Below are 226135 nucleotides of genomic sequence, written 5' to 3' on the forward strand. Positions count from 1 at the left end.
ATGCGGTCGGGTGGCCCTGCACGATCAGGAACAGCGCCACGGCCACCATCAGCTTGTCGGCCACCGGGTCGAGGAAGGCGCCGAACGCCGAATGCATCTGGTAGCGGCGCGCGACCCAGCCATCCAGCCAGTCGGTGATCGCCGCCAGGCCGAACACCGCGGCCGACGCGAAGTTCGTCCACGTATACGGCAGGTAGAACACCAGCACCAGCACCGGGATCATCACGATCCGCAGCAACGTCAGCCAGGTGGGTACGGTCAGGGTCATTACAGCTTTACTCCGCTGCCGGATCCGGGATCGACAGTCCGTGAAGGTTAGCGTAGATGCGCGTTGCAAGGGCGGCATTGATGCCTTCCACGCGCGCGATCTCGGCTTCGCCGGCCGCTTTCAGCCCGGCCAGTCCACCGAAATGCTTGAGCAGGCTGGCGCGGCGCCGCGGGCCGATGCCGGGAATATCCTCCAGCCGACTGGTCATGCGCGCCTTCTGCCGGCGTCCACGGTGCCCGGTGATCGCGAAACGGTGCGCTTCGTCACGCACCTGCTGGATGAACTGCAGCGCCGGCGACGCCGCGCCCGGGCGGATCTCACGCCCGTCGGGCAACACCAGCGCCTCGTGGCCGGCGCGGCGCTCGACGCCCTTGGCGACCCCCAGCAGCAGCACGCCCTCGACCCCCAGGTCGGCCAGCGCGGCCTGCGCCTGCGCGAGCTGCCCGGCGCCACCATCGATCAGCAGCACGTCCGGCAAGGCCGGCAGGTCGCCACTGCGCGACGCGGCGCGGGAACGCCCGCCGTCGCTGGCATCGGCGTCCGGCGCCGCCATCTCCGCGGCCTCCAGCGCGCGCCGGAAGCGGCGGTCGATGGCCTGGCGCATCGCCGCGTAATCGTCGCCGGGCTCGATGCCGCTGATGTTGTAGCGCCGGTACTGCGCGCGCACCGGGCCGGCCGCGTCGAACACCACGCACGACGCCACCGTGGCCTCGCCCATGGTGTGGCTGATGTCGAAACACTCCACGCGCCGGACCGGTTCGGCCAGGCCCAGCATCTGCCGCAACGCCTCGCTGCGCGCATGCTGCGCACCACGGCTGTCGAGCTCGCTGACCAGGCTGATCTGCGCGTTGCGGCTGGCGAGTTCGACATAGCCGGCACGCTCGCCGCGCACGTTCCATTTCAGAACCACCTTGCGCTCGGCGGCGCTGGCCAGTGCCGCCTCGATCATCCCGGCGTCGGGAATCTCGCGGTCCAGCAGCACTTCCGGCGGTGGCGCGTGCTCGGCGTAGTACTGCGACACGAACGCGCCCAGCACTTCCTCGGCGCTGTCCTCGCCGTTGGTGCGCGGGAAGAACGCGCGCGTGCCGAGGTTGCGGCCATCGCGGAAGGCCAGCAGCAGCACGCACGCGCTGGCGCCCTGCATCGCGCAGGCCAGCACGTCCAGGTCGGCGGCGCGGCCGTCCACGTACTGCCGGTTCTGCATGCTGCGCAGCGAGGCGACCAGGTCGCGCAGGCGCGCGGCGCGCTCGAACTCCAGGGCGTCGCTGGCCTGCTGCATCGCCTGCACCAGTTCATCGGCCAGCTGGTCGCTGCGGCCTTCGAGGAACAACGCCGCGCGGCGTACCGATTCGTCGTACTCCGCCTGCGCCACCAGCTCCACGCACGGCGCGCTGCAGCGGCCTATCTGGTACTGCAGGCAGGGCCGCGAGCGGTTGCGGAACACGCTGTCCTCGCAGCTGCGCAGCTTGAACAGCTTGTGCATCAGGTTCAGCGTCTCGCGCACCGCACCCACGCCCGGATACGGCCCGTAATAGCGTCCCGGCACCGAGCGCGGACCGCGATGCAGGGCGATGCGCGGCCACTGCTCGCGGGTGAGCAGCACCTGCGGATAGGTCTTGTCGTCGCGCAGGGAGACGTTGTAGCGCGGTGCCAGCGACTTGATCAGCTGGTTCTCGAGCAGCAGCGCCTCGGCCTCGGTGCGGGTGACGGTCACGTCCATCCGCGCCACCTGCGCAAGCATCATCATGATGCGCCGGCTCTTCGGCGAGCCGTTGAAATAGCTGCCCACGCGCTTGCGCAGCGCGCCGGCCTTGCCCACGTACAACAGCGTGTCGTCGGCCGCATACATGCGGTACACGCCTGGCGCGGTGCTCAGCGCCGCCGCGTACGCCCGGCCGTCGAACCCGCTTGTCACCGTACCGCTCATTCCTCGATCGGCACGTGGCCCAGTTCGCCGCTGACCGGGTCGAACCGCAGGATCGCATGGGCATCGGTCTCGGCGATCCACACCGCGCCGGCGGCCACTGCCAGCGCGGCCGGGCCGTGCAGGCGCCGCGGCAGGTTGACGGTGGTCAGGTCACCGCCCCCCAGGCGCAGCATGCGCAGGCAGCCGTTGCCGGCGTCGGCGATCCACAGCAGCGGCGATTCGGTGCCCATCGCGATGGCCTGCGGATACTGCAGGTGCGCGCGGGCGCGCGGCCCGTCGGTATTGCCGAACTCCCACGGCCCCTGCCCCACCAGGGTCTGCACCACGTCGCCGCGCAGCTGCACCGAGCGGATCGCCGACCCCAGCGCGTCGCAGACATACAGCACCTGCTGCACCGCCACCACGCCGCAGGGCTGGGCGAACGCGGCCAGATGCCCACCGCCGTCGCGCACTTCCAGCGCACCGGCGCCGGCGCGCCAGCGCAGCGCGCGGATGCCCAGGTCGTAGCTCCAGATGTGGTTGTCACCGGCCATGGCGATATGCAGCTGGTTGTCGGCGATGGCGATGTCCAGCGGGTGGCTCAGCGGACTGTCCCAGGGCTGCGCCAGCACGCCGGCCACCGGATCGCCGGCGCGGCCGGTCCCGCACAGGGTGTCGACCTGCCCGCTCGGCAGGTGGATGCGGCGCACGGCATGGTTGCCGGTATCGGCGACATAGAGCATCTCGCGCTCTAGCGCCAGCCCATGCGGCCGGTTGAACGCCGCCTCGGCCGCCGGCCCGTTGACCAGGTCCGCGCTGCCGACGCCGAACTGGCGCAGCACGCGCCCGCCATGGGTGCATTCGAGGATGCGGTGGCGGCCGGTATCGGCGACATAGAGCCGGTCGGCGCTGGCCGCCAGGCCAGCGGGGAAGCGCAGTGGCAGGCGTGGTTCCACGTTGGTTTCCGCAACCGCGCGCAGGTCCTCGTCGGCAGGCCGCGCCAGTCCTTCGCACAGCGCGTTGAGGCTGCGCTCCAGGTCGCCGGCGGCGCCCACCAGGCGCTCGCGTTCCTGGCCCTGGGCATCGATCAGCAGCAGCGTCGGCCATGCCTCGATGCCGAAACGGCGCCATGTTTCCCACTGCGCGTCGAGCAGGATCGGTGCGCCGACGCCATGCCGGCGCAGCAGCTTCAGCGCCGGCTGCGGCTCACGTTCGAAATCGAAGCGCGGCACCTGCACCACCAGCAGTTGCACGCGCCCGGGGTTGCGCGCCTGCCACTGCAGCACCTCGAGCAGCCGCTGCACGCACCAGACCGAAGCGGCGTTGACGAAGGCCAGCACCAACGGGCGGCCGGCGTGGTCCTGCAACGTGGACGGCGCCGCATTGAGCCAGATGCCGGACTTGGGAAGATCCATCGCAGGCTGAGCGTTCATGGGCCGATTATGCCGGAGTCGGGCGCGGCCGACAGGCGCCTGACCGCCGCCTCGGCCGCCGCCTCCAGCAGCGCCCAGCTGTGCTCGAAATCCGCCTCGCCGCCGTAATAGGGATCGGGTACCGCGCTGGCGCTGGTGATCCCGGCCCAGGGCAGCAGCAAGGCGGCCTTGGCGCGCGCCTGCGGCGGCGCCAGCGCCCGGGCCTGGTCCAGGTTGTCCGGGTCCGCGCACAGGATGTGGTCGAAACGAAGGAAGTCGGCGGGCTGCAGCTGGCGCGCGCGCAGCCCGGAGATGTCCACCCCGTGGCGGCGCGCGCAGGCCACCGCCCGCGGATCCGGCGCCTTGCCGCGGTGCCAGCCGGCGGTCCCCGCCGAGTCCACCTCGACCCGCCCGGCCAGCGGCGAACGCGCGATCCGCGCGCGCAGGGCGCCCTCGCCCATCGGCGAGCGGCAGATGTTGCCCAGGCACACCACCAGCAGCTTCAACGCGCGCCCTCCAGCCGTGCGACGGCACGCGCCAGGTCTTCCGGGGTATCGATGCCCGGCGGGAACGGCTCCGGCGACAGCGCCACGGCGATACGGAAGCCCGCCTCCAGCACCCGCAGCTGTTCCAGCGACTCGACCTGCTCAAGTGTCCCCGGTGGCATCGCCGCGAACTGCTGCAGGAAGCCGGCCCGGTAGCCGTAGATGCCGATATGGCGCAGCCATTGCGCCTGCGGCAACTGCGCGGTCGAGCGGGCGAAGGCGTCGCGGTGCCAGGGAATGGGCGCGCGGCTGAAGTACAGCGCATCGCCCCGCGCGTTGCGCACCAGCTTGACCACGTTGGGGTCGAATAGGGTCGCGGCGTCCTCCACCGGCGTGGCCAGGGTCGCCATCGGCGCCTCGCTGGCCGCCAGCGTCGCCGCCACCGCGCGGATGCCGGCCGCCGGCGCGAACGGCTCGTCGCCCTGCAGGTTGACCACGATGGCCCGCTCGTCCCAGCCGGCGTGGCGCGCGCATTCGGCCAGCCGGTCCGTGCCCGAAGCATGGTCATCGCGGGTCATCGCCACGCGGATGCCGTCCAGGCCATCGAGCGCGTCGGCGATCCGCCGGTCGTCGGTGGCCACCCACACTTCGCGCGCGCCGGCATCCAGGGCGCGCCGCGCCACGTGCACGACCATCGGCTGCCCGGCCAGCAGGGCCAGGGGCTTGCCGGGCAGGCGGGTGGACGCATGGCGCGCCGGGATCGCCACGACGAATTCAGGAACCGCGTTCATCTGTACTCCTTGCCCGCTCCGGGCTGCACTGGATGGCCCCGCACGGCGCGACGCGCATGCCCGCGCGGGGACGGAGATCGCCGCTGAGGATAAGGGTTGCCACCGCCGCGGCGTACGCCCGCATGGCCAGGCTTCGACCGGGTTCGCATTTGCCGCGCACGCCAGCCCTGCCCGCCGGTGGCCTGCACCGGCGCCGCCGCGCGCGGCGCACGCATCACGCCCGCGCCAGCTTGCCCAGGCGGTCCAGCAGCGCGACCCAGAACGCCGCGGGCAGTTCGGCCTGCAACGGCACCGCATAGTGCCAGTCGGTGGCGAACGCCTTGCACTTCACCGCGTCCTTCTCGGTCATCAGCACCGGCAGCTCGCTGCCGAAGGACAGGTCCGATGCCTGGTAGCGGTGGTGGTCGGCGAACGCATGCGGCACCACGCCGATGCCGCGGGTGCGCAGCATCTGGAAGAAGCGCTGCGGATGGGCGATACCGGCCACGGCATGCACCCGCTGCCCGGCGAAACCCTGCAGCGAACGCTCGCGCCCGCCACGCAGCGGGCGGGCGCTGTCGATGCGCAGGCGCATCGTCCATTCACCGAACCCGGCCCCCGGCGGGACCTCACCGGCATCGCTGGCCTGGCCCAGGTTGACCACCCGGAAATCGCAGTCGCGCGCCCGCGCCACCGGTTCACGCAGCGGGCCGGCCGGCATCAGCAGGCCGTTGCCGTAGCGCCGCTGCGCATCGACCACTTCGATCTCGATGTCGCGCGCCAGCCGGTAGTGCTGCAGGCCGTCGTCGCAGACCACCACGTCGCAGCCGGCCTCGAGCAGCGCCCGCGCCGCGGCGACGCGATCCCGGTCCACGCGTACCGGCACGCCCGTCTTCCAGGCGATCAGCAACGGCTCGTCGCCGGCCAGTTCCGGCGCCAGTTCCGGGGTGACCCAGCGGGCGCTGCCAGCGTCGTCGCGGCCGTAACCGCGGCTGGCCACGCCCGGCTTCCAGCCCGCCTCGCGCAGGCGCTCGACCAGCGCGATGGTCAGCGGCGTCTTGCCGGTGCCGCCGGCGGTGATGTTGCCGACCACGATCACCGGCACCGGCACCTGGCGGCCACGCAGCCAGCCGCGGCGGTACAGCTCGCGGCGCAGGCCGGCGACCGCGGCATACAGCGGCGCCAGCAGGCGGGCCGTCCACGGCACCGGGGCGCCGTCATACCACCATGGCGGCGTCTGCGTTCCCTTGCCGGCCATCAGACCTGCCTTTCCCGGAACTGCATCCGGTAGAGGTGCTCGTACAGCCCGCCCAGCGCCAGCAGCTCCTGGTGGGTGCCGCGCTCGACGATCCGCCCCTGGTCCATCACCAGCACCTGGTCGGCATGCTCGATGGTGGACAGGCGGTGCGCGATCACCAGCGTGGTGCGGTCGGGCATCAGCCGCTGCAGCGCATCCTGCACCAGCCGTTCGGACTCGTTGTCCAGTGCCGCGGTGGCCTCGTCCAGGATCAGGATCGGCGCATCCTTGAGCATGGCGCGGGCGATCGCCAGGCGCTGGCGCTGGCCGCCGGACAGGCGCCCGCCCTTGGCGCCGACCTGGGCATCCACGCCCTGCGGCAGCTGGTCGACGAATTCGCGCGCGTTGGCGCCGGCGATGGCCTGTTGCAGCTGCTCGGCGCTGCGGCCCTGCAGTTCGCCGTAGGCGATGTTCTGGGCGATGCTGCCATCGAACAGCACAACCTGCTGCCCGACCAGCGCGATCTGCCGGCGCAGGTCGGCCAGACGGTACTCCTGCACGGGATGTCCATCGAGCAGGATCTGCCCGGACTCGGGCTCGTAGAAACGCGGAATCAGCTTGATCAGGGTCGACTTGCCGCTGCCCGAGCGGCCGACGATCGCCGTCACGGTACCGGGACGGGCGACGAAACTGACACCCTCCATCGCCGGCCGGGCCTGGCCCGGGTAGCGCGCGGTGACGTCGCGGAATTCCAGCAGGCCCTCGGCCCGCTGCAGCCCGCGCGTGCCCGCGTCCGGCTCGTCCTGGGCATCGAGCACCACGAACAGGCGCTGCGCCGAGGCGATGCCGCGCTGGGTCATGTTCTGCACGTTGGTCAGCTGCTTGAGCGCGGGGATGATCGTCATCATCGCCAGCATCATCGACACGAAGTTGCCCACCGACAGGCGCCCGGCGGCGGCCTCGTGGCCGGCGATCAGCAGCAGCGACGCCAGGCCGACCGCACCGATCAACTGCACCATCGCCGAGGAGATGCTGCGCGTGGCTTCCACCTTCATCGCCAGCTTCAGGTTGGTGTCGGCCAGGCCGCCGTAGCGCGCCAGCTCGCTGCGCTGCGCACCGTAGATCTTCACCTCCTGGTGGCTGGACAGGGTCTGGTCCGCGGCCTGCAGCAGTTCCGCGCCACTTTCCTGGATGCGGTGGCTGATGCGCCGGTAGCGCTTGGCCACCTTGTTCATCACCCACGCCAGCGGCGGCGCCAGCACGAAGATCGCCAGCGTCACCTGCCAGCTGTACCACAGCATCGCCGCCAGCGAGACCAGCACCTGCAGGGATTGCTGCAGCACCACCTTCATGGCGTCGACCGCGGCCTGCGCCACCTGGTCGCTGTCCGAGCCGAGCCGCACCAGCATCGACGGCACCGGCTCGGTATCGAACTGCAGTCCGGGCAGGTGCAGGTATTTGTCCAGCACCCGCACGCGCAGGTCGCGGGCGATGCTGCGCGCGGCCCTGCCCATGCCGATGTCGGTCAGGTAACCGGCGATGCCGCGCAGCAGGAACAGGCCGATGATGGCCAGCGGCATCCACCCGTTGATGTCCTTCGGATTCACCAGGTTGTTGGTGATGGGGCTCATCAGCATGAGGAAGCCACCACCGGCCGCGGCCTCGATCAGCATGCCCAGTGCGGCCATCATCAGCAGCCCGCGGTAGGGCTGCGCGAACCCCAGCAGGCGCCGGTAGGTCTGCCAGGGTGTTTCGCTGAGGCTCATCGCTGCACCTCCGGTGCCGTGGCGATGGCGATCCGGCGGAAGCCGAGCTGCCCCAGGGCATCCTGCACGGTGACCACCGCCTGGTACGGCGTGCGCGCGTCGGCGCGCAGCAGCACGGTCTGCCCGCGGTCATCGCCGGCGACCTGGACGATGGTCCGCTTCACCGATTCCACGTCGGTGCGCAGCACCTCGCGGTCGTTGATGAAATAACGGCCATCGGCATTGACCAGCACGCTGAGCGAGCGCGGTGGCTCGGCATTGCGCTGGTCGCTGGCGGTCGGCAGCTGCACCTGCAGGGTGGAGCGTGCGTCGAAGGTGGTGGTGACCACGAAGAAGATGATCAGCACCAGGATCACGTCGATCAGCGGCACCAGATCGATATGCGGCTCTTCCTGGGCCCGGTCGTTGCGGATGCGCATGCGGGGTCAGGCCTTGGCCACTGCCGCTGCCTGCGCGGCCGGCTTGGCCGCGGCCATCACCGCAGGGCGGCCGTCCAGGGTATCCAGCAGCGCGCCGGCTTCGTGTTCCATCTCGATCACGTAACCGTCCACGCGCGCGCGGAAATAGCGGTGGAACATCAGCGCGGGGATGGCCACGATCATGCCGGTGGCGGTGCACACCAGGGCCTTGCCGATACCGCCGGCCAGCTGGTTCACGTCGCCCACGCCATGGTCGAGGATGCCCAGGAACATCTGGATCATGCCGATCACCGTGCCGAGCAGGCCAAGCAGCGGGCCGGCCGATGCGATGGTACCCAGCGCGTTGAGGTAACGCCCCATCCGGTGCACCAGGTGGCGGCCGGTGTCCTCGATGCGCTCGCGGATCTGGTCGCGCGGGCGGTTGCGGGCTTCCAGCGCCGCGGCCAGCAGCGCGCCCAGCGGCGAGTTCGCGCGCAGCGATTCGATGTGGGAAGCGTCCAGCTTGCCGCGCGCGGCCCAGTTGCGCACCTCCTGCCCCAGCCCGGGCGGCAGCACCTCGTTACGCCGCAGGCTCCAGAAGCGCTCCAGGACAATCGCCAAAGCCAGTACGCCCAACAGCAGCAGCGGCACCATCGGCCAACCGCCGGCCTTGACCAGTTCCCACACGTTTCAACCCTCCGGCACGACAGCCGTCTTTTCATCCGCCGATAGGATAACAGCCGCCCGCGCCCGCCCAGCAGCATCCCACAGGCGACGACGCCACGGCCGGCGCTCGCGCACCTGCAGGCCCTGCGCCCCCAGCCAGACCCTGACCGCGCCGCTCGCCGGCGTCGCCAGCACCTCGGCCCCCGCCCCCCGCCAGCGCTCGACCACCTCCGCCCGCGGATGGCCGAAACGGTTGCCGTGTCCGGCCGACAGCAGCACCAGGCGCGCGCCGGTGGCCGCCACGAATCCCGGCCGGGACGAGCCGGCGCTGCCATGGTGCGGGGCCACGACCACCTCGGCCCGCAGCGCCGGGCGCTGCCGGCGCACCAGGCCGGCCTCGATGACCTCGCCGATATCCCCTGCCAGCAGCATCGCGCCATGAGCGGAACGTATCCGCAGCACGCAACTGGATTCGTTGCGCAGGTAGGGAAAGCCGGCAGGCGGATGCAGGTATTCGAACTGCACGCCATCCCACTGCCAGCGCAGGCCGGCGACGCAATCACGTGACGGTATCGACGGTTGCATGCCCGGCGGCGCATGCCAGGCCATGACCGGTAGCGCCGCGCGGAGGGCGGCGATGCCGCCGGCGTGATCGTTGTCGCCATGGCTGACGACCACCGCATCGAGCCGCCCCACGCCCAGGGCGCGCAGCGCCGGCACCACCACCCGCGCACCGGCGTCGAAACCGTCGCGCACCGCCGGCCCGGCGTCATAGAGCAGGCGGTGGCCGCGGGTACGCACCAGCACCGACAACCCCTGGCCGACGTCGAGCAGGACCAGCTCGACCTCGCCATGCCGCGGAAGCTCGCGCCCCGGCCACAGCAGCGGCAACCACAGCAGCAGTGCCAGTGATTTGCCCGGCACCGCACGCGGCAGCAGCAGCCAGCCCGCGCCGGCCAGCGCGAGCGGCAACGCGGGACCGGCCGCCTCCGGCAGCCACCACAGGGCGAAGCGGCTGCCCCCCAGCCACGACAGCGCGGACCAGCTCAGCTCGAAGCACCAGGCCGAGGCGCGCCACGGCCCGCTGCCGGCCCCCGCCAGCAGCGCCTCCAGCCCCGTCCCCAGCAGGGCCAACGGCACCACCACCAGGCTCCACCACGGGATCGCCAGCAGATTCGCCAGCGGGCCGGCGAGCGAGGCCTGGTCGAACAGCACCGCGGTCAGCGGCAACAACCCTATCGTTGCCACCGACTGCGCGGACAGGAAGCCACGCAGCCAGTGCATGCGTTCGGGAAGGCACCAGGCCAGCCAGGCCACGCCGGCGAAGCTCAGCCAGAACCCGGCGGTCAGCATCGCCAGCGGATCCCAGCCGAGCACCAGCAGCGCGGCGAGCGCCAGCGCACCGAAAACGCTGGCCGGGCGGCGCCACAGCCTGGCCAGTGCCACCACGGCCACCATCAGCACCGTGCGCACCGTGGGCAGGGCGAAACCGGCCACGGCCGCATAGCCGACGGCCCCGGCCACCGCGGCGAGGGCCGCGGCATGGGAACGCGGGCAATACCGCCCCAGCCAGGGAAGCAACCACCAGGCTGCGGAGGCGGCCAGGGCGATGAAGCCGGCGACCATGCCGACGTGGAAGCCTGAAATCGCGATCAGGTGGGTCAGGCCGGTGGCGCGCAGCATGTGCCAATCGCCCTCGTCCAGCGCCCGGGTATCGCCCACGGCCAACGCTCGTACGTAGCGCGAGGCCGGGGTTTCGATGGCAGCGTCGATCCGCCCGGCGATGCGTTCGCGCCAGGCATCGATCCCACGCGGGGGCGCCAGTCGCCGCCCGCTGCCGCTCACCACCAGCCCGGTAGCGGCGATCCGCCGCGCCAATGCATTGCGCTCGGCGTCGAACCCGCCGGGGTTGGCGAGCCCGCGGGGGGCCCGCACCCGCACCTGGAACCGCCAGCGGGCGCCGGCCTGCAGCGCCAACCGGGGGCCCGGTTGGGTGCTCCCGAAATCGTCGTACCAGGCCAACTGCAGCAGCCGTCCGCGCAGTGCGTCAGGCTGGGCCGCGTCGCCGTCGACCCGGAACCGGAAGCGCGTCCGCCTGGACTCCACTTCCGGCAGCGACGCCACGGTGCCGGCGACGGACACCACGCTGCGTTCCAGCGCCGGCGGCAGCTGCGCCTGCAGCGCCCAGCCGGCCTGCAGCGCCGCCCAGCCGGCCCCTGCCAGCAACGCCCCGCAGCACGGTGCACGGCCCGCCGCCCAGAGTGCCAGCCCGGCCAGCAGCGCGCTCCAGCGCACCCCGGGCGGCGGCAACCCCGGCATCCACAGCACCATGCCGACGCCGGCCAGGAAGCAGGCCGCGGCAGCCTTGCCCAAGCGCGGGCAAGCCCGCGTACCGGTGGCAGGGCGCAGCGCCCGAATCCAGTCGCGGCGTCGCTTGCACACGGCCCATCCCCTTCCGCCAGCCCGTCCCCATGCTGCCCGGGCGATGGCGCGCCCGCCGTAGGCCGGTCACGCATCCACGATGCAGGAAATGCCGTGCCGTGGCTTGGGCCAGCCCGCAGCGCCGGGCCTGCAGGAAAACGCCGCCGCGGAAACCACGCAAAAGAAAAGCGGGCCAGAGGCCCGCTTTTCCGAATGCAGCACAGGTACCCGGGCTTATTCGGCCGGGGTGCCCTCGCCTTCCTCGACGGCCTTCATCGACAGGCGGATGCGGCCCTGCTTGTCCACTTCCAGCACCTTGACCTTGACCACGTCGCCTTCCTTCAGCTTGTCGCCGACCTTCTCCACGCGCTCGCTGGAAATCTGCGAGACGTGCACCAGGCCGTCCTTGCCCGGCAGGATGGTGACGAACGCACCGAAGTCCATGATCTTGGCGACCTTGCCTTCGTAGATGCGGCCCGGCTCGACGTCCGAGGTGATCTGCTCGATGCGGCGCTTGGCTTCCTGCGCGGCGGCGTTGTTCACCGAGGCGATGGTGATGGTGCCGTCGTCCTGGATGTCGATCTGGGTGCCGGTTTCCTTGGTGATCGCCTGGATCACCGAACCGCCCTTGCCGATCACTTCGCGGATCTTGTCCGGGTGGATCTTGATGGTCAGCAGGCGCGGCGCGTAATCGCTCAGCTCCTCGCGCGGCGCGGTCAGCGCCTTGGCCATCTCGCCGAGGATGTGCAGACGGCCGGCCTTGGCCTGCTCCAGCGCCTGCTTCATGATCTCTTCGGTGATGCCTTCGATCTTGATGTCCATCTGCAGCGCGGACACGCCTTCGGAGGTACCGGCGACCTTGAAGTCCATGTCGCCCAGGTGGTCTTCGTCACCCAGGATGTCGCTCAGCACGACGAAACGGTCGTCTTCCTTCACCAGGCCCATGGCGATACCCGCCACCGGCGCCTTGACCGGCACGCCGGCATCCATCAGCGCCAGCGAGGAGCCGCACACCGAGGCCATCGACGAGGAACCATTGGATTCGGTGATCTCCGACACCACGCGGATGGTGTACGGGAATTCCTCGATGGTCGGCATCACCGCCAGCACGCCGCGCTTGGCCAGGCGGCCGTGGCCGATCTCGCGACGCTTCGGCGCGCCGAAACGGCCGCACTCACCCACCGAGTACGGCGGGAAGTTGTAATGGAACAGGAAGTTTTCCTTGTACTCGCCGGAGACGGCATCGATGATCTGGCCGTCGCGGGCGGTGCCCAGGGTGGTGACCACGATGGCCTGGGTCTCGCCACGGGTGAACAGCGCCGAACCGTGGGTACGCGGCAGCACGCCGGCCTTGACGGTGATCGGGCGCACGGTGTCCAGGGCACGGCCGTCGATGCGGACCTTGGTGTCCAGCACCGAATCACGCATGGTGCGGTACTCGAGCTCGCCGAACTCCTTGGCCAGTTCGGCCGGGTTCCAGCCCTCGGCGGCGACGCGGCCGGCCAGCTGCTCGGTCACGTCCTTCTTGATCGCGGCGATGGCATCGCGGCGCTGCAGCTTGTCGCGCACCTGGAAGGCGTCGGCCAGCTTGCCGCCGATGGCTTCCTTCAGCGCCGAGATCAGCGCCTCGTTCTTGGCCGGGGCGACCCAGTCGCTCGGCTTGGTGCCGGCTTCGACGGTCAGTTCGTTGATCGCGTTGATGACCTTCTGCATCTCGCGGTGGCCGAAGGTCACCGCGCCCAGCATCACGTCCTCGGACAGCAGCGCGGCCTCGGACTCGACCATCAGCACGGCGTTGGCGGTACCGGCAACGACCAGTTCCAACTGCGATTCCTTCAGCTCCGACACGGTCGGGTTGAGGATGTACTCGCCGTTCTTGTAGCCGACCTTGGCGGCGCCGATCGGGCCCTTGAACGGGGTGCCGGCCAGTGCCAGCGCCGCCGAGGCACCGATCAGGGCCGGGATGTCACCGTCCACTTCCGGGTTCAGCGACATCACCGTGGCGATGATCTGCACTTCGTTCTTGTAGTCTTCCGGGAACAGCGGGCGGATCGGACGGTCGATCAGGCGCGAGATCAGCGTTTCCTTCTCCGTGGCGCGGCCTTCGCGCTTGAAGAAGCCACCCGGGATGCGGCCACCGGCGTAGAACTTTTCCTGGTAATCAACGGTCAGCGGGAAGAAGTCCTGGCCTTCGCGCGCGCTCTTGGCGGCGACGGCAGTGACCAGCAGCACGGTGTCGTCCATCTTGACGATGACGGCGCCGCTGGCCTGGCGGGCGACTTCGCCGGTCTCAAGCGTGACGGTGTGCTTGCCGTACTGGAAGGTTTTGGTGATTTTTGCCACGGAGGGTGTCCTTGGGGATGCTGTCTGCGAATGGACCGTCGGCGACCCTTGTCACCGGCGGGCGGCCGGAGTTCCGGCCCTGGAGATGTTGCTGAACTGCAAAAACAAAACCGCGGCGCATCGCTGCGCCGCGGGGGGATTGTTGCTTAGCGACGCAGGCCAAGCTTTTCGATCAGGCCCTTGTAGCGCTCGACGTCCTTCTTCTTCAGGTAGTCGAGCAGGCTGCGGCGGCGGTTGACCAGCTGCAGCAGGCCGCGGCGGCTGTGGTGGTCCTTCTTGTGGACCTTGAAGTGTTCGGTCAGCTGCTCGATGCGGGCGGTCAGCAGGGCCACCTGGACTTCCGGCGAACCGGTGTCGTTGGCGCCGCGCTTGTTGTCTTCAATAACTTTCTGGGTGTCGATCGACATGATGTTTTCTCTGGATGCGTGGCCGGCAGGAACGTGCTGATGACGCACCGCGCAGCTCGCCGTTTAAGGAAGGCGGCCCGCCGACGGCGGACCGGTGCCCGGCAAAGGGCCGCAGAATTGTAACGATCCGCGCCTGCGGCCACAAGGCGCAACCTGTATCGGCGCCCCTGCCGGGCGCGGCGGGTCAGAGGTTGAAACGGCGCTGCGGCGCCAGCATGCCGGCCGCATCCACCTGCCCCAGCCCAAGGGCCTTGCCGTCGTCGGCGAACACCGCCACCTGTCCGCGCGGCCACGCCGGATCCCGCAGGCGCTGGCCCATGCAGAAGCGCTGCGCGCGCAGGGCATCCAGCTCGACCCGGCCGAAATGGCCCAGCCCCGCCTCCAGCGGCAGCAGCCATTCCAGCAGCGCCGCGTCGTCACCGGCTTCGGCCAGCTCGCGCAGTGCGTCCAGGCCGATCATGCGCGGCGCCAGGAACGGCTCCACCCACAGCCGCCGCAGTGCGGTGATGTGGGCACCGCAGCCCAACGCTTCGCCCAGGTCGCGGGCGATGCTGCGGATATAGGTGCCCGAGCCGCAGGTCACCCGCAGCCGCAGCCATTCAGGTTGCTGGTCCAGGACCTCGATCGCCTGTACGTGGACCTCGCGTTCGGGCGCTTCGATGGCCTCGCCGCGACGCGCCTTCACATACAGCGGCTCGCCGCCCTGCTTCAGCGCCGAGTACATCGGGGCGCGCTGGCGGATGTGCCCGGTCAGCGGCGCCAGTGCCTGGTGCAGCGCCTGCGGGTCGAGCGCCGGGACCGGACGCTGCCGCAACACCGCACCGTCGGCATCGTCGGTATCGGTGGTCGTGCCCAGCGCGATCTGCGCGTCATAGGCCTTGGCCGAGCCCAGCAGCAGGCCGGCGATCTTGGTCGCCTCGCCGAAGCACAACGGCAGCAGCCCGGTGGCCAGCGGGTCGAGACTGCCGGTATGCCCGCCCTTCTCGGCACGGAACAGCCGCCGTGCCACCTGCAGCGCGTTGTTGGAGCTCATGCCGGCAGGCTTGTCGAGCAGGACGATGCCATCCAGGCGGCGGAATTGGATACGGGGACGCATTAGTTCTGCCTCGGTCTGCCTTGTTGCTGCGGTTGCAGTGGCCTTGCGGCCTTGGATCTTGGGGCGTCCTTCCACAGCGGCCCAGCCGCGGACAAACCCGCTGGCCGGCACGCAGGGATGGCGCCGGTTCTGGAAGAGACACGGATGTCCCGGCCGGCAATCCCATCGGCGCAGCGGCCCGTGGCGCGCAACACGCCGGGCGCGCTGGCAGGGCGTGCTTGCCAGCCAGCAATGGCAGAGCGCCGCTCTGGACAACCTGTGTCTGCACGGGCGAAGAAAGGTAACCCGCTCCTTGCGCGTGAGCGGAACCAGCCGCTTGCGCCATGGGCTGCCGCGGCCGCGAAACACCGCGGCCCGCCCCCGCCCGCTCCGCTCGCATCCACCCTGCGGGGGAACATTTCCCGGCAGGAGAAGACACACGCTCGAACGCTCAGGCCTTCTCGCCTTCCTCGCCATCGGTGCCGGGCTGCGCCGACTGCACATCCGGCAGGTCGCGCAGCAGGTTGTCGATGCGTTCGCCGCGGTCCACCGAATCGTCGTAATGGAAATGCAGCTCCGGCACGTGGCGCAGCTTCATCGCCCGGGCCAGGCCCATGCGCAGCTCGCCGGCCAGTTCGCGCAGGCCCTTGACCGCCTCGACCGAACGCTCCGGCATCAGCGCGGTGACGAACACCTTGGCATGGGCCATGTCGCGGGTGACCTCCACGTCCGAGACACTGACCGATGGCAGGCCATGCTCGCGCACGGCGGCATGCACCAGCGTGCCCAGATCACGGCGGATCTGCGCGGAAACTCGGTCGGTACGGTGGAAAGTCTTGGGCACGGAATCTCGCTCGTCTGATTGTTGCGGGGAAAACGCGGCCGGCCCGCGTCGCGCGGGCCGGCCGGTACGGCGTCATTACAGGGTGCGCGGCACTTCGATGCGCTCGAAGCACTCGATCTGGTCGCCCGCCTTGACGTCGTTGTAGGCCTTCACGCCGATACCACACTCGGTACCGTTGCGGACCTCGTCCACGTTCTCCTTGAAGCGGCGCAGCGATTCCAGTTCGCCCTCGAACACCACCACGCTGTCGCGCAGCACGCGGATCGGCTTGTTCCGCTTGACCACACCCTCGACCACCATGCAGCCGGCGACCGCGCCGAACTTGGAGCTGCGGAACACGTCGCGGACCTCGGCGATACCGATGATCTCTTCGCGGATTTCCACGCCCAGCAGGCCCGAAGCCACCTGCTTCACCTGGTCGATCACGTCATAGATGATCGAGAAGTAGCGCAGGTCGACGCCGTTGGATTCGATGATGCGACGGGCCGAAGCGTCCGCACGCACGTTGAAGCCGATGACCGTGGCCTTGGAGGCCACCGCCGAGTTGGCGTCCGATTCGGTGATGCCGCCCACGCCGGAGTGGATCACGTTGATCCGGATCTCGTCGTTGGACAGCCCCACCAGCGACTGGCTCAGCGCCTGCACCGAACCCTGGACGTCGGCCTTGATCAGCAGGTTCAGAACCTGCTGGCCTTCGCCCTTGCCCATCTGCGCCATGATGTCTTCCATGCGGCTGCCAGCACTGGCGACCAGGCGCGACTCGCGACGCTTGGTCTCGCGCTGCTGCGCCACGTCCTTGGCCAGGCGCTCGTCGTCGACGACCACGAAGTCGTCGCCGGCATCCGGCACGCCGGACAGGCCCAGCACCTGCACCGGGATCGACGGGCCGGCCTCGGCCACCTGGCGGCCGGTCTCGTCGAACAGCGCACGCACGCGGCCGTACTGGATGCCGCACACCAGGTAGTCGCCCTTCTTGAGCTGACCCTGCTGCACCAGCACCGTCGCGACCGGGCCACGGCCCTTGTCCAGCGAGGATTCGATGACCACACCGCTGGCGCGGCCTTCGGCCACGGCCTTCAGCTCCAGCACTTCGGCCTGCAGCGAAATCGCATCCAGCAGGTCGTCGATGCCCTGGCCGGTCTTGGCCGAGATCTCCACCATCTGGGTGTCGCCACCGAAGTCCTCGGCCACGACCTGCTCGGCGAGCAGTTCGTTCTTGACCCGCATCGGATCGGCGGACGACTTGTCGATCTTGTTGATCGCCACCACGATCGGCGCGTTGGCCGCGCGGGCGTGCTGGATGGCTTCGCGGGTCTGCGGCATGACGCCGTCGTCGGCCGCCACCACCACCACCACCACGTCGGTCAGCTGCGCACCGCGGGCACGCATCGAGGTGAACGCGGCATGGCCGGGGGTGTCGAGGAAGCTGATGACGCCCTTGGGCGTTTCCACGTGGTACGCGCCGATGTGCTGGGTGATGCCGCCGGCTTCGCCGTTGGCGACCTTGGTGCGGCGGATGTAATCCAGCAGCGAGGTCTTGCCGTGGTCAACGTGGCCCATGATGGTGACCACCGGCGGACGCGGCACGGCGTCGCCCTGGTCGGCATCGGTGATGGCCAGCAGCGCGTCCTCGGCATCGTTGTTGCCGGCACGTACCGCCTTGTGCCCGAGCTCCTCGGTCACCAGCGCCGCGGTGTCATGGTCGATGGACTGGGTGATGGTGGCCATCACGCCCATCTTGAACAGCGCCTTGACCACCTCGCCGCCCTTCAGCGCGAGCTTCTGCGCCAGGTCGGCCACGGTGATGGTGTCGCCGATGGCGACCTCGCGCACGACCGGCGCGGTCGGACGCTCGAAGCCATGGTTGCCACCACCGCCGCGCGACTGCTCGGCGCCACGGCGGCCCTGCGGCGCGCGCGCGCCCGGACGGCCGCGGGAATTGCTGTTGTTGCCGCCGCGGCGCGCGCGGTCGGACGGCGACAGGTGCAGCTGGCCGCCGAAGCGGTTGCCGCCATTGTCGTCGGACGACTGCGGGCCACGCGCCTTGCTGCCCGGCTTGGCATGCGCGGCGCGATCGTCGCGCACGGCGTGCGGACGGCTCGGCGAAGGCGCATGGCGCACGTTCTTCACCACCGGCTCGTCATCCTCGTCCTCGGCGGCGCGCGGCGGTGCCTTGGCGGCCTGCGCGGCCTCCTCGGCGGCCTTGCGCTCGGCCTCGGCACGCAGTCGTTCGGCCTCTTCGGCCGCCTTCTGCTGGGCGATCTGCTCGGCGCGCGCGCGGTCCTTCTCGGCGAGCATGCGCTGCTCCTCGAGATTGCGCTGGCGCGACTCCTCGAGCTTGCGCAGGATCTCGGCGCGCTCGGCATCCGCATCCATCGGCGCGCCGGCGGCCGGCTTGACGTAGGTACGCTTCTGGCGCACCTCGACGTTGACCGTGGTCTTGCTGCGGCCGGCGTTGACGGTCACTTCCTGCTGCGTACGGCGGCTCAGGGTGATCTTCTTCGGCGCGGCGTCAGCCTCGTCGGCGACCTGCTCGTCCTTGCCGTGGGAACGGCGAAGGAAACCGAGCAGCTTCACTTTCTCGGCGCTGGTCACGACCTGGTCGGGACCGCTGAACTTCATGCCGGCCTGGGCCAGCTGTTCCAGCAGTTTCTCCACCGGCGTGTTGACCAGTTGGGCGAGCTTGCGGATGGTGGTTTGCTGCGACATTCGGATCCTATGATCTTGTTGGCGCCCCCTCGATACGGACGAAGGCAGCGCGGAGTCTACGCCCTGAGCGGCTCAGGGCCCTGTTCATCGCTGGCTCATTCGCCGCGCTCCAGACGGGCGATCTCCTCGGCGCGGGCTGCCAGGACCAGCGCCGCGGCGCGCTCCAGGTCCATGCCCTCGATGCCGAACTCCAGGACTTCGTCGGCCGCCAGGTCCGACAGGTCCTCGCTGGTGCGCACGCCGTTCCCGGCCAGCGCATAGGCCGTGGCCTCGTCCATGCCCGGCAGCGCCAGCAGGTCCGCCGCCGGCACGCCTTCCTCGGCGCCCTCTTCCACCGCCAGCGCCTCGTTGAGCAGTGCGTCGCGGGCACGGGCGCGCAGTTCCTCGACGATGTCCTCGTCGAAGCCCTCCACCGCCAGCAGCTCGCCGATCGGCACGTAGGCGATTTCCTCGACGGTGCTGAAGCCCTCGCTGACCAGGATGCCGGCGATTTCCTCGTCCACTTCCAGCTTGTCCATGAACAGCTGGCGGGCGACGGCCTGCTCGGCCTCCGACTTGGCGGCGACCTGGTCCTGGGTCATGACGTTGAGCTGCCAGCCGGTCAGGCGGCTGGCCAGGCGCACGTTCTGGCCGCCCTTGCCGATCGCCTGGGCCAGGCGCTCTTCGGCCACGGCCAGGTCCATCGAGTGCTTCTCCTCATCGACGATGATGGACTGCACCTCGGCCGGCGCCATCGCGTTGATGACGAAATTGGCCGGGTTCTCGTTCCACAGCACGATGTCCACGCGCTCGCCGTTGAGCTCGTTGCTCACCGCCTGCACGCGCGAACCGCGCATGCCGATGCAGGCGCCGATCGGATCGGTGCGGCTGTCGTGGGCGATGACCGCGATCTTGGCGCGGTCACCCGGGTCGCGGGCGCAGGCCTTGATCTCGACCAGCCCCTGGCCGACTTCCGGCACTTCCAGCTTGAACAGCTCGATCATGAACTCGGGAGCGGCGCGGCTGATGAACAGCTGCGGGCCGCGCGGCTCCGAACGCACCTCGGCCAGGTAACCGCGCACGCGGTCGCCGGCGCGCAGCACGTCGCGCGGAATGCCCTTGTCCTTGGGGATGAACGCCTCGGCGTTGCCGCCCAGGTCGACGTAGATGTTGCCGCGCTCGGCACGCTTGACCACGCCGGTCACCAGCTCGCCGACACGGTCCTTCCACGCGTCCACGACCTGCTGGCGCTCGGCCTCGCGCACGCGCTGCACGATCACCTGCTTGGCGGCCTGCGCGGCGATGCGCCCGAAGTCCGGGTTCTCGATCTGCTCCTCGATATAGTCGCCGACCTCGACGCCGTCGGCCTCCTCGATCGCGTCCATCAGGCGGATCTGGCGGTCCGGCGACTCCATCACCACGTCGTCGGCCACGACTTCCCAGCGGCGGAAAGTCTCGTAGCTGCCGTCCTTGTGGTCGATCGAAACGCGCGCGAGCACGTCCTGGTCCACATAGCGCTTCTTGGCCGCGGAGGCGAGCGCCGCCTCGATCGCATCGAAGATCACTTCGCGCGGCACGCCTTTCTCATTGGCGACCGCGTCGACTACCAGCAGAAGTTCCTTGCTCATCGGCTTACTCCGCGCGCGGCTTGCGGGCCGCGGTTTCGTTATTGGATTTGTTCCTGGCCGCGCTCCCCTGCCTGGGGGCCGGGCCGGTCGGTTTGGTCGGAGCCAGGCCAAGCGCGGCCCAGTCCGGAATGATGCGCGCCTTGTCGATATTGTCGAAAGCCGCCACGAACGGCTTGCCATCGACCACGAAGGTCACGGTGCCGGCATCGGCATCCACCGCGGCGATCTCGCCCTGCAGGCGGCGCCGGTTCTCCTGCGGCAGCTTCAGCCCGACCTTGGCCGACTCGCCCAGGTGGCGCTCGAACTGCTCCAGGGTGAACAGCGGCCGGTCCACGCCCGGCGAAGACACCTCCAGCGTGTAGTTGCCGCTGATCGGATCCTCGACGTCCAGCTGCGCGGAGACCTCGCGGCTCACCCGCTCGCAGTCGTCGATGTTGACCACGCGTTCGGGCTGCTCGGCCAGCGGCACGTCGATGTACAGACGCAGCGTGGCGCCGCCCGGCGCCGGCAGATACTCGGCGCCCAGCAGATCCAGGCCCAACGCCTGCACGGTGGGGCCCAGCAGATTCGCGATTTCAGTAGCCTTGTCGCTCACAGCCTGCCTTGATTTGGGTAATGGGAAACGGGAAGAACCGGCCGGACTTTTCGTTTTGCGGAAACAACAAAGGGCCCGACTGGGCCCTTTGTCCGGTATGAATCCGGTGACTGGATTCCGGTTGCAGGAACGGAAGCAATCGTTCCTGCGAGCCCAGATTCAGCCTTCCACAACAGATGTTGAAGAAGGCCGGAACTGGTAGCGGGGGCAGGATTTGAACCTGCGACCTTCGGGTTATGAGCCCGACGAGCTGCCAGACTGCTCCACCCCGCAGCAGAAGCGGAATTATGAAGTAATTGGACCGTTACCGCAAGTCTTTTTTACTTCATTGTTTCAGGGGATCCGGGGATTCCGCTGAAACCCGGAACGCTCCACGTTCCGGCTGACCATCCTGCGATGGCCCGGCGATACCGGCTTGCCGGTACCGCCCTCAACTCAGTGCGCGCATATTACATGAATCGCGCCGTTTTGTATCGCTTTTTATGACAAATGAGCAAATGCGTTGCGCATCCAGGCCAGCAGCGGCCCCAAGGCCACCGGCAGCACCAGCAGCGCCACGCAGTTCACGCCCAGCACGATGCCCAGGAGACGGTCATTGTTGCGCGGCAGCGGCTCGCCCACCGGCTCGTCGAAGTACATGACCTTGACCACGCGCAGGTAGTAGAAGCAGCCCACCACCGCGCTGATCACGCCCAGGATCACAAGCCACAGCAGGCCACCGTTGACCGCCGCGCCCAGCACCGCCAGCTTGGCCCAGAAGCCCAGGAACGGCGGGATGCCGGCCAACGAGAACATGGCGCACAGCATGAGCCCGGCCATCCACGGATTGCGCGCATTCAGGCCCTTGAAGTCGTCGATGCTCTCGGCCTCGAAGCCCGAGCGCGACAGCGCGACGATCACGCCGAAAGCGGCGGTGGACATGATCGCGTAGGCCACGGCGTAGAACATCGCCGACGAATAGCCGGCGGCGCCGCCGCCGGCCACGCCCATCAGCAGGAAGCCGATGTGCGAGACCGTCGAATAGGCCAGCATGCGCTTGAGGTTGACCTGGGCGATGGCCATCAGGTTACCCACCACCAGCGACAGCGCAGCAAGGCCGGCGAGCACGTACTGCAGCTCGCTCGACAACGGGCCGACGCCGGCTTCGAGCAGGCGATAGGCCATGCCGAACGCCGCCAGCTTCGGGGCCGAACTGATGAACAGCGCGATCGGCGCCGGCGCACCCTGGTAGACGTCCGGCAGCCACATGTGGAACGGCGCGGCACCCAGCTTGAAGGCGACGCCGGCGACCATGAACACCGCGCCGGTCAGCAGCAGCACACGCTCGTCCGACTGGGTGGCGGCGGCATGGATCACGTCCAGGTGCAGCGAACCGGTGGCGCCATACACCAGCGACATGCCGTACAGCAGCAGGCCAGAGGCCAGCGAGCCGAGCACGATGTACTTCATGCCCGCTTCGGCGGCCAGCTTGTTGTCGCGGTTGCTGGCCACCAGCGCATAGGAACACAGCGCCAGCAGCTCCAGCCCCAGGTAGACCATCAGCAGGCTGCCGGCGGAGACCAGCAGCATCATGCCCGCGGTGGCGAACAGCACCAGCACCGCGATCTCGCCCTGGTACAGGTTGCGCTCGCGCAGGTAGCTCCAGCCATAGATCAGGGTCAGGCCGCTGACCAGTACCACCACCGTCTTCATGACGTCGGCGGCGTTGTCGCGGATGAACATGCCATGGAACACCTCGCCCTGCCCGCCCACGCCGCCAAGCAGCATGGCGAAAGCAACGGCAAGGATGGCGACCGACAGGAAGTGGGTCCAGACCTTGTGGCGGTTGCTGATGAACAGGTCGAGGATCAGCAGGGCGAAGGCCCCGCCGATCACCACCAGTTCTGGCAGCAACGGCGGGAGGTCGGCGGCGGTCAACGGCAGTAGCGTCGGCGTTGTCATCATCAAATCCTGGAATCAATACTCTCGACGGGGCCGCTTACAGCAGCTTGCTCGATGCGATCTGCATCGCCAGCTTGGCGATGGAGGGCTCCATCAGTTCGGTCAGCGGACGCGGATACACGCCAAGCGCCAGCGTACCGACCGCGAACACACCCAGCACCAGCCATTCGCGCCCGTTGATGTCCTTCATCTCGGCCACGTGGGCGTTGCCCACCTCGCCGAAGAACACGCGCTTGTACAGCCACAGCGAATACGCCGCGCCGATGATCAGCGTGGTGGCCGCAGCCAGCGCCACCAGCGGCTCCCACTGGAAGCTGGCCAGCACCACCATGAACTCGCCGACGAAACCACTGGTGCCCGGCAGGCCGGAGTTGGCCATGAAGAACAGCAGCGCGAATGCGGCGAACCACGGCATCACGTTGGCCACGCCGCCGTAGTCGGCGATGCGACGGGTGTGCAGGCGGTCGTAGAGCACGCCGATGCAGGAGAACATCGCGCCGGACACGAAACCGTGCGAGACCATCTGCACCATCGCACCCTGCAGGCCGAGGCGGGCGGCATCGGCGTTGCCGGCCTCGCGCACCAGCCACAGCGCGGTGAACGTGCCCAGGGTCACGAAGCCCATGTGCGCGACCGAGGAATAGGCCACCAGCTTCTTCATGTCGTCCTGCACCAGCGCCACCAGGCCGACGTAGATCACCGCCACCAGCGACAGCGCGATCACCAGCCAGGCCCACTCGTGGCTGGCATCGGGCACGATCGGCAGGTTGAAGCGCAGGAAGCCGTAGCCGCCGATCTTCAGCGCGATCGCCGCCAGGATCACCGAACCGGCGGTCGGCGCTTCCACGTGGGCGTCCGGCAGCCAGGTGTGCACCGGGAACATCGGCACCTTGACCGCGAAGGCGATCAGGAACGCGAAGAACACCCAGGTCTGCTCCCTGGCCGACAGCTGCAGCTGGTACAGGTCGGCCAGCTGGAAGCTGCCGCCCTTGATGTACAGGTAGATCAGCGCCACCAGCATCAGCACCGAGCCGAGGAAGGTGTACAGGAAGAACTTCAGCGCGGCATAGATGCGGCGCGGGCCACCCCAGACACCGATGATCAGGAACATCGGGATCAGCATGGCTTCGAAGAACACGTAGAACAGCATCGCGTCGGTGGCGGCGAAGATGCCCACCGTCACGCCTTCCAGGATCAGGAAGGCGGCCACGTACTGGTTGACGCGCTTGTCGATCACGCCCCAGGCGCCGACCAGCGCCAGCACGCCCACCAGGGTGGTCAGCAGCACCAGCGCGATGGCGATGCCGTCCACCGCCAGGTTGTAGCCGATGCCGTAGGCAGGAATCCACGGATGCTGCTCGACGAACTGCATCACCTCGGCGGCGGTGCGGTCATAGCCGGTGAGCAGGCCGAGGCTCAACAGGAAGGTGAGCAGTGCCACCGCCAGGGACGCCCAGCGGGCAGCCTGGGCGTTGCGCACGGCAAGAATCAACGCACCGCCGAGGATCGGCAGCCAGATGAGGATACTGAGTAGGGGCCAGTTCGACACGTCTTCTTATTCCGTACAGGTCAACGCGAGAAATGCATCAGCAGGCCCAGCAGGGCGATCAGGCCGATGATCATCACGAAGGCGTAGTGGTAGAGGAAACCGGATTGGGTGCGGCGCAGCAGGTTGGCGGCAAGCTCGACCACGCGGGCCGCGCCGTTGACCACACCATCCACCACGTTGCTGTCCACGGCACGGGCGGCCTTGCCAAGCTTGACGCTGCCACCGGCGAAACCATCGATCCACAGCTTGTCGAAGCCGTACTTGTTCTCCAGCACCGATACCACCGGCGCCAGGGCCTTGCGGGACTTGCCTGCCAGCTCGGGCTTCCAGATGTAGAACACCCAGGCCAGGATGAAACCGGCCACCGTCAGCCAGAACGCCGGCATCATCATGCCGTGCAGGGCGTAGGCCACCGAGCCGTGCCAGAACTCCCTGCCCACCGCGGCGATGGTGTCGCGCGCCGGATCGTAGAAATCGACGATGCCGGTGAAGAACGACAGGGTCTGGCCGGGGATCCCGGTGGCGGCGGCGTGGCCGTCCCAGCCGGTGCCGAACAGCATCGGGCCGATGGTGAAGAAGCCGATCAGGATGGACGGGATCGCCAGCAGGATCAGCGGCAGGGTCACCACCCACGGCGACTCGTGCGGCTCGTGCGCGCCGTGGCCATGCGCGTCGCCATGGTGGTGGGCGTCGTGGCCGTGGTCGTCATGCGCGTCACGGAAGCGTTCCTTGCCGAAGAAGGTCAGGAACAGCAGGCGGAAGCTGTAGAAGCTGGTGACGATCACGCCGCCCAGCACCGCCCAGTAGCCGTAGGTCGCCACCCAGTTGTCCGAGGTGTGGGCATGCAGCGCGGCCGCCTCGATGATGGTGTCCTTCGAGTAGAAGCCGGCGAAGAACGGCGTGCCCACCAGCGCCAGGGTGCCGATCCACATGGTGATGTGGGTGATCGGCATGTACTTGCGCAGGCCGCCCATCTTCATCATGTTCTGCTCGTGGTGCATGCCGATGATGACCGAGCCGGCACCCAGGAACAGCAGCGCCTTGAAGAAGGCGTGGGTCATCAGGTGGAACACCGCGCCCGAATAGGCCGACACACCCAGGGCGACGGTCATGTAGCCCAGCTGCGACAGCGTCGAGTAGGCGACCACGCGCTTGATGTCGTTCTGCACGATGCCGATCAGGCCGGTGAAGAAGGCCGTGGTGGCGCCGATGAACAGCACGAAGTTCAGCGCGGTCTGCGACAGCTCGAACAGCGGCGACATGCGGGTCACCATGAAGATGCCGGCGGTGACCATGGTCGCAGCATGGATCAGCGCCGAGATCGGGGTCGGGCCTTCCATCGAATCGGGCAGCCACACGTGCAGCGGCACCTGCGCCGACTTGCCCATCGCACCGATGAACAGGCAGATGCAGATCAGGGTGGCGATCGACCAGATCACCGGCTCGCTCAGCACCTGCACCGGATGGCCGAACAGGTTGATCGAACCCGACCACACCTGGATCAGCGCATTGGGGTCGTTCAGCAGCGGCGCATTGGCGAACACGGTGGCGTAGTCCAGGGTGCCGAACACCCACAGTACGCCGGCGATACCGAGCAGGAAGCCGAAGTCGCCCACGCGGTTGACCAGGAACGCCTTCATGTTGGCGAAGATCGCGCTGGGCTTCTTGAAGTAGAAACCGATCAGCAGGTACGACACCAGGCCCACCGCTTCCCAGCCGAAGAACAGCTGCAGGAAGTTGTTGCTCATCACCAGGGTGAGCATCGAGAAGGTGAACAGCGAGATATAGCTGAAGAAGCGCTGGTAGCCATCGTCATCGGCCATGTAGCCGATCGAGTAGATGTGCACCAGCAGCGACACGAAGGTCACCACCACCATCATCATCGCGGTCAGGCGGTCGACCATGAAACCGACATGCGCGGCGTACTGGCCGACTTCGAAGAAGGTGTAGATGTTCTGGTTGAACGGCTGCGCCCCGCCCCACAGCAGCTGGTACAGGGTATGCAGCGACAGTGCGCAGCTGACCGCCACGCCCAGGATGGTGGCGTACTGGGCGCCCTTGCGCCCCACCTGGCGACCGAACAGGCCGGCGATGATGCTGCCGAACAGCGGTGCGAGCACCACTGCGATCAACAGACTCTTGGAGAGAGTGATTTCCATCTGTGGGTCAGCCCTTCAACGAATCGACTTCGCCAACGTTGATGGTGTGGCGGGTACGGAACAGGGTCACCAGGATCGCGAGGCCGATGGCGGCTTCCGCCGCGGCCACGGTCAGGATGAAGAACACGAACAGCTGGCCGGCGGTGTCGCCGAGCTGCCGCGAGAAGGCGACGAAGTTGATGTTCACCGACAGCAGCATCAACTCGATCGACATCAGCAGCACGATGATGTTCTTGCGGTTGAGGAAGATGCCGGCGACGGAGATGCAGAACATCACCGCGCCGAGCGCGAGCATGTGGCCCAGGGAAATCATGGCTTGGCCTCCTCGCCGCCTTCGTTGTGCAGGGTATCGGTCAGCGGCACCGGCTTCTCGGCCGCCATCTTCACGATGCGCAGGCGGTCGCTGGCGCGGACACGGGTCTGCTCCGAGGGATTCTGCGTCTTCACGCCGGTGCGGCGGCGCAGGGTCAGCATCACCGCGGCGATCACCGCCACGGTCAGGATCACCGCGGCGAACTCGAACGGCAGCAGGTACTCGGTGAACAGGCTGCGCGCCAGCCAGGTGATGTTGGAGCTGTCGGCGGCCGCGGCGGCGGCGTTGTCCGCCGGGAACGGGGCGGCCGCACGGGCCTTGATGCCGATCAGGGTCAGCATCTGCAGCAGCATCACCACCGCCACCACCAGCCCGACCGGCAGGTAGCGCACCCAGCCCTCGCGCAGGCTGTCGGTTTCGACGTCCAGCATCATCACCACGAACAGGAACAGCACCATCACCGCGCCGACGTACACCAGCACCAGGGTAACGCCGAGGAACTCGGCGCCGACCAGCAGCCAGACGCAGGCGACGGAGAAGAAGGTCAGGATCAGGCACAGCACGGCATACACCGGGTTGCGCACGCTGATCACCGACAGGGCCGACAGCCCCGCCACGACCGAGAAGAACCAGAAGGCGATATTTACCCAATCCATCTTTCGGTCCTCAGCGGAAGGCGGCGTCGGCGGCGCGGCGTTCGGCGATCTCGGCTTCCAGCCGATCACCGATGGCCAGCAGCTGCGGCTTGGTGACGATGTTCTCGCCACGGTTCTCGAAGTGGTACTCGAGGATGTGGGTTTCCACGATCGAATCCACCGGGCAGCTCTCCTCGCAGAAACCGCAGAAGATGCACTTGAACAGGTCGATCTCGTAACGCGTGGTGCGGCGGGTACCGTCCTCGCGCTTGGCCGAGTCGATGGTGATGGCCAGCGCCGGGCACACCGCTTCGCACAGCTTGCAGGCGATGCAGCGTTCCTCGCCGTTCGGGTAGCGGCGCAGCGCGTGCAGGCCGCGGAAACGCGGCGACTGCGGGAACTTCTCCATCGGGTACAGCACGGTGTACTTGGGCTTGAACGCGTACTTCAGCGTCAGCCACATGCCGGAGACGAGCTCCAGCAGCAGCAGGCTCTTGAAATAGTGGGTGATCTTTTTCATGAATCAAACGCCTCTCTGGATCACGCCGTAGAACACGAGTAGTGCGGTCACCGCGATCCACGCGATGGTCAACGGGATGAACACCTTCCAGCCCAGACGCATGATCTGGTCGTAGCGGAAGCGCGGGAACGTGGCGCGGAACCAGATGTAGGAACTGGCGAAGAAGAACACCTTGGCCAGCAGCCACGGCCAGCCACCGTTCCAGATCCAGTCGACCCACGGCGACACGTCCGCCGTGACCCAGCCCTGGATCGGGCTCAGCCAGCCGCCCAGGAAGAAGATCGAGATCAGGAAGCTGATCAGGATCATGTTGGCGTACTCGGCCAGGAAGAACAGCGCGAACGCACCGCCGGAATATTCGACCATGTGGCCGGCGACGATTTCCGACTCGCCTTCCACCACGTCGAACGGGGCGCGGTTGGTCTCGGCCACGCCGGACACCCAGTACACGACGAACAGCGGCAGCAGCGGCAGCAGGAACCAGTCGAACAGGCCCGAGCTGCCCTTCTGCGCCAGCACGATCTCGGTCAGGTTCAGGCTGCCGGCGGCGATCATCACCCCGACCAGCGCGAAGCCCATGGCGATCTCGTAGCTGACCATCTGCGCGGCCGAACGCATCGCGCCGAGGAAGGCGTACTTGGAGTTGGACGCCCAGCCGGCCAGGATCACGCCGTAGATGCCCAGCGAGGTCATCGCCAGCAGGTACAGCAGGCCGACGTTGGCGTTGGACAGCACCAGCTTGTAGTCGAACGGCACCACCGACCAGGCGGCGAACGATGGCGCCAGCACGATCAGCGGCGCCAGCACGTACATCGCCTTGTGCGCGTTGGCCGGGCGCACGATTTCCTTGAACAGCAGCTTGGTGACGTCGGCGAAGGCCTGCAGCAGGCCACCGAGGCCGACGTACATCGGCCCGTGGCGGACATGCATCCAGCCGATCAGCTTGCGCTCCCACAACACGTAGAACGCTACCGACACGATGATCGGCATGGCGATCACCAGGATCTTCAGCACCGTCCACAGCACGATGCCGATGTCGCCCAGCGCCAGCAACCACTGGTGCAGCGGATCGACCGCGTTCAACAGCAACTCGTTCATGCAGCCACCACCGTTACCCGAGCGGCGCCCAGCGGCGCGGTGGCGCCGTGGCCCGATTCAATCCAGACCGCACCGGCGGCGACGCGCGCGTCGACCACGACCGGCAGGGTCGCCTTGCCGGCATCGGTGCCGACCTTGGCCATCTGCCCTTCCACCAGCTGCAGGCGCGCGGCGTCATCGCTGTTGAGCACGATGCGCGGCGCGTTGTTCAGCGGGTGCGCCTGCAGCGCCGCGGCGCGGCGGACCACCGCGTCGGTGCGGTAGATCGCGGCGGTCGACGCCACTTCCAGGCCCTCGCCCGCCACCTGCGGCTGCGCGGACGCGGCCACCTTCACCTGCACCGGCTGCAGGCCGGCACGCAGGCCTGCCAGGTCGGTGAAGCCGAAACCGGCCAGCTGCAGATCGCCGCCCAGGGCGCGCAGCACGCGCCAGCCCTCGCGGGCCTCGCCCGGCAGCTTGCCGCCGGCACGGGCCTGCTGCTCGCGGCCATCGAGGTTGGTCAGGGTCGCGTCGATTTCCGGCAGCGCGCCGATCGGCAGGATCACGTCGGCCACGTCGCGGGTCGACGCGCAGGCGAACTGGCTGAACGCCACCACCCCGGCACCGGCCAGCGCCTTGCGCGCGGCGGCGCTGTCGGCGAAGTCCAGGCCCGGCTCGATGCCGTACAGCACGTACGCCTTGCGCGGCTGCGCCAGCATCGTGGCGACGTCCTTGCCGGCCGGCAACACGCCGGCGCGGGACAGGCCGACGGCATTGGCGCCCTGCGGGATGCGGCACAGCCGGGCGCCGGTAGCGGCGGCGAATTCGCGCGCGGCGGCACGGATCGCGGCGGCCTGCGGATGGTTCTCGGCGATGCCACCGACGATCAGCACGGTATTGCCACCGCCCTGCACCGCCGCACGCAGCTCGGCACTGGCCAGCGCGTCGGCGAACTTCGACGGGGCGACGATCTGCTTGCCGGCCAGGGTGAACGCGAAGTCGAAGTCGACCGGATTGATCGCGAACACCTGCGCGCCATGCTTGGTCTGCGCCTTGCGCAGGCGCGCGTGCAGCAGCGGCAGCTCGTGGCGGATGTTGCTGCCCAGCAGCACGATGCGGTCGGCGCCTTCGATCTCGGCCAGCGTGGCGCCGAACACTTCGGCGGACGCGGCGTCGGAGAAGTCGCGGTTGTCGATGCGGTGGTCGATGTTGGCGCAGCCCAGGCCAGCGGCCAGGCGGGCCAGCAGCGCGCCCTCCTCGTTGGAGGTCGACGGGTGCACCAGCACGCCGAGGTCGTCGCCACGGTTGCCGTCCAGGATCTCGCGGGCGGCGGCCAGGCCTTCGGCCCAGCTCACTTCCTTCCACTCGCCGTTGACCTTCTGCAGCGGCTTGAGCGCGCGGTCCGCGGCGTACAGGCCCTGGTGCGAATAACGGTCGCGGTCGGACAGCCAGCACTCGTTGACCAGTTCGTTGTCACGCGGCACCGCGCGCAGCACTTCGCCGCGACGCACGTGCAGGAACAGGTTCGAGCCCATCGCGTCGTGATAGCCGAGCGATTCGCGCGCGGTCAGCTCCCACGGGCGGGCGCGGAACTGGAACACCTTGTTGGTCAGCGCACCCACCGGGCACACGTCGATCACGTTGCCGGACAGCTCGGTGGTCAGCGGCTTGCCGTCGTAGGTGCCGATCTGCAGGTTCTCGCCACGGTACATGCCGCCCAGCTCGTAGGTGCCGGCGATTTCCGCGGTGAAACGCACGCAGCGGGTGCACTGGATGCAGCGGGTCATCTCGGTGGCGACCAGCGGGCCCATGTCCTCATCGGCCACCACGCGCTTGCGCTCGTTGAAGCGGCTGACAGAGCGGCCATAGCCCAGCGACACGTCCTGCAGCTCGCACTCGCCGCCCTGGTCGCAGATCGGGCAGTCCAGCGGGTGGTTGATCAGCAGGAACTCCATGACCGAACGCTGGTACTTGAGCGCCTTCTCGTTGCGGGTCTGGATCTTCATGCCATCCATGACCGGCGTGGCACATGCCGGCGACGGCTTGGGCGACTTCTCGACGTCGACCAGGCACATGCGGCAGTTGGCCGCGATCGGCAGCTTCTCGTGGTAACAGAAGCGCGGGATCGGGATGCCGGCCTTGTCGGCGGCCTGGATGATCATCGACCCCTTGGGCGCGAACAGCGTCTGCCCATCGATCTCGATGGTGACGTGCCCTTCCGGCACCACCGGCGCCTCGCTCGGATTTACAGGTTGCGCGCTCATGCGGCAGCAGCCTCCACCTTCTTGCCGTCAACCATCGAATGACCGTTGACGATGTAGTACTCGAATTCGTCCCAGAACTGGCGCAGGAACCCCTGGATCGGCCATGCCGCCGCTTCGCCGAAGGCGCAGATGGTGTGGCCTTCGATCTGCCCGGCGACGGTGCGCAGCTGGTGCAGGTCTTCCATCGTGGCCTTGCCGGCGACGATGCGCTCCAGCACGCGGTGCATCCAGCCGGTGCCCTCGCGGCACGGGGTGCACTGGCCGCAGGATTCCTTGTGGAAGAACTGGCTGATGCGGCAGGCGAACTTGACGCAGCACACGCTGTCGTCCAGCACCACGATGGCACCGGAGCCCAGGCCCGAGCCCAGCGCGCGGATGGTGTCGTAGTCCATCGGCAGGCCCTTGAGCTGCTCGGCGGTCAGCACCGGCATCGACACGCCGCCCGGAATCGCGCCCTTCAGCTTGCGGCCCGGGCGCAGGCCACCGGCCATTTCCAGCAGTTCGTCGAAGGTGGTGCCCAGCGGCACCTCGAAGTTGCCGCCCTTCTGTACGCAGCCGGACACCGAGAAGCACTTGGGGCCGCCGTTGGCGGTCTTGCTCAGGCCCTTGAACCACTCCGGGCCGTTGCGGATGATCGCCGGCACCGAGCCGTAGGTCTCGGTGTTGTTGATCGTCGACGGCTTGCCGTACAGGCCGAAGTTGGCCGGGAACGGCGGCTTGTAGCGCGGCTGGCCCTTCTTGCCTTCCAGCGACTCCATCAGCGCGGTCTCTTCGCCGCAGATGTAGGCGCCGGCGCCCAGCGCCGCGTAGATGTCGATGTCCACGCCGCTGCCCAGCACGTTCTTGCCCAGCCAGCCATGCTTGTAGGCATCGGCCAGGGCCTGCTCGAAGTGCTCGAACGGCTCGTGGTGGAACTCGCCGCGCAGGTAGTTGTAGCCCACGGTCGAGCCGGTGGCGTAGCAGGCGATGGCCATGCCCTCCACCACCGAGTGCGGGTTGTAGCGCAGGATGTCGCGGTCCTTGCAGGTGCCCGGCTCGGACTCGTCCGAGTTGCACAGGATGTACTTCTGCGGTGCGTCCTTGGGCATGAACGACCACTTCAGGCCGGTCGGGAAGCCCGCGCCGCCACGGCCGCGCAGGCCGGACTGCTTGACCATCTCGATCACGTCGGCCGGCGCGATCTTCTCTTCGAGGATCTTGCGCAGCGCGGCGTAACCACCGGTCTTGAGGTAGTTTTCGTACGACCACGGGGTGTCGTAGTGCAGCGTGGTGTAGACCACGTTGTGCGGAAGCGGCGCCGGACCGACCGGGCCCCTGGATTCGTGGTGTGCCATGCCTTACTCCAGCCCGTCCAGCAGCGCGTCGACCTGGTCCAGCGTCAGGCGCTCGTGGTAGTGACCGTTGATGACCATCATCGGCGCGCCCGCGCAGCCGGCCAGGCACTCTTCCTCGCGCTTGAGGTAGACGCGGCCGTCCGGGGTCGATTCGCCGTGCTTGATGCCCAGCTTCTTCTCGCAATGGCGCACGATGTCCTCGGCGCCATTGAGCCAGCAGCTGATGTTGGTGCAGATGGCGACGTTGTTGCGGCCGACCTTCTGGGTTTCGAACATCGAATAGAAGGTGGCGACCTCGTAGGCCCACACGAACGGCAGGTCCAGGTACTTGGCCACCGCGGCGATCAGTTCGTCGCTCAGCCAGCCCTGGTTCTGCTCCTGCGCGGCGTGCAGGCCCTGCAGCACCGCCGAGCGCTTGCGCTCCGGCGGGAACTTCGTCAGCCAGTGATCGATGTGAGCACGGGTCTTGTCGCTCAACACCACCATCGGGTCGACGTCGCGCGCCGCCTCGAAATTACCTGTCGCCTTCATCGGCCGACCTCAACCAATAGCAGATCCTGGGAAACCGGTGCCTGCAGCAGCATGGCCGCGCTGGCACCGGGCGTTGTGCGCTTGCCCGGCATTACCGGTCGACCTCGCCGAACACGAGGTCGTAGGTGCCGATCATCGCCACCACGTCGGCCAGCATGTGGCCGCGCACGATCGAGTCGATCGAGGACAGGTGGGCGAAGCCCGGCGCACGCAGGTGCACGCGGAACGGCTTGTTGGCGCCGTCGGAGACCAGGTAGCAGCCGAACTCGCCCTTGGGCGCCTCGACCGCGGCGTAGGTCTCGCCGGCCGGCACGCAGTAGCCTTCGCTGAACAGCTTGAAGTGGTGGATCAGCGCTTCCATGTCGTCCTTCATCTCCGCACGCGACGGAGGGGCGACCTTGAAATTGCGGACCATGACCGGGCCGGGGTTGGCCTTCAGCCAGCGCACGCACTGCTGGATGATCCGGTTGGACTGGCGCATCTCGGCGACGCGGACCAGGTAACGGTCGTAGCAGTCGCCGTTGGTGCCCAGCGGGATGTCGAAATCGACCGCGTCGTACTTGGCGTACGGCTGCTTCTTGCGCAGGTCCCAGGCGATGCCCGAGCCGCGCAGCATGGCGCCGGTCATGCCCCACGCCAGCGCGTGCTCCGGGCTGACCACGCCGATGCCGACGGTGCGCTGCTTCCAGATGCGGTTGTCGGTGAGCAGGGTCTCGTACTCGTCGACGCGCTTGGGGAACTCGTTGGTGAAGTTCTCCAGGAAGTCCAGCAGCGAGCCTTCGCGGGCCGCGTTCAGGCGCTTGAGCGCATTGCCCTTGTGCCAGCGCGATTCCTTGTACTTCGGCATCGTGTCCGGCAGGTCGCGGTAGACGCCGCCCGGACGGTAGTAGGCCGCGTGCATGCGCGCGCCGGACACCGCCTCGTAGCAGTCCATCAGCTCTTCGCGCTCGCGGAACGCATACAGCATCACCGCCATCGCACCGAGGTCGAGCCCGTTCGAACCCAGCCACATCAGGTGGTTGAGGATGCGGGTGATCTCGTCGAACATCGTGCGGATGTACTGCGCGCGTTCCGGCACCTCGATACCCGCCAGGGTCTCGATCGCACGCACGTAGGCGTGCTCGTTGCACATCATCGAGCAGTAGTCCAGGCGATCCATGTAGCCGATCGACTGGTTGAATGGCTTGGACTCGGCCAGCTTCTCGGTGGCGCGATGCAGCAGGCCCACGTGCGGGTCGGCGCGCATGATGGTCTCGCCGTCCATCTCCAGGATCAGGCGCAGCACGCCATGCGCGGCCGGATGCTGCGGGCCGAAGTTCATGGTGTAGTTGCGGATCTCCTGCCGGGCTTCGGCGGGATTGCTGGCAAAGGCCCCGGTGGCCTGGTGGAACTCGCTCACTTGCTTGCCTCCGTCTGCGCGCGCTCGCCTTCGGCGGTCTGGAAGCGGGCGTCGTCGCGGATCACGCGCGGCACGCCCACGCGCGGCTCGACCGAAGTCACCGGCTCGTAGACCACGCGCTTCTTTTCTTCGTCGTAACGCACTTCGACGTTGCCGATCAGCGGGAAATCCTTGCGGAACGGATGGCCGACGAAACCGTAGTCGGTCAGGATGCGGCGCAGGTCCGGGTGGCCTTCGAAGATCACCCCGTACAGGTCGAACGCCTCGCGCTCGAACCAGTTCAGGCCCGGCCATACGCTGGTCAGCGACGCGACCACCGGCAGCGCCTCGTCCGGGGCGAAGCAGCGCATGCGCAGCAGCTGGTTGTGCTGGTAGGAACGCAGCTGCACGACCACGGCGAAGCGCTGCTTCGGCAGCGCGTCGGGCTGCGCGCCATTGGCGGTTTCGTGGCTGGGGAACTCACCCCAGGCGAAGCGGCCGGCACTCTTGCCTTCGACACCACGGCTGAAGCCGTGCGAGGAAACGTCGGACGTATCCCACTCGTCGCTGCCGTAGCCGAGATAGTCGACGCCGCACAGGTCGGTGGCGTGCTCGAAGCCGAACTCGTCGCGCAGGGCGACGGCCACGGCATGCCAGTCGGCCGACGGAACCTCCAGCGTCACTTCGCCGCGCGGTTCGACCACGGAGACCTGCGCACCGGCGAAACGCGCGCGAAGTCGGTCGATGAGTGAAGGTGCTTGCTGGGCCATGGGGGCTGGCGTGCTCTTGACTTGAAAGGGAATCAGCGGGCGATGGTCTGGGTGCGCCAGATCTTCTTCTGCAGCTGCAGGATGCCGTACACCAGCGCCTCGGCGGTCGGCGGGCAGCCCGGGACGTACACGTCCACCGGCACCACGCGGTCGCAGCCACGCACCACCGCGTACGAGTAGTGGTAGTAGCCACCGCCGTTGGCGCAGCTGCCCATCGAGATGACCCACTTCGGGTCGGGCATCTGGTCATAGACCTTGCGCAGCGCCGGGGCCATCTTGTTGACCAGGGTGCCGGCGACGATCATCACGTCGGACTGGCGCGGCGACGGGCGGAACACCACGCCATAACGGTCCAGGTCCAGGCGCGAGGCGCCGGCGTGCATCATCTCGACCGCGCAGCAGGCCAGGCCGAAGGTCATCGGCCACATCGAGCCGGTGCGCGCCCAGTTCAGCAGGGCGTCGACGCTGGTGGTGACGTAACCCTTCTCGAGCAGCGGATTGTCGCCTTCGGGCCGGAGGATGTCGTCAACCCGCCCTTCCGGGATGGGGTTGTTCATCAGGCCATCGAGAGTCTGAATCACTCCCATTCCAGCGCTCCCTTCTTCCACACGTAGATAAAGCCGAGGAACAGCATGCCCACGAACAGGCCCATGGTGACGAGCGAGCGGGCGCCCAGCTCCATGAACACCTGGGTCCAGGGCACGATGAAGATGATTTCCAGGTCAAAGACGATGAACTGGATGGCGATGAGGTAGTAGCGCACGTCGAACTTCATGCGCGCGTTCTCGAACGCCTCGAAGCCGCACTCGTACGGCGACAGTTTCTGCTCGTCGGGGCTGCGGGGGCCAAGGAAACGACCGATCAGCATCAGGGCGACGCCGATGCCGGTGGCGACGATCAGAAACAGCAGGGACGGCAAATATTCGGCCAGCACAGCGATTCTCTCTTGCCTCTGCCCGGGCACCTGCAGGCGCCCGCGCATGGGGATTGACGGGACTTGCCTCGGCGGGAGCTGCCGCATCCCGCATACCCGCATAACAAACTCATGGTGCCCAAGAGGGGACTCGAACCCCTACGACTTGCGTCGCTACCACCTCAAGGTAGTGCGTCTACCAATTCCGCCACCTGGGCTTACTTACGTCAGCGCACCGGCTCTGCAGTGCGGCGCGTATTGTAACCGTCTTCAGTCTTTATGCGAGCCCTCGGCGGGCTTTTCTTCGCTCTGCGCCGGATTATTTGCCGCAGGCGCCGCCTGCGGCACTTCGCCCGCGGCCGCGGCCTGCGGAACGGACTGCAGCTCGCCCGCCGGGGCGGCCGGAGCCGGCGCCTGGGCCTGGGACATGACGCCCAGCCCCTGCTCGGCCGGGCGCGCGCCATGGCTGGCGTACCAGGCCATGAACAGACTGATGCCGAAGAACACCACGGCCAGCCACTTGGTGGACTTGGACAGGAAATTGGACGCGCCACGGGCGCCGAACACCGTACCCGAAGCACCGGCGCCAAAGCCCGAGCCCGCCGCCGCGCCGGAGCCGCGCTGCATCAGGATCAGCGCGATCATCGCGACCGCCACCAGCACATAGACCACATTGAGGATCAACATCAGCATTTGAAATCCGTCCCGGACAGTTCCACCGTTAGCGACCGGCTGCCGCCCTCGCGATGGCCAGGAAATCTGCCGCCACCAGCGAAGCGCCGCCTACCAGCCCGCCATCGACGTCAGGCTGTGAGAACAGCTCTGCAGCATTGTCGGGCTTCACGCTGCCGCCATACAGGATCGGCAGCGAATCAGCGATTCTAGCATCGCGCCCGGCGACTTCGCCACGGATGAAGGCGTGCACGGCCTGCGCCTGCTCCGGACTGGCGGTACGGCCGGTGCCGATGGCCCAGACCGGCTCATACGCCACCACCGCCCCGGCGAAGGCATCGACCCCGGCCAGCTCCAGCACCGGCGCCAGCTGCGCGGCGATGACCTGCTCGGTCTGCCCGGCTTCGCGCTGCTCCAGCGTCTCACCGACGCACAAGACCGGCACCAGGCCGGCATGCACCGCGGCCACGAACTTGCGCGCGACCAGCTCGCTGCTTTCATGATGGTACTGGCGACGCTCGGAGTGGCCGACCAGGCCGTACCTGGCCCCCACGTCCACCAGCATCGCGGCCGAGACCTCGCCGGTGTAGGCGCCCTTCTCGTTGCTGCTGACGTCCTGCGAGCCGAAGGCCAGCGCGGTGCCCTCGAAGTCCTCGACCAGATCCCCCAGGTAGGGCAGCGGCGGCAGGATCACCAGCTCGACCCCCTGCAGCGGCAGGCCGGCAGCCACCTGCCCCACCAGTTCGGTGGCGAATTGACGGCTGCCATGCAGCTTCCAGTTACCGGCAACGATGGTGCGGCGCATTCAGGAGCGACTCCAAGGTGAAAAGTGGGCGAAGGATAGCCCACTCCGGACAGCCGCAGGACAACCGGCGGACAACACAAGACACCCGCCGCGCCGACCGCCGCGGAGCCGCACACCGCCCGCCGCGCGCAGGCGGCATGACGGCGAAGGCCGCCTCGCGGCGGCCTTCGTTGCTTACTTCAGCTTGATCTCGCGCAGGCGTTCCTCGAGGAAGCCATGGGCGGTGATCGCCTCCGGGTACCGGCTCGGGTTGTCCGCGGTGATGCACGAGGGCAGCACGTCGATCAGGAAATCCGGGTTCGGGTGCAGGAAGAACGGCACCGAGTAACGCGGCTGGCGGGCCAGCTCGCCCGGGGGGTTGACCACGCGGTGGATGGTCGACGGGTACACATGGTTGGTCAGGCGCTGCAGCATGTCGCCGATGTTGACCACGATGGTGTCCGCATCGGACGTGAACGGCACCCACTCGCCATCGTGCGACTGCACTTCCAGCCCCGCGGCGCTGGCGCCGACCAGCAGGGTGATGAAGTTGATGTCGCCGTGGGCGCCGGCACGCACGTTCGGGATGTCGTCGGTGGTGATCGGCGGGTAGTGGATCGGACGCAGGATCGAGTTGCCGTTGTTGGTCTTGTCGGCGAAGAAATCCTGCGGCAGCCCGATGTGCAGGGCCAGCGCCGACAGCACGCGCGACCCCAGGTTGTCCAGCGCCTGGTACAGGCCATAGCCGCGCTCGCGGAACCCGGGCACCTCACTGGGCCACAGGTTCGGCGGCATCACCTCGCGGTACGGCGAGTCGTCGGGGATTTCCCGGCCGATGTGCCAGAACTCCTTCAGGTCGAAGTGCTTGGAGCCCTTGGCGGTCTCCACGCCGAACGGGGTGTAGCCGCGGGCGCCGCCGCCGCCGGCCACGTGGTACTTGCGCTTGACCTCTTCGGGCAGGGCGAAGAACGCCTTGAAGGCATCGTAGGCCGCGTCGATGTCGGCCTGCGGGATGCCGTGGTTGCGGATGCCCGCGAACCCCCACTGGCGATAGGCCGCGCCCAGCTCGGCCACGAAGGCCTCGCGGTCGCTGTCGAAGCGGGTGATGTCGAGGGTTGGGATCTTGCTCACAGCGGTTCCTGGCTTGTCATGGATATCCGGGCCGGCAGCACCCTGTCGCCCGTCTGAATATTGTGACAGATCGCCCTTGTGGCCGGTCGCTGACACATTGATACAAAAGGATACAATTCGAGCGCCCGCGGCGGGCGCCGGACCGGCACCCCGCCCCGGTCCCTCCCCCACCCCGTGGCCTGCATGGAACCCGCCCCGCTGACGGACCGCCCGCTGAAGATCCTGCATACCGAAGCCGCGCGCGGCATGGGTGGCCAGGAGATCTACCTGCTGCGCCACCTGCTGGCCATGCGCGCGCGTGGACACGACATGTCCCTGCTGTGCCAGCCCGGCGCGCGCCTGGCCGAGGCCGCGCGCGACCACGGCTTCGTCGTGCACACGCTGGAGATGGGCGGGCTGCCGCGGCTGCTGCGGGGCATCCCCGCGGTACGCCACCTGGTGCGCACGCACCGCTATGACGTGGTCAACGTCACCAGCCGCCGCGATGCGCTGATCGCCGCCGCCGGGGCACGCCTGGCGGGCGCTCCGCTGGTGGTGCGCTCGCGCCACCTGATGAGCCCGGTGCACTCGCTGCTGACCTACACCTGGCTGCCGCAGCGGGTCATCACCGTCAGCCAGTTCGTCAAGCGCCTGCTGCAGGAGCGCGGCATCGCCCCGGGGCGGATCGGCGTAGTGCCGCCGATGGCGCAATCGCCGCTGCCCAGCGGCGATGAACCGCCGGCGCGCTCCTGGGCCGAGCTGCGGCAACTGCGCGCCGAGATCCGCGCCGGACTGGGTTTCGGCGAGGACGACGTGGTGGTCGGGTGCGTGGCGGTGCTGCGCGAGCCCAAGGGCCACCTCGACCTGCTCGACGCGATCGCGCCGCTGTGCCGGGCGGACCCGAAACTGCACCTGCTGATCGTCGGCGACGGCGAGCCGGTCATGGCGCGGCTGAAGGCCATGCGCGCGCAGTACGGCATCGAAAGCCAGGTGCACCTGCCCGGCTACCGCGCCGACGCGGCGCGACTGATGGCCGGCTTCGACGTGTTCGCCCTGCCCAGCCACAAGGAGGCCGCCGGGACCGTGTTCCTGGAGGCCGCCCAGGCCGGCGTGCCGATCGTCGCCACGCGCGTGGGCGGCATTCCGGAAATGGTGGTCGAACAGGCCAATGCTATTCTCGTCGCGCCCGGGGACCCGGCCGCGTTGACCGCCGCGCTGCGCACGCTGGCAGCCTGCGGCGAACTCCGCCAGGCGATGGGCCGCGCCGGCCTGGACTGGATCCGCGGCGAACACCGCTTCACGGCGGCGGGGCATTGCGAAGCCACCGAACACCTTTACCACCAGTGGCTCGAGGAATTGGGACATGGCCCACGCCAAGTCGGTACCGGTGCTGATGCACCACCACGTCAGCCCGTCGCCGGGCATGATCACCGTCTCACCGGAAAACTTTGAAAGCCAGATCGCCTGGCTGGCCGCCGACGGCTGGACCTCGCTGACCATGCAGCAGTACGCCGGCTTCCTGGCCGGCGCGCCGGTGCCGCGCAAATCCATCCTCATCACCTTCGACGACGGCTACCTGGACAACTGGGTCTACGCCCACCCTGTCCTGCAGAAGTACGGCATGCACGCGGTCGTGTTCCTGGTCACCGGCTGGATGGGCCAGGGCGAGGTACGCCCGCACGCGGGCCAAGCCGGCATGGCGCTGCCGTCCACGCCGGACCACCGCGGCTGCGAGGACGCGATCTTCCGCCTGGACCGCGCCGACGAGGTGATGATGCGCTGGAGCGAAGCACGCGCGGCCATCGCCGCCGGCACCTTCGAGATGCACTGCCATACCCATACGCATACCCGCTGGCTGCGCATGGAAATCAGCCGCGAGGCGAAGTGCGCGGGCATCCGCGAGGACCTGGTGCGCGCACGCGATGAACTGCGCAGGGAACTGGGCGAGGCCTCCGACACCCTGTGCTGGCCCTATGGCGATTTCGACGAGGACTACGTGCGGATCGCGCGCGAACTCGGCTTCCGCTACCTGCATACCACCCATCCGTTCGGCCGCAACCTGGTGGGCGGGGACCCGGAGCACATCTACCGTTTCGCCATCCGCAACCGGCCGGCGAAGTGGCTGCGCAAGCGCATCGCCAGCAGCTACCACCCATTGATCGCGCCGCTGTTCAACCGCTTCAAGGCGCAGCGCCGGGGCATGGTCGCCGGGCCGTGACCGGCGCCGGGCGCCCGGCACCGCCGCGGGGCAGCGCATGCCGCCGGCACGCCAGGCTGCCTTCAGGGATGGCGGGAAGACAAAGCAAAACGCCCCGGGATCCGGGGCGTTTGGTCATGCCGCGGCGGCCTTGACCGCGTCGGCCAGGCGCTCAAGGGTGGCCTGCATCAACCCGGCGTCGTCGGCCTCCACCGTCACCCGCACCACCGGCTCGGTGCCGGACGGACGCAGGAACGCGCGTCCGCGCCCGACGATCGCGACCTGCGCGCCGGCCAGTGCCGCGGCCACCGCGGGTGAGCGGACGATCTCCTTGGCGGACATGCCCTGCCCGACCCGGACATTGATGGTCTGCTGCGGCACCCGGCTGAGCCTGGCCAGCGCGTCCTGCAGGGTGATGCCGCGGCGCCGGAGCACCTCCAGCACCTGCAGCGCGCTGATGATGCCGTCGCCGGTGGTGGCCCGGTCCAGGCACAGCAGGTGGCCCGACGCTTCGCCGCCGAGCACGCCATGGTGTTCCAGCAGCGCCTTGTGCACGTAGCGGTCGCCGACGTCGGCGCGCAGGAAACCGATGCCGGCCTGCGCCAGCGCCTGCTCGAACCCGTAGTTGGTCATCAGCGTGCCCACCACCGGCCCGTGCAGGCGGCCACTGGCCTTCCAGTCCAGCGCCAGCAGGTACAGCAGGTCGTCGCCATCGTGCACCACGCCATCGCTGTCCACGAACAGCAGGCGGTCGCCGTCGCCGTCGAAGGCGATGCCCAGGTGGGCTCCGCTGGCGCGCACCCGGGCGGCCAGCGCCTGCGGGTACATCGAGCCGACCCCGTCGTTGATGTTCACGCCGTTGGGCTCGACGCCCATCGCCTCGACGCTGGCACCCAGTTCGCGCAGCACCAGCGGCGCCACCTGGTAGGTCGCGCCATTGGCGCAGTCCACCACGATGCGCATGCCCTGCAGGTCGAAGTCGCGCGGCACCGAATTCTTGCAGGCCTCGACATAGCGGCCGATCGCATCGCGCGTGCGCACCGCCTTGCCAAGCTGCTCCGAGGCCACGGTCGCGAACGGCTGTTCGAGCGCGGCCTCGATCGACAGCTCGGTGGCGTCGTCGAGCTTCTCACCCTGCGCGGAGAAGAACTTGATGCCGTTGTCGTGGTGCGGGTTGTGCGAGGCGGAGATGACGATGCCACCGTCGGCGCGCAGCGAGCGGGTCAGGTGCGCCACCGCCGGGGTCGGCATCGGCCCCATCAGCTGCACGTGCACCCCGGCCGCCACCAGCCCGGCCTCCAGCGCGGCCTCGAACATGTAGTTGGAGATACGCGTGTCCTTGCCGATCACCACCAGCGGCTTGCGGCCGGCGACGCGCGCCTGGGTGGCGCGCACCAGCGCCTGGCCGTAGGCATTGCCCAGGCGCAGCACGAAATCGGCGGAAATCGCGCCTTCACCGACCCGGCCGCGGATGCCGTCGGTGCCGAAATACCTGCGCGCCACCATCAGGCGGCGGCCACGTCGTCGGCCGGGCGCTCGCGGCGCATCAGCATCGCCAGCAGGTCGGCCAGGCGCTGGCGCATCTCGCGGCGGTCGCAGATCTGGTCGATGGCGCCGTGCTCGAGCAGGAACTCGGAACGCTGGAAGCCTTCGGGCAGCTTCTCGCGCACGGTCTGCTCGATCACCCGCGGGCCGGCGAAGCCGATCAGCGCCTGCGGCTCGGCGATGTTGATGTCGCCCAGCATCGCGAACGAGGCGGACACGCCACCGGTGGTGGGATGGGTCAACACCGAGATGTACGGCAGGCCGGCTTCGCGCAGCTTGCCCAGCGCGGCCGAGGTCTTGGCCATCTGCATCAGCGAGAACAGGCCTTCCTGCATGCGCGCGCCGCCGCTGGCGGAGAAGCACACGAACGGCGCACCGATTTCCAAGGCGGTCTCGGCCGCCAGTGCGAAGCGCTCGCCGACCACCGAGCCCATCGAGCCGCCCATGAAGGCGAAATCGAACGAGGCCGCGACCAGCGGGTGTCCCTTCACGGTGCCGCGCATCGCCACCAGCGCGTCGTACTCGCCGGTGTTCTTCTGCGAGGCCTTGATGCGTTCGGCGTACTTCTTCTGGTCCTTGAACTTGAGCAGGTCGGTCGGCCCGAGGCGCGCGGCGATCTCGGTGGTGCTGTCGGCATCGAACAGCGACGCCAGGCGGGCCCGGGCGCGGATCGCCATGTGGTGGCCGCACTTGGGGCAGACCTCCAGGTTCTCCTCCAGCTCCGGACGGTACAGGGCGGCACCGCAACTGCTGCACTTTTCCCAAAGCCCCTCGGGGACGCTGCGTTTCCGGTTGGGCGTGTTGTCGGTGCGGATGCCCGAAGGCATCAATTTGCTGAGCCAGCTCATGCGGGATGAAGGTTCCGTTCTAGGCGGCCCGGGGGCCGCGACAGGGCCGACAGTCTAGCGCGCGGCGGCAAACCGACGGTAGCGTACAGAGCCCGGGTCGGCAGCATCGCCCGGAAACGCGATGGCACCCCGCCCTGTCCGATCGGCCTCCCCCACGGGTCGTCCCGCCGGCCAGCCGCGGGACGCGCCAGCGTCCGCCGCGGACAGGTCCGCGCGGCCTTAGGGGCGGGCGCCGCCCTAGGGCGCTGGCACCGCGCCCGGCAGGCCACTGCCCGGTGCGTCGTGCGCCCCCAGCCAGCGCCGCCGCACGGCGCGGTCGCACGGGTCCGAATAAAACCGCGCCAGCAGCGCCCCGAGCGCCCAGCACAGGCCCAGCAACGGCAGGTACCACCAGAACCCGGAACGGATATCGCTGCCACCGTGGCGGTACAGCGCCACCAGACCGAACACCACGAACATGTGGGTCAGGTAGATTTCGTAGCTGAGCCGGCCGCAGGCACGCAGCCAGCCCAGTCCGCGCATCGGCGCGCCCGCACCGCCGCCGTGCAGGCCGGCAATGAGCATCGCCGCCGACCCGGTCAGCACCAGCATGTAGCCGTTGCCGAGCGACGCCCACAGCTCGCGCCCATACAGCGGCACCGCCAACAGGCCCAGCACGCCCGCCACGCGCAGCAGCCGCGCGGTCCGCGGCGGTGGCGGCCAGCGCTCGATGAGCAACGCGGCCAGCACGCCGGTGGCGATGGCCGCCATTCCCGGCAGATAGGCCTTCTCCTGCCATATCGCGTTGCCCGCCAGGGCGGCGCGGGTGAACGGCAGCGACAGCGCCGCCAGCGCCAGCAGCACAAGCAGCGGCGTGCGCCGGCGCAGCAGCAGGCACAGCAGCGGGAACCCCAGGTAGAACACTTCCTCGATCGACAGCGACCACAGCACGTCCCAGCCACCGGGCAACCAGCCGGTGCGGCCCTCGTACCAGTTCAGGTGCAGGCCCAGGGCCGAGAACAGCGCGCCGCCCAGCGACTGGCCTTCGCCGTCGATCACGTAGGACGGCACGCCGGCCAGGTGCAGCACGCTCAACACCGCCAGCAGCAGCAACAGGCACGGCAGGACGCGCGCGGCACGGCGCACGTAGAAGGCGTGCAGGTCGATGGACGACAGCGCGCCCCAGCGCCGCAACGAATGCGACGCAATCAGGAAGCCGGACACGACGAAGAACACGAAGACCGCCTCGTAGCCGTTGTAGCCCAGCGCGTCGAGCAGCCGCCGCGGCAGCACGTCGCCCAGTGCGGTATCGCGCAGCGGGATGCGCAGCGCCAGGTGGTGCAGCACCACCATCACGATCGAGACACCACGCAAGGCGTCGATGCCGGGGTTGCGGCCACCGGCCTGCATCATTGAACCGTTCAAGCGCCATCCTGCGGACCCGGGCCGGTCCGCATTATCCATGCCCGTCACCCGCGCGTGGCGGGTGCGTCGCTCAGGCGTCCAGCGCCTGCCGCAGCGGCGCCAGGAAAGCGCCGGCGGCGTGCACCGCCGCTTCCACGGCGTCGGCCGTGGCCATCGCCGCGACCAGCGCGCTGCCCACCACCACGCCATCGGCATCGACCGCCATCGCCACCGCACTGGCCGCGTCCTTGATCCCGAACCCCGCCACCACCGGCACCTTCGAGCGGCTGCGCAGCAGCCGCAGGCGTTCGCCGGCGGCGGCACTGTCCAGCCGCTCCGAAGCGCCGGTGACGCCGGCGAAACTGACGTAGTACAGGTAGCCCTGCGCGGCGTCGCACAGGCCATCGAGCCGCGCCTGGCTGCTGGTCGGCGAGGCCAGCAGGATCAGCGCCAGCCCGGCGGCGCTGAACGCGGCGCGGATCTCGGCGGCTTCTTCCGGCGGCAGGTCGACCAGCAGCACGCCGTCGACGCCGGCTTCCACCGCCTCGCTGGCGAACCGGGCGGCACCGCGGATTTCCACCGGGTTGAGATAGCCCATCAGCACCACCGGAGTGAGCGCGTCCTGCATGCGGAACCGGGCCACGCTGTCGAGCACGTAACGGCGGCCGGCACCGCGCGCCAGCGCGCGCTCGGAACTGCGCTGGATCGTCGGGCCGTCGGCCATCGGGTCGGAAAACGGCACGCCCAGCTCGATCACGTCGGCGCCGGCGGCGACCAGCGCGTGCATCACCGGCACGGTGGCTTCCAGCGAGGGATCACCGGCGGTGATGAACGGGATCAGCGCCTTGCGCCCGGAGGCGCGCAGGCGGGCAAAGCACGCATCGATACGGTTCACGGTCATCTCAGGCACATCCTTCAATCAGTTCCACCGCATCCGGCCGGCCCCAGTAGATCGAGGTCACCACGCCGTCGAGGGTTTCCAGGCGCAGCGCCAGGTTGGCCTGCGCGTCGGTCCAGGTCAGGTAGTCGCCGTTGGGCGATACGTAGGCGTGCGGGCTGACCACGACGCCTGCCGGCAGGCGCTTCTTCGCCTCGGCCACGTCCATGCCCACCCACAGCCCGAACGGCACGACGGGCGCATCCGCCGGCCGCGTGTCCACGCGCACTCCCGGGTCGCCTTCGCCATCCACGTCGAAACGCACGATGTGGTCGGCGATCACCATCATCGACATGCCTTCGGGCAGCGAGCCGCGGTCGTAGTACTCGCAGTCGCCCTCCATCGCCTCGCGCATGCCGGCCGCTACGAAGGCCGCGTCGCCCGGCGCCTTGCCGAACGCGGCGCCGATCCGCAGGTCGCCCACGGCGGCCAGCTGCGCCGCTGCATCCCTCGCTTCCGGTGCCGGCGTGGCCGCGGGCGGCGCCGGCGTGCACGCCGCCAGCGCCAGCGCGAGGCAGGCCAGCGCGACGCCGCGCATGACCGGCGCGCGCGGCGCCTGCCTGCCGTCGGTGGCGGATCGGATCAGGCGCGGCGCACAGGCGATGCGCGGGCATTCCGGGCAGTAGGTGGCGGATCCGCGCTGGGCGCAGCGGGCGCGTGGGCAGGCACTCACAGCGACAGCCCTTCGCGCGCGGCGATGGTATGCACGTCCTTGTCGCCGCGGCCGGACAGGTTGCACAGCACCAGCGCGTCCTTCGGCAGGTCGCGCGCCAGCTTGATCGCCTGCGCCACCGCGTGGCTGGATTCCAGCGCCGGCAGGATGCCCTCGGTGCGGGTCAGGCGGTGGAATGCCGCCAGCGCCTCGTCGTCGGTGATGCCCACGTACTGCGCGCGGCCGCTGTCGGCCAGGAACGCATGCTCGGGGCCGACGCCCGGGTAATCCAGGCCGGCGGAGATGGAATGGGTCTCGGTGATCTGGCCGTCGTCGTCGCACAGCACGTAGGTGCGGTTGCCATGCAGCACGCCGGGGCGACCGGCCGAGATGGAAGCCGCGTGGCGCCCGCTGGCGATGCCGTCGCCGGCCGCTTCGGCGCCGTAGATCTTCACCCCGCGGTCGTTGAGGAAGGCATGGAACAGGCCGATCGCGTTGGAGCCGCCGCCGACGCAGGCGGTGATCGCATCGGGCAGGCGGCCGTAGTCTTCCAGCATCTGCGCGCGCGCCTCGCGGCCGACGATGGCGTTGAAGTCGCGCACCATGCGTGGATACGGGTCCGGGCCGGCGACGGTGCCGATGATGTAGAAGGTGTCGCGCACGTTGGTCACCCAGTCGCGCATCGCCTCGTTGAGCGCGTCCTTGAGCGTGGCCGAGCCGCTGCTCACCGGCACCACCGTGGCGCCCAGCAGCTTCATCCGGTAGACGTTGATCTTCTGCCGCTCGATGTCGGTGGCGCCCATGTAGACCACGCACTCCAGGCCCAGGCGCGCAGCCACGGTGGCACTGGCCACGCCATGCTGGCCGGCACCGGTCTCGGCGATGATGCGGGTCTTGCCCATGCGCGCGGCCAGCAGCGCCTGGCCGATGGTGTTGTTCACCTTGTGCGCGCCGGTATGGTTGAGGTCTTCGCGCTTGAGCAGGATCTGCGCGCCGCCGACATCACGGCTCAGGCGCTCGGCGTGGTAGATCGGGCTGGGCCGGCCGACGTAGTGCTTCAGGTCCTTGTCATAGGCGGCGATGAACGCCGGATCGACCCGCGCCTGGTCGTAGGCGGCAGCCAGCTCCTGCAGCGGCCCGACCAGGGTCTCGGCGACGAAACTGCCGCCGTAGCGTCCGAAATGCCCGTGGGCGTCGGGGAAGGCATGGAAATCGGGGATGGGTGCAGCGGTCATGGCATCACGCGGGGCGGGACAGGCCTGCACCGTAGCGCACGCGCGCGTCCGTGAAAATCGATATATGCGCTGTAATGTGTTAGAAAAACTCACATGAAAAAACAACCGGGCAGCTGTTCTTCTTGGCAACACCGCCCGCAGGGTGGCGCGGGGCCGGCTTTTGCTCCTGCAAAACCGGCATTCCCGCCACCCATGGCGGTCTGGGGTGCGCCATGAAAGAACGGCAGGACAGCCGTTATTCACGGCGAAGCCGCCCGCAGGGTGGCGCGGGGCCGGCTTTTGCTCCTGCAAAACCGGCATTCCCGCCATCCATGGCGGTCAGGTGTGCGCCATGAAAGAACGGCAGGACAGCCATTGCTCACGGCGAAGCCGCCCGCAGGGTGGCACGCGGCCGGCTTTTGCTCCTGCAAAACCGGCATTCCCGCCATCCATGGCGGTCAGGTGTGCGCCATGAAAGAACGGCAGGACAGCCGTTATTCACGGCGAAGCCGCCCGCAGGGTGGCGCGGGGCCGGCTTTCGCTCCTGCAAAACCGGCATTCCCGCCATCCATGGCGGTCAAGGGTGCGCCATGAAAGACGATCACGCCCTGCCCTCGCTCAACGCCCTGCGCGCCTTCGAGGCCGCCGCCCGGCTGCGCAGCGTCAGCCTTGCCGCCGACGAACTGCACGTGACCCATGGCGCGGTCAGCCGCCAGGTGCGGGCCCTGGAGGAAGAACTGGGAGTGGCGCTGATCGAACGCGACGGCCGCGGCATCCGCCCCACCGCCGCCGGCAGGCGCCTGCAGGAAGCCACTTCCGGGGCGTTCTCGCAGCTGCGCGACTGCGTGGCCGCGCTGCGCCGGGGCAAACGCAACGACGCCTTCGTGCTCGGCTGCCCGGGCAGCGTGCTAGCGCGCTGGATGATCCCGCGCCTGCAGCAGCTGCAGCGCGACCTGCCGGGCCTGACCCTGCACCTGGCCGCGCAAGACGGCGATTTTGCGCCACGGCTGGCCGGACTGGATGCCGCCCTGCTGCTCGGCCAGGCGCCGTGGCCGGCCGGGTGGAGCGTGCATGGCCTGGGCAGCGAGCGCATCGGCCCGGTGTTCAGCCCGTCCATGCATGGCGCGCAGCGGCTCGTGCACCAGCCGCCGGAGGCGCTGCTCGAGCACGCGCTGCTGCACACCCGTTCGCGGCCCCAGGCCTGGCCCACCTGGGCCACGCTCAACGACCTGGACCCTGCGGCGCTGCGCCAGGGCACTGGCTTCGAACACCTGTACTACCTGCTCGAAGCGGCGGTCGCCGGACTCGGCATCGCCATCGCCCCGGAGCCACTGGTGGCCGACGACCTGGTCAATGGCCGCCTGGTCGCACCGTGGGGGTTCGTCGACACCGAGGGACAGTGGGCGCTGTGCACCGCCGGCGGCGACCGGCACCCGCGGGTCGACGCGCTGGCGGACTGGCTGCGGCGGCAACTGGCCGCGTAGGCGGGCACCGCGTAGGCGCCGCGGCAGGCCCGCGTTTACGCGGGCGCGTCGTGCAGGTCCGCGCGGCGCACTTCCTCGACGAAGCGGCGCATGCGCTCGCCATCCTTGATGCCCGGCGCCGACTCGATGCCGCTGGAGACATCCACCCCCCACGGCTGCACCGTGGTGATCGCATCGAACACATTGTCCGGGCGGATGCCGCCGGCCAGCAGGAACGGCCGGTGCAGGCCGGCTGGCACCTGCGACCAGTCGAACGCCACGCCGCTGCCGCCGCTGCCACCCGGCGCGTGGCTGTCCAGCAGGAAACCGACCGCATGCGGGTGGGACTGCTGCAGCCCGCGCGCGGTGACGGCCTGGGCGCCGCCCATCGCCACCGCCTTCAGGTACGGCATGTTGAAGGCGCGGCAGAAGGTGTCGTCCTCGTCGCCGTGGAACTGCAGCAGGCTGGGCCGCACCGTGCGCATCACCTCGCGCACTTCCTCGCGGCTGTTGTCGCGGAACAGCGCCACCACGTCGACCATTGGCGAGATCGCCTGGCGCATGGCGCGGGCTTCGACCGGCGCCACCCGGCGCGTGCTGCCACGGGCGAACACGAAGCCGATGGCGTCTACGCCCAACTCGCTGGCCAGGCGGATGTCGCCGGCGCGGGTCATGCCACAGAACTTGATGCGGGTGCGGAACTGCGTGCGGGTCATAGCGTCACCTCGGCCGGCAATTGCCACTGGTCAGGATACAGCGGGCCCACGAACACCAGCCCCTGCGGCGGCGCGGTCGGCCCGGCCTGCGTGCGGTCGCGCAGCGCCAACAGCTCGCCGATCCACGATTCGGGCTGCTCGCCGGCACCAACCAGCAGCAGCGAGCCGACGATGTTGCGCACCATGTGGTGCAGGAAGGCGTTGGCCTGCACCTGCACCTCGACCACCTCGCCCTGGCGCACGACCGAGATCGCCTGCAGTTCGCGGCGGGCATGCAGCGCCTGGCACTGCACGCTGCGGAACGAACTGAAGTCGTTCTCGCCCAGCAATGCCTGCGCCGCGCGGTGCATCGCACCGGCGTCCAGCGGGCGCCGCTCCCAGCTCAGCGTCTGCCGGTACAGCGCCGGCCGCACCTGGCGGTTGAGCAGGCGATAGCGGTAGCGCCGCGCACGCGCGGAGAAACGCGCATGGAAATCGTCGGCCACCGGCACGCACCAGCGCACGCACACCGACGGCGGCAACCGCGTGGTCGTGCCCAGCACCCAGCCGCGCGGCGTGCGCGCGACGTCGCTGTCGAAATGCACCACCTGGCATTCGCCGTGCACGCCGGCGTCGGTACGCCCGGCGCAGACCACGCCCACCGGGGCATCGGCCACCGAGGACAGGGCCGCCTGCAAGGTGGCCTGCACGCTGGCGCAGCCGCTCTCACCCAGCTGCTGCCAGCCCTTGAAATCGCTGCCGTCGTATTCCACGCCCAGCGCATAGCGCATCGTCAAACTTCTCCTGTCGCCAGCCGCGGCCGGGGCGGGAATCCCCGGCGGACGCCTGTTCAATCCGCGTCGCGCTGGGACCACACCGCCAGCTCGTTGCCGCCGGGCTCGATGAACTGGAAACGGCGGCCACCGGGAAAGGTGAATTCGGACCTGCTCACCCGCCCGCCATGCGCCAGTACCGCCGCCTGCAACGGCGACAACTGGGTGGCGTGCAACACCACCAGGGGCGCACCGGCGGCGCTGGTCACCGGTTCGCCGCGGAAAAAGCCGCCCTGCAGGCCGCCGTCGTCGAACGCGGTGTAGTCCGGGCCGTAATCCTCGAAACTCCAGCCGAACACCGCTTCGAAAAAGCGCCGGCTCGCCGCGGGATCGCGCGAGGCGAACTCCACGTAGTCGATGCGCCGCTCATGCTTCACAGCCGCCTGTTGTCCGCTCATCGCAGCCGTCCCAGTAGTTCCATTGCTTCGGCGCGCGCCTGCACGTCCTCGCCCGCCGCCACCTCGTTCAGCAGCGTGCGCGCGGTTTCCGCATCGCCCAGGTCCAGATAGGCGATCGCCAGTTCGAGCCGTTCGCGCCCGGCCGGGGCCGGATTGAGCGGCGCCAGGCTGGCCATGTCGGCGGCCGGCCAGGTGTCGGTGTCCTGTGCGGCGGGTTCCGCCGGTGCGCCCTCAGCGCCCGGCACCGGTGCCGCGTCGGGCGACAGCACCGGTTCCTGTCGCGGCGGACGCGATGCGGGGGTGCCAGCGGATGGCCTCGACCAGAACGGCACGGCTTCGGCTTCGGCCTCGGCCTCGAGCTCGACTTCGGATTGGCGGGCGGCGGGCGCATGTTCCTGCACGGCAGGCACGTCCCGGGCCACGGCCTGCGCCTCCACCGCGGGCATTGCCGCGGCCAGCGCGGACAACTCCATAGCGGCAACATGGCCGGCGGCCGGCGCCGGCGGCAGCGGTGAAGGCCGGCGCCGGCGCGACAGCCACCAGCCCGCCGCGGCCACCACCAGCAGCAGCACCCCCAACCACGCCCATGGCGCCGTACCTGCCGGCTCCTTCTTCCCGACCTCGGCCAGGCGCTGCTGCGCCGCGGCCAGGTTGCTGTCCTTCATCGCGATCAGCGACTGCTGCTGTGCCTGCAGCTTCTCCAGCTCGGCCACGCGCTCGCGCAGTTCCTGCAATTCCGCATCGCGCGTGGCGAGGTCTTCCCTGGCCTGCCGCAGTTGTTCGTTCGCCGCCATGTCGCCCTCGCCACCGGCCTCGAGCCCGGTCGTCGTTCCTGCCGCCTGTTGCGCGCCGGCCACCGCCGGCGCGATTTCCAGCCGCGCATCGTTTGCCGCCGCCGGCGCCGTCGCCGGCCTGGCCACGCTGGCCGCCGCACCGGCCAGCGCCGGCTGCGGAATCGGCGCACGCGCCTGGCGCCACTGCGCGACATGCTCGCGCACCAACACGCGCGCGGCGGCGCTGTCGATGCGTTGCAGCTCGCCGCTTTCCGGCACGCGCAGCACGGCCCCCTGGCGGAGCAGGTTGACGTTGCCGCGGATGAACGCCTCGGGGTTGGCGCGCAGCAGCGCGACCATCGCCTGGTCCAGGGAAACGCCGTTGTCACGGGCCAGCTGGCCGGCGATGCCCGACAGCGTCTGGCCGCTGCGTACCGGCGCCAGGGAGCCGTCCGGCGCCGTCGCCTGCGCCACGGGCGCCGGACGCGGCGCAGCGGCCGGGGCGACCGCGGCCGTGGCCGTGGCCGTGGCCGGCGCGGGCTTCGGCGTTGCGGTTGGCGTGGGCGCCGATGCCGGCAAAGGTGCCGGCTCGCGCACGATCAGGTTGGACGGGGCCGCCGCCGGCGCCTCGATCACCGGCTCGGCGACCGCGGTGGCGGCCTCCGGCGCGGCGACCAGCGCGGAGTATTCGCGCACCAGCCGCCCCTGCCCCCAGTCGACCTCGATCAGGAAGCTCAGCGCCGGCACCTGTACCGGCGTCGCGCTGGTCACCCGGACCACCGCCCGCCCCTGCGCATCCTGGGCGAACTGGAACTGCAGTTCGCCGACCAGCCCCTCCGGGCGCGACAGGCCGACGCGCTCGAAGGTCGCCGCCGACGCCAGCCCCACCGTGGCGCGCTCCAGCTCGCCCGGGTCGCTGGAGATCACCGGAATCTCGGCCACCAGCGGCTGCCCCGGCCTGGACAGGACGCGGATGTTGCCCAGGCCGAGGGCAAGCGCGGCGCTGCTGTACAGCCCCAGCGCGAGCACCAGCATGCCTTGTATCGAGCGCGTCGCGCCCCTGCCCCTTGGTTTCATGCCGGCAAATATACCGGCACAGCCGGGTTCCGAATACCGCAGGGACGACACCCCGGCGCGGCGCGCTGGCGGCCCACGGTCTGCTGCGCAAACCGCGTGGCCCGTCTCTCGTTTGCCACGGACACGCCAGCGCTGCGCGCTGTCGCCCCACGGTCTGCTACGCAAACCGCGGGCCCCGTCTCCCGCTTGCCACACCCCCCGCCTTCGGCGCGCCCCCTGACGCAGGGGGCTGTGTTCCAGATGCGATCCGAGGGTTGCGGTACAGCGGACCCGGCGTTGTGCCGGCCTGGCCTCTCAGCCGCCGTTGGCGACCAGCTCGGCCAGCTGCACCGCGTTGAGCGCGGCGCCCTTGCGGATGTTGTCGGCCACCACCCACATGTTCAGCCCACGCGGGTGCGAAAGATCCTCGCGGATACGACCCACGTAGACCGGGTCGGTGCCCGAGGCATGGGTGACCGGGGTCGGGTAACCACCGGCCCGGCGCTCGTCGACCACCTTCACCCCGGGCGCGGCGGCCAGCAGTTCACGCGCCTGCTCGACGCTGATCTTCCTGCGGGTTTCGATGTTCACCGCCTCGGAGTGTCCATAGAACACCGGCACCCGCACCGCCGTGGGGTTCACCTGGATGCTGTCGTCGCCGAGGATCTTGCGGGTCTCCCACACCAGCTTCATCTCTTCCTTGGTGAAGCCGTTGTCCAGGAACTCGTCGATATGCGGGATCAGGTTGAAGGCGATCTGCACCGGGAACTTGGCCGGCTCGATCTCCTGGAACCCGAGCAGCTGCGCGGTCTGCTTGCCCAGCTCCTCCATGCCGGTCTGGCCGGCGCCGGACACGGACTGGTAGGTGGCCACGTTGATGCGCTCGATGCCGTATTCGCGGTGGATCGGCGCCAGCACCGGCATCAGCTGCATGGTCGAGCAGTTGGGGTTGGCGATGATGCCGCGCGGGCGGTTCTTCGCCGCTTCCGGGTTGACCTCGGACACCACCAGCGGCACGTCGTCGTCGTAGCGGAAGCAGGACGAGTTGTCGATGACGACCGCGCCGGCGGCGGCGAACTTCGGCGCGTATTCCCTGGAAATGCCGCCACCGGCGGAGAACAGGGCGATCTCGACGCCGGTCGGATCGAACGTGGCCAGGTCCTGGATGGTGACCTTTCCACCGTTGAACTCGACCTGCTGGCCGGCCGAGCGCTCGGAGGCGAGCAGGCTCAGCGTGCCCACCGGGAAACCGCGCTCGGCGAGGATGGCCAACATGGTCTGGCCGACCGCGCCGGTGGCGCCGACGACGGCTACATGGAAACGACGGGCTTCATTGCTCATGGGGGTGTACTCGAAAAATGGGGAGGGGGAACACACGTCGAGCCAGGTTCGGGGAACCTCCGGCGACAGCCGCGGAGGCTCCCTATCGTTTGTTGATGTCGATCCTGCCGCCGGCATCGCCCACGCCGGCGCCGCCGGCCAGCAGCCCGGCATTGACCACGTTGGCCGGGCGCCCGGCGTTCGCGCCCAGGCCAAGGCCGGCGAGCAGGTTGTCCACCGCCCGCTGCACCATCGCCCGGCGCGTGGCCAGCGAGGCGCTGCCGATATGCGGGGTCAGCACGATGTTGCGCAGCGCCCGCAGTTCCGGACGCACGTCGGGCTCGTTCTCGTACACGTCCAGCGCGGCCGCGGCCAGGCGGCCATGGGCCAGCGCGTCGGCCAGCGCGAGCTCGTCGACCAGGCCGCCGCGGGCGATGTTCACCAGGGTGGCGGTGGGCTTCATCCTCGCCAGCGCGGCGGCGTCGATGAGGTGGTGGTTCTGCGCGCTGTAGGGCAGCGCCAGCAGCAGGTGGTCGACGCGGCCCAGCAGTTCCTCGAAGCCGGCGTAGCGCGCGCCGGCCGCCTGCTCCACGTCCGCGGGCAGGCGCGAGCGGTTGTGGTACAGCACCGTCATGCCGAAGCCGTGGTGGCCACGGCGGGCGATGGCCTGGCCGATGCGGCCCATGCCGACGATGCCCAGGGTGCTGCCGTGCAGGTCGGCGCCGAGCATGGTGGTGAACGACCACTGCCCCCAGTGGCCATCGCGCAGCCAGCGGTCGGACTCGACGATGCGCCGCGCCGCGGCCATCAGCAGTGCGAAACCGAGATCGGCGGTGGTCTCGGTGAGCACGTCGGGGGTGTTGGTGGCGATGATGCCGGCCGCGCCCAACGCCGCGATGTCCAGGTTGTTGTAGCCGACGCCGACGTTGGCGATGACCTTCAGCGACCGGGCAGCGGCGATCTCGGCCGCGCCGATGCGCTCGTTGAGCGTGACCAGGGCGCCATCGACCCCGGCCAGGCGCGCGGCCAGCGCCGCACTGTCATGGGCGGTGATGGCCGTCGTGGCGTCCACGTCGCAGTACGCGGCCAGCTGCGCGACGGTGTCGTCGAACAGCGGCTGCGCCACCCAGACGCGGGGCCGCCGCTCAGCCATCGAGGCGGCCGGGGATGCGCGGTTGCACCACGCCGACGTCGCCGCACTGCGCGCGGTGGCGCAGCGCCTGGTCCATCAGCACCAGCGCCAGCATCGCCTCGGCGATGGGGGTGGCGCGGATGCCGACGCAGGGGTCGTGGCGGCCGGTGGTGACCACGTCGACCGCATTGCCGTGCACGTCCACCGTGGCGCCCGGCAGGCGCAGGCTGGAAGTCGGCTTGAGCACCATCGAGGCGACGATCTGCTGGCCGGTGGCGATGCCGCCGAGGATGCCGCCGGCATGGTTGGACTGGAAGCCGTCCGGTGTGATCAGGTCGCGGTGTTCGGTGCCCTTCTGCGCGGCGCTGGCAAAACCGTCGCCGATCTCCACGCCCTTGACCGCGTTGATGCTCATCAATGCCGCGGCGATCTCGCCGTCGAGCTTGCCGTAGATCGGCTCGCCCCAGCCCGGCGGCACGCCGTCGGCGACCACGTTGACCCGCGCTCCGACCGAATCGCCGGACTTGCGCAGCGCGTCCATGTACGCCTCCAGCGCCGGCACCTGGGCCGCATCCGGCCAGAAGAACGGGTTGTCCTCCACCGCGTTCCAGTCGAAGCCCGTCGGCGTGATCCCGCCCAGCTGCGACAGCCAGCCGCGCACGGTCACCCCGTGGCGCTGCAGCAGCCATTTCTTGGCGATCACCCCGGCGGCCACGCGCATGGTGGTCTCGCGCGCCGAGGAGCGGCCGCCGCCGCGCGGGTCGCGGATGCCGTACTTCTGCCAGTAGCTGTAGTCGGCATGGCCCGGGCGGAACTGCGCGGCGATATTGCTGTAGTCCTTGCTGCGCTGGTCGGTGTTGCGGATCAGCAGCGCGATCGGGGTGCCGGTGGTGCGGCCTTCGTACACCCCGGACAGGATCTCCACCTCGTCGGCCTCGCGCCGCGCCGAGGTGTGCCGGCTCCTGCCGGTGGCGCGGCGCTGCAGGTCGTGGGTGAACTCCTCCGGCGCGATCTCCAGCCCCGGCGGGCAACCATCGATCACGCAGCCGATCGCCGGCCCGTGCGACTCGCCGAAGGTGGTGACCGTCAGCAGCTTGCCGAAGGCGTTGGAGCTCATCGCTGCGCCGCCAGCTCGGCGATGCGCGCGTGGTGCGCGCGCAGCTCGGCGGCCTCGACCGCGAAGATGCCCATCTGCCCGACCTTGAACTCGATCCAGGACATGAACACTTCCGGCAGCAGCTTGACCAGGTGCTGCTCCGAATCGCCCACCTCGCAGATCAGCAGGCCGTCCTCGCTCAGGTGGTCCGGGGCATCGCGCAGGATCTTCAGCACCAGGTCCAGGCCGTCGTCGCCGGCGCGCAGCGCCAGTTCCGGCTCGTGCGCGTACTCGCGCGGCAGCGCATCGGTCTCGTCGTTGGTGACGTACGGCGGGTTGGTGACGATCAGGTCGTAGACCCGGCCCTGCAGGCCGGCGAACAGGTCACTTTTGACCAGTTCGACGTTGTGCGCGAGCAGGCGCTCCTTGTTCTCGGCCGCCAGCGACAGCGCGGCGTCGTTGATGTCGCTGCCGTCCACCTGCCAGTTCGGGTAATAGTGGCCCATGGCGATGGCGATGCAGCCCGAACCGGTGCACAGGTCCAGCGCGCGGGTGACCTCGCGCCCGGCCAGCCACGGTTCGAAACCATTGAGGATCAGCTCGGCGATCGGCGAGCGCGGCACCAGCGCGCGCGCGTCGCTCTTGAAGCTCAGCCCGGCGAACCACGCCTCGCCGGTCAGGTAGGCGGCGGGCACGCGCTCGGCGATGCGGCGCTCGAACAGCGCCAGCACCTGCTGCTTCTCCTCGGCCAGCAGCCGCGCCTGGCCATAGGCCGGGCCCAGGTCCGGCGGCAGGTGCAGGGTATGCAGCACCAGGCTGGTGGCCTCGTCCAGCGCATTGTCGTAGCTGTGCCCGAAGGTCAGGCCCGCGGCATTGAAACGGCTGGCGCCGTAGCGGATCAGGTCGATGATCGTGTGGAGTTCGGCGGCCGCCTGGGCTGTCATGGCAATACGGGGGGCAAGAGTGGTCTGCGATTATAGGCGTGCACCCGGTATATTGAGCGCCCGGTTGCAGCCGAAACTGCGGCGATGTCCCGGCATCGGGCCGCAACGCCCCGGCAAGCAGCCGCCAGCGCGCACGGCCACCGCCCCCGCAGACCCGCGCCCCGCCCTGGCGGGGCCGCCACCACCCCTACGGAGAAACGGTCCATGTTCAACCGCAATACCGGCATCGTCCTGGCCATCGCGCTGGCGGCAGGGCTGGGCCTGTTGCTGGCGCAGAAGGTATTCGGCCCGGCCGGCAACGGCGGCCACCAGGCCGGCTCGATCATTTTCTACCCCACGCCACGGCCGCTGCCCGATTTCAGCCTCAGCCAGTCCGACGGTACCCGCCTGATTCCCGGTGAGCTGCGCGGGCACTGGACCCTGGTGTTCCTGGGCTTCACCTCCTGCCCGGACGTGTGCCCGACCACCCTGTCCGAACTGGCCCTGGCGCAGAAGCAGTGGGAGCGCATTCCCGAAAGCCTGCGCCCGCGCGTGGTGTTCGTGTCGGTCGATCCCGAGCGCGACACCCCGGCACGGCTGGGCGAATACGCCCATGCCTTCCACAAGGACACCCTGGCCGCCACCGCCGACGTGCCGTCGCTGGAGCGCTTCGCCACGCCGCTGGGCCTGGTGTTCCAGAAGGCCCCGGGAAAGAACTACAAGACCAACCCGAACGACTACAGCATGGACCACTCGGCCAGCATCGCGGTGCTCGATCCCGAGGGCCGGCTGGCCGGGCTGATGCGCCCGCCGTTCGACCCGAAGCTGATCGCCAGCGACCTGACCAAGCTCACCGGAACCACCGCACCATGAGTCTGTTGACCACGCTCACCCATGCCCTGCCCCATCGCCTGCTGTCGTCGATGGCGCGCTCGCTGGCCTATTCGCGCAACCCCCGCGTGTCGCGCTGGCTGATCGACACGGTGACCCGGAAGTTCAACGTCAACCTGGCCGAGGCGGCCGACCCGGACCCGCGCAGCTATTCCAGCTTCAATGCCTTCTTCACCCGCGCGCTGGCCCCCGGCGCGCGCGTGGCCGATGCCGACCCGCGTGCGCTGCTGATGCCGGCCGACGGGCGCATCAGCCAGCTCGGCGCGATCGAGGACGGTCGCATCTTCCAGGCCAAGGGCCAGTCGTTCACCGCCGCCGAACTGCTCGGCGACGCCAGCGCTGCCGAACCCTTCGCCAACGGCCTGTTCGCCACCGTGTACCTGTCGCCGCGCGACTACCACCGCGTGCACATGCCCTGGACCGGCACCCTGCGCGAAACCGTGCACGTGCCCGGGCGCCTGTTCAGCGTCGGCCCGGCCGCGGTGGCCCACGTGCCACGCCTGTTCGCCCGCAACGAGCGGCTGGTGTGCCACTTCGACACCGACTTCGGCCCGATGGTGCAGGTGATGGTCGGCGCGCTGCTGGTCAGCGGCGTGGAAACGGTCTGGAGCGGCGAGGAAATCCCCGCCTACGGCGACCGCATCACCCGCAAGGACTGGCGCGGCAAGGGGATCACGCTGGAACGGTTCGCGGAGATGGCCCGCTTCAACTACGGCTCCACCGTGATCGTGCTGCTGCCGCCGGGCGTGGCGCGGTTCGATCCCGCGTTGAAAGCCGAAAGCCCGGTACGGCTGGGGCAGGCACTGGCACGGCTGACGTAATGACCTGTTCCGGCGCGGCCACATCGCGACGCGTAGCGACGCGCTCACCCCGCTGGCGCCCTGGCGTCAGTGAGGCGCGGTGCGCTTCATCCATGGCCCCACCGTGATCGTGCTGCCGTCGCCGGGCGTGGCGCGGTTCGATCCCGCGCGGAAAGCCGAAAGCCCGGTGCGACCGGGGCAGGCACTGGCGCAATTGAAGTTGCATCTCCCAAGACGGACGAAGCGCCGCCAGCGGAAACCGCCAGCACAATGACGAAACAGGAGCGACTCACGTCGCTCCTGTTTCGTTTCCCATGCAAGTCCATCGTGAACGACTCACCACTCCGGTTCGCGCTCCGGCAGCAGCGCGCGGATCACCGCGCCGTCGGCGCCTGCGGCCAGCTTCTCGGCCTCGGCGATGGGAATGTCCACGTCGATCAGCCAGCCCTCCTCGTCGGCCTGCTCGCTGCGGATGACCTCGAGCTGGTGCAGCCGCGAGCGCAGCCGGCCAGCGCCCGGCGGCAGGCGCACGCGGCCGGTGACGTGCTGCAGGCCCAGGCGCTTGCCCAGCACCGACTGCAACAGGTCCAGGCCGCGACCGTCGCGCGCGGAGATCCACACCCGCTCGCGGCGCGCCTCGTCCGGCACGCCGTCCTGCGCGTCGTGACGCACCTCGGCGCCCTCGATGCGGTCGATCTTGTTGAACACCAGCAGTTGCGGCAGCTCACCCGCGCCCACCGCCTCCAGCACTTCGTCCACCTGGGCGATGCGTTCCTCGCGCAGCGGATCGGCGGCGTCCACCAGATGCAGCAGGAAATCGGCCTCGCGTGCTTCACTCAGGGTCGAGCGGAACGCCGCCACGAGTTCGTGCGGCAGGTCGCGGACGAACCCCACGGTGTCGGCCAGCATCGCGTTGCCGCCGGGCAGCGCGATGCGGCGCACGGTCGGGTCGAGCGTGGCGAACAGCTGGTCGGCGGCGTAGGCGCCGGCACCGGTCAGCGCATTGAACAGGGTCGACTTGCCGGCATTGGTGTAGCCCACCAGGGCCACGCGCGGCATTTCGCTGCGCACGCGTGCGCGGCGCATCTGGGTGCGCTGCACCTCGACTTTTTCCAGGCGCTTCTGCAGCTGCTCCACCCGCTTCTGCAGCAGGCGGCGGTCGGTTTCCAGCTGGGTTTCGCCGGGGCCGCGCAGGCCGATGGAACCGCCGCGCTGGCGCTCCAGGTGGGTCCAGCCGCGCACCAGGCGGGTGGCCAGGTGGCGCAGCTGCGCCAGTTCCACCTGCAGCTTGCCTTCATGGCTGTGCGCGCGCTGGGCGAAAATGTCCAGGATCAGCCCGGTGCGGTCGATCACGCGCCGCTCCAGGAACCGCTCCAGGTTGCGTTCCTGCACCGGGGTCAGGGCATGGTTGACCAGCACCAGGTCGGCACCGGTGGCGTCGGCCATGGCCTTGACCTCGTCCAGCTTGCCGCTGCCGATCAGGGTGGAGGGGTTGGGGCGGTCGATGCGCGCGGTCACGGTGGCCGCGATGCTGGCACCGGCCGAGCGGGCCAGGTCGGTGAACTCTTCCAGCACATCCTCTTCCAGCCGCCCTGCGTGCGGCTGGATCAACAGCGCGTGTTCGCCTCGTTTGGAGCGGTCAAACACGCGCCACGTCCTGCTTATTCGTTGTCGTCATCGCCTGCCTGACTGCTGTCGGCCGATTGCACGTAGCCGCCGCCCGGCCCAACGCGCACGTTGCGCGCCGGCACCACGGTGGAAATGGCGTGCTTGTAGACCATCTGGCTGACCGTATTGCGCAGCAGCACCACGAACTGGTCGAACGACTCGATCGTGCCCTGCAGCTTGATGCCATTGACCAGGTAGACCGAAACCGGCACGCGCTCGCGGCGCAGTGCGTTCAGGAACGGGTCCTGCAAGGATTGCCCCTTGGACATCTTCAACTCCTCATTATTGTTCTTATCGACCCGGGCCATGCGGCTTCCCCTGCCTGCCCGGAACCGGGATGTTACACCGCCCGGCGCGCTTCATCGCCCCAAAAACAGGGAAACCGCGTCCTGCAGGCGGCCGTCGTCGGTGGCCGGATCGAACCAGCGCGCATCCAGTTCGCCGCGCAGCCAGGTCAGCTGGCGCTTGGCCAGCTGGCGGGTGGCGAAGATCGCCTTGTCGCGGAAGCCGGCGGCCGTGTCCTGCCCGTCCAGGAACTGCCAGGCCTGGCGGTAACCCACCGCGCGGATCGCCGGCAGGTCGAGCGGCGCCGCCACCCCGGCCATCTGCGGCAACGCGCGCAGGCGCCGCACCTCGTCGAGGAAACCCGCCGCGAGCATCAGGTCGAAGCGGCGCTCGATGCGGGCGTGCAGCAGCGCACGCTCGGCCGGTGCCAGCACCAGTTTGAGCACGCGCGCCGGCAGCCGGGCCACACCGGGCTGTGCCTGCCAGTGGCTGATCGGCTTGCCGGTGAGCCGGTACACCTCCAGCGCACGCTGGATGCGCTGCGGGTCGGTCGCGTGGATGCGCCGGGCCGCGGCCGGATCGACCCGGGCCAGCTGCGCATGCAGCGCCGGCCAGCCCAGGGCGTCGGCGTCGGCGGCGATCTGCGCGCGCAGCGCCGGGTCGGCTTCGGGCATCGGCGACAACCCCTGCAGCAGCGCCCGGAAGTACAGCCCGGTGCCGCCGGCCAGGATCGGCAGCCGGCCGCGCGCGACGATGTCGCGTACCGCGGCGGCGGCATCGGCGGCGAACTCGGCCGCCGAGTAGCCCTGCCAGGGGTCGCGCAGGTCCAGCAGGTGATGGGGAATGCCGGCACGCTCGGCCTGGTCGGGCTTGGCCGCGCCGATCTCCAGGCCGCGGTACACCAGCGCCGAATCGACGCTGACGATCTCGCCACCGTGGCGCCGGGCCAGTTCGATCGCCGCGGCGGTCTTGCCCGACGCGGTGGGGCCCATCAGCGCGATCGCCAGCGGCCGCGTGTCGACCGCCATCAGTCCTCGTCCGGCCAGCGCGGCGGCGGCGCACGCTCGCTGCGCCCGGCCGGTACCGCATCGAGCGCGGCCAGTACCTTGAGCGCGTCGACCGTGGCCGCGACATCGTGCACGCGCACGAGGCGCGCACCGCGCTGCACCGCCAGCAGGTGCGCGGCGACCGAGCCGGCCACGCGTTCGGCGGCGACGGCGCGGCCGGTGACGTCGCCGATGCAGCGCTTGCGCGACAGCCCGGCCAGCAACGGCACGCCCAGCGCCAGCAGTTTTTCCTGCGCGGCCAGCAGCGCGAAATTCTGCGTGGTGTCCTTGTTGAAGCCGTACCCGGGATCGACCACCAGCCGGTTGCGGGCGATGCCGGCCATCTCCGCGGCGAACAGCCGCTCGGCCAGGAAACGCTGCACGTCGCCGGCGACATCGTCGCTGGCCCATGCCACCCCGGCATCGTACGGGCCGCCCACCGCATGCATCAGCACCACCGCCGCGCCCGCGTCGGCCACCGTTTCCAGCGCGCCCGGCTGGCGCAGCGCCTGCACGTCGTTGACCATGCCGGCGCCGGCCGCCAGCGCCGCGCGCATCACGTCGGGCTTGAAGGTATCGACGCTGACCGGCACCGGCGTGCGCGCCACCAGTGCCTCGATCACCGGCACCACGCGCTCGATCTCCTGCTGCGCCGACACCTGTTCGGCGCCGGGCCGGGTGGATTCGCCGCCGATGTCGAGGACATCCGCGCCCTGCTCGACCAGCGCCAGCGCGTGGGCGACGGCCGCCTCGGCACTGAAATGCCGGCCGCCGTCGGAGAACGAATCCGGGGTGACGTTGACGATGCCCATCACCCGCGGGCGGTCCAGCCACAGCGGCCGCCCGGCACAATCCAGCACAGGTGCGATATCGAACATCAGCGCCGGCTCCTGGCCCGGACCACGCTGCCGAGCACACTGAGCGCCACGCCCAGCACGATGCCGATGAAGATGCCCGCCAGGTAATGGCCGGTCTTCACCCCGAAGGCGACGCCGGCCACGGTGGCGATCACCATTTCCGGGATGTGGGTAGACGTCTTGGGAGAAGGTTCGTTCATGCTGCGAAGGGTAGCGGAGGATGGGAGGAAAATACCCCGGTCGTCATCCGACCGGCCGTGGCAGCGGCCGATGCGCCCCCAGGGCGGGAGGGCCGCGGTACACCCGCGCCAGGCCGGGCATAAAAGCAACGGGCCGGGAAAACCCGGCCCGTCGTGCGTGCATGGCAACGGCGGTGGCTCAGTGCTGGCCGGCCGGGTCGGTGATCGGCGCCACCGGGCGCTCGTCGCCGCCCTTGTCGCCGTCGGACGGGTCGCTCTTGCCCTTGTCCACCCAGCCGGCCGGCGGCGAAGGCTTGCGGCCTTCCATGATCGCCTTGACCTGCTCGGCGTCGATGGTTTCCCAGTCCAGCAGCGCCGCGGTCATCGCTTCGACGATGTCGCGCTTCTCTTCCAGGATGCGGCGCGCCACGTTGTACTGCTCGTCGAGGATGCGGCGGATTTCCGCGTCCACCTTCTGCTGGGTGGCCTCGGAAATGGTCTTGCTGTGCATGCCGTAGCCGGCTTCCTCGTCGGCATAGACCATGGTGCCGAGCACGTCGGACATGCCGTACTTGGTGACCATGCCACGGGCCAGCTTGGTGGCGCGCTCGAAGTCGTTGGAGGCGCCGGTGGACATCTCGCCGACGAAGATCTCCTCGGCGATGCGGCCGCCGAACAGGATCGCCAGCTCTTCCAGCATGCGGTCCTTGTACTTGCTGATGTGGTCGTGCTCGGGCAGCTGCCAGGTCACGCCCAGCGCCCAGCCGCGCGGCATGATGGTGACCTTGTGCACCGGGTCGGCCTTGGGCAGCGACATGGCGACCACCGCGTGGCCCGACTCGTGGTAGGCGGTATTGCGGCGCTCGTCCTCGCGCATGACCATGCTGCGGCGCTCCGGACCCATGTAGATCTTGTCCTTGGCGTCCTCGAAGTCCTGCATGCTCACTTCCTGCTTGCCGCGGCGCGCGGCGAACAGGGCGCCCTCGTTGACCAGGTTGGCCAGGTCGGCGCCGGAGAAGCCCGGGGTGCCGCGCGCCAGCACTTCCGGCTTGACGTCGTCGGCGGCCGGCACCTTGCGCAGGTGCACGCGCAGGATCTGCTCGCGGCCCTTGATGTCGGGCAGGCCGACCATGACCTGGCGGTCGAAGCGGCCCGGGCGCAGCAGCGCCTTGTCGAGCACGTCCGGGCGGTTGGTGGCGGCGATCACGATCACGCCCTCGCCGCCCTCGAAGCCGTCCATCTCGACCAGCATCTGGTTCAGGGTCTGCTCGCGCTCGTCATGGCCACCGCCCATGCCGGAGCCACGATGGCGGCCGACCGCGTCGATCTCGTCGATGAAGATGATGCACGGGGCGTGCTTCTTGGCCTGCTCGAACATGTCACGCACGCGGCTGGCGCCGACGCCGACGAACATCTCGACGAAGTCCGAGCCGGAAATGCTGAAGAACGGCACCTTGGCCTCGCCGGCGATGGCGCGCGCCAGCAGGGTCTTGCCGGTGCCGGGCGGGCCGACCATCAGCACGCCGCGCGGGATCTTGCCGCCGAGCTTGGTGAACTTGGACGGGTCACGCAGGAAGTCGACCAGTTCGCCGACCTCTTCCTTGGCCTCGTCGCAACCGGCCACGTCGGCGAAGGTCACCTTGATCTGGTCCTCGCCCTGCAGCTTGGCGCGCGACTTGCCGAAGGACATCGCGCCCTTGGCGCCGCCGCCACCGCCCTGCATCTGCCGCATCATGAAGATCCAGAAGCCGATCAGCAGCAGCACCGGCAGGAACTGCAGCAGGATCGACCAGAAGCTCGGGCCGCTGGCCGGCTTCATGCGCACGATGTCGACCTTCTTGGTGTAGAGCTGGTCGATCAGCTTCTCGTCGCGCGGCGCGTACAGCGAGCCCTCGCTGCCGTCGCTGCGCTTGAAGCGGATGGCATTGGTGGTCAGGGTGGTGTCGTCGGTGAACTCCACCGACTTGATCCGGCCCGCGTCCACTTCCTGCAGGAACTGGGTGTAGTTGCTGGCATCGCTGGCCACGGGCGTGCCGCCGCGCGGGGCGAAGCTCTGGAACACCACCATCAGCACGACGGCGACAACCACCCATAGCAGGAGGTTCTTGGTCAGGTCGTTCATCCTCATCGGCTCCGGTGTTCCTCTAATTTCTGACGCGATTCGTATGGTGTCGAGCTTACTTGATCTGCGTGCGCTTGCCCTGCCCGAGCGCATAGACCTCGGGCGAGCGCTTGCGCGAGGCTTCCGGCTTGCGGATCACGACCTTGTCGTAACGGCGGCGCATTTCCCGCACGTAGTCGTCAAAGCCGACGCCCTGGAACAGCTTGATCAGGAACGCCCCACCCGGCTTGAGATGGTGATCGGCGAAATCCATCGCCAGCTCCGCCAGGTGCATCATCCGCGGCTGGTCCACCGCATCCATGCCACTCTTATTGGGGGCCATATCCGACAGGACAAGGTCTACCGGCTGGCCGCCAAGCATGGCCTCGAACTGGGATAGGACGGTTTCTTCCCTGAAGTCACCATGAAGGAACTCCACGCCGGCCAGCGGCGGCATCTCCAGGATGTCCAGCGCCAGTACGCGGCCGCTGTCGCCCAGCTGTCTCCGCACCTGCTGCGACCAGCCGCCTGGCGCCGCGCCGAGGTCGACCACCACCATGTTCGGCTTCAGCAGCCGGTCGCGCTGGAGCAGCTCCTCCAGCTTGTAGGCGGCGCGCGAGCGCATGCCCTCGGCCTGCGCCTTCTTCACGAAGGGGTCGGAGAAATGCTCCTTCAACCAGCGTTGACTGCTCTTGCTGCGGGACATCGGAATGCGGCCTGTAGGGGTGGTCATGATACCCTGAACCCCCTTGATAACCCGTAATCACTGCATGTCCATCGTTCTCACCCCGGCCCAGAACCGATTCCTGCGCGGCATGGCCCACGATCTGAAAGCACTGCTGCAGATCGGCGGCAAGGGGGTCACCCCCGCCTTCCTGGCGGAACTGGACGAGGTGCTGGAACGCCATGAACTGATCAAGGTGAAGATCGCCGCCGAGGACCGCGAGGCGCGCGAGGCGATGGTCGCCGAGCTGGTCCAGGCCAGCGGCGGCGCGCTGGTCCAGCGCATCGGCCATGTCGCCGTCCTGTACCGCCCGGCCCGGGAAAAGCGCCAGATCGTGCTGCCCCGCGGCTGACCCGCCGAGAAGCCAAGATGCAACTGAGCCGCGAACTGCCCGACTACATCTATGCCCTGCGCTCGGCCGACGGCCGCCAGGCCCGGGTCAACGACCAGACGCTGGCACGCAGCTTCATCCTGTCCCCCGACCGCTTGATCGAAGACTGGTCGGTAAGCGCGGTCGGCCGGCTGAGCGTGGCCGACCTGGCGCCCGCGCTGGAACAGAACCCGGCCGTGTTCATCCTCGGCACGGGCGAGCGCCAGGTGTTTCCGCCGGTGGAGGTCATGGCCGCCTGCCTGACCCGCGGCATCGGCATCGAAGTGATGAACAACGCCTCGGCCGCGCGTACCTTCAACGTGCTGGCCGGCGAAAACCGCCGCGTGGTCGCGGCCTTCATCCTGGAGTGACGCCTGGCGTCACGCGGCCTGGGACTGCTGGCGTACGCACCTTCCTGTTTTCTCATGCGGGGCAAGCCCCGCCTCTACAGGCCGGCGTTCAGCGCAATGGCTCGCCCTTGAGCCAGCAGACGAACAGCAGCGCCACGACCACACCCGCATTGCAGGCGACGAAGCGGGCCGGAGCAGCGGCCGGCGGAAAGATCACGAAACCGGCCACCAGCAGCGCGGCCGCACTGGCATAGGCGAGCCATCCCTGCCACGCCAGCGGCCAGCCCCAGCCCCATCCATGCTCCTTGGCGGCGAACCAGTAACGCGATTTGCCCATGCGCTCCTCCATCACCCGGCACCCGACCGACGCAAATATCCTTGACCGCGGCGCGGCCCGGGGCCGCTGGCCGCGGAATCCCCCCTGACACCGGCCGCAGGCGGCGTTTCAGGCGGATGCCGCGCCCTGCGCTGCAACAGCCCGGACAGGAGCGGGCCTGCCCCGGCCATCAGCGCCCGCAGTACTCAGCGCGGCGGCGGCCACGCATCCTGCCACCGCTGACGGCGCGGGTCGAACGCCGCCAGCACGACATGCAACGGAAGCAGGGCGGAACACGTGTGCTTATGCCGCCGGCCAACGCCCCCCGTTCCTCCGCGTGCCATCATGGAGCCGCCTGCGGCAACCCGCATTCGGCCGGCTACTTCTGCGGCAGGTACTGCAGCGGATCCACCGGCTTGCCGTTGTAGCGGATCTCGAAGTGCAGCATGTCGCGCGAGGTGCCGGTGCGGCCCATTTCCGCGATCTGGTCGCCGGCCTTGACGTTCTGCCCCTCGTTGACCAGGCGCTTGCGGTTGTGGCCGTAGGCCGACAGCCACTGCTCGTTGTGCTTGATGATGATCAGCTCGCCGTAGCCGACCAGACCGGCACCGGAATAGACCACCACGCCCGGGCCGGCCGCGCGTACCGGCTGGCCGCTGCTGCCGGCGATGTCGATGCCCTGCTTGGTGGTCTCGCCGGCGACGAAGCGGCCGACCAGCGCGCCGTCGGCCGGCCAGCGCCAGCCGATGCCGCTGTTGGCCGGCGCCGGCGTCGCCGCGGGCGGCGGCGCCGATGGCCGCGTGGCAGTCGCGCTGCCGCTGCCGGCCGCCGGGCGCGTGGCGGTGGCGCCGCCCGGATACAACCGCAGCGTCTGCCCCGGGTAGATCGCGTTGGGATTGGACAGGCCATTCCACGCCGCCAGGTCGCCCGGGGTGATGTTGTGGATGCGCGCCAGCGCGTACAGCGTGTCGCCCCGGCGCACCACCGCGGTCTGGCCCGGCTTGGGCACGGATGTGCGCGGCGTGGCCGCGGCCCGGGACGCGCTGCTGCCGGAAGGCTTGACCACCGTGGCGGTACCGCAGCCTGCCGCCATCGCCACCAGCAGCAGTACCGCCATGCCGGCGACCGCCCTGGAAGCGCCCTTGATCCTTACCTCTGCATTCATGCGAATTTCGCCCTCCATACCAGCCAGCCCACCAGGCCGGCGACCAGCGCGGTCGCGATCCAGCCCAGCGGTTCGATCCAGCGCCGCAGCGCATCGGCCGCGCGCGCGCCGCCGAAGCGGATCACCGCCGCCAGCACGTATACGCGCTTGCCGCGCCCGACCAGCATGCTCAACACGTACTGTGGCAGCGGCACCCCCACGATACCGGACGCCCAGGTGAACACCTTCATCGGGATCGGCATGAAGCCGCCCAGCACCAGGAAGGTGAACACCGCCCACGGCGATTCGACCATCTTCGCCTGCAGCGTGGCGATGCCCGACTCGATGGCCGGCAGCATGCCCAGCGCGGCGAACAGCGGCTTGATCGCCTCGAACGCATAGTGGCCCAGCGCATAGCCGACCATCGCCCCGACCATCGAGCCGGCCAGGCTCAGGGTGGCGAAGCGCCAGCCCTTGCGCGGCTGCGCCACGCACATCGGCATCAGCATCACTTCCGGCATCACCGGGAAAATGATGGCCTCGATGAAGCTCAGCACGGTCAGGTAGGTGGGCGCGCGCTTGTGGCTGGCCCAGTACAGCGCGCGGTCGTACAGCGGCCCGAATATCTTCATCGTCGCGGGTTTCCCGTGTCAGTCCAGCAGGCCCGAGAGCAACGGCACGAAGCTGACCGGCGCCAGTTCCTCCTGCACGATGCCGTCCGCCTGGCGGGTAAGTTGCAGCAGCACCTGCCCGCCGGGGCCGCCGACCGGCGCCACCAGGCGGCCACCCACGGCCAGCTGTTCGATCAATGCGTCCACCAGCGCCGGTGCCGCGGCGGTGACGACGATGGCGTCGTAGGGGCCGTGCTCGGGCCAGCCGATGCGGCCGTCGTCATGCTTGCTGCGGACGTTCATGCCCAGTTGGCGCAGGCGCTTGCGGGCCTGGCGCAGCAGGTCGCCGATCCGCTCGACGGTGAACACCTCCAGCCCGACCGCGGCCAGGATCGCCGCCTGGTAACCCGAGCCGGTACCCACTTCGAGCACCGTCCTGGGCGCCACCTGCAGCACCGCCTCGGTCATGCGCGCCACCACCCAGGGCTGGGAGATGGTCTGGCCGTGGCCGATTGGCAATGCGGTGTCCTCGTAGGCGCGCGAGGCCAGCGCCTCGTCGATGAACAGGTGCCGCGGCACCACCCGCACCGCGTTGAGCACGCGTTCGTCGCCGATGCCCACCTCGCGCAGGCGATCGACCAGGCGGTCGCGCACCCGCTGCGAGGTCATGCCGCTGCCGACCGCCTCCGGGGACAGGCGCAGGCGTGGCGTCATGCCGGGCGCTCCAGCGTCGCCGACAACCCGCCCACCCAGCTGGCCACCTTTTCCAGCGCCTCGTAGCGGGTCAGGTCGACCTGGATCGGGGTGATCGAGATATGGCCGGTGCGCACCGCATGGAAATCGGTACCGGGGCCGGCATCCTGCTCGGAACCGGCCGGACCGATCCAGTACACGGTATTGCCGCGCGGATCGGTGGCCGGGATGCAGGCCTCGGCGCGGTGGCGGTTGCCCAGCCGGGTGACCTCGAACCCGCGGATCTCGTCCCACTGCAGGTCCGGCACGTTGACATTGAGGATGGTGTCGGCGGGCAGCGGGTCGGCCTTCAGCCGCGCCACGATCTCGATGGCCGCGCGCGCGGCGCTGAGGAAATTCCTCGCCTCGTGGCGCTGGGTCACCAGCGACACCGCAACCGACGGCAGGCCGAGGAAGCGCCCTTCCATCGCCGCGGACACGGTCCCGGAATAGATCACGTCGTCGCCGAGGTTGGCGGCGTTGTTGATGCCCGAGACCACGATGTCCGGCTCGTGTTCCAGCATGCCGGTCAGCGCCAGGTGCACGCAGTCGGTCGGCGTTCCGCTGACCGCGCAGGTGTAGTGGTCGATCCGGCGCAGCCGCACCGGCTGGTCCAGGGTAAGGGAATTGCTGGCGCCGGAGCGGTCGCGGTCCGGTGCCACCACGGTGACCTCGTGGCCGGCATTGCGCAGCTCCTCGGCGAGCATCCTGATGCCGGGGGCGTCCACGCCGTCGTCGTTGCTTACAAGTACGCGCATTGAAGACCTGAATCGCTGAATCCATGACGGCGCTCCCGCAGCCCCGCCGTCTACCGCCATCCCGCCGGCGTGCTGCACGCCGGCCGGCATGGCCCGATCCGGCATGATACCGGAATGCGCCCACCGCCTTCCCGTGACGCTCTCCCCATTGCCGCAGCCGTTACGCTATGCACATGTCGCACCCAGAAGACGAAGACGACGGCGCCCTGTTCCGCTCGGCGATCGGCGAGGTAACGCCGCTGCGCAAGGTGGATGCGCCGGCGATCAGCCGGCCACGGCCGAAGCCGCGCGCGCGCATGGCCGAGCAGGACGAGGCCCAGGCGCTGGGCGAGTTCGCCCGGCTGCTGCATTCCAGCGCGCCGCTGGAAGCCGGCGACGTGGCCAGCTACCGCCGCGACACCCTGCCGGCGCGCATGTTCCAGCGACTCAGGCGCGGCCAGTACTCGGTGCAGGACGAACTGGACCTGCACGGCGCCAGCGTCGCCCAGGCCGAGCACCTGCTGCGCGAGTTCCTGCTGGAGGCGCACGCGCACGACCACGGCTGCGTGCGCATCATCCACGGCAAGGGCCTGCAGTCCGATGGCGGCGCGCCGGTACTCAAGAACCTGGTGGACCGTCTGCTGCGCCAGCGCAACGACGTGCTCGCGTTCCACTCCGCGCCGCCGGCGCAGGGCGGCACCGGCGCGGTGCTGGTGCTGCTGGCGCGGCGCTGAGCGGCGCCAGCCCGCCAGCGATCCATCGCGCGCCGGCGGCGGGCGCGACGCGGCCGCCAGGCGCAATGCGTCCGCCTCCCGCCAGGCGATGCGCCACGGCCCCTTCTCCTTCCGCGGGCGCGCGTAGCGGCTGCGCGCGCGCCGCCCCACACGCCGGGAGGCGCCACGCGGAGAACCTCCGGCTTACGCCGGGGCGACGGTATCGGCGCGGCTGGCGTCGGCCACGGGCCCCAGTTCATGCAGCACCGCGGTGGCGTAGCAACCTGGTGGCAACGCGAAGGCAAGCTCCAGTACGTCGTCCTGCAGCCAGGCATGGCGCATCAGCGCCGGCCGCAGCCGCAGCGCGCGGCGCTCCTGCTTGAGGCCGGCCTGCTCCAGGCCGGCGCGCAGCGCCAGCGCCTGCTCATCGGCCAGCGCGGCCTGCTCCAGGGCCAGCGCGGCACCGGCGGTGCGCAGCTCACCCGCGCCCCACAACGGCCCGCTGGGGTGGATGTCGAACCGCGCCAGGCGTTCGGCCAGCGCCTCGCTCATCGGCTCGGGACCGAACACCGAACGACTGCCGTCGAGCATCCACACCTCGCCGTCCAGCGCAGCGTCCCAGTTGCCCTGCTCCACCCGCGCGGCGAGCACCCGGTTAAACAGGGCCGAGCGCGCCGCCGACAGCAGCATGGAGCGCTGGTCCTTGCGCACCCGGCGGCCGCCGAACATCGCCAGCGCCGCCGGCACGTTGCCGCCATCGCGGCCGAAGCGCTGTTCGCCGAACCAGTTGGGCAGGCCGCGCGTGGCGATGGCCTGCAGCCGCGCCTCGATCGCATCCCGCCCGCCCTGCACCCCGCGCAGCACCAGGGTGAAGCGGTTGCCGGCCAGCGCACCGCGCTGCAGCTTGCGGTTATGCCAGGTGGAGGCGAGCACATGCACCTCGTCCGATTCCAGCAGCGCCAGGTCCGGCGCGACCCGCCTGGGCAGATGCACGCTGAAACGCTGCGTGGTCACCGCATGCCGGTCCTTCTGCCCGGCGTAGCTGACGCCCATTTCCGGCACCCCGGCCCACTGCGCCAGCTGCCTGGCCACGGCCACGGTGTTGGCGCCGCGCTTGCGGATGTCCAGCAACAGGTGCTCGCCCTCGCCGCTCGCCTCGAAGGCAGGCAGTTCATCGACCTGGAAGTCCTCCGGCACGCTGCGCATCGACGCGCTCAATACCGGGGCGCCATAGGCAAGGGGAAGATCCATCATGTCGGTCCTGAACAATGGCCCGGCCTGCCTGCCGCGGGCGCGCCAGTGACGGCGGGCCTGCCGGGGCAACCCGTGCGGAGGGCGGCGCTGCTGCCGGCGCCGCGCCGGGCGACGCCCGGTCGCGGCCGGCGACACGCCTGCGGAATGGAAATCATGCGGGAAGCAGCAGCACCACCGCCTGCGCGGCGATGCCTTCCTCGCGGCCGGTGAAGCCCAGCTTCTCGCTGGTGGTGGCCTTGATGCTGACCCGGTCCGGCGCCACGCCCAGCAGTTGCGCCACCGTCTCGCGCATCGCAGTCGCATGCGGGCCGACCTTGGGCCGCTCGCAGATCACGGTGATGTCGGTGTTGCCCACCTGCCACCCGCGCGCGCGCAGCAGGCCGTTGCAGTGGCGCACGAAATCACTGCTGTCCGCGCCCTTCCAGCGGTCGTCGCTGGGCGGGAAGTGCTGGCCGATGTCGCCCAGCGCCAGTGCCCCCAGCATGGCGTCGCACAGGGCATGCAGGATCACGTCGCCGTCGCTGTGGGCGAGCACCCCGCAACGGTGCGGCACGCGCACGCCGCCGAGCATGACGTGGTCGCCTTCGCCGAAGGCGTGCACGTCATAGCCCTGGCCGATGCGGATGGGGGGAAAAGCAGAAGGATTCATGGCGTCGGATCAGGTTGTGGTTCAGGCCCGCGCGGGCGGCGCCGGACGGGCGTCAGCCACGCCGCGACAGCTCGAACTCGAAGCGGGCCAGGTCGGCCGGGGTGGTGACCTTGAAGTTGCACTCGTCGCCTTCGACCAGCAGCGGTCGCGCGCCCTGGCGCTCCATGGCCATGGCCTCGTCGGTCACCTCGACACCGGCGCCGGTCGCTTCCAGCAGCGCGCGGGTCAACTGGTGGCGGCGGAACAGCTGCGGCGTGAGCGCGCGCCACAACCGCTCGCGTGGTTCGGTGCGGTCGATGCCGCCATCGTCGCCGGCGCGCTTGAGGGTGTCGCGCACCGGGGCAGCGAGGATCGCGCCGACCGGATCGGCGCGCCCCACCTCCAGCAGCCGGCCCAGGTCGGCGGCCGGCAGGTTCGGGCGCGCGGCGTCGTGCACCAGTACGAAGTCGTCGGCACGCACGCTTTCCGGCAGCGCCTGCAACCCGGCCAGCACCGAGGCGGCACGGGTATCGCCACCGGTGCAGGTCAGCACCGGCTTGCCAGCGAAGTCATTCCAGCCCGGCCAGTCGGCATCGTGCTCGGCGATGGCCACCATCACCCCGGCCACGCCGGGGTGCGCCAGCAGCGCCGCCAGCGTATGCGCGAGCAGCGGTTCGCCGGCGGCGAGCAGGTACTGCTTGGGCACCGGGCCGCCGAAGCGGGTACCGCGACCGGCAGCCGGCACCACCGCCCATACCTGGGTGGTCATGGCACGACCTCCTGGGTGGCGGCGTCGTGCGCGCCCGGCTGGGCAACGCCCGGCCGCGCCACCGGGGCGTCCTCGACCACGCGGTAGAACTTCTCGCCGGGCTTGATCATGCCCAGTTCGCTGCGCGCCCGCTCCTCGATGGCGGCCTCGCCTTCCTTGAGGTCCTTGACCTCGGCGGCGAGCGCATCGTTGCGCTGCTGCAGGCCCTCGTTGTCGCGCTTCTGGTTGGCGACCTGGGCCTCGAGCATCATCACCTCGCCCGAATTGCCCGGCCCGAACCAGAAGCGGTACTGCAGCAGCGCCAGCAGTACCGCGAGCACCAGCAGCAGCCAGCGCCAGTCACGCATCGGCGTCAGCGCTTGAGCGAGACGAACGCGTCACGCCCGGCGTAGCGCGCGTTGCCGCCGAGGGCTTCCTCGATGCGCAGCAACTGGTTGTACTTGGCCACGCGGTCGCTGCGGCACAGCGAGCCGGTCTTGATCTGGGTGGCGGTGGTGGCCACGGCGATGTCGGCGATGGTGGTGTCCTCGGTTTCGCCGGAGCGGTGCGAGACGATCGCCGCGTAATGCGCCTTGTCGGCCATGGCGATCGCCTCCAGGGTCTCGCTCAGGGTGCCGATCTGGTTGACCTTGATCAGGATGGCGTTGGCGGTGCCCGACTCGATGCCCTCGGCGAAGATCTTCGGGTTGGTGACGAACAGGTCGTCGCCGACCAGCTGCACCTTGCCGCCGATGCGCTGGGTCAGCAGCTTCCAGCCGGCCCAGTCGTTCTCGGCCAAGCCGTCCTCGATGGTGATGATCGGGTACTGCGTGGTCCAGTCGGCCAGGAAATCGACGAACTGCTCGGAGGTCAGGCGCTTGTTCTCGCCGACCAGGTTGTACTTGCCGTTCTCGTAGAACTCGCTGGAAGCCACGTCCAGGCCCAGCAGGATGTCCTCGCCGGCGGTGTAGCCGGCCTTGCCGATGGCTTCCAGGATGGTGTCCAGCGCCTCGACGTTGCTGCGGAAGTCCGGCGCGAAGCCGCCTTCGTCGCCCACCGCCGTGCTCAGGCCGTGACCCTTGAGCACCGACTTGAGCGCATGGAAGATCTCGGTGCCGGCGCGCAGCGATTCACCGAACGAGGTGAAGCCGGCCGGCAGCACCATGAACTCCTGGAAGTCGACGTTGTTGTCGGCGTGCGCGCCGCCGTTGATGATGTTCATCATCGGCACCGGCAGCGACGGCGTGGCGCCGGTCTTGCCGGCCAGGTACTGCCACAGCGCCTGCTTGTTCGAGGCGGCGGCGGCGTGCGCGGCAGCCATGGAAACGCCCAGCAGCGCGTTGGCGCCCAGCCGGCCCTTGTTCTCGGTGCCGTCCAGGTCGATCAGGCGGCGGTCCAGCCCGGCCTGGTCCTGCGCATCGAAATCCTTCAGCGCCGCGGCGATCGGGCCGTTGACGTTGGCCACCGCATCGCGCACGCCCTTGCCCAGGTAGCGGGTCTTGTCGCCATCGCGCAGTTCCACCGCCTCCTTGGTGCCGGTCGATGCGCCCGAGGGCACGGCGGCACGACCGAACGAGCCGTCGGCCAGGGTGACTTCGGCTTCCAGCGTGGGGTTGCCACGGCTGTCGAGGATTTCACGGGCGTGGATCTTGGCGATAGTGGTCATGGTCTGGGGGATGGACTCGTTTGGGTAGGTCTGGGAATGGGAAACCGGCCGCAGTTTAAACGAAGCCGGGGCCGGCGCGGCGCGATGCTTGCGGCTGAAAACGCAGGCACGCCGGCAGGCCCTGAAACGATGATGGCCCGCATCGAGCGGGCCATCCGTCGCCTCACACGGTGGACTCGAGGAACCCGTGCTTCTTGGTGATCGAATCCAGCGCCAGCAGTGTTTCCAGCAGCGCTTCCATCTTGTCCAGCGGCCACGCGTTGGGGCCGTCGGACAGCGCCTTGGACGGATCGGGATGGGTCTCGGCGAACAACCCGGCCACGCCCACCGCCACCGCCGCGCGCGCCAGCACCGGCACGAATTCGCGCTGTCCGCCGGAACTGCTGCCCTGCCCGCCCGGCAGCTGCACCGAATGGGTGGCGTCGAACACCACCGGGCAGCCGGTGTCGCGCATCACGCTCAGCGAGCGCATGTCGCTGACCAGGTTGTTGTAGCCGAAGCTGGCGCCGCGCTCGCAGACCATGATGTCGTTGTTGCCGGTGGAGCGCGCCTTTTCCACCACCGGCTTCATGTCCCACGGCGACAGGAACTGGCCCTTCTTGATGTTCACCGGCTTGCCGGCGCTGCACACCTTCCTGATGAAATCGGTCTGCCGCACCAGGAATGCCGGGGTCTGCAGCACGTCGACGACCGAGGCCACCTCGTCCATCGGCGTGTACTCGTGCACGTCGGTCAGCACCGGCACGCCGATCTGCCTCTTCACCTCGGCCAGCACCTTCAGGCCCTCTTCCAGCCCCGGGCCGCGGAAGCTGGTGCCGGAGGTGCGGTTGGCCTTGTCGAAGCTGGACTTGAAGATGAAGTTCATCCCCAGCCTGCCGGTGATTTCCTTGAGCTTGCCGGCGGTATCGAGCTGCAGCTGCATCGACTCGATCACGCACGGGCCGGCGATCAGGAACAGCGGCTGGTCCAGGCCGACTTCGAATCCGCAGAGCTTCATTCAACTACCTCGTGTTTGTAGCCCTCTCCCGACGGGAAAGGGGTTGGATGAGGGGCCGGGGCCAGGCCCTTGCGGAACCGGGAATCCAGGCCTTCGCCGGCGTCCCGCCCGCCCCTACGGTGCGCCCTCCCCCGCAGGAGAAGGCGGAAACGAGCGTCAGGCCCGCGCTTCCTTCAACAGCTTGCCGCCGGCCTTCTTCTCGCGCGCGGCGCGGATGAAACCAATGAACAGCGGGTGCCCGCTGCGCGGCGTGGACAGGAACTCCGGGTGCGCCTGGCAGGCCAGGAACCACGGATGCACGTCGCGCGGCAGCTCCACCACTTCCACCAGGGTGTCGTCCATCGACTTGCCGGAGATCACCAGCCCGGCGTCCTCCAGCTGGGTGCGGTAGCGGTTGTTGAACTCGTAGCGGTGGCGGTGGCGCTCGGCCACCACGTCCTTGCCGTACAGCTCGCGCGCCAGCGTGCCCGGCTTAAGCCGCTGCTCCTGCAGGCCCAGGCGCATGGTGCCGCCCAGGTCGGACTTCTCGTCGCGCTTCTCGACCTCGCCGCTGGCGGTGCGCCATTCGGTGATCAGGCCGATCACCGGGTTCGGCGACTGGCGGTCGTTCTCGGTGCTGTTGGCGCCGTCCAGCCCGGCCACGTGGCGGGCATAGTCGACCACCGCCGCCTGCATGCCGTAGCAGATGCCGAAGTACGGCAGCTTGTGCTCGCGGGCATACCTGGAGGTCAGCACCTTGCCCTCGAAGCCGCGGTCGCCGAAGCCGCCCGGCACCAGGATGCCGTCCACGCCCTCGAGCGCGGCCATGCCGCCTTCTTCCAAGTCCTGCGCTTCCAGCCACTTGAGGTTGACCCGGGTGCGCTGGCGCAGGCCGCCGTGCTTGAGCGCCTCGCCGACCGACTTGTAGGCGTCCTGGTGGTCCACGTACTTGCCGACCACGGCGATGGTCACCTCGTCCAGCGGGTGCAGGGCCGCATCCAGCACCGCCTCCCACTCGGACAGGTCGGCCGGGCCGGCCTTGTCGGCGAGCTTGAGCTGGTTGACCACGATTTCGTCAAGGCCCTGCGCGTGCAGCCCCATCGGCACGCGGTACAGCACGTCCACGTCCGGCACGCTGATCACCGCGCGCTCGGAGACGTTGGTGAACAGCGAGATCTTGCGCCGCTCCGAATCCGGGATGGCCTGCTCGGAGCGGCACAGCAGCACGTCGGGCTGGATACCAATCGAACGCAGTTCCTTGACCGAGTGCTGGGTCGGCTTGGTCTTCAGCTCACCGGCGGCGCCGATGTACGGCACCAGCGTCAGGTGCATGAACAGCGCCTTCTCCGGGCCGCGCTCGGTGCGCACCTGGCGGATCGCCTCCAGGAACGGCAGCGACTCGATGTCGCCGACGGTGCCGCCGATCTCCACCAGCGCCACGTCGTAGCCCTCGGTGGCCTCGTCGATGCAGCGGCGGATCTCGTCGGTGATGTGCGGGATCACCTGCACGGTCGCACCGAGGTAGTCGCCGCGGCGCTCCTTGCGGATCACGTTCTCGTAGATGCGCCCGGTGGTCACCGAGTTCTTGCGGCTCAGCCGGGTATGGACGAAGCGCTCGTAGTGGCCCAGATCCAGGTCGGTCTCGGCACCGTCATCGGTGACATAGACCTCGCCGTGCTGGAAGGGACTCATGGTGCCCGGATCGACGTTGATGTACGGATCCAGCTTCATCATCGTGACCTTCAGGCCACGCGCCTCGAGGATGGAGGCCAGCGACGCGGCGGCGATGCCCTTGCCAAGCGAGGACACCACGCCGCCGGTAACGAAAATAAGGGGGGTCATGGCTCACTTGCCTCCCGGAAAGCCCTAGTTTAAAGGTTGTCGCGCGAACACCCAAGCACCGGATGCGGCGACCGCGGAAAATCCTGCCCGCGACGCGCCGGCCTTGCGGCCCGGCCGCCACGGGGCGGTAACAAAAAAAGACGCCCCGGCCTGCGCCGGGGCGTCCACGTTCATCGGGAAACCCGCGTCAGCGACGCTTGCGGGCTTCTTCCTCTTCCTCTTCGCGCGGGGCCGGCTGCTCGCCCCGGGCCTTTTCCTGGGCGGCGGCGGCGGCGCGGCGCTTGGCCTTCTGCTCGGCCTCGCTCTGCGCCTTGTCGGCGGCGGCCTGGGCGGCCTCGCCCGTCTTGGCCTTGTCCACGCTCTGCGCCATCACCAGCGGCACCGCCACGACGGCGGCGGCAGCCACGGCCAGAACCAGCAATTTCGACGATTTCATTGTCATCCTCCGGAGTCTCCGCCGATTCAGGGGGATCGGCTGCGTACGTTCCAGGGCGCACAGGATACCGCCCCGCGCCTCTCCCCGCACTGAACATCGGCGTGCAAATTTCCCCGGCAGACCGCAAACTTGCCCGTCGCATCAGCGCCTTATCGAGATACATGAACGCCCGCTACAACGCCGCCGACATCGAAGTCCTCTCCGGCCTGGACCCGGTCAAACGCCGCCCCGGCATGTACACCGACACCGCGCGCCCGAACCACCTGGCGCAGGAAGTCATCGACAATTCGGTGGACGAGGCGCTGGCCGGGCACGCGAAGACCGTGGAGGTCGTGCTGTTCAAGGACGGCAGCTGCGAGGTGAGCGACGACGGCCGCGGCATGCCGGTCGACATCCACCCGGAGGAGAAGATTCCCGGCGTCGAACTGATCCTGACCCGGCTGCACGCCGGCGGCAAGTTCAGCAACCGCAACTACACCTTCTCCGGCGGCCTGCACGGCGTCGGCGTGTCGGTGGTCAATGCGCTGTCCACGCTGGTGGAGATCCACATCAGGCGCGAAGGCAGCGAGCACCGCATCAGCTTCCGCGACGGCGACCGTGCCAGCCCGCTGGAAGTGGTCGGCTCCGTCGGCCGCAGGAACACCGGCACCCGGCTGCGTTTCTGGCCGGACCCGAAGTATTTCGACACCCCGAAGTTCAACGTGCGCGCGCTGCGCCACCTGTTGCGCGCCAAGGCGGTGCTGTGCCCGGGCCTGACCGTCCGACTGACCGACGAGGCGACCGGCGAGACCGAGACCTGGCATTACGAGGACGGCCTGCGCGACTACCTCAAGGCCGAGCTGGGCGAACGCGAGATGCTGCCGGCCGACCTGTTCGTCGGCGTCCTGAAGAAGGAAACCGAGGCGGTGGACTGGGCCGTGGCCTGGCTGCCGGAAGGCGAACTGGTGCAGGAAAGCTACGTCAACCTGATCCCGACCGCCCAGCACGGCACCCATGTCAACGGCCTGCGCACCGGGCTGACCGAGGCGCTGCGCGAGTTCTGCGATTTCCGCAACCTCCTGCCGCGCGGGGTCAAGCTGGCGCCGGAAGACGTGTGGGACCGGGTGTCGTTCGTGCTCTCGCTGAAGATGACCGATCCGCAGTTCAGCGGCCAGACCAAGGAACGCCTGTCCTCGCGCCAGGCCGCCGGCTTCGTCGAGGGCGCCGCCCACGATGCCTTCAGCCTGGCCCTGAACCAGAACGTGGAGATCGGCGAGAAGATCGCGCAGATCGCCATCGAGCGCGCCAGCGCGCGGCTGAAGACCGAGAAGCTGGTGGTCCGCAAGAAGGTCACCCAGGGCCCGGCGCTGCCCGGCAAGCTGGCCGACTGCATCAGCCAGGACCTGTCGCGCACCGAGCTGTTCCTGGTGGAGGGCGACTCGGCCGGCGGCAGCGCCAAGCAGGCCCGCGACAAGGATTTCCAGGCGATCCTGCCGCTGCGCGGCAAGATCCTCAACACCTGGGAAGTGGCCTCGGGCAGCGTGCTGGCCTCGGAGGAAGTGCACAACCTGGCCGTGGCCATCGGCTGCGACCCGGGCAAGGACGACCTGTCCGGCCTGCGCTACGGCAAGGTGGTGATCCTGGCCGACGCCGACTCCGACGGCCTGCACATCGCCACCCTGCTGACCGCGCTGTTCCTGAAGCACTTCCCGGCGCTGGTCGCCGCCGGCCACGTGTTCGTGGCGATGCCGCCGCTGTTCCGCGTGGACGTGGGCAAGCAGGTGTTCTACGCGCTGGACGAGGAAGAGAAGCGCTCGCTGCTGGAAAAGGTCGAGCGCGAGAAGATCCGCGGCCAGGTCAGCGTCACCCGCTTCAAGGGCCTGGGCGAGATGAACCCGCAGCAGCTGCGCGAATCCACCATCCACCCCGATACCCGCCGCCTGGTGCAGCTGACCGTGGACGACGAGGAGCAGACCCGCTCGCTGATGGACATGCTGCTGGCCAAGAAGCGCGCCGGCGACCGCAAGGGCTGGCTGGAAAGCAAGGGCGACCTCGCCTCCCTGGAGGTCTGACCCGGCACTGCGCCCGTGCCCGCCCAGGCGACCGGCGCCATGGGCGCAGCGCGCGGCGGACGCGAGGGCCGGCCTGCCACGCACGGTGCGCGGCCACCGTCGCGCCGCGGATGCGCGCAGCAACTGCGCACCGGCATCGCTCCGTGCCCGGGATTGCCCATCCGGGCCGGCGCCGCATGGCTTTGGGCACATTTGCCGCTCCCGCCACGGGCCTAGGATCGTGCGTTTCCCGATCCCCAGGTCATCCGCATGAAACACCTGCTGTACGTGGCCGCGCTCGGCGCCGGCCTGCTGTTCGCCGCGCCCGCGCCGGCCAGGCCCGCCGCCGACGCCGGCGACGACAAGGCCGCATCGACCGCGCCGGCACCGTTGCCGGCCGATGCCTCGGTCCGCCAGAGCATGCGCCTGGAAGGCCGCACCCTGGACTACACCGCCACCGTCGGCTCGCTGCCGGTGCGCGATGCGCAGGGCAAGACCATTGGCGAGGTGGTGTTCACCGCCTACACCGTGCCCGGCAAGGACCGCCCGGTCACCTTCGCGCTCAATGGCGGCCCCGGCGCCTCGTCGGTGTACCTGAACCTGGGCGCGGTGGGGCCGAAGGTGGTGGCCTTCGGCAGCGAGGGCGACAGCGCCTCGGCGCCGGCCACGCTGCGCGACAACCCCGGCACCTGGCTGGATTTCACCGACCTGGTGTTCATCGACCCGGTCGGGACCGGCTTCAGCCGCTCGCGGATTCCCGACGAGGAAGCGAAGAAGCAGTTCTTCAACCCGTCCGCCGACATCGAGTACCTGTCGCGGGTGGTATACGACTGGCTGCTGAAGAACCAGCGCATGACCTCGCGCAAGTACCTGGCCGGCGAAAGCTATGGCGGCTACCGCGGCCCGCGCATCACCCACTATCTGCAGACCCGGCTGGGGGTGGCGATGAACGGGCTGGTGCTGGTCTCGCCCTACCTGAGCCCGACCCTGGAGGACAACAGCGACGTCTCGCCGATGGCCTGGATCCAGACCCTGCCGTCGATCGCCGCCGCGCACCTGGAGCGCCAGGGCCGGCTCACCGATGCGGCGATGCGCGAGGTGGCCGAGTACGCCCGCAGCGACTACGCCAGCGCGCTGATGAAGGGCCGCTCCGACCCGCAGGCGACCGAGGCCATGCTGCGCCGGGTCACCGAGCTGACCGGCCTGGATTCGGTGTTCGTGCGCCGCGCCGGCGGCCGCCTGGAAACCCAGGCCTACCTGCGCGAGGTGTTCCGTGACAAGGGCACGCTGGGCAGCCGCTACGATTCCAACGTCACCGCCTTCGACCCCTTCCCCACCGATCCCGAGCAGCGTGCCAACGACCCGCTGCTGGACAGCATCATCGCCCCGACCACCACCGCCATGGTGGACTTCGTCACCCGCGTGGTCGGCTGGAAGGTGGATGCGCGCTACCACGCGCTGAGCTACGAGGTGAACCGCCAGTGGGACCGCAATGGCGACCTGCGTGCCGGCGCGGTCACCCAGTTGCGCCAGGCGGTGGCCATCGACCCGCGCCTGCAGGTGCTGATCGCGCATGGCTGGAACGACCTGTCGTGCCCGTTCATGGGTTCGATCCTGACCGTGGACCAGATGCCGGCCATGGGCAGCGACCCGCAACGCGTGCAGGTGCGCAGCTATCCGGGCGGGCACATGTTCTACAGCCGCGCCGACAGCCAGGCCGCGTTCCGCCGCGACGTGCGCGCCATGTACCAGCGCAACTGACGCCCACGCCGGCGCACAACGAAAGGCCCGCCGGGAAAGCGGGCCTTTCTGCATGCAACGGCCAACGGGCCGGCGGTCGGCTCGACCGGCTCAGTTCCAGCCGGCCAGCTCGAACAGCTTCAGGATCAGGTAGGCGCAGCCTCCGGCCGCCGGGATGGTCAGGATCCAGGCCCAGATGATGCGCTCGATCACCCCGATGCGCAGCGACTTCGGGTTCTTGGCGAAGCCAACGCCCATGATCGCGGTGGAGATGCTGTGGGTGGTCGAGACCGGCATGCCGAAGTGCGCGGCCAGGGTCAGGATGGTGGCCGAGCTGGTCTCCGCGGCGAAGCCGTGGATCGGGTGCAGCTTGACCATCTTGTGGCCCAGGGTCTTGATGATCTTCCAGCCGCCCGAGGCGGTACCGGCGGCCATCACCACCGCGCAGGTGAGCACGATCCACATGGCAATGCCATCGCCGGCATGCGCGTCCGGGTGCATGAACGCCAGCCACGACGGCAGGTTGTCCAGCGCGCCGGTGGCCTCGGCGCCGATCAGGGTCATGGCGATGATGCCCATGGTCTTCTGCGCGTCGTTGTGGCCATGGGCGAAGCCCATGTAGGCGGCCGAGACGATCTGCGCCTTGCCGAAGAACGCATTGACCCAGCGCGGACGCGCCAGCCGCCGCAGCACGCCACCGGCCCGCGCCATGCCGGCGATGATCGCCCACAGCAGGCACATCACCACGATGCCGAGCAGGAAGCCGGCGATCGGCGAGGTGATCATCGGCACGAACACCTTCCACAGCAGGCCCTTGTTCTGCGCCCAGTTGCCGAGGTTCTGCGACCAGATCAGCGCGTCCCAGTTGTTGTGCGCGGCGGCCAGGCCGGCGCCGCACAGGCCGCCGATCAGCGCGTGCGAGGACGAGGACGGCAGCCCTTTCCACCAGGTGATCAGGTTCCAGACGATGCCGCCGAGCAGCGCGCACAGGATCACCTGCGGGGTGACCTCGACCACGCTGGTGTTGAGCAGGCCGTTGGCGATGGTCAGCGCCACCGCGGTGCCGGTCAGCGCGCCGATCAGGTTCATGCCCGCGGCCAGCATCACCGCCCAGCCGGGCGAGAGCACCTTGGTGGCCACCACGGTGGCGATGGAGTTGGCGGTGTCGTGGAAGCCGTTGATGAACTCGAACACGAGCGCCGCCAGGATCACGACGAGGACAAGGGTCAGCATCGCAGCTGCCCCCTCGGGTCAAGCGGGAAGTCCCGCCGCGCCGTGGCGGGACGGGGGGTGTGGAAGCGCGGCTCGCGGGCATCGGCACGGCCGACGCACCCGCTTCCGAAGCCGGAAATGCACGGGATCCGCATCATGGCGATCACGAGTTCTTCAACACGATCTGGTAGACCACCACCCCGGCCTCGCGGCAGCGGTCGATGGCTTTTTCCAGGATCTCGAAGAATTCCTTGAGCAGGAACATCTGCAGGTTGTCCAGGCGCCCGGAATAGATTTCCCGGTACAGCTCGAGCATCAGCCGGTCGGCCTCGTTCTCCAGCGCGCGCAGCTTCTCGTTCATCGCCGTCATGCGGTCGATGTTCATGTGGCGCAGGTCCTTGACCATGTCCACCACCACCCCGGCGGCCTGCTCCAGCATCGCCGCGCGCGGGGCGAAATCGATGTGCGCCAGGTGCTGGGTGGCCAGCGCATAGCGGTCGGCGAACTTCTCGATCTGCTTGGGAATCTTGTACAGCGCCGAGCCCAGCGCCTCGATGTCCTCGCGCTCGATCGGGGTCATGAAGCTGTCCACCAGCGCCTGGCTGATCTTGTCCGAGGCCGCGCGCTCGCGCAGGCGCGCCAGCTTGAATGCATCCAGGGCGGGCTCGCGGTCGGCTTCGCGCATCATCGCGTGCAGCGCCTTGGCGCTGTCGGCGGCGGCCTGGGCGGCCTCGTCGAGATAGGTGTAGAACTGCTTGCCGGAGCCGAAAATGGTCTGCAATGAAAACATTGGAAATGCCTGTCCGCCGTCGCGGAAGGGACGGCACCGGGGCGAATTATGACGGCTGGATGACGTCTCGGGTATTCCCGGCCGGTTCCCGCCCACGAAAATGAACAGGCGGTTGCCGGCACCGCATGCCGGTTTGCTAAGATGCGCCGGCGCCCTCCGCGGGCGCACCCTATGGACGACGACCCTTACCCCCCGCCGCAGCGCCCGGGCAAGCCCCTGAGCCCCTGCCGCCACCGCAAGCACCCTCCCTCCCTGCCAACGACCCGGGGAGCGACCCGTGTTTGAACTGATCCTCATCGTTTTCGCCCTGATCCTGCTCAACGGCTTCTTCGCCATGTCCGAGATGTCGGTCATGACCTCGCGCAAGAGCCGGCTCAAGCAGATGTCCGCCACCAGCAAGCGCGCCGAGCGCGCCCTGGCGCTGGCCGAGAAGCCCGAGAACTTCCTGTCCACCGTGCAGATCGGCATCACCGTGATCGGCGTGCTGACCGGCTTCCTCGGTGGCGAAGCGCTGGGCGAAGCCATCGCCGCCTGGATCCAGGGGCTGATGCCGGGCTTCGACTACGCCGGCGCGGTCGGCAAGGCGCTGGCGGTCACCCTGATCACCTTCGTCACGCTGATCTTCGGCGAATTGGTGCCCAAGCGGCTGGCGCTGACCCGTTCGGAGGACATCGCCGGGCTGGTCGCGGTGCCGATGGGCTGGCTGGCCACGCTGGCTTTCCCGTTCGTGTGGCTGCTGTCGCGCACCACCCGGCTGGTGCTGCGCCTGCTGGGGCTGGGCAACACCGATTCGGCGTCGGTGACCGAAGAAGAGATCCGCATGCTGGTGGCCGAAAGCCACGAGGCCGGGGTGATCGACATCCACGAGCGCGACATGATGAACCGGGTCATGCGCCTGGGCGACCGCACCGCCGACAGCCTGATGACCCCGCGCAACCGCATCGCCTGGCTGGATACCAACGCCGATGTCGAGAAGAACCTGGAGACCATGCACGAGCATGCGTTCTCGCGTTACCCGGTGTACCGCGGCAACGACCAGGACATCGCCGGCATCCTCGAGGTCAAGTCGCTGGTCACGCGCCGCCTGCAGGGCGACACCCATGCGCTGTTCGAGAACCTGCGCGAGACGCTCTATGTCTCCGAATCCACCCATGCGATGAAGCTGCTGGAGATCTTCCGCGAGGAGCACCAGTCGATGGCGCTGGTGGTGGACGAGTACGGCGAGATCCAGGGCCTGGTGACCATCAGCGACCTGATGGGCGCGGTGGTCGGCCGCCTGCAGGCGCCGGAGAACACCGACGAGGACGCCCTGGTGGTCACCCGCGAGGACGGTTCGCTGCTGGTGGACGGTTCGCTGCCGGTGGATGACCTGCGCGAGCTGATGGGCGGGGTCGAGCTGCCCGATGCCGAGGAAGGCGACTACTACACCCTGGCCGGCATGTGCATGCACTTCTTCGGCCGCATCCCGCACGCCAGCGAGTACTTCGACTGGGCCGGCTGGCGCATCGAGATCGTCGATCTGGACGGCGCCCGCATCGACAAGCTGCTGCTGCGCCGGCTGCCGGAAGAAGACGAAGATGACACCACCGGCTGAGCCGCAGGACCGCGGGCCAGGCGCCGGCCCGGCCGCGGCGGGTGGCTACCGCAACGAGGGCATCCGCACCCTGCTGTCGATGTTCGAGCACGGCGACCCCGGGGAACAGCAGCCGCTGGGCAGGATCCTGCAGGGCCTGCAGGAAAGCGCGTTCGGCGTGTTCCTGTTCGTCGCCATCCTGCCGGCGTTCATTCCGGTGCCCGGCATCGGCGGCGCGGTCAGCGGCCCGCTGGTGCTGCTGATCGGCCTGCAGATGATGGCCGGCCTGGCGCGGCCCTGGGTGCCCGGGTTCATCGCCCGGCGCGGGCCCAGGCGAGGCACCATGCACCGCTTCCTGGGCCGCATCGATCGCCCGCTGCGGCGCCTGGACCGGATGCTCAAGCCGCGCCTGCCGGCCCTGGTGGGGCCGCTTCCGGCGCGGGTGTTCACGGGGCTGCTGCTGGTCATGACCGGGGTGCTGCTGTCGCTGCCGATCCCGCTGACCAACTATCTGTTCGGCTTCCAGCTGCTGCTGTTCGCGCTGGCGCTGATCGAGCGCGATGGCGCGCTGATGCTGTTCAACTGGGTCGCGGCGCTCGCCGCCGGCCTGTTCTTCGGTCTCGGCTCGGGACAACTGGTCGGCCACACCGTCGAACTGTTCCAGCGCTGGACCAGCTGAGCCCTGCCGCGCGGGCCGTCCCGGGCGCCGCACGCGGCGCCCGCAACCACCGCGGTCCCGGCCGACGGCTCAGTGCCGCGCCTGCCAGGCCTGCATCGCCAGTTCGAACGAGCGCAGCCGCGCGGCATGGTCGAAGATGTTGGCGGTTAGCATCATTTCGTCGGGCCGGTGGCGCGCGGCAAAGGCCGCCAGCCCCTCGCCCACCTGCTGCGGGTCGCCGAGTACGGTGCAGGCCAGCGCCCGCTCCACCCCGGCCTTCTCGTGCGGCTCCCAGAACGCCTCGATGTCGTCCACCGGCGGCGGGATCCGTCCCGGACGGCCGCGCCGCAGGTTGACGAAGCTCTGCTGCTGGGTCGTGAACAGCCGCCGGGACTCGGCCTCCGACGCGCTGGCCACCACGTTCAGCGCCAGGATCGCCCAGGGCGCCTGCAAGCGTGCGGACGGGCGGAAATCGCGGCGGTACAGCGCCACGGCCTCGTCCATCGCGTCCGGGGCGAAATGCGAGGCGAACGCGAACGGCAGGCCCATCGCCGCCGCCAGCCGCGCGCTGAACAGGCTGGAGCCCAACAGCCACACCGGCACGTCGATGCCCGCGCCCGGCACCGCCTGCACGCCCTGCCCCGGCTGCACCGGCTCGAAGTAATGCAGCAGCTCGGCCACGTCCTGCGGGAACTGGTCGGCACTGTCGAAGTAGCGGCGCAGCGCGCGGGCGGTGGCATGGTCGGTACCCGGCGCGCGGCCCAGCCCCAGGTCGATGCGCCCCGGATACAGCGAAGCCAGGGTGCCGAACTGTTCGGCCACCTGCAGCGGCGAATGGTTGGGCAGCATGATGCCGCCGGCGCCGACGCGGATGGTCGAGGTGCCGCCGGCAACGTGCCCGATCAGCACCGAGGTGGCCGCACTGGCGATGCCCGGCATGTTGTGGTGCTCGGCCAGCCAGTAGCGGCGATAGCCCCAGCGCTCGGCATGGCGCGCGAGGTCGAGCATGTTGGCGAACGCCTGGCCCGGCGTGGCGCCTTCGCAGACGGGGGCGAGGTCGAGGACGGAAAGGGGAATCATGCGGCGGCTTCCGGCAGGAGGTCCCTGCAACATGGGGCGCGCGGGGCGGTTTCCCATCCCTGCGCGCGGCGCCGGCGGCCGAACACTGTTTTCCGGCCCGTCGCACACGCGTTCGCAGCGGCAGGGCAGCCCGGCCGGGAGCCTCGGCGGGCAGGCCGCATGCGGGGCGGGCCCGCGCCTACGGGGTGGCTTCGTCCACCAGCGGCTGCAGCTGCGGGTCCAGCGCCACGCGCTCGTCGAACACGAAGCAGCGGCCTTCGTAGCCCTCGCCGCCCACTTCCTCGAAATACCCCAGGATGCCGCCGTCCAGCTGCAGCACGTTGTCCATGCCGTCATTGCGCATCCACAGCGCGGCTTTCTCGCAGCGGATGCCGCCGGTGCAGAAACTGACCACGGTGGCGTCGGCCAGGTCGGCGCGGTGCGGCGCCAGTGCCTCCGGCAGGTCGGTGAAACGGGCGATGGGCAGGGTCAGGGCGCCGGCGAAGGTGCCGTGCGCGAACTCCTGCGCGTTGCGGGTGTCGAGCATCACCACGCGCCTGCCTTCATCGTCATGGCCCTGCCGCAGCCAGCGCCGCAGCGTGGCCGGGGCCACGGACGGCGCGCGCGGGTAATCCAGCGGCTGACCGTCGTCGCGGCGGAAGCTGATGATCTCCGGCTTGACCTTGGCCTTGAGCCGCGCGAACGGCTGCATGCGGCTGTAGCTGTACTTGACCCGCATGGCGGCAAAGCGCGGGTCGGCCTTCAGCGCGGCGTAGAACGCGTCGATGCCGTCGCGGTCGCCGGCCAGGAACAGGTTGAGGCCCTCGTCCGCCACCAGGATCGTCCCGCGCAGTGCGCGTGCCTGCGCCCGCTCCAGCAGGGTGGCGGCCAGGGCGCCCGCATCGGTGATGGGAACGAAGTGGTAGGCGGCGGTATTGACGATCATCGGCATATTTTACGGCGCACGCGGGCGTCAGCCACGCAGCAGCATGAACGGCAGCAGCACCAGCGCGGCAGCGGCCAGCATGCCCAGCAGCACCGCGACCACGTACAGCGGCCGCCGCCGCAACAGCGAGCCGAAGGTCTCGGCGGTGCCGTCGCGCAGCGCGGCCTCGCGCTCGGCGCGCACGCGCCGCGCACGCGCGGCCTGGTAGCCGTCCATCAATTCCTTCGCGCGTGCGTGGTCCTGCCGGTCACGCAGCCACAGCCCGCCACTGGAAATGCCCCAGGGGCTGGGTTCGGTGCGGTACCAGGCAATACCGTGACGGTCGAGCAGTTCGCATACTTCGCGGCTCTCGTCGTCGTCGGCATTGCGCAGATTGAGCAGCAGTTTGGCCATCGCGCCATGATACCCGCTGGCGATGCGCTACCCTTGCGCGCCGTGCCGCTGGCGCCCCCATGCCGCACGCGCCCGTGCGTGCGCGGGGGCGGTGCCGCAGCCCCCTGCCCCGGCCTGCCGCGCATCCCGCGCGGCTGCCTTCAACCTGGAGTCCCCCATGCGTCGCCTGCTCGTGCCGTTGCTGTTGTCCCTGCTTGCCGCTGGTTGCACCCCGCCCGGGCCGCCGCTCGGGGGCAGCATCGCCGCCTTCGAGCGCATCGACACGGTACCGGGCAGCGGCGCCGAAGCGGTACCCGGCACCCGGGTCACCGTGCACTACACCGGCTGGATCTACGACGAGCGCCGCGCCGACAGGCATGGCGACAAGTTCGACAGCTCGCTCGACCGCGGCGAACCGTTCACCTTCGATCTCGGCGAGAAGCAGGTCATCCGCGGCTGGGACGAAGGCGTGGCCGGGATGAAGGTCGGCGGCAAGCGCACGCTGATGATTCCGGCGGACTACGGCTACGGCAACCGCCGTGCCGGCCCGATCGCGCCGGGTTCCTCGCTGGTGTTCGATGTCGAACTGCTCGATGTCCAGCCACGCTGATCCGGCCGGCACCGGCAAGCGGGTGGCGGTGGTCGGCGGCGGCCCCGCCGGGCTGTTCGCCGCCGAACGCCTGCGCGCGGCCGGCCTGTCGGTCGACCTGTACGAAGCCAAGGGCTCGCCCGGGCGCAAGTTCCTGATCGCCGGCAAGGGCGGGCTGAACCTCACCCATTCCGAACCGCGCCCGCAGTTCGACCAGCGCTACCGCGAGCGCCAAGCGGACGTCGCCGGCTGGTTGGACGGCTTCGATGCCGAGGCGCTGCGCGGGTGGGCGCGTGGCCTGGGCGTGGACACCTATGTCGGCAGTTCCGGGCGGGTGTTCCCGCTCGACCGCAAGGCCGCGCCGCTGCTGCGCGGCTGGGTGCGGCGGCTGAAGGAACAGGGTGTGCGCTTCCACGTGCAGCATCGCTGGCTGGGCTGGAACGACGATGGCGCACTGCGCATGCAGACCAGCGACGGCGACGTCGCCGTGAGCGTCGACGCCACCGTGCTGGCGCTGGGCGGCGGCAGCTGGCCCGAACTCGGTTCCGATGGCGCCTGGGTGGACACGCTGCGCGCGCGCGGCGTGGACGTGGCGCCGCTGCAGGCGGCCAACTGCGGCTTCGACATCGACTGGAGCGGACATTTCCGCCAGCGCCATGCCGGCAGCCCGCTCAAGCCGGTCATCGCGCACTGGCGCGACCTGCACGGCGACCCCCAGCAGTTGCAGGGCGAATGCGTCGCCAGCGAGTACGGCATCGAAGGCAGCCTGGTCTATGCCATCGCCGCCGACCTGCGCGAGACGATCAACCGCGACGGCCATGCGCTGCTGGAACTGGACCTGGTGCCGGGCCGCGACGAGGCGCGCCTGCGTGCCGAGCTGTCGCGCCCGCGCAAGGGGCGCAGCTTCGGCGAGCACCTGCGGCGCGCCACGGGCATCGACGCCGCCAAGGCCGCACTGGTGTTCGAACGGCTCGGCAAGGACGCCGGCAACGACCCGGACGCCGTGGCACGCACGCTCAAGCGCCTGCCGCTACGCCTGCTGCGGCCGCGGCCGATGGCCGAAGCCATCAGCAGCGCCGGCGGCGTATGCCTGGAGGCGACGAACGCGGGACTGATGCTGCAGGCGCTGCCCGGGGTGTTCTGCGCCGGCGAGATGCTGGACTGGGAAGCACCGACCGGCGGTTACCTGCTCACCGCGTGCTATGCCAGCGCCCTGCGCGCGGCAGACGGCGTGATCGCCTGGCTCCGCTAAGCACATTCCCGCAGGTACGCAGCCTGCTCCGCACGCCACTACGTCGAGGCAGGACATGCAGCACCGCCTGCCCCGCCCTCAGTGCAGCTTGGTCCCGCGCAGCGCCGCGATCCGTGCCGGCGGGTCGAACGAATCGCTGCGCGCGTCCGCCCAGTATTCGCGGAACACCGCATGCCCCGGCACGCGGTCGAGCAGTTCGCCCGGCGACAGGTAGCGGTACAGGGTCGCCATCGAGCGGATCTCGATCGGCGACACCCGCCGCAGGATGTGTTCGGGGCCCAGTTCCGACGGGTCGTTCAGGCCGGCCGCGCCCAGCAGGTCGCGCAGCGCACGCAGGGTGTTCTCGTGGAAATTGCGTACCCGCTCGGCCTTGTCGGTCGGGTCCAGGTGGCGCCAGCGGCTGGGATCCTGGGTAGCGATGCCGGTAGGACACTTGTCGTTGTGGCAGCTCAACGACTGGATGCAGCCCAGCGCGAACATGAAGCCGCGCCCGGCGTTGCACCAGTCCGCGCCCAGCGCGATGGTCCGCGCGATGTCGAAGGCGCTGGTCACTTTGCCGGCCGCGCCGATGCGGATGCGATCGCGCAGGCCCAGGCCCACCAGCGTGTTGTGCACCAGGATCAGCGCCTCGTTCATCGGTACGCCGACATGGTCGATGAACTCCGCCGGCGATGCGCCGGTGCCGCCCTCGGCACCGTCGACCACGATGAAGTCCGGCAGCAACCCGGTCTCGTGCATGGCCTTGGCGATGCCGAACCATTCCCACGGATGGCCGATGGCCAGCTTGAAGCCGGTCGGCTTGCCGCCTGACAGCTCGCGCAGGCGCGCGACGAACTGCAGCAGTTCCACCGGGGTGGAAAACGCCGAGTGCCGCGACGGCGACACGCAGTCCACGCCCATCGGCACGCCACGGGTCGCTGAGATCTCGGCACTGACCTTGGCCGCGGGCAGCACCCCGCCGTGGCCGGGCTTGGCGCCCTGCGACAGCTTGATCTCGATCATCTTGACCTGGTCGTGGTTGGCGTTCTCGACGAAGCGCTCCTCGCTGAAACGGCCGTGTTCGTCACGGCACCCGAAGTAACCGGAGCCGATCTCCCACACCAGGTCGCCACCGTTCTCGCGGTGGTAGGGCGAGATCGAGCCTTCGCCGGTGTCATGGTAGAAGCCGCCCATCTTCGCGCCCTTGTTCAGCGCGCGGATGGCGTTGGCCGACAACGAACCGAAGCTCATCGCCGAAATGTTGAACACGCTGGCCGAATACGGCCGCGCGCAGCCGGCGCCGATCACCACGCGGAAGTCATGGTGCGGAATGCTGGTGGGCGCCATCGAGTGGTTGATCCACTCGTAGTCCACCGCATAGGTACTGCGCAGCGTGCCGAACGGCACCACGTCCATCACGTTGCGCGCACGCTGGTAGACCAACTGCCGCTGCTGGCGCGAGAACGGCACGTCCTCCAGGTCGCTCTGCACGAAGTACTGGCGGATTTCCGGGCCGATGGATTCGAAGCCGTAACGGAAGTGCGCCAGCACCGGGTAATTGCGCCGCAGCACGCTGCGCCGCTGCAGCACGTCCCAGGTGCCGAGCAGCGCCATCGCGCCGAACAGGCCCACGCCCCAGTACCAGGCGGGCCAGTGTTGCGCCAGCGCCAGCGATACCGGCAGCAGGACCAGCGCCAGTACGTAAACCAGATAACGGTGCATGGCCGTCCTCGTGACCGGGGATGGCGGATTCTACAACCGGTCGTCCACCACGTGCCGCGGCCACGCCGACTTGACGTCGTACACCACCATGTCGGCCACGCCCAGCGCTCGAATACGCGCGGCATCGAGTTCGCGGAACTGGCGGTGCGCCACCGCGAGCACCACCGCGTCGTACTGGCCGTGCGCAGGGGCGTCGACCAGCTTCAGGCCGGACTCGCGTTCGGCCTCGTCCGCATCGGCCCATGGATCGAACGCATCCACCCGCGCGCCCTGCCCGGCCAGCAGGCGTGCCAGGTCCAGCGCCCGGCTGTTGCGCAGGTCCGGGCAGTCCTCCTTGAACGTCACCCCCAGCACCAGCACCCGCGCCCCGCGCAGTGCCTTGCCCTTGTCGGCCAGCAGCGCGTCCACCCGCGCCACCACGTGTGCGACCACCCGGTTGTTGACCTGGCGCGCGGTGTGGATCAGGTCCGGGTGGTAACCCACGCTCTCGGACTTGTGCAGCAGGTAATACGGGTCCACGCCGATGCAGTGGCCGCCGACCATGCCCGGCCGGAACGGCAGGAAGTTCCACTTGGTGCCGGCCGCTTCCAGCACGTCCAGCGTATCGATGCCGAGCCGGTCGAAGATCAGGGCCAGTTCGTTGACCAGGGCGATGTTGACGTCGCGCTGGATGTTCTCCACCACCTTGGCCGCTTCGGCCACGCGCAGCGAGGGCGCGCGCCAGGTGCCGGCGGCGATGATGCGCCGGTACAGCGCGTCCACCACCTCGGCCGCTTCCGGCGTGGAACCGGAGGTGATCTTGCGGATGTCCGGCAGGCGCCGCTGGCGGTCGCCCGGATTGATCCGCTCCGGGCTGTAGCCGCACCAGAAATCCTGGTTGAAGCGCAGGCCCGAGCCCTGCTCCAGCAACGGCACGCAGACTTCCTCGGTGGTACCGGGGTAGACGGTGGATTCGTAGATCACCAGGTCGCCGCGCTTGAGCACCCCGGCGATCAGCTGGCTGGCGCCGCGCAACGGCTCCAGGTCGGGCTGCTCCCAGGCATCGATGGGCGTGGGCACGGTGACGATGAACACGTTGCACCGGGCCAGTTCGGCGGCGTCGGCGCAATAGCGCAGGCAGGTGGCCGCCGCCAGTTCGGCGGCATCCAGCTCCAGCGTGCGGTCATGGCCCTGGCGGAGTTCGGCCACGCGCCCGGCGTCGATATCGTAGCCAAGCGTGTCCAGCGTCCGCCCGAACTCGACCGCCAGCGGCAGGCCGACATAGCCCAGGCCAATGACGGCGATGCGCGGCGCACTGGCTGCGGAAATGTCGGCGCTCATCCCATCCCTCGAGGTTGCATGGCTGGTGCCCGGAGCCGGAATCGAACCGGCATGGGGTTGCCCCCGGCGGATTTTAAGTCCGATGCGTCTACCAGTTTCGCCATCCGGGCATCGCGATAGCGTGCCTGATCGAGCCGCGCTTGTGAATCCGACGCTGCTGCACGGGCGGGTCCCGCCATCGCGGCAGGACTTCGGCGGCCGATCCCGCGGCGGGCGTGGCCGCCGCGTGCCGGCCACGCGCCGCAGCGGCGTTCAGATCGCCCGCGAGTAGCGCGCGGGCTGCTGCGGCGCCTGCAGGTAACGGTCGAAGCACATGGCGATCAGGCGCAGCAGCGGCCGCCCCTGCCGGGTCGCGGCGACGACGCCGTCGTGGTACCGCGCCAGCCCGTCGGCGGCCAGGCGCTGCAGCGCCGCCAGTTCGCTGGCGAAGTACTGCTCGAAATCAATGCCGTGGCGCGCCGCCAAGGCGTGACCATCCACGCGCCCATGGCACATCAGCTGCTGGATCAGCTCGGCGCGCAGTACATCGTCGGCATCCAGCTCCAGCCCGCGCCACACCGGCAGCCCACCGGCATCGATCCGTGCCTCCCAGTCCTTCAGGTCGCGCGGGTTCTGGCTGTAGCTGTTGTCGATCCGGCTGATGGCGCTGACCCCCAGGCCCAGCAGGTCGGTCTCGGCATGGGTGGTGTAACCCATGAAATTGCGGTGCAGGCTGCCGGCGCGTTGCGCGCGTGACAGGTCTTCTTCCGGCAGCGCGAAATGGTCCATGCCGATGTACTGGTAGCCGGCGGCCGAGAGCCGCTCCACCGCAAGCCCCAGCAGCGCCAGCTTGCGTTCGGCGTCGGGCAGGTCCGCATCGACGATCTGCCGCTGCGCCTTGAACAGGTGCGGCATGTGCGCGTAGCCGTAGATCGCCAGCCGGTCCGGGCGCACCGCCAGCACGGTTTGCAGCGTGCGCGCGAAGCCTTCCAGGGTCTGCTTCGGCAGGCCGTAGATCAGGTCGACGTTGACCGAGCGCAGGCCATGGCGGCGGCAGGCGTCGATGATCGCCAGCGTTTCGTCCACCCCCTGCACGCGGTTGATCGCCTGCTGCACCGCCGGGTCGAAGTCCTGCACGCCGAGGCTGGCGCGGTTGAAGCCCAGTTGCGCCAGCACGGCGATGTCGTCCGGACTGACCGAGCGCGGGTCCAGTTCGATGGAGAAATCGCGGCCGGCATCACTGCTGAAGCGGAAGCGCTGGCGCAGCCCCTCGACCAGGCGCGACAGCTGTTCCGGCTCGAGGAAGTTCGGGGTGCCGCCGCCGAAGTGCAGCTGGGTGACCTCGCGCCCGGCCGCGAACAGCGGCGCCACCCGGTCCGCCTCGGCCAGCACGCGGTCCACGTACGGTGCGCCCTTGTCGCGGTCGCGGCTGATGACCCGGTTGCAGCCGCAGTAAAAGCACGGACTGGTGCAGTACGGCACGTGCACGTACAGCGACAGCGGCCGCGCCGATGCATTGCTGCGCGCGATCGCCTCGCGGAACTGCCCGGTGCCGTAGCCGTCGTGGAAGTGCGGCGCGGTGGGATAGGAGGTATAGCGCGGCCCCGGACGATCATGGCGGCGCAGGATATCCGGGTCGAAGGTCCAGCCCAGCGGGTCGGGAAATGCGGTGGTCGTGTCCATGCGGCGCAGCATGCGCCGTGTCACCGGCTGACGCTTTGAGCCAGATCAATGGGGCATGAGTGAGTGAAGAGGAGTGAGAAATGAGAGAAGGCAGAGCCATCATCTCCGCGCAGGCAGAGATCGCTCTTGATCCCTCTCACTACTCACTCCTCTTCACTTACTCCCCGCTACTGCCCAGCACCTGCAGCGTCGGCCAGCGCGACATCTGGAAGCGGCGCCAGAAATTGCCGGCGATGCGCTCGGCGGCATCGTCGGCCAGCCGTTGCATCGGCACGTTGCCCAGCTCGGCCGTGGTCTGCCGGAACAGCTGCAGCCAGCGCGCGAACAGCTCCTCGCGCAGCTCGTCAATCACCATGTGCTTCTGCATCGGCGCGCCCTGGAAACGGCGGGTGCCACGCAGCAGCGCCGACCAGAAATCGGCCAGGTGCCGCATGTGCGCCTCCCAGTCGTGGACATGGGCCTCGAACACCGGGCCCAGCAGATCGTCCTGGCGCACCCGGCCGTAGAACGCGCGCACCAGGCGGTCGATCTCTTCCTCGCTGCACAGATCCGCTGCCGGTTGCGGCACGCGCCCATCGTTCATCGCTGCAGAACTCCTCGCCTGGCGGCCATTGTGCTGAACGGCTTCCGGGCACGGCTTGATCCAGATCAAGGCTGCCCGGCGCCGGGCTGCCTAGGCTGACGGCATCTCCACCCCCGCCTTTGGCGCCGCGCCGGCGAAGCGGCGAACGCCGATTGTACGCCCGCCAGGCCCCGCGTCCGATGTCACCATGATCGACCCCGACACCTCGTCCCCTCCGCGCCCCTCCCCGGTACAGAAGCTGGGCGCGGTGCTGTGGCCGAGCTTTTTCGTCGCGGTGGTCGCATCGGTGCTGTTCTTCGCCTTCTTCGACCCGCTGGAGCTGCAGCGCATCGGCTTCCCGGACCGCGTGATCAGCCGTGGCCTCGGCTACACCGCCGGCTTTTTCCTGGCGTGGCTGGGTACGTTCAGCGCCTGCAGCGTGACCGCCCTGCTGCTGCGCCCGCCCGCGGGCGATGACGAGCTGCCGCTGGAATGAACAGCGTCCAGCGCCCCGGCTACTCCGCCGCCGTGCACCCGGCCGCGCCCGCACGCGGGGCACCGGTGCAACGGCGCCATGTCGCGCAATGGCTGGTACTGGCGCTGATGCTGGGCCTGTTCTACGGCATGCCGTGGCTGCGCTGGCACGATGCGCCGCTGCTGCTGTTCGACGTCGAGGCCCGCCGCATCCACTTCTTCGGCCTGGGCCTGCGTACCGACGCCGTCGTGCCGCTGCTGTGGCTGGCACTGGCCGGGCTGGCCGCACTATGCCTGGTCACCAGCCTGTATGGCCGGCTGTGGTGCGCGTATGCCTGCCCGCAGACCGTGCTGACCCGCCTGCACCGCGCAGTGCGGCGCGTCACCGCGCTCAACGGATGGGCCGGCGCACGCGCCGAAGCGGTGCTGCGGCATGCGCTGTGGGCCGCGGTATCGCTGTGGACCGGCATTACCTTCGTCGGCTATTTCTCGCCGATCGGCGAACTTGTCAGCGGCCTGCCCGCTTTCGCGATCGGCGGCTGGAAGGCATTCTGGATCGCCTTCTACGCTGCGGCCACCTGGGCCAACGTACTGTTCCTGCACGAACAGGTCTGCACCTACCTGTGCCCGTATGGCCGCGTGCAGCCGTGGCTGACCGACGCCTTCACCCCTTCGATCCATTACGACGCGCGGCGCGGCGAACCGCGCGGCGCGCGTCCCGCCGGCGGCGGCAGCGTGATGCAGCGCGCGCGCGGCCTGCTGGACCCGGTAACCGCACGCGATTACGTGTTCCGCGCCGCGCACCCGGCCAGCGCCGGCCCGCGCCCGACCTTCAGCGACGCCCATCTGGGCGACTGCACCGACTGTGACGCCTGCGTCCGCGCCTGCCCGATCGGGCTGGACATCCGCAATGGCCGCAACGACTCATGCATCGAATGCAATGCCTGCACCGACGCCTGTGACGACACCATGGCCCGCAATGGTTTCCCCGCCGGGCTCATCCTGCGCACCAGCATTGCCCGCATCGAACAGCGCCCCGCCGCCCCTTTCCGCGCCCGCCCGCTGCTGTTCGGCGCGTTGACGGTGCTGTTCCTGGTGCTGGCGGTCACCGGGCTGCTGGCGACCAGCTGAGCCGCGCCGGGTCAGGGCGTCTCCACTTCATACCCACGCGCCTGCAGCCGGGCCAGGTAGCCATCGGCCGCCAGCAGGCTGTCGACCGGCAACATCGCGAAGGTTTCGTTGTTCCGGCGCAGCGCGTCCTCGGCGATCGTCATCCAGTGCCGGTATCCACGCTCGCGCAGGTCGCCATAACCCCGGTTGCGGGCGAACCCGGAATCGGCCACGGCGCGCAGGCAGGCACCGTCGGCGTCTTCCAGCGGCAGCTGGCGCAATGCCTCGATGTCGCCGACCGCCCAGGCATTGGCGCGTTCCACCAGCCGTGGCAGGTCGCGCTCGACCGACACCAGCTTGCGCTCGAAGCAGGCCAGGTCATCGAAACCGCCGGCACGGAACTCGCGAATGGCCGCCTTCGGGTCGTCGATCTCGAACTTCAGCGTCGTCGAGGTCGGCTTGATGCCGGCGGCCTTGGCCGCCTTCTCCACCACCGGCCAGATCACCGGCTTCTGCCCCAGCCCGGCCGACTTGATCGCTGCCGCGTACAGTTCGTTGGCGGCGATCATCGGCCGCTTGCGCTCGACGCCACCGTCGCGCCCCAGGTAGCGGCGCTTCTGCGCCTGCCAGCGGGCATGCAGCGCTGGCGGCAGCACATCCTCCAGCGTCGCGCCATCCTCGTTGCGCATCGCCTTCCACGCGGCCGGCGCCAATGCCAGCATGCCGAAGAAGCCGACGTCGGCATTGAACGACAGCGACGGTGACAGCAGTACCTGCTGCGAACGCGCGATGATCGCTTCCACCTCGCCCGACTGCCACTGGATCCGGTCGGGCAGCGGCGACGCGGTGCCCAGGATCCACAACACGTGGTCGTCCTTGCTGACCTTCCACAACCCCGGCCCGGGCTGCACGCCGTGCACCACCAAAGTGTCCAGGTCGCGGATCGGTGCGGTGGCCGGCGCGCTGCCAGGCTCCGCGGACTGCGCGGCATGCACGGGCGGCAGCGAAAACAGCCACAGCCCCACCAGCACACTCCATCGGGCAACGCGCATGTCCGTTCCTGGCCTCCGGGAAAGGCGCGACCTTAGCCGGTTCCATGCACCCGCGCGTTAAGCCGGCGGGCGCTGGCGCCCGGCCCGGCACGAGCGCGTTGCGACGTACGTCCAGCCGCCGGCAGGCGCGCTCAGGGCACCGCGCGTGCGCGCGGTGATGGCGCGGCGCGTCGTACACCGCAGGCCACGCGCACGAACGGGCCGTGGCTGGCGACGCAGCGGCGCGCCACACGACCGCTTGCGGTCGAGCCGGCCGGCACACGTGCTACCAGGCAGCGTGCATCGTGTGTCGCCCCACGGAGATGCACTGGAGGGCACAACGAAAAACGGCCTGCACTGTGAAGTGCAAGCCGTTGATCCACAAACAGTAATTGGTCGGGACGGCCGGATTCGAACCGACGACCCTCTGCCCCCCAGGCAGATGCGCTACCAGGCTGCGCTACGCCCCGATCGTTACTGCATGCCGCCACCGTGGTGGCGAGCCGGCGATTATACGCGTATTGCCGCCGAAGCGGTCAACGTCGCAGCAGTTGCAGCACTTCCTCCAGCTCCATGCGCACCTGGCGGATGATCTGGTTGCTCAGTGCCGACTCCTGCCGCGCGCCCTCGCCTTCCAGGCGCAGGCGGGCACCGCCGATGGTGTAGCCCTGTTCGTACAGCAGGCCGCGGATCTGCCGCACCATCAGCACGTCATGGCGCTGGTAGTAGCGGCGGTTGCCGCGGCGCTTGGCCGGCTCCAGGCTGGGAAACTCGGTTTCCCAGTAGCGCAGCACGTGCGGCTTGACGTCACACAGCTCGCTCACCTCACCGATGGTGAAGTAGCGCTTGGCCGGAATCGGCGGAAGTTCGCGGTTACTGCCCGGATCCAGCATATGCCTCCACCCGCTCCTTGAGCTTCTGGCCCGGACGGAAGGTGACCACCGTGCGGGCGGAAATCGGAATCTCCTCCCCGGTCTTGGGATTGCGGCCCGGGCGCTGGTTCTTGCGCCGCAGGTCGAAATTACCGAAGCCGGACAGCTTCACCTGGCGTCCCTGTTCCAATGCATCGCGCAGCACGTCGAAGAACGCATCGACGAACTCCTTGGCCTCGCGCTTGTTCAAGCCGACCTCGTCGAACAACCGGTCGGCCATCTCCGCCTTGGTCAATGCCATGCCTGTTCCCTGCTACCTGTGCTTCAACCCCGGATCCTGGCGCCGTGTTCACGCTCGACGGCAGCCACCACGGAGGCGACCACGGCGTCCACGTCGCGGTCCGTCAGAGTGCGCGAGGTGTCCTGCAAAATCAAGCCCATAGCCAGACTCTTGAATCCGGGTTCGACGCCCTGGCCGACATAGCGGTCGAACAGCACCACCTCCCGCAGCAGGCTGCCCGCGGCCTGGCGGATGGTCGCCGACAGCGCCTCCCACTCGACCGCTTCGGCCGCCACCACGGCCAGGTCGCGGCGCACCGCCGGGAACCGCGACAGCTCGCCGGCGCGCGGCAGCGCACGCGCCGCCAGCGGCTCCAGGTCCAGCTCGAACGCCAGCACCTCGACGTCGATCTCCATCGCCGCGGCCAGGCGCGGGTGCAGCTGGCCGATCCAGCCGATGCGGCGGCCGTCGCGGTAGACGTCGGCCGATCGCGCCGGGTGCGCGAACGGGTGCTGCGCGACCCGGAACTCGAGGCGTGCACCGGCAGCGGCCGCCAGCGATTCCAGGTCGCCCTTGAGGTCGTGGAAATCCACCTTGCGCGCCTTCTCGCCCCACTGCAGCGCCGCGGCGTCGCCGCAGACGGCGGCGGCGACGCGCACGGTCTCGCGCGGTGCCTGCCAGGCGTCGCCGGACTGCTGCGCGAACACGCGCCCCAGCTCGAACAGGCGTACGCGGCCGGCCTGGCGCGCGACATTGCGGCCCAGCGTTGCCACCAGGCCCGGCAGCAGCAACGGCCGCATCACCGCCAGCTCCGCCGACAGCGGATTGGCCAGCGCCACGCGGCCGTCCAGCAGCGACCAATTGTCCAGCAGCTGTGCATCGACGAAGGCGTAGTTGATGGTTTCCAGCATGTCGCGCGCCAGCAGCTGGCGACGCACGCTCAGCTCGTCCAGGCGGGTTTCGCTGGGCATGGCGATGCGCGCCGCGCCGGCGGGCAGCGTGGTCGGGATCTGCTCGTAGCCATGGATGCGCGCGAGCTCCTCGATCAGGTCCTCTTCGATGGCGATATCGAAGCGCCGGCTCGGCGCGGTGACGCTCCAGCCGTCGGCTGCTGGCGCCACCCCCATGCCCAGCGCGCGCAGGATGCGCTCGACCTCGGCATCATCGATGCGGATACCCAGCACCCGCGCGATGCGCTCGCGGCGCAGCAGGATCGTGGCCGCCGCCGGCAGGTCGGCCTCGCGCACCGCCTCGGTGACCGGCGCCGGCACGCCACCGGCCAGGTCCAGCACCAGGCGGGTGGCGTATTCGATCGCGGTGCGCGGCAGCTGCGGATCGACGCCGCGCTCGAAACGGTGCCCGGCATCGGTGTGCAGGCCCAGCTTGCGGCCGCGGCCCATGATCGCCGCCGGGGCGAAGTGCGCGGCCTCGAGGAACACGTTGCCGGTGGCGTCGGTGACCCGGGTATCGAAGCCGCCCATCATTCCGGCCAGGCCGACCGGGCGGTCGGCATCGGTGATCACCAGGAAGCTGTCGTCCAGGGTCGCGTCACGGCCATCGAGCAGCTTCAGGGTTTCGCCGGCGCGCGAGCGGCGCACGCCGATACCGCCCTTGAGCGTATCCAGATCGTAGGCATGCATCGGCTGGCCCAGCTCCAGCATCACGTACTGGGTGATGTCCACCAGCAGCGACACCGGGCGCACGCCACTGCGGCGCAGGCGCTCGGCCATCCACGAAGGCGTGGCCGCGCGCGCATCGACGCCTTCGATCACGCGGCCCAGATAGCGCGGCGCCTCGGCGCCGGCCTGCAGCGTGATGGCCAGCTCGCGCGTGGCCTGCGCCGGCACCGCGTCGGCGGTGAACGGCTTCACTTCGCTGCGGGTGGCGGCGGCGACGTCGAAGGCGATGCCACGCACGCTGAAGCAGTCGGCGCGGTTCGGCGTGAGCTTGATCTCGATGCTGGCATCGGGCAGGCCGAGGTAGTCGACCAGCGCCGCGCCCAGCGGCGCGTCATCCGGCAGCTCCAGCAGCCCGGAGGCGTCGCTGTCCAGGCCCAGTTCCCTGGCCGAGCACAGCATGCCGTTGGATTCCACGCCACGCAGCTTGGCCGGCTTGATCCGGAGTTCGCCGATCTGCGCGCCGACCAGGGCCAGCGGCGCGACCAGGCCCGGGCGCGCGTTCGGCGCACCGCAGACGATCTGCAGCAGTTCGCCCTGGCCCGCATCGACCTTGCACACCTGCAGGCGGTCGGCCTCCGGATGGCGCACCGCCTCGACGATGCGTGCCACCACCACGTGGTCCAGGCCCTGGCCCAACGCCGTCACTTCCTCGACCTCCAGGCCGATGGCGGTCAGCACCGCGCTCAGCGCGTCGCGCGAGGCGTCGGTGGGGACATGGCTGCGCAGCCAGTTTTCGGAGAATTTCATCGTTGCTCGATCCGTTGTGCGGGCCATCGCCCGCCGTGTATGCCTGTGGGAACCTGCTGCCGCGCCTCAGGCGAACTGGCGCAGGAAACGCACGTCGTTGTCGAAGAACGCGCGCAGGTCGTTCACGCCATAGCGCAGCATCGCGAAGCGCTCCACACCCAGCCCGAAGGCGAAGCCGGTGTAGCGCTCCGGATCGATGCCGCAGTTGCGCAACACGTTCGGGTGCACCATGCCGCAGCCCAGCACTTCCAGCCAGCGGGTGCTGCCGTCGGGCTGCTGCCAGGCGATGTCCACTTCCGCGCCGGGCTCCACGAACGGGAAATAGCTGGGGCGGAAGCGCATTTCGAAATCGCGCTCGAAGAACGCGCGCACGAACTCGCTGAGCGTGCCCTTGAGGTCGGCGAAGGTGGAATGCTCGTCCACCAGCAGACCCTCGACCTGGTGGAACATCGGCGAGTGGGTCTGGTCGCTGTCGCTGCGGTAGACCTTGCCGGCGGCGATCATGCGCAGCGGCGGGCGGTGGTCGCCCATGTAGCGCACCTGCACCCCGGAGGTGTGCGTGCGCAGCAGGCGGCCGTCGCCGAAGTAGAAGGTGTCGTGCATGGCGCGCGCCGGGTGGTGCGGCGGGAAGTTCAGCGCCTCGAAGTTGTGCCAGTCGTCCTCGATTTCCGGGCCTTCGGAGAGTTCGTAGCCCAGCCGGCCGAAGATCCCGGTGATGCGCTCCAGGGTGCGCGTGACCGGATGCAGGCCACCGCGCCCGCCATCGCGCCCCGGCAGGGTGACATCGATGCGCTCGGAGGCCAGGCGCGCGTCCAGCGCCGCGTTCTCCAGCAGCGCCTTGCGCTCGCCCAGCGCGGCCGACACCGCGTCGCGCGCCCGGTTGATCGCCTCGCCCGCCGCCTTGCGTTCGTCGGCCGGCAATGCACCCAGCTGCTTGAGCTGCGCGGTGATGCTGCCGCTCTTGCCCAGCAGGGCGACACGCAGGTTTTCCAGGGTTTCCGGATTCTGCGCCGCGGCCACGTCGGCCAGCGCCTGGGCGGTCAGGGATTGGATGTCACTCATGGATCGACAGATCTCGGATGGGTCGCCTCACGCGTTCCGCGCCGGGGGACATCCCGGAGCTCCCGGCCCTCTCCCGGCGGAAGAAGACTGAGGTGAGGGCACGAGCGCATCCTAGCGTAGTCGGATTGCCCGGGCGCCGACGCCGGATTGCATTCCAATCCGGCGCGGCGACGCGTTCAACCCCGCGACTGCCGCGGGCTCCTGCGGCGCGCCCTCATCCGCCCCTCGGGGCGCCTCCTCCCACGGGAGAAGGGAACGGCCAAGCTGGAAAAAGAAATGGGGAAGGACTTGCGCCCTTCCCCATGCATTGCCTCATTCACCACCGCCGCGGGTGGACCGCGCCGGCAGGAGAAGGACTTATGCCGCCAGCGCGCTCTTGGCCTTCTCGGCCAGCGCGGCAAAACCCGCCGCGTCGTGCACGGCGATGTCCGCCAGCACCTTGCGGTCCAGGGTGATGCCGGCCTTGAGCAGGCCGTTCATGAAACGGCTGTAGCTCATGCCGTTGATGCGGGCAGCCGCATTGATGCGGGTGATCCACAGCGAACGGAAATTGCGCTTCTTCTGCTTGCGGCCGATGTAGGCGTACTGCTGCGCCTTGATGACCGCCTGCTTGGCGACGCGGAAAACCTTGCGGCGGGCATTGTAGTAGCCCTTCGCCTGGCTGATGATCTTCTTGTGGCGGCGGCGCGCCTGCACACCACGCTTAACTCGTGCCATGGTTCAGTTCCTCAGAGGTAGGGCAGCATGCGGTCCAGACGGCCTGCGTCTTCCGCGCGGACGTGGTTCGTCTGACGCAGGTTACGCTTCCGCTTGGTCGCCTTCTTGGTGAGGATGTGGCTACGGTTGGCGTGGCCAGCCTTGTACTTGCCGGAAGCGGTCTTGCGGAAACGCTTGGCCGCCGCCCGGTTGGTCTTGATCTTGGGCATTGCTATGTCCTTGATGGTCTCTTTTTTACTGGCCGGGCGGTGGTCTGGACCACGCTTTCCATCCTTGCCCTTGCCTGCTTGAAGCCCGCGCTCCCGATGGAGGCAGGCAGGTCCTGTTGGGTGCTGCAAACAACAAACCCGGCGAACCGGGCCGCCCATTATGCCCCGGAGCCGGCGCACATGCAATCGCAGGCGACCGAGGACCCAGGCACATGAACGCGGGACGGGAAACCGGGATCACCCCCTCCCCATCCACCGGCACGGCGGCGGCCAGGCCGCGGCGCCGTTACTTCTTCTTCGGCGCGATCATCATGACCATCTGCCGGCCTTCCAGGCGCGGGCGCGATTCGATCACGATGTCCTCGCCCAGGTCCGCCTCGATGCGGCCGGCCATTTCGCGCCCCAGTTCCTGGTGGCTCATCTCACGGCCACGGAAGCGGATGTTGACCTTGACCTTGTCGCCTTCCTCGAGGAAACCACGCATCTTGCGCAGCTTGATCTGGTAGTCGCCCTCGTCCGTGACCGGACGGAACTTGACTTCCTTGATCTCGACCTGGCGGCTCTTCTTCTTGGCCTCGTTGGCCTTTTTCTGCTGCTCGAACTTGAACTTGCCGAAGTCCATGATCTTGCAGACCGGCGGATCGGCCTGCGGCTGGATCTCGACCAGGTCCAAGCCCTCATCCTCGGCCATCGACAGCGCTTCGTCGCGCGTCAACACGCCGATCATCTCACCGTCGCTGCCGATCACGCGCACGCGCGGCACGCGGATTTCGTGGTTGCGACGATTCTGCTTGTTGTCAGGGGTACTGATATTGCAATCTCCGGATGGAATCGAACCGGCCCCGGCGGAGCGTCCGCGGGGACCGGGGCTGGATGCTTACTGCCTGTGTTCCGCCTGCAGGCGTTCGATGAAGGCCTGGAGCGACATGCTGCCCAGATCCTCGCCCGAACGGGTGCGTACCGCCACCGCGCCGTTCTCCTTCTCGCGGTCGCCGACCACCAGCAGATACGGCACACGCTGCAGCGTATGCTCGCGAATCTTATAGCCGATCTTCTCGTTCCGCAAATCGGCAGTGACCCGGAACCCTTGCTCCGCAAGGGTTTTGCGAACCTGCTGAACGTATTCAGCCTGGGCATCGGTGATGTTCGCCACCACCACCTGCACCGGCGCCAGCCAGGTCGGGAACGCACCGGCATGGTGCTCGATGAGGATGCCGATGAAGCGCTCCATCGAGCCCACGATGGCCCGGTGCAACATCACCGGGTGCCGTTTCTGGCTGTTTTCGTCGACGTATTCGGCACCGAGGCGGCCCGGCATCATGAAGTCCACCTGCATGGTGCCCAGCTGCCAGGTCCGGCCGATGGCGTCCTTCAGGTGATACTCGATCTTCGGGCCGTAGAAGGCACCCTCGCCCGGCAGTTCCTGCCACTCCACGCCACAGCTGGACAGCGCCGAACGCAGGGCGTCTTCGGCCTTGTCCCAGGTGGCGTCGTCGCCCAGGCGCGATTCCGGGCGCAGCGCGATCTTGATCTGGATGTCCTCGAAGCCGAAATCGGCATAGACCTTCAGCGCCTGGGCGTGGAACGCGCGGACCTCGGACTCCACCTGCTCCTCGGTGCAGAACACGTGGCCGTCGTCCTGGGTGAAGCCGCGCACGCGCAGGATGCCGTGCAGCGCGCCGGACGGCTCGTTGCGGTGGCAGGCACCGAACTCGCCGTAGCGGATCGGCAGGTCGCGGTAGCTGTGCAGGCCCTGGTTGAACACCTGGATGTGACCCGGGCAGTTCATCGGCTTGACCGCGTAGGTGCGCTTCTCCGACTCGGTGAAGAACATGTTGTCCTGGTAGTTGTCCCAGTGGCCGGACTTCTTCCACAGGCTCACGTCCAGGATCTGCGGGCAGCGCACCTCACCGTATCCGCTGCTGCGGTAGACGCGACGCACGTACTGCTCGACCACCTGCCACAGCGCCCAGCCCTTCGGGTGCCAGAACACCAGGCCCGGCGCCTCTTCCTGCAGGTGGAACAGCTCCTGCTGCCTGCCGATGCGGCGATGGTCGCGCATCTCGGCTTCCTCGATGCGCTTGATGTAGGCCTCGAGCTGCTTCTTGTCGGCCCAGGCCGTGCCGTAGATGCGCTGCAGCTGCTCGTTCTTGGCGTCGCCGCGCCAGTAGGCACCGGAGATGCGGGTCAGCTTGAACGCCTTGAGGAAGCGCGTGTTGGGCACGTGCGGGCCGCGGCACATGTCCACGTATTCCTGGTGGTAGTACATGCCCATGGCCTGGATGTCGGCGGGCATGTCCTCGATCAGGCGCAGCTTGTAGTCCTCGCCGCGGGCCCTGAAGATCTCGACGACTTCCGCGCGCGGCGTCATCTTCTTGATCACGTCATAGTCCTGCGCGATCAGCTCGCCCATGCGCTTCTCGATCGCAGCCATATCCTCGGGCGTGAACGGGCGCTCGGAATAGATGTCGTAATAGAAGCCCTCGGCGATGACCGGGCCGATCACCATCTTCACGTCCGGGTACAGCTGCTTGACCGCGTGGCCGACCAGGTGCGCGCAGGAGTGGCGAATGATCTCCACGCCCTCCTCGTCCTTGGCGGTGATGATGCGCAGCGCGGCGTCGTGGTCGATGACGTCGCTGGCGTCGACCAGCACGCCATCGACCGCGCCGGCGATGGTGGCCTTGGCCAGGCCGGCGCCGATGGACTGGGCCACGTCCATGACGCTGACCGGATTTTCGAACTGACGGATGCTGCCGTCGGGGAGAGTGATGTTGATCATGGCTTCACCTGGGTGGGGGCCCGCCGGTCGCGGCGGATCGCGGAGCACGCGATGCGGGAACGCGCCTGCGGAAAACCGGGGCAATAAAAAAGCGCCACGAAGGCGCCTGCTGCAGGGCCGTGGCGGAATCTGGCGTCAGGAGTGGGTAGTGCTCATGTCGCACGCTCGGCCGGCGTTTCCGCGGGCCACCTTTTCCGGAAGGAGGTCGGGCACGATGGTAAACCAATCGCGGCCATTTCGCCTCATCCCGCTCACCCGCGCCCAACGGCGCCGGCAGGACGCCACACGCCCTCGCGACGAACAGCGGGAGAACCGGGCAAGGCAGGCCGGGAGACCGGCTGCCGGCACACCACGCGAGCGGACGACGGCCACAAAAAACCCGGCATCTGCCGGGTCATTGATCCACCCCTTACCGGAGTGGTGGGCGGTACAGGGTTCGAACCTGTGACCCCTACCATGTCAAGGTAGTGCTCTACCGCTGAGCTAACCGCCCTTCGCGTCGCAATCAATTGCTTGCTGCGAGGGCGCGTATCTTATGCCAGCGATGCGGGGAGAGCAACAGGTTTCCGAAAAAATTTTCACATCGCCCTGCCCGCGCCGTTTTCCGCAGCCGTCGCGCCATGGCAGCGCCGCATCCGCTCACCCCAGGCTCGCTTCCTTCAGGCGGCGGATCTGGTCGCGCACCCGCGCCGCATCCTCGAATTCCAGGTCGCGCGCGTGCTGGTACATCTGCTGCTCCAGCACCTTGATGCGGGCCGCCGCCTGGGCCGGATCGAGCGCACCGTACTCGGCGTCCGGCTCGGCCACGCGGCGGGCCTTGCCCTTGCCACCGGACTTGGCCGCCCCCTCCTCGTGCGCGCCCTCGAGGATGTCGGTGATCGGCCGCGCCACCGACCTGGGCACGATGCCGTGCGCCTCGTTGTGCTCCACCTGCTTCTGGCGGCGACGGTCGGTCTCGTCGATCGCCGCCTGCATCGAGCGGGTGATCCTGTCGGCATAGAGGATCGCCTTGCCGCGCAGGTTGCGGGCGGCGCGACCGATGGTCTGGATCAGCGAGCCGGTCGAACGCAGGAAGCCCTCCTTGTCCGCGTCCAGGATCGCCACCAGCGAGACTTCCGGCATGTCCAGGCCTTCGCGCAGCAGGTTGATGCCGACCAGCACGTCGAACTTGCCCAGGCGCAGGTCGCGGATGATCTCCACCCGCTCCACCGTATCCACGTCCGAGTGCAGGTAGCGCACGCGGATGCCGTGTTCACCCAGGTACTCGGTGAGGTTCTCGGCCATGCGCTTGGTCAGGGTGGTGACCAGCACGCGGTCGCCCATGCGGATGCGCTCGTGGCACTCGGACATCAGGTCGTCGACCTGGGTGGCCACAGGCCGGATCTCGACCTGCGGGTCGACCAGACCGGTCGGGCGCACCACCAGCTCGGTGATCTCGTCGCCGGATTCACGCAGCTCGTAGGGCCCGGGGGTGGCCGATACGTAGATGCTGCGCGGCGAGCGCGCCTCCCACTCCTCGAACCGCAGCGGGCGGTTGTCCAGCGCCGACGGCAGGCGGAAGCCGAACTCCACCAGCGTCTCCTTGCGCGAACGGTCGCCCTTGTACATCGCGCCGATCTGCGGAATGGTCACGTGCGATTCGTCGATCACCAGCAACGCGTCCGGCGGCAGGTAGTCGAACAGGGTCGGCGGCGGCTCGCCGGCGGCCTTGCCGGTCAGGTGCCGGGAGTAGTTCTCGATGCCGCTGCAGTAGCCGACCTCGGCCATCATCTCCAGGTCGAACTGGGTGCGCTGCACCAGGCGCTGCGCCTCGACCAGCTTGTTCTGCGCGTACAGCTGCTCCAGCCGCTCCTTCAGCTCGAGCTTGATCGTCTCGATCGCCGCCAGCACCCGTTCGCGGGTGGTGGCGTAATGGGTCTTGGGATAGATCGTGTAGCGCTGCATCCGGCGCAGGCTTTCCCCGGTGAGCGGGTCGAACATGCTCAACTGCTCGACCTCGCCGTCGAACAGCTCGATGCGCACCGCCTCGCTGTCCGATTCGGCGGGAAACACGTCGATGACCTCGCCGCGCACGCGGAAGGTGCCGCGCTGCAGCTCGTATTCGTTGCGGGTGTACTGCAACTGGGTCAGGTGGTTGATCAAGTCGCGCTGGTCGATGCGCTCGCCCTTGGACAGGATCAGCCGCAGCGACAGGTAGTCCTCGGGCGCACCGAGGCCATAGATGGCCGACACCGTTGCCACCACCAGCGCATCGGGCCGCGACAGCAGGGTCTTGGTGGCGGCGAGCCGCATCTGCTCGATATGCTCGTTGATCGAGCTGTCCTTCTCGATGAAGGTGTCCGAGGCCGGCACGTAGGCTTCGGGCTGGTAGTAGTCGTAGTAGCTGACGAAGTACTCGACCGCGTTGTGCGGGAAGAACGACTTGAACTCGCCGTACAGCTGCGCCGCCAGCGTCTTGTTCGGCGCCATCACCAGGGTCGGCCGCTGGATCTGCTGCACCACGTTGGCGATGGTGTAGGTCTTGCCCGAGCCGGTCACGCCCAGCAGGGTCTGCTTGGCGATGCCCGCCTCGAAGTTGGCGACGAGCCTGGCGATGGCGGCCGGCTGGTCGCCTGCCGGCGAATAGGGCGATACGAGCTGGAAGCGGTCGGACATGGCGGCGCCGGCGATATGGACCGCCAAGTATAGCCAGCGCACGGATGACGGCCGGCTGAGGATGTTTCCCATGCCAGCCGGCCCCTGCGGCCGATTCCCGCCATCGCCGCCACCGTCCAGTCTGACTGCAGGCGCGCCGCGCGCCGCTCCATGGGAAAGCCGGACATGGCCTGGACGCCCCTCACCCCACTCCCTGCCCCATCGTGCCCGCACCCGCGGGGCATGAGCCTGGTGGAAATGCTGGTCGGCGCCTTCATCCTGGCGACCCTTGCCCTCATCGCCCTGCCGTCCATGGACGGCCTGATCGAACGGCAACGCACCCGCGCGGCGACCTACGCGCTGCTCAACAACCTCGCCCTGGCCCGCCTCACCGCGGTCAGCAGGCGCAGCACCGCCGCGCTCTGCCCCTCCACGGATGGCATCACCTGCGCGCGCTCGACCGACTGGAGCAGTGGCTGGCTGTTGTTCCTCGATCGCGACGGCAACCGCCAGCCCGATACCCCGGGCGACATCGTGCGGCAGGACATCCACCCGGCGTCGCACCACCTGCGGGTGGTCAGCTCCGCCGGACGCAGGCAGGTCCGCTACCTGCCCGACGGCCGCAGCGCTGGCAGCAACCTGACCTTTTCGCTCTGCAACGCCAAAGGGCAGTTGCTGGCAGCGGTCATCGTCAACAACGCCGGCCGCGCACGCAGCGAGCGCCCGAAGACGCCGCGGGCCTGTCCAGGCTGAAGCGTGCTCCGCCGAAAGCAGCCCGATACGGGCACCGGGGACTTGCATGCCCCTGCGGCGCTGCGTAGAATGCGCCTCCCCGCCCGAATAGCTCAGCCGGTTAGAGCACTTGACTGTTAATCAGGGGGTCGTTGGTTCGAGTCCAACTTCGGGCGCCAGATAAATAAAAAAGCCTGCGATCACTCGCAGGCTTTTTTATTTATCTGGCCGACTTCCCTGTCGGCCCACGCTCCCCCACACGTGCCACGCTGCCGGATTACCAGCAGCCAGGGCTGCTCGGGGATTTCACGCCCAGCTGGTTGATGCTCAACGTCCCGCACGAATCACCCGACTGGGCGCCCTTCGGGGCGGCGGACACTGTGTATGTCCGTGCCTGGACCTGCCTTTGCAGGCTGTAGTAACGCAGCGCGTCGCTATCGCACGAAGCGGTCAACGTGGCGATGTTCGGTGCAGCCGCGTAGCTCAGGTCGGTCGTGTATACGCGCTCCAGCCTCTGCGCCACCGCCGCCGCACATGCCGCACCGGCCGCCCGGCGCGTCTTGCGCACGTGGTTGTTGTAGCTGGGCAGCACGATACTGGCCAGTATCGCCAGTATCGCCACCACCACCATCAACTCGATCAGGCTGAAGCCGGATTCCCGGGCATATCGTCCACTCTTCATTCTCAATCTCCCTTCAGGTCGCGCCACGATACCCGCTCCCAACGCGGTGGTTTAACCGGCAGGGCCTGGATCTCACCATTGCTGCCCGCCACCAGCATGACGCCACGCATCACGTTCGGCAGGGTAGGCATGCCCACGCCTGCATCCACCGAGCCGACCGGCAGGCCACTGATCGTATCGTCGGTGCCCGCGTTTTTGTCCAGATCGAAATACGAGCTGGCGGCGCTGGTGCCGGTGAAGGCATCCAGCGCATTGACGTAACCGCGACCATCGGCATCACAGGCATTACCTGTGGGTATCATGCTGGCGGTAACCAGGTAGGTGGAAACCACCTGGGCATCCTGCACGATCCGCTCCCCCGCATCGGGTAGGTCGATATACCAGCCCTTGGAGCTGATGGGCAGGCTGGTCCTGCCTTCGAAGGCGCGCACCGGGTATCCACTCGATGTGCCCGACGTCACCTGGACGGTGCGCCGGGTCAGGTCGGAACGACTGACCGCCGCACCCGAGTCGATGAAACCGTACATGCTCTGCACGCTGACGTTGCTGGAATCCGCGTCTTCGGTGGTGAGGTAGCGACCAGTACCGAAGAATATCCAGCGCTTGTTGGTCCACGGGTGCGTCGCGACAGTGACGCCGGCACTGATCGGCTGCGCCTTGCCGGTCGCGTCCTGGGCCGTGAACAGCCGGGTCGCGGTCCAGGCAGCAGACGAGGTATCGGTCAGGTCGAACTTCCACACGTTGCCGAGCATGTCCCCGGCATACACGTAGGCCAGAGTCTTGCCATCGGGACCATAGACACCGGTCGGCGCGGAAAGGCCGTTGGGCGCGGCGGACGAACCCGCGCCGGTGTCGATCTCGCGGATGACGGCGCCGGTCTGCGCGTTCATCACCACGAGCACAGCCCGGTCGTGACTGCTGTTGACGCCATTGCCGAAAACCACCGCCGCAGCGCTTGTGCCCTGGACATTGGCCAGGATGGGCCTGCCCAGCACCTGGCCCATGTTGCCACCGGGGGTGTCCTGACGTTCCCACAGAGCCACGCTCGTCGCGGTGGCCGACGCCGGTGCGGATACATCAAGCGCAAAGAGGCCCTTGCCTCCCCTGCCCAGGCTGCCCACCAGAATGTTCTTGTTGGGCGTCAACGCGCGCTCGGTGACAACCACCGGACCATCGACGAAGAACTTGTGCGAATAATCACCCCGGCTCAGGGTGGCGAGCTGGGTGAAATTGATGATGCGGGGCACATAGGCGAACAACTCCTGGCCGCTGGTGCCATCGAAAGCATGCAGCATGCCGTCGTTGGCGCCCACGTACAGGGTATTCGTCTCCGGGACGTAGAACGGGGAGGAGCCGACGATGTCACCCAACACGGTACTGGGCCGGTTGCGCAGCAGGCCACCATTGCGCTCCTCTCGACTGGTGTCTCCCTTGATGTATGCGGCGTTGTCCGCCCCGGTCACCGCGTAGTCGGCCGGCCCACCCACGCGGGCCAATGCCGTCTGCTGACTGGCCGTGGGAAAAGTCGCACCTGCATCCGTCGTGGTGGAAGTAAATACCTTGCGGGCCGCCAGCGACGGGATGCTGGACGTCCAGCCCGCACCGAGGCCATCACGCGTTACCGGCTGCCCCTTCACGGTGCCGGTCCAGGTGCCGGAGACGTAGCTGGCGCTGAACACCCTGGAACCTGCATTGAGCGATGCGGAGTTGGTGGCGACGTTGGAGAACGACCCGGTGCGCTGGGCGATCGCCGCAAGCGCCTTGCCCAGGCCGGCAGTGAACTCGGAAGGACTGGATGCGGACACGAACTGGCCATGGCCATTGACCGCCGCATGCAGCAGATCGTCGATGCGTCGTGCGTTGTCCGTGCCCGGGTTGGAGGTATCCGGGTCCGGCCAGGCCGGGTTCGCCGGCACGCTGTCGACGCTCGACCAGCCCATGGTGGTCTTCAGGCCGATCGAGATGCCGAACGTGACCATGTGCTGCCAGAACGCGGGGTCGGCGTCCGTCGTGGGCACATTGTTGTTGTCCGGCCGGGTCGTGTTCCCCATGTAGTCTTCGGTGCGCAGGTCCGTCTTCCAGTACCTCATCGCCACGTCGGCCAGGGTCCTGGAATAGCTGTCGCTGAACGGCGCGGCCGGCGTGTACGTATAGGTCTTGCCCTTGGGCCCCTTGATGGTGCTGCCACTGGTGCCGTCGGCGTTGCCGCTGTCGACCGTGGAGGTGTTCCAGTAACCATCGGTGGTCAGGATCGCGAAGTTCTGCCGGCAGGAAAGCTGGTCGCTGCCCGCCTCCGGGCCATACGGACCGCTCGAATCGGAGCGGCTGAAATAGGTGCCGGCATCGTCCAACGCCTGCTGCAGCGGCGTGCCGTTGCTGGCACCGGCGGCGAACAGGCGGTTGTACCAGGTGGAGCGGGAGGTGGTGCTGGTGCTGCCGGCCACGCTGGGATCGGCCACGTTGTTGACGAAGCGTCCGTCGTTGCCGTCACGGACCGGGATGTCGAACGTGTTGCGCCCCCAGATGGTGCGGAACCCGACACGCACCTTGCTGTTCAGGGGGCTGAATGCCTCGGCGGCACCGGCCTTGGCCGCCTTGGTGCGGGTGCGGTGATAGGAATACCACGTGGCGAAGTTGGCCTTCTCGTCCGCCACCGTATTACCCGACCCCGTACGCGATGCAGGCAGCGCCGCAGTGCAGTCGATCCAGCCATAGCCGCTGTTCTGTCCATCACAGCTGTTGGTGGTGTAGCGCTGCGCGGAAATCTGGTAGCCAGTGCTGTTGTTGGTCGCGCGCTGCACCCTGACCGTGTATTGGCCGGCGACGGTCGCGGGCACCTGGCAGAATCCGGAACTGTTGGGCCTGGAAATGCCGGAGCAGACGGTATTGCCGGAGGGGTCGTAAACCGAGTAGTTGAGGGTCCGGGAATTGTTCGAGCTGGTGTTCTCGATGGTGATCTCAAGCACCACATCCGCGGACACGGAGGCCAGCCGGTTGTCGACGGCCGTGTTGTTGGAAAGGGTGCCGGTGGCCGTATTGCTGCCCCCCACCTGCACCGTCTGCCTGGCGGTGGTCACCACCGTGCCGTAGACACCGCGCATGATTCCGCCGTTGCCGGGCAGGATCTGGTAGCGGTAGTAATTGGACACGCTGGAGAGATAGGACGCGCTGCTGTTGGCGGTGTTCTTCGGTACGTAGAACGTCTGGATGTTGGCCGACAGGTCCTTCGAACCACCATTGGTCCCGGCGCCGGAATGCGTTACCACGAGGTCACTGCTGTAGACCCCCGTATAGTTCATGCCGCCCGTCAGCCGGTTGCCATCGGCATCCATCCACGGCTTGTAGGTCACCGCCGGGTTGTAATACAGCGTGTTGGTCGCGTAGCTCTGCATGTACAACTTGGAGTTGTCCAGCGTCTCGCTGGTGACGCTGGTACCCGTGGACACACCGTTGGCATCGGGCCGGCTGCTGAACGAGCCGGGGCCGGTGATCTCGGTGACATCCTGGTTGTTCATGTTGCGCCAGGCCATCGACCCCGAGTCATCCAAGATGAACAGGATGTTGGGGGCCACGCGCGCCGCCGTGGTCAGGGGGTCATCGGGAATTACGATGCCGGCGTTGACCGGCAGGGCCAGCATGCTGGCCAGGAACGCGGCAGGACCCGCCCACCACTGGCGCACGGCCGGCTGCGACGTCCCATGCTTGAAATGCTTGCGCTTCATGATCATTGCCCCGGCGATGGAGTGCGACTGGCGACAGTGGCCTGCAGCAGGACATCCGCCCGCCCGGCGGAACGACTGCGTGCGGTGATACGGAAAAGCGGGCTCTTGCAGTCCGGTGACAGCGGGATGCTGTCGCAGTTCCCCTTGTAGCCGGGGCCGACGCCCAGGTACTCGATCCAGTACTGCGGCGGCGCAGCCAGCCGGGTGTCGTATGTGCCCGCGGGCAGGTTCGCCCAGACCGGGCTGGCGCCGGTCGGACAGACGCTGGTGCCGGTGCAATCGGCAGCGGCCGGGATCGTTCCCGCCTCCCAGGCGGAATTTCCGGCCAGCACGACGTCCTGCGCATAGCGCAAGGCCGTTTCGGCGCCCTGGAAGGCGAGGCTGCGGTCGCGCATGTTGGCGCTCATGCGCTCCTGCATGGCCGAACTGCGCAGGATCGCGATACCCAGCACCGAAAGTATCAGCAGCAATATCATCACCACCAGCAAGGTGATGCCCTGCTGCGCCCGGCTCGCCGCCAGGCCGGGGCCGCCCGCGCCGATGCAAGGACTCATAGCGTACGACTCCGGAGACTGAAGATATTGGAGGAATTGCGGGTCAGCGCACTGCCATCCACGTCACGCCCTTTGAGCACCATGTCCGCACGCACACTGATCACGGAGGACCAGTCGGCGGGCGTGGCCGTATAGCTGGTGCCCCCTTGCTGCAGGTACGAGAAGGCGATCGACTGCACGCCATCGGTGACTTCCTCGGCGGCACCGCCGAAGCGCGAGACATAGAGCGAATTGCCACCACGACCATTGGCGGCCACGAACCAGCGCGCGCTGCGCAACCGCCCCACCACCACGGACGAGGGTGGCGCATATCGGTCATTGCCCGGGTTGTAGCCGCCCGGCAGCGCGGCGAACCCGAGGGTGCTGCTGCTGACGCTCGTGGCCTGCACCACGAAGCTCTTGCGCGCGTTGCACAGCAGCAGCCAGTCGCCGACCTTGAACTTGTCCGTGGCATCGGACACCTGCGTTGAATCCAGGGTGACCGAGGTGGCGGTCGAAGCGGTGACCTTGTAGGCCGCATCCTCGCCCGAGACCACGGTCAACTGGGTGGCGTTACCGGTAATCGGAGTGTCGCGGAACGCGTTGGACTGGGCGCCGGAGGTTTCCACGACCGAGGCCGTGGAACACGCCGAACCGCCGGCCGAGCGGATGTCCTGCGACATCACCTCGAAGGCAACCCGCGCGCTCTCCTGGATGCGGTTCAGCCCTTCATTGGCACGGTACGAGTTCTGGTTGGACTGGAACACGACGAATGCCGCGCCCAGCACCAGCAACCCCAGCACCAGCGCGATCATCAGTTCGATCAGGCTGAAGCCGCCCGAATGCCGGCGACCCGCACGGTAAGCAAAGCGGCTCATATGCGCACCTCGGTGGCCACCTGACGGGTACTGCTGCCGCCGGCGCGCTGGTCGTCCCACTGCACCGTGATCCGGAAACGATTATTGCCCAGCGCCTCGATCCTGCCGCAGGTGCTGCTATCGCCGACCGTGCCGATGGTGCGCTTGAGCGCGTTGATCCAGGCCGCCAGATCGTTCTGTGCCAGGCTTCCGCCGGACCCTGCGGTACAGGTCATGGCCATCGCATAGTTGCCCGCATTGAGCCGGTTGGCGCGCATCGCCTCGGCGATCGACGTGGTCTGCATGACCGCCTGGCTGCTCTCCAGCGAGCCCTGCCCGCCGCGCAGCGCGAGTGCCTGCATCGCGGCGATGCCGAGCAGGCCAACGCCGAGGATCAGCACCGAGATCATGACTTCCAGCAGGCTGACGCCACGCTGCCGGCGGGGCAACCGCCGCCCCGGCGATCGGCGTGGACCGTGGACCGGACCGCGGACAGCGCTGTTCATGGACATGCTCCAGCTCCGTTGTGCTTGCTGGTGGTGACTGCGCCGCCGACCATCATGGTCACGACGCGCTGGTTGTCGCCGACGCTGCTGACCGGCAGGCAGACCGTCATGCTGGCCTGCGCATCGAGCAGGCCCGTCGGGCGGAAACGGATGCCGGCGGCCGGGCCGGCGACCTGCATGTCGCCCGTGACCGACGAATCGCGGATCACCTCGTCGCTGCCACTGGTAGTGTCGCGACCGGTCACGATCCACCGGCTCCAGTCGGTCGTGCTGGCGCAGCTCGTACCATTGTCGCTGCCGCATACGGTGACAGCCGCATTGCGGCGGATGGCCTCCGAACGCGCCAACTGCAGGGCGGTGACCAGCTCGGTGGATGCGGCGCTGAGGCGATTGGCGGCGACCAGCCCCTGCATGGCAGGCACGGCGATCGCGGCGATGATCGCCAGCACGGCGACCGTCACCATCAGTTCGATCAAGGTGAACCCCGCCCCTGCCGATGGCCGCGGAGTTCCAGCATCCCGTCGCGACATGACACTCCCCATGATTGTCCGGCCCGACAGTAAGCCCTGCAAGCGCTCCGTTCCATACAAAGGCGACGAGCGGACCGATCACGGGCGCCAGCGGTAGCCCGCGCTGGCTATGATCTCGGTTCCCCGCCCAGGCTGGTGCCGTGCCGCATCCCCATCGCCCGATCGACATCCTGCTCAGCCCCTCGACCTTGATCGCGGTGGTCCTCGCCGGCGAGGCACTGGCCGCGCTGCTTGCCCTGTCGCCGGCACCGGTGGACGACCGGCTGGTGCTGTTCGGGCTGGCATCGCTGGGCATCCAGTGGGCGACCCTCGGCACCCTGGCCCTGGTCCACCTGCTTCGCCCGGTGCTGGGCCGGCTCGGTCCCCAGCCGCTGGCATGGGCCTGCCTGGGCGTGCTGCTGGTCACCACCCTGTTGATGGCACTGGCCGCCTGGACGCTGATGAGCTTCCGCCACGTCGAGGGGGATCACGAAGGCGCCCTGTTCGTGCTGCGCGCGCTGGCATTGGCGCTGGTCGCCGGGCTGCTGGTATTGCTGGCCTTCCAGAACCACTGGCGCGTCCGGCAACTGGCATTGCGCGCCAAACAGGCGGAACTGGAGGCCCTGCAGGCGCGCATCCATCCGCACTTCCTGTTCAACACGCTCAATACCGGGGCTGCGCTCGTGCATCAGCAACCGCAGAAGGCCGAGCAGCTGCTGCTGGACCTGGCCGATCTGTTCCGCGCGGCCCTGACCGACTCGCGCCAGGTCCCGCTGCGCGAGGAGCTGGAACTGGCCCGTCGCTACATCGCCATCGAGCAGCTGCGCTTCGGCGCGCGGATGCAGGTGGAATGGGCGTTGCCGGACGCGCTGCCCGACCTGCAGGTGCCGATCCTGTCGATCCAGCCGCTGGTGGAGAACGCCATCCACCATGGCGTGGAACCCTCCGCCGGGCCGTGCAGGCTGCGGATCGCCATCCAGGCCGAAGCCGGGGGCGCCAGGATCACGGTCAGCAATGACCTGCCCGCCGCCACGAGCAGCATCCACCGCGGCCACAGCGTGGGGTTGCAGGCGTTGCGCGCGCGGGTGCAGATGATGGGCGGCGACGTCCACACGGAGATCGCCGACCGGCGCTACCTGGCCTCGCTGCGGGTGCCGGCCGCCTGAGTGCGGGCAGCGGGCCGGCAGCGGCGGCGGACCAGGCCCGATGCGCAGCGGTATCGGGCCCGTGCCACAGCGGCGCGCCGGCTCAGGTCACGACCTGGTAGCAGGGGTGATACTCGCCGGAGATCTTCATGCGGCGCTGTTCGACGAAGGCGCGCAGCAGCGCGTCCAGCGCCTGCATCATGTCCGGATCGCCGTGGATCTTGAACGGACCGAAGCGTTCGATCCGCTGCATGCTGTCCTCCTTGACGTTGCCGGCAACGATGCCGGAGAACGCGCGCCGCAGATCCGCCGCCAGTTCGGGCGCAGGACGGCCGTGGTGCAGGTCCAGCGCGGCCATCGCCTCGTGCGTCGGCACGAACGGCTGCTGGTACTCGTGCGGAATCTCCACCGACCAGTTGAAGAAGAACGAATCCTTGTGCGCCAGGCGGTACTCGCGCACCCGCTTGATGCCCTGGGTCATGCGCCGCGACACCGCGACCGGGTCGCCGACGATGATCTCGTAGCGGCTGGCTGCCTCTTCGCCGAGGGTCATGCGTATGAACCGGTCAATCTGCTCGAAATACGGCGCGGCGATGGTCGGGCCGCTGAGGATCAGCGGGAACGGCAGCGCCTTGTTCTCCTCGCGCAGCAGGATGCCCAGCAGGTACAGGATCTCCTCGGCGGTACCGACGCCGCCCGGGAACACGATGATGCCGTGGCCCATGCGCACGAACGCCTCCAGGCGCTTCTCGATGTCCGGCATGATCACCAAGTGGTTGACGATCGGGTTCGGCGACTCGGCGGCGATGATGCCCGGCTCGGTGATGCCGATGTAGCGGGTATTGGTCCTGCGCTGCTTGGCATGGGCGATCGTCGCGCCCTTCATCGGCCCCTTCATCGCACCCGGGCCACAGCCGGTGCAGATGTCCAGCCCGCGCAGCCCCAGCTCGTAGCCGACCTGCTTGGTGTACAGGTACTCGTCGCGGGAAATCGAGTGACCGCCCCAGCACACCACCAGGTTCGGCTCGCTCGGCTGCAGGATGCGGGCGTTGCGCAGCACGCCGAACACCGCGTTGGTGATGCCCTCGGATGTCTCCAGGTCCGAGGCATACTCCGGCCCCAGCTCGATGGCCATGTAGGCCAGGTCGCGCACCACCGAGAACAGCAGCTCGGCGATGCCGCGGATGATCTCGCCGTCGACGAACGCCATCGCCGGCGCATTGGTGAGGTCGATGCGGACGCCGCGGTCCTGCTGCGCCACCTGGATGTCGAAATCGGGGTACAGGTCGCGCGCCGCACGCGGGTCGTCCGACGCGCTGCCGCTGGTGAGCACCGCCAGCGCGCAGCGCCGCAGCAGCTCGTGCATGCCGCCGCTGGATGCATCGCGCAGGCGCGCGACCTCCGCCCGCGACAATACGTCCAGACCGCCGCGCGGGTAGATCCGCGCATCCTGCACCGGCAGCGCCCGCGCCACCGCTTCTTTCGTCATTTCCATCGTCGGTTCCGTCTTCACAGTTGGTCGAATGTAGCGCTGCCCCCATGAAAAGGAAAACGGCCGGGTTGCCCCGGCCGTTTTACCGTTTGGTTCCGATCAGTGGATCACTCAGAACTTGTAGCGGAAACCAACCTGCAGCGACCAACGGGATTCCGGATCGGTCAGGAAACGCTTGTACACCTTGCTTTCGTCGAAGTTGTACACGTACTTGCCCGTAGCCTTGTCCACGCCCACGAACTCGACGGCGCGCATGTCGCTATACGGCGACTGGTAGGCAATGTGGCCCCAATCCTTGTTCAGCAGATTGCCGACATTCATGATGTCGAGCCAGATCTCCGACTTGTGGCCCTTGAAGAAGCCCGGCAGCTCCTGGCTGATACGCACGTCGAAGTTGTTCACCCACGGGTTGCGGCTGCTGTTACGCGGAGCAACGCGCCCCTGATAGCCGAGCAGCTCGGGGTTCTTCTTCAGCCAATCGAAGAAGGAGGTCTCCATCGCTGCGCCGCCACTGAACAACACATCACCCAAACCTGCCGGGACGTACAGCAGATCATTGGTATAGCCATCACCGTTCATGTCGTTCAGGTAACGCCAGCTGTAGGGAGTACCCGAGCGGCCTTCGTAGAACGCGGTGATGGTGGTGTTGTAGTTGCCGAAGAATGCCTTGCGGAAGGTCAACGATGCAGTGACGCGATCCTTGATCTCGTAGTTCGACGTCGACGCGACATCGTCGTTCGGGTCGAACACACCGATGTTCTGCCAGTTGGAAATGGCGCGCGAGGACGTCAGCGGATTGACTTCCGTCGCATCGGTGTAGGTGTAACCCACCATCCAGCCCCAAGTGTCTTCCAGCGGCTTGCTCAGACTGACGGTGAACTGGCTGCTGCGGCCCTTGTCGGTGTTCTTCAACAGGATCACGCCATCGTTGTGCCAACCGGTCACGTTCTCGTAGCCCGGAATGGTGTCAGCGATCTGCGCGATGGTCTGGCCATTGACGATACCACCGTTTGCACGCGTGCCGGACGCCTTGCCGTACAGATTCTTCCAGTACAGGTTACGACCGTCGACACCCTGCGTGTAGGTCGGAGCCCCCAGGTCCAGGCGCTGGAAGTACAGCGCATTGTTGACCTTGGTCAGCAGCAGTTCCGCAGATGCCACGATGCCGTGCCACGGCAACTCGGTATCGAACGCAAGGTTGGCCTTCCATACCGACGGCTGCTCGATCCCCTTGTCCATCAGGTTGACCATCATCTGGTAACCCGCGGCCGGATTCGGCGTGGTGGGATTGTCCGCATCCAGCGAAACCGGCAGCTTTGCCCAGATTTCCTCACGCTGGGCCTGGGTCAGGCCGGCGATACCATTCGGGAAGGCGTTGTAACCAATCAGACCGAAACCGGAGTTTTGGTAGGAATTGCCGACCCACACGTTCGCGGCAGCGCCCTGGAATAGGCCCAGGCCACCACGCAGCTGCGTCGGGCGCTCGCTGTCGAAGGTGTAGTTGAAGCCGAAGCGCGGCTGCAGCAGGGTCTTGTCCAGCGTGTACCGGTTGTCCAGCCCATAGACCTTCTGGACCAGCTCATTGTGCATCGGCACGTCATCCAGCGAAGGGATGTCCGCACGAAGGCCGAAAAGCAGGGTCAGGTTGTAGTTCACCGCCCAGCTGTCCTGCACGAACAAGCCGGTATTGCGGTGCTTGTAACGCATAGCCACCGAATCCATGCCCAGACCCGGCACCGGCGCGTTCAGACGGTAGTCGCCGTAATGGCCATTGCGGAAGTTCTCTATGCTGGAGAACGTGTACGAGCCCCAGATGTTCTGCGCGTACAGGTTGTATACGTCGTTCTTTTCCCAGTCGAAGCCGAACTTCAGGGTATGGTCACCGACGTACCACGTACCGGCACCGTAAGCCGTATCGGTCGTGGTGTTGATCTGGTTGCCGTGACGGAACTCGTCTGCACCAAAATTCAGGTAGGGCGATGCAGCGACGTCGCTGTCGGTGGCGCTGGTGCGGAAACCGATGCTGATCTGCGGCATCTTGGTATTGACCGAACTCAACGAATCATAGGTACGGCGACCGACCTTGAATTCGGTGGAGAAGTTTTCGCTCCAATCGCTGAACAGCTGGGCGACGGAGGTCTCCACGGTCTTGTTCACCGCATACCAGCGGCTGTCCAGGCCCAGCGAGGTGCTGCTGGAACCAGCCAGCGTCGGATCAACCTGCTCAAGCTTCGAAAAACGCGCCGAGAGGCGATGCTTGTCGCTGATGTTCCAGTCGATCTTGGCCGCGTACTCTTCGATTTCCTGCTTGATGCTGCTCGGCGCGTTGAAGCTGCCGATGTCGACGCCGTACTTATCCTTGGCGATCTGCTGCACTTCGGCGATCTGCGCTGCGGTGATGTTCACCTCGTTGGTCGCACCCGAACCGACCGGACCAAACGAGCTGCCTGCACGATCCTGCTCGAACTTCTCGTAGTTCACGAAGAAGAACAGCTTGTCCTTGACCAGCGGGCCACCAAAAGTTGCACCGTAGGTCTTTTCCTTGTTGAAACCGCTGAACGGGGCATTGTTGGTCGGATTGTCGCCAACCATGTCCTTGTCGCGGTAGACGCCGTAAACCGAACCATGGAATTCGTTGGTACCGGACTTGGTCACTGCATCGATCACTGCACCGGTGGCGCCGGTGATCGTGGTGTCGTAATTGGAAATATCGACGTTGATGGCTTCAATCGCATCCATCGACACCGGCTGGCGCTTGGTCGGGAAATTGTTCGACTCCAGGCCAAAGGTATCACTGGTGTTCACGCCATCAATGCGAATGGCGTTGTAGCGCGGGTTCTGGCCGCCAACGGTCAACTCGCCACGCGACTTGTCGCTCTGGCTGATGCGCGGGTCAAGGCGCACGAAGTCCTGGATGTTGCGATTGATCGAGGGCAGCGCCTCGATCTGCTCGCGGGCCAGGTTCGTGCCAGTGCCCATCTTGCTGGAACTGAAGATCTCAGAGCCGCCGCCAACCGCCATGACCTGCACGGCTTCCAGGGTGGTCGCGGCGAGATCGCCGCTCAGTGCCGTATTGACCGTATTAACCTGGTTCAGACTCAGGTACACACCCTCTTCGGTCTTGGTGCCCTCACCCGGCTTGGTCACGGTGATGGTGTACGGACCACCCACGCGCAGGCCGCGCGCGTTGTAACGACCCGACGCATCGGTGGTGGCGCGGCTGACCGTGCCCGACTCGACGTGGGTGATGGTGACTTCGGCACCGGCCACCGGCGAACCGCCGTTGTTGGTGACCAGGCCGCCGACGCCGGCGGAGGTGCTCTGTGCGAAAGCCGGCGCGGCCGCGAGAGCGGCAACGAGACCAAGGGCAAGCTTGGACATCCGGATGCGAGGGTGGTTCATTCTGGGTAGCCTCGATACGAGTTGGCGATTGGGAAAAAACGCGATCCATCAGCCCCGGGGCCACCGGGCGCCTGATCGGCTTGAATCTGGGGGTACCTTCCGCGGCGGTTACATGCGCAACGGTTAAGATAAGGTTAACACGGTAAGCACCAAATATGACCGCAGCAAGACAGCCATCTTGCATTGCAGCAAATGCGGCACAATCGAATCAAAGACTTACGAAATGGACGCCAGGTAAGTGGCGACACCGTCGAGCAACATTTGCACGGAAATCGCGACGAGCAGCATGCCCATGAGGCGCTCCAGCGCGGTCAGTGCCCGCGCCCCGAGCAGCTTGTAGAGCAGCGTCGCCGACATCAGGATCGCCGCCGTGGCGCCCCACGCCAGCAGCAGGGCCAGGCTCCATTCACCGAGCCGGTCGGGCTCGTTGCTGCCCATCAGCATGACCGCCGCCATGCCCGACGGCCCGGCCACCAGAGGGATCGCCATCGGCACGATGAACGGCTCGCCATCCGGCACCGCCCCCATCAGCCCTTCCGGCCGCGGGAAGATCATGCGGATGCCGATCAGGAACAGCACGATGCCACCGGCGATGGCCACCGACTCCTGGCGCAGGTGCATGAGCTCCAGCGCGTACTTGCCGCCCCACAGGAAGGCCATCAGCACGGCCAGCGCGATCAGCAGCTCGCGCACCAGGACCACGCGCTGGCGGCGAGGCGCCAGCGGCTTGAGCAGGCTGAGGAACACCGGGATGTTGCCCAGCGGGTCCAGGATCAGGAACAGCAGCAGCGCGGCGGAGAGGATCGTCACCCGTGCAGTTCCAGCACCTTGCCGCGCCAGGCCGCGCCATCGGCGGCCAGCAGCTGTACGCAGGCATCGGCGCAGGCCGCCGGGTCGACCGGCGCGTAGTCGGTTTCGTGGGTGAAGGCGCGCGCCCGCAGCGGCGTGCGCATCGGCCGCGGCTGCAACCCGCTGACCCGCACCGGACCGCTGCGCAGTTCGTGGTGCAGGGTATCGAGCAGGCCACGCAGGCCATACTGGGCCACGCCATAGCCGCCCCAGTAGGCCTGGCCGACCCGCTGCGGGTCGTCCAGCGCGAACACCACCGCCGCATCTTCGCGCTGGCGCAACAGCGGCAGGCAGGCCTGGGTCAGCCAGGCGCGGGCGGTCAGGTTGACATGGATGGCGCGCGCGAATGCCGCCGGGTCCGCGAGCGCGAAGGGCGTGAGCCCGGCGAAGTCGGCCGCACAGTGCAGCAGGCCATCCAGCCGGCCGACTTCCGACGCCAGCCGCGCGGCCAGTTCGGCGTAGTCATCGGGCGAGGCGCCCTCCATGTCCAACGGATACAGCAGCGGCTCGGGACCGAGCTGCGCGGCACTGTCATAGACGCGGTTGAGCTTGGCGACCTTGCGCCCGAGCAGGACCACGGTGGCGCCGGCCGCGGCGCAGGCCCGCGACGCCGCCGCACCGAGGCCGCCGGCGGCACCGGCGACCAGCACGACGCGCCCGTCCAGGCGCGACCCCGGGGCCGGCGCGTTGCCGGCGTCGATCGATTGCGCGCTCATGCCTGGCCCGCCTCGGCGACGATGCGCTTGAGCTCGCCCGACTCCAGCAGTTCCAGGATGATGTCGCAGCCGCCGATCAGTTCGCCATGCATGAAGAACTGCGGAAACGTCGGCCAGTTGGAATAGCGCGGCAGGTTGGCGCGCACTTCGGGCAGCTCGAGCACGTTGACGGTGCGCAGGTTGACCGCGCCCGCCGCCAGCAGCGCCTGTACGGCCCGGCTGGAGAACCCGCACATCGGATACTGCGGCGTCCCTTTCATGAACAGGACGAGGGGATGCTGCTCCACCTCCGCCTGGATTTGCTCCATCACCGCCATTGCAATCTCCCAGCTGCTGCGAAGGAACGGCCTGTCCGGTCGGATAGACTCTTCCCCCGTGGCTGCCGATTGTAAGCCGAGCCAGCCGGCTGCCGGCGCCCCAGACCGAAAAGAAACGGACCATGCCCGTCGAACTGCCCGACCTGCCCTATCCCCGCGACGCCCTGCAGCCGCATCTCACCGCGGCGACACTGGACCTGCACCACGGCCACCACCAGCGCGCCGAGATCGAAGCCGTCAACGCCCGCATCGCCGGCACCGAACTGGAGGGCCTGGCACTGGAGGAGATCGTCCGCGCCAGCCAGGGCAGCCTGTTCGAAGCCGCCGCGCAGGCCTGGAACCACGCTTTCTACTGGCAGTGCCTGCACCCGCGGGCCGGCGGCGAGCCGCACGGCGCGCTGGCCGACCTGATCGCCCGCCAGTTCGGCGACACCCAGAAACTGCGCGAGGAATTCAACCGCGCGGCACTGGCCCTGGCCGGTTCCGGCTGGGCGTGGCTGGTGCAGCATCCGGACGGCCGCCTGGCCATCGTCACCACCCGCAACGCCAACACGCCGCTGACCGGGGACAGCACGCCCCTGCTGGGCTGCGACCTGTGGGAGCACGCCTATTACACCGACTTCCAGGACGACCGCGGGCGCTACCTGCAGGCGTTCTGGAAGCTGGTGAACTGGGATTTCGTCGGCGCCCGGCTGCGCTGAGCGCGCCGGTGGGCCTGCGCGGGCGTCACCGCCCGCGACCGACCCGGCCGCGGCCCGGATCGCTTCAGCCGTGGGCGTCCACCGCGTCCAGCACCCGCGCCGAGAACACCAGCGCGGCACCGGCATTGAGCGCGACCGCCACGCCCAGCGCCTCGGCGATCTCCTCGCGGCTCGCCCCCTGTTTCAGCGCCGCGTCGACATGGGTGGTGATGCAGCCGTCGCAGCGGGTCGTCACCGCCACCGCCAGGGCGATCAGCTCGCGGGTCCGGGCATCCAGGTGCGCGGTCTGCGCGCCGGCACCGCTCAGCGTCATGTAGCCCTTGAGCGTATCGGGCGAGAGCTTGCCCAGCTCGCCGATACGCCCCTTCAGCTCGCGACGGTATGCGTTCCAGTCCAGCATGGTGGCCACTCCGAGGGAAGGAGCCGCCACGCTACCACCCGACCGGTCGCGGGGGGGGGGGCCGGGGCGCCCCCCCCCCCCCCCGCCCCCCCCCCCGGCGGCGCGCAGGGCGCCCCCCCCCCCCCCCCCCCCCCGGTCGCGGCGGTGCGCACGGGAGCGCACCGCCACGCCGTGGATCCCGGCGCTGGCGCGGTCAGCGGCCGCGCAGCGCGCGCACCACCGGTTCGACCTGCGCCGGCCGGGCAAGCGCCTGCCCCACCCGCTCCAGCGCGTCGGCCAATGCCGCGGCATCGTCGTCGCGCAGGTTGGCATGGCCCACCTTGCGGCCTTCGCGCGGCTGCTTGCCGTAATCGTGCCAGTGGCCGGCGGGCTCGGCGAGTACGGCACGCGCATCCGGCATCCGGCCGAGCCAGTTGAGCATGCAGGCGTGGCCCAGCACCCGGGTGTCGCCCAGCGGCAGGCCCAGCACCGCGCGCAGATGGTTCTCGAACTGCGAAGTTTCCGCGCCGTCACTGGTCCAGTGGCCGGAGTTGTGCACGCGCGGTGCCATCTCGTTGGCCAGCAGCTCGTCGCCGCGGCAGAACAGTTCGAGCGCGAACACGCCGACGTAGTCGAGCCGCTCGGCCACCCGGCGCGCATAGCCGATGGCCGCTTCGTGCTGGGCCGCGCCCGCGGGGGCCGGCGCCAGGCTCGCCGACAGCACGCCATCGACGTGCCAGTTGCCGGTCAGCGGCCAGGCGCGGAACTCGCCATCGCGGCCACGCACGGCCACCACGCTGACCTCGCGGTCGAAGGCGACGAAGCCCTCCAGGATCAGGCCGGTCGCGTCCACCTGGGCGCCCAGCGCCTGCCAGGCGGCGTCGATGTCGGCCTCGCCGCGGATGCGGAACTGGCCCTTGCCGTCGTACCCGAGCCGGCGCGTCTTGAGGATGCAGGGCATGCCGAACTCGGCGGCCTTCGCCGCCAGCTCGTCGCGGCTGCGGATATCGGCGAACGGCGGCAGCGGAATGCCCAGCTCCTGGAACAGGGATTTCTCGCTGAGCCGGTCCTGCGCCACCGCCAGCGCGGCGGGGTTGGGAAACACCGGCCTGCGCTCGGCCAGCCAGCGCGCGCTGGCGGCCGGCACGTTCTCGAAATCGAAGGTGACCACGTCCACCCGTGCGGCGAACTCGGCCAGCGCGGCGGTGTCGTCGAACGCCCCGACCTGCAGCGGCGCCAGCTGCCCGGCGCAGGCGTCGGCGGCGGGATCGAACACCACGAAGCGCAGGCCGAGCGGCGCACCGGCCAGGACCATCATGCGGGCCAGCTGCCCACCGCCGAGGATGCCGACCGTGGTCATTGGCGCGGATCGTCGGCGGCCATCACGTCGGCGGTCTGGCGCGCGCGGAATGCCTCCAGCGCCTGGCCGATGGCCGGTTGCGCCGGCGCCAGCATCGCCGCCGCGAACAGCGCCGCGTTCGACGCGCCGGCATTGCCGATGGCGAATGTCGCCACCGGGATCCCGGCCGGCATCTGCACGATCGACAGCAGCGAATCCATGCCGTTCAGTGCCTTGGACTGCACCGGAACGCCCAGCACCGGCACCGCGGTCTTGGCCGCGATCATCCCCGGCAGGTGGGCGGCGCCGCCGGCGCCGGCGATGATCGCGCGCAGCCCGCGCGGGCCGGCCTGTTCGGCATAGGTGAACAGCACGTCCGGCGTGCGATGCGCCGAAACCACCTTCACTTCATAGGGCACACCCAGCGCGTCGAGCTTCTGGGCCGCGTGCTGCATGGTTTCCCAGTCGGAACGGGAACCCATCACGATGCCGACGAGCGGCGCGGAGGAATTGGGGGTCATTGGCCGTCACCTGCTGCAAAGACGTATTCTAGCCATCTTCCACGCAAGACCACGACCCGATGGACCGCAAACTGCTCGACCTGCTCGTCTCGCCCGACACCCGCCAGCCGCTGGCCCTGCTGGACAGTGCCGGACTGGAAGCGCTGAACCGCGCCATCGCCGCCGGCGGCGTCAGCCGCGCCGACGGCAGCGCGCAGGCAGAACCGCTGCGCGAGGCGCTGGTCACCCGCGACCGCAGGCAGGTGTTCCGGGTCGAGGACGGCATCCCGGTGCTGCTGCCCGAGGAGGCCATCGCCACCGCGCAGATCGACGGTTTCCCGGGCAAGTGATGCTGCCGCAGCCGCCGGCCGCTCCGCCGCAGGAGCAGATCGACGCCGACGTCGCCCGCGCCCTGGCCGAGGACATCGGCAGCGGCGACGTCACCGCCGCGCTGCTGCCCGATACCGCCGACTGCGCCTACCTGCTGTGCAAGCAGGACGCGGTGATCGCCGGCCGCCCCTGGTTCGACGCCACCCACCGCGCGCTCGATCCGCAGGTCAGGATCGACTGGCGGGTGCGGGAGGGCGAGCAGGTCGCCGCCGGCACCGTGCTGGCCACGCTGCAGGGCTGCAGCCGCGCCCTGGTCAGCGCCGAGCGCACGTCGCTGAATTTCATGCAGACGCTGTCGGCCACCGCCACCACCACCGCGCGCCATGTCGCGGCCGTGGCCGGCACCGGGACACGCATCCTCGACACCCGCAAGACCCTGCCCGGCCTGCGCCTGGCGCAGAAGTACGCGGTGCGCTGCGGCGGCGGCGACAACCACCGCATCGGCCTGTTCGACATGGTGATGCTGAAGGAGAACCACATCCGCGCCGCCGGCTCGTTGACCGCCGCGGTACGCGCCGCGCGCGCGCAGCAACCGGCGCTGCCGCTGGTGGTCGAGGTGGAGGACCTGGCGCAGCTGGAAGAGGCGCTGGCCGTCGGTTGCGACCGCATCCTGATCGACGACTTCAGCCCGGCCATGCGCCGCGATGCGGTACTCATCGCCGCCAGCCAGGCGCCCGCGAAGCGCATTCCACTGGAGGTTTCCGGCAGCGTCGGCCTGGACGGGCTGCGCGCGATCGCCGAGGACGGGGTCGACTATGTTTCCATCGGTGGACTGACCAAGCATGTGCAGGCGATCGACCTGTCGCTGAAGCTGGGCCCACCGCCGCGCTGATTTCACGGCACCGCCACGCGCGGCTCTGCAAGGCTCGCATGCATGCCCGAAGGAAACCCGCCGTGGCCCACCGCTTCCTGCTCTGCTGTGCGCTGTCATTGCCCGCCCTGCCAGCCGCGGCGGTGGAAGTCTGTGACATCCCGCCGCGCTATGGCGTGGGCGAAACCGCCAAGGCGGTCATCCGCGCCGCGTGCGACGAACACCGTCTCTGGTACCGCCCTTTCATCGATCGCGACGGGCGCATCGCCAGCCTCGCCATCACCGAGGCCGAGAGCGGCAGCCTGGCCGACGATGGCCTGGTCGCGTGGCAGCGGGTGGCCGGCTACTGGCGCGAGAGCGGCACGCTGTCGCCGATGGCCGCCCTGCCCGGCGCCCACAGTTGCATGGCACTGCCCGGCGAGCGCACCACCGATAACGATTGCCGTGCGTTCCTGGTCGACAATCCCTGGTCGGCCGCATTCGTTTCCTGGGTAATGACGCGTGCCGGCGTGCCGGGCTTCACCCGCTCTCCCCGGCATATCGACTACATCCGTGCCGCCCGCCGCGGTGGCGCCGCCGCCCGCCCCTACCGGCTCACCGATCCGATGCAGGAAAAGCCCGCGCCGGGCGACCTGCTGTGCTTCCTGCGCGAACGCAGCAGGCCGCTCAGCTACGCGGGCCTGGCGCAGGCCCTGGACGGTGGCGGCGCCGACCGCTGGAAATCGCACTGCGAAGTGGTCGTGGCCGCCAATGCCGGCGGCGACCAGACCCTGTATCTGGTAGGCGGCAACGTCGCCAACACGGTGGTGATGCGCAAGCTGCCGCTGGGCCGGACCGGACGCCTGCTCATGCCGGCGCCGGCCGACCCGCAGCCGTTGACGCTGGAGCCCGCGTGCTCGCCCGGCCGCGAGGAGGAGTGCGACTTCAACCGCCAGGACTGGGCGGCACTGCTGAAGCTGGTGGAAGCACCGGCACCGACGCCGGTGGATGCGGCGGCCAGCGAGCGCTGAACAGCCCGGCGCACGCCCGGCCCTGCGCCGCGATCGTCGCGTGGCACGCGCGCCCATTGCATCGGGCGTGGTTCCGCTTTTGCGCGCGGCCGCCTAAAGTGGCGCCATGCCTACCTTGTTGATCCTGATGATCCTCGGCGCCATCGGCTATGCCTTCTGGGATGCGTCCCGGGCCGCGGCCGAACGCGCGACCGAACTGGGCCGCAACGCCTGCCAGGCGGCGGACGTGCAGTGGCTGGACCAGAGCGTACATGCCACCGGGCTGCGGTTGTGCCGGCTGCCCAGCGGCTGGCTGGGCTTCGAGCGCAGTTTCCGCTTCGATTATTCCTACGATGGCGTCGAGCGCCATAGCGGGCGCATGGTGCTGCGCGGCAGGCAGCTGGTGTCCTTCGTCGGCCCGGCCAGCGCCCGGGTCAGCATGCTGCAGCCGCGCGACGAGGCGGAGGACATCTGACGCCGGCACGCGGCGCGATCCGCGCTGCCATGCAAACGAAACCGCCGCCTGGCGGCGGCGGTGGGTTCATTTCACTACCCGCAGGAACGGGCGCTTGCCCGAGGGCTGCGGCGGATCCGGTGGCGTGGGCGGCGGGGTGTCGTCGTCGTGCGCCTCCGGCCCATCATTGCCGGGAATGTCATCGGGCAATGCCATGCCCTGCCCGGTTTCGCGCGCATACACCGCCAGCACCGCGGCGATCGGCACGTTCACCGGGAAGCTGACGCCGGAAAAACGCGCGGTGAAACTCACCGCATCGTTGTCGATGTGCAGCCGCATCACCGCGCGCTCGGCGATGTTCAGCACGACCCGCTCGTCCTTTACGGCGCTGGCCGGCACCTGCACGCCGGGCACGCCGGCGTCGACCATGATGTGCGGGGTCATGCCGTTGTCGTTGATCCACTCCACCAGCGCCCGCAACAGGTAGGGGCGATGGCTGCTCATGCGGAAAGATTCTTCACTCATGGGGCAAGTGTACGCGGCATCGGGTGCCGTCACCGCCCTGCGGCGGTGATCGATAAGTCTGCATACAGCAGATGCGTCAGGCCGGCAGGTCGCGCAGCTTCTTTTCCTGTTCGGTGAGGCTGCGGATGAAACCCGGGTTGCGGAAGATGCGGTTGCCGTAGTCCTCGATGGCCTTGCCGTCCTTGGGCAGCGCGATGCCCAGTGCCTCGAGCCGCCAGATGATCGGCGCCATCGCGCAGTCGGCAAGGCTCATTTCCGGATTGAGGAAGAACTTGGATGCCTTGAACAGCGGCACCGACTGCGCCACCAGCTCCTTCAGCCGCTTGCGGGCGGCTTCAGCCTGGCTCTTGTTGCCCAGCTGGATCGCCTGCACCTGGGGCACCCAGTCGTGCTCGATGCGCAACATCGCCAGGCGCAGGCGCGCCCGCGACAACGGGTCCACCGGCATCAGCGGTGGATGCGGGTAGCGCTCGTCCAGGTACTCGCTGACCACCGAGGCCGCATAGAGCACCAGCTCGCGCTCGACCAGGGTCGGCACCGAATGGTAGGGATTGAGGTCGATGAGGTCTTCCGGCGGATTCTGTGGATCGACCGGGACCAGATCGTAGGTGACGCCCTTCGCGGCCAGTACCAGCCGCACCCGATGGCACAGGACATCGTCATTGGCCGAGAACAACGTCAGGGTATTTCGCATGCGCACACTCGCCGCCATCAAGGGCTCTCCAAGGGCCGGCATCCGCCAGCCTTACGGCGCCGCGGGCCCAGCGCCCGCGGTCGCCACCTTCCCTGAGTGTGCAGTCAGCCGGTGCCGATGCCAAGTGCCGGGGAACCTGCCCCCGCACCGGTCCGGGACCCACCCTCACGTCAATGCACGTCGGTCCAGTACTCGTTCTTGAGCAGGTAAGCCAGGAAGGAGAGCAGCGCCAGGAACAGCACCACCCACACGCCCAGGCTCTGGCGCTTGAGTGCGGCCGGCTCGCCCGCGTACTCCAGGAAATTGGTGATGTCGCGCACGGTCTGGTCGTACTCCTGCGGCGTCACCTTGCCCGGACTGGTCACCACCAGCCGCTCCGGGTGCCGCTCGCCGGCCGCGTCGGGCTCGCCGAACTCGGCATGCTGGAGGCCCTGCAGCTCCCACAGCGGGTTGGGCATGGAGGCGTTCGGGAACAGCTTGTTGTTCCAGCCCAGCGGCCGCGACTCGTCCAGGTAGAACGACTTGAGATAGGTGTAGACCCAGTCGCTCTGGCGCACGCGCGCGATCAGGCTCAGGTCCGGCGGCATCTTGCCGAACCACTTCTCGCCCTGCGCCTTGGTCATGGCGACATGGATCTGCTCACCGAACTTGGCACCGGTGAAATTCAGGTTGTCCATGACCTGCTGCTCGGTCAGGCCAAGGTCCGACGCCATGCGCGAGTAACGCAGGTATTTCAGCGAATGGCAGCCCGAGCAGTAGTTCATGTAGGCCTGCGCACCACGCTGCAGCGATGCCTGGTCGGACAGGTCGTTGCCGGCCTGCTGCAGCGCGCCTTCGGTGGCGGCGAAGGTGGTGGCCGAGAACAGGAGCGCGGCAGCGGCCGATGCCAGCAAGGCAATCCATTTCTTAGTCATGCGTCGTCACCCGCTCCGGCACCGGCTTGGTCTTGTCCAGCTTGGTCCACACTGGCATGGTCAGGAAGAAGAGGAAGTAATACGCGGTCAGGAAACGGCCGATGATGGTCTCCACCGGGTCGGTACCCGGGCCCGCACCGATCTTGCCCAGCCACACGAAGCTGATGGCGAAGCCGAACAGCAGCAGCTTGGACAGCAGACCGCGGTAGCGGTAGGACTTGACCTTGGCGCGGTCCAGCCACGGCACCAGGAACAGGATCGCGATGGCACCGAACATCACCAGCACGCCGCTGAGCTTGTGCGGGATCACCCGCAGCATCGCGTAGTAGGGCGTGTAGTACCACACCGGCTTGATGTGCGCCGGGGTCACCAGGCTGTTGGCCTCGGTGAAGTTGTCGTGCTCGAGGAACCAGCCGCCGAACGCCGGGGCGAAGAAGATGATGAAGGCGGCGATGACCATCATCGCGAACACGTAGAAGGTGTCCTTCACCGTGTAATACGGATGGAACGGCACGCCATCGGCCGGCGCGGTCGGCGACCAGCGGTTGCCCTTCGGGCCCTTCTTGATCTCCACGCCGTCGGGGTTGTTGGAGCCCACCTCGTGCAGCGCCCCCAGGTGCAGCACCACCAGCAGCAGCAGCACCAGCGGCACCGCGATCACGTGCAGGGCGAAGAAGCGGTTCAAGGTGGCGTCGGACGGCAGGTAGTCGCCCATGATCCACTCGGTCAGGCCGTTGCCGATCACCGGGATCGCGCCGAACAGCGAGATGATGACCTTCGCGCCCCAGAACGACATCTGGCCCCACGGCAGCACGTAGCCCATGAAGGCTTCGGCCATCAGCGCCAGGTAGATCAGCATGCCCAGGATCCAGACCAGCTCGCGCGGCTTCTTGTAGGAGCCGTACATCAGCCCGCGGAACATGTGCAGGTAGACGACGATGAAGAACAGCGAGGCTCCGGTGCTGTGCATGTAGCGGATCAGCCAGCCCCACTCCACGTCGCGCATGATGTACTCGACCGAGGCGAAGGCTTCCGCCGCGCTGGTCTTGTAATGCATGGTGAGGAAGATGCCGGTGACGATCTGGTTGACCAGCACCACCATCGACAGCACGCCGAAGATGTACCAGATGTTGAAGTTCTTCGGCGCGTAGTACTCGGACATGTGCTTCCGGTACATCGGCATCAGCGCCGGGGCGCGGTCGTTGACCCAGCCCATCACGCCATTGGCGGCGCGGACGAGGATGTTGTCAGCCATGATTACGCCGCCCCCTTCGGATCGACGCCGATGACGATGGTGTTGTCGTCGGCGTAGTGGTGTGGTGGCACGACCAGGTTGGTCGGCGCCGGCACGCCCTGGAACACGCGTCCGGCCATATCGAAGCGCGACTTGTGGCAGGGGCAGAAGTAGCCACCCTTCCATTCCGGGTCATACGGCTCGGGCTTGATCTCGGCGGCCATTTCCGGCGAGCAGCCCAGGTGGGTGCACAGGCCGACCAGCACCGAGATTTCCGGCTTGATCGAGCGCAGCTCCGGGTTGGCCTTGCGCACATAATCCGGCTGCTGGTCCGCATTCTCGGACTTGGGGTCGCGCAGGCGGCCATCGAGCGTCGGCAACGCCTCGAGCACCGCTTTGGAGCGCTTGACGATCCAGATCGGCTGGCCTCGCCACTCCAGGACCAGGCGCTGCCCCTCCTGCAACGCGCTGATGTCGGCATTCACCGGTGCGCCGGCCAGCTGGGCCTTGGCACTGGGATTCCATGACTTGATGAAAGGAACTGCTGCGAAACCTGCCCCGACTGCGCCGACCACGGCGGTGGTCGCGGTCAGGAAGCGCCGGCGTCCGGCATTGACTGGATCGTTTACCCCATCGTTGGCCATCCGGCCCTCCGATATTGATTAGGTGGCTTGCGGCTGCCTGCGACCGGTGGAACCGGACCGCTCAGAATCGAATCTCCCCCGAGTTTAGCTGAACGATCAGCGGCCGCACAACGCGATGAAACACGAGTCCATGACTTTTGTCACGCGCTCCTGGAATAAAAAAGAACAGCACTCATTGGCGCGAACCCAGCTCGCCACGGTAGCGGTCGGCCAACTGCGCCACGCGCTTTACGTAATACTGGGTTTCGTTGTAGGGCGGCACGCCCCCGTGCCGATCCACCGCGCCCTCGCCGGCGTTGTAACCGGCCGCGGCCAGCGTCAGGTCACCGTTGAAGCGGCGCAGCAGCCACGACAGGTAGCGCACGCCGCCGCGGATGTTCTGGCTGGCGTCGTAGGCATCGCTCACCCCGAAGCGGCGCGCGGTGGCCGGCATCAGCTGCATCAGCCCCTGCGCGCCGGCGCGGCTCAAGGCAGTGGGATTGAACGCCGACTCGGCATGGATCACCGCGCGCACCACCGCTTCCTCGACCCCGAACTCGCGCGCCGCGGCGGCGATTTCGGCGCGATAGGCCTGGGTGTTGAGCCGCACCGTGCCGAAGTTGACGCCGGGGTTGGCGCCGCAGGCATAGCAGCGCTCGATGTAGCTGTAGCGGATGGTGCGTACTTCGCCCAGGCTGGCGACCTGCGCCGGACGGGCGCTGGTGTAGTGGCGCACGCCGTCCTTCATGTAGGTATAGACCTGCCCGCTGACCACCCGCTGCGCGCGGCTGACGTGCGCCGGCGCTGGCGCCGGTGTGGCGGGCGCGGCGCTGGCGGTCACCGTGGTGGGCGCGGGGCGGTCCGCGGTGGCGGCGCCCCCGGCACTGGCCGCGGGCGCGGCGGCCGGTGGCCGGCTGGCCGGCCGGGCCGATGGCCGGTAGCTGCCGACCACGCTGCAGCTGGCTCCGCGGATGCGCTTGCTGACGTAGTTGGAGACGCCATCGGCACCGAGGCACTTGTACAGGGTACCGGCACTGGCCGGCATAGCCGTCAGCGCGGCGATCAATACCCCAGCAATCCCCAGTCCGGTCTTCATTGCGGGCGGAAGTGTCCCAGTTTCGCGCCCGGAATGCCAACTGCCGGCCGCCGCCGGTACGCCCGGTACCGGCAACCCCGGTACAATCGCCCCCCGCCGCGGCGCCAGCGCCGCCTGCCCGCCCACCCGTCTGGAATAAGCGCCATGCCCGGGACGCCCGCCTCCCCCCTGCCGAACACGGCGGTTTCCGCCGTGTCTTCCGTCGACATGAACACCCCCGAATTGATCCCCCTGCCCGGTGCCCGCGGCGCGGCCGCCGGCACACCGGCGCGCGGCAAGCTCTATATCAAGACCCACGGTTGCCAGATGAACGAGTACGACTCGGCCAAGATGGCCGACGTGCTGGCGCAGGCCGAGGGCCTGGAGCTGACCGACAACCCCGAGGAGGCGGACGTGGTGCTGGTCAATACCTGCTCCATCCGCGAGAAGGCGCAGGAGAAGGTGTTCAGCCAGCTCGGCCGCTGGAAGGAACTCAAGGCCGGCGGTCGTGACGTGATCATCGGCGTCGGTGGCTGCGTGGCGTCGCAGGAGGGCGAGGCCATCGTCAAGCGCGCGCCGTACGTGGACCTGGTGTTCGGCCCGCAGACCCTGCACCGGCTGCCGGAGCTGATCCGTGCCCGCCGCGAGCAGAACCGCCCGCAGGTCGACATCAGCTTCCCCGAGATCGAAAAGTTCGACCGCCTGCCCGAGCCACGCGCCGAAGGCCCTTCGGCGTTCGTGTCGATCATGGAAGGCTGTTCCAAGTACTGCTCGTTCTGCGTGGTGCCCTATACCCGCGGCACCGAGGTCAGCCGCCCGTTCGAGGACGTGGTGGTGGAGTGCGCGCAGCTGGCCGCGCAGGGCGTGCGCGAGATCAACCTACTCGGCCAGAACGTCAATGCCTACCGGGGCCCGTACGGCGACGGCGAGATCGCCGACCTCGGCCTGCTGATCCGCACCATCGCCGAGATCGACGGCATCGGCCGCATCCGCTTCACCACCTCGCACCCGCTGGAGTTCAGCGACTCGCTGGTGGACGCCTACCGCGACGTGCCCAAGCTGGCCAACTACCTGCACCTGCCGGTACAGGCCGGCAGCGACCGCGTGCTCAGCGCCATGAAGCGCGGTTACACCGCGCTCGAGTTCAAGGCCAAGATCCGCAAGCTGCGCGCGGTACGCCCGGACATCTCGATCAGTTCGGATTTCATCGTCGGCTTTCCCGGCGAGACCGAGGCCGACTTCGAGAAGACCATGAAGCTGATCGAGGACGTGGGCTTCGACCAGAGCTTCTCCTTCATCTACTCGCGCCGCCCCGGCACCCCGGCCGCCGACCTGGAGGACACCACCCCCGAGGCGGAGAAGCACGCGCGCCTGTCGCGCCTGCAGGCGCACATCAACGCATATGCCGCCGGCATCTCCAGGAACATGGTCGGCAGCGTGCAGACCGTGCTGGTGGAAGGCACCTCGCGCAAGGACGACAACGAGCTGACCGGCAAGACCGAGAACATGCGCTCGGTCAATTTCCCGGGCCCGAAGCGGCTGATCGGCCAGTTCGTGGACGTGGTCATCACCGAGGCGCTGACCAACTCGCTGCGCGGACGCATCGTCACCCCGGACTGAGCCATAGCCGGCTGCCGCCCCGGGCAGCCGGTGCGCGCGGCCGCTGGCCAGTTCCTGGCCAGCCCGTGCGCCGCCTTGTGCGACAACGGCCGCCGCGGCTTATCCACATGTTCGCCCGGGCGTCATCCACATCCGTTGTGGACAACCCCGCACCACGTGGACAGATTTTCACCACCACCGGCAACCGCTTGCCACGCAAGGCGCGCGCGCAGCTATCCACAGGTTCGTCGCGCGCGCATCCACACCCACGGTGGACAACCGCGCCGCATGCTCAGTCCAGCCGCTTGCGGAAGCGCAGGATCGCGCCTGCCATCATCACCGCACTGAAGACCAGCAGCGCCAGCGCATCGGGCCACAGCTCCCACAGGCTGGCGCCACGCAGCATCACCCCGCGCACCAGGCGCAGGAAATGTGTCAGCGGCAGCAGCTCCGCCAGCCATTGCACCGGACGCGGCATGCCCGCGAACGGGAACATGAAGCCGGACAGCAGGATCGACGGCAGGAACAGAAAGAAGGTCATCTGCATCGCCTGGAACTGCGACTGCGCGCGGGTCGATATCAGCAGCCCCAGCGCCAGGTTGGCGACGATCAGCAGGCTGGCGGCGATGAACACATGCCACAGGCTGCCCCCCATGGGCACGTGGAAGCACCACGCGCCCAGTGCCAGCACCATGCTGGTCTGCACCAGCCCGACCACCACGTAGGGAACGACCTTGCCGACCATCAGCTCGGCGCTGGTCAGCGGCGTGGCGATCAGCAGTTCCATGTTGCCGCGTTCGCGTTCGCGCACGATCGCCACCGCGGTGAACAGCACCATGGTCATGGTCAGGATCACCCCCACCAGCCCCGGTACGATGTTGGTCGCCGAACTGCGCTGCGGGTTGTAGAAGGCGACCACGCTGACCGGGGTCGGCGCCAGCGGGTCGAACGCCATGCCGTCCAGCGGCATCCGCGCCAGCTGCGCGGCCGCGCTCTGCACCGCGTTGTCGCTGCCGTCGACCAGGATCTGCAGCGCTTCGCGGCCTTCGGCGCGGCGGCGCTCGTAGTCGGGCGGAATGACGATGCCGATGCTGATCTCGCCGCGGCGCATCGCGTCCACCAGTTGCTGCGGCGTCGCCACCTCCAGCGCCGGCGCCACCACGCCGCTGGCCACGATGTCACGCGCCAGCATCCGCGAGGCCGAGGTGCGGGCCTGGTCGGCGATGCCCGCGGACAGATCACGCAGGTTGGTGTTGATGGCGTAGCCGAACAGCAACAGCTGCATCACCGGGATGCCGATGATCATCGCCAGGGTGATGCGGTCGCGCCGCATCTGCCGCAGCTCCTTGCGCATCACCCCCAGCAGGCGGCGCAGCTTCATGCCTCGTCCCGGGCGGCAGCCGGCCGCTGGCGGGTCGCGGCGACGAACACGTCTTCCAGGCTGGCGGGCTGGGGCTGCATGCGCGCGGCGATGCCCGCCGCCTGCAGCGCTTCGCCCAGTGGCGCCTGCGCGGCACCGGGATCCAGCAGCACGCGCAGGCGGTTGCCGATCTGCGCCACGCTGGCCACGCCGGCGCAGGCCGCCAGCACCCGCGCGGCCTGCCGCGGCGGATCGGCGTCGACCACGAGCGTGCGCCCGGCCAGCCGCGCGGTGAGCTCGGCCGGGGTACCGTCGGCCACCAGCACGCCACGGTCGAGGATGGCGATGCGGTGACAGCGCTCGGCCTCGTCCATGTAATGGGTGGAGACCAGCAGGGTGGTGCCGGCATCGGCCAGTTCGAACAGCTTTTCCCAGAAATCACGGCGTGATTCCGGGTCCACCGCGCTGGTGGGTTCGTCCAGGAACAGCAGTTCCGGTTGGTGGATGACCGCCGCGGCCAGCGCCAGGCGCTGTTTCTGGCCACCGCTCAGGGTACCGGCCAGCTGCTTCTGCCGGTCCTGGAAACGGTATTGCTCGACCAGCGTGTCGATGCGCCGCCGCGCCTGCGCTCCCGGCAGGTCGTGCACGGCCGCCATGAACTCCAGGTTTTCGCGCACGCCCAGGTCGTCGAACAGCGAGAACTTCTGCGTCATGTAGCCGATGCGGCTGCGCAGCGCCTCGGCCTGCGCGGGAATGCGCAGGCCCAGCACCTCGATCTCGCCGGCGCTGGGCGTGAGCAGGCCGCACAGCATGCGGATGGTGGTGGACTTGCCCGAACCGTTCGGGCCCAGAAAGCCGTACACCTGCCGGCGCGGCACGTCCAGGTCGATGCCGTCCACCGCCCGCAGCGCGCCGAAGCGCCGGCTCAGGACGCGCGCGCGGATCGCGACGCCGGCGCCGTCCATCAGCGCGCGCCCACCGCGGCGTCGGCCAGCACCCGTACCGGCGCCCCCACCGGCAGCGCCGCCGCGTCGCTGCCCAGGCTGATCTCGGCCAGGTAACTCAGGCGCTCGGCGTCCTGCCCGGTCAGCGCGAAGTACGGGGTGAACACCGGGTCGCTGCGGATCATGCGCACCCGGCCGGCGAACACCGGACCGGCCGGCTGCAGCTGCACCCGCAGCGGATCGCCTACCTGCAGCCGGTTGCGCAGCGCCTGCGGCAGGTAGACGCGCGCGTAGGGCGCCTCCCCCACCAGCAGCACCGCCAGCGGCGCGCCCACCGCCGGCTGGTCGCCGAGCTTGTAGGGAAGGCTGTCGACGCGGCCGGCACGCGGTGCCACCAGGGTCAGCTTGTCCAGCAGCAGCGATTGCGTCGCGGCCGTGGCCCGGGCCGCCGCCAGTGCGGCCTCGCCCTGCGCCAGTTGCTCGCTGCGGCTGCCGTGCAGGCGTTCGTCCAGCGCCGCCGCGGCCTGCCGCACCTGCGCCTGTGCGCTGCGCGCGGCGGCCAGCGCGCGATCCAGCTCCGCCGGCGCCACCAACTGGCGCTGCGCCAGGGGCCGCAGTCGCGCAAGGTACGCCTGCGCTTCGCGCGCCTGCGCCTGCGCAGCGGCCAGCGCCGCGCGGGCCTGGTCGATAGCTTCGCTGCGCGGGCCATGGCGCAGTTCCAGCAGTGCGGCGTCGCTCTGCTGCACCCGCGCCTGCAGCGCATCCAGCTGCGCCCGGGTCTGCGCCGGTTCCAGCTGCAGCAGCGGCGCCCCGGCGGCGACCCGTTGGCCTTCGCGCACATCCAGGCGCACGATGCGCTCGGACACCGGCGCCGGCACCGTCACCCGGTCCCATTCCAGCGTGCCCAGCGCCTGCGGCGCCTGCTGCGAACAGCCCGCCAGCGCCAGCACCAACAGCCATGCCACGGGGTTGCCCCGGTCATTCATGTCCCGGCTCCAGAACGCGCGTCAACACCGCCATCGCATGCCGCTGCACCGCATCGGCCCCCAGCTCCCCGGCGCCGAACAGCTGCTGCCAGATCGGCGCACTGGCCAGCGGGAACATCGTCAGCCCCACCATCGACACCACCAGCAGCCGCGGATCCAGCGCCGGGGCGAGCCGCCCGGCCTGTTGCGCGGCGCTCAACCGCTCCATCAGCAGACGCGGCAGCAACGGCCCGGCCTGCTCCAGCATCATCCCGCGCAGGGCACCACCTTCGCAGAGGATTTCCCTTACCCACAGCGTCGGCAACCACGGATTGGCCGCCACCGCGCGGGTGATGCCAGCGACGAAGGCGGCCACTATCGCCGCCACGTCGTCGCCCGCCCCGCCCACCCCGGCATGGACCTCGGCCATCACCGGCCACAGCCGTTCGGCCACCACCGCCTGGCGCAGTTGCAGCTTGTCGCCGAAGTAATAGTGGAGCAGCGCTGGCGTCACGCCGGCGCGACGGGCGATGTCGCGCAGCGAGGTGGCGCCGATGCCCTGCGCGACGAAACCGGCCAGCGCCGCGTCCAGCAGCCGTTCGCGCAGGTCGACGGCATCGGCGCCGGGCCGCCGCCCCGGTGCGCGCCTGCGCGGCGGGCGCGCCGGCGCGGCGGGCTTGGCGGTAGTGGCGGGTGTCGTGGACCGGGAACGTTTCATCGCCACATTTAATTCAACGAACAATTAAATTTCAATGATGATCCGGTGCAGTCCTCCCGGTCGGTCGTCTTCGCGCCACGCCCCCCCAGCCATCGGAAAGCCCGCCACCGCCCCGGACAGCGCGCGGACCGGAAGTGAGAAGATGCCCACCCTCGCCCCGGCGGCATTGATACCGGGCGCGCCGGCACCATTTCTGGACCCATGACTGCGACCATCCACCACGATTTCACCCTCGACCCGGCCGACAACGAGCGGCTGGCCAACCTCGCCGGCCCGTTCGACGAGAACCTGCGCCAGATCGAGCTGCGCCTGGGCGTGCAGATCGCCAACCGCGGCAACGTGTTCCGCGTCAGCGGCCCGGGCAAGGCCGCCGACGAAGCCGAGCGCCTGCTCAAGGCGCTCTACGACGAGGCCGCCGGCACCACCCTGGACAGCCACGCCATCCACCTGCTGCTGAGCCGCGCCAATGTCGAACAGGTGGCCGAGCGCGCCTACGAGGCGCAGGACGTGGCGATCAAGGTCAAGCGCGGCACCGTGCGCGGCCGCGGCCAGAACCAGTCGCGCTACCTGCACCAGATCGCCACCCACGACATCAACTTCGGCATCGGCCCGGCCGGCACCGGCAAGACCTTCCTGGCGGTGGCCATGGCGGTGGAGGCGCTGAACGAATCGCGCGTGCAGCGGCTGATCCTGGTGCGCCCGGCGGTGGAGGCCGGCGAGAAGCTGGGCTTCCTGCCCGGCGACCTCACCCAGAAGGTCGACCCCTACCTGCGCCCGCTGTACGACGCGCTGTACGAGATGCTGGGCGTGGAGAAGGTCGCCAAGCTGCTGGAGAAGAACGTCATCGAGATCGCGCCGCTGGCGTACATGCGCGGGCGCACGCTCAACGACGCCTTCGTGATCCTGGACGAAGCCCAGAACACCACCATCGAGCAGATGAAGATGTTCCTGACCCGGCTGGGCTTCGGCTCGACCGCGGTGGTCACCGGCGACCTCACCCAGACCGACCTGCCCAAGCACGTCAAATCCGGGCTGCGCGACGCCATCGAGGTGCTGCGCGACGTCGAGGGCGTGAGCTTCACCTTCTTCGAATCGCGCGACGTGGTCCGCCACCCGCTGGTGGCGCGCATCGTCAGCGCCTACGACCGCCGCGACCTGCAGCGGGTCAACCCCGCGGCCGGGTAACGGCCTGCATGCCCGGCACCGACCCGCACGGGAGGTGCCATGGCCCTTCCGCGTGCGTTGTCACCCGGGGGCTGTTGGCCGTTGCCACCGGCATTCCGGCGGCCGCCGCCACCGGAATGCCCCGGCGATGCGTGCGCCTGCCTGCAAACCGGCTGCGACGGTCGCGCCCGGGCGGGCCGGCGATTTCGAGCGCGAAGAAGGCCGCTTCAACCCGCAGCGGGAACATGCGCGCGCGGGATTCCGCCAAGCGCTGAAGGATCACCCGCAGATCCGCTTCAACGTGCATGTCGATCCATGCCCATGGCGCAGGCCGCCGCGGGCGGGGACGGCATGGCAAGCCTTCCGCCAGCACCTGCAACGGTGGCCGGCACGCAGGGCAGCCAACGCGGTTGCGCGGACTGCGGTGCGGCCCCGCTTCCGCGCCGCAGCCGGAGACGGGCGACACGCCACCCGCCGCACCATCGACCCGGCGGTGCTCACGGCCAAGGCCGAGGCCGGGCAACCCGCTGGGCACAAACCGCAGCTGGGCATGCGCCTGCCGCCGCCGGACTGGCTGCCGGATTCCTACGGCTACCGGTTCTACAAGCAGTTCAATTGATTCACGCTGCGCGCCTCGGCCGCGCAGGCGCGTACTCGGCCGGATGAATCCAACGTGCTGACCGACTCGGCCGCGCGCGTGCGGGCCCCGGCGCCGCTGGTCGCCAACGTCGCCGACCGCGCTGACGACACCCTGCATGACGACAACGCGGCGACGCAGGAAGCGCCACACCGGGGCGCCGGATCACCGCGCTGCCGGGGAAGCCGGCATCGTCGACCGGTGCGACAGCGCCGCGTGCGTGGGAATCGCCCTCGACGCGCCCCCCCCTGAAGGTCGCGGTGAAACGGCATGCGCGCGATACTGTGCGTCTCCGCACTGCCTGATCGCTGGAACTGCCATGACCAAGGGCCCCGTCCGTCTCGATGTCGCCGTCAGCTACGCCCTGCCCCGCGCCGGGTTGCCGGCCGCGGTGAGTTTCCGGCGCTGGGTCGCCGCGGCACTGGAGGGGCGGATCCGCGAGGCCGACCTGGCGATCCGCCTGGTCGATGCCCGCGAAGGCCGCTCGCTGAACCGCCACTACCGCGGCAAGGATTACGCCACCAACGTGCTCAGCTTTCCGGCCGAGATTCCCGAAGGACTGCCCAAGGGCGTCAAGTTCCCGCTGCTCGGCGACCTGGTGATCTGCGCGCCGGTGGTGGCGCGCGAAGCCGGTGAGCAGCGCAAGGCGCTCAACGCGCACTACGCGCACCTGACCGTGCACGGCGTACTGCACCTGCTCGGCTGGGACCACGAGGACGACAAGGAAGCCGAGGCGATGGAACAGCTCGAGCGCGAGATCTTGGCCGAGCTGGGCATCGCCGACCCCTACGCCGGCGAGCGCTGACCGCCCCCCCCCGGGTTGAAACCGGCGGCGATCCATCATTCAATCGCGCCAGCCACCGCCACGGAGTCATTCAGGATGAACGACCACACGCAGGCCCCGCTTCCGTCCGCTCCACGCCATCGCATCGGGCAGGTCGTGCGCATGCTGTCCGGCATGGTGTTCCTGGTGTCGCTCGCGGCCACCTGTTATCTGTCGCTGCTTGCGCCTGTCTTCGGTCCGCGCACAATTCCCGACACATGGGCGCTGGCCGTGGTGGTACTGGCGCTGTTGACGGCGCCGATGGGCTGGCGCGCGATCGCCCGCCTGTTCGTCGGGCGCCCAGTGGCAACGCTGCGGTTCTTCCGTGCATCGCCGCTGACGCTGGGCCTGGCGTTCGCGCTGGCGGCGGCGTACTTCGCCCTGGCTCCGCGGCTCGATGCGGCCCAGGCGGCATTCACCCTTTCCATCAACACGGCGCTGGTCCTGCGGGCGATCGGCGCGGCGGCAACGCTGCTGGCGCTGTGCACGCTGCTGGCGGTTCCGCTGATCCTGCTGGGGCGCCTGCTGGGTTGGGGCGGCGGCTGGCTGTGGCGGCGGATGAGCGCGCACTGATAACGTGGGGGCCCCTGCGACCACCCTGCCCCTCGTGCCCACGATCCGCCCGCTGCCACTGCTGCTCGCCGCCGCGCTGCCGGCCACCGCATCCGCCGCCCCGGCCATCGACCTGCCCGCCCTGATCGAGTGCCGCCAGAGCGTGAGCGAGTTCGTCGCGCTGGCGCCGATCGCCGCCGATCCGCTCAAGGCGGTGGCCCTGGGCTGGCGACCGCTGCCGCAGAGCAACCTGTTCATGAACGAGTACATGCTGAACACGCCGGTGACCGTGTTCGGGCATACGTCCGACCATATCGCCATGGCCGGCTCCAGCATCATGGCGATCCTCGACCTGGCCGATCCGCGGCCGCTGGCCACGGCGCTGGAGCTGGAAACCGGCTACGACGCCGACGGCAAGTTCATGGCCGGCCGCGAACTGGTCAGCCGCGACGTCAACGACGCCAGCACCGGCGAGGCGCTGATCGAGTCGGTGATCCTGAGCGTGTCCAACGTCAAATCGCACCCTGGGAAGACCCTTGCCGGCTGCACCTACAGCCTGGATCTGCCGGCCGAGAACGAGCTGCCGGCCCCCGCCGCGGGCGCCAAGGCGGACACGCCGCCGGGCTGAGCGGGCGCGCGCGGACATCCTGCTAGACTTTCCGCACCGCCCGGTCCGCCGGGTGCCCTGAACGAAGAGATGTCCGAAGACGACAGTAGTCCCCCCCCGGAGCTGGGCGAAAAGAAACGCGGCTGGCTTGAACGCCTGAGCGCGGCCTTCTCCGGCGAACCCCATACCCGCGACGAACTGGTGGCCGTGCTGCAGACGGCCGAGCAGGACGGCCTAATCGCCGCCGACACCCTGCGCATGATGGAAGGCGCCATCGCGGTGGCCGAGCTGACCGTCGGCGACGTGATGATCCCGCGCTCGCAGATGGTGTCCCTTCCGGTCGAGCAGCCGTTCCTGGAACTGATGAAGCAGGTGGTCGAGTCCGGCCATTCGCGCTTCCCCGTGCACGGCGAGAACAAGGACGACGTGCTCGGCATCCTGCTGGCCAAGGACCTGCTGCGCGGCGTCGTCGCCGACAACAGCCACGCCAGCATCCGCGAGCTGCTGCGCCCGGCGGTGCTGATCCCCGAGTCCAAGAAGCTCAACGTGCTGCTCAAGGAGTTCCGGCTCTCGCGCAACCACATGGCGATCGTGGTGGACGAGTACGGCGGCGTCGCCGGGCTGGTCACCATCGAGGACGTGCTGGAGCAGATCGTCGGCCAGATCGACGACGAACACGACGAGGCCGAGGACCACACCGCGCAGATCGCCATCCAGGCCGACGGCCGCTACGTGGTCGACGCGCTGACCGCGATCGAGGACTTCAACGAACGCTTCGGCGCCGGGTTCTCCGACGACGACTACGACACCATCGGCGGGCTGGTCACCGAGGCCATCGGCCACCTGCCCGAGATCGGCGACGAACTCACCCTGGACCGTTTCGTGTTCCGGGTGGCGCGCGCCAACGCGCGGCGGGTGCAGGCCTTCCACGTCACCGTGCTGCCGCCCGACCCGCAGGACGACGCTTGATCGCCGCGGGTCTTTTCCGGCGGCCGCGTCCCGCCCTGCCGCTCGCGCGCCTGCTGGCGTGCGCACTGCTGTGGCTGCTGGTGGCCGGCGTGGCATCGGCCGCAGCCGCGCCCGCCGCCGATGCCACGGGCAGCGCGCCGCGCATCGGCGTGGTGACGATGCAGCCGGGCGAGGTGTTCTTCGAGCGCTTCGGCCACGACGCGCTGGTGGTCGCCGAGCCCGGCGGCGGCCCGGCCATTTCCTACAATTTCGGTTTCTTCGACCCGTCCGAGCCAGACTTCATCGGCAACTTCGTGCGCGGGCGGATGATGTACTACCTGGTCGCGCTGCCGCTGGACGAGGACCTGGCGCAGTACCGCGACGCCGGGCGCGGCGCCTCCATCCAGTGGCTGGACTTGCCGCCGCAGCAGGCGCGGGCGCTGGCCGACGACCTGGCCGAGCGCTCCCGCCCGGAGAACGCGCGCTACCGCTACGACTACTTCACCGCCAACTGCTCGACGATGGTGCGCGACGCGCTCGACCGCGCCATGGGCGGCGGCCTGCGGTCGCAGCTGGCCGGGCGTTCGCGCGGCAACACCTACCGCAGCGAAGCGGTGCGGCTGGCCTCGCCGTCGCCGTGGATGTGGCTGGGCTTCGACCTGGGCCTGGGCCCATGGGCCGACCAGCCACTGTCGCGCTGGCAGGAGGCGTTCGTGCCGATGCGCCTGGCCGACGGCCTGCGCGAGGCCCGCAACAGCCAGGGACGCCCGCTGGTGCAGGCCGAACAGGAACTGCTGCCGCAGCGGCTGGCGCCCGAGCCGGGCGAGCATGACCGCACCTGGTGGCCCTGGCTGCTGACCGGGCTGGTCCTGGCCGGCGGGATCTTCGCCGCGCGCCGCCACCGGCGCATGCTCGGCGGCGTCGCGCTGCCGTTCTGGCTGTTCTGCGGCGTTGCCGGGGTGCTGCTGGCCTACCTGTGGGGCGCCAGCGAACACCGCGCCGCCTGGGGCAACCGCAACCTGCTGCTGCTCAATCCGCTGGCGCTGGCCCTGCTGCCGGGCGCCTGGCAACTGCTGCGCGGGCGCCTGCCGGGCCGCGCGTTCGGCGCGCTGCTGTGGACGCTGGCCGGCATCGCCGCGCTGTCGCTGCCGCTGCACTGGCTGTCGCTGCAGGCCCAGTTCAACATGCAGTGGATCGTGCTGCTGCTGCCGGTCCACCTGGCGCTGGCCCTGGTGCTGGGCCGGCGCGGCTTGGCGCCTGTACCGGGCTGAGGCACGATGCAGCCCATGGACCTCGGTATTTCCCCCATGGCGGCGGCCAACCCGCCCTGCGTCATCAACTGCACCTGGTACGGCGAGGACGGCACGCTGCGCAACCTGGCGCTGGATTCGATCAGCGACGTGCTCGAAGCCAGCAGCCGCGGCTTCGTCTGGGTCGGCCTGTACGAACCCGACGACGCGGTGCTGGACAAGGTGCAGGCCGAGTTCGGGCTGCACGACCTGGCCATCGAGGACACGCGCAAGGCGCACCAGCGGCCCAAGGTGGAGACCTACGGCGACTCGCTGTTCGTGGTGGTGCACACCGCGCAGGTGGTCGAGGAGCGCATCCGCTATGGCGAGACCCATGCCTTCCTCGGCCCGCGCTACCTGGTGACCGTGCGCCATGGCGCCTCGCTGTCGTACGCGCCGGTACGCGCGCGGCTGGAGCGCGAGCACGACCTGGTGGCCCGGGGGCCGTCGTTCTGCCTGTATGCGGTGCTCGACGCGGTGGTGGACAACTACCTGCCGATCACCGACAGCTTCGGCGATACGCTGGATTCGCTGGAGAAGGACATCTTCGCCGAGAACTACCGGCGCCGCACCGTCATCCGCCTGTACGACCTCAAGCGCGAACTCAACAAGATGCGGCTGGCGGTCACCCCGCTGCAGGACGCGCTGTCGCAGCTGCAGCGCAATCCGGCGCAGCTGCTCAACGACGAGGCACGGCTGTACCTGCGCGACGTGCAGGACCATGCCGCGCGGGTCAACGACGCCATCGACACCCTGCGCGAGATGCTCGGCACCGCGCTGAGCGTGAACCTGTCGCTGGTCACCCTGGCGCAGGGCGAGACCGTCAAGCGGCTCGGCGCGTGGGCGGCACTGCTGGCCGCGCCGACCCTGATCACCAGCTGGTACGGCATGAACTTCACCCACATGCCGGAGCTGGCCGGACGCTTCGCCTACCCGCTGCTGGTGCTGCTGGTCGGCGCCGTCTGCGCGGTGCTGTACCGGCTGTTCAAGCGCTCGGGCTGGCTGTAGGCCAGGGCCGCCCGCGGCCCTTGCCATCCTTCATTGCCCTGCGGGGAACAGCATGCGCGACGACACCCTTTCCGACCACCGCCGCCGGCGTTTCCTGCGCGGCTCGCTGGCTGCCGGCGCGGTGGCCCTGCCACTGCTGGGCCAGTCCGGCGGCGCGCTGGCCGCCGATGGCCAGGGCGATGCGCCGACGCTGCCCGCGTCGATCCGCGCGCTGCAGCCGGTGGCGCAGCGGGTGGTACCGATCAGCGTCGACGAGCGCGTGCAGCGCCTGGCACGCGCGCAGGCGCTGATGGACCAGCAGCGGATCGACGCAGTGTTCATCGGCGCCGGCACTTCGCTGGCCTATTTCACCGGCATGCACTGGTGGAACAGCGAGCGCCTGACCGGGGTGATCCTGCCGCGCACCGGCGAGCCGGTCTATGTGACCCCGGCGTTCGAGCGCAGCCGCACGCTGGAGCAGATCAAACTCGGCAGCGACGTACGCGGCTGGCAGGAAGACGAGGATCCCTATGCGCTGGTCGCGCAGGTGCTACGCGGTTTCGGCGCCGCCAGCGGCACGGTCGGCATCGAGGAAACGGTGCCGTTCTTCCGCAGCCGCGGGATCATGAACGCCCTGCCCCATGCCACGTTCGTCGACGCCTGGCCGGTCACCGCCGGCTGCCGGCGCATCAAGAGCGCGGCCGAACTGGCGCTGATGCGGCTGGCCAACCAGACCACCCTGGCGGTGTACGAAGCGGTGTGGAAGGCGCTGGCGCCGGGCATGACCGAGGACGACATCGCCGCGCTGGTGACCCTGGCGTATGCGCGCACCGGCCTGCGCGGCAGCGCCGACGTCAACATCGGCCCCGCCGCCGCCTCGCCGCACGGCTCGGATGCACCGCAGCGGCTGACCGAGGGCACGCCGGTCATCTTCGACGGCGGCTGCCGGGCCGACGGCTACACCAGCGACATGACCCGCACCGTGGTGCTGGGCAAGGCCGGCGATGACGTCCGCCGCGTGTTCGACGTGGTGCTCAAGGCGCAGACCAGCGCGCTGCGGGCAGCGCGCCCCGGGGTGGCGATGGAAGCGCTGGACGCGGCCGCGCGCAGGCGCATCGTCGATGCCGGCTACGGCCCGGACTACACCTACTTCAGCCACCGCCTCGGCCACGGCATCGGCATGGACATGCACGAGTGGGATTACCTGGTCCGCGGCAACACCCGCCTGCTCGAACCCGGCATGACCTTCAGCAACGAACCCGGCATCTACCTGCCCGGCAGGTTCGGCGTGCGCCTGGAGGACATCCTGCACATCACCGCCGACGGCGCCGAACTGCTGACCCCGCAGAGCCCGTCGATCGACCAGCCGTTCGGCTGAACCGTAGAGGCGGGGCTTGCCCCGCATGCGGCTTCACCGGGAAGACCCCTGTACGGGGCAAGCCCCGTACCTACGCCACGTAGACGGTCTTGATGTTGGTGAACTCGCGGATGCCGTGCTCGGCCAGTTCGCGGCCGAAACCCGAGCGTTTGGTGCCGCCGAACGGCAGCCGCGCGTCGCTCCTGACCACGGCATTGACGAACGCCGCGCCGCACTGCAGCTGCGCGGCGACCCGCTCGCCGCGGGCGGCGTCGCCGCTCCACACGCTGCCGCCGAGCCCGAACGCGGTGTCGTTGGCCACCCGCACCGCCTCGGCTTCGTCCTTGACCCGCAGGATCGCCGCCACCGGGCCGAACAGCTCCTCCTCGTAGGCCGGCATGCCCGGCGCGACGTGGTCGAGGATCGACGCCGGGTAGCCGGCATGGGTGCCGGCCAGCGGCTCGCAGCCCAGCAACGCCCGGGCGCCCTGGTCGATGCTCTGGCGCACCTGCCGGTGCAGGCCGTCGCGCAGGTCGGCGCGCGCCAGCGGCGCCAGCGTGGTGGCCTCGTCCTGCGGGTCGCCGTACACCCGTGCCTTCGCCGCCTCGACGAAGCGCTGCACGAAGCGGTCGGCGATGGCATCCACCAGCACGAAGCGCTTGGCGGCGATGCAGGTCTGCCCGGCATTGTCGAAGCGCGACTTCACCGCCGCGGCGACGGCGGCGTCGAGGTCGGCATCGTCCAGCACCACGAAGGCGTCGCTGCCACCCAGCTCCATCACGCACTTCTTCAACTGGTCGCCGGCGTTGGCGGCGATCGAGCGCCCGGCACGCTCGCTGCCGGTCAGGGTGACCGCCTTGACCCGGCCATCGCGCAGCACGGCGGCCGCCTGCTCGTTGTCGATGTGCAGCACGCCGAACACCCCGGCCGGCATGCCGGCATCGGCCAGCACCGCGGCGATCAGGTCGGCGCAGCCGGGCACGTTGCTGGCGTGCTTGAGCAGGGCCACGTTGCCGGCCATCAGCGACGGCGCCAGGAAGCGGAACACCTGCCATATCGGGAAATTCCATGGCATCACCGCCAGCACGCAGCCGATCGGCGGGTACACCACGTAACTGCGCTGCGCCTCGGTCGCGATCGGCTGCGGGCTGAGGTAGGCGGCGGCGTGGTCGGCGTAGTACTCGCAGGCCGCCGCGCTCTTCTCGATCTCGGCCAGCGCCTCGCCGCGCAGCTTGCCCATTTCCCGGGTCATCGCGTGCTGGATCTCGTCGCGGCGCGCGCGCAGCGCCGCGGCCACCTGGCGCAGCAGCGCGCCGCGCTGCGCCAGCGGCAGGCCCGACCACGCCGGGAACGCCGCCTGCGCGGCGGCCAGCCGCTGCTCGACGGCGACGGCGCTCATCAGCTCGACCGTGCGCAGGACGCGGCCGTCGAAGGGGTTGAGGGTCTGGTACGAAGTCATTGCGCTGCACCTGCATCCAACGAAGGCCCGCAGGATAGCGCCGGTGACGTTGCGTTCGCGTTGACGGGTGTCGTGCCGAGCAAGCCGGCGCTTACGGCGCAGGGTCGCCGCAGGCACCACGGATGCGGGGCTTGCCCGCGTGGCCGTCGAGGCGGCTCAACCGTTGTCCTGCAGCGCCAGCTGCATGTCGCGCTGGCGCCGCCGCTCGGCGCGGGCGGAGATCCACCAGCCGAGGACCGCCACGGTCGACACCGCCAGCACCAGCAGCGTGGCCAGCGCGTTGATCTTGGGGCTCACGCCCATGCGCACCGAGGCGAAGATCTTCATCGGCAGCGTGGTCGAGCTGGGCCCGGCGACGAAGCTGGCGATCACCACGTCGTCCAGCGACAGGGTGAAGGCCAGCAGCCAGCCGGACAGCAGCGCCGGGGCGATGATCGGCAGGGTGATCAGGAAGAACACCTTGAGCCGGTTGGCGCCAAGGTCCATGGCCGCCTCTTCCAGCGAGCGGTCCAGCTCCTGCAGGCGCGAGGACACCACCACGGTCACGAACGACAGGGTGAAGGTCACGTGCGCGATCCAGATCGCCACCACGCCCTTGGACGGCAGCCCGAACAGGCCGCCCATCGACACCAGCATCAGCAGGATCGACAGGCCGATGATCACCTCCGGCATCACCAGCGGCGCGGTCACCAGCGCGCCGAACACGGTCTTGCCGGGGAAGCGGCGGAAGCGGGTCATCGCCATCGCCGCCATGGTGCCGAGCACCATCGACGCGCTCGCGGTCCAGAACGCGACCTTGACGCTGACCCAGGCCGCGTCCAGCAGCTGCCGGTCGCGCAGCAGCTCGCCGTACCACTGCGTGGAGAAGCCGGCCCACACCGTCGCCAGCCGCGAGGCGTTGAACGAGTACAGCATCAGCAGCAGGATCGGCAGGTACAGGAAGGCGAAGCCGAGCAGCAGCACGCCCCAGCCCAGCCAGCGGTGGCCACGGACGCCGTTCATGCCAGCTTCCCTTCCAGCGTGCGTTGCTGGGAGCGGTTGAAGATGAGGATCGGGACCAGCAGCAGGAGCAGCATCACGATCGCCACCGCCGAGGCCAGCGGCCAGTCGCGGTTGTTGAAGAATTCGCCCCACAGCACCCGGCCGATCATCAGCGTGTCCGGCCCGCCGAGCATTTCCGGGATGACGAATTCGCCCACCGCCGGGATCATCACCAGCATGCAGCCGGCGACGATGCCGCTGCGCGACAGCGGCAGGGTGATGCGCATGAACGCCTGCCATGGCCTGGCGCCAAGGTCGTAGGCCGCCTCCAGCAGGCGGTGGTCGAGCTTGACCAGGTTGGCGTACAGCGGCAGCACCATGAACGGCAGGTAGCAGTAGACGATGCCGATATAGGCCGCCAGCGGCGTGTACAGGATCTGCAGCGGCTGGTCGATCAGGCCCATGCCCAGCAGCGTGCGGTTGACCAGGCCGTTGCTGTCGAGGATGCCGATCCAGGCATAGACGCGGATCAGGAACGAGGTCCACGACGGCAGCACCACCAGCATCATCGCGATGTTGCGCGCCGACGGCGACAGGCGCGAAATGACGTAGGCCATCGGGTAGCCGATCAGCAGGGTGAACACGGTGGCGATGACCGCGATCCGGATCGAACTGAGGTAGGCGACCACGTACTGGCTGTCGGCGAACAGCTGGGTGTAGTTGCCCAGGTTGAGGTTGACGGTGAAGGCGTTGTCCACGTACGCCACGATGGACGTATACGGCGGCATCGCCACCGCCATCTTCGCGAACGAGATCTTCATCACGATCAGGAACGGGATCGCGAAGAACAGCAGCAGCCACAGGTAGGGCACGCCGATCACGCCGGCGCGGACGCCCGGCAGCCAGCGCCGCCAACCGCCAGGGTTCGGCCCGCGCGCGCTCATGAAGTCAGCACCACGCCGTCGTTGTCGTCCCAGCTCACCCAGACCTCGTCGTTCCAGGTGATGCCGTCGCTGTCCCAGCGCTTCATGTTGGCGAAGTTGGACAGGATCTTGGCGCCGCTGGGCAGGCGCACGTGGTAGACCGAGTGGCTGCCGAAGTAGGCGATGTCCTCGACCACCCCGAACGCCTTGTTGGTGTCGCCGGCGGGCTCGTCCTTGGCGATGTGCACCTTTTCCGGGCGCAGCGCGAACGCCACCGGCTGCCCTTCATAACCGGTGATGCCGTGGCCGACGTAGATCGGCGCCGGGAAGTCGGCGGTGCGCACGGTGACGTACTCGGGCAGGTCCTCGTCGATCACGCCCTCGAACAGGTTGACCGAGCCGATGAAGCCGGCGACGAAGCGGTTGGCCGGCTGCTCGTAGATGTCGTCCGGCTTGCCGATCTGCTGGATCCAGCCCTGGTCCATCACCGCGATGCGGGTGGCCATGGTCATGGCCTCTTCCTGGTCGTGGGTGACCATCACGCAGGTCACGCCGAGCTGTTCGATGATGTTGACCAGCTCCAGCTGCATCTTCGAGCGCAGCTTTTTGTCCAGCGCGCCCATCGGCTCGTCCAGCAGCAGCAGCTTGGGGCTCTTGGCCAGCGAGCGCGCCAGTGCCACGCGCTGCTGCTGGCCGCCGGAGAGCTGGTGCGGCTTGCGCTTGCCCAGCTTCTGCAGCTGCACCAGTTCCAGCATCTCGCCGACGCGGCGGGCGATGGCGTCGCGGGCCATGCCGTCCTGCTTCAGGCCGAAGGCGATGTTCTGCTCCACGGTCATGTGCGGGAACAGCGCGTAGGACTGGAACATCATGTTGATCGGCCGCTCGTAGGGCGGCAGCGCGTTGATCTCCTGGCCGTCGAGCAGGATCCGGCCGCGGGTCGGGGTCTCGAAGCCGGCCAGGCAGCGCAGCAGCGTGGACTTGCCGCTGCCCGAGCCGCCCAGCAGCGCGAAGATCTCGCCCTTGCGCACGTCCAGGTTGACGTCGTCGACGGCGACGAAGCCATCGAACTCCTTGCGCAGGTCGCGGATGGACAGGTAGCCGGGCTCGCTGTTCAGGGCGATGGCGTCGGGCCGGATGTCGGGCTTGGCATCAACGGGCATGAAGGGTTCCGGGAACGGGCGGGACGGACGGGCGCGCGTAGTGTAGTGCCGGCGTTTTGCCGGCGACACCCTGCCGTTCCACGCAGGAATGCCCTGTTCGACGCTGTATGGACCGGGTGGCGCGCCAGAAATGCCGGCCGAAGGAGAAGCCCCCCTTGGAGTCCAAGGGGGGCGCGCCATAGGCGCGGGGGATGTGGATGAAGATGCGCCGGGGCCCAGGGTTTGCCTTGCAAACCTTGGGGAACTAAGCGAATGCGTGGTTCAGCGCCCGGTCTTGATCTCGGTCCAGAGCCGGGTATAGAGCTTGTCCACTTCCGGTGGATTGATCGCGTAGGTGAACATCTTCGCCGCCACGTCCTGCGGCGGATAGATGGTGCGGTCCTCGCGGATCGCCGCGTCCACCAGCGGCGTGGCCGGCTTCACCGGGTTGGCGTAGTGGGTGACGTTGGTGTTGTTGGCGGCCACCTGCGGCTCGAGCAGGTAGTTGATGAACGCATAGGCGTTCTGCGGGTGCTTGGCGTCCTTCGGGATGGCCAGCATGTCGAACCACTGCGGCGCGCCCTCCTTCGGGATCGAATAGGCCACTTCCACGTCGTTGCCGGCCTCCTCGGCGCGGTCGCGGGCCTGGATGATGTCGCCCGACCAGCCCACCACCAGGCAGGTGCTGCCATTGGCCAGCGAACCGACGTACTGGCTGGAGTGGAAGTTCTGCACGTACGGGCGGATGCTCTTGAGCAGGTCCGCGGCCTTCTGGATGGTGGCCGGGTCGGTGCTGTGCGGGTCCTGGCCCAGGTAGTGCAGCGCGATCGGGATCATGTCCGCCGGGGTGTCGAGAAGGGTGACCCCGCAATCCTTCATCCTGGCGATGTTCTCCGGCTTGAACACCAGGTCCCAGCTGCCAGCGATGTCGGTGCTGCCGCCGAAGCGCTCCTTGAGCTTGGCCACGTTGTAGCCGATGCCGGTGGTGCCCATCATGTACGGCACGCCGTACTTGTTTTCCGGGTCCTGGCCGGCGATGCGCACCATCACCTCCGGGTCGAGGTTGGCCAGGTTCGGGATCTTGCTCTTGTCCAGCGGCAGGAACACGCCGGCCTGGATCTGGCGGCCGAAGAAGTTCAGCGTCGGCACCACGATGTCGTAGCCGCTGTCGCCGGTCAGCAGCTTGGTCTCGACCATCTCGTCGCTGTCGAACACGTCGTAGGTGACCTTGATGCCGGTCGCCTTCTCGAAGTTCGGGATGGTGTCCTCGGCGATGTAATCCGAGTAGTTGTAGACGTTGAGGACCTTGGCCTCGCCGCCAGCGTCGGCGGTCGGGGCGCCCTGCTCCTTGCCACCACAGGCGGCAAGCAGGGACAGGGCGACGCCAGCGGTCAGGATGCGCAGATTCATGGGTTCTCCAGTGTGATCCGGGAGGGGCCGGCTGAACCGGCGTGGCCGGCCATTGTCCCACGAAGCACCGGCCGGGGCGACGCCGCCCGCCCCGGCCTTCACCCCGGAGCGCCGGCTGCGGCCGCCGCGCGTTCACACGTTGAGCAGCAGGAATTCGCGCTCCCAGGAGCTGATGACGCGGAAGAAGGTCTCGTATTCCTTGCGCTTGACCGACACATAGGCCCGGCAGAAGCGGGGGCCGAGCAGCGCCTGCAGCGGCGCGCAGCCTTCCAGCCCGTCCAGCGCCTCGCCCAGCGAGCGCGGCAGTGCATAGCCCGGCGCCTTGGCATTGCCGGCCACCGGCGCGGTCGGGGTGAGCTTCTCGCGGATGCCGAGCAGGCCGCAGGCCAGGGTCGCGGCGATCGCCAGGTAGGGGTTGGCGTCGGAGCCGGCGAAGCGGCTTTCCACGCGGCTGTTCTCCAGGCTGTCGATCGGCACCCGCAGCCCGCAGGTGCGGTTGTCGAAGCCCCACTCCACGTTGCTCGGCGACACCTCGCCGAACACCAGGCGGCGGTAGGAGTTCACGTTCGGGGCGAAGAACGCCATCGCCATCGGCACGTACTTCTGCAGCCCGGCCAGGTACTGCATGAACAGCGCGCTGTACTCGCCCTCGCCTTCACCGGCGAACACGTTGGCGCCGTCACGGGTGCGCAGCAGGCTCTGGTGGATGTGCATGGCGCTGCCCGGCTCGTTCTCCATCGGCTTGGCCAGGAAGGTGGCGTACACCCCGTGGCGCAGCGCCGCCTCGCGCATGGTGCGCTTGAACAGGAACACCTGGTCGGCCAGCGCCATGGCGTCGGCGTGGGTGAAGTTCACCTCCAGCTGCGCCGCGCCGGATTCGTGGATCAGCGTGTCCACGTCCAGCTGCATCGCGTCGCAGTAGTCGTACATCAGGTCGAGGATCGGGTCGAACTCGTTGACCGCGTCGATCGAATACGACTGGCGCGCGGTTTCCGGGCGCCCGGAGCGGCCGGCCGGCGGCAGCAGCGGGAAGTCCGGGTCGGTGTTCTTCTGCACCAGGAAGAACTCCACTTCGGGCGCGACGATCGGCTTGAGCCCCAGTTCCTCGTAGGCGGCCAGCACCCGCCGCAGCACGTTGCGCGGCGCCAGCTCGTGCGGCTGCCCGCTGCGGGTGTAGCAGTCATGGATGACCTGCGCGGTCGGGTCGGTCGCCCACGGCACCATGCGTACCGTGTCCGGGTCCGGGCGCAGCACCATGTCCGAATCGGCCGGCGCCACCAGTTCGTAGTAGTCGTCGGGCGAGTCGCCGGTGACGGTGGTGGCGAAGATGCCCTCGGGCAGGCGCGTGCCGTAGTCGTGCGAGAACTTGTCGGCCGGGATGATCTTGCCGCGCGCATTGCCGGTGATGTCCGGCACCAGGCATTCGACCTCGGTGATGTTGCGCTGCTTGAGCCAGCGCAGCAGGGTGCTGTCTTCCTGCACGGCGGCGGGCTTGCGGGGGCGGGAACGGGGACGGGAGCTCATGACGGTTCGGCTTCGGTGGCATGACAGGCGCCCGCCACCGGTATGCAGGCCCTGCCCCGGTGGACAGGCGTGCTGGCACGCTACTGCCGCCCCGGCGTTTAGGCAACCGCCCGCCACCGTGCCCGGGGCAGCCCGGACACGTAGACTGCACTGCCCGCCCGCTTCGATGCGCCCGATGCCCGACGCCGCCGCCCGGCCCGACTATCCGCCCAGCTGGTATGCGGCGAGCCTGCCGCCGCTGGCGCCGCGCGCGCCGCTGCGTGGCCACGCGCGCGCCGACGTGGCGGTACTGGGCGCCGGCTACACCGGGCTGACCGCCGCCCTGGCGCTGGCCGAAAAGGGTTACCGGGTGAGCGTCCTGGAGGCCGAGCGGGTCGGCTGGGGCGCCTCCGGCCGCAATGGCGGGCAGGCGCTGGTGGGCTACGGCTGCGACGCGCAGACGCTGGAATCGCTGCTCGGCGAGCGCGATGCGCGGCTGCTGTTCGAATTCTCGCGCGACGGCCTGCACCGGCTCAGGCAGCGCATCGCGCGCCACGGCATCGACTGCGACTGGCGCGATGGCCATGCCAGCGTGCCGATCCGCCGCCGCCAGGAACGGGCGCTGCGCGCGGACATGGACACCCTGGCGCGGCGCTACGATTACCCGCTGCAATGGTGGGACCGCGCGCAGTTGCGCCAGGTGCTGGCCAGCGACCGCTACCGCGGCGCGCTGTACGACCCGGGCAGCGGCCACCTGCACCCGCTGGCGTATGCGCAGGGGCTGGCGCGCGCGGCCGAGGCGGCCGGTGCCACGCTGCACGAACATTCGCCGGTGCAGCGCCTGCAACGTGGCGCGCGCCCGGTCCTGCACACCGCGCAGGGCAGGCTCGAGGCCGACTTCGTGGTGCTGGCCGGCAACGCCTGGCTGCAGGGCATCGCCCCGGAACTGGAGACCCGGATGATGCCGGTCGGCACCTACATCGGCGCGACCACGCCGCTCGGCGCCGAACGCGCGCGTGCGCTGATCGGCAACGACATGGCCGTGGCCGACGTGAACTGGGCGCTGGACTATTTCCGCCTCAGCCGCGACCACCGGCTGCTGTTCGGCGGCCAGGCCAGCTATTCGGCGCTGCCGCCGCCGGGCCTGCGCGGGGTGATGACCCGGCGCATGCGCGCGGTGTTCCCGCAGCTGGCCGACGTGGAGCTGGAGTACGTCTGGGGCGGCTACATCGACATCACCCGCAACCGCGCCCCGCACTGGGGCCGGCTCGGGCCGAACATCTATTTCGCGCAAGGCTTTTCCGGCCACGGCGTGGCCAGCAGCGGCCTGGCCGGCGATGTCATCGCCGAGGCCATCGCCGGCCAGGCCCAGCGGCTGGACGTATTCGAACGGATCGCGCACCACCGCTTTCCCGGCGGCAGCGCGCTGCGCCGCCCGCTGCTGGTGGCGGCGATGGCCTGGTACAAGCTGCGCGACCTGCTGTGGTGAACCGCCGGCCGCGTGCGGCCGGGCCGTGTCCCGCGCCCGGCGCTGCGCTCAGGCGTCGTTGTCCCCGGCGTCGTGCCACAGCTCGTGCGCGTCGACGCGGATGAGCAGGGCCGCCTCCAGTGCATTGGCACGGGCCTCGGCCTCGGCCAGCGCGCTGTCCTGTTCCTGGCGCTGCGCGGCGATCAGTTCGGCGATCCCGGCTTCGCCCAGCGCATAGGCGCGGCGGACCTTGCCGGTGCTGGCGCGCACCGCCTCCAGCGCCTGCCAGCTGTCGCGCCACAGCCGCCAGGCGGCATCGGCCTGGCGCACGGTCTGCTCGGCCTCGCGCTGGATCAGCCGGCGCATGCCCTCGGCCACGGCGCTGCCGGCCGCGGCACTGGCGCGTTGCGCATCGGCATTGGCCGAACGCAGCGCGCCGCCGAACGGAATGCTGACCACCACGCCGAGCGAGCGTTCCTCGCCGCCGCGCTCGTCCAGCCAGCGCAGGCCCACGCTGGGATCCGGGCGGCGCTCGGCGCGGGCGCGCAGGGCCGCGCGCTGCAGCCGTTCGGCCTCGCGCTCGGCGGCGCCGATTTCGTGGCTGCGGCTGACGATGTGGTCGATGTGGCGTTGCGCGCCGGTGTCGTCGGCGACCGGCTCGGGCAGCGCCGGCGCACGTTCGGGCAGCGGGATCGAGGGGAACGTGGTGCGCAGGGCGATGCGCGCGGCCTCGCAGCGCGCCGCCGCCGCGGTCGCCTGCGCGCGGACCTGCGCCGCCGCGGCCTGCGCGCTGTCGAGGTCGCGCCGGGCGGCATCGCCGGCAGCGACGCGGCGGGCGATGGCATCGCGGTCGCGCTGCACCAGCGCCAGCTGCGCCTGCGCCTGGGCCACCCCGGCTTCGGCCCGCAACCATTCCATCCATTGCGCCAGCAGCAGGCGCGCGGCCTGGTGCTCGGCGTCGGCCAGTTGCAGGCCGGCGACCTCGCGCCCCAGCCGGCCGATCTCGCGGTCCAGCCGTGCCTTGCCCGGCAGCCGCACGCCGCGGCTGAGCTGGGCTTCGTATTCGCGGTAGTCCAGGCCGCCCTGCACGCGCCGCTGCTGCGACATCAGGCTCAGGGTGGGTTCGTGCGGCCCGGCGGCCAGCCCGCGCGCCTCGGCCTCGGCGCGGCTGGCGCGCGCAGCGGCCGCCTGCACGTCCGGGTGCACGGCGATGGCCTGCAGGACCAGCGGCTCGGGCGGCAGGTAGGCGGCATCGGGCGCGGCCAGCGCCAGGCCGGGGGCGGCCAGCCACGCGGCCAGCGCCAGGGTCAGCCGCAGCGGCTTCATGCCAGCCTCCCGAAACGTTCGACGATCTCGCTCCACCAACGGATGTCGGCACCGGGCAGGCGCTGGCGCAGTGCGTCCAGCACCTCGTCCACGCGCTCGGCCGGCAGCACCAGCCAGGCCAGGTCGCGGGCGACGCGGCCACGTACGCGCTCGCGCACGCTGGCGGTATCGAAGCTGCTGCCATGGCCTTCGCCGTGCAGCGTGGTGAAACCGGGCAGGTCGGGCATGTCGAGCAGCGCGGCGATCACCGCGTCCTCCAGTACGGGGGAGAAAACCAGGTTCAGGCGACGCAGTTCCATCAACGGGCTCCGAAGCGGCGGAACAGGACCGGCAGCAGCAACAGCGTCAGTGCGGTCGAACTGACCAGCCCGCCGATCACCACGATCGCCAGCGGGCGCTGGATCTCCGAGCCGGGGCCGCTGGCGAACAGCAGTGGCACCAGCCCCAGGCCGGTGATGCTGGCGGTCATCAGCACCGGGCGCAGGCGCCGCCGCGCGCCTTCGCGCACCACGCTCGCCATGGCCATGCCGGTGGCGGACAACTGGTTGAAGTGCTCGACCAGCACCAGCCCGTTGAGCACCGCGATGCCGAGCAGGGCGATGAAGCCGATCGAGGCCGGCACCGACAGGTATTGGCCGGTCAGCCACAGCGCGAGCACGCCGCCGACCATCGCGAACGGCACGTTGCCCAGCACCAGCAGCGCCTGCCGCATCGAACCGAAGGTGGAGAACAGCACCAGGAAGATCAGACCGATGGCCACCGGCACCACCATGCCCAGGCGCGCGGCGGCGCGCTGCTGGTTTTCGAACTGGCCGCCCCAGACGATGCGGTAGCCTTCGGGCAACGGCACCTCGCCGGCGACCCGGGCACGCGCCTCCTCGACGAAGCCGACCAGGTCGCGGCCGTCGACGTTGGCCTGCACCAGGGCGAAGCGCGAGCCGTTCTCGCGGCGCACCGCCACCGGGCCGGTGCTGCGCTCGATCTGCGCCAGCGCCGACAACGGCACCTCGCCGGCGCCATCGCCGCGCGCCAGCAGCAGCCGTTCGAAGCGCGCCGGATCCTGCTGCACGCCGGCATCCCCGCGCACCAGCACCGGGATGCGCCGGTCTGGTGCGATCACCGTGCCGGCCGGCAGGCCTTCGATCTGCGCGCGCAGTTCGTCCTGCACGTCGGCCACGGCCAGGCCGGCGCGGCCAGCGGCCTGGGCATCGATCTGCAGGCGCAGGTATTCCACGCCCTCGGCGGTCTGCGCCAGCACGTCCTGCGCGCCGGCCACGTCCTGCAGCACCTGCGCGATGCGCGTGCCGAGCTGGTTGACGGTGGCCAGCTCCGGCCCGAACACCTTGACCGCGACGTCGCCACGGCTGCCGGTGAGCATCTCGCTGACCCGCATCTCGATCGGCTGGGTGAAGCCGTAGTCGATGCCGGGGAAATCCTCCAGCACGGTGCGGATCTGGTCGGCCAGCCATTCCTTGTCCGGCCTGCGCCACTGCGCCTTGGGCTTGAGCTCCAGGAACACGTCGCTCTCGTTCAGGCCCATCGGGTCCAGGCCCAGTTCGTCCGAGCCCACCCGCGCGATCACGTGCAGGATCTCCGGCACCCGTGCCTTCAGCGCCCGTTCCACCGCCAGGTCCTGTTCGACGCTGCTTTCGATGCCGATCGACGGCAGTTTGGCCAGCTGCACCAGCAGGTCGCCCTCGTCCATGGTCGGCAGGAAGGTCTTGCCGACCCCGAACCACGCCGCCACGCCCAGCAGCAAGGCCGCGCCGGCGCCGATCGCCACGCGCCGCGGCCGCGCCAGCGCACCGTCGAGCAGCGGCATGTACAGGGCATCGAGCCTGCGCATCAGCCACGGCTCCGCGTGGGCGCGTTCGCGCAACAGCAGCGACGCCAGCACCGGGATCACCGTCAGCGACAGCAGCAGCGAGCCGGCCAGCGCGAACACGATGGTCAGCGCCACCGGGCCGAACAGCTTGCCCTCCAGGCCTTCCAGCGCCAGCAGCGGCAGGAACACCAGGCAGATGATGAGAATGCCCGATGCCACCGGCGCGGCCACTTCGCGCACCGCCGCAAACACCCGGTGCAGGCGCGGCAGGCCCGCGCCGGACGCAGCCGGATCGAGCCGGCTGACGGTGTTCTCCACCACCACCACCGCCGCATCGACCAGCATGCCGATGGCGATCGCCAGCCCGCCCAGGCTCATCAGGTTCGCGCTCATGCCGAACGCGCGCATCATCAGGAAGGTGAGCAGCGCCGCGAACGGCAGGGTCAGCGCCACCACCAGCGCCGCGCGCAGCTCGCCCAGGAACAGCAGCAGCAGCACCACCACCAGCACGGTGGCCTCGAGCAGGGCCTTGGTCACGGTGCCGACCGCGCGGTCGATCAGCGCGCTGCGGTCGTAGAACGGCTCCACCCGCACCCCGGCCGGCAATTGCGGCGCCAGTTCGGCCAGGCGCGCGCGCACCGCGCCGACCACCGCGCCGGCATCGGCGCCGCGCAGGCCGACCACGATGCCCTGCACCGCCTCGCCCTGGCCGTCGCGGGTGACCGCGCCATAGCGGGTCATTCCGGCCATGCGCACCTGGGCCACATCGCCGACCCGCAGGGGGATGCCGTCCTGCACCCGCAACACGATATTGCGCAGGTCCTCCAGCCCGCGCACCGCGCCCTCGGCGCGGACCACCAGCGCTTCCTCGCCGTCGCCGAGGCGGCCGGAGCCGTCGTTGCGGTTGTTGCGCTCCAGCGCGTCGGCCAGGTCGCGGAAATGCAGGCCGGCGACCGACAGCGCGGCGCGGTCGGGCACCACCACGTAGCTGCTCACCTCGCCGCCGAGCGCGTTCACGTCGGCCACGCCGGGGATGGTGCGCAGCGCCGGGCGGATCACCCAGTCCAGCAGCGCGCGGCGCTCGGCCAGCGGCAGGTCGCCGCCCTCGATGGTGAACATGAAAAGATCGGACAGCGGCGTGGCGATCGGCGCCAGCCCGCCGCCGACCCCGTCCGGCAGCGCAACGTTGCCGAAGCGCTCGGCGACCTGCTGCCGCGCCCAGTAGATGTCGGTGCCTTCGGCAAAGTCCAGGGTGATGTCGGCGATGGCGTACTTGGCGGTGGAGCGCAGCATGGTGCCGTTGGGCAGGCCGAGCAGCTCCAGCTCCAGCGGCGCGACGACGCGGCTCTCCACTTCCTCCGGGGTCATCCCCGGCGCCTTCAGGATCAGCTTGACCTGGGTCGGCGCGATGTCCGGGTAGGCATCCACCGGCAGTTCCAGGAACGCCAGCGCGCCGGCCAGCGCCAGCCCCGCGGCGGCCACCAGCACCAGCACCCGCTGGGTCAGGGAGAATTCGACCAGGCGTCCGAGCATTGGCTTACTCCCCGGCCGCCAGCAGCGCCTTCAATGCGCTGGTACCGGCCACCGCCACCGCGCTACCGGCCGCGAGCGGCCCGCGCACCACCACCTGCGTCGCCGATTCGCCCAGCACTTCGACGGTCACCACCCGGTAGCCGCCCTGCGTGGCGGCGAACACCACGCTGTCGCGGCCCACCCGTGCCAACGCACCGCGCGGCAGCGCCAGCGCTCCCTGCGGTGCCGGCAGTTCCAGCGTCACCGCCACCGGCTGGCCCGGCACCAGTGCGCTGGCGGCCGCGAAGCGCGCGCGCACCGGCACGGTCTGGCTGGCGCCATCGACCGCGCTGCCCACGGCGGTGATCCGGCCGCGCGCGTCGGTGCCGTCGATGCGCGCCACCTGCCCGGCCGCCAGGCGCATGCGTGCTGCCGCCGGCGCACGGATGGCCACGTCCAGCTGCGCGGTATCGGCCACCACGAACGCGGCGGCCATGGCCTCCAGCGCCTGCCCCGGCGCCACCTTGCGCTCGAGCACGCGCCCGGCCAGCGGCGCGCGCAGTTCGTATTCGCCCGGCAGCCCGCCCCTGGCCGCCGGCGCCAGCGCCAGCGCCCGCGCGAACTGCGCCTGGGTGGCCCCGGTCTGCTCCTGCAGCGCGCGGCTGCTCTCGGCACGCGCGGCGGGCACGATGCCCTCGGCCAGCAGCTCGGCATCGCGCCGCGCCTGCCGCGCCGCCAGGCGTGCTTCGCTGGCCGCGCGCCCGGCGTCGGCCTCGAGCATCATCCGTTCGCGGCTCTGCACCCGCGCCAGCGGCGCACCGGCGGCGACCTGGCTGCCCTCGACTGCCAGCACCCGGGTCACCGTACCGGCGTACGGCGCGGTCACCACCGCGCTGCGCTCCAGCGCAGGCTCCACCGTCGCCGGCAGGTGTTCCAGCGAAATGCCGGTGGCCGCGACCGCCGCCGCGTTGCGCACGCCCAGCGCGCGCGCCTGCTCGGCCGGCAGGCGGATCGCCGCCGGCGCGGCAGCCACCGCGGTGCAACTGGCCAGCAGCAACGCCACGCCGAACGGCAGCGCCGGAAGGAAACGGGGACGGCAGGACATCGAACAACCTCGACGTGGGGTACGGGGTGCCGGGAGTCTGCCGGGCGCGGCTTTGGAAACGCTTAAGGCGCTCGAGTGCGAAGCAGTTGCGTTTGCGTCCCGCTGCCGGCGTCCGGCGGGTTGCCGCCGGCGGCGTGCGTGCACACGTTGGCACCGCCCCCACGCACGCCGGTTGCGAGCGCACCGGGCCAGTGGCTGCCGTGCTGGGTCGCACCAGCACGGCGGTGGCGACCGCGGTCAGGCCTCCGGCAGCGCCGGGAACGGGCCCAGGCGGGCGACCAGTTCGCCCGCTTCAAGGCGGAACTGCAGGTCCAGCGCGAGTATCCGCGCCAAGGTCCGCGCCAGGGCCAGGCCGAGGCCGCCATGGGTGTCGGGCGCATGCTCCGGGCGCTTGCGCCAGAAGCGCTCGCCCAGCCGCGGCAGGTCGCTGTCGTGCAGATCGGGCGCGGGATTGCGGACCTCGAGCCAGGCGCCCTCCGCCAGCACCCGCACCCCGGCCACGATGCGGCTGCCGGGCGGGGCGTACTCGGCGGCGTTCTGCAGCAGGTTGGCGACGATGCGCTCGAGCAGCGCGACGTCGCTCGACGTCCACCATTCCACCGCGCCATCGAGCTGGATGCGCGCGCCCGCGGACGTGGCCCGCGCCAGGACCTGGCGCTGCTGCTCGAGCAGCGCGCGCAGGTCCAGCGGCTCCGGCTGCGGCTCGGCCTGGCCGGACTCGTAGCGCGACAACGCCAGCAGGCCATCGACGCTGCGCTGCATGCGCTCCACCGCCGCCAGCGATATGGCCAGCGCCGCCGCCGCGCGGCCGGGGTCGCCACCGCGCAGCGCCAGCTCGGCGCTGGTGCGGATCTCGGCCAGCGGCGTGCGCAGCTCGTGGGCGGCATCGCGCGCGAACCGGCGTTCGCGGTCCAGCGCCTCATAGAGGCGGCCGAACGCGCTGTCCAGCGCCGCGGCCAACGGCGCCAGTTCCGACGGCAGGCGCGCGTCGAGCAGCGGCACCTGCGCCGCGTCCGGCGACAGCGTCCCCACCCGCCTGCCCAGCCGCAGCAACGGCCGCAGGCCACGGTTGACCACCACGATCGCCAGCGCCGCCGCGCCCAGCGCCGCCAGCAGGCTGACCAGCAGCAGCGACAGGTGGATGCGCCGTTCCAGCAGGTCCACGTCGGTGCGTTCGATGGCGACGGTGAGCAGCGCCGCGCGCGGGTCGCCGGCCGGGCCCGGGACCACCGGCTGCGCCACCGCGCGGCCGCGGTGGCCGTCGGGAAGCACCAGGTCGTAGTACAGCGGCTCGGCGGCGGGCATCCGCGGCGGGCGCGCCAGTGCCTGCGCGCCGCTGGAAGACGAGCGCGCGAGCACCGCGCCGGTGCGGTCCCAGATGGTGTAGAAATCGGTATGCCCGTGCTCGCGGAACTCGGGCATCAGCGCATCCACCGGGGTGCCGCTGGCAAGCATGGCGCCGACCGCGCGCGCGCGGTCGAGCAGCTGCGCGTCCAGCCGCGCGTACAGGTGGTGGTCCAGCACCTGGTCCAGCAGCAGGAACAGCACCACCAGCAGGCTGCCCAGCCCGCCGACCAGCGCCACGATCAGGCGCCGCCGGATCGACCTCAGCCAGCGCCGCTCAGACGACCACATAGCCGAACCCGCGGCGGGTCTCGATCAGGCCGTCGACGCCGGCACGCGCGAGCTTGGCCCGCAGGGTGCTGACCAGTACCTCGATCACCTTGTCCGAGGCGGTGCTGCTGCCGGCATACAGCCGCTCGAACAGGCCGCCGCGGGTATGCACGCGGCCGCGCTCGCGCAGCAGCAGTTCCAGCAGCGCGTACTCCTTGGGCGACAACGCGATCGCCCCGTGCGGACCGGTCACCAGGCAGGTCGCGGTATCCACGCTCAGCGCGCCGGCGACCAGCCGCGGCGACGCGTCGTCGAAGCGGCGCCGCGCCAGCGCCTTCAGCCGCGCCAGCAGTTCGTCGATGGCGAAGGGCTTGACCAGGTAGTCGTCGGCGCCGCGGTTGAGCGCCTCGACCCGGTCGCTGACCTGGTCGCGCGCGGACAGTACCAGCACGCGGGTGGCGCGCCGCTGCGCGCGCAGGCCGTCGAGCACCCCCAGCCCGTCGATGCCCGGCAGCGCCAGGTCCAGCACCATCAGGTCATAGTCGTAATGCGCCAGGAACCCCAGCGCCTGGCTGCCATCGGCGGCGGCGTCGACCGCGTGGCCCTCCGCGGCCAGGGCGATGGCCAGGCTCTCGCGCAGGGCGGTGGAATCCTCGACAAGCAACAACCGCATGGGGCAGACGACATCACCGGAGACCGCGGCATCATGCCCTGTCCGTCCGGCCAATGCACCGCGGGCCTGTCATGCCGCCGTCGCCGGCGCCGGGCTAAAGTCCGCCGCACGCCGGCCGCTAACTGCTTGCGACGACCCGCCACCGGATTCCCCCACCCATGACAGTGTCGCCGCCGGCCGGCTTCGACAGCCGACCGATCACCCCGCTGCCCCAGCGCATCCTGCTGGTCGAGAACTCGCGCACCTTCACCACGATGCTGCGCGAGGCCATCGAACAGCGCCTGGAGCTGCCGGTGAGCGTGGCGTCCTCGCTGGCCGAGGCCGGCGCCCTGCTCGACGCCGAGGACGACTGGTTCCTGGTGCTGACCGGGCTGGTGCTTGCCGACGGCGACCGCGACGGCGTGGTGGCCTACTTCGTCGAACGCGGGCTGCCGACCATCGTGGTCAGCAGCGTCTACGACGAAGACCTGCGCCGGCGGGTGCTGCAGCAGGACATCATCGATTACGTCCTGAAGAACACGCCCGGCAGCCTGGATTACCTGGTGTGGCTGGTGCAGCGGCTGGAGCGCAACCGCCGCATCTCGGCGCTGGTGGTGGACGACTCGCCGTCGGCGCGCGGCTACGCCGCCTCGCTGCTGGCCATGTACGGCTACCGCGTCGCCCAGGCCGGCGACGGCCCGGCCGCGCTGCAGGCGCTGGAAGCGGACCCGGCGATCCGCCTGGCCATCGTCGACCAGGAAATGCCGGGGATGGACGGGGTCGAGCTGACCCGCCGGCTGCGCGCCCTGCGCGCGCGCGACCGGGTGGCGGTGATCGGCATCTCCGGCAACTCCGACCCGTCGCTGATCCCGCGCTTCCTGAAGAACGGCGCCAACGACTTCCTGCGCAAACCCTTCTCGCGCGAGGAGTTCTTCTGCCGGGTGTCGCAGAACGTCGACCAGCTGGAGCTGATCGGCACCCTGCAGGACCTGGCCACCCGCGACTTCCTCACCGGCCTGCCCAACCGCCGCAGCTTCCTGGAGCGCAGCCAGCGCCAGCTGGAGCGGCGCGCCGCCGATGCCGGCAGCGTGGCGGTGGCGATGGTCGACATCGACCATTTCAAGCACATCAACGACAGCCTCGGCCACGAGGCCGGCGACCAGGCGCTGCGCGCGGTGGCCGGGGTCCTGCACGCCCACACCCGGCCGCAGGACCTGAGCGCCCGTTTCGGCGGCGAGGAGTTCTGCCTGCTGGTCACCGTGGAGGACGAGGACGCCTGCGCGCGCCATTTCGAACAGCTGCGCGCGGCCGTGGCCGCGCTGGAGCTGACCCTCGGCGGCAGCACGCTGCGCATGACCGTGAGCATCGGCGTGTGCCGCATGCCGGCGCACAGCTGCACGCTGCACGCGCTGATCGCCGAGGCCGACCGCCAGCTCTACCTGGCCAAGGCCGGCGGCCGCAACCGGGTGCACGGCATTACCCTGGACGAAACCGCCTGCGTGCTTTGATCCAGATCAACGCGGCGCGCCGCCGCCCTGCCTAGAGTGCGCCCGACAGCATCTACTTGGAGAAGCGGCGGTGGCACTTTTGGTCTGGCAGGACGATCTCAACACGGGCGTGGAGGTCATCGACCACCAGCACATGCGCATCGTGGAGATGCTCAACCACCTGCACGTGACCCAGAAGAGCATGGAGCGCGTCGCCGTGGGCGAGGTGATCGACGAATTGATCGACTACACCCTGTCGCACTTCGCCTTCGAGGAAGAGCTCATGGAGGAGGCGGGCTACCCGTTCTGCGCCGCGCACAAGCGCGTGCACGAGGTGTTCATCAAGCGCGTCTCCGAGTACCGCATGCGTTTCGAGTCGGGCGAGGACATCACCGACGACCTGCGCAACATGCTCTCGCGCTGGCTGTTCAACCACATCCGCGGCGACGACAAGGCCTACGCCGAGCACGTCAAGCGCCACCTCAACAAGTTCGCCCGCGAACATGAGGAAGGCGGCTGGCTCGGGCGCACGCTCAAGCGCCTGTTCCGCTGAGCGCAGCGGGCGCCTGCCGGCGCCGCGCGGCGCATGGCGGCTCGTGCACCATGGAACCGCCGGGAGCGATGCCCGGCACCCGGCCATGAACGGCCGATGGCCGCCAGGGATGGCGGCCCCCCTTGCCCGCCACGCGCGGCAAGGATCAGCGCCGCGGCGCGGCGCGGCGCTGGATCGCCCATAACGCCAGCGCGGTGGCCAGCGCGGTGGCGCACAGGTAGCCGCCGACCGCACCGACCCCGAACTTCCCGGCCAGCCAGGTCGCCGCGTAGGGCGCCGGCGCGGCGCCGAGGATGCCGGCCAGGTTGAACGACAGCGAGGCGCCGGTATAACGCACCTGCACCGGATACAGGCTGGCCAGCATGGTGCCGCAGGGGCCGTAGGTCAGGCCCATCAGGAACAGCCCCAGCGACAGGAAGCCCAGCACCTGCCACGGGTGCGCGGCCTGGAACAGCGGCTGGAACAGCAGCCCGAACACGAAGATCGCCAGGGTCGCCCACAGCATCGTGCGGATCGTGCCGTGGCGGTCGCCGTGCAGCGCCGCCAGCGGGATGCCCGCGGCGAAAAACAGGATGCCGACCATCTGCAGCAGCAGGAACTGCTCGCGCGTATAGCCCAGCGCCGAGGTGCCGTAGCCCAGGGTGAACACCGTCATCAGGTAGAACAGCACGAAGGTCGCGAACGCCGCCAGGGTCCCGGCCACCAGCGCGAAGCCATGGCCGGCGACCACCTCGCGCATCGGCAGCCGCACCCGCTGCCCGTGCGCGACCGCGCGGCGGAAATCCGGGGTCTCGTGGATGTTCAGGCGCACCCACAGGCCGACGATCACCAGCAGCGCGCTGGCCAGGAACGGCACGCGCCAGCCCCAGGCCAGGAACGCGGCATCGTCCAGCAGCCGGCCCAGCAGCAGGAAGATGCAGGCCGACATCAGGAAGCCCAGCGGCGCGCCCAGTTGCGGGAACATGCCGTACCAGGCGCGCTTGCCCGGCGGCGCGTTCTCGGTGGCCAGCAGCACCGCCCCGCCCCATTCGCCGCCCAGGCCCAGGCCCTGGCCGAAGCGGCACAGCGCCAGCAGCGCCGGCGCCAGCAGGCCGATATCGGCATGGGTGGGCAACAGGCCGATGGCGACCGTGGACAGGCCCATGGTCAGCAGCGCCGCCACCAGCGTGGCCTTGCGCCCGATGCGGTCGCCGTAGTGGCCGAACAGTGCCGAGCCCACCGGCCGCGCGATGAACGCCACCGCGAAGGTCGCCAGCGACTGCAGCAGCGCCGCATTGGCGCTGCTCTCGGGAAAGAACAGCGTGGGAAACACCAGCACCGCCGCGGTGGCATAGATGTAGAAATCGAAGAACTCGATGGTGGTGCCGACCAGGCTGGCGGCGAGCACGCGGCGCGGGGAATTGGCGGGAGTCGCGATCGAGGGCATGGGCGCCAGGGCGGGGAGATGTCCGCGCAGTCTGCCACGCCGCGGGCAGCCACTGCCGGCCGCCGGCGGCGACACGCCAGCGCGTCCACCGCCCCCTGCATCGCCCCGTCCTGGCCTGACCGGCACGCTGCCGGGCGCTGCGCGAAGCGACCCACCGCGGCCCGCCGGCACGTTGCCCCGGGCCCGGCCACGGCGGCGTGTGTTCACGCCCGCGCGACGTCCCCGCAACGGGAATTGAACGCGGCCTTGGCGCGCCCTCCACCGCGGTTAACCGCGGCGCAGCGGCAAGCCGCGCCACGCTGCCGGTTCACGGTCGCGTACACGGGCGCTCGGCTAGGTTCGGCCGTGCGCATATCGACGCGCCGAAACGACAGGAGCAGCCATGAACGATCGACCGCTACAGACCGCCCTCCTCGCCGCCGCGCTGGCGCTGGCCGGGTCCGGCGCCGCCCACGCGCAGGACGCGCTCACCGCGCCGCAGGTACGCGCGCAGCTGGAGGCGCAGGGCTATACCAAGGTCAAGGACCTGGAGTTCAAGGACGGCATGTGGAAGGCCGATGCCACCAGCGCCAACGGCAAGCACGTGGATGTGCGCCTGGATCCGCGTACCGGCAAGGTGTACCCGGACAAGGCGGTGTCGCCGCTGGGCGAGGCCGATATCCGCGCCCAGCTGGCCACCGCCGGTTACAGCGGGGTGCATGACGTCAAGCTCGACGATGGCCTGTGGCACGCCAAGGGCACGACCGCCGCGGGCGAGAAGGTGAAGGTGCGGCTGGATCCGGCGACGGGTGAAGTGATCGCACTGGAAAAGGACTGACCGCCGCCATGCCGGGCGCATGATGCAGCGGTGGCCGCCGCGGGCCGGCCCAGGCGACGGGCCCGCGGCGTGCCTGGATCGCGTCAGGCCAGCACGCCGGCCTCGCGTAGCGCCGCTTCCACCCGCGGCTGGTTGCCCGACTCCAGTTCGGTCATCGGCAGGCGCAGGGTGCCGCCGCACAGGCCCAGCCGCTGCATCGCCCACTTCACCGGGATCGGGTTGGCCTCGACGAACAGCTGCCGGTGCAGCGGCAGCAGCCGCCGCTGGATCGCCATCGCCGCCGGCACCTGCCCGGCCAGCGCGGCCACGCAGAGCTCGTGCATCAGCCGTGGCGCCACGTTGGCGGTCACGCTCACGTTGCCATGCCCACCGCACAGCATCAGCGCCACCGCGGTGGCATCGTCGCCGGAGTACACCGCGAACCCGTCCGGCACGTCGCGGATCAGCCACTGCGCGCGCTCCAGGTTGCCGGTGGCTTCCTTGATGCCGATCACCCCCGGCACCTGCGCCAGCCGCAGCACGGTGTCGTGCTGCAGGTCGGCGACACTGCGGCCGGGCACGTTGTAGAGCACGATCGGCAGGTCACCGGTGGCCTCGGCGATGGCGCGGAAATGGCGGTACTGCCCTTCCTGCCCCGGCTTGTTGTAGTACGGCACCACCTGCAGCTGGCTGTCGGCGCCGACCTGGCGCGCGTACTGCGCCAGCGCGATGGCCTCGGCGGTGGAATTGCCGCCGCAGCCGGCCATCACCGGCACCCGCCCGGCCGCCTGCTCCACCGCCACGCGGATGATCTCGCAATGCTCTTCCACGGTGACCGTCGGCGACTCGCCGGTGGTGCCGACCACGCCGATGCAGTCGGTGCCCTCGGCCACGTGCCAGTCCACCAGCCGGCGCAGCGCCGGGTAATCCACGCTGCCGTCTTCGTGCATGGGCGTGACGAGCGCGACGATGCTGCCGCGCAGGGGGACGTGGGAGGAGGTCATCGCGGTATCCGGGGGCGTCGGGGAGAAGGAACCGTCGATTCTAATCGTGAAGCCGGGCACGCGGCCCTGTCCGTCCGATGCCGCGCACGTTGGTTTCAACCCCAACCAGATCGCGCGGGCACTCCCGCCCCGGCAGGTACCGCCGTTGGCCAGCGCGCGCCGTCGCCCGCCGCGGCGACCGGCTCGGCGGACACGGCGACCACGCACGGCAGCGGGAGGCTCAGGCGCCCGCCACCGCCGGATGCAGCCGCGCCCACAGCACGATCATCGCCAGCGCCAGGAGCACCCATACCGCGGTGGCCACGCCCAGCGTGACCGCCAGCGGCCAGCGCACGCTGCCGAAGTAGACCACCACCAGGTAGCCGGCATAGGGAAACAGCGACCACAGCCCGAACAGGGCGGTCTTCTGCAGGTCGGCACCGGTGCGCTGGCTGCCGACGATGTAGTGCGCGATCAGCGCGAACGTCGGGAACAGCGGCACCAGGCCGGCGATGAAGAAGCTCTTCGACCTGGCCAGCAGCGCGATGGCCAGTACCGCCAGCGCGCCCAGCAGGGATTTCAGGAACAGGGGAATCATGAGCGGCGCGTTGCGTTTCGAGGGGAGCGGCTGCGTGCGGCGTGGACTAGCGGGCCGCCAGCACCAGCGCCAGCGCGACGGCGGCCGGCAGCGCCTGCACGAACAGGATGGCGCGGCTGGCGGTGGCGGCGCCATACAGGCCGGCCACCAGCACGCAGGCCAGGAAGAACGTGCGCACGCCGTATCCGGCCGCGTCCAGCGCCAGGGCGTAGACCAGGCCCGCGGCCAGGAAGCCGTTGTAGAGCCCCTGGTTCGCCGCCAGCACCCGCGTCTGTTCGGCGAACTCACGGCTCAGGCCAAAGGCCCTGCGCCCCGCCGGCCGCGTCCACAGGAACATTTCCAGCACAAGGATGCCGGCATGGATCAGCGCGACCAGGGCGGTCGCGATATCGGCAATGAGCAGCATGACCGCCTCGTCCAGTCGCGGCAGGCGAGCATGCGCGACTTGCCGCAGGCCGGCAAGCACGGCGGCCGCGGCGTCCCCGGCCTCACTTACAATGCCGCCCCCCTGTTCCACCGGCATGCGCATGGACATCATCGTCAACGAAGAACTCAAGGCCTACATCGATCCGCTGACCGCGGACGAGCATGACGCGCTGGAGCGCAGCCTGCTGGCCGAGGGCTGCCGCGACGCGCTGGTGCTGTGGGGCAACGTGCTGGTCGACGGCCACAACCGCTACGGCATCTGCCGCAAGCACGGCATCCCGTTCCAGACGGTGCAGAACACCCGCTTCCAGTCGATGCAGGACGTGCACCTGTGGATGATCGAGCAGCACCTGGGGCGGCGCAGCGTGTCCGATTTCCAGCGCGGCGTGCTGGCCCTGCGCAAGCGCGCGATCGTCGAGGCCCGGCACCGCGCCGAGCAGGAACAGCTGCGCCGCGAGAGCGAGGGCGAGGCGCCGCTGGCGGCGGCCACCGACGGCCCGGCCGATGCCGACCTGCCGCCGTGGGAGCCGGCGCCGAAGCTGTCCAGGGCCGAACTCGCCCGCGAAGCCAAGCTCAGCGCCAGCCAGGTGACGCTGATCGAGAAGATCAGCGCGCAGGCCGCGCAGGAGGTGATCGAGGCGGTGAAGGCCGGCGAGATCTCGCTCAGCGCCGCGGCGGTGGTCGCCAGCCTGCCGGAGGAGGAACAGCGCGCGGCCGCGCAGGGCGGCAAGAGCCAGCTGAAGGAAGCCGCGCGGCGGGTGCGCGAGTCGCGCCGCAAGCCGCGACCGGCGGCGGAGGACGCCGCGCAGCCGCCACAGGACCTGCCCGCGCAGGCCAGTGGCGACGCCGGCGAAGTGGAAGCGCTGCGCCAGCGCGTGGCCTCGCTGACGGCCGAGAACCAGGCGCTGCGCATGGAGCTCGAGGCACTGCGCGCGCGCCTGGCCGGTGCCGCGCCGGCGGACGCCGCGTAGGCCTGACCGGCCGCGTCCCGGCGCACCGCGCACTGCCGCCAGGGCGCAGGCGGCGCGCGCCGGTCCTGCGCGCACGACCCCGCGCGATTGCAAGACGGCCGGCCGGGCGGTCACCATGCGCCCGTCCCCACAGGAGTCGGCCATGGCCTCGGCATCCCCGGAACTGGAACAGTTCGTCCGCGACGCCTTGATGCGCGGCCATGACCGCGAACAGGTGCGGCAGGCGCTGCTCGCCGCCGGCTGGAGCGCCGAACAGATACGCGGCGTGCTCGACGGCTGGGCCGAGGTGGACTTCGCGCTGCCAGTGCCGCGCCCGCGCGCTTCGCTGTCGGCGCGCGAAGCGTTCCTCTACCTGGTGCTGTTCAGCACCCTGTATTTCTTCGCCTGGAACCTGGGCAGCCTGCTGTTCGCCCTGCTCGAACACGCCCTGCCCGACCCGGCCGACGCGCAGTGGCAGGTGGCGCGGCTTACCGGTTCGATCCGCTGGTCGATCTCGGCGCTGGTCATCGCCTTCCCGGTGTTCGCCCTGCTCGCCCGCCACCTTGCCCACGACGTGGCGCGCAATCCGATCAAGCGGCTGTCGCCGGTCCGCCGCTGGCTGACCTACCTGACCCTGTTCGTCGCCGCCAGCGTGCTCATCGGCGACCTGACCACGCTGGTGTTCAACCTGCTCGGCGGCGAACTGAGCCTGCGTTTCGTACTCAAGGTCGCGGTGGTGGCGGCCATCGCCGGCACCGTATTCGGCCACTACCTGCGCGACCTGCGCCGCGAAGAGGTCGCCGACGGCGGCCACGCCGGCTCCGGTCGCGGCGTGCTGTGGGCGACCGGCATCGCCACGGTCCTGGCGGTCGCTGCCGGTGTATGGACCATGGATTCGCCGATGCAGCAGCGGCAGCTGCGGCTGGACGAAGCCCGCATCGGCGATCTGCAGACCCTGGAGTCGGCCATCGTCGCATGGCGCGGCGAACACGACGCGCTGCCGCCGGACATGGATGCGCTGGCCGCACAGCCGGGCGTCAACCTGCCGCGGCGCGATCCGGCCGGCGGCGCGGATTACCGCTACCGCCGCATCGACGACAGCCACTACGAACTGTGCGCGGACTTCGCCACCGACAGCGGCCAGCGCCGCGCGCGCTGGCGCCTGCCGCAGGCCGGGCAATGGGCGCACCCGGCCGGTGCGCACTGCTTCCGCCGCAGCGCGGGTGACAAGGATTGAGCGTGGCGCCGGCCGATCCGCGCCGCGCCCAGTTGCGCCGGCTCAAGCTGTACGCGCTGGCGATGCTGCTGGCAATGCTGGCCGGCTTCGTGCTCAGCCACCTCAACGGCGAACACGGCGCCTGGGCGTGGGTGGGCGCGTTCTGCGAGGCGGCCATGGTCGGCGCGTTGGCCGACTGGTTCGCGGTGGTGGCGCTGTTCCGGCGCCCGCTGAACCTGCCCATCCCGCATACCGCCATCATTCCGCGCAGCAAGGCGCGCATCGCCGACAGCCTGGCGCTGTTCGTGCGCGACCACTTCCTCGAGCCCGAGGCCCTGCTGGCCAAGCTCAGGGTGTTCGACCCGGCCACCCGCCTGGGCCAATGGCTGGCGCAGCCGCCGCAGGCGCGGATGCTGGCCGGCATGGCCCGCGGCTGGGCGCTGCAGGCACTGGACCTGCTGGACGAATCGGCCGTGCGCCGGGCCATCCAGGGCTTCGTGGTCGAACAGCTGCGGCAGTGGAACGCCGCGGCCACCGCCGGCGACCTGCTCGGCCTGCTGACCGCCGACGACCGCCACCAGCGGGTGCTGGACGAGGGCCTGACCCGCATTGCCGGCTGGCTCGACAGCGAGACCGTGCGCCAGCGTGCCTCGGCACTGATCGTGCGCTACATCCGCAAGGAATGGCCGAAGCTGGCCAGCACCGTGGACTGGGTCAAGCCGATCGACGAGATCGGCGATTCGCTCGCCGGGCGCATGGCACGCGCCGGGCTGGACGAATTGCAGGCGATCCTGTCCGAACCCGGGCATCCGCTGCGCCAGGACTACGCACGCTGGCTGGGCGGCTACCTGCAGCGGCTGCGCGAGGACCCCGCGCTGGCCGCGCGGGTGGACGCGCTCAAGCAGCAGCTGATCGACCACCCGGCCGTGCAGGATTACGTGCAGGGCCTGTGGCAGCGCATCCACCAGCAGCTGCGCGATGACCTGTCGCGCGAGGATTCGGTGCTGGCCGCGCACCTGGAACGCAACCTCGGCAAGCTCGGCGCCAGCATCGGCCGCGACCCGGCGCTGCGCGACGCGCTCAACCAGCACATGCTGGCCGGCGCCGAGCGGCTCACCACGCGGCTGCGCAGCGGCGTGACCACGCACATCGCGCAGACGCTCAAGGCCTGGGACGAGCGCAAGCTGGTCGAGCAACTGGAACTGAGCGTGGGCCGCGACCTGCAGTACATCCGCTTCAACGGCACCCTGGTCGGCGGCCTGATCGGCCTGCTGCTGCATGCGCTGACCGTCTGGCTGCGCTTCTGATCGCGGCCCGAGCCGCTGCGCCCGTGCCCGGCCGCAGCGTGCAACCGCTTGCCCGATCAATTGAGAATGGTTATCGTTAATACGTAGGCAGTACGCCCAGCCCTGCGCGGCGCGATGCATCGCATCCCCCGCCGCCCGCCCCGTGTACCCCCCAACCAAACCGATGCGGCGCGACGCTTCCTGCGTCGTGCCGTGCATGTGGGCCGGCTACGGGAGAGGCGACGTGCAGCGCACGGTCACGCGGGGCGTGGCGCGCTGCCATGGGCGATTCCGCGGGTCGGCCCTCCCACCGCCCACCAGGAATCCACGATGCAGTCCCCACGCTTGCTCCCGCCGCCACGGCCCACACTGCTGGCCCTCGCCCTGAGCGCCACCCTGTCCGCGCCCGCCGCACTGGCCCAGACCGCGCCGGGCGACGCCACCACGCTCGATGCGGTCAAGGTCGTGGCCGAAGCCGACGACGCGTACACGGTGCGACACGCGCGCACCGCGACCCGGCTCGACCTGTCGCTGCGCCACACCCCGCAGTCGGTCACCGTGCTGACCCGCCAGCAGCTGGACGACATGGGCCTGCACGCGATGTCCGACGTGATGGGCCAGGTGACCGGCGTGCACGTCTCGGTGACCGACAGCGAGCGCATCAACTACGTCTCGCGCGGCTACAACATCAGCAACTTCCAGGTCGACGGCATGCTCAACACCTTCAGCGGCTACATCAAGACCAACAACGACAGCGCCCTCTACGAGCGCATCGAGGTGGTCCGCGGCGCCACCGGCCTGACCACCGGCGCCGGTGATCCGTCGGGCACCATCAACTACGTGCGCAAACGCCCCACCGACCAGTTCGCGATGAGCGCCAGCGTGACGGCCGGGCGCTGGGGCAACCAGCGCCTGGAGGCCGACATCGGCGGCCCGCTCGCGCTGGACGGCCGCGTCCGCGCGCGCATGGTCGCGGCCAGGCAGCAGAGCGATTCGTTCCGCGACGTGTACCGGCTGGACAAGGACGTGTTCTACGGCATCGTCCAGGCCGACCTCACCAGCAGCACCCTGCTCGAGGCCGGCTACGAATACCAGTCGCCGGAGACCTCCGGCGTGACCTGGGGCGTGGTGCCGTACTGGGGCGTGGACGGCCAGCCGGCCAACCTGCCGCGTTCGACCAACCTGTCGGCGCGCTGGAGCCAGTGGCCGATCGTGGAGAAGACCGCGTTCGCGCGGCTGGAGCAGAGCCTGGGCCACGACTGGTCGGCCAGGGCCAGCTATACCCGCTCCCGGCGCGATACGCAGGGCCAAGTCTGGTACGGCGCCGCCGGCTATCCACGCCCGGACGGCAGCGGCGTGCGGGCCTACGTGGGCGTGTTCGGCGAGCGCGGCGACATGCAGGTGCTGGACCTCAACGCCGGCGGCCCGTTCCGCCTGTTCGGGCGCGAACACGAACTGGTGGTCGGCGTCGGCCAGTCACTGCGCAAGGGCGAAGTGCCGGCGACCGACTACGCCTATCCCGACGGCTACGACCAGGTCGCCGACTGGCGCCACTGGGACGGCAACGTCGCGCCGCTGCGCGTCACCCGCCCCGGCTGGCTGGCAGCGCAGGACGAACTGAAGCAACGCGCCGCCTACCTGGCCACGCGCCTGCAGCTGGCCGACCCGCTGCTGGCGGTGCTGGGCGCGCGCTACGGCAGCTGGGAGACGCGCAGCTGGAACTACACCCGCGACAGCGCCGGCAAGCTGCTCGGCACCCGCCGCGGCGGCTACCGGCCCGACGATTCGCTGACCCCGTACGCGGGCCTGGTGTATGACCTCGGCGCGCACTTCAGCGCCTATGCCAGCTACACCGACATCTTCCAGCCGCAGAACTACCGCGACAAGGACAACCGTTATCTGAAGCCGGTGCTGGGCGACATGTGGGAGGCCGGCCTCAAGGGCGAATTCTTCGATGGCCTGCTGAACGCCTCCGCGGCGCTGTTCAGGGGCGCGAAGGACAACGTCGCCGAGCTGGACGATTCGGTGCCTGAAGGCTCGCTGCCCGACGGCGCCAGCGCCTACCGCTCCACCGGCAAGGGCAACCGGGTCAAGGGCTGGGAAGTCGAAGCCCAGGGCCGCCTGGGCGAGCGCTGGAACCTGTCGGCCGGCTATGCCCACACCACCGTGCGCAACCAGCAGGGCGTGCGCCAGAACACCACCACGCCGGTGGACACCTTCCGCCTCAATGCCAGCTGGCGTCCCGACGGCGCCTGGAGCCGGCTGTCGCTGGGCGGCGGCGCGACCTGGCAGAGCGCGATCTGGCGCATGAGCAACCGCCCGGCCGCCGACTACGCGACCAGCGGCAGGACCTACAGGTCGCCGATCACCCAGGACGCGTTCTTCCTGCTCAACGCCTTCGCCAGCTACCGCTTCAACGACAACCTCTCCGCGCAACTGAACATCAGCAACCTGCTGGACAGGAAGTACTACAACAACGTCGGCTTCTACGACGGCGTGTACTGGGGCGAGCCGCGCAACGTGCGCCTGACCCTGCGCTGGAAGCTGTAAGCCCTCCAGGGAAACGCTGCCGGATGCAGCGCCGGCCATGGATGGCCACCTTCCGCCGCGCGCAGCGCGCGGCGCCCGTCCGATCCGATACCGCAGACTCCGTGGACAACACGATACCCCTCCCCCACCCGTGGCACCGCCGGCTCGGTGCCTTCCTCGCCCGCCCCTGGCCGGGCGTGTTGTCGCGCACGCTGGCGGCGATCCTCGGCGGCTATGCCCTGGCCGCCGCGTCGGCCGCATTCCTCGCCGTGGCGCTGCCGATGGCGCGCAGCCAGGCGGTGCTGACCGGCATGCTGCTGGCCATCGTGGTGTACGCCTGCGCCGCGTTGTGGGCCTTCGCCAGCGGCAGCGCGCTGCGCGCCTGGGCCGGCATCGCCACCCCCGCCCTGCTGTTCTGGCTGGGCGTGCAGTGGCTGGGAGCGCCAGCATGAAGCAGGGGTTCCGCCAGTCGATGGCCTGGCTGCACACCTGGACCGGGTTACTGGTGGGCTGGGTGCTGCTGCTGATCTTCATGGCCGGCACCGCCAGCTACTACCGCGAGGAGATCAGCCGCTGGATGCGCCCGGAGCTGCCGCGCAACGCGGTCGACGCCGACCAGGCCGCGGCCAATGCGCTCGCCTTCCTGCGCGAACGGGCGCCGCACGCCGAGAGCTGGAACGTAAGCCTGCCCGACCCGCGCAACCCGGCCATGCGCACGTTCTGGCGCAACCCCGAGTCGATGGCCCCGCCGCCGGCCGACGGCGGCGAACGACGCCGCCGCGGCGGGCGCTTCGGCGACGCCACCCTGGACCCCAACACCGGGCGCGAGGTGAGCGCGCGCGACACCCGCGGCGGCGACTTCTTCTACCGCCTGCACTTCGACCTGCACTACCTGCCGGTGCTATGGGCGCGCTGGATCGTCGGCTTCTGCGCGATGTTCATGCTGGTGGCCATCGTCACCGGCGTCATCACCCACAAGAAGATCTTCCGGGACTTCTTCACCTTCCGCCCGGGAAAAGGCCTGCGCTCGTGGCTGGATTTCCACAACGTCAGCGCGGTGATGGCCCTGCCCTACCACGCGATGATCACCTATACCGGCATCGTGACGCTGATGTTCCTGTACCTGCCGTGGGGCGTGAAGGCGGCTTACCCGGACGACGAGGACGCGTTCTTCAACGACGCCTTCGCGCGCCTGGCCGAGGTCCAGGGGCCGGCCGCGGGCCGCGCGCCGCCGCTGCCGCTGCCGATCCAGCAGCTGCTGGACAGCGCGCGGCGGCACTGGAATGGGGCGCAGATCGCCGGCTTCGTGGTGCACCGCCCCGGCGCCGCCAACGCGGTGGTCGACATCCAGCAGCGCGACGGCCGCCGGTTGAGCATCGACACGCCGTCGCTGCGCTACGACGCGGTCAGTGGCGCGCTGCTCGGCGCCAGCCCGGATGCCGGTGGCGCCACCCGCACCCGCGGGGTGCTGTACGGCCTGCACCTGGCCCGCTTCGCCGAGCCCGGGCTGCGCGCGCTGTTCTTCCTGTCCGGGCTGGCCGGTTGCCTGATGGTGGCCAGCGGCGTGGTGCTGTGGGCGGTCAAGGAGCGGCCGAAGCATGCCAGGGCCGGGAAGACCGGCGTCGGCCTGCGCCTGGTCGATGCGCTCAACATCGGCACCGTGGCCGGCCTGCCCATCGCCTTCGCCGCCTACTTCTGGGGCAACCGCCTGCTGCCGCTGCAGCTGGCCGGACGCCCGGCGGCCGAGGCCGACGTGTTCTTCTGCGCCTGGGGTGCTGCGCTGCTGGCTGCCCTGGCGTGGCCGCGGCGGGCGATGTGGGTCGCGCAGCTGTACCTGGGCGCGGCCGCGTTCGCGCTGCTGCCGCTGCTCAACGCGCTGACCACCCGCACCCACCTGGTCGCGGCCATCGCCGATGGCGACTGGGCGCTGGCCGGCTTCGACCTGGCCATGATCGGCTTCGGCGCGATGCTGGCGTGCTGCGCCTGGCGCGTGCAGCACTGGCAACCACCGCCCAGCGCGGCGCAAAGGAAACGCCGGCAGCACGGCGCCGGCGAGGAGGCCCGTGCATGATGGCGCTCGCCCTGGGGCTGTCGTTCGCGGCGTTCGCCACGCTGTCGCTGGCCATGGAAAAACACCAGCAGGACCTGTACGGCAAGGCTGCCGCCAGCCCGGCGCGCAGGCGGCTGTGGCGCGGACTGGGCTGGGCGGTGCTGGCGCTGAGTACCGGCCTGTGCGTACGCGCGCACGGCTGGGCGCTGGGGCCGGTCATCTGGCTCGGCGCGCTGACCGCCGCCGGACTGGTACTGGCGCTCGCGCTGCATCCATACCGGCCGCGCTGGGTGGTGCCGCTGGCATGGACGCTGCCGCTCGCCGGACTGCTGGTCGCGCTTAGCTGACGGCGGCGGCGCATGCGCCGCGACGCCGGGTGACGGGCGCTGCCCCGTTCCCGGATCGACCCTCCGGGAACGGCACCCGCCGCGCTTACGGCACCGCCGCGGTGACGACGATCTCGATCTTCCACGCCGGGTTGGCGAGCTTGGCCTGCACGGTGGCGCGCGCCGGCGTGGCGCCTTCCGGCACCCACTTGTCCCAAGCCTGGTTCATGCCGGCGAAATCGGCCATGTCGGCCAGGAAGATTTCCGCGCGCAGGATGTGGCGCTTGTCGGTCGGCGCCAGCCGCAGCAGGTCGTCGATGGCTTTCAGCACCTGTTCGGTCTGGCCGACGATGTCGGCGCTGGTGTCTTCGGGCACCTGCCCGGCGAGGTAGGCCACGCCGTGGTGGATGGTCATTTCCGACATGCGCGGACCGGTATCGAAACGTTCGATCATGGGCTTTCCCGTGGGTGGATGTAGGCCCATTGTGCCCGCAACCGATGGTTTCAGCGGAGACGGGGCAGCCGCCACAACTGCACGGCGGCCAGCGCCAGCCAGCCGAGCACCAGCGCGATCACCGCCTTCTGCCCCAGCCCGCGCGGCGTGTCGCGCCAGAGCACGTGCAGCCACAGCCCGGCGAACGCCAGCCACGCCCATCCCCACGCCAGCGGATAGGCACCACGCCAGCGGCGGTCGCGACCGAAGCACCAGGCCTGCAGCAGCATCGCCGTGGTGACGCACAGGAATGCGGTCTGCGCGGCCAGCGCATGCACCAGCGGCGCCAGCGCCGGCGCGTGCTGCGGCAGCCAGCTGTCGCCCACGGCCACCGTGGCCAGGCCGGTGCCGGCCGCGCAGAACAGGGCCAGCGGCAGTCCGCGCCGCGCCGGTCCGCGCAAGCGCAGGTGCAGTGCGATGGCGAGCGCCACGATCGCCGCGGCCAGCACGCAGTAGGCGCTGCGCAGCCACGGCGCGTACGGGCCGTGCAGGTACAGGCTGAGCGTGGCACGCGTCCAGTCCAGGTCGGTACGCGCCACCTGCAGCCAGGTCGCGACAACGGTGAACAGCAGCAGCGCCGCCAGCACCGGCAGCGCGGCCAGGCGCGCGGGATCACGATGTGGACGGTGGCGGCCGGCGGCCACGGCCTGTTCCTTGCGCAGGGTCGGGACACCAGCTTAGCCGCGCCGCCAGCCGTCCGCCCGCTGAAGGCCACGCGCCCACTTGCCAGCACCGTCACGCCATGCCGATAGTCTCTGCACTCCCGCGCCTGCATGGCGCCCTGCCCGTTGCCGCGCATGGCCGACCCCGCCGTACCCACCGCTCCCCCGACCGCCGGCTGGCGCCGGTTCGCCGCCGTCGCCGTGACCCTGGCAATCATGGGCATGGCCCTGCACGCGCTGGCCGGTGAGTTCAGCGAGCACGGCTACCGGCAGATCCGCGGCGCCATGCATGCGCTGTCGTGGTCGCAGCTGGGGCTGGCGCTGCTGCTGGGCATGGCCAGTTACGCCTGCCTGATCGGGTTCGATGCGATCGGGCTGCGCCGCGCCAACCGGCGCCTGCCACCGGGCCGGGTGGCGATCACCGCCTTCCTCGCGCATGCCGCCGGGCAGACCCTGGGCTTCGCCGCGCTCACCGGTGGCGCGATCCGGGTGCGCAGCTATGGCAGCGCCGGGTTGGGACTGGCCGAGATCGGCCAGGTGGTGCTGATGAGCACCCTGGGCTTCGTGTTCGGCGCCTGGGTGCTGCTGGGCCTGGCGTTGTGGCTGGAGCCGGGTGCGGCGGCATTGGCGCTGCCGCTGGACGCGTCGGCGGTGCGCCTGCTGGGCATCGCCCTGCTGCTCGGCTTCGCTGCGATGTGGCTGCTGGTCGGCGCCGACGGCCGCAGCATCGGCTGGCGCCGGCACCGGGTATGGATACCGGACCGGCGCACGGTGCTGGAGGTCACCGCACTGAGCCTGGTGGAACTGGGCCTGGCGTCGGCCGCGTTCTACGTGCTGCTGCCGGCGCAGGATGGCGTGGGCTACATCGGCTTTGTCGGGTTGTATCTGGTGGCGGTGGTCGCCGGGCTGGTCTCCACGGTGCCGGCCGGGCTGGGCGTGTTCGAGTGGAGCCTGCTCAAGCTGCTGCCGCAGCTGGCGCCGGCGGCGATCCTGGCCGCGGCGGTGGCCTACCGCGTCACCTATTACCTGGTGCCGCTGTTCCTCTCCACCCTGCTGGCCGGGCTGGCCGCCGTCCGCCGGCCGCTGCGCAGCGGCGCCAGCACCGCCTGGAACGTGCTGCGCCCCTGGCTGCCGCAGGTGATCGCGCTGGCGGTGTTCGCGGTCGGTGCGCTGCTGGTGATCGACGGCACCCTGCCGGCGCCGCGGCATCGCGCATTGCATGCGCCGCTGCCGATCGTGGAGACCTCGCACCTGCTGGGCAGCCTCGGTGGCGTGCTGCTGTTGCTGATCGGCCAGGGGCTGCAGCGGCGCAGCCATGCGGCGTGGCTGATCGCGCTGGCGGTGAGCGTGCTGTTGCCGATTCCGGCCTGGCTGCGCGGCGGCCATGCGCTGGTGGCGCTGACCCTGCCGCTGGTGGCGGTGGCGCTGTGGGCGGCGCGGCGCGAGTTCTACCGCCAGGGCGCGCTGCTCGACGAGGCCTGGTCGTGGCCGTGGCTGCGCAATGTGGCGCTGGTGCTGGTGGCCACGGTGTGGCTGCTGTTCTTCGTCTACAGCCACGTCGAGTACCAGAACGAGCTGTGGTGGCAGTTCGCCACCTCCGGCAACGCGCCACGCGCGCTGCGCGCGTTGCTGCTGGTCAGCATCGTGGTGATCGTGTTCGGGGTGGCGCGGCTGCTGCACAGCACCCGCGCGCCGTTGCCGCTACCCGACGCCGCGCAGCTCGAGCAGCTGCGGCCGCTGCTGGCGCAGGCGCACGACACCCAGGCCTGCCTGGCGATGACCGGCGACAAGGCGATCCTGCGCAGCGACGACGGCAATGGCTTCGTGATGATGCAGCGCTACGGCGGCTCGCTGGTGTCGATGGGCGACCCGGTCGGCCCGCCGGACACCGCGCGCATGCTGATCTGGAAATTCCGCGAGGAAGCCGACCGGCTCGGCCTGCGCCCGGTGTTCTACCAGACCGGGGACCAGCACTGGCAGACCTACCTCGACCTGGGCCTGACCCTGGTCAAGCTCGGCGAGGAAGCGATGGTGTCGCTGGCCGGCTTCAGCCTGGAAGGCAGCGCGCGCGCGGAACTGCGCCAGGCGTGGAACAAGGGCCGCCGCAGCGGCCTGGCGTTCCGGGTGGTGCCGGCCGCGGATGTCGCGCCGCTGTTGCCGGCGCTGGAGGCGATCTCCGACGCCTGGCTGGAAGAGAAGGCCGGCGACGAGAAGGGGTTCTCGCTGGGCAGCTTCGCCCCCGACTACCTGTGCCGCTTCCCGATGGCCTTGGTCGAGGTCGAAGGCCGGATCGTGGCGTTCGCCAACCTGTGGCAGGCGCCGCTCGCGCGCGAGTTGTCGGTGGACCTGATGCGGCACGCCGCCGACGCCCCCAAGGGCACCATGGACTTTCTGTTCATCGAACTGTTCCTGTGGGGCGCGGCCAACGGCCATACCCGCTTCTCGCTGGGCATGGCACCGCTGACGGGGCTGGCCGAACACCGCCTGGCCGGGCGCTGGAACCGCTTCGCCAACCTGGTCGCGCGCCACGGCGAGCGCTTCTATGGCTTCGGCGGGCTGCGCCGCTTCAAGTCCAAGTTCGCGCCGGAGTGGCGTCCGCGCTACCTGGCCGCGCCGGGCGGCATGCACCTGCCCGCCGCGCTGCTGGACGTGACCCGGCTCATTTCGCTGGATCCGCGCCGGCAGTCGAACTGAGCCCGCGCAGCCGCTGCAGGATCACCCGCGCCAGCCCGGCGTAATCGCCCTGGAAGTGATGGTCGCCGGGCAGGCGCACGACCTGCGCCGACCCGGCCGGCAGCCGCGGGCACAGCGCATCGTCGTCGTCTTGGCCGTAGACGCAGACGGTGCGTGCCGCCGGCAGCCGGCGCATCTCCGGGGCGATCGGCAGCCCGTCGCCATCGCCCCCCAGCCAGTTGCTGACGTGGAACTCGTAGTCGGCGTGCGTGCCCACCGACAGCAACGCGGTCATCGCCAGCATCGAGGCGGTATCGGCGGACAGCCGGTTGATCGCCGCCGGCAGCACGTCGGCGCCCTGCGAGAAGCCGAGCAGCAGCAGCTTCGGGCGCTGCCACTGCCGCGCGTAATGGCGGGTGATGCGGTCCAGGTCGGCGGCGAAGCCGGCCGGCGTGCGCGCACTCCAGAAATAGCGCAGCGAATCCACGCCCACCACCGGGATGCCGGCCTGCGCCAGCGCGCCGGCGACCTCCTTGTCCAGCCCGGCCCAGCCACCGTCGCCGGACACGAACACGGCGAAGGTGTCGCCGTTGCCGGCGGCCGGCACTTCCACCAGCGGCAGGCCGTCCAGCTCATGTGGCACCGGCGGCAGGCTCACCCCGCGCTGCGCGCCCAGTACCCGCGCCGCGGCAACCTCACCTGGCAGCACGCTGCCGGCGGCAGTGCGCTGGAAGCGCCGCGCCAGCGGCACCGCCCGCGCGAAGGCCTCGACCTCGCCCGCCGGACAGCGCGGGGCATGCCCCGGCGCGGCCTCCAGCCACGGGAAACCCAGCGCCACCGGCAGCAGCGTGCCACCGTCGATGCCGTCGCCGCAGATCATCCGCGTATCGCCCAGGCGCGGGCAGAAATCCTCGGTGAGCAGGCCGGCGAACACGTCCGGGCCGGACTGCGCGGACACCGCGTAGGCCAGCGCGGCCCCGGCGCCATCGCCGCCCAGGATCGGCAGGTGGTAGGTCGGCACCCGCAGATAGGCCTGCACATAGCGCGAGAAGTTCTCCACGTCGCCGGCGGAGAACCCGCAGCTGCCGCCTTCCTTCGCCAGCACCCCGGCCAGATGGCGGGTATCGACGTCCACCACCAGCGCGCCATCGCGGCGCAGCGCCTGCAGCCGTGCCTGCCGCGGCGCAGCGTCGCCGTCACCGGCGAACCAGACCACCACCCGCTGCACCGGTCCATCGGGCAACAGCACCGGCACCCGTTCGAAACGGCCATGGCTGACCGGCTCCAGCGCCAGTGCCGGCGCCGCCAGCAGGCCCGACGCCATCACCACCACCAAAGCGAGCGACGCATGTGCCATGAGAGCTTCCTTGACCAGGGAAACGGCAAGCCTACGCCTGCCAATGCGGGAACGGGGTGGAAACGCGGTGTCAGTCCTGCGCGTCCGGATGCCGCAGCTTCCACGCCGCCAGCGCCTGCCGGTAGCGCGCCAGTTCGTCGGCATACAGGTCCAGCACGCACAGCGGACAGCCGCTGCCGCAGCATTCGTTGGGCCCCGGCTCCTCCGGCGGCGTGGGCCGCGGGTCCGGGTCGGGCGTGGGGATGGGAATCGGGTTCATCGCTTCGGCCGGTGTGGCCGTCGTCAAAACAGGATGGAGCAATTCTAGGCCATGGGGTCCGGCAAGGCGCGGGCTATGGCCGTGGTCGTGGCTGTGGCTGTGGCTGTGGCTGTGGCCGTGGCCGTGGCTGTGGCTGCCGTTGCCGTTGCCGTTGCCGTTGCCGTTGCTGTTGCTGTTGCTGTTGCTGTTGCTGTTGCTCGTGATCTTGCACTGCTTTTGACTTCCGGGTCCCCTTCCGCAGCGACGCAGCCGGCGGGAATAACCCGAAGGGCGACGTGCATGGATGCACGTCGTTTTTCGACGAGACAAGGATGTCTCGTCGAAAAATCCCGCCGGCGGAGTGAACCCGGCGCGCGTAGCGCGACGGGCGCGGAGGCAGGGCGTGCTTTCTCTTGGTTACTTCTCTTTGCACGAGCAAAGAGAAGTAACTCGCTCCTGCGAAGCAGGGGCGAAAGCTCGGCCTTCAAGCTTCCGCTTTCATACTTGCCCAAAGCCCATTGAACTTCTTGGCTATCACCTTGGCCTCCGCTCCTGCCGGTTTGAGAAGGCAAGCAAAGGCTGGAGCAGGATCAAAAGCTTTCGCTCCCCTTCGGGGCGCGAGCCACCTTTCTTTGCTCGTGCAAAGAAAGGTGGCCCAAAGAAACACGCCCCTGCCTCCGCGCCCGCCGCGCTACGCGCGCCGGGTCCACTCCGCCTGTGGGATTTTTCGACGAGACATCCTTGTCTCGTCGAAAAACGACGTGCATCCCTGCACGTCGCCCTTCGGGTTATTCCCACCGGCTCCGTCGCTGCGGAAGGGGACCCTGAAAGTCAAAAGCAATGAGCAACAGCCAAAGCCAAAGCCAAAGCCAAAGCAGGCCTCAGCCCGTCACCCGATTCAGATTCACCCGCGCCTGCGCGTCATACCGTGCATGGAAGAAATCGCTGAAGAAAATGCGCGGCTGCGCCAGCACACCTTTCAGAAAACGCCGGCGATTGAGCCGGAACAGGAAACCCGGCACCTTGCCCCGGTACTCCTCGGCGATGCCACGATCATAGGCATCCAACACGCCTCAGCCCGTCACCCGCCGCAGATTCTCCCGCGCCTGCGCGTCATACCGCGCATGGAAGAAATCGCTGAAGAAAATGCGCGGCTGCGCCAGCACACCTTTCAGAAAACGCCGGCGATTGAGCCGGAACAGGAAACCCGGCACCTTGCCCCGGTACTCCTCGGCGATGCCACGGTCATAGGCATCGAACACCTCGGGCGGCGCGCCAAGAATGGCCATGTCGCTGTCCAGGAACAGCGCCGCGTCCGCGTCCAGCTCATCGCCACGCACCTGGCCGTGGCGCGCGGTAAGCGCGATCAGCGCCGCCACCCGCTCCGCATCCACGCCGGCATCGGGCAGCCAGCGCGCGATCGCCGCCCGCGCCATCGCCGCCGAGCGCGCTTCGTTGTCGCCGCGCCCGGCCTCGTACACCGCGTCGTGGTACAGCATCGCCAGCGCCACCTCGCGCGGCTGCCGCCAGCCCGGGCCGGCGGCGACGTCGCGATGGTGGTGCAGCAACGCCTGCACGTGGCCAAGGTTGTGGTACGCACGCGGCGGCTGCGCGTGCGCGGCTTCGATCTCGGCCAGTTGGCCTGCCGGCAGCGGCATCGGAATCAGGTCCATGCGCCATTCTAGGCACCGGCCGGGGTGGCGGCGACGCCGGCCGCGGGCCTCACGCCAACGCGTGCCCTGCCTGCGCGCTGCTGGCCCGCACCGCGCGGCGGCGGCGCCCGGCGACGGCCTTCAGCCCAGCGTCCAGCGCCCTTCCAGCTGATAGCGGGTCTGCCCCAGGAAGCTGCGGATGAGCACGAACTCGCGCACCAGCCAGCGCATCGGCTGCACCGGCTGCACCGGCAGGCGCCGCTTGTCGTAGAGCAGGGTCAGGTGCGGCGTGAACCCCGGATCGGGGCGGCTGCCGATGGCCTGCAGGCAGCGCGCCAGCTCCTGGTGCAGGCCCTGCAGCAGGTCGGCGCCATGCGCGCTGCGCAGCACGAACGGATGCTGGCGGCCACCGGCAAAGCTGCCGACTTCATCGAAGCACACCTCGAATTCCGGCATCCGCACCCGCGCCGCGGCCTGCTGCACCTTGGCCAGCAGGCTCGGCGGCAGACCGGCGTAATCGCCCAGGTGATGCAGGGTGACATGCAGGCGCTCGCGCGCCAGCGGCCGTCCGTCCAGGCCGTGTTCGGCACGCAGTCCCTCGGCCAGTTCGGCGATGCGCCAGGCGGTGGCCGGGTCCGGCATCACCGCGAAGAACAGGCGCTCGGTGGGGATGTCGCTGCCGAGACCCAGCGACAGTTGCGCCTCGGCGGAGGGAATGAACTTCGTCATGGTCGAATGGAAACGCCGGCCGGCGGGAGCGCGCCGGGGTACGGCGGCCGGCCTGGTCTGGGGCGCGGATACTAGCAGACCCGGCGCGGTGCCGGGCCGTGCGCCGCCGCTGCCCGCAACGCGCATGGCGAAAATATGACCAGCCGCGCGCAACGCCGACGGCACAAGGGCTGCCGCGAGTTATCCACATCTTTGCCAAACCCCGGTCCACACCTTCTGTGGATGCCGCGCCAGGCGGCGGCGACGGGCTTACACTGGTGCCGCCACCGCAACCCACCGGGGTCGCCATGATCGCCTGGAGTGCTTTCGCCCTGCTCGCCGCCATCAGCGTCGCCCCGCCGGACGCGGCGGACGCGCGGCTGGCGCCACCGACGCCCGAACAGATCATGGCCATTCCCCCCGCGCTGGAACAACGGGTGCGCGAGGAGGTCATCGCGCCCAGCCGCTCGCCGGAACAGCGCGTGCAGCGGCTGATGGAACTGGTCTTCCAGCCCCGCGCGCCGGACGCGGCGGAGGCCCCGGATGCAGCGCTGCGGTACGACACCGCCGCGACCCTGACCGTCGCCGAGGCCTGGCGCCAGCGCCGCGCCAACTGCCTTTCCTTCACCCTGCTGTTCATGGCCCTGGCGCGCGAAGCGGGTATCGAGGCCGACGTCCAGGAGGTCGGACGGGTCGTCACCTGGTATCAGGAGCAGGACGTGGTCTACAACGCCGGGCACGTCAACGTCGGGCTGCGCGTGAATGGTCGCCGCGGCACCCTGGACCTGGACCAGGACGTGCTGTACGACCGTCGTGGCCCGCGCCCGGTTTCCGACCAGCGCGCACTGGCCCATTTCTACAACAACCGCGGTGCCGAGCTGCTGGCCGAGGGGCAGGTTGCGGCGGCCCGCGAGCATTTCCAGGTGGCGCTGCAGCAGGAGGCGCGCTTCGCGCCGGCATGGAACAACCTGGGCGTGCTGGAAACCCGCGCGGGCGACACCGCCGCCGCGGCGGCCGCGTTCGACCGGGCCCTGGCCATCGACCCCGACCTGCCCTCCACGCTCGCCAACGCCAGCGCGCTGTACCTGCGGATCGGCGACAACGCGCGTGCCGCGCGGCTGGACGCGCGGCTGCGGCGCGAACACGAGCGCGACCCGTTCTACCAGTTCATCCAGGGCGTGGAAGCCGAACGCCGTGCCGATTACGCCGCCGCCATCCACTACTACCGGCATGCGGTGCGGCTGTATGGCAGCGCGCACCAGTTCCACTTCGGGCTGGCGCGCGCCTACTCGCTCAGCGGCGACAACCGCCGCGCGGTGCGCGAACTGGAGCGGGCCCGCGAGCTGGGCAGCTCCGACCACCTGCGTGCGGTCTACCAGGCCAAACTGGAGGCGCTGCGCCGGCTCACCGCCCGGCACGCCGGGCATTGAGGCGCCCGGCGGCCGCCACGCGCAGGCTCAGGCCTTGCGCAGGAAGCAGGTCTTGAGCACCAGGCCCTTGATCTTGTCCGAGTTGCCTTCGATGTGCTCGGCGTCGTCCTCGACTAGGCGGATGTTGCGGATCACCGTGCCCTGCTTGAGCGGGATCGACGAACCCTTGACCTTCAGGTCCTTGATGACGGTGACGGTGTCGCCGGCGACCAGTACGTTGCCGTTGCTGTCGCGCACCACCAGCGCCGCTTCGCCCGCCTCGCCCGGGGTCCATTCATGGCCGCAATCGGCGCAGATCCACAGCGCGCCGTCGGGATAGACGTTCTGCGACGAACACTGCGGGCAGGAAGAAACGGGCATGGCGACTCCAGACGATGACGTTGCAAGCCCGCTATTGTAGCCGCCCGCCCCAGGTTCGCCGGGGCGGGCCTGGCGGGGATGCTCAGCGCGCGCCGAGGTCCACCCGCACATTGCCCGAATGCGAGGTGATGGAGATGTCGCCGTCGCCGCCGCCGAGGCGCGCGTCCAGGCTGCTCCCCGGACCGTAGCGCGGGCGTTCGACCTGGCCCACGTCCGAGCGGATGGCGCCGCTGAAGCTGCTGACCTTCAGTTGCGCGGAGGTGCGCGCCGGCAGCGCCAGCGCGATCGGCGCGCTCACCGTCTGCAGGCTGATGCGCCCGCCCGGCTGCAACCCGGCGCTGCGCACGCCGAGCCCGCCGGACACGGTTTCGGCGTCGAGCCGCTGCACCGCCGACAGGTCCAGGTCGACCGGCCCGGACACCGAATTGGCCGCCACCTCACCGCCGCTGCCACCGCTGGCGTTGATCGCGCCGCTGACCGTGCGCAGCTCCAGCCGCGGGGTACGCAGCTGCGAGCGGATCGCGCCGCTGACGGTATTGAGCGCGGCCTGCCCGGCCTGCCCGCGCACGGTGATGCCGCCGCTGACGGTGTTGGCCTGCAACCTGCGCAGATCGACATCGGCCACGTCCAGCGTGGCGCTGACGGTACCGGCCTGCAGTTCGCTGCCGCGCGGCACCCGCAGTTCCAGCACCGCGCCCCGGCTGTTGCGGCTGTTGCGCGGGTACACCACCTTCAGCTGCACGCGGTTGGCGCTGTTCTGGACCTCCAGGCGCTGGCCTTCGCCCAGGGTGCCGGTCAGCTGCACCTCGTTGCGGTCCCAGCCGCGCACGTTCACCGAGCCGGCGATGTTGCTGATCTCCACCCGCCCGCCGCTGGACAGTGGGTGATGTTCGTTGACCGGCGTCTGCGCCAGCGCCGGTGCCAGGGGGGCCAGCAGCACGACGGCGGCCAGCAGGTGTCGCAGGGAAACATTCACGGGGATTCTCCTTCAGGTGGAAAGACCGGCGCCATCCAGGCCCTGCCGGGTAAGTTCAAGCCGCAGCGCGTAGGTGCGCCGCAGCTGGCCGAGCAGGAAGCCGGCATCGGGGCTCTGCGCGATCGCCGAGCGGATGCTGCCGGCGCTGGCATCGAGCTCGTGCAGCGCCGGCGCGAGTTCGGCCGGCACGCTGTCCTGCGGGATCGCCGCCAGTGCCTGGCGATAGGTCGCGGCCAGCGCGTCGGCCTGCGCCGCCAGCGACGATGCCTGCGTCATCCGTGTCGCCTGGGTGGCCTGGGTGGCCTGCGGCGGGGACCCGGCCCACCAGCGGCCGGTGCCCAGCAATGCCAGCGCCGCCACCGCGGCGGCCGCGGCGACGGAGGTCCAGCGCCGATGGCGCGGGCGCGGGCGTGAGCGCGGGGTCACCGCGGCGGGCCGCTCGCGTGGCGCCTCGTGCAGCCGTGCGGCGATGTGCTGCCAGGCCGCGGCCGGCGGCACGCGCTCGCTGGGAAGCCGGCGCAGGCGCGCGGCCAGGTCATCGTGGTCGTGGTCGGAATCGTGTTCGTTCATGGTGTTTCTCCCAGGCGCGCGCGCAACAACCCGCGCGCACGATGCAACTGTGCCTTGGAACTGCCGACGGCCATCTGCAGTTCCTCGGCGATTTCGTGGTGCTTCCAGCCCTCGATGTCGTGCAGCACCAGCACCGCACGGGCGCGGGGCGGCAGCGTTTCCAGCGCGCGCTCCAGGTCCAGCCCGGTGGCCTGGCAACGACTGGACGCCGGCATCCGCGCCAGCAGATCCATGCCCTCCTCGCCGATATCCAGCGCCTCGAACGCGGCGCTGGCGCGCAGTTCCATCAGCGCCGTGTTCACCGCCATGCGGTGCAGCCAGGTGCCCAGCGCGCTCTCGAAACGGAACTGCGGCAACGTGCGCCAGGCCTGGATGAAGGTCTCCTGCAGCGCGTCGTCGGCACGCGCCGCGTTGCCGCCGCACAGCCGCCACAGCAGCGCATACAGGCGCGGGGCGTGGCGGCGGTAGATGCGCTCGTAGGCGTGGCGGTCGCCACCGGCGGCGGCACGCGCCAGCGCGGCATCGTCGGCGGCCTGCGGGAAAGGAGCGGTGGCGGTCACAATGGCGTCGAGCATATCCGTTGGATGCGGCGGCCAGCAGAAAGGTTTAAAGCCGCCTGCGATCTTTTTGCCGGGGCGGCGCAGCGGCCACACCGATAGGGGCTGACAAGGCCGCGCCGGCTGGCCGACAATCCCGCCTCGCCCCCCGCCTGCCAACCATGTCCCTGTCCACCGCTGCCCGCACCGACGCCGGCGCCGCGCCCCGTCGGCAAGCCCACCGCGGCCGCTGGCACCCGGCGTGCGCGGTACGCACGGCGGCCCCGCGCGGGCCCGTACCTGGGCCGTGGCGCGGCAGTATCGGCGGCATGGCCACGCACCGCTTACCCGAACGTTGCAACGCAGCTGCCCGCGAGCGGGCGCGGCGCCGCAAGGAGACAACCCGATGAAGAACTACCTGCCCGAATGGATGCACGGATGGATCAACCTGCTCGACACCGCGCTGGTGGTCATTCTGATCCTGCTGGTGGCGTGGCTGCTGCGCCTGCTCACCCGGCGCCTGCTGGCGCGCCTGGGCATGCACTACACGCTGCCGCCGCAGGTGGAAACCGCGGCCCGGCGGCTGTCCAACTTCGTGATCGGCAGCGCCGCGCTGGTGGCCATCCTCGACCAGCTCGGGGTATCGCCGACCATTTTGTGGACCGCATTCACCGGTTTCGCCGCGGTCGGCGCGGTGGCGTTCTTCGCCGCCTGGAGCGTGCTGTCCAACATCTTCTGCGCGCTGCTGATCTTCACCACCCGGCCGTTCCGCCTCGGCGACCGCATCGAACTGCTGGAGAACGGCGAGAAGCCCGGGCTGAAGGGCCAGGTGATCGACATCAACCTGATCTACACCACGCTGCAGGAGATCGGCGGCCCGGCCGAGGGCACGCTGATGCAGATACCCAACAGCCTGTTCTTCCAGCGCGGACTGCGCCGCTGGACGGCCGGCCCGGCGCAGGCGCACGTGATCCAGGGCGACGGCTGAGTCTCGGCCGCAGGCAGCGGCATCCCCGGCTGCCTGCGCCCATCGCGTACCACAGCGTTCCGTCCGCGTACGGCCGCTGCGTGCGAAAATTCCGCCCGCAGCACCGCAGCAGAGCCGCCCCCCACCGGCTCCCTTTCCGCAATGTCCCGCTCTCCCCTCTCCCCGTGCTCCGCTCCCGCGGCGGACACCGCCTCGCCCGTTGCCGTCGTCCGCAGCGACCGCCAGCGCTGGCTGGGCGTGGTCGCGCTGGCGATGGCCGCCTTCGTGTTCAACACCAGCGAATTCGTTCCGGTCGGGCTGCTGAGCGACATCGGCGGCAGTTTCGGCATGCCCATCGAGCATGTCGGGCTGATGCTCACCGCCTACGCCTGGGTGGTCGCGCTGGCGTCGCTACCCGGCATGCTGCTCACCCGCGATGTCGACCGCCGCCGCCTGCTGCTGGGCGTGTTCGCGCTGTTCGTGGCCAGTCACCTGCTGTCGGCACTGGCCTGGAGTTTCGGCGTGTTGATGCTCAGCCGCATCGGTATTGCCCTGGCACACGCGGTGTTCTGGGCGATCACCGCCTCGCTGGCGGTGCGCATCGCGCCGGCGGACAAGCGCCCGCAGGCGCTGGGGCTGCTGGCCACGGGTACCTCGGTGGCGATGGTGCTGGGCATCCCGCTGGGCCGGGTCATCGGCGAACTGCTGGGCTGGCGCATCACCTTCCTGGCCATCGGCGGCGTCGCCCTGCTGGCGATGGCGGTGCTGGCGCGGCTGCTGCCGCCGCTGCCCAGCCAGAACAGCGGGTCGGTCCGCAGCCTGCCGCTGCTGCTGCGCCGGCCGGCGCTGCTGGCGCTGTACCTGCTGGTGATGGTGGTGGTGGCGGCGCAGTTCACCGGCTACAGCTACATCGAACCGTTCGTGCAGCAGGTCGGCGGCTTCGACACGCACGTGACCACCTGGGTGCTGCTGCTGTTCGGCGGCATGGGCCTGTTCGGCAGCGTGCTGTTCGCGCGCATGGGCACCCGCTGGCCGCGTGGCTTCCTGCTCGCCGCCGTCGGCACCCTGGCGCTGTGCCTGCTGGGCCTGCGCCCGGCCACCGGCGGCGCATGGATGCTCTACGCACTGGCCTCGGTGTGGGGCGTGGCGATGATCTGCTTCGCGTTGTCGATGCAGTCCAAGGTGCTGCGGCTGGCGGCCGACGCCACCGACGTGGCGATGGCGCTGTTCTCGGGCATCTTCAACATCGGCATCGGCGCCGGCGCGCTGATCGGCAGCCAGGTCGGGCTGCGCCTGGGCATGCAGCACATCGGCCTGGTCGGCGGGCTGGTCGCCGTCGCCGGCGGCATGTGGTGGCTGTTCGCGATGCAGCGCTGGGCCACCGGCTTCAGCGCCGGCGGCAGTGAGCACTGACCTCAGCGCAGCTGGCTGTCCTTGCTGCCACGGCGGTTGTAGCCGCTGTGCGCCGACTCCTCCGCATCCAGCGCCTGCTGGCAGGCCACGCACAGGCGTACGCCGGGAATGGCCCTGCGCCGCGCCTCGGGAATCGGCGCATCGCATTCCTCGCAGCGCTCCAGCCCCGGCCCGCTGGGCAGGCGGCTGCGGGCGCGCTTGATCGCGTCCTCGACAGTGGCGTCGATCTGATCCTGAACGGCGGTATCTCCCGCCCAACCGGTGGCCATGGCTGGCTGCTCCGTAGTGACCGGGGGCCAGCCTAGCGCAAACGCCTGTACCCCGGGCCAACGCGCCGCCGCGGTGTCACCACACCAAGTCGTCGGGCACCACGAACTGCGCGTAATAGGCGTCGTCCTCGGCGTTGCCGCTGGACGCCGGCGCGTCGCCGGGCTGGCCGTGGTCGAGCACGATCAGGCTGGCGTCGCGCTCGCGCACCTTCTCGGCGGCCAGCCGTGGCAGCAGCTCGAAGCCCTCGCCGTGGCGCGCGATCACCAGGGTGCCGGCGGCCAGCTGCTTGCGCAGCGCCTCGTCCACCAGCAGGGTGCGGATCGCGGCGCCATCGCTGAAGCGGTACTCCAGCTCGCCGCGGCGCGGTACCCGGCGGTCGGCGATGATCTGCCGCGCCTGCGCGCGCAGTTCCTCGGCGCGGCGCTGGGCGTTGCGCTCGGCGGCCAGCAGGCGGTCGCGCTCGGCCTTTTCCGCACGCACGCGCTCGGCCTCGCGCTGGCTGTCGCTGGGGCCGGCGGGCGCCCCCTTGGCGTGCCGCGCCTTGTTCTGCTCGCGCGCGACCTGGGCCACCTGCGATTTCTTCACCAGGCCGGCCTTGAGCAACTGCTCCTGCAGGGGATTCGCCTTTGCCATGTTTCGCACTACGTGATCGGATCGATGCTGCCATGATACCGGCCCGTCCCCGCCCGCGCCTGCCGATGCAGCCCCTGACCTACCTCGCCGGTTACCCCGAACACCTGCAGCAGCACGCCCGCGCGCTGCTGGCGCGAGGAGCCCTGGGCGAGGCCGTGCGCCGCCGCTACCCGGAGCCGCACGCGGTGCGCAGCGACCGCCAGCTCTACGACTACGTGCAGGCGCTGAAGGAGCGCCACCTGCGCCAGTCGGTGCCGCTGGGCAAGGTGCTGTACGACGGCAAGCTGCAGGTACTCAAGCATGCACTGGGACTGCACACGGCGGTGTCGCGCAACCACGGCGGCAGGCTCAGGGCCAGCCGCGAGATCCGCATCGCCAGCGTGTTCCGCGATGCCCCGGCGCCGTTCCTGCGCATGATCGTGGTACACGAGCTGGCGCACCTGAAGGAAGCCGAACACAACAAGGCCTTCTACCAGCTGTGCCTGCACATGGAGCCGGATTACCACCAGCTGGAGTTCGACCTGCGCCTGTACCTGACCGCGCTGGAGCACGAGGCCGCCAGCTCTCCTGACGTCCCGTAAGGCCGGGGCTTGCCCCGCATGCCGCCTCGCCGGGAAAGCCTCGTGCCGGGCAAGCCCGGCACCTACGGTCGCCACGGCGCTACACTCCCCGCCCGCCGTACTGTCCGCCCCCATGACCAGCCCGATCCGCCTCGACAAGCGCCTCGCCGCGCAGCTGAACTGTTCCCGCGCCCAGGCCCGGCACTACATCGAGGGTGGCTGGGTCCGCGTCGACGGGGTGGTGGTGGAGGCGCCGCAGGCGATGGTGGGCGCGCAGACCGTCACCCTCACCGCCGGCGCCAGCAGCGAGCCGGCCGAACCGGCGACGCTGCTGCTGAACAAGCCCGCCGGCTGCACAACCGAAGAAATGTCCGCGCTGCTGCGCGAGGACGCGCGCTTCGCCGACGATGCGTCCGGCATCCGCCTGCTGCACCGCCACTTCCTGCGCCTGGAAACGCCGATGCCGCTGGACGACGATGCCTGCGGGCTGGTGGTGCTCACCCAGGACTGGCGCGTGCGCCGCCACCTGCTCGAGACTGGCGCGACGCTGGAACAGGAATACATGGTGGACGTGGACGGCGAAGGCAGCCCCTGGGCGCTGCCGCGGCTGACCCACGGCCTGGATTACCAGGGCCGCGCACTGCCCGCCTGCAAGGTCAGCTGGCAGAGCGAGCAGCGCCTGCGCTTCGCGATCAAGGACGTGCGGCCGGGCCAGCTGCAGCACATGTGCGCCGCGGTCGGCCTGCGCGCCACCCGGGTGCGGCGGCTGCGCATCGGCCGCATCGGCCTGAGCCGGATGCCGGACGGGCAGTGGCGCTATCTCGGCTCCGGCCAGCGCTTCTGAGCCGCACTCCCGCAGGCGCAGGGCTTGCCCTGCACGACACTCTCCCGGCCAAAGCCCCGCCGGTCGCGCCGACTTACGCCAGCAAGCGCAGCACAGCCGCCGCCACCGCACCCACCAGCACCACCCCCAGGAACGGCAGCCGCAGCGCCAGGGCCAGCGCGGCCACCAACAGCGCGCCGAGGCGCGCGTCCAGGACCACGCCCTGCCCGGCGGACACCGCGTTCATCGTGGTCAGCGACGCCAGCAGGCCAATGGTCAGCGCACCGGCCACGCGGGTCATGCGCGGCGACTGCATCCAGCGCACCGGCACCAGATAGCCGCAGAACTTGATCGCCCAGGCCGCCACGCTGGCCAGCAGCACCCAGCCCCACAGCGTCACCGGGCGTCTCCCGCATCGTGGCCGGGCGTCACGTCCGGTTCCAGCCCTTCATCGGCCGGCCCGCGCCCGAACCCGCCCCACAGCGCGGCAACCGCGGCCGCCAGCAGGATCGGCACGCCCGGTGGCGCCCACGGCAGTGCCAGCACCGTGACCAGCGCGCAGGCCACGGCAATGGCCACCGCTTCGCGCGCGCGCAGGCGCGGCCACAGCAGACCCAGGAAGGCCGCCACCGCGGCGCCGTCCAGCCCCCAGCGGCGCGGGTCGCCCAGTGCATCGCCGAGCAGCGCGCCCAGCAGGGTGCACAGGTTCCACAGCACGTACACGCCGACACCGGCGACCCAGAACCCGCGGCGCTGCTCGGCCGGCGCGTCCTGGCCGGCGGCGGTGGCCGCCGATTCGTCGATGGTGACCTGCGCCGCCAGCGGGCGCAGCCAGCCGCGCGGCCGCAGCAGGTGGTTGATCTGCGCGCTGTACACCGCGTTGCGGATGCCCAGCAGGGTGGCCGCGCTAAACGCGGCCGGGCCGCCGCCACCGGCACCGATCACGCCGATGAAGGCGAACTGCGAGCCGCCGGTGAACAGCAGCAGGCTGAGCGCCGCGGTCTGGCCGACGCTGAAGCCCGATGCCACCGCCAGTGCGCCGAAGGAAATGCCGTACAGGCCGGTGGCCACGGCGATGGACAGGCCGATGCGGACCGCGGGGGTGAGGCGCGGCGCCATGTTCAGCCGCGCCCGCGTGCCTGTTCGGCGGCGGCCACGAATACCACGTCGGTGGAGGAGTTGAGCGCGGTCTCGGCCGAGTCCTGCACCACGCCGACGATGAAGCCCACCGCCACCACCTGCATCGCCACGTCGTTGGAGATGCCGAACAGGCCGCAGGCCAGCGGGATCAGCAGCAGCGAGCCGCCCGGCACGCCGGAGGCACCGCAGGCACCGATCGCCGCCACCACGCTCAGCAGCAGCGCGGTGGGCAGGTCCACGGCGATGCCCAGGGTGTTGACCGCCGCCAGCGTCAGCACCGAGATGGTGATCGCCGCGCCGGCCATGTTGATGGTCGCGCCCAGCGGGATCGCCACCGAATAGGTTTCCTCGTGCAGGCCCAGCTTGCGGCACAGCTCCATGTTGACCGGGATGTTGGCCGCCGAGGAGCGGGTGAAGAACGCGGTGATGCCGCTCTCGCGCAGGCACCGCAGCACCAGCGGGTACGGGTTGCGGCGGGTGGTCAGCGCCACGATCAGCGGGTTGCCGACGAAGGCCATGAACAGCATCGCCCCCACCAGCACGCACAGCACGTGCAGGTAGACCTTCAGCGCGCCGAGACCGGATTCGGCCAGCAGCGAGGCGACGATGCCGAACACGCCCAGCGGCGCCAGACGGATCACCATGCGCACGATCCAGGTGATCGCGGCGGACAGATCGCCGACCAGCGCGCGCGTGCCGGCGCCGGCATGGCGCAGCGCCAGCCCCAGGCCGATGGCCCAGGCCAGCAGGCCGATGTAGTTGGCGCGGGCCAGCGCGTTGACCGGGTTGTCCACCACCTGCATCAGCAGGGCGCGCAGCACCTCGCCGATGCCCCCCGGCGCGCTCAGCCCGGCGTCGGTGGGGGCCTTCAGCAGCAGCGTGCTGGGAAACAGGTAACTGGCCAGCACGCCGACCAGCGCCGCGGCCAGGGTGCCGGCCACGTACAGCAGCAGGATCGTGCGGATGTGGGTCTTCTGCCCCTGCTGGTGGTTGGCGATGGAGGCCGTCACCAGGACCAGCACCAGCACCGGGGCGACCGCCTTGAGCGCGGCCACGAACACCGTGCCGAGCAGGCCGGCGGCGTGCGCGCCCTGCGGCCAGGCCAGCGCCAGCACGATGCCGGCGAGCAGGCCGATGATGATCTGGACCACCAAGCTGGGGGCACGGAAGGAACGGGAACGGTTGCGCATCGGCGGGCTCGGGCAGGACAAACCGCGATTCTCGCCCAGACCCCGCCGCGCCCACACCCCCGGAACGTCATGGCCGACGCAGCGGCATCACCCGGACACCGCTAGGATGCGCCCATGGAACCTTCCCCTTCCCGCGGCAGGCGCATGCTGCGCCTGTGCGGCCGCATCCTCGCCGCGCTCCTGCTGCTGGTCGCCAGCGGCCTGCTGCTGGGCGACTGGCTCACCCCGCGCGCCGTCGGCGAGCCCTCCACGGCGCTGCCGCCACGCGCCGGGCAGACCGCGCTGGACCGCGCGCTCGAGCCGCAGCTGGCCGCACACCCGGGCCGCAGCGGCGCGGCCTACCTGGTCGACGGCCTGGAAGCCTTCGCCGCGCGCTCGGTGGTCACCCGCCAGGCCGGCCGCAGCCTCGACCTGCAGTACTACATATGGCACGACGACATGGTCGGCCACCTGCTGGTGAACGACGTATACGCCGCGGCCGCGCGCGGGGTGCGCGTGCGGCTGCTGCTGGACGACATGAACGCCAAGGGGCTGGATGCGCAGCTGCTGGCGCTCGACGCGCACCCGCGCATCGAAGTGCGCCTGTACAACCCGTTCCGCAACCGCGAGGGCCTGTGGCGGCTGGTGGAGATGGTGCAGCGGGTCTTCAGCATCAACCACCGCATGCACAACAAGGCCTGGATCGCCGACGGCCGCGTGGCCATCGTCGGCGGCCGCAACATCGGCGCCGAGTACTTCGATGCCCGCGAGGACGTCAATTTCCGCGACCTGGACCTGCTGCTCGCCGGCCCGGCCGCCGGCGAGGCCAGCGCCATCTTCGACGCGTTCTGGAACAGCCCCGCGGCCGTACCGATCGCCGCCCTCGCCGCGCATTCGGAGCGCCAGCTCGACCAGCTGGTTTCCCGCGCGGCGCTGGACGCGCGCCGGGAAGAGGCGCTGCCTTACCTGCAACGGCTGCGCGAGCGGCTGGCCGGCCCCTATGTCGGCGGGCGCCTGCCGCTGCACTGGACCGGGCGCCTCCAGGTCCATTCCGACCCGCCGCTCAAGCACCGTGACAACGACCGCGGCGACTGGCTGGTGACGCGCCTGGGCCAGGAACTGGGGCAGGCGCGGCACAAGACCCTGCTGATATCGCCCTATTTCGTCCCCGGCGACAGCGGCACCGGTGAACTGCTGCGGCAGCTGGCCGACGGCGTGCACGTGGGCATCGTCACCAATTCGCTGGCGGCCAATGACGTGGCCGCGGTGCACAGCGGCTACATGCACTACCGGCTGCCGCTGCTGCGCGGCGGCGCCAACGTGTACGAACTCAAATCGCGCGGCAGCGACGGCGGCCGCGGCTCGGCCTTCGGCAGCAGCGGCGCCAGCCTGCACACCAAGGCCATCGTCGTCGACGACCGGCGCGGCTTCGTCGGCTCGTTCAACCTGGACCCGCGCTCGGCCTACCTCAATACCGAAATGGGCGTGCTGTTCGACGATCCGGTGCTGGCCGCACAGCTGCGCGAGGAATACCTGCGCCTGTCCGGCGCCGAGCTGAGCTACTACCTGTATCTGGACAGCGACGGGAACCTGCGCTGGCTGGACCGGGCGCGGACGCCACCGGCCGGCTACGTCGCCGAACCGGACACCACCTGGCTGCAGCGCGCCACCGCCCGGGTGATCAGCTGGCTGCCGCTGGAATCACAACTGTGATGCCGCGCCGCGAGGCGCGGCTCAGCCCTCGCCCGGCGCGTCCGGGCTGACCCGCTTCCACAGCCAGCCACCGACATGGCCGGGAACGCAGGCGGACAGCGTCTCCAGTGCCTGCGCTTCCTCCAGCAGTCCTTCCCGGCACAGCATCGACAACGCCGCGGCCAGTTCGCCGACCTCCAGCGAACGCGCCAATGGCGTCGATGGCGCGCCCTGCCCGCCGGCCTCCAGCGCCGCGGCAACATCGGCGGGAAGCTGCCATGCGCGCGCGATCCGCGCCGCCAGCAGCGGGGTGCAGCGTTCCAGCAGCGACAGCAGCAGGGCCGGCGACGGCGCCAGCGTCTGCCGGCGCGAATAGGCGTCGGCGGTGGCGCGCACCACCATCACCATCGCCAGCCCGCGCAGCAGGCCGGCCAGCTGCGCGGAGAAGCCGTCTTCGCGCTCCACGCTGCGGGCATGGTCGGCCGCGGCCAGCGACATGCGCAGGGTGTAATCCCACACCCGCTGCGAGAACCGGCCGCCATCGCCGTCGGGAGGGTTCATCACCGGCTGCACCAGCGCCGCGGAAATGATCTGGCGGATGCCTTCGTTGCCGACCACGGTCACCGCGCGCTCGATGCTGCGCACTTCCTGTTGCTGGAAGCGGTACAGCGCGCTGTTGGCGATGCGCAGCAGGTTCACCGTCAGCAACGGGTCACTGCCGATGATGCGGCCGATGGAACGCGCCGAGGCGGTGCTGTCGTTGACGCTCTGGATCAGCTGCGGCAGCAGGTGCGGGCGCCGCGGGATGTAGCGTTGCGACAGGTCCGCGCGCTCCAGCACCGCCATCACCGTATCGGCGATCTGGCGGTGCTCGGCCGCAGCGGGCGGCTCCGCCGCGTCGCCTTCGATGCCGAGCGCGGCGCGCAGGAACTGCCGGCGCATCCGCGGCAGCAGCGCCGGGTCCATTGCCGGGGCGGCAGCGTGGTCGGCATCGGCGGCCTCGGGGACGAAACTCCAGGCCGCCTGCGGACGCCGCCGGCCGAACCACCAGGCCGCGCCCACGCCGGCCAGCAGTGCGGCCAGCAGCGCCGGGACGATCACCGGTTGCATGGCTGGTACCCTGGGCGGGCGGGAGCTGAAGGCCGCATGCCGCGCCCCGTTACCTGTCGGCTTTTTCCAGGCGGATGCCGAGCGGACCGCCCAGCGAACCGTCTTCGTTGATGGTGAAATTCAGCGACGCGCCCTTCTGCGGCAACGCCACCTTCAAGGTATCGCCCTCGCGCACGTAGGTGGTTTCCTGGGAGATGCCCATCGCCTCGATGGTGACCGTGCCGCCGGGCGTGAAGCTGTACCGGGTGACGCCCATCGCATCGGCATAGACGCCCTTGATCCCCTGGCTGCAGGCCGACAGCAGGCACAGCACGGCGATGACGGGCAGGTACTTCTTCATTGCTTCCCCCGGAGGTAATGGCGCGGCCATCCACGGCCGCCGCATGCGGATTGATTCTGCCACAGGCCAGCGCCGGCCAAGCCGCCGGTCGTCAGTCGTCTGCGCCCGCCGGTGCGCCGCTGGCGAGCGCGGCCTGCGGCAACGGCGCGCGCACGAAGCGCGCCGACAACCGCAGCGCATAGACCAGGCCGGCGAGCAGCGCCAGGCCGGCGCCGCTGGCGAACGCGGCGGCCAGCCCGAAGCGGGCGGCGACCAGGCCGGCCAGCACCATGCCGGCGCCGATGCCCACGTCCAGCGCGCAGAAATAGGTGGCCACCGCGGTGCCGCGGCGGGCATGGCCGCCGAGATTGACCATCATCGTCTGGTAGGCCGGGTAGACCACGCCGAAGCCGAAGCCGGCCAGCAGCCCGGACAGGTAGTACGTCGCCGGTGCGGCCGCATACGCCATCAGCCCGAGCCCGGCGACGATCGCCAGGCTGCCGCCGTTGGTCGCCAGCACCACCCGGCCGCCATCGATCAGGCGCCCGGAAAAGCCGCGCGAGACCATCATGCCCACCGCCATCAGGGTGAAGAAGATGCCGGTATTGCCCGCGCCCAACTGTTTGCCGTGGAGCGCGGCAAAGGCCAGCAGCATGCCGTAGCCCAGGCCGATCACGGCCAGGTTCAACGCCAGCGGGAGGCCGCGTACCAGCAGGAAACGATCCAGCGACAACACCGCCGCGGCACCGTCGCGCCGCTTGCGCGGCGCATGCACCCGCGACGCCACCAGCAGGCCGGCGATGCCGGCGGCCACCGCCGCCTCGAAGATCACCTGGAACGGATGGTGGTCCATCAGCCACAACCCGGCCATCGGCCCCAGCGCCATCGCCAGGCTGCTCATCAGCCCGAACAGGCCGATGCCCTCGCCGCGGCGCGCCGACGGGATGATGTCGATGGCCTGGGTGTTGGCCGCGGTGCTCATCACCGCGAAGGTCACGCCGATGCCCAGCCGCACCAGCACGAACACCAGCACGGTGTGCGCCAGCAGGTAGCCGGAGGTGAACAGCACGTAGGCCGCCAGCGCCAGCAGGTAGGCGTGCTTGGCGTTGAAGCGATCGACGATGAAGCCGGAGAACGGCCGCACCAGCAGCGCGGCGATCACGTAGCTGGACAACACCAGCCCCACCGTGGCCTCGCCGATCCGCAGCTGCTCCACGAGATGGAACGGCAACGTCGGCATCAGCACGTAGAACGACATGCCCATCAGGAAGTTGGCGATGCACGCCAACACGAACCCCGGGGTCCACAGCGCGGGCCGCGGCTGGCTCATGCGCCGCCGCGGGGTGCGCGCCCCGGTAGCGCACTGGCGCCCGCGCGGATGCGCCTGGGCAACGCCCGCGCCATCAACCGACGCCGCGCAGCGCCAGGGTCAGCGCCAGCACGCTCAGGATCACCGCGATGGTGCCGTCCAGCACGCGCCAGGTGCCGGGCTTGTGGAACAGCGGCGTCAGCAGGCGCGCGCCCAGGCCCTGCGCGGTCAGCCACAGCGCGCTGGCGGTGACCACGCCGGCGGCGAAGGCCATGCGCGCGTGGCCGAAGTTGTCGGCGATCGAACCGATCACCACCATGTCCAGCCAGAAATGCGGGTTGATCACCGAGAACCCGGCCGCGGCCATCATCGCCGCCCGGCGCGAGGATTGCGCGCTGTCGTCCAGCTGCATGCCGCCACCGCCGGCCACGGCCCGCCGCGCCGACTGCAGCGCATACCAGACCAGGAAGGCGACGCCGCCCCACAGCAGCACGGTCGTCAGCCACGGCAACTGGCTGGTGAGCGTGCGCAGGCCCGCCACGCTGGCGAAGATGAAGGCCGCGTCGATGGCGAAGCAGGTGGCGATCACCGGGATCACGTGCTGGCGCAGGATGCCCTGGCGCAGGATGAAGGCGCTCTGCGCGCCGACCACGGCGAAAAGACCGATGCCGGTACCGGCACCGCTGAGCCAGGCGGCGCTGGTGGCCTGGGCGGTTACGACGGAAAACATGGGGGAAACTGCCTGTCTGCGGGTGGGGAGGACACACCGGGGATGCGTCGACGGCGGCGATTGTCGCAGTGCAGCATCCAGAAGTGGAGCTAAACTTCTTAAACCCTCATTAGCAGAGCTTAATCATGCGCATCGACCATGCCCAGTTGCGGGCGCTGGCGGCGGTGATCCGCGAAGGCAGCTTCGAGCGCGCCGCGCTGGCGTTGAACGTCACCGCCTCGGCGGTATCGCAGCGGATCAAGGCGCTGGAGGAGCGGGTCGGCAAGCTGCTGGTCAGGCGCACCACGCCCACCGAGGCCACCGCCGAGGGCCAGGTGCTGGTGCGCCTGGCCGAGCAGACCGCGCTGCTGGAGCGCGATGCGTTCGAGCGCATCGGCCTGTCAGACGCCGACCTGCCACGCGCCAGCATCCCGGTGGCGGTGAACCACGACAGCATGGAAACCTGGTTTCCCGAGGCCGCGCTGGCGTTCGCCCGGCTCGGCAGCACCACCCTGGACCTGCATACCGAGGACCAGGACCACACCGCTGCGCTGCTGCGCCAGGGCGCGGTGCTGGGCGCGGTCACCACCCTGTCCGAGCCGGTGCAGGGCTGCCAGATCCACGCGCTGGGCAGCATGCGCTACGCCGCCACCTGCACCCCCGAGTTCCATGCGCGGCACTTCGCCAGGGGCGTCACCGCGCAGGCGCTGGCGCAGGCCCCGGTACTGGTGTTCAACCGCAAGGACGACCTGCAGGCGCGCTATGCCCAGCGCCTGACCGGCTCGCAGCAACCGCTGCAGGCGCCGACCTGGTGGATCCCCTCCACCCGCGCCTTCGTCCATGCCAACCTCGGCGGCCTGGGCTGGACCATGAATCCGCTGCCGCTGGTTCGCCGCCACCTGGACAGCGGGCGCCTGGTCTACGTCAAGGCGCGCGCCTGGGAGGACATCCCGCTGTACTGGCAGCACTGGAAGGGCGAAGTCGCGTCGATGGCGCTGCTGACCCGCGCCATCCTGCAGGCGTCCTCCACCCTGATCCGCAGGCGCCGCTAGCGCCGCTGCGCGCGTGCCCGGGCCCGCCGCCGCGCGGCGGTGCCGGGCAGGCCGGTCCTGGGCGCGGGTCAGGCCAGCGCGTACTCCAGCCCGCCGCGCACCGCGGCCACCTGGGCGTCGTCGCACTGCGCGGGCGTGGCGCGCGGGCTGTCGGGGTAGACCTCGGTGGTGGTGGTGTAGCGCGCGTCGGTGATGCCCGCGCACAGGCCCAGCGCCCTGTACGGGTACTCGATCACCCCGGGCGCGACCACCGGCGAGCCGATGATCCGCCCTTGCGCGTCCGCCGGCGCGATGTGGGTGACCGCGGCTACCGCGGCGATCACCGCCTGCTGGAACGCCGGCTGCGGGTTGAGCGCGTCGGCACACAGGTAGAAGCCGTCGGGGACGCTGTCCGCCTCGAACGGCTTGCCATCGCGCGCGGCCAGCGCCGGGCGGAACTCGCCTTCGTCGCTGTCGGTGGTCTCGTGCAGATCGATGTGCATCACGAAGCGCCCCGCCAGCGGCTGCACCAGGGCCATCAGCGCCGCCGACTCGGGCGCCGGGCTGGCGGCGCTGAAGTTGCGGTTCGGGTCCAGCGCCAGCGCGTTCCAGCGCTGGATGCGCTCATAGCCCCACGGGCTCACGCAGGGCGCGACCAGCAGGTTGCAGCGGCCGGCGTAGTCGGCGCCGTGCCGCTCGACGAACTTCAGCGCGCCCAGCACGCCGCTGGTTTCGTAGCCGTGCACGCCACCGGTCACCAGCGCCACCGGCAGCGCGTCGTCCCAGCCGCGGCTGCGGATCGCCAGCAGCGGATAGCGGCCGGAGGGATAGTCCAGTTCGCCGTATCCGGCCACGTCGAAGCGGTCGCGCAGCGCGTCGATCCGGGTCAGCACGTCGTCGGCATAGCTGCGCTGCACGCGCTGCCGCGCCAGCCATTGCGCCCTTTCCGCCGCGCCCCAGGCCTGGCCGGGGGTTCCGATGGGATAAAAAGCGGTGGTCATGGCGGCTCCTGGTGGTGACGGACAGGCGCGCACTCTACACCGCCCGGCGCGGCGGCGAGGCCGTGCCCGGGCCCGGCCGCGTCATCTGCCGGGGTCGGCGAGCAGCCCGGCGATGTCCGCGTCCTTCTGCTGCCACAGCCCGTTCATCCACTGCTGGAAGCGTGCGCGGAAAGCGCGGTCGCCCTGGTAATCGCCGGCAACCAGCTCAGCCGGGATCGGCCGCTCCCGCACCAGCACCTTCGCCTCCGGGACGCGGTTGGCCATCAGGTCCAGCATCGACGGGATGCCGCCGGGGTAGACGATGGTGACGTCCAGCAGCGCATGCAGGCCCTGCCCCATCGCATCGAGCACGAAGGCCACGCCACCGGACTTGGGCTTGAGCAGGTGCCGGAACGGCGAGCCCTGGCCGTCGTGCTTGGCACGGGTGAAGCGGGTGCCTTCGACGAAGTTCATCACCGCCACCGGGATGTCGCGGAAGCGCGCGCAGGCGCGCCGCGTCGCCTCCATGTCGCGCCGGCCCAGCTCCGGGTTGCGGGCGATCTGCTTGCGGCTGTAGCGGCCCATGAACGGGAAATCCAGCGCCCACCACGCCAGCCCCAGCACCGGCACCCAGAACAGCGAGCGCTTGAGGAAGAAGCGCAGCAGCGGGATGCGCCGGTTGAACACCTTCTGCAGCACCAGGATGTCCACCCAGCTCTGGTGGTTGGCCAGCACCAGGTAGTGGCCGTCGCGCGCCAGCGTGGCCGGGACGTCGACCGTGAAGCGGGTGCGGGTGAACGCCTGCATCATCGCGCTGTTCACCCCGATCCAGCTCTCGGCCAGCCCGGTCAGCAGCGGGTTGCAGGCGCGCCGCACCGCGGCCAGCGGCAGCAACGCCTTGAACAGCGCCACCGCGAACAGCGGCAGGCAGTGCAGCAGGGTGTTGAGCGCGATCAGCAGCAGGATCGGGACGATGCGGAACCATTTCATGGGGGACTATCTCGCGCGGTTCGGGCCGGGGCCGCCATCCAAAAGCGGCACAGGGTAGCAAACGCCGCGGGCGGTGGCCGACGCCCCCCGGTCTTCCGCCGGCCCCCCATGGCGGCGCGATAATCCCCTTCCCGCCCCTGCCCCGCCGTCCCCGCATGTCCCCGACGCTGCCGCCCCCGGGCGAGATCCTCGACCTGTTGCCCGACGTGGTGTGCGTGGTCGACCCGCAAGGCCATTACCTGGCGGTCAACGCGGCCTTCGAGCGGCTGATCGGCTATCGCCCCGAGGAGGTGCTGGGGCGGCGCATGACCGAACTCATCCACCCCGATGACCACGCCACCACCGCGCAGGCGGTGCAGCGGGTCATGGAGGGCCGGCCGCTGCCGCACTTCCGCAACCGCTACGTCCGCCGCGACGGCGGGCTGGTGGACATGCAGTGGTCGGCCAGGTGGCTGCCCGACTACGGCGTGCGCATCGCCGTGGGCCACCCGGTCACCGAACTGCGCGACCTGGAGCGGCGGCTGGAGTTCATGGCCGCGCACGACCCGCTCACCCGGCTGCCCAACCGCCACCGGCTGCGCGAGGAACTGGACCGGCTGCTGGCCGACGGCACCCGGCCGCTGGCCGTGCTGTACCTGGACCTGGACGGCTTCAAGGCGATCAACGACCGCCATGGCCACGCGCTGGGCGACCAGGTGCTGCGCGAGACCGCCGCTGGCCTGCGCCAGGCGCTGCGCCACGGCGACTTCATCGCCCGCGTCGGCGGCGACGAGTTCGTGGCGCTGCTGCCGGACTGCGGCCACGCGGACGACGCCCGCGCGGTGGCCGGCATGCTGCAGGCGGCGCTGGACCAATGCCAGGCGCAGCCGTCGTTCGCGCGCATCGGCGTCAGCATCGGCGTGGCCTGCTGCCCGGCCGACGGCCGCGACGCGGAAACCCTGCTGCGCCACGCCGATGCCGACATGTACGCGGCCAAGCACGGCCGCGGGCGGGCCGCCGGTGCCTGAGCCGCGGGGCCGGCACGGGCCTCTGCTACCCTATCGCGATGAACCAAACCGCTGACCGCCCGGCCACCGCTCCTGTTTTCACGCCGATGGCGCAACGCTTCCGCGGCTTCCTGCCGGTGGTGGTGGACGTGGAGACCGGCGGCTTCGACTGGAACCGGCACGCGCTGCTGGAAATCGCCGCCATTCCGCTGGACATGGACGAGAACGGCCTGCTGCGGCCCGGCCAGACCAGTTGCGCGCACGTAGTGCCGGCCGAAGGCACCGAGATCGACCCCAAGTCGCTGGAGGTCACCGGCATCGTGCTGGACCACCCGTTCCGCTTGGCCAAGCCCGAGCGCGAGGCACTGGAACATGTGTTCGCGCCGGTGCGTGCGGCGCTGAAGAAGCATGGCTGCCAGCGCGCGATCCTGGTCGGGCACAACGCCCACTTCGACCTGAACTTCCTCAATGCCGCGGTTGCCCGCAGCGGCCACAAGCGCAATCCGTTCCACCCGTTCAGCGTGTTCGACACGGTGACCCTGGCCGGCGTGGCCTACGGCCAGACCGTGCTGGCGCGGGCGCTGCAGGCCGCCGGCTTCGAGTGGGATGCCAGCCAGGCGCACAGCGCGGTGTACGACACCGAGCAGACCGCGCGCCTGTTCTGCCAGATCGTCAACGGTTTCCGCAGCCAGGAACAGGGAACCCGCAACGGGTAACGGCGGAAACCGGCGCGGCGCTGCTGCCTGCACGCGTTCCCGGTTCCCGTCCCCCCGTTGCCGGGGTCGTCACCCCAGGCAGATCCGGTCGCGGCCGTCGCTCTTGGCCTGGTACAGGGCCTTGTCGGCGCGCTGGAACAACAGCAGCGGGGTGCGGTCGCCGGCCGCCAGCTGCACCAGCCCGGCACTGAACGTCACCCGCAGGCCCTCGATCCCGGCCCAGTTGCGCTGCGCATGGAACAGCCCCTGCAGGCGCGTGCACACCCCTTGCGCCTCCTCCAGCGGGGTGTCGTTGAGCAGCAGCGCGAATTCCTCGCCGCCCAGCCGCGCCGGCAGGTCGGAATCCCGGCAACTGGCGGCCAGCAGCCGCGCCACCTCGCACAGCACCTGGTCGCCGACACTGTGCGACCAGCTGTCGTTGACGGTCTTGAAATGGTCGATGTCCAGCACCAGCAGGCTCAGCGGGTGGCCGCTGCGCTGGGAACGGGCGAAATCGCGCGCCAGCGCCTCGTCGAAGGCACGGCGGTTGGGCAGGCCGGTCAATGGGTCCTCGTGGGCCTGGCGCTCGAACGCCACGGCCTGCTGGCGCAGGCGCTCGGCCAGCGCGGTCTTCTCCTGGTTGGCCGCCAGCAGGCGCTCGGCCTGCAACTGCAGGTCGGCGGTGCGCTCGGCAACCTGGCGCGCCAGGCGCATGTTGCTGGTCTTGTAGCGGTGGATCAGGTACCGGTACAGCGCCACCAGCGCCAGCAGCAGCGCGATGCCGGCCGCGGCCTGCACGCTGCGGCGCTGCCACGGCAACGGCTCGACGGTGAACTTCCAGGCCGCCTCGCTTTCGCTCCAGCGGCCGCCCGGGTGCATCGCCGAGACATGCAGGGTGTAGTCGCCCGGCGGCAGCCCCATGAACTCGACGCTGCGCTGGTTGCCGCGCTCGATCCAGTCGTGGTCCAGCCCTTCCAGCCGGGTGCGGTAACGGATCCGGTCTGACATCAGGTAGCTCAGGCCGACGTACCCCACCGTCAGCCGGCGCCCGCCGGGCACGGCGGTGACGCCGTGCGCCTGCCAATGCAGCGGCACCCCGTCCAGTTGCACGCTTTCCACCACCACCGGCGGCGGCAACCGTTCGCGGAACCGCTGCAGCCGCAACGGGTCGACCATGCTCAGGCCGCCGGCGGTGGCCACCCAGTAGGTGCCGTCGGCGCGCAGTACCGCGGACGGCCCGGTGCTGCCGTTGGCCTGGGCGTTGTACATGCCGTCAATCTCGTTGTAGCGCTCGACCTCGATCCGCGGGCTGCGGCCATCGGCCACCGCGTCCAGTGCCGCCATCGTGGTGCGCAGGATGCCGCGGTTGCTGCTGATCCAGACATTGCCCAGGCGGTCGGGCACCATTTCGAACACGGTGTCCACCGGCATGCCCTGTTCCAGCCCCACCCGCGCCAGGCGGCCGTCGCGGTAGCGGTACAGGCCGCGGTCGGAGGTGGCCCACATCGCGTCGCCGACCGGGGTGAAGCCGAAGATGCTGCGGCCACCGCCGAGCCCGTCCACGTCCAGCCGCTGCACGGTATTCCCGCGCAGCACGCGGATGCCTTCGATGGTGCCTATCCACAGGCCGCCCTCGGTGTGGCGCAGCGCGGTCACCAGCCCGCCCGGCAGCCCGGCCACCGTGGGCACCTGCGCGCCGTCGGCGCCCAGCCGCACCACGCCGCGCTGGGTGCCGGCCCAGATGCCATCGCCATCGCGGTCGGCGGCCATCACCCGCACGTTGCCTGCCGCCAGGCCGTCGGCAGTGCCGTAATGGCGGCTGCGGCCCTGGCGGTCGATGCGGTAGATGCCGTCGCCGAAGGTGCCGACCCACATCGCGCCATCGCGGCTCTGGATCACGCTCAGCACCGACGGCGCCTTGCCGACGCTGTTGCGCAGCGGCACCGGCGCGATGCGGCCGTCGCGCTCCATCCGGTCCAGGCCGGCGGCACCGCCGATCCACAGGCGTCGCTGGTCGTCCTCGATCACCGCGCGCACGTAGTCCCCGCTCAGCCCATCGCGGGTGGTGTAGCTGGTGAACAGGGTTTCGCGCAGCCGGTACAGGCCACCGTTGCCGCCCACCCAGATGCTGCCTTCGGCATCCTCCATCAGGCTGGTGATGCGCCCGTTCTGCATCTGCCGGCTGTCCGGCAGGCGCTCCACGCCATGGCTGCCGATGCGGAACAGCCCCTGGTTCTCGGTGCCCAGCCACAGGTCGCCGTGGCGGTCCTGCAGCATCGCGGTGGTGTGCGAAACCCCGGGCAGCACGTGCACCCGGCGCGCACCGCCCGGGTGCATCCGGTACAGCGCGCCATCGGTGACGATCCACAACGCGCCGTCCGGCGCGCGATAGGGCCAGGCCGGGCCCGGCGGCAGGTCCAGCGCAGCCGGCGCGTTGCCCAGCACGCCATCGTCGCCGCGCAGCTTCAGGCCATCCATGGTGCCGACCCAGACCCGGTCCTTGTCATCCACGGCCAGCCAGTTGGACAGCGTCATGTTCACCGGCGCGCCCGGCGCCGGCGGCTCGTAGACCAGGCGTCCGTCGGGGGCCAGGTAGCCCAGCCCGCGACCCTCGTAGAGCAGCCACAGCCGGCCCTTGCTGTCCTTCTGCATCGCCTGGATCAGCACCTTCGGCGCCGGCGGGTGCTGCGGCCATTGCCGCCAGCGCCCGTCGAGCGTGCGCCGCAGGACGTTGCCGCGTGAATCGGTCACCCACAGCGCGCCATCGCGATCCACGTACAGCGCACCGATGCCGTTGTCGAGCAGCCCGGGCCGGGTGCTGCGGTCATAGAGGTCGAAGTCGAGCCCGTTGTAGCGCGCCACCCCTTCCCAGGTGGCGAACCACAGGTGTCCCTCCGGCGTCTGCGCGATGCCGCGCAGCGAGTTGTGCGGCAGGCCGTTGCGCGAGGTCCACATGTCCACCGCGTAATCGCGCAGCGGCGGCGTATGTTCGGCCGCGGCCGCGCCCCCGGCCACCAGCAGCAGGCACAGCCAAAGCCGCATGAGGCGCCGGACCCAGCGGCCGCCGCGCATGCGGCCGGGACGCGATTCGCGGCGTCGCTGCAACGACGGGGCCGGGCGGTCGAGCGGTGCGGACGGCTGCGGCAACGTCATGTGCACGGACAGGGGGAGAGTGCGCACATGGTAGGGGGATTGCCGGCCCCATGCAGCCCCCCGCCCCCGGAACCGGCCAGCGTCGCCGGCCGGCGCATTGCCGCTCAGCCGCGGCGGGCGGGCGCCGGCCAGGTGACCACCGCTTCCAGGCCACCGCCGGGATGGTTGCGCAGCACCAGGGTGGCGCCGTTCTTCTCGGCCAGCGTGCGGGCGATGGTCAGGCCCAGGCCGGCGCCCCCGGTCTCGCGCGAACGCGAGGTCTCCAGGCGCAGGAACGGGGTGAACACCGCCTCCAGTTCGTCCGCCGCCAGGCCCGGGCCGTGGTCGCGGATGCATACCTGGACCTGGCCGTCGCGCGCCTGCGCGCGGATGGAGGCCGAGTGCCCGTACTTGACGGCATTGTCCACCAGGTTGGAGAACAGCCGGTGCATGGCCAGCGGGCGCACCCGCAGCACGGCGCCACAGCCCTGCTCGAACTCGACCGGGTGCCCGGCCTCGGCCGCGTCCCCGGCCACGCTCTGCAACAGCGAATCCAGGTCCAGCACCACGCGCTGCTCGGCGCTTTCGGCGCTGCGGGCCAGTTCCAGCCCCTCGCGCACCAGCGCCTGCATCGCCGCCAGGTCGGCGATCAGCCGTTCGCGCAGCGGTTCGTCGGCCACGGTCTCCAGCCGCAGCCGCAGCCGGGTGAGCGGCGTCTGCAGGTCGTGGGTGATGGCCGCGAGCATCTGCGTGCGCTCGCCGATATGCCGCTGCAGGCGCTGCTGCATGGCGTTGAAGGCTTCGGCCGCGCGCCGCACCTCCTGCGGCCCGGTCACCGGCAATGGATCGCGCTGCAGGTCCTGGCCCAGCTCGGTGGCGGCGTCGGCGAGCCGCTGCAGCGGTGAACTGGCGATGCGGGCCACCACGTAGGCGAGCACGGCGATGGCCAGCGACAGCAGCGACAGGAACAGCGGATCGAAGGCGAAGATGCGGATGCGCGCCGTCGCCGGGTACTGCAATGTGAGCCGCAGCGGGGTGCCATCGCCCAGGGTCAGCTCCACCAGCCGGCAGCGCGGCGGCACCACCGCCGGATAGCGCTTGCGCAGGTGGTGCGGGATGCGCGTGCGCTGCGGCAGCAGCTCCGGCAGCGGTGGCAGGCAGGCGCGGAAGCCGGTGACATACACCCGCGCATCGGCCACCGGCCCCTCGCGGTCGTCCAGGACCGCCATCAGCGCCAGGTCCTGCTTGCCGGCATGGACCTCGCCGCGGGCCGGATGCACGCTCGCGCCGCCGGTTTCCAGCAGCCGCGCGCGCAGCTCGGGGTTGCTCTCAAGCAGGGCCACGAAGCCCTGCAGGCGATCGGCCATGCGCATCAGGTTCTGCTGCTCGAACTCCTGGCGGCGGTGCGCCTCGGCCAGCAGGGTGGCGCCGATCGCCGCGGACAACATGCCGAGCAGCAGGATGACGAACAGCCGCCCCGTCATCGAGGCCAGGAACTGCCGCAGCCGGCGCATCATGCCAGCGTCACCACGCCGGCAAACACATAGCCTTCGCTGCGTACGGTCCTGATCAGGCTGCCGGCGCTGCCGAGCTTCTGCCGCAGGCGGCTGACCTGCAGGTCGATGGCGCGGTCCTGGGCCTCATGGCTGCGGCCGCCGCCCAGCGCGGCCAGCTGCTCGCGGGAGAGCACCTTGTTGGCATGGCCGACGAATACCCGCAGCAGGCGGAACTCGGCGCCGGACAGCATCACCACGCGCCCGGCCGGATCCACCAGGTGGCGCCGCTCCAGGTCGAACAGCCAGTTGGCGAACGTCGCCCGGCGCATTGCCAACGGCTCCAGGTTGGCCGGCAGCGCCTCGGTCCGGCGCAGCACGTTGCGGATCCGCGCCAGCAGTTCGCGCGGCTCGAACGGCTTGGCCAGGTAGTCGTCGGCACCCATTTCCAGCCCAAGCACGCGGTCGATCGGCTCGGCGCGGGCGGTGAGCATGATCACCGGGGTGCTGGCGCGCGCGCGCAGCTCGCGGCACAACGCCAGCCCGTCCTCGCGCGGCAGGTTGAGGTCGAGCACGACCAGGTCGATGGCTTCGCGCGCCAGCGCGTGACGCATGCCGGCGCCATCGGCGGCGGTGCTCACCGTGTAGCCGGCGCGGCCGAGCTGCTCGGCCAGCAGTCCGCGGATGTCGCTGTCGTCGTCGACCACCAGCAGGCGGTGCATGGGGCGGTGTTCCTTGTTGGGATGCGCAATGCTAACCGAGCCGGACGCGCATCCCGTGCGGCCGCGGCGAGCGGGCGACGCCGCCGCTGCGCACGCCTCAGCGCGTGTCGGCGGCGTCGCCCCAGCCCAGGTCCGGCTCGGGGTAGTAATGGACGCCCAGCGCGTCCAGGTGCGCGCGCAGCCCTGCCATGCGCCGCACGAACCCCGGATAGCCGCGCCGCGTGGCCGGGCTCCATGCCACCTCGGCCACGGCCGCCAAGCGTGGCCACAGGCGCGCATCGGCGGCGGCGTCGGTATGCACGAACTCGCTCCACAGCGCCGCTTCCACGCCCACCGCGGTCCGGTAAGGGGTCGGGTCGAAGGCATAGACCCGGGCCAGCGGCACGCCCTCGGCGCGGCACCAGTCGGCGCCGGGCTGGCCGGCACGGTTGCCGTGGTCGATGTACAGGTAGGAGCACGGCGACAGGATCAAGCGGTGGCCGCGGGCGACCGCGGCCTCGATGGCATAGCCGTCGTTCCACAGCTGCACCAGCGCGGTGGGCTTCATCGCGGCCACCGATCCTTCCTCCCAGACCACCGGAGTACGCCCCATCGCGTCCACCATCGCCGCGGTGCGGGCGACGAAATCGGCGTACAGCGGGTGCCTGATCTCATCGCCGCCGATGTGGATTTCATTGGACGGGAAGATCGCCACCACCTCCTCCAGCACGTCGCGGACGAAGGGATACACCACCTCGGGCTTGTCCAGGCACAACACGCTGAAGCCCACTTCCACGCCGGCGTAGGTGCCGCGGTTGGCCACGTCGTCGCAGGCCAGCGCTTTGTACGAGGCCAGCGCCGCCTGCACGTGCCCGGGCATGTCGATCTCCGGCACCAGGGTGACGCCGCGCGCCTGCGCGTACGCCACCAGGTGCCTCAGCTGCGCCTGGGTGTAGTAACCGGCGCGCCCGCCCTGCACCGCGCTGGCGCCGCCGATTTCCGCCAGCCGGGGATAGCGCTTGATCTCGATCCGCCAGCCCTGGTCGTCGGTCAGGTGCAGGTGCAGCCGGTTCAATTTGAACAGGGCCATGCGGTCGATGTGCCTTTCCAGGTAGTCAACCGGCAGGAAACTGCGCGCCACGTCCAGCGACAGCCCGCGCCAGCGGTAGGCGGGCACGTCGGTGATCGCCAGCCGCGGCAGCCGGTAATCCGTGCCGGCGCGCGCCGGCAGCAGCTGCCGCAGGGTCTGCACCGCATGCAGCAGCCCGGCATCGGTGCGCGCGCTCAGATGGATCGCATCGTCCACCAGCAGCCGGTAGCCCTCCTCGCCCAGCGCGGGGTCGTCGACCCGCTGCAGCCGCAGCGGCGTGCCCACGTCGGCGCTGGCGATGTGCAGCGTCGCCAGCAGTTCGTCCAGCGCACGCCGGGCCATGGGCGCGGCGCCCGCGTCCTCCACGACCACCGCCGAGGAAATCCGCAGCACGCCGGGACCGGCGTGGATGGCGCCCGGCAGCGGCACGATGTGCGCCACCGGCGTCGGTTCCATGGCCACCGTCGGCCGCCGGTGCGCGCAACCGGCCAGCACCGCCAGCGCCACGCAGGACAGCACGATCCCGGGCCTGAACTGCAGTCTCATCGGGTCCTCCCCTGCCGGCGGTCGAGCAGCGGCAGTCTGCCGGCGCCGCGGCGGCGCCCCGGCGGACGGGCGCGATGCCCGCCCGGCCCGGCGTGGTCAGTCGCCGCCCTTGACGATGCGCCCGTCCTTGACGATCACCGCGAAGCGGCGCGCCGGATCGGCGATCACCTGCAGGTCCTCCAGCGGATTGCCCTCGACCAGCAGCAGGTCCGCCAGCGCACCCTCCTCGACCACCCCCAGGCGCCCCGGATAGGGGCTGCGCAGGCCGGACAGCGCCAGCAGTTCGGCGTTGTCGTGGGTGACCATGCGCAGGATCTCCGCCGGGGTGAACCACTCCCGCAGGCCGAGGATGAAGGCGTTCTGCTCGACATTGAGCGCCGGCTCGAACAGGAAGTCGGTGCCCCACGCCATGCGCACCCCGGCGCGCTTGGCCATGGCCCACATGCGCGCCTGCCCGTCGATCACCGGCTTGCGCTTCTCGCGGCGCAACGGATCCATGTTCTCGGTGCTCGCGCGCAGGGTCTGGCTGGACAGCCACACGCCACGGCGCGCCATCAGCCGCAGCGTGTCCTCGTCCAGCATCTGCCCGTGTTCGATGCTCTTCACCCCGGCTTCGATGGCGCGGCGCACCGCGCGCACGGTATAGGCATGCACGGTGACGTAGGTGCCCCAGTCCTCGGCGGCCTCCACCGCGGCGCGCATCTCGTCGAGCGTGTACTGGGTGACGTCCACCGGGTCGTAGGCCGAGGACGTGCCGCCGCCGGCCATCAGCTTGATCTGGCTGGCGCCCCGGCGCAGGTTCTCGCGCACCGCGGTGAGCACCTCGTCGCGGCCGTCGGCGATGAAGGTGGCGCCCATTTCCTCGGCCAGCGCCGGCTTGCCGAAGAAGCGCCGCGAGCGCTCGTGCGGCAGGCGCATGTCGCCATGCCCGGCGGTCTGGCTGATGGTGGCGCCGGATGGCCAGATGCGCGGGCCGCGCGCATGGCCGGCGTCGATCGCCGCCTTCAGTTCGAAGATCGGCCCGCCGACGTCGCGCACGCTGGTGAAGCCGCGCAGCAGGGTGCGCTCGGATTCGGCCGCCACCCGCGCGGCCAGCTGGTCCGGCGTGTCCGCCAGGGCCAGCATGTCCGCCTGCGAGAGCGCGGTGAACGTGCTGTGCCAGTGCGCGTCGATCAGCCCCGGCATCAGCGTGCGGCCGCGGCCTTCGATCACCGTGGCCGTGGCCGCCGGTGTCGCCGCCGCGCCGATCGCGGCGATATGCGGGCCGCGCACCAGCACGTCGGTGGGCGCGCCCAGCGTGCCGCGCACGGTGTCCAGCACCCGGACCCCGCGGAACAGCAGTTCGCTTTCCTCCGTCGCGGCCTGCGCGGACACGGGGGCGGCCAGCAGCAGCGCCCACGACAACGACAGCGTTCGCATCAGCCAGAGCATGGACATGACGTTTCTCCCTGTGGCATGCCGGTACCGCCAGCCGGCGGCCGCGCCAGTATAGGCGGCGGCGACGGCATCGCCATGGCGGCCGCGCGCAGGCAGCGCCGGCGCCGCTCAGCCCCCGGCGAACACCGGTTCCAGCAGGCGGAAGGTACCGGCGTCGGCATCCATCTCCACGCGGCCGCCGACCGGCACGATGAACTGTTCGCGGATGTGGCCGATCATCGCCCCGCGGAAGGCCGGGATCTTCAGCGGCGCGATGTAGTCGGCGAACAGCTGGTCCAGGGTCAGCGAGCCATAGCCGTCGCCGGGCGTGCAGCCGGTGCATTCGCCGAAGATGAAGCCGGCGATCCGGTCCAGTGCGCCCATCAGCTTGAGCGTGCTGAGCATGCGGTCGATACGGTACGGCGCTTCGTCCACGTCTTCCAGAAACAGGATCTTGCCGTTGAAATCGGGCAGGTACGGCGAACCGGCCAGCGCGGTCAGTACGGTCAGGTTGCCGCCCACCAGCTCGCCGCGCGCGGTGCCGCCGGTGATGGTGCGGGTGCGGTTCCTGCGCGGCACCAGTTCGTCGTCGGTATCGACGCTGTTGCGGTACTGCATCAGTTCGCGCTTGAAGAACAGGCGCTCGAACTGGTCCACGTTGAACGGGTTCCAGCTGCCCGAGCCGATCGGCCCGTGGAAGGTCACCAGCCCGGTCCTGGCCTGGATCGCGCAATGCAGCGCGGTGATGTCCGAGTAGCCGAGCAGCACCTTGGGATTGGCGCGGATGGCGGCATAGTCCAGCAGCGGCAGCAGCCGCGCCGCACCGGAGCCGCCGCGCACGCAGACGATGGCCTTGACCTGGCGGTCGGCGAACATGGCGTTCAGGTCGCCGGCGCGCTCGGCATCGGTACCGGCCAGATGCCCATGCCGCGCATCGTAATGGGCGCCGGTCTTGACCTTGAAGCCCAGCGCTTCCATCGCCTCGCGCGCCAGCTGCAGGCTGAGCGGGTCGCTGCTGGCCGCCGACGGGCTGACCAGCGCCACCGTATCGCCCTTCTCCAGCGGCAGCGGCAGCAACCGCCCGCCACGTTGCGCCGCCAGCACGCTGCCCGTGCCCATCAGCGGCAACAGCGCCCCCGCCAATGCCGTACCACCAAGGAATCGCCGCCTGTCCATGCCACCGCCTGTCTGCAGAAAGTGCGGCCGAGGGTAGCAACGGGCCCGCCTGCCCGACAGTGCGCCGCCGGCTTCATGCACAGCCGCGTGCGCGCAGCGGAAACACGCCTGGCGCAAGGCACCCGGCGCGTTTCATGCAGCGCTTGTCGCGGCGCATCCATAACCACGCGGCATGGGTGGCATACGAACTGTCATGCGCCGCCAGCAAAGGCACCACGCCTGCCCGCCGGGCGCTCAGTGTCCCGGCACCGGAGAAAGCGCCACGCAAGGCGCCGTCCGACGGCAACGCCGGCCGGTGCCGCTGCACGGCACGCCGGTCATGAAGCGATGCACACGCCCAGCGAGCGGCTCTTGGCGCGGTACATGGCCGCATCGGCGGTGCGCAGGTAGTCATCGATCGTCTTCAGCCCGGACTGGCTGCTGACCAGGCCGATGCTGGCGCTGCTGCTCACCGTATGCGGGCCGATCAGGTACGGCACCTCCAGCGCCGCGACGATCTGCCGCGCACGCTCGGCCGCTTCGCCGGGATCGATCGATTCGAGCAGCAGGTTGAACTCGTCGCCACTCATGCGCGCGACCAGGTCGGCGTTGCGCACGCACGATTCAAGACGCCGCGCCACCTGCTGCAGCAACTGGTCGCCGACATGGTGGCCCAGGCTGTCATTGACCGCCTTGAACCGGTTGAGGTCCAGCAGCAGCACCGCGAACATGGTGGTGCCACCACGCGCCGGCCCGTCGGCCCCGGCCGCGGATTCGCCGCGGTGCACGGCGATGGCATGCGCCAGGCGGGCCCGGAACAACGGCCGGCCCGGCAGGTTGGTGAGCGCGTCGTAGGAGCTGCCGCGTTCGGCCAGGTCGCTGAGCGAGCCGGCCATGCGCACGGCAACGCCGTCGTCGAATTGGGCCACGCCGCGCCAGTTCACCCACACCAGCCGCCCGGAACCATGGAAGGCGCGGAAATCCACCGAGAAATTCGGGCTGTTCCCCGACAGGTGGCGGCGGTAGGCCAGCTGCACGCGCGCACGGTCGTCGGGGTCGATGAGCTGCTGCAGGAAGTGCCAGCCACCGTGATGCACCGGCTCGCCGTCGTCCATCCCCACGATCCGGCGGAAGCGCTCGGACACGTGCATGACATCGCTGCGCAGGTCCCAGTCCCAGATGCCGTCATTGGAGCCAAGGGTGGCCAGCGCATAACGGTTGTCCGAGCGCAGCAGTTCCAGCTCGGTGTGCTTCTGGCGGGTCACGTCGATCATCAGCCCGATCATGCGGTTCGGCCGGCCCGGCTCGACCACCGCCCGGCACAGGTCGCGCACCCACACCACCTTGCCGCACTTGGCGATCAGCCGGTAGCTCATCTCGTAGGCGTAGCTGTGCGTGGCGTTGTACGCGGCCTCGTCGATGACCAGCGCCTCGGCCAGGTCGTCGGGATGCACGCGCGAGCGCCAGAAGCCCGGATCGGCGCGCCATTCCTCCACCGTGTAGCCGAACAGCCGCTCCACCTGCGGGCTGAGGAAGGTATTGCCCACCCCGCGCTCGGCCTCCCAGACCACGCCGTCGATGGTTTCCAGCAACCGCAGGAAGCGCTGGCGGACTTCCACCAGCACCTGCTCGGTGACCTCGGTGACCTCGATCAGCACGCCCTGGCGGCTGAGCACCCGCTCGGCCTCGTCGGTCTCCGGCTGCAGCTGCAGCCGCACCCAGCGGTAATCCCCGTCGGCGAACCGCAACCGGAACACCGGCATGCCCGAGCGCAGGGTGCCGGTGTCGTCGGGATGCACGAATTCAAGCAGGGACCGGCCGAGCGCCGCCTCCACCGCATGCCCGGTGAGCGTGTGCCAAGCCGGATTGAGGTAGGTGATCGCCCACAGCGCATCGGTCTGCACCACCGCCTCGGGCAGCAGTCGCAGCAGGCTCGTGGAGGGCGTGAGGGCGGACATACGGGGCTATGGTCACCGAGCGCCAGCGGGCAGTCCAGCGGCGGCCCGCGCGGGCGCTCATCCTGGCGGATGCACCTGCGCCCGCCGCCGCTACCCGCGTGGCCGCGCAACACCCCCAATTCCGACGCGCCATGCCGTATGCGGCGGACCGCACGGCATGATATCCGCCCGGGTGACCCGGCTGCGGGCCAGCGGGCATCACCGGGTGCGCCCGGCAAACCGGCGAGGCCCGTCTTCGGGCCCTGCCGCCGCGGCCAATCACATGTTCCGCCGGTACTCCCCGCCCACGTCGTACAGCGCGTGGCTGATCTGGCCGAGGCTGTGGGTCTTGACCGCTTCGATCAACGCCGCGAACACATTGCGGCGCTCGCGCGCGGTGTTCTGCAGGTAGGCCAGGCCGTGGCCATCGTGGACACCGGCGTCGCTGCAGGCGCTGCCAGCCACCTCGTGGCTGTGCGAGGTCTCGCCGGCCGGGGCCAGGGCATTGCGGTTGCGCTGCCAGTTGCGCACGTTCTCGATCTGCTGCCCCTTCTCCTCCTCGGTCGAACGGATCAGCTCGATCTCGGTCGCCACTTCGCCGGCATGCTCCTTCGGCAGGAACATGTTGACGCCGACCAGCGGCAGGCTGCCATCGTGCTTCTTGTGCTCGTAGTACAGGCTCTCTTCCTGGATCTTGCCGCGCTGGTACATGGTGTCCATCGCGCCGAGCACGCCGCCGCGTTCGCTGATCGCCTCGAATTCCTTGTAGACCGCTTCCTCGACGATGTCGGTGAGCTTGTCGACGATGAAGCTGCCCTGCCAAGGGTTCTCGCAGAAGTTCAGCCCCAGCTCCTTGTTGATGATCATCTGGATCGCCACCGCGCGGCGCACGCTTTCCTCGGTGGGCGTGGTGATGGCTTCGTCGTAGGCGTTGGTGTGCAGGCTGTTGCAGTTGTCGAACAGGGCGTACAGCGCCTGCAGCGTGGTGCGGATGTCGTTGAACTGGATCTCCTGCGCGTGCAGCGAACGGCCGGAGGTCTGGATGTGGTATTTCATCATCTGGCTGCGCTCGTTGGCGCCGTAGCGCTCACGCATCGCGCGCGCCCAGATGCGGCGGGCGACGCGGCCGATGACGGTGTATTCCGGGTCCATGCCGTTGGAGAAGAAGAACGACAGGTTGGGCGCGAAGTCGTCGATCTTCATCCCGCGCGCCAGGTAATACTCGACGATGGTGAAGCCGTTGGACAGGGTGAAGGCCAGCTGGCTGATCGGGTTCGCGCCGGCCTCGGCGATGTGGTAGCCGGAGATCGACACCGAGTAGAAGTTGCGCACGCCGTGGTCGACGAAATATTGCTGGATGTCGCCCATCATGCGCAGCGCGAACTCGGTGGAGAAGATGCAGGTGTTCTGCGCCTGGTCTTCCTTGAGGATGTCGGCCTGCACCGTGCCGCGCACCGTGGACAGCGTCTCGGCCTTGATCCGCGCGTAGGTGTCGGCGTCCACCAGCTGGTCGCCGGTGACGCCGAGCAGGCCCAGGCCGAGGCCGTTGTTGGTCGGCGGCAGTTCGCCGTGGTACTGCGGACGGGCACGGCCTTCGAACATCGCCGCGATCTTCTTCTCGGCCTCGGCCCAGCGCGCCGGGTCGGCCTTCAGGTACTTCTCCACCTGCTGGTCGATGGCGGTGTTCATGAACATCGCCAGGATCATCGGCGCCGGGCCGTTGATGGTCATCGACACCGAGGTGGTCGGCGCGCACAGGTCGAAGCCAGAGTACAGCTTCTTCATGTCGTCCAGGGTGGGGATGTTGACCCCGGAGTTGCCGATCTTGCCGTAGATGTCCGGGCGCGGCGCCGGGTCCTCGCCGTACAGGGTGACGCTGTCGAAGGCGGTGGACAGGCGCGCGGCCGGCTGGCCCACGCTCAGGTAATGGAAGCGGCGGTTGGTGCGCTCGGGGGTGCCCTCGCCGGCGAACATGCGGATCGGGTCCTCGCCGCTGCGACGGTACGGGTAGACGCCGCCGGTGTACGGGTAGGAACCGGGCAGGTTCTCCTTCTGCAGGAACACCAGCAGTTCGCCCCAGCTGCGGTAGGTGGGCGCGGCGATCTTGGGAATCTGCTGGTGGCTCAGCGACTCGCGGTAGTTCTCCACGCGGATGGTCTTGCCACGCACCTGGTATTCGTTGACCTCGTCGGTGATCGACTTCAGCCGCGCCGGCCATTCGCGCAGCAGGCGCAGGGCTTCCGAATCCAGCGACTGCGCCGCGTCGTTGTAGCGCTGGCGCAGGGTGCGCAGGCTGGTGTCGGCGGCGGCATCGGTCAGGGCGTCGGCCGGGTACAGGTCCAGCGCCGCCGGCAGCGCGGCGTCGCCCAGCTCTTTCAGCGCCTGCCAGCAGCCCTGGGCGCGCTCGGCCACCTCGGCCTGCGATTCGATGCGGGCATTGATGGCACGGCCCTGCTCGGCGATCTCGGCCAGGTAACGCACCCGGCTGCCGGGAATCAGCACGGTCGCGCGCGGCTCCTTCAGCGTGGTGTCGATGGCCGGCATCCAGTCGCAGCCGCCCTGCGCTGCGGCCTCCGCGTTCCCGGCGCCGCGCTTGTCGCGCAGCAGCCGGCACAGGTTGGCGAACATCCAGCTGATGCCCGGGTCGTTGAACTGCGAGGCGATGGTCGGGTACACCGGCACGTCCTCGTCCTTCATCGCGAACGCCACGCGGTTGCGCTTCCACTGCTTGCGCACGTCGCGCAGCGCGTCCTCGGCGCCGCGCTTGTCGAACTTGTTGAGCACCACCAGTTCGGCATAGTCGAGCATGTCGATCTTTTCCAGCTGGCTGGGCGCGCCGAAGTCGCTGGTCATCACGTACATCGGGAAATCGACCAGATCGACGATCTCCGAGTCGCTCTGGCCGATGCCCGCGGTCTCGACGATCACCAGGTCGTAGGCCAGCGACTTGAGGAAACCGATGCAGTCGCGCAGCACGGTATTGATCGCCGCGTGCTGGCGGCGTGTGGCCATCGAGCGCATGTACACGCGCGGGCTGCGCAGCGAGTTCATGCGGATGCGGTCGCCCAGCAGCGCGCCACCGGTGCGGCGGCGGGTCGGGTCGACCGAGACCACCGCGATGCGCATCTGCGGGAAGCTGGCCAGGAAGCGGTTGAGCAGTTCGTCGGTGACGCTGGACTTGCCGGCGCCACCGGTGCCGGTGATGCCGATGACCGGGGTCCTGCCGCCGGCCAGCTGCCACTGCCGGCGCAGGTGCGCCAGTTCCGCGTCGCCGAAAGCGCCGTCCTCCAGCCGCGACAGCATGCGGCCGATGGCGATCTCGTCGCCGATGCCGGGCACGCTGGCGTCGTCCGCCGCCGGTGCCGTGTCGCGGGCGTCGCCGGCGCGCCGGACCACGTCCTCGATCATCTCCACCAGCCCCATCTTCATGCCGTCGTTGGGGTGGTAGATGCGCTCCACGCCGTAGGCCTGCAGTTCGCGGATCTCCTCCGGGGTGATGGTGCCGCCGCCGCCACCGAACACGCGGATGTGGCCGGCGCCGCGCTCGCGCAGCATGTCCACCATGTACTTGAAATACTCGACATGGCCGCCCTGGTAGGACGACAGCGCGATGGCGTCGGCGTCTTCCTGCAGCGCCGCGCGGACCACGTCTTCCACCGAGCGGTTGTGGCCCAGGTGGATCACTTCCGCGCCCTGCGCCTGGATCAGCCGGCGCATGATGTTGATGGCCGCGTCATGGCCGTCGAACAGGCTGGCGGCGGTGACGAAACGCAGCGGGCTGGTTTCCGTCTGCGTCTGCGGGAGGTGGGGGGCGGGAGTACTCATGGGCCGTGCGACATCTCGGTTTCTGTTGAAACCGATGATAGAGCCGCGCGCCGCGCAGGTCAGGTTGCAGCGCAGCGTGACCCGGCCGCCGTACCGCCCCGCCCCCCGGCGGCTGCGCCCCCTTCGCGGCCGGCGGCAGCCTGAACATGCGCTGGCCGCCGAATGCTTTAGAATGGCCGCCCGCGACCCGTCACCGCCACGACGAAGTCGCATTTTTGTTTTCTGGCCCACCAGTTGTCTGCAGGATCACGGACGTTGTCGCAGTAACGCCCATCGGAGCTTCCATGCTTTTCGAAACCCTCGCCACTTCCGGGCACGAACAGGTCGTGTTCTGCCACAACCGCGATGCCGGCCTGAAAGCGATCATCGCCATCCACAACACCACCCTGGGCCCTGCCCTGGGCGGGGTGCGCATGCGGCCCTACGCCAACAGCGACGACGCCCTGCGCGACGTGCTGCGGCTGAGCCGCACCATGACCTACAAGAACGCGCTGGCCGGGCTCAACGTGGGCGGCGGCAAGGCGGTGATCATCGGCGACCCGCGCACCGACAAGAGCGAGGTGCTGTTCCGCGCCTTCGGCCGCCAGGTCGAAGCGCTGGGCGGGCGCTACATTACCGCCGAGGACGTCGGCAGCGACGTCAACGACATGGAGCAGATCTACCTGGAGACCGGCTATGTCACCGGCGTGCACCAGGTCCATGGCGGCTCCGGCGACCCGGCCCCGTTCACCGCCTACGGTGCGCTGCAGGCGCTGATGGCCTCGATCAACCGCAAGTTCGGCCACGAGGAAGTGGGCAAGGTCAGCATCGCCGTGCAGGGCCTGGGCCACATCGGCATGGAACTGGTGAAGCTGCTGCGCGAGCGCGGCGCCAAGCTCTACGTGACCGACCTGGACCCGGTGCTGGTGCAGCGCGCGGTCACCGAGTACGGCTGCGAGGCGATCAAGCCCGATGCCATCTACGACGTCGCCGCCGACGTGTTCGCGCCCTGCGCGATGGAAGGCGCCATCGGCATGGAGGAGCTTGACCGGCTCAAGGCCAAGGTCATCTGCGGCACCGCCAACAACCAGCTGGCCAGCCATGCGGTGGGCGACGAACTGCATCGGCGCGGGGTGCTGTGGGCACCGGATTACGCGGTCAACGCCGGCGGCGTGATGAACGTGTCGCTGGAGATCGACGGCTACAACCGCGAGCGCGCCATGCGCCTGATCCGCAGCATCTACCACAACCTCGGCCGCATCTTCGACGCGTCCGAGCGCGACGGGATCTCGCCGCAGCGTGCGGCCGACCGCATCGCCGAGGCCCGCATCGAAGCCATCGGCAAGCTGAAGATGCCGCTGGGCCG

212 protein-coding genes, 6 tRNA genes and 1 pseudogene (2 of these 219 only partly in view) are annotated in these 226135 nt (G+C 69.7%); 57 read left to right on the plus strand and 162 right to left on the minus strand.

From position 1 onward, the window contains the following. The 36 genes from pgsA to MKP15_RS00465 all read right to left on the minus strand — a co-directional run. Window positions 1–268, minus strand: the beginning of a protein-coding gene (gene pgsA / locus MKP15_RS00290) for a CDP-diacylglycerol--glycerol-3-phosphate 3-phosphatidyltransferase (RefSeq protein WP_104938586.1). It extends 347 nt beyond the left edge of the window; 268 of the gene's 615 nt are visible here — the first part of the coding sequence; it begins with the start codon at window positions 266–268; its stop codon lies beyond the left edge, outside the window. Window positions 269–275: 7 nt separating this feature from the next. Continuing rightward, window positions 276–2195, minus strand: a complete 1920-nt coding sequence (gene uvrC / locus MKP15_RS00295) for an excinuclease ABC subunit UvrC (RefSeq protein WP_240211436.1) — start codon at window positions 2193–2195, stop codon at window positions 276–278. Continuing rightward, complete coding sequence (locus tag MKP15_RS00300) at window positions 2192–3607, minus strand: hypothetical protein (RefSeq protein ID WP_240211437.1); 1416 nt, start codon at window positions 3605–3607, stop codon at window positions 2192–2194. The genes uvrC and MKP15_RS00300 overlap by 4 nt, the downstream gene beginning before the upstream one ends. Continuing rightward, a complete protein-coding gene (locus tag MKP15_RS00305) occupies window positions 3604–4092 on the minus strand; it encodes a low molecular weight protein-tyrosine-phosphatase (RefSeq protein ID WP_240211438.1) in 489 nt (162 codons plus the stop codon). The genes MKP15_RS00300 and MKP15_RS00305 overlap by 4 nt, the downstream gene beginning before the upstream one ends. Further along, complete coding sequence (gene kdsB / locus MKP15_RS00310; RefSeq protein WP_240211439.1) at window positions 4089–4862, minus strand: 3-deoxy-manno-octulosonate cytidylyltransferase; 774 nt, start codon at window positions 4860–4862, stop codon at window positions 4089–4091. The genes MKP15_RS00305 and kdsB overlap by 4 nt, the downstream gene beginning before the upstream one ends. A 214-nt stretch (window positions 4863–5076) precedes the next feature. Then, window positions 5077–6099: a tetraacyldisaccharide 4'-kinase gene (gene lpxK / locus MKP15_RS00315; protein ID WP_240211440.1), complete on the minus strand. Its 1023-nt coding sequence runs from the start codon at window positions 6097–6099 to the stop codon at window positions 5077–5079. Beyond that, window positions 6099–7844: a lipid A export permease/ATP-binding protein MsbA gene (msbA, locus tag MKP15_RS00320; protein ID WP_161613136.1), complete on the minus strand. Its 1746-nt coding sequence runs from the start codon at window positions 7842–7844 to the stop codon at window positions 6099–6101. Before msbA ends, lpxK begins: the two co-directional genes overlap by 1 nt. Beyond that, on the minus strand, window positions 7841–8263 hold the full coding sequence (locus MKP15_RS00325) for a biopolymer transporter ExbD (protein WP_054664904.1): 423 nt from the start codon (window positions 8261–8263) through the stop codon (window positions 7841–7843). The genes msbA and MKP15_RS00325 overlap by 4 nt, the downstream gene beginning before the upstream one ends. A 6-nt stretch (window positions 8264–8269) precedes the next feature. Continuing rightward, entirely contained in the window at window positions 8270–8929 is a 660-nt protein-coding gene (locus MKP15_RS00330; protein ID WP_161613137.1) for a MotA/TolQ/ExbB proton channel family protein, read from the minus strand. Between the two features lie 3 nt (window positions 8930–8932). Next, window positions 8933–11239 (minus strand): ComEC/Rec2 family competence protein, encoded by a 2307-nt coding sequence (locus MKP15_RS00335; RefSeq protein WP_240211702.1) that lies wholly within the window; start codon window positions 11237–11239, stop codon window positions 8933–8935. A gap of 324 nt (window positions 11240–11563) precedes the next feature. After that, window positions 11564–13672, minus strand: a complete 2109-nt coding sequence (gene pnp / locus MKP15_RS00340; protein ID WP_104938578.1) for a polyribonucleotide nucleotidyltransferase — start codon at window positions 13670–13672, stop codon at window positions 11564–11566. A gap of 146 nt (window positions 13673–13818) precedes the next feature. Beyond that, complete coding sequence (rpsO, locus tag MKP15_RS00345; protein WP_104938577.1) at window positions 13819–14079, minus strand: 30S ribosomal protein S15; 261 nt, start codon at window positions 14077–14079, stop codon at window positions 13819–13821. A 184-nt stretch (window positions 14080–14263) separates the two neighbouring features. After that, window positions 14264–15175, minus strand: coding sequence for a tRNA pseudouridine(55) synthase TruB (gene truB / locus MKP15_RS00350; RefSeq protein ID WP_240211441.1), 912 nt, complete (start codon window positions 15173–15175; stop codon window positions 14264–14266). A 430-nt stretch (window positions 15176–15605) separates the two neighbouring features. After that, a complete protein-coding gene (rbfA, locus tag MKP15_RS00355; RefSeq protein ID WP_104938575.1) occupies window positions 15606–15998 on the minus strand; it encodes a 30S ribosome-binding factor RbfA in 393 nt (130 codons plus the stop codon). Window positions 15999–16073: 75 nt separating this feature from the next. Then, on the minus strand, window positions 16074–18707 hold the full coding sequence (gene infB, locus MKP15_RS00360; RefSeq protein ID WP_104938574.1) for a translation initiation factor IF-2: 2634 nt from the start codon (window positions 18705–18707) through the stop codon (window positions 16074–16076). 95 nt (window positions 18708–18802) lie between these two features. Continuing rightward, window positions 18803–20314, minus strand: a complete 1512-nt coding sequence (gene nusA, locus MKP15_RS00365; protein ID WP_161613139.1) for a transcription termination factor NusA — start codon at window positions 20312–20314, stop codon at window positions 18803–18805. Between the two features lie 4 nt (window positions 20315–20318). Further along, window positions 20319–20909 carry a ribosome maturation factor RimP gene (gene rimP / locus MKP15_RS00370; protein ID WP_054664883.1) on the minus strand — a complete coding sequence of 197 codons (591 nt, stop codon included), beginning with the start codon at window positions 20907–20909 and terminating at the stop codon, window positions 20319–20321. A 196-nt stretch (window positions 20910–21105) separates the two neighbouring features. After that, window positions 21106–21182 (minus strand) — tRNA-Met (locus MKP15_RS00375). Between the two features lie 207 nt (window positions 21183–21389). After that, a complete protein-coding gene (gene nuoN / locus MKP15_RS00380) occupies window positions 21390–22850 on the minus strand; it encodes an NADH-quinone oxidoreductase subunit NuoN (RefSeq protein ID WP_104940172.1) in 1461 nt (486 codons plus the stop codon). A gap of 37 nt (window positions 22851–22887) precedes the next feature. Further along, a complete protein-coding gene (locus MKP15_RS00385) occupies window positions 22888–24399 on the minus strand; it encodes an NADH-quinone oxidoreductase subunit M (RefSeq protein ID WP_104938573.1) in 1512 nt (503 codons plus the stop codon). Window positions 24400–24419: 20 nt separating this feature from the next. After that, window positions 24420–26558 carry an NADH-quinone oxidoreductase subunit L gene (nuoL, locus tag MKP15_RS00390; RefSeq protein ID WP_240211442.1) on the minus strand — a complete coding sequence of 713 codons (2139 nt, stop codon included), beginning with the start codon at window positions 26556–26558 and terminating at the stop codon, window positions 24420–24422. Window positions 26559–26565: 7 nt separating this feature from the next. Then, window positions 26566–26871, minus strand: a complete 306-nt coding sequence (gene nuoK / locus MKP15_RS00395; protein ID WP_054664875.1) for an NADH-quinone oxidoreductase subunit NuoK — start codon at window positions 26869–26871, stop codon at window positions 26566–26568. After that, window positions 26868–27527 carry an NADH-quinone oxidoreductase subunit J gene (locus MKP15_RS00400; RefSeq protein WP_104938571.1) on the minus strand — a complete coding sequence of 220 codons (660 nt, stop codon included), beginning with the start codon at window positions 27525–27527 and terminating at the stop codon, window positions 26868–26870. Before MKP15_RS00400 ends, nuoK begins: the two co-directional genes overlap by 4 nt. A gap of 10 nt (window positions 27528–27537) precedes the next feature. Beyond that, window positions 27538–28026, minus strand: coding sequence for an NADH-quinone oxidoreductase subunit NuoI (gene nuoI / locus MKP15_RS00405; protein ID WP_054664867.1), 489 nt, complete (start codon window positions 28024–28026; stop codon window positions 27538–27540). 3 nt (window positions 28027–28029) lie between these two features. Beyond that, the gene (nuoH, locus tag MKP15_RS00410; RefSeq protein WP_161613140.1) at window positions 28030–29124 is read right to left on the minus strand and encodes an NADH-quinone oxidoreductase subunit NuoH; all 1095 of its coding nucleotides are present in this window, start codon (window positions 29122–29124) and stop codon (window positions 28030–28032) included. Further along, the gene (gene nuoG, locus MKP15_RS00415) at window positions 29121–31367 is read right to left on the minus strand and encodes an NADH-quinone oxidoreductase subunit NuoG (RefSeq protein WP_240211443.1); all 2247 of its coding nucleotides are present in this window, start codon (window positions 31365–31367) and stop codon (window positions 29121–29123) included. The genes nuoH and nuoG overlap by 4 nt, the downstream gene beginning before the upstream one ends. Beyond that, window positions 31364–32701 carry an NADH-quinone oxidoreductase subunit NuoF gene (gene nuoF, locus MKP15_RS00420; RefSeq protein ID WP_104938568.1) on the minus strand — a complete coding sequence of 446 codons (1338 nt, stop codon included), beginning with the start codon at window positions 32699–32701 and terminating at the stop codon, window positions 31364–31366. The genes nuoG and nuoF overlap by 4 nt, the downstream gene beginning before the upstream one ends. 3 nt (window positions 32702–32704) lie before the next feature. After that, the gene (gene nuoE, locus MKP15_RS00425) at window positions 32705–33232 is read right to left on the minus strand and encodes an NADH-quinone oxidoreductase subunit NuoE (RefSeq protein WP_104938567.1); all 528 of its coding nucleotides are present in this window, start codon (window positions 33230–33232) and stop codon (window positions 32705–32707) included. A 91-nt stretch (window positions 33233–33323) separates the two neighbouring features. Further along, window positions 33324–34631 carry an NADH-quinone oxidoreductase subunit D gene (locus MKP15_RS00430; protein ID WP_104938566.1) on the minus strand — a complete coding sequence of 436 codons (1308 nt, stop codon included), beginning with the start codon at window positions 34629–34631 and terminating at the stop codon, window positions 33324–33326. Then, complete coding sequence (locus MKP15_RS00435) at window positions 34628–35380, minus strand: NADH-quinone oxidoreductase subunit C (protein ID WP_161613144.1); 753 nt, start codon at window positions 35378–35380, stop codon at window positions 34628–34630. Before MKP15_RS00435 ends, MKP15_RS00430 begins: the two co-directional genes overlap by 4 nt. Window positions 35381–35412: 32 nt before the next feature. Further along, window positions 35413–35967, minus strand: coding sequence for an NADH-quinone oxidoreductase subunit B (locus MKP15_RS00440; RefSeq protein ID WP_054664850.1), 555 nt, complete (start codon window positions 35965–35967; stop codon window positions 35413–35415). Next, entirely contained in the window at window positions 35958–36314 is a 357-nt protein-coding gene (locus MKP15_RS00445) for an NADH-quinone oxidoreductase subunit A (RefSeq protein ID WP_054664847.1), read from the minus strand. Before MKP15_RS00445 ends, MKP15_RS00440 begins: the two co-directional genes overlap by 10 nt. 112 nt (window positions 36315–36426) lie before the next feature. Next, a tRNA-Leu gene (locus MKP15_RS00450) sits at window positions 36427–36511 on the minus strand. 52 nt (window positions 36512–36563) lie between these two features. Beyond that, on the minus strand, window positions 36564–36986 hold the full coding sequence (gene secG / locus MKP15_RS00455; protein ID WP_104938564.1) for a preprotein translocase subunit SecG: 423 nt from the start codon (window positions 36984–36986) through the stop codon (window positions 36564–36566). Window positions 36987–37014: 28 nt separating this feature from the next. Further along, window positions 37015–37770: a triose-phosphate isomerase gene (tpiA, locus tag MKP15_RS00460; protein ID WP_056930795.1), complete on the minus strand. Its 756-nt coding sequence runs from the start codon at window positions 37768–37770 to the stop codon at window positions 37015–37017. A 174-nt stretch (window positions 37771–37944) separates the two neighbouring features. Beyond that, window positions 37945–38880, minus strand: a complete 936-nt coding sequence (locus MKP15_RS00465; RefSeq protein WP_161613145.1) for a 2-oxoglutarate and iron-dependent oxygenase domain-containing protein — start codon at window positions 38878–38880, stop codon at window positions 37945–37947. Between the two features lie 183 nt (window positions 38881–39063). Here MKP15_RS00465 and MKP15_RS00470 point away from each other — a divergent pair, with 183 nt between their 5' ends. Beyond that, window positions 39064–40311: a glycosyltransferase family 4 protein gene (locus MKP15_RS00470; RefSeq protein ID WP_240211444.1), complete on the plus strand. Its 1248-nt coding sequence runs from the start codon at window positions 39064–39066 to the stop codon at window positions 40309–40311. Further along, window positions 40223–41077, plus strand: coding sequence for a polysaccharide deacetylase family protein (locus MKP15_RS00475; RefSeq protein WP_240211445.1), 855 nt, complete (start codon window positions 40223–40225; stop codon window positions 41075–41077). The genes MKP15_RS00470 and MKP15_RS00475 overlap by 89 nt, the downstream gene beginning before the upstream one ends. Window positions 41078–41191: 114 nt before the next feature. Here the strand turns inward: MKP15_RS00475 and glmM are convergent, their stop codons facing one another. The 6 genes from glmM to trpB form a co-directional block, all read right to left on the minus strand. Continuing rightward, window positions 41192–42562, minus strand: coding sequence for a phosphoglucosamine mutase (glmM, locus tag MKP15_RS00480; RefSeq protein ID WP_240211446.1), 1371 nt, complete (start codon window positions 42560–42562; stop codon window positions 41192–41194). Then, window positions 42562–43449, minus strand: a complete 888-nt coding sequence (accD, locus tag MKP15_RS00485; protein WP_161613148.1) for an acetyl-CoA carboxylase, carboxyltransferase subunit beta — start codon at window positions 43447–43449, stop codon at window positions 42562–42564. Before accD ends, glmM begins: the two co-directional genes overlap by 1 nt. 237 nt (window positions 43450–43686) lie before the next feature. Further along, on the minus strand, window positions 43687–44853 hold the full coding sequence (locus tag MKP15_RS00490; RefSeq protein WP_240211447.1) for an acyltransferase: 1167 nt from the start codon (window positions 44851–44853) through the stop codon (window positions 43687–43689). Between the two features lie 70 nt (window positions 44854–44923). Next, window positions 44924–45727, minus strand: a complete 804-nt coding sequence (gene trpA / locus MKP15_RS00495; protein ID WP_240211703.1) for a tryptophan synthase subunit alpha — start codon at window positions 45725–45727, stop codon at window positions 44924–44926. 7 nt (window positions 45728–45734) lie between these two features. Continuing rightward, window positions 45735–46307 carry a hypothetical protein gene (locus MKP15_RS00500; protein WP_240211448.1) on the minus strand — a complete coding sequence of 191 codons (573 nt, stop codon included), beginning with the start codon at window positions 46305–46307 and terminating at the stop codon, window positions 45735–45737. A 131-nt stretch (window positions 46308–46438) separates the two neighbouring features. After that, entirely contained in the window at window positions 46439–47656 is a 1218-nt protein-coding gene (trpB, locus tag MKP15_RS00505) for a tryptophan synthase subunit beta (RefSeq protein ID WP_104938557.1), read from the minus strand. A 569-nt stretch (window positions 47657–48225) separates the two neighbouring features. Between trpB and MKP15_RS00510 the strand changes: the two genes are divergently transcribed. Then, a complete protein-coding gene (locus tag MKP15_RS00510) occupies window positions 48226–49119 on the plus strand; it encodes a LysR family transcriptional regulator (RefSeq protein WP_104938556.1) in 894 nt (297 codons plus the stop codon). A 35-nt stretch (window positions 49120–49154) separates the two neighbouring features. Here the strand turns inward: MKP15_RS00510 and MKP15_RS00515 are convergent, their stop codons facing one another. The 8 genes from MKP15_RS00515 to prmB all read right to left on the minus strand — a co-directional run bounded on the left by MKP15_RS00515 (window position 49155) and on the right by prmB (window position 57345). Beyond that, on the minus strand, window positions 49155–49814 hold the full coding sequence (locus tag MKP15_RS00515) for a phosphoribosylanthranilate isomerase (protein ID WP_240211449.1): 660 nt from the start codon (window positions 49812–49814) through the stop codon (window positions 49155–49157). Beyond that, window positions 49811–50584, minus strand: coding sequence for a tRNA pseudouridine(38-40) synthase TruA (gene truA, locus MKP15_RS00520; RefSeq protein ID WP_104938555.1), 774 nt, complete (start codon window positions 50582–50584; stop codon window positions 49811–49813). The genes MKP15_RS00515 and truA overlap by 4 nt, the downstream gene beginning before the upstream one ends. A 59-nt stretch (window positions 50585–50643) precedes the next feature. Then, window positions 50644–51024 carry a VOC family protein gene (locus MKP15_RS00525; RefSeq protein ID WP_240211450.1) on the minus strand — a complete coding sequence of 127 codons (381 nt, stop codon included), beginning with the start codon at window positions 51022–51024 and terminating at the stop codon, window positions 50644–50646. Beyond that, complete coding sequence (locus MKP15_RS00530) at window positions 51021–52832, minus strand: FimV/HubP family polar landmark protein (RefSeq protein ID WP_240211451.1); 1812 nt, start codon at window positions 52830–52832, stop codon at window positions 51021–51023. The genes MKP15_RS00525 and MKP15_RS00530 overlap by 4 nt, the downstream gene beginning before the upstream one ends. Window positions 52833–53168: 336 nt before the next feature. Next, on the minus strand, window positions 53169–54194 hold the full coding sequence (locus tag MKP15_RS00535) for an aspartate-semialdehyde dehydrogenase (protein ID WP_104938553.1): 1026 nt from the start codon (window positions 54192–54194) through the stop codon (window positions 53169–53171). An 82-nt stretch (window positions 54195–54276) separates the two neighbouring features. Next, window positions 54277–55326 (minus strand): D-glycerate dehydrogenase, encoded by a 1050-nt coding sequence (locus MKP15_RS00540; protein ID WP_240211452.1) that lies wholly within the window; start codon window positions 55324–55326, stop codon window positions 54277–54279. Continuing rightward, window positions 55319–56422, minus strand: coding sequence for a chorismate synthase (gene aroC, locus MKP15_RS00545; RefSeq protein WP_240211453.1), 1104 nt, complete (start codon window positions 56420–56422; stop codon window positions 55319–55321). Before aroC ends, MKP15_RS00540 begins: the two co-directional genes overlap by 8 nt. Then, on the minus strand, window positions 56419–57345 hold the full coding sequence (gene prmB / locus MKP15_RS00550) for a 50S ribosomal protein L3 N(5)-glutamine methyltransferase (protein ID WP_104938550.1): 927 nt from the start codon (window positions 57343–57345) through the stop codon (window positions 56419–56421). The genes aroC and prmB overlap by 4 nt, the downstream gene beginning before the upstream one ends. Window positions 57346–57549: 204 nt before the next feature. On the opposite strand from prmB, the gene MKP15_RS00555 reads away from it, so the two are divergent. Together MKP15_RS00555 and asd are read left to right on the plus strand one after the other, a co-directional pair. Further along, a complete protein-coding gene (locus MKP15_RS00555) occupies window positions 57550–58197 on the plus strand; it encodes an SCO family protein (protein ID WP_054664799.1) in 648 nt (215 codons plus the stop codon). Continuing rightward, window positions 58194–59036: an archaetidylserine decarboxylase gene (asd, locus tag MKP15_RS00560; RefSeq protein WP_240211454.1), complete on the plus strand. Its 843-nt coding sequence runs from the start codon at window positions 58194–58196 to the stop codon at window positions 59034–59036. Before MKP15_RS00555 ends, asd begins: the two co-directional genes overlap by 4 nt. A 315-nt stretch (window positions 59037–59351) precedes the next feature. Here asd and hflX read toward each other — a convergent pair whose 3' ends face one another. The 7 genes from hflX to rlmE form a co-directional block, all read right to left on the minus strand. Next, complete coding sequence (gene hflX / locus MKP15_RS00565) at window positions 59352–60662, minus strand: ribosome rescue GTPase HflX (protein ID WP_104938548.1); 1311 nt, start codon at window positions 60660–60662, stop codon at window positions 59352–59354. 14 nt (window positions 60663–60676) lie between these two features. Beyond that, window positions 60677–60952, minus strand: coding sequence for an RNA chaperone Hfq (gene hfq, locus MKP15_RS00570; protein WP_104940170.1), 276 nt, complete (start codon window positions 60950–60952; stop codon window positions 60677–60679). A 90-nt stretch (window positions 60953–61042) separates the two neighbouring features. Continuing rightward, window positions 61043–61996, minus strand: coding sequence for a tRNA (adenosine(37)-N6)-dimethylallyltransferase MiaA (gene miaA, locus MKP15_RS00575; RefSeq protein ID WP_240211455.1), 954 nt, complete (start codon window positions 61994–61996; stop codon window positions 61043–61045). Further along, the gene (gene folP / locus MKP15_RS00580; RefSeq protein ID WP_240211456.1) at window positions 61996–62892 is read right to left on the minus strand and encodes a dihydropteroate synthase; all 897 of its coding nucleotides are present in this window, start codon (window positions 62890–62892) and stop codon (window positions 61996–61998) included. Before folP ends, miaA begins: the two co-directional genes overlap by 1 nt. After that, a complete protein-coding gene (locus MKP15_RS00585; protein ID WP_240211457.1) occupies window positions 62892–63071 on the minus strand; it encodes a hypothetical protein in 180 nt (59 codons plus the stop codon). Before MKP15_RS00585 ends, folP begins: the two co-directional genes overlap by 1 nt. A gap of 178 nt (window positions 63072–63249) precedes the next feature. After that, window positions 63250–65172, minus strand: coding sequence for an ATP-dependent zinc metalloprotease FtsH (gene ftsH, locus MKP15_RS00590; protein ID WP_104938545.1), 1923 nt, complete (start codon window positions 65170–65172; stop codon window positions 63250–63252). Window positions 65173–65227: 55 nt separating this feature from the next. Then, window positions 65228–65863 (minus strand): 23S rRNA (uridine(2552)-2'-O)-methyltransferase RlmE, encoded by a 636-nt coding sequence (gene rlmE / locus MKP15_RS00595; protein ID WP_152985088.1) that lies wholly within the window; start codon window positions 65861–65863, stop codon window positions 65228–65230. A 58-nt stretch (window positions 65864–65921) separates the two neighbouring features. On the opposite strand from rlmE, the gene yhbY reads away from it, so the two are divergent. After that, window positions 65922–66227, plus strand: coding sequence for a ribosome assembly RNA-binding protein YhbY (gene yhbY, locus MKP15_RS00600; protein ID WP_056932407.1), 306 nt, complete (start codon window positions 65922–65924; stop codon window positions 66225–66227). A 17-nt stretch (window positions 66228–66244) separates the two neighbouring features. Next, the gene (locus tag MKP15_RS00605; protein ID WP_240211458.1) at window positions 66245–66616 is read left to right on the plus strand and encodes an Mth938-like domain-containing protein; all 372 of its coding nucleotides are present in this window, start codon (window positions 66245–66247) and stop codon (window positions 66614–66616) included. An 88-nt stretch (window positions 66617–66704) separates the two neighbouring features. Here MKP15_RS00605 and MKP15_RS00610 read toward each other — a convergent pair whose 3' ends face one another. The 5 genes from MKP15_RS00610 to surE all read right to left on the minus strand — a co-directional run bounded on the left by MKP15_RS00610 (window position 66705) and on the right by surE (window position 70156). Further along, a complete protein-coding gene (locus MKP15_RS00610; RefSeq protein WP_104938543.1) occupies window positions 66705–66932 on the minus strand; it encodes a hypothetical protein in 228 nt (75 codons plus the stop codon). A gap of 358 nt (window positions 66933–67290) precedes the next feature. Beyond that, the gene (locus MKP15_RS00615) at window positions 67291–68076 is read right to left on the minus strand and encodes a peptidoglycan DD-metalloendopeptidase family protein (RefSeq protein WP_240211459.1); all 786 of its coding nucleotides are present in this window, start codon (window positions 68074–68076) and stop codon (window positions 67291–67293) included. Then, window positions 68073–68687 (minus strand): YqaA family protein, encoded by a 615-nt coding sequence (locus tag MKP15_RS00620; RefSeq protein ID WP_104938541.1) that lies wholly within the window; start codon window positions 68685–68687, stop codon window positions 68073–68075. The genes MKP15_RS00615 and MKP15_RS00620 overlap by 4 nt, the downstream gene beginning before the upstream one ends. Before the next feature lie 18 nt (window positions 68688–68705). After that, complete coding sequence (locus MKP15_RS00625) at window positions 68706–69380, minus strand: protein-L-isoaspartate(D-aspartate) O-methyltransferase (RefSeq protein WP_240211460.1); 675 nt, start codon at window positions 69378–69380, stop codon at window positions 68706–68708. Next, window positions 69377–70156 (minus strand): 5'/3'-nucleotidase SurE, encoded by a 780-nt coding sequence (gene surE, locus MKP15_RS00630; protein ID WP_240211461.1) that lies wholly within the window; start codon window positions 70154–70156, stop codon window positions 69377–69379. Before surE ends, MKP15_RS00625 begins: the two co-directional genes overlap by 4 nt. Window positions 70157–70329: 173 nt before the next feature. Here surE and MKP15_RS00635 point away from each other — a divergent pair, with 173 nt between their 5' ends. Further along, complete coding sequence (locus MKP15_RS00635) at window positions 70330–70869, plus strand: Smr/MutS family protein (protein ID WP_161613160.1); 540 nt, start codon at window positions 70330–70332, stop codon at window positions 70867–70869. A 183-nt stretch (window positions 70870–71052) separates the two neighbouring features. On the opposite strand, the gene truD is transcribed toward MKP15_RS00635, so the two are convergent. The 8 genes from truD to MKP15_RS00675 all read right to left on the minus strand — a co-directional run bounded on the left by truD (window position 71053) and on the right by MKP15_RS00675 (window position 78398). After that, entirely contained in the window at window positions 71053–72102 is a 1050-nt protein-coding gene (truD, locus tag MKP15_RS00640; protein WP_240211462.1) for a tRNA pseudouridine(13) synthase TruD, read from the minus strand. A 151-nt stretch (window positions 72103–72253) separates the two neighbouring features. Continuing rightward, the gene (ispF, locus tag MKP15_RS00645; protein WP_240211463.1) at window positions 72254–72751 is read right to left on the minus strand and encodes a 2-C-methyl-D-erythritol 2,4-cyclodiphosphate synthase; all 498 of its coding nucleotides are present in this window, start codon (window positions 72749–72751) and stop codon (window positions 72254–72256) included. A 52-nt stretch (window positions 72752–72803) separates the two neighbouring features. After that, a complete protein-coding gene (gene ispD / locus MKP15_RS00650) occupies window positions 72804–73499 on the minus strand; it encodes a 2-C-methyl-D-erythritol 4-phosphate cytidylyltransferase (protein ID WP_104938535.1) in 696 nt (231 codons plus the stop codon). Continuing rightward, a complete protein-coding gene (gene ftsB / locus MKP15_RS00655) occupies window positions 73496–73846 on the minus strand; it encodes a cell division protein FtsB (protein ID WP_104938534.1) in 351 nt (116 codons plus the stop codon). The genes ispD and ftsB overlap by 4 nt, the downstream gene beginning before the upstream one ends. 5 nt (window positions 73847–73851) lie before the next feature. Further along, window positions 73852–75144 carry a phosphopyruvate hydratase gene (gene eno / locus MKP15_RS00660; RefSeq protein WP_240211464.1) on the minus strand — a complete coding sequence of 431 codons (1293 nt, stop codon included), beginning with the start codon at window positions 75142–75144 and terminating at the stop codon, window positions 73852–73854. Window positions 75145–75307: 163 nt separating this feature from the next. Then, window positions 75308–76141, minus strand: a complete 834-nt coding sequence (gene kdsA / locus MKP15_RS00665; RefSeq protein WP_104938532.1) for a 3-deoxy-8-phosphooctulonate synthase — start codon at window positions 76139–76141, stop codon at window positions 75308–75310. A 156-nt stretch (window positions 76142–76297) separates the two neighbouring features. Further along, complete coding sequence (locus MKP15_RS00670) at window positions 76298–77962, minus strand: CTP synthase (protein ID WP_161613165.1); 1665 nt, start codon at window positions 77960–77962, stop codon at window positions 76298–76300. A gap of 187 nt (window positions 77963–78149) precedes the next feature. After that, a complete protein-coding gene (locus MKP15_RS00675) occupies window positions 78150–78398 on the minus strand; it encodes a hypothetical protein (protein ID WP_104938530.1) in 249 nt (82 codons plus the stop codon). 161 nt (window positions 78399–78559) lie between these two features. Between MKP15_RS00675 and parE the strand changes: the two genes are divergently transcribed. Beyond that, complete coding sequence (parE, locus tag MKP15_RS00680; protein ID WP_104938529.1) at window positions 78560–80449, plus strand: DNA topoisomerase IV subunit B; 1890 nt, start codon at window positions 78560–78562, stop codon at window positions 80447–80449. Window positions 80450–80698: 249 nt separating this feature from the next. Further along, entirely contained in the window at window positions 80699–82189 is a 1491-nt protein-coding gene (locus MKP15_RS00685; protein ID WP_240211465.1) for a S10 family peptidase, read from the plus strand. Between the two features lie 90 nt (window positions 82190–82279). Here MKP15_RS00685 and MKP15_RS00690 read toward each other — a convergent pair whose 3' ends face one another. Together MKP15_RS00690 and MKP15_RS00695 are read right to left on the minus strand one after the other, a co-directional pair. Then, window positions 82280–83401, minus strand: a complete 1122-nt coding sequence (locus MKP15_RS00690; RefSeq protein WP_104938527.1) for an inorganic phosphate transporter — start codon at window positions 83399–83401, stop codon at window positions 82280–82282. Between the two features lie 142 nt (window positions 83402–83543). After that, on the minus strand, window positions 83544–84170 hold the full coding sequence (locus MKP15_RS00695; protein ID WP_054664724.1) for a DUF47 family protein: 627 nt from the start codon (window positions 84168–84170) through the stop codon (window positions 83544–83546). A gap of 277 nt (window positions 84171–84447) precedes the next feature. On the opposite strand from MKP15_RS00695, the gene MKP15_RS00700 reads away from it, so the two are divergent. Together MKP15_RS00700 and MKP15_RS00705 are read left to right on the plus strand one after the other, a co-directional pair. Further along, complete coding sequence (locus MKP15_RS00700; RefSeq protein ID WP_104938526.1) at window positions 84448–85764, plus strand: hemolysin family protein; 1317 nt, start codon at window positions 84448–84450, stop codon at window positions 85762–85764. 79 nt (window positions 85765–85843) lie between these two features. Beyond that, on the plus strand, window positions 85844–86422 hold the full coding sequence (locus tag MKP15_RS00705) for an exopolysaccharide biosynthesis protein (protein WP_240211704.1): 579 nt from the start codon (window positions 85844–85846) through the stop codon (window positions 86420–86422). Window positions 86423–86491: 69 nt separating this feature from the next. Here MKP15_RS00705 and MKP15_RS00710 read toward each other — a convergent pair whose 3' ends face one another. The 3 genes from MKP15_RS00710 to MKP15_RS00720 all read right to left on the minus strand — a co-directional run bounded on the left by MKP15_RS00710 (window position 86492) and on the right by MKP15_RS00720 (window position 88799). Further along, the gene (locus MKP15_RS00710; RefSeq protein WP_161613168.1) at window positions 86492–87481 is read right to left on the minus strand and encodes an LLM class flavin-dependent oxidoreductase; all 990 of its coding nucleotides are present in this window, start codon (window positions 87479–87481) and stop codon (window positions 86492–86494) included. 178 nt (window positions 87482–87659) lie between these two features. Further along, the gene (locus MKP15_RS00715; protein ID WP_240211466.1) at window positions 87660–88406 is read right to left on the minus strand and encodes a sulfurtransferase; all 747 of its coding nucleotides are present in this window, start codon (window positions 88404–88406) and stop codon (window positions 87660–87662) included. A gap of 27 nt (window positions 88407–88433) precedes the next feature. After that, entirely contained in the window at window positions 88434–88799 is a 366-nt protein-coding gene (locus MKP15_RS00720) for a DUF6164 family protein (protein WP_240211467.1), read from the minus strand. 157 nt (window positions 88800–88956) lie between these two features. Between MKP15_RS00720 and MKP15_RS00725 the strand changes: the two genes are divergently transcribed. Further along, window positions 88957–89388 (plus strand): FKBP-type peptidyl-prolyl cis-trans isomerase, encoded by a 432-nt coding sequence (locus MKP15_RS00725; protein ID WP_240211468.1) that lies wholly within the window; start codon window positions 88957–88959, stop codon window positions 89386–89388. Beyond that, the gene (locus tag MKP15_RS00730; protein ID WP_240211469.1) at window positions 89372–90619 is read left to right on the plus strand and encodes a TIGR03862 family flavoprotein; all 1248 of its coding nucleotides are present in this window, start codon (window positions 89372–89374) and stop codon (window positions 90617–90619) included. Before MKP15_RS00725 ends, MKP15_RS00730 begins: the two co-directional genes overlap by 17 nt. A gap of 78 nt (window positions 90620–90697) precedes the next feature. Here the strand turns inward: MKP15_RS00730 and MKP15_RS00735 are convergent, their stop codons facing one another. The 5 genes from MKP15_RS00735 to MKP15_RS00755 form a co-directional block, all read right to left on the minus strand. Beyond that, window positions 90698–92320 (minus strand): FMN-binding glutamate synthase family protein, encoded by a 1623-nt coding sequence (locus tag MKP15_RS00735; RefSeq protein WP_240211470.1) that lies wholly within the window; start codon window positions 92318–92320, stop codon window positions 90698–90700. 30 nt (window positions 92321–92350) lie between these two features. Further along, window positions 92351–93640 carry a nucleotide sugar dehydrogenase gene (locus tag MKP15_RS00740; RefSeq protein ID WP_240211471.1) on the minus strand — a complete coding sequence of 430 codons (1290 nt, stop codon included), beginning with the start codon at window positions 93638–93640 and terminating at the stop codon, window positions 92351–92353. Window positions 93641–93663: 23 nt separating this feature from the next. After that, window positions 93664–93750: transfer RNA gene (locus tag MKP15_RS00745), tRNA-Leu, on the minus strand. Between the two features lie 142 nt (window positions 93751–93892). Beyond that, complete coding sequence (hemN, locus tag MKP15_RS00750) at window positions 93893–95302, minus strand: oxygen-independent coproporphyrinogen III oxidase (RefSeq protein WP_240211472.1); 1410 nt, start codon at window positions 95300–95302, stop codon at window positions 93893–93895. 157 nt (window positions 95303–95459) lie between these two features. Beyond that, on the minus strand, window positions 95460–95885 hold the full coding sequence (locus MKP15_RS00755; RefSeq protein ID WP_240211473.1) for a group III truncated hemoglobin: 426 nt from the start codon (window positions 95883–95885) through the stop codon (window positions 95460–95462). Between the two features lie 187 nt (window positions 95886–96072). Between MKP15_RS00755 and MKP15_RS00760 the strand changes: the two genes are divergently transcribed. After that, complete coding sequence (locus tag MKP15_RS00760; protein ID WP_104938518.1) at window positions 96073–96360, plus strand: hypothetical protein; 288 nt, start codon at window positions 96073–96075, stop codon at window positions 96358–96360. Next, on the plus strand, window positions 96357–97469 hold the full coding sequence (locus MKP15_RS00765) for a 4Fe-4S dicluster domain-containing protein (RefSeq protein WP_240211474.1): 1113 nt from the start codon (window positions 96357–96359) through the stop codon (window positions 97467–97469). Before MKP15_RS00760 ends, MKP15_RS00765 begins: the two co-directional genes overlap by 4 nt. A gap of 11 nt (window positions 97470–97480) precedes the next feature. On the opposite strand, the gene MKP15_RS00770 is transcribed toward MKP15_RS00765, so the two are convergent. The 12 genes from MKP15_RS00770 to uvrB form a co-directional block, all read right to left on the minus strand. Further along, on the minus strand, window positions 97481–98500 hold the full coding sequence (locus MKP15_RS00770) for a TraB/GumN family protein (RefSeq protein ID WP_240211475.1): 1020 nt from the start codon (window positions 98498–98500) through the stop codon (window positions 97481–97483). 372 nt (window positions 98501–98872) lie between these two features. After that, a tRNA-Pro gene (locus MKP15_RS00775) sits at window positions 98873–98949 on the minus strand. A 66-nt stretch (window positions 98950–99015) separates the two neighbouring features. Beyond that, window positions 99016–99372 (minus strand): MerR family transcriptional regulator, encoded by a 357-nt coding sequence (locus tag MKP15_RS00780; RefSeq protein WP_054664690.1) that lies wholly within the window; start codon window positions 99370–99372, stop codon window positions 99016–99018. Beyond that, window positions 99353–99652, minus strand: a complete 300-nt coding sequence (locus MKP15_RS00785; RefSeq protein ID WP_054657702.1) for an integration host factor subunit alpha — start codon at window positions 99650–99652, stop codon at window positions 99353–99355. The genes MKP15_RS00780 and MKP15_RS00785 overlap by 20 nt, the downstream gene beginning before the upstream one ends. A 23-nt stretch (window positions 99653–99675) precedes the next feature. Beyond that, a complete protein-coding gene (pheT, locus tag MKP15_RS00790; protein WP_240211476.1) occupies window positions 99676–102057 on the minus strand; it encodes a phenylalanine--tRNA ligase subunit beta in 2382 nt (793 codons plus the stop codon). A gap of 66 nt (window positions 102058–102123) precedes the next feature. Further along, window positions 102124–103119, minus strand: a complete 996-nt coding sequence (locus MKP15_RS00795; RefSeq protein WP_104938514.1) for a phenylalanine--tRNA ligase subunit alpha — start codon at window positions 103117–103119, stop codon at window positions 102124–102126. 357 nt (window positions 103120–103476) lie between these two features. Beyond that, window positions 103477–103836, minus strand: coding sequence for a 50S ribosomal protein L20 (rplT, locus tag MKP15_RS00800; protein ID WP_054664681.1), 360 nt, complete (start codon window positions 103834–103836; stop codon window positions 103477–103479). 11 nt (window positions 103837–103847) lie between these two features. Then, complete coding sequence (rpmI, locus tag MKP15_RS00805; RefSeq protein ID WP_010342861.1) at window positions 103848–104045, minus strand: 50S ribosomal protein L35; 198 nt, start codon at window positions 104043–104045, stop codon at window positions 103848–103850. A 286-nt stretch (window positions 104046–104331) separates the two neighbouring features. Next, window positions 104332–104856: a translation initiation factor IF-3 gene (gene infC, locus MKP15_RS00810; protein WP_225546736.1), complete on the minus strand. Its 525-nt coding sequence runs from the start codon at window positions 104854–104856 to the stop codon at window positions 104332–104334. Between the two features lie 66 nt (window positions 104857–104922). Then, window positions 104923–106827 carry a threonine--tRNA ligase gene (thrS, locus tag MKP15_RS00815; protein ID WP_104938513.1) on the minus strand — a complete coding sequence of 635 codons (1905 nt, stop codon included), beginning with the start codon at window positions 106825–106827 and terminating at the stop codon, window positions 104923–104925. A gap of 418 nt (window positions 106828–107245) precedes the next feature. After that, a tRNA-Val gene (locus MKP15_RS00820) sits at window positions 107246–107320 on the minus strand. A gap of 146 nt (window positions 107321–107466) precedes the next feature. Next, window positions 107467–109482 carry an excinuclease ABC subunit UvrB gene (gene uvrB, locus MKP15_RS00825; protein ID WP_240211477.1) on the minus strand — a complete coding sequence of 672 codons (2016 nt, stop codon included), beginning with the start codon at window positions 109480–109482 and terminating at the stop codon, window positions 107467–107469. A gap of 222 nt (window positions 109483–109704) precedes the next feature. Between uvrB and MKP15_RS00830 the strand changes: the two genes are divergently transcribed. Together MKP15_RS00830 and MKP15_RS00835 are read left to right on the plus strand one after the other, a co-directional pair. After that, a complete protein-coding gene (locus tag MKP15_RS00830; RefSeq protein ID WP_240211478.1) occupies window positions 109705–110214 on the plus strand; it encodes a GspH/FimT family pseudopilin in 510 nt (169 codons plus the stop codon). A gap of 81 nt (window positions 110215–110295) precedes the next feature. Next, window positions 110296–110372 (plus strand) — tRNA-Asn (locus MKP15_RS00835). Between the two features lie 98 nt (window positions 110373–110470). Here MKP15_RS00835 and MKP15_RS00840 read toward each other — a convergent pair. The 6 genes from MKP15_RS00840 to MKP15_RS00870 are packed head-to-tail and all read right to left on the minus strand — an operon-like array spanning window position 110471 to window position 117035. Continuing rightward, window positions 110471–110875, minus strand: coding sequence for a type IV pilin protein (locus MKP15_RS00840; protein WP_275692431.1), 405 nt, complete (start codon window positions 110873–110875; stop codon window positions 110471–110473). 2 nt (window positions 110876–110877) lie between these two features. Continuing rightward, complete coding sequence (locus MKP15_RS00850) at window positions 110878–114597, minus strand: PilC/PilY family type IV pilus protein (RefSeq protein WP_240211479.1); 3720 nt, start codon at window positions 114595–114597, stop codon at window positions 110878–110880. Window positions 114598–114599: 2 nt separating this feature from the next. Then, window positions 114600–115151: a PilX N-terminal domain-containing pilus assembly protein gene (locus MKP15_RS00855; RefSeq protein ID WP_240211480.1), complete on the minus strand. Its 552-nt coding sequence runs from the start codon at window positions 115149–115151 to the stop codon at window positions 114600–114602. Continuing rightward, window positions 115148–116008 carry a prepilin-type N-terminal cleavage/methylation domain-containing protein gene (locus MKP15_RS00860; RefSeq protein WP_161613180.1) on the minus strand — a complete coding sequence of 287 codons (861 nt, stop codon included), beginning with the start codon at window positions 116006–116008 and terminating at the stop codon, window positions 115148–115150. The genes MKP15_RS00855 and MKP15_RS00860 overlap by 4 nt, the downstream gene beginning before the upstream one ends. Next, window positions 116005–116499, minus strand: a complete 495-nt coding sequence (locus MKP15_RS00865; RefSeq protein WP_240211481.1) for a prepilin-type N-terminal cleavage/methylation domain-containing protein — start codon at window positions 116497–116499, stop codon at window positions 116005–116007. Before MKP15_RS00865 ends, MKP15_RS00860 begins: the two co-directional genes overlap by 4 nt. Continuing rightward, window positions 116490–117035 (minus strand): GspH/FimT family pseudopilin, encoded by a 546-nt coding sequence (locus tag MKP15_RS00870; RefSeq protein ID WP_345778718.1) that lies wholly within the window; start codon window positions 117033–117035, stop codon window positions 116490–116492. The genes MKP15_RS00865 and MKP15_RS00870 overlap by 10 nt, the downstream gene beginning before the upstream one ends. A gap of 128 nt (window positions 117036–117163) precedes the next feature. Between MKP15_RS00870 and MKP15_RS00875 the strand changes: the two genes are divergently transcribed. Continuing rightward, a complete protein-coding gene (locus MKP15_RS00875; RefSeq protein ID WP_240211483.1) occupies window positions 117164–118168 on the plus strand; it encodes a histidine kinase in 1005 nt (334 codons plus the stop codon). Window positions 118169–118250: 82 nt separating this feature from the next. Here the strand turns inward: MKP15_RS00875 and ppnN are convergent, their stop codons facing one another. From ppnN to grxD, 5 genes are all read right to left on the minus strand, one after another. Then, window positions 118251–119642, minus strand: a complete 1392-nt coding sequence (gene ppnN, locus MKP15_RS00880) for a nucleotide 5'-monophosphate nucleosidase PpnN (RefSeq protein WP_104938503.1) — start codon at window positions 119640–119642, stop codon at window positions 118251–118253. A gap of 108 nt (window positions 119643–119750) precedes the next feature. Continuing rightward, window positions 119751–123041, minus strand: coding sequence for a carboxypeptidase regulatory-like domain-containing protein (locus MKP15_RS00885; RefSeq protein WP_240211484.1), 3291 nt, complete (start codon window positions 123039–123041; stop codon window positions 119751–119753). A gap of 216 nt (window positions 123042–123257) precedes the next feature. Next, window positions 123258–123851 (minus strand): YhgN family NAAT transporter, encoded by a 594-nt coding sequence (locus MKP15_RS00890; RefSeq protein ID WP_240211485.1) that lies wholly within the window; start codon window positions 123849–123851, stop codon window positions 123258–123260. After that, window positions 123848–124606, minus strand: coding sequence for an SDR family NAD(P)-dependent oxidoreductase (locus tag MKP15_RS00895; protein ID WP_240211486.1), 759 nt, complete (start codon window positions 124604–124606; stop codon window positions 123848–123850). Before MKP15_RS00895 ends, MKP15_RS00890 begins: the two co-directional genes overlap by 4 nt. Then, window positions 124603–124923 carry a Grx4 family monothiol glutaredoxin gene (gene grxD / locus MKP15_RS00900; RefSeq protein WP_104938499.1) on the minus strand — a complete coding sequence of 107 codons (321 nt, stop codon included), beginning with the start codon at window positions 124921–124923 and terminating at the stop codon, window positions 124603–124605. Before grxD ends, MKP15_RS00895 begins: the two co-directional genes overlap by 4 nt. Before the next feature lie 122 nt (window positions 124924–125045). Here grxD and MKP15_RS00905 point away from each other — a divergent pair, with 122 nt between their 5' ends. Further along, complete coding sequence (locus MKP15_RS00905; protein ID WP_240211487.1) at window positions 125046–125624, plus strand: Fe-Mn family superoxide dismutase; 579 nt, start codon at window positions 125046–125048, stop codon at window positions 125622–125624. Window positions 125625–125688: 64 nt separating this feature from the next. On the opposite strand, the gene MKP15_RS00910 is transcribed toward MKP15_RS00905, so the two are convergent. The 3 genes from MKP15_RS00910 to purE form a co-directional block, all read right to left on the minus strand. Continuing rightward, window positions 125689–126024 carry a carboxymuconolactone decarboxylase family protein gene (locus tag MKP15_RS00910; protein ID WP_104938497.1) on the minus strand — a complete coding sequence of 112 codons (336 nt, stop codon included), beginning with the start codon at window positions 126022–126024 and terminating at the stop codon, window positions 125689–125691. A 193-nt stretch (window positions 126025–126217) separates the two neighbouring features. After that, window positions 126218–127363, minus strand: coding sequence for a 5-(carboxyamino)imidazole ribonucleotide synthase (locus tag MKP15_RS00915; protein WP_161613185.1), 1146 nt, complete (start codon window positions 127361–127363; stop codon window positions 126218–126220). After that, window positions 127360–127863, minus strand: coding sequence for a 5-(carboxyamino)imidazole ribonucleotide mutase (purE, locus tag MKP15_RS00920; RefSeq protein ID WP_104938495.1), 504 nt, complete (start codon window positions 127861–127863; stop codon window positions 127360–127362). Before purE ends, MKP15_RS00915 begins: the two co-directional genes overlap by 4 nt. Before the next feature lie 59 nt (window positions 127864–127922). Here purE and MKP15_RS00925 point away from each other — a divergent pair, with 59 nt between their 5' ends. The 4 genes from MKP15_RS00925 to MKP15_RS00940 all read left to right on the plus strand — a co-directional run bounded on the left by MKP15_RS00925 (window position 127923) and on the right by MKP15_RS00940 (window position 130507). After that, entirely contained in the window at window positions 127923–128192 is a 270-nt protein-coding gene (locus MKP15_RS00925) for a Trm112 family protein (protein WP_161613186.1), read from the plus strand. Next, window positions 128192–129064 carry a carboxylating nicotinate-nucleotide diphosphorylase gene (gene nadC, locus MKP15_RS00930; RefSeq protein ID WP_240211488.1) on the plus strand — a complete coding sequence of 291 codons (873 nt, stop codon included), beginning with the start codon at window positions 128192–128194 and terminating at the stop codon, window positions 129062–129064. The genes MKP15_RS00925 and nadC overlap by 1 nt, the downstream gene beginning before the upstream one ends. Window positions 129065–129126: 62 nt before the next feature. Further along, a complete protein-coding gene (locus MKP15_RS00935) occupies window positions 129127–130053 on the plus strand; it encodes a DUF2272 domain-containing protein (RefSeq protein ID WP_240211489.1) in 927 nt (308 codons plus the stop codon). Between the two features lie 106 nt (window positions 130054–130159). Continuing rightward, window positions 130160–130507, plus strand: coding sequence for a DUF3301 domain-containing protein (locus MKP15_RS00940; protein ID WP_104938491.1), 348 nt, complete (start codon window positions 130160–130162; stop codon window positions 130505–130507). Window positions 130508–130573: 66 nt separating this feature from the next. On the opposite strand, the gene MKP15_RS00945 is transcribed toward MKP15_RS00940, so the two are convergent. The 6 genes from MKP15_RS00945 to MKP15_RS00970 form a co-directional block, all read right to left on the minus strand. After that, complete coding sequence (locus tag MKP15_RS00945; protein WP_240211490.1) at window positions 130574–131011, minus strand: ClpXP protease specificity-enhancing factor; 438 nt, start codon at window positions 131009–131011, stop codon at window positions 130574–130576. A 76-nt stretch (window positions 131012–131087) separates the two neighbouring features. After that, the gene (locus MKP15_RS00950; RefSeq protein WP_161613196.1) at window positions 131088–131723 is read right to left on the minus strand and encodes a glutathione S-transferase N-terminal domain-containing protein; all 636 of its coding nucleotides are present in this window, start codon (window positions 131721–131723) and stop codon (window positions 131088–131090) included. A 152-nt stretch (window positions 131724–131875) separates the two neighbouring features. Further along, window positions 131876–132619 (minus strand): cytochrome c1, encoded by a 744-nt coding sequence (locus MKP15_RS00955; RefSeq protein ID WP_104938488.1) that lies wholly within the window; start codon window positions 132617–132619, stop codon window positions 131876–131878. Beyond that, a complete protein-coding gene (locus MKP15_RS00960; RefSeq protein WP_056932280.1) occupies window positions 132612–133874 on the minus strand; it encodes a cytochrome bc complex cytochrome b subunit in 1263 nt (420 codons plus the stop codon). The genes MKP15_RS00955 and MKP15_RS00960 overlap by 8 nt, the downstream gene beginning before the upstream one ends. Before the next feature lie 2 nt (window positions 133875–133876). After that, the gene (gene petA / locus MKP15_RS00965; protein WP_104938486.1) at window positions 133877–134497 is read right to left on the minus strand and encodes a ubiquinol-cytochrome c reductase iron-sulfur subunit; all 621 of its coding nucleotides are present in this window, start codon (window positions 134495–134497) and stop codon (window positions 133877–133879) included. 172 nt (window positions 134498–134669) lie between these two features. Beyond that, the gene (locus tag MKP15_RS00970) at window positions 134670–135572 is read right to left on the minus strand and encodes a lytic transglycosylase domain-containing protein (protein ID WP_240211491.1); all 903 of its coding nucleotides are present in this window, start codon (window positions 135570–135572) and stop codon (window positions 134670–134672) included. A gap of 144 nt (window positions 135573–135716) precedes the next feature. Between MKP15_RS00970 and miaB the strand changes: the two genes are divergently transcribed. Further along, window positions 135717–137171, plus strand: a complete 1455-nt coding sequence (gene miaB, locus MKP15_RS00975) for a tRNA (N6-isopentenyl adenosine(37)-C2)-methylthiotransferase MiaB (protein WP_161615441.1) — start codon at window positions 135717–135719, stop codon at window positions 137169–137171. 271 nt (window positions 137172–137442) lie between these two features. Here miaB and MKP15_RS00980 read toward each other — a convergent pair whose 3' ends face one another. From MKP15_RS00980 to MKP15_RS00995, 4 genes are read right to left on the minus strand one after another with little or no spacing between them, the layout of a single operon-like run. After that, a complete protein-coding gene (locus tag MKP15_RS00980; RefSeq protein ID WP_240211492.1) occupies window positions 137443–138531 on the minus strand; it encodes an ABC transporter permease in 1089 nt (362 codons plus the stop codon). Next, the gene (locus MKP15_RS00985) at window positions 138528–139454 is read right to left on the minus strand and encodes an ABC transporter ATP-binding protein (RefSeq protein WP_240211706.1); all 927 of its coding nucleotides are present in this window, start codon (window positions 139452–139454) and stop codon (window positions 138528–138530) included. Before MKP15_RS00985 ends, MKP15_RS00980 begins: the two co-directional genes overlap by 4 nt. Before the next feature lie 20 nt (window positions 139455–139474). Further along, window positions 139475–140440: an HlyD family efflux transporter periplasmic adaptor subunit gene (locus tag MKP15_RS00990; protein WP_240211493.1), complete on the minus strand. Its 966-nt coding sequence runs from the start codon at window positions 140438–140440 to the stop codon at window positions 139475–139477. After that, window positions 140433–141137 (minus strand): TetR/AcrR family transcriptional regulator, encoded by a 705-nt coding sequence (locus MKP15_RS00995; RefSeq protein WP_240211494.1) that lies wholly within the window; start codon window positions 141135–141137, stop codon window positions 140433–140435. Before MKP15_RS00995 ends, MKP15_RS00990 begins: the two co-directional genes overlap by 8 nt. Before the next feature lie 201 nt (window positions 141138–141338). Here MKP15_RS00995 and MKP15_RS01000 point away from each other — a divergent pair, with 201 nt between their 5' ends. The 9 genes from MKP15_RS01000 to MKP15_RS01040 all read left to right on the plus strand — a co-directional run bounded on the left by MKP15_RS01000 (window position 141339) and on the right by MKP15_RS01040 (window position 149522). Beyond that, complete coding sequence (locus MKP15_RS01000; RefSeq protein WP_240211495.1) at window positions 141339–142322, plus strand: PhoH family protein; 984 nt, start codon at window positions 141339–141341, stop codon at window positions 142320–142322. Window positions 142323–142449: 127 nt separating this feature from the next. Beyond that, window positions 142450–142920, plus strand: coding sequence for a hypothetical protein (locus tag MKP15_RS01005; RefSeq protein WP_240211496.1), 471 nt, complete (start codon window positions 142450–142452; stop codon window positions 142918–142920). 337 nt (window positions 142921–143257) lie between these two features. Further along, complete coding sequence (ybeY, locus tag MKP15_RS01010) at window positions 143258–143743, plus strand: rRNA maturation RNase YbeY (protein WP_054664592.1); 486 nt, start codon at window positions 143258–143260, stop codon at window positions 143741–143743. Window positions 143744–143818: 75 nt separating this feature from the next. Further along, the gene (locus MKP15_RS01015; protein ID WP_240211497.1) at window positions 143819–144334 is read left to right on the plus strand and encodes a hypothetical protein; all 516 of its coding nucleotides are present in this window, start codon (window positions 143819–143821) and stop codon (window positions 144332–144334) included. Between the two features lie 34 nt (window positions 144335–144368). Continuing rightward, complete coding sequence (locus tag MKP15_RS01020; protein ID WP_240211498.1) at window positions 144369–144941, plus strand: hypothetical protein; 573 nt, start codon at window positions 144369–144371, stop codon at window positions 144939–144941. Window positions 144942–145010: 69 nt separating this feature from the next. Then, window positions 145011–145889, plus strand: coding sequence for an HlyC/CorC family transporter (locus MKP15_RS01025; RefSeq protein WP_240211499.1), 879 nt, complete (start codon window positions 145011–145013; stop codon window positions 145887–145889). A 74-nt stretch (window positions 145890–145963) separates the two neighbouring features. Further along, window positions 145964–147139: a DUF4105 domain-containing protein gene (locus MKP15_RS01030; RefSeq protein WP_240211707.1), complete on the plus strand. Its 1176-nt coding sequence runs from the start codon at window positions 145964–145966 to the stop codon at window positions 147137–147139. A 15-nt stretch (window positions 147140–147154) separates the two neighbouring features. After that, the gene (locus tag MKP15_RS01035) at window positions 147155–148165 is read left to right on the plus strand and encodes a magnesium and cobalt transport protein CorA (protein ID WP_233996323.1); all 1011 of its coding nucleotides are present in this window, start codon (window positions 147155–147157) and stop codon (window positions 148163–148165) included. Window positions 148166–148217: 52 nt separating this feature from the next. Continuing rightward, a complete protein-coding gene (locus MKP15_RS01040) occupies window positions 148218–149522 on the plus strand; it encodes a Xaa-Pro peptidase family protein (protein ID WP_240211500.1) in 1305 nt (434 codons plus the stop codon). Window positions 149523–149592: 70 nt separating this feature from the next. Here MKP15_RS01040 and MKP15_RS01045 read toward each other — a convergent pair whose 3' ends face one another. From MKP15_RS01045 to MKP15_RS01070, 6 genes are all read right to left on the minus strand, one after another. Beyond that, a complete protein-coding gene (locus tag MKP15_RS01045; protein WP_104938474.1) occupies window positions 149593–150960 on the minus strand; it encodes an NAD-dependent succinate-semialdehyde dehydrogenase in 1368 nt (455 codons plus the stop codon). 156 nt (window positions 150961–151116) lie between these two features. Continuing rightward, window positions 151117–151962: an ABC transporter permease subunit gene (locus MKP15_RS01050; protein WP_240211501.1), complete on the minus strand. Its 846-nt coding sequence runs from the start codon at window positions 151960–151962 to the stop codon at window positions 151117–151119. Next, entirely contained in the window at window positions 151959–152885 is a 927-nt protein-coding gene (locus MKP15_RS01055; protein ID WP_240211502.1) for an ABC transporter permease subunit, read from the minus strand. The genes MKP15_RS01050 and MKP15_RS01055 overlap by 4 nt, the downstream gene beginning before the upstream one ends. Beyond that, complete coding sequence (gene potA / locus MKP15_RS01060; RefSeq protein WP_056932098.1) at window positions 152882–154024, minus strand: polyamine ABC transporter ATP-binding protein; 1143 nt, start codon at window positions 154022–154024, stop codon at window positions 152882–152884. Before potA ends, MKP15_RS01055 begins: the two co-directional genes overlap by 4 nt. Before the next feature lie 261 nt (window positions 154025–154285). Further along, complete coding sequence (locus tag MKP15_RS01065) at window positions 154286–155413, minus strand: polyamine ABC transporter substrate-binding protein (protein WP_240211503.1); 1128 nt, start codon at window positions 155411–155413, stop codon at window positions 154286–154288. 132 nt (window positions 155414–155545) lie between these two features. Next, window positions 155546–156937, minus strand: coding sequence for a glutamine synthetase family protein (locus tag MKP15_RS01070; RefSeq protein WP_161615428.1), 1392 nt, complete (start codon window positions 156935–156937; stop codon window positions 155546–155548). Between the two features lie 175 nt (window positions 156938–157112). Here MKP15_RS01070 and MKP15_RS01075 point away from each other — a divergent pair, with 175 nt between their 5' ends. Then, window positions 157113–158405 carry an FAD-binding oxidoreductase gene (locus MKP15_RS01075; protein ID WP_240211504.1) on the plus strand — a complete coding sequence of 431 codons (1293 nt, stop codon included), beginning with the start codon at window positions 157113–157115 and terminating at the stop codon, window positions 158403–158405. A gap of 48 nt (window positions 158406–158453) precedes the next feature. Here MKP15_RS01075 and MKP15_RS01080 read toward each other — a convergent pair whose 3' ends face one another. The 6 genes from MKP15_RS01080 to MKP15_RS01105 all read right to left on the minus strand — a co-directional run bounded on the left by MKP15_RS01080 (window position 158454) and on the right by MKP15_RS01105 (window position 166439). After that, window positions 158454–159710 carry a TolC family protein gene (locus tag MKP15_RS01080; protein WP_240211505.1) on the minus strand — a complete coding sequence of 419 codons (1257 nt, stop codon included), beginning with the start codon at window positions 159708–159710 and terminating at the stop codon, window positions 158454–158456. Continuing rightward, window positions 159707–160009 (minus strand): DUF3240 family protein, encoded by a 303-nt coding sequence (locus tag MKP15_RS01085; protein WP_240211506.1) that lies wholly within the window; start codon window positions 160007–160009, stop codon window positions 159707–159709. The genes MKP15_RS01080 and MKP15_RS01085 overlap by 4 nt, the downstream gene beginning before the upstream one ends. Then, entirely contained in the window at window positions 160009–163068 is a 3060-nt protein-coding gene (locus MKP15_RS01090; RefSeq protein WP_240211507.1) for a CusA/CzcA family heavy metal efflux RND transporter, read from the minus strand. The genes MKP15_RS01085 and MKP15_RS01090 overlap by 1 nt, the downstream gene beginning before the upstream one ends. Window positions 163069–163072: 4 nt before the next feature. Continuing rightward, complete coding sequence (locus tag MKP15_RS01095; RefSeq protein WP_240211508.1) at window positions 163073–164152, minus strand: efflux RND transporter periplasmic adaptor subunit; 1080 nt, start codon at window positions 164150–164152, stop codon at window positions 163073–163075. Between the two features lie 237 nt (window positions 164153–164389). Further along, window positions 164390–165787 carry a histidine kinase dimerization/phospho-acceptor domain-containing protein gene (locus tag MKP15_RS01100; protein ID WP_240211509.1) on the minus strand — a complete coding sequence of 466 codons (1398 nt, stop codon included), beginning with the start codon at window positions 165785–165787 and terminating at the stop codon, window positions 164390–164392. Next, entirely contained in the window at window positions 165774–166439 is a 666-nt protein-coding gene (locus MKP15_RS01105; RefSeq protein WP_104938464.1) for a response regulator transcription factor, read from the minus strand. The genes MKP15_RS01100 and MKP15_RS01105 overlap by 14 nt, the downstream gene beginning before the upstream one ends. 158 nt (window positions 166440–166597) lie before the next feature. Here MKP15_RS01105 and MKP15_RS01110 point away from each other — a divergent pair, with 158 nt between their 5' ends. Next, a complete protein-coding gene (locus MKP15_RS01110) occupies window positions 166598–167926 on the plus strand; it encodes a diguanylate cyclase (RefSeq protein ID WP_104938463.1) in 1329 nt (442 codons plus the stop codon). 70 nt (window positions 167927–167996) lie between these two features. After that, window positions 167997–168458 (plus strand): bacteriohemerythrin, encoded by a 462-nt coding sequence (locus MKP15_RS01115; RefSeq protein ID WP_054664537.1) that lies wholly within the window; start codon window positions 167997–167999, stop codon window positions 168456–168458. Window positions 168459–168603: 145 nt separating this feature from the next. Here the strand turns inward: MKP15_RS01115 and MKP15_RS01120 are convergent, their stop codons facing one another. After that, complete coding sequence (locus tag MKP15_RS01120) at window positions 168604–169884, minus strand: MFS transporter (protein ID WP_240211510.1); 1281 nt, start codon at window positions 169882–169884, stop codon at window positions 168604–168606. Window positions 169885–170266: 382 nt separating this feature from the next. Here MKP15_RS01120 and MKP15_RS01125 point away from each other — a divergent pair, with 382 nt between their 5' ends. Next, window positions 170267–170701 (plus strand): PepSY domain-containing protein, encoded by a 435-nt coding sequence (locus tag MKP15_RS01125; protein ID WP_240211511.1) that lies wholly within the window; start codon window positions 170267–170269, stop codon window positions 170699–170701. A gap of 83 nt (window positions 170702–170784) precedes the next feature. Here MKP15_RS01125 and dapA read toward each other — a convergent pair whose 3' ends face one another. The 3 genes from dapA to MKP15_RS01140 all read right to left on the minus strand — a co-directional run bounded on the left by dapA (window position 170785) and on the right by MKP15_RS01140 (window position 172667). Next, window positions 170785–171684 (minus strand): 4-hydroxy-tetrahydrodipicolinate synthase, encoded by a 900-nt coding sequence (dapA, locus tag MKP15_RS01130; RefSeq protein WP_240211512.1) that lies wholly within the window; start codon window positions 171682–171684, stop codon window positions 170785–170787. Window positions 171685–171904: 220 nt separating this feature from the next. Then, window positions 171905–172261 (minus strand): GlpM family protein, encoded by a 357-nt coding sequence (locus tag MKP15_RS01135; RefSeq protein WP_240211513.1) that lies wholly within the window; start codon window positions 172259–172261, stop codon window positions 171905–171907. A 46-nt stretch (window positions 172262–172307) separates the two neighbouring features. Then, on the minus strand, window positions 172308–172667 hold the full coding sequence (locus MKP15_RS01140) for a DUF1304 domain-containing protein (protein WP_240211514.1): 360 nt from the start codon (window positions 172665–172667) through the stop codon (window positions 172308–172310). A 121-nt stretch (window positions 172668–172788) separates the two neighbouring features. Here MKP15_RS01140 and MKP15_RS01145 point away from each other — a divergent pair, with 121 nt between their 5' ends. The 7 genes from MKP15_RS01145 to MKP15_RS01175 all read left to right on the plus strand — a co-directional run bounded on the left by MKP15_RS01145 (window position 172789) and on the right by MKP15_RS01175 (window position 181065). After that, the gene (locus tag MKP15_RS01145) at window positions 172789–173658 is read left to right on the plus strand and encodes a plasmid replication/partition related protein (RefSeq protein WP_240211515.1); all 870 of its coding nucleotides are present in this window, start codon (window positions 172789–172791) and stop codon (window positions 173656–173658) included. Window positions 173659–173800: 142 nt separating this feature from the next. Beyond that, a complete protein-coding gene (locus MKP15_RS01150; protein WP_240211516.1) occupies window positions 173801–174874 on the plus strand; it encodes a DUF5671 domain-containing protein in 1074 nt (357 codons plus the stop codon). A gap of 2 nt (window positions 174875–174876) precedes the next feature. Continuing rightward, window positions 174877–176160 carry a DUF445 family protein gene (locus tag MKP15_RS01155; protein WP_240211517.1) on the plus strand — a complete coding sequence of 428 codons (1284 nt, stop codon included), beginning with the start codon at window positions 174877–174879 and terminating at the stop codon, window positions 176158–176160. A 309-nt stretch (window positions 176161–176469) separates the two neighbouring features. Then, complete coding sequence (locus tag MKP15_RS01160; RefSeq protein WP_240211518.1) at window positions 176470–178689, plus strand: TonB-dependent siderophore receptor; 2220 nt, start codon at window positions 176470–176472, stop codon at window positions 178687–178689. 101 nt (window positions 178690–178790) lie between these two features. Then, complete coding sequence (locus MKP15_RS01165; protein ID WP_240211519.1) at window positions 178791–179120, plus strand: DUF3649 domain-containing protein; 330 nt, start codon at window positions 178791–178793, stop codon at window positions 179118–179120. Beyond that, entirely contained in the window at window positions 179117–180739 is a 1623-nt protein-coding gene (locus tag MKP15_RS01170; RefSeq protein ID WP_240211520.1) for a PepSY-associated TM helix domain-containing protein, read from the plus strand. Before MKP15_RS01165 ends, MKP15_RS01170 begins: the two co-directional genes overlap by 4 nt. Then, on the plus strand, window positions 180736–181065 hold the full coding sequence (locus MKP15_RS01175; protein ID WP_240211521.1) for a DUF3325 domain-containing protein: 330 nt from the start codon (window positions 180736–180738) through the stop codon (window positions 181063–181065). The genes MKP15_RS01170 and MKP15_RS01175 overlap by 4 nt, the downstream gene beginning before the upstream one ends. Before the next feature lie 85 nt (window positions 181066–181150). Here the strand turns inward: MKP15_RS01175 and MKP15_RS01180 are convergent, their stop codons facing one another. Further along, the gene (locus MKP15_RS01180; protein ID WP_240211522.1) at window positions 181151–181498 is read right to left on the minus strand and encodes a RidA family protein; all 348 of its coding nucleotides are present in this window, start codon (window positions 181496–181498) and stop codon (window positions 181151–181153) included. Window positions 181499–181548: 50 nt separating this feature from the next. Continuing rightward, a complete protein-coding gene (locus tag MKP15_RS01185; protein ID WP_233996321.1) occupies window positions 181549–182181 on the minus strand; it encodes a DUF998 domain-containing protein in 633 nt (210 codons plus the stop codon). Window positions 182182–182334: 153 nt separating this feature from the next. Here MKP15_RS01185 and mprF point away from each other — a divergent pair, with 153 nt between their 5' ends. Next, window positions 182335–184893, plus strand: coding sequence for a bifunctional lysylphosphatidylglycerol flippase/synthetase MprF (mprF, locus tag MKP15_RS01190; protein ID WP_240211523.1), 2559 nt, complete (start codon window positions 182335–182337; stop codon window positions 184891–184893). On the opposite strand, the gene MKP15_RS01195 is transcribed toward mprF, so the two are convergent. Beyond that, on the minus strand, window positions 184859–186229 hold the full coding sequence (locus tag MKP15_RS01195; protein WP_240211524.1) for an AcvB/VirJ family lysyl-phosphatidylglycerol hydrolase: 1371 nt from the start codon (window positions 186227–186229) through the stop codon (window positions 184859–184861). The genes mprF and MKP15_RS01195 overlap by 35 nt on opposite strands. Window positions 186230–186299: 70 nt before the next feature. Then, entirely contained in the window at window positions 186300–186488 is a 189-nt protein-coding gene (locus MKP15_RS01200) for an oxidoreductase-like domain-containing protein (protein ID WP_056932246.1), read from the minus strand. Between MKP15_RS01200 and MKP15_RS01205 the strand changes: the two genes are divergently transcribed. Further along, window positions 186472–186708, plus strand: a complete 237-nt coding sequence (locus tag MKP15_RS01205; RefSeq protein ID WP_240211525.1) for a hypothetical protein — start codon at window positions 186472–186474, stop codon at window positions 186706–186708. The genes MKP15_RS01200 and MKP15_RS01205 overlap by 17 nt on opposite strands. A gap of 640 nt (window positions 186709–187348) precedes the next feature. On the opposite strand, the pseudogene MKP15_RS01210 reads toward MKP15_RS01205, so the two are convergent. From MKP15_RS01210 to thpR, 3 genes and pseudogenes are all read right to left on the minus strand, one after another. Beyond that, window positions 187349–187537: pseudogene (locus MKP15_RS01210) on the minus strand (hypothetical protein); the annotation flags it as partial. Window positions 187538–187540: 3 nt separating this feature from the next. Continuing rightward, window positions 187541–188140: a hypothetical protein gene (locus MKP15_RS01215; RefSeq protein ID WP_240211526.1), complete on the minus strand. Its 600-nt coding sequence runs from the start codon at window positions 188138–188140 to the stop codon at window positions 187541–187543. Window positions 188141–188260: 120 nt separating this feature from the next. Next, window positions 188261–188848 carry an RNA 2',3'-cyclic phosphodiesterase gene (gene thpR, locus MKP15_RS01220; protein WP_104938449.1) on the minus strand — a complete coding sequence of 196 codons (588 nt, stop codon included), beginning with the start codon at window positions 188846–188848 and terminating at the stop codon, window positions 188261–188263. A 287-nt stretch (window positions 188849–189135) separates the two neighbouring features. Here thpR and MKP15_RS01225 point away from each other — a divergent pair, with 287 nt between their 5' ends. Further along, window positions 189136–190257, plus strand: coding sequence for a tetratricopeptide repeat protein (locus tag MKP15_RS01225; RefSeq protein WP_240211527.1), 1122 nt, complete (start codon window positions 189136–189138; stop codon window positions 190255–190257). A 27-nt stretch (window positions 190258–190284) separates the two neighbouring features. Here the strand turns inward: MKP15_RS01225 and MKP15_RS01230 are convergent, their stop codons facing one another. The 4 genes from MKP15_RS01230 to MKP15_RS01245 all read right to left on the minus strand — a co-directional run bounded on the left by MKP15_RS01230 (window position 190285) and on the right by MKP15_RS01245 (window position 192738). After that, entirely contained in the window at window positions 190285–190617 is a 333-nt protein-coding gene (locus MKP15_RS01230; protein WP_104938448.1) for a zinc ribbon domain-containing protein YjdM, read from the minus strand. An 82-nt stretch (window positions 190618–190699) separates the two neighbouring features. Then, the gene (locus MKP15_RS01235; RefSeq protein ID WP_240211528.1) at window positions 190700–191593 is read right to left on the minus strand and encodes a DUF4097 family beta strand repeat-containing protein; all 894 of its coding nucleotides are present in this window, start codon (window positions 191591–191593) and stop codon (window positions 190700–190702) included. A 12-nt stretch (window positions 191594–191605) separates the two neighbouring features. Continuing rightward, window positions 191606–192163, minus strand: coding sequence for a hypothetical protein (locus MKP15_RS01240; RefSeq protein WP_240211529.1), 558 nt, complete (start codon window positions 192161–192163; stop codon window positions 191606–191608). Next, a complete protein-coding gene (locus MKP15_RS01245; protein WP_240211530.1) occupies window positions 192160–192738 on the minus strand; it encodes a sigma-70 family RNA polymerase sigma factor in 579 nt (192 codons plus the stop codon). The genes MKP15_RS01240 and MKP15_RS01245 overlap by 4 nt, the downstream gene beginning before the upstream one ends. Before the next feature lie 367 nt (window positions 192739–193105). Here MKP15_RS01245 and MKP15_RS01250 point away from each other — a divergent pair, with 367 nt between their 5' ends. Continuing rightward, the gene (locus MKP15_RS01250; RefSeq protein WP_240211531.1) at window positions 193106–193687 is read left to right on the plus strand and encodes a mechanosensitive ion channel family protein; all 582 of its coding nucleotides are present in this window, start codon (window positions 193106–193108) and stop codon (window positions 193685–193687) included. Between the two features lie 141 nt (window positions 193688–193828). After that, window positions 193829–195079: a sugar transporter gene (locus tag MKP15_RS01255; RefSeq protein WP_275692433.1), complete on the plus strand. Its 1251-nt coding sequence runs from the start codon at window positions 193829–193831 to the stop codon at window positions 195077–195079. A gap of 2 nt (window positions 195080–195081) precedes the next feature. Here the strand turns inward: MKP15_RS01255 and MKP15_RS01260 are convergent, their stop codons facing one another. Next, window positions 195082–195348 carry a DksA/TraR family C4-type zinc finger protein gene (locus tag MKP15_RS01260; RefSeq protein ID WP_104938444.1) on the minus strand — a complete coding sequence of 89 codons (267 nt, stop codon included), beginning with the start codon at window positions 195346–195348 and terminating at the stop codon, window positions 195082–195084. 76 nt (window positions 195349–195424) lie between these two features. Further along, complete coding sequence (locus MKP15_RS01265; protein WP_104938443.1) at window positions 195425–195982, minus strand: DUF2058 domain-containing protein; 558 nt, start codon at window positions 195980–195982, stop codon at window positions 195425–195427. Window positions 195983–196047: 65 nt separating this feature from the next. Between MKP15_RS01265 and MKP15_RS01270 the strand changes: the two genes are divergently transcribed. Both MKP15_RS01270 and MKP15_RS01275 read left to right on the plus strand, forming a co-directional pair. After that, on the plus strand, window positions 196048–196563 hold the full coding sequence (locus tag MKP15_RS01270; protein ID WP_240211532.1) for a M48 family metallopeptidase: 516 nt from the start codon (window positions 196048–196050) through the stop codon (window positions 196561–196563). A gap of 112 nt (window positions 196564–196675) precedes the next feature. Further along, window positions 196676–197386 (plus strand): rRNA pseudouridine synthase, encoded by a 711-nt coding sequence (locus tag MKP15_RS01275; RefSeq protein ID WP_240211533.1) that lies wholly within the window; start codon window positions 196676–196678, stop codon window positions 197384–197386. A gap of 73 nt (window positions 197387–197459) precedes the next feature. On the opposite strand, the gene MKP15_RS01280 is transcribed toward MKP15_RS01275, so the two are convergent. Genes MKP15_RS01280 through sstT form a run of 3 tightly spaced genes read right to left on the minus strand, consistent with a single transcriptional unit; the run spans window position 197460 to window position 199695 of the window. Beyond that, window positions 197460–197765, minus strand: coding sequence for an AzlD domain-containing protein (locus MKP15_RS01280; protein ID WP_240211534.1), 306 nt, complete (start codon window positions 197763–197765; stop codon window positions 197460–197462). After that, entirely contained in the window at window positions 197762–198484 is a 723-nt protein-coding gene (locus MKP15_RS01285; RefSeq protein WP_240211535.1) for an AzlC family ABC transporter permease, read from the minus strand. Before MKP15_RS01285 ends, MKP15_RS01280 begins: the two co-directional genes overlap by 4 nt. A 2-nt stretch (window positions 198485–198486) precedes the next feature. Beyond that, on the minus strand, window positions 198487–199695 hold the full coding sequence (gene sstT, locus MKP15_RS01290; RefSeq protein ID WP_240211536.1) for a serine/threonine transporter SstT: 1209 nt from the start codon (window positions 199693–199695) through the stop codon (window positions 198487–198489). Between the two features lie 114 nt (window positions 199696–199809). On the opposite strand from sstT, the gene MKP15_RS01295 reads away from it, so the two are divergent. Continuing rightward, window positions 199810–201387 (plus strand): phospholipase D family protein, encoded by a 1578-nt coding sequence (locus MKP15_RS01295; protein WP_240211537.1) that lies wholly within the window; start codon window positions 199810–199812, stop codon window positions 201385–201387. 21 nt (window positions 201388–201408) lie between these two features. Here the strand turns inward: MKP15_RS01295 and MKP15_RS01300 are convergent, their stop codons facing one another. The 4 genes from MKP15_RS01300 to MKP15_RS01315 all read right to left on the minus strand — a co-directional run bounded on the left by MKP15_RS01300 (window position 201409) and on the right by MKP15_RS01315 (window position 204834). After that, window positions 201409–202476, minus strand: coding sequence for an HDOD domain-containing protein (locus MKP15_RS01300; protein ID WP_104938438.1), 1068 nt, complete (start codon window positions 202474–202476; stop codon window positions 201409–201411). Window positions 202477–202525: 49 nt separating this feature from the next. After that, on the minus strand, window positions 202526–202816 hold the full coding sequence (locus MKP15_RS01305; RefSeq protein WP_054664458.1) for a hypothetical protein: 291 nt from the start codon (window positions 202814–202816) through the stop codon (window positions 202526–202528). A gap of 91 nt (window positions 202817–202907) precedes the next feature. Further along, the gene (locus tag MKP15_RS01310; protein ID WP_240211538.1) at window positions 202908–204125 is read right to left on the minus strand and encodes an MFS transporter; all 1218 of its coding nucleotides are present in this window, start codon (window positions 204123–204125) and stop codon (window positions 202908–202910) included. Window positions 204126–204198: 73 nt separating this feature from the next. Beyond that, entirely contained in the window at window positions 204199–204834 is a 636-nt protein-coding gene (locus MKP15_RS01315; RefSeq protein ID WP_161614678.1) for a LysE family transporter, read from the minus strand. A gap of 125 nt (window positions 204835–204959) precedes the next feature. Between MKP15_RS01315 and MKP15_RS01320 the strand changes: the two genes are divergently transcribed. After that, window positions 204960–205865 (plus strand): LysR family transcriptional regulator ArgP, encoded by a 906-nt coding sequence (locus tag MKP15_RS01320; RefSeq protein ID WP_054664448.1) that lies wholly within the window; start codon window positions 204960–204962, stop codon window positions 205863–205865. Window positions 205866–205933: 68 nt separating this feature from the next. Here the strand turns inward: MKP15_RS01320 and MKP15_RS01325 are convergent, their stop codons facing one another. After that, window positions 205934–206845 carry a M14 family metallocarboxypeptidase gene (locus MKP15_RS01325; RefSeq protein ID WP_240211539.1) on the minus strand — a complete coding sequence of 304 codons (912 nt, stop codon included), beginning with the start codon at window positions 206843–206845 and terminating at the stop codon, window positions 205934–205936. A gap of 81 nt (window positions 206846–206926) precedes the next feature. Next, the gene (locus MKP15_RS01330) at window positions 206927–207814 is read right to left on the minus strand and encodes an acyltransferase (RefSeq protein WP_240211540.1); all 888 of its coding nucleotides are present in this window, start codon (window positions 207812–207814) and stop codon (window positions 206927–206929) included. A gap of 155 nt (window positions 207815–207969) precedes the next feature. Between MKP15_RS01330 and MKP15_RS01335 the strand changes: the two genes are divergently transcribed. Both MKP15_RS01335 and rnt read left to right on the plus strand, forming a co-directional pair. Then, window positions 207970–208821, plus strand: coding sequence for a sensor domain-containing diguanylate cyclase (locus tag MKP15_RS01335; protein ID WP_240211541.1), 852 nt, complete (start codon window positions 207970–207972; stop codon window positions 208819–208821). Between the two features lie 38 nt (window positions 208822–208859). Beyond that, window positions 208860–209516 (plus strand): ribonuclease T, encoded by a 657-nt coding sequence (rnt, locus tag MKP15_RS01340; protein WP_104938432.1) that lies wholly within the window; start codon window positions 208860–208862, stop codon window positions 209514–209516. A 69-nt stretch (window positions 209517–209585) separates the two neighbouring features. Here rnt and MKP15_RS01345 read toward each other — a convergent pair whose 3' ends face one another. The 8 genes from MKP15_RS01345 to MKP15_RS01380 all read right to left on the minus strand — a co-directional run bounded on the left by MKP15_RS01345 (window position 209586) and on the right by MKP15_RS01380 (window position 224790). Then, on the minus strand, window positions 209586–212537 hold the full coding sequence (locus tag MKP15_RS01345) for a diguanylate cyclase (protein WP_240211542.1): 2952 nt from the start codon (window positions 212535–212537) through the stop codon (window positions 209586–209588). A gap of 215 nt (window positions 212538–212752) precedes the next feature. Then, window positions 212753–214141, minus strand: coding sequence for an ATP-binding protein (locus MKP15_RS01350; protein WP_345778719.1), 1389 nt, complete (start codon window positions 214139–214141; stop codon window positions 212753–212755). Further along, window positions 214141–214842 carry a response regulator gene (locus tag MKP15_RS01355; protein ID WP_240211544.1) on the minus strand — a complete coding sequence of 234 codons (702 nt, stop codon included), beginning with the start codon at window positions 214840–214842 and terminating at the stop codon, window positions 214141–214143. Before MKP15_RS01355 ends, MKP15_RS01350 begins: the two co-directional genes overlap by 1 nt. Window positions 214843–214939: 97 nt before the next feature. Continuing rightward, window positions 214940–216457 (minus strand): beta-N-acetylhexosaminidase, encoded by a 1518-nt coding sequence (locus MKP15_RS01360; protein ID WP_240211545.1) that lies wholly within the window; start codon window positions 216455–216457, stop codon window positions 214940–214942. Between the two features lie 96 nt (window positions 216458–216553). Then, on the minus strand, window positions 216554–217894 hold the full coding sequence (locus MKP15_RS01365; RefSeq protein ID WP_240211546.1) for an amidohydrolase family protein: 1341 nt from the start codon (window positions 217892–217894) through the stop codon (window positions 216554–216556). Window positions 217895–218002: 108 nt separating this feature from the next. Next, the gene (locus tag MKP15_RS01370) at window positions 218003–219049 is read right to left on the minus strand and encodes an LD-carboxypeptidase (protein ID WP_240211547.1); all 1047 of its coding nucleotides are present in this window, start codon (window positions 219047–219049) and stop codon (window positions 218003–218005) included. Window positions 219050–219366: 317 nt separating this feature from the next. After that, window positions 219367–220986 carry a sensor domain-containing diguanylate cyclase gene (locus MKP15_RS01375; protein WP_240211548.1) on the minus strand — a complete coding sequence of 540 codons (1620 nt, stop codon included), beginning with the start codon at window positions 220984–220986 and terminating at the stop codon, window positions 219367–219369. 258 nt (window positions 220987–221244) lie between these two features. After that, complete coding sequence (locus MKP15_RS01380) at window positions 221245–224790, minus strand: methylmalonyl-CoA mutase family protein (protein WP_240211549.1); 3546 nt, start codon at window positions 224788–224790, stop codon at window positions 221245–221247. 284 nt (window positions 224791–225074) lie between these two features. Between MKP15_RS01380 and MKP15_RS01385 the strand changes: the two genes are divergently transcribed. Continuing rightward, window positions 225075–226135, plus strand: partial view of a Glu/Leu/Phe/Val dehydrogenase dimerization domain-containing protein gene (locus MKP15_RS01385; protein ID WP_104938427.1) — the 5' portion only. Its footprint extends 37 nt past the window's final position; 1061 of the gene's 1098 nt are visible here — the first part of the coding sequence; it begins with the start codon at window positions 225075–225077; its stop codon lies off the right edge, out of view.

Origin of the sequence: Stenotrophomonas sp. Y6, from assembly GCF_022436665.1 — a bacterium.
GTDB lineage: Bacteria > Pseudomonadota > Gammaproteobacteria > Xanthomonadales > Xanthomonadaceae > Stenotrophomonas > Stenotrophomonas acidaminiphila_A.

Coding starts and splice junctions, on each gene's coding strand:
- uvrC (WP_240211436.1), bottom strand. CDS start 2,195: ATGAGCGGTACGGTGACAAGCGGGTTCGACGGCCGGGCGTACGCGGCG.
- MKP15_RS00300 (WP_240211437.1), bottom strand. CDS start 3,607: ATGAACGCTCAGCCTGCGATGGATCTTCCCAAGTCCGGCATCTGGCTC.
- kdsB (WP_240211439.1), bottom strand. CDS start 4,862: ATGAACGCGGTTCCTGAATTCGTCGTGGCGATCCCGGCGCGCCATGCG.
- lpxK (WP_240211440.1), bottom strand. CDS start 6,099: ATGGCCGGCAAGGGAACGCAGACGCCGCCATGGTGGTATGACGGCGCC.
- msbA (WP_161613136.1), bottom strand. CDS start 7,844: ATGAGCCTCAGCGAAACACCCTGGCAGACCTACCGGCGCCTGCTGGGG.
- MKP15_RS00325 (WP_054664904.1), bottom strand. CDS start 8,263: ATGCGCATCCGCAACGACCGGGCCCAGGAAGAGCCGCATATCGATCTG.
- MKP15_RS00335 (WP_240211702.1), bottom strand. CDS start 11,239: ATGGTGCTGTGGATGCCGGGGTTGCCGCCGCCCGGGGTGCGCTGGAGC.
- rpsO (WP_104938577.1), bottom strand. CDS start 14,079: ATGTCGATCGACACCCAGAAAGTTATTGAAGACAACAAGCGCGGCGCC.
- truB (WP_240211441.1), bottom strand. CDS start 15,175: ATGCGTCCCCGTATCCAATTCCGCCGCCTGGATGGCATCGTCCTGCTC.
- infB (WP_104938574.1), bottom strand. CDS start 18,707: ATGTCGCAGCAAACCACCATCCGCAAGCTCGCCCAACTGGTCAACACG.
- nusA (WP_161613139.1), bottom strand. CDS start 20,314: ATGAGCAAGGAACTTCTGCTGGTAGTCGACGCGGTCGCCAATGAGAAA.
- nuoN (WP_104940172.1), bottom strand. CDS start 22,850: ATGACAACGCCGACGCTACTGCCGTTGACCGCCGCCGACCTCCCGCCG.
- nuoL (WP_240211442.1), bottom strand. CDS start 26,558: ATGGAAATCACTCTCTCCAAGAGTCTGTTGATCGCAGTGGTGCTCGCA.
- nuoK (WP_054664875.1), bottom strand. CDS start 26,871: ATGATTTCCCTGGGCCACATGCTCGCGCTCGGCGCGGTGATGTTCTGC.
- MKP15_RS00400 (WP_104938571.1), bottom strand. CDS start 27,527: ATGGATTGGGTAAATATCGCCTTCTGGTTCTTCTCGGTCGTGGCGGGG.
- nuoI (WP_054664867.1), bottom strand. CDS start 28,026: ATGAAAAAGATCACCCACTATTTCAAGAGCCTGCTGCTGCTGGAGCTC.
- nuoH (WP_161613140.1), bottom strand. CDS start 29,124: ATGAACGAGTTGCTGTTGAACGCGGTCGATCCGCTGCACCAGTGGTTG.
- nuoG (WP_240211443.1), bottom strand. CDS start 31,367: ATGAGCGCGCAACCTGTAAATCCGAGCGAGGCGCCGGTGGTGCCGGAA.
- nuoF (WP_104938568.1), bottom strand. CDS start 32,701: ATGGCACACCACGAATCCAGGGGCCCGGTCGGTCCGGCGCCGCTTCCG.
- nuoE (WP_104938567.1), bottom strand. CDS start 33,232: ATGAAGGCGACAGGTAATTTCGAGGCGGCGCGCGACGTCGACCCGATG.
- MKP15_RS00435 (WP_161613144.1), bottom strand. CDS start 35,380: ATGGCCCAGCAAGCACCTTCACTCATCGACCGACTTCGCGCGCGTTTC.
- MKP15_RS00440 (WP_054664850.1), bottom strand. CDS start 35,967: ATGGGAGTGATTCAGACTCTCGATGGCCTGATGAACAACCCCATCCCG.
- secG (WP_104938564.1), bottom strand. CDS start 36,986: ATGCTGATGTTGATCCTCAATGTGGTCTATGTGCTGGTGGCGGTCGCG.
- tpiA (WP_056930795.1), bottom strand. CDS start 37,770: ATGCGCCGCACCATCGTTGCCGGTAACTGGAAGCTGCATGGCAGCCGT.
- MKP15_RS00470 (WP_240211444.1), top strand. CDS start 39,064: ATGGAACCCGCCCCGCTGACGGACCGCCCGCTGAAGATCCTGCATACC.
- MKP15_RS00475 (WP_240211445.1), top strand. CDS start 40,223: ATGGCCCACGCCAAGTCGGTACCGGTGCTGATGCACCACCACGTCAGC.
- glmM (WP_240211446.1), bottom strand. CDS start 42,562: ATGGTGGCGCGCAGGTATTTCGGCACCGACGGCATCCGCGGCCGGGTC.
- accD (WP_161613148.1), bottom strand. CDS start 43,449: ATGAGCTGGCTCAGCAAATTGATGCCTTCGGGCATCCGCACCGACAAC.
- MKP15_RS00500 (WP_240211448.1), bottom strand. CDS start 46,307: ATGCGCGGCGTCGCGCTGGCCTGCCTCGCGCTGGCGCTGGCGGCGTGC.
- trpB (WP_104938557.1), bottom strand. CDS start 47,656: ATGACCGCTGCACCCATCCCCGATTTCCATGCCTTCCCCGACGCCCAC.
- MKP15_RS00510 (WP_104938556.1), top strand. CDS start 48,226: ATGAAAGACGATCACGCCCTGCCCTCGCTCAACGCCCTGCGCGCCTTC.
- MKP15_RS00515 (WP_240211449.1), bottom strand. CDS start 49,814: ATGACCCGCACGCAGTTCCGCACCCGCATCAAGTTCTGTGGCATGACC.
- truA (WP_104938555.1), bottom strand. CDS start 50,584: ATGCGCTATGCGCTGGGCGTGGAATACGACGGCAGCGATTTCAAGGGC.
- MKP15_RS00525 (WP_240211450.1), bottom strand. CDS start 51,024: ATGAGCGGACAACAGGCGGCTGTGAAGCATGAGCGGCGCATCGACTAC.
- MKP15_RS00530 (WP_240211451.1), bottom strand. CDS start 52,832: ATGCTGGTGCTCGCGCTGGGGCTGTACAGCAGCGCCGCGCTTGCCCTC.
- MKP15_RS00535 (WP_104938553.1), bottom strand. CDS start 54,194: ATGAGCAATGAAGCCCGTCGTTTCCATGTAGCCGTCGTCGGCGCCACC.
- MKP15_RS00540 (WP_240211452.1), bottom strand. CDS start 55,326: ATGGCTGAGCGGCGGCCCCGCGTCTGGGTGGCGCAGCCGCTGTTCGAC.
- aroC (WP_240211453.1), bottom strand. CDS start 56,422: ATGAGCTCCAACGCCTTCGGCAAGCTGCTGACGGTCACCACCTTCGGC.
- prmB (WP_104938550.1), bottom strand. CDS start 57,345: ATGACAGCCCAGGCGGCCGCCGAACTCCACACGATCATCGACCTGATC.
- MKP15_RS00555 (WP_054664799.1), top strand. CDS start 57,550: ATGTTCAACCGCAATACCGGCATCGTCCTGGCCATCGCGCTGGCGGCA.
- asd (WP_240211454.1), top strand. CDS start 58,194: ATGAGTCTGTTGACCACGCTCACCCATGCCCTGCCCCATCGCCTGCTG.
- hfq (WP_104940170.1), bottom strand. CDS start 60,952: ATGTCCAAGGGGCAATCCTTGCAGGACCCGTTCCTGAACGCACTGCGC.
- miaA (WP_240211455.1), bottom strand. CDS start 61,996: ATGGCGGTCGACACGCGGCCGCTGGCGATCGCGCTGATGGGCCCCACC.
- folP (WP_240211456.1), bottom strand. CDS start 62,892: ATGTTCGATATCGCACCTGTGCTGGATTGTGCCGGGCGGCCGCTGTGG.
- MKP15_RS00585 (WP_240211457.1), bottom strand. CDS start 63,071: ATGAACGAACCTTCTCCCAAGACGTCTACCCACATCCCGGAAATGGTG.
- ftsH (WP_104938545.1), bottom strand. CDS start 65,172: ATGAACGACCTGACCAAGAACCTCCTGCTATGGGTGGTTGTCGCCGTC.
- yhbY (WP_056932407.1), top strand. CDS start 65,922: ATGTCCATCGTTCTCACCCCGGCCCAGAACCGATTCCTGCGCGGCATG.
- MKP15_RS00605 (WP_240211458.1), top strand. CDS start 66,245: ATGCAACTGAGCCGCGAACTGCCCGACTACATCTATGCCCTGCGCTCG.
- MKP15_RS00610 (WP_104938543.1), bottom strand. CDS start 66,932: ATGGGCAAATCGCGTTACTGGTTCGCCGCCAAGGAGCATGGATGGGGC.
- MKP15_RS00615 (WP_240211459.1), bottom strand. CDS start 68,076: ATGAATGCAGAGGTAAGGATCAAGGGCGCTTCCAGGGCGGTCGCCGGC.
- MKP15_RS00620 (WP_104938541.1), bottom strand. CDS start 68,687: ATGAAGATATTCGGGCCGCTGTACGACCGCGCGCTGTACTGGGCCAGC.
- MKP15_RS00625 (WP_240211460.1), bottom strand. CDS start 69,380: ATGACGCCACGCCTGCGCCTGTCCCCGGAGGCGGTCGGCAGCGGCATG.
- surE (WP_240211461.1), bottom strand. CDS start 70,156: ATGCGCGTACTTGTAAGCAACGACGACGGCGTGGACGCCCCCGGCATC.
- MKP15_RS00635 (WP_161613160.1), top strand. CDS start 70,330: ATGTCGCACCCAGAAGACGAAGACGACGGCGCCCTGTTCCGCTCGGCG.
- truD (WP_240211462.1), bottom strand. CDS start 72,102: ATGATGGATCTTCCCCTTGCCTATGGCGCCCCGGTATTGAGCGCGTCG.
- ispF (WP_240211463.1), bottom strand. CDS start 72,751: ATGAATCCTTCTGCTTTTCCCCCCATCCGCATCGGCCAGGGCTATGAC.
- ispD (WP_104938535.1), bottom strand. CDS start 73,499: ATGACCACCCAGGTATGGGCGGTGGTGCCGGCTGCCGGTCGCGGTACC.
- ftsB (WP_104938534.1), bottom strand. CDS start 73,846: ATGCGTGACTGGCGCTGGCTGCTGCTGGTGCTCGCGGTACTGCTGGCG.
- eno (WP_240211464.1), bottom strand. CDS start 75,144: ATGACCACTATCGCCAAGATCCACGCCCGTGAAATCCTCGACAGCCGT.
- kdsA (WP_104938532.1), bottom strand. CDS start 76,141: ATGAAGCTCTGCGGATTCGAAGTCGGCCTGGACCAGCCGCTGTTCCTG.
- MKP15_RS00670 (WP_161613165.1), bottom strand. CDS start 77,962: ATGACCCCCCTTATTTTCGTTACCGGCGGCGTGGTGTCCTCGCTTGGC.
- MKP15_RS00675 (WP_104938530.1), bottom strand. CDS start 78,398: ATGAAATCGTCGAAATTGCTGGTTCTGGCCGTGGCTGCCGCCGCCGTC.
- parE (WP_104938529.1), top strand. CDS start 78,560: ATGAACGCCCGCTACAACGCCGCCGACATCGAAGTCCTCTCCGGCCTG.
- MKP15_RS00685 (WP_240211465.1), top strand. CDS start 80,699: ATGAAACACCTGCTGTACGTGGCCGCGCTCGGCGCCGGCCTGCTGTTC.
- MKP15_RS00690 (WP_104938527.1), bottom strand. CDS start 83,401: ATGCTGACCCTTGTCCTCGTCGTGATCCTGGCGGCGCTCGTGTTCGAG.
- MKP15_RS00695 (WP_054664724.1), bottom strand. CDS start 84,170: ATGTTTTCATTGCAGACCATTTTCGGCTCCGGCAAGCAGTTCTACACC.
- MKP15_RS00705 (WP_240211704.1), top strand. CDS start 85,844: ATGTTCGAGCACGGCGACCCCGGGGAACAGCAGCCGCTGGGCAGGATC.
- MKP15_RS00710 (WP_161613168.1), bottom strand. CDS start 87,481: ATGATTCCCCTTTCCGTCCTCGACCTCGCCCCCGTCTGCGAAGGCGCC.
- MKP15_RS00715 (WP_240211466.1), bottom strand. CDS start 88,406: ATGATCGTCAATACCGCCGCCTACCACTTCGTTCCCATCACCGATGCG.
- MKP15_RS00720 (WP_240211467.1), bottom strand. CDS start 88,799: ATGGCCAAACTGCTGCTCAATCTGCGCAATGCCGACGACGACGAGAGC.
- MKP15_RS00725 (WP_240211468.1), top strand. CDS start 88,957: ATGCGTCGCCTGCTCGTGCCGTTGCTGTTGTCCCTGCTTGCCGCTGGT.
- MKP15_RS00730 (WP_240211469.1), top strand. CDS start 89,372: ATGTCCAGCCACGCTGATCCGGCCGGCACCGGCAAGCGGGTGGCGGTG.
- MKP15_RS00735 (WP_240211470.1), bottom strand. CDS start 92,320: ATGCACCGTTATCTGGTTTACGTACTGGCGCTGGTCCTGCTGCCGGTA.
- MKP15_RS00740 (WP_240211471.1), bottom strand. CDS start 93,640: ATGAGCGCCGACATTTCCGCAGCCAGTGCGCCGCGCATCGCCGTCATT.
- hemN (WP_240211472.1), bottom strand. CDS start 95,302: ATGGACACGACCACCGCATTTCCCGACCCGCTGGGCTGGACCTTCGAC.
- MKP15_RS00755 (WP_240211473.1), bottom strand. CDS start 95,885: ATGAACGATGGGCGCGTGCCGCAACCGGCAGCGGATCTGTGCAGCGAG.
- MKP15_RS00760 (WP_104938518.1), top strand. CDS start 96,073: ATGATCGACCCCGACACCTCGTCCCCTCCGCGCCCCTCCCCGGTACAG.
- MKP15_RS00765 (WP_240211474.1), top strand. CDS start 96,357: ATGAACAGCGTCCAGCGCCCCGGCTACTCCGCCGCCGTGCACCCGGCC.
- MKP15_RS00770 (WP_240211475.1), bottom strand. CDS start 98,500: ATGCGCGTTGCCCGATGGAGTGTGCTGGTGGGGCTGTGGCTGTTTTCG.
- MKP15_RS00780 (WP_054664690.1), bottom strand. CDS start 99,372: ATGCTGGATCCGGGCAGTAACCGCGAACTTCCGCCGATTCCGGCCAAG.
- MKP15_RS00785 (WP_054657702.1), bottom strand. CDS start 99,652: ATGGCATTGACCAAGGCGGAGATGGCCGACCGGTTGTTCGACGAGGTC.
- pheT (WP_240211476.1), bottom strand. CDS start 102,057: ATGAAATTCTCCGAAAACTGGCTGCGCAGCCATGTCCCCACCGACGCC.
- MKP15_RS00795 (WP_104938514.1), bottom strand. CDS start 103,119: ATGAGTGACATCCAATCCCTGACCGCCCAGGCGCTGGCCGACGTGGCC.
- rplT (WP_054664681.1), bottom strand. CDS start 103,836: ATGGCACGAGTTAAGCGTGGTGTGCAGGCGCGCCGCCGCCACAAGAAG.
- rpmI (WP_010342861.1), bottom strand. CDS start 104,045: ATGCCCAAGATCAAGACCAACCGGGCGGCGGCCAAGCGTTTCCGCAAG.
- thrS (WP_104938513.1), bottom strand. CDS start 106,827: ATGATCAACATCACTCTCCCCGACGGCAGCATCCGTCAGTTCGAAAAT.
- uvrB (WP_240211477.1), bottom strand. CDS start 109,482: ATGTCCGACCGCTTCCAGCTCGTATCGCCCTATTCGCCGGCAGGCGAC.
- MKP15_RS00830 (WP_240211478.1), top strand. CDS start 109,705: ATGAGCCTGGTGGAAATGCTGGTCGGCGCCTTCATCCTGGCGACCCTT.
- MKP15_RS00840 (WP_275692431.1), bottom strand. CDS start 110,875: ATGAAGAGTGGACGATATGCCCGGGAATCCGGCTTCAGCCTGATCGAG.
- MKP15_RS00850 (WP_240211479.1), bottom strand. CDS start 114,597: ATGAAGCGCAAGCATTTCAAGCATGGGACGTCGCAGCCGGCCGTGCGC.
- MKP15_RS00855 (WP_240211480.1), bottom strand. CDS start 115,151: ATGAGTCCTTGCATCGGCGCGGGCGGCCCCGGCCTGGCGGCGAGCCGG.
- MKP15_RS00860 (WP_161613180.1), bottom strand. CDS start 116,008: ATGAGCCGCTTTGCTTACCGTGCGGGTCGCCGGCATTCGGGCGGCTTC.
- MKP15_RS00865 (WP_240211481.1), bottom strand. CDS start 116,499: ATGTCCATGAACAGCGCTGTCCGCGGTCCGGTCCACGGTCCACGCCGA.
- MKP15_RS00870 (WP_345778718.1), bottom strand. CDS start 117,035: ATGGGGAGTGTCATGTCGCGACGGGATGCTGGAACTCCGCGGCCATCG.
- ppnN (WP_104938503.1), bottom strand. CDS start 119,642: ATGGAAATGACGAAAGAAGCGGTGGCGCGGGCGCTGCCGGTGCAGGAT.
- MKP15_RS00885 (WP_240211484.1), bottom strand. CDS start 123,041: ATGAACCACCCTCGCATCCGGATGTCCAAGCTTGCCCTTGGTCTCGTT.
- MKP15_RS00895 (WP_240211486.1), bottom strand. CDS start 124,606: ATGAGCGCGCAATCGATCGACGCCGGCAACGCGCCGGCCCCGGGGTCG.
- grxD (WP_104938499.1), bottom strand. CDS start 124,923: ATGGCGGTGATGGAGCAAATCCAGGCGGAGGTGGAGCAGCATCCCCTC.
- MKP15_RS00905 (WP_240211487.1), top strand. CDS start 125,046: ATGCCCGTCGAACTGCCCGACCTGCCCTATCCCCGCGACGCCCTGCAG.
- MKP15_RS00910 (WP_104938497.1), bottom strand. CDS start 126,024: ATGCTGGACTGGAACGCATACCGTCGCGAGCTGAAGGGGCGTATCGGC.
- MKP15_RS00915 (WP_161613185.1), bottom strand. CDS start 127,363: ATGACCACGGTCGGCATCCTCGGCGGTGGGCAGCTGGCCCGCATGATG.
- purE (WP_104938495.1), bottom strand. CDS start 127,863: ATGACCCCCAATTCCTCCGCGCCGCTCGTCGGCATCGTGATGGGTTCC.
- MKP15_RS00925 (WP_161613186.1), top strand. CDS start 127,923: ATGGACCGCAAACTGCTCGACCTGCTCGTCTCGCCCGACACCCGCCAG.
- nadC (WP_240211488.1), top strand. CDS start 128,192: ATGCTGCCGCAGCCGCCGGCCGCTCCGCCGCAGGAGCAGATCGACGCC.
- MKP15_RS00940 (WP_104938491.1), top strand. CDS start 130,160: ATGCCTACCTTGTTGATCCTGATGATCCTCGGCGCCATCGGCTATGCC.
- MKP15_RS00945 (WP_240211490.1), bottom strand. CDS start 131,011: ATGAGTGAAGAATCTTTCCGCATGAGCAGCCATCGCCCCTACCTGTTG.
- MKP15_RS00950 (WP_161613196.1), bottom strand. CDS start 131,723: ATGGCGGCGAGTGTGCGCATGCGAAATACCCTGACGTTGTTCTCGGCC.
- MKP15_RS00955 (WP_104938488.1), bottom strand. CDS start 132,619: ATGACTAAGAAATGGATTGCCTTGCTGGCATCGGCCGCTGCCGCGCTC.
- MKP15_RS00960 (WP_056932280.1), bottom strand. CDS start 133,874: ATGGCTGACAACATCCTCGTCCGCGCCGCCAATGGCGTGATGGGCTGG.
- petA (WP_104938486.1), bottom strand. CDS start 134,497: ATGGCCAACGATGGGGTAAACGATCCAGTCAATGCCGGACGCCGGCGC.
- MKP15_RS00970 (WP_240211491.1), bottom strand. CDS start 135,572: ATGAAGACCGGACTGGGGATTGCTGGGGTATTGATCGCCGCGCTGACG.
- miaB (WP_161615441.1), top strand. CDS start 135,717: ATGCCCGGGACGCCCGCCTCCCCCCTGCCGAACACGGCGGTTTCCGCC.
- MKP15_RS00980 (WP_240211492.1), bottom strand. CDS start 138,531: ATGAAGCTGCGCCGCCTGCTGGGGGTGATGCGCAAGGAGCTGCGGCAG.
- MKP15_RS00990 (WP_240211493.1), bottom strand. CDS start 140,440: ATGAATGACCGGGGCAACCCCGTGGCATGGCTGTTGGTGCTGGCGCTG.
- MKP15_RS00995 (WP_240211494.1), bottom strand. CDS start 141,137: ATGAAACGTTCCCGGTCCACGACACCCGCCACTACCGCCAAGCCCGCC.
- MKP15_RS01000 (WP_240211495.1), top strand. CDS start 141,339: ATGACTGCGACCATCCACCACGATTTCACCCTCGACCCGGCCGACAAC.
- MKP15_RS01005 (WP_240211496.1), top strand. CDS start 142,450: ATGCGTGCGCCTGCCTGCAAACCGGCTGCGACGGTCGCGCCCGGGCGG.
- ybeY (WP_054664592.1), top strand. CDS start 143,258: ATGACCAAGGGCCCCGTCCGTCTCGATGTCGCCGTCAGCTACGCCCTG.
- MKP15_RS01015 (WP_240211497.1), top strand. CDS start 143,819: ATGAACGACCACACGCAGGCCCCGCTTCCGTCCGCTCCACGCCATCGC.
- MKP15_RS01025 (WP_240211499.1), top strand. CDS start 145,011: ATGTCCGAAGACGACAGTAGTCCCCCCCCGGAGCTGGGCGAAAAGAAA.
- MKP15_RS01035 (WP_233996323.1), top strand. CDS start 147,155: ATGGACCTCGGTATTTCCCCCATGGCGGCGGCCAACCCGCCCTGCGTC.
- MKP15_RS01040 (WP_240211500.1), top strand. CDS start 148,218: ATGCGCGACGACACCCTTTCCGACCACCGCCGCCGGCGTTTCCTGCGC.
- MKP15_RS01045 (WP_104938474.1), bottom strand. CDS start 150,960: ATGACTTCGTACCAGACCCTCAACCCCTTCGACGGCCGCGTCCTGCGC.
- MKP15_RS01050 (WP_240211501.1), bottom strand. CDS start 151,962: ATGAACGGCGTCCGTGGCCACCGCTGGCTGGGCTGGGGCGTGCTGCTG.
- MKP15_RS01055 (WP_240211502.1), bottom strand. CDS start 152,885: ATGAGCGCGCGCGGGCCGAACCCTGGCGGTTGGCGGCGCTGGCTGCCG.
- potA (WP_056932098.1), bottom strand. CDS start 154,024: ATGCCCGTTGATGCCAAGCCCGACATCCGGCCCGACGCCATCGCCCTG.
- MKP15_RS01065 (WP_240211503.1), bottom strand. CDS start 155,413: ATGAATCTGCGCATCCTGACCGCTGGCGTCGCCCTGTCCCTGCTTGCC.
- MKP15_RS01070 (WP_161615428.1), bottom strand. CDS start 156,937: ATGAGCTCCCGTCCCCGTTCCCGCCCCCGCAAGCCCGCCGCCGTGCAG.
- MKP15_RS01075 (WP_240211504.1), top strand. CDS start 157,113: ATGCCCGACGCCGCCGCCCGGCCCGACTATCCGCCCAGCTGGTATGCG.
- MKP15_RS01080 (WP_240211505.1), bottom strand. CDS start 159,710: ATGAAGCCGCTGCGGCTGACCCTGGCGCTGGCCGCGTGGCTGGCCGCC.
- MKP15_RS01085 (WP_240211506.1), bottom strand. CDS start 160,009: ATGGAACTGCGTCGCCTGAACCTGGTTTTCTCCCCCGTACTGGAGGAC.
- MKP15_RS01090 (WP_240211507.1), bottom strand. CDS start 163,068: ATGCTCGGACGCCTGGTCGAATTCTCCCTGACCCAGCGGGTGCTGGTG.
- MKP15_RS01095 (WP_240211508.1), bottom strand. CDS start 164,152: ATGTCCTGCCGTCCCCGTTTCCTTCCGGCGCTGCCGTTCGGCGTGGCG.
- MKP15_RS01100 (WP_240211509.1), bottom strand. CDS start 165,787: ATGTGGTCGTCTGAGCGGCGCTGGCTGAGGTCGATCCGGCGGCGCCTG.
- MKP15_RS01105 (WP_104938464.1), bottom strand. CDS start 166,439: ATGCGGTTGTTGCTTGTCGAGGATTCCACCGCCCTGCGCGAGAGCCTG.
- MKP15_RS01110 (WP_104938463.1), top strand. CDS start 166,598: ATGACAGTGTCGCCGCCGGCCGGCTTCGACAGCCGACCGATCACCCCG.
- MKP15_RS01120 (WP_240211510.1), bottom strand. CDS start 169,884: ATGCCCTCGATCGCGACTCCCGCCAATTCCCCGCGCCGCGTGCTCGCC.
- MKP15_RS01125 (WP_240211511.1), top strand. CDS start 170,267: ATGAACGATCGACCGCTACAGACCGCCCTCCTCGCCGCCGCGCTGGCG.
- dapA (WP_240211512.1), bottom strand. CDS start 171,684: ATGACCTCCTCCCACGTCCCCCTGCGCGGCAGCATCGTCGCGCTCGTC.
- MKP15_RS01135 (WP_240211513.1), bottom strand. CDS start 172,261: ATGATTCCCCTGTTCCTGAAATCCCTGCTGGGCGCGCTGGCGGTACTG.
- MKP15_RS01140 (WP_240211514.1), bottom strand. CDS start 172,667: ATGCTGCTCATTGCCGATATCGCGACCGCCCTGGTCGCGCTGATCCAT.
- MKP15_RS01145 (WP_240211515.1), top strand. CDS start 172,789: ATGGACATCATCGTCAACGAAGAACTCAAGGCCTACATCGATCCGCTG.
- MKP15_RS01150 (WP_240211516.1), top strand. CDS start 173,801: ATGGCCTCGGCATCCCCGGAACTGGAACAGTTCGTCCGCGACGCCTTG.
- MKP15_RS01160 (WP_240211518.1), top strand. CDS start 176,470: ATGCAGTCCCCACGCTTGCTCCCGCCGCCACGGCCCACACTGCTGGCC.
- MKP15_RS01170 (WP_240211520.1), top strand. CDS start 179,117: ATGAAGCAGGGGTTCCGCCAGTCGATGGCCTGGCTGCACACCTGGACC.
- MKP15_RS01175 (WP_240211521.1), top strand. CDS start 180,736: ATGATGGCGCTCGCCCTGGGGCTGTCGTTCGCGGCGTTCGCCACGCTG.
- MKP15_RS01180 (WP_240211522.1), bottom strand. CDS start 181,498: ATGATCGAACGTTTCGATACCGGTCCGCGCATGTCGGAAATGACCATC.
- mprF (WP_240211523.1), top strand. CDS start 182,335: ATGGCCGACCCCGCCGTACCCACCGCTCCCCCGACCGCCGGCTGGCGC.
- MKP15_RS01195 (WP_240211524.1), bottom strand. CDS start 186,229: ATGGCACATGCGTCGCTCGCTTTGGTGGTGGTGATGGCGTCGGGCCTG.
- MKP15_RS01205 (WP_240211525.1), top strand. CDS start 186,472: ATGGGAATCGGGTTCATCGCTTCGGCCGGTGTGGCCGTCGTCAAAACA.
- MKP15_RS01200 (WP_056932246.1), bottom strand. CDS start 186,488: ATGAACCCGATTCCCATCCCCACGCCCGACCCGGACCCGCGGCCCACG.
- MKP15_RS01215 (WP_240211526.1), bottom strand. CDS start 188,140: ATGGACCTGATTCCGATGCCGCTGCCGGCAGGCCAACTGGCCGAGATC.
- thpR (WP_104938449.1), bottom strand. CDS start 188,848: ATGACGAAGTTCATTCCCTCCGCCGAGGCGCAACTGTCGCTGGGTCTC.
- MKP15_RS01225 (WP_240211527.1), top strand. CDS start 189,136: ATGATCGCCTGGAGTGCTTTCGCCCTGCTCGCCGCCATCAGCGTCGCC.
- MKP15_RS01230 (WP_104938448.1), bottom strand. CDS start 190,617: ATGCCCGTTTCTTCCTGCCCGCAGTGTTCGTCGCAGAACGTCTATCCC.
- MKP15_RS01240 (WP_240211529.1), bottom strand. CDS start 192,163: ATGAACGAACACGATTCCGACCACGACCACGATGACCTGGCCGCGCGC.
- MKP15_RS01245 (WP_240211530.1), bottom strand. CDS start 192,738: ATGCTCGACGCCATTGTGACCGCCACCGCTCCTTTCCCGCAGGCCGCC.
- MKP15_RS01250 (WP_240211531.1), top strand. CDS start 193,106: ATGAAGAACTACCTGCCCGAATGGATGCACGGATGGATCAACCTGCTC.
- MKP15_RS01255 (WP_275692433.1), top strand. CDS start 193,829: ATGTCCCGCTCTCCCCTCTCCCCGTGCTCCGCTCCCGCGGCGGACACC.
- MKP15_RS01260 (WP_104938444.1), bottom strand. CDS start 195,348: ATGGCCACCGGTTGGGCGGGAGATACCGCCGTTCAGGATCAGATCGAC.
- MKP15_RS01265 (WP_104938443.1), bottom strand. CDS start 195,982: ATGGCAAAGGCGAATCCCCTGCAGGAGCAGTTGCTCAAGGCCGGCCTG.
- MKP15_RS01270 (WP_240211532.1), top strand. CDS start 196,048: ATGCAGCCCCTGACCTACCTCGCCGGTTACCCCGAACACCTGCAGCAG.
- MKP15_RS01275 (WP_240211533.1), top strand. CDS start 196,676: ATGACCAGCCCGATCCGCCTCGACAAGCGCCTCGCCGCGCAGCTGAAC.
- MKP15_RS01285 (WP_240211535.1), bottom strand. CDS start 198,484: ATGGCGCCGCGCCTCACCCCCGCGGTCCGCATCGGCCTGTCCATCGCC.
- sstT (WP_240211536.1), bottom strand. CDS start 199,695: ATGCGCAACCGTTCCCGTTCCTTCCGTGCCCCCAGCTTGGTGGTCCAG.
- MKP15_RS01295 (WP_240211537.1), top strand. CDS start 199,810: ATGGAACCTTCCCCTTCCCGCGGCAGGCGCATGCTGCGCCTGTGCGGC.
- MKP15_RS01300 (WP_104938438.1), bottom strand. CDS start 202,476: ATGCAACCGGTGATCGTCCCGGCGCTGCTGGCCGCACTGCTGGCCGGC.
- MKP15_RS01305 (WP_054664458.1), bottom strand. CDS start 202,816: ATGAAGAAGTACCTGCCCGTCATCGCCGTGCTGTGCCTGCTGTCGGCC.
- MKP15_RS01310 (WP_240211538.1), bottom strand. CDS start 204,125: ATGAGCCAGCCGCGGCCCGCGCTGTGGACCCCGGGGTTCGTGTTGGCG.
- MKP15_RS01315 (WP_161614678.1), bottom strand. CDS start 204,834: ATGTTTTCCGTCGTAACCGCCCAGGCCACCAGCGCCGCCTGGCTCAGC.
- MKP15_RS01320 (WP_054664448.1), top strand. CDS start 204,960: ATGCGCATCGACCATGCCCAGTTGCGGGCGCTGGCGGCGGTGATCCGC.
- MKP15_RS01325 (WP_240211539.1), bottom strand. CDS start 206,845: ATGACCACCGCTTTTTATCCCATCGGAACCCCCGGCCAGGCCTGGGGC.
- MKP15_RS01330 (WP_240211540.1), bottom strand. CDS start 207,814: ATGAAATGGTTCCGCATCGTCCCGATCCTGCTGCTGATCGCGCTCAAC.
- MKP15_RS01335 (WP_240211541.1), top strand. CDS start 207,970: ATGTCCCCGACGCTGCCGCCCCCGGGCGAGATCCTCGACCTGTTGCCC.
- rnt (WP_104938432.1), top strand. CDS start 208,860: ATGAACCAAACCGCTGACCGCCCGGCCACCGCTCCTGTTTTCACGCCG.
- MKP15_RS01345 (WP_240211542.1), bottom strand. CDS start 212,537: ATGCGGCTTTGGCTGTGCCTGCTGCTGGTGGCCGGGGGCGCGGCCGCG.
- MKP15_RS01350 (WP_345778719.1), bottom strand. CDS start 214,141: ATGCGCCGGCTGCGGCAGTTCCTGGCCTCGATGACGGGGCGGCTGTTC.
- MKP15_RS01355 (WP_240211544.1), bottom strand. CDS start 214,842: ATGCACCGCCTGCTGGTGGTCGACGACGACAGCGACATCCGCGGACTG.
- MKP15_RS01360 (WP_240211545.1), bottom strand. CDS start 216,457: ATGAGACTGCAGTTCAGGCCCGGGATCGTGCTGTCCTGCGTGGCGCTG.
- MKP15_RS01365 (WP_240211546.1), bottom strand. CDS start 217,894: ATGTCCATGCTCTGGCTGATGCGAACGCTGTCGTTGTCGTGGGCGCTG.
- MKP15_RS01370 (WP_240211547.1), bottom strand. CDS start 219,049: ATGGACAGGCGGCGATTCCTTGGTGGTACGGCATTGGCGGGGGCGCTG.
- MKP15_RS01375 (WP_240211548.1), bottom strand. CDS start 220,986: ATGTCCGCCCTCACGCCCTCCACGAGCCTGCTGCGACTGCTGCCCGAG.
- MKP15_RS01380 (WP_240211549.1), bottom strand. CDS start 224,790: ATGAGTACTCCCGCCCCCCACCTCCCGCAGACGCAGACGGAAACCAGC.